Raw genomic sequence first — 230,686 nt, forward strand, 5'->3', positions numbered from 1 at the left:
ACCTTGAGGTAAAAAAGCTCTTGGTGTTAAAACAAGAAAAACTAAGAAATCTTCTAACAAATTAATTTTAAGAAGAAGAAAGGACGCTAAATAATGTCTCGTAGTCTTAAAAAAGGACCATTCGCTGACGAAAGCTTACTTAAAAAAGTAGACGCTATCGTTGAAGGTAAAGCTCCTAAAAAACCTATTAAAACATGATCAAGACGTTCAACAATCTTTCCAAGTTTTATAGGTTTAACATTCCAAGTACACAATGGTCGTCAATTTATCGATGTATATGTAACTGATGATATGGTTGGTCATAAATTAGGTGAATTTGTACCTACTAGAACATATTCTGGTCATGGCGCAGATAAAGGTAAGAAATAATCATGGCTCAACAAGCAAAAGCACATGTTAAAATTCAAAGAGTTTCAGCTCGTAAAGCTCGTTTAGTTGCTGATTTATTCAGAGGCAAAGACGTTAGAGTTGCTCTTGGTATTCTTCAAAACACTAACAAAAAATCATCAGAATTATTTATTAAATTGTTAAATTCAGCGATTGCTAACGCTACAAACAATCATGGAATGGACGCTACAAAGTTATATGTTAAAGAAGTCTTAGTTAATGAAGGTCCAACCCTTAAAAGATATCAACCTCACTCACAAGGTAGAGCTTATCCAATTTTCAAAAGAACATCTAATTTATCAATTACTTTAGAGGAAAGAGAATAACATGGGACAAAAAGTTAATCCAAATGGTTTCCGTTATGGTGTTACCAAAAATATCAATACAGTATGATTTGCTGAAAAGAAAGAATATGGTGACAACTTAGTAACCGATGCTAAAATTTACAAATTCTTCGATAAATTAGTTAGAAAATACCAAATTGGACAAGTACAAATTAAAAGAAACCAAGCTGGCAAAGTTACAGTAATTTTACATTCGGCACAACCTGCTAAATTGTTAGGTGAAAATGGTGCTAACTTAGATAAATTACTTTTAGATTTACACAAATACCTTAAAAACAAAAAAATTGATATTAATTTACAAGTTGTTCTTCTTAAACAACCTGAACTTAATGCAAGATTAGCTGCTGAAGCTATCGCGCAAAGATTAGAAAACCGTGAAAGTTTCCGTATTGCTCAAAAACAAGTAATTAACGAAGCTTTAAAAGCGGGAGCTAAAGGTATTAAAACCCAAGTTTCTGGTCGTCTTAATGGTGTTGATATGGCTAGAGCTGAAGGTTACAACCGTGGAGAAATGAGACTTCACACACTTAGACAAGATGTAGATTACGCTACAGCAACTGCTAGAACAATCTACGGTGCTATCGGTGTTAAAGTTTGAATCTCTAAAGGTGAAATCTTAGAAGGAGGTGCTAAAGATGCTTCAACCAAAAAGAACTAAATATCGTAAGCCTTTCTCAGTACCTCATGATAAGAGAAAAGCATATAAAGGTAATACAGTAGCATTTGGTGAATTTGGTTTGCAAGCAGTCTCATCAGCATGAGTAGACGCTCGTCAAATCGAATCAGCTCGTATTGCTATCACACGTAAAATGGGTCGTGAAGGTCAAGTTTTCATTAGAATCTTCCCTCATTTCGCAAAAACATCTAAACCTATCGGTGTTCGTATGGGTTCTGGTAAAGGTTCTCCAGATAAATGATATTGTGCAGTTAAAGTTAACACAATGATGTTTGAAGTATCAGGTGTTAGCGAAGAAATTGCTCGTGAAGCTTTAAGATTAGGTGGTCACAAATTACCAGTTACTTGAAGAATTGTTGCTAAAAATGAAGGAGGTCAACAATAATGCTTTACAAAGATATAAAAGTAAAATCAGTTGATGAACTTCAAAAATTAATTCAAGATTTAAAAGCTGAATTATGAACTTTAAGATTTAGAAATGCTACAGGAACATTAGACCAAAGTCACAAGATTAAATTAATCCGTCGTGATATTGCTAAATGCTTGACCGCATTAAAAGAAAAAGAAGCTGAAACAAAAGGAGCTAAATAATGGAAAGAAATACACGTAAAACATTAACAGGTCGTGTTACATCTGCACGTGGTGATAAAACTATTATCGTTGAAGTAGAAAGCTATCGTTCACATAACTTATACTCAAAACGTTATAGAGTTGCTAAAAAATTCGCAGTGCATGATGAACAAAACTTAGCTAAAGTAAATGACATCGTAACAATTATGGAAACTCGTCCATTATCTAAAACAAAACACTTCCGTTTAGTATCAATCAAACAACAAGCAATCGAAGGTAATAACTAATGGTTTTAGAATTATCTAAATTAAATGTTGCAGATAACTCAGGTGCTAAAGAAGTTGGTGTTATTAGAGTTTTAGGTGGTTCTCGTAAGAAAACTGCAAATATTGGTGATGTTATTATTTGTTCAGTTAAAAAAGCTATTCCAAATGGTATGGTTAAAGAAGGTCAAGTAGTTAAAGCGGTTATTGTTAGAACAACATATGGTATTCACCGTGATAACGGTTCATACATTCGTTTCGACGATAACGCTGTAGTATTAATCAAAGATGATAAATCATTAAGAGGAACTCGTGTGTTCGGTCCAGTTGCTCGTGAATTACGTGATAAAGGTTACTTAAAGATTGTTTCATTAGCTCCAGAAGTTCTTTAATTTGAGGTAAATATGAAAATTAAATTTAAGAAAAATGATGAAGTTATTATTATTGCCGGTGCCCACAAAGGTAAAACTGGTCGTATTGTAAAAACTGACTTAAACACAAACACAGCTATTGTTAAAGATGTAAACATAGTAACAAAACACGTAAAACCAAATCAAGGTAACTCAGAAGGATCAATTAAGAGACACGAAGCTCCAATTCATATTTCAAACTTATCTATTTTAGTTAAAAAAGCAACAAAAAATGCTCCAGCATCATACTCAAAACTTGGATACAAAATCAATAAAGACGGATCAAAAGTTCGTATATTACGTAAAACTAAGAAGGAATTCTAATTATGAGATTAAAAGAAAAATACAATAAAGAAGTTGTTCCTGCATTAATGAAAGAATTTAACTATAAATCAGTAATGCAAGTTCCAAGATTAGAAAAAATTATTCTTAATATGACAGCTGGTAAAGAAGTAACTAACTCTAAAGCAATCGAAGAAGTTCTTAATGAACTTACATTAATTTCTGGACAAAAACCATTCCAAACTCGTGCTAAAAAATCAAATGCTTCATGAAAACTTCGTGAAGGTATGCCAATGGGTGGTAAAGTAACATTACGTAGAGATCGTATGTGAGATTTCTTAGAAAAATTAATTAATGTTGCTATGCCTCGTATTCGTGACTTTAGAGGTGCAAACCCTAAAGCATTTGATGGTAGAGGAAACTATTCATTAGGAGTAAAAGAAGAAATTATCTTCCCTGAAATTGAATTCGATAAAATTCGTAGAATCAAAGGTCTTGATGTTCAATTAATAACATCAACAAATAGTGATAAAGAATCAAAACGTTTATTAGAATTAATTGGAATCCCATTTGCTAAAGGAGAAAAATAATTATGGCTAAAGTATCATTAAAAGCAAAACAAAAGAAACACCCTAAATTCTCTACACGTGCTTACACACGTTGCGAATTATGTGGTCGTCCACATGCTGTTTTAAGAAAATACAAAGTGTGCCGTATTTGTTTCCGTACATTAGCTCATGAAGGTAAAATCCCTGGCATGAAGAAAGCGAGTTGATAATTATGTTCATTACAGATCCTATTTCAGATATGATTGTTAGAATTAAAAACGCTAACCAAAGAAAATTCAAAACAGTTATGATTCCATTCTCACTTAAAAAACAAAAGATTCTCGAAATTTTATTAAATGAAGGTTACATTTCAAGTGTTACTCCAAAAGGCAAAGGCAAAGACAAAGTTCTTGAAGTTGCTTTAAAATACAAAGGAAGTCAATCAGCTATTGTTGATTTCAAACGTATTTCAAAACCTGGTTTAAGAGTTTATGCTCAAGCCAATAATTTACCAAAAGTTTTATCAGGCTATGGTACTGTTATTATTTCAACTTCAAAAGGTATGATGACTGAAAAACAAGCTCGTAAGGAAAATGTAGGTGGTGAAGTTATTGCCTACATTTGATAGGAGGTAGTTAATGTCTCGTGTAGGAAATAGAGTATTAACAATCCCAGCTGGTGTTACAGTTACATTAGACGGTACAACAGTTATTGTTCAAGGTCCATTAGGAAAACTTGAAAGAACATTCAGTCCACTCATCGCTATTAAAATTGATGGAAATCAACTTTCAACAATTCGTGCTAACGAAGAAAAACATACTAAACAATTACATGGTACAACTAACTCAGTTATTGAAAACATGCTTGAAGGTGTTTCAAAAGGTTTCAAAAAAGAATTAGTTATCAAAGGCGTTGGTTATAAATTTACTCTTAAAGGCAATATCATTGAAATCGCTGCTGGTTTTTCACATGTTATTAACATTGAAATTCCTTCAGATGTAAAAGTTGAATGTCCAAAACCAACGGATATGACAATTTCAGGTATTGACAAAGAAAAAGTTGGTCAATTCGCTGCTATTATTCATGGAATTCGTAAACCTAACCCATATTCAGGTAAAGGTGTTGCATACAAAGATGAAGTGATTCGTCGTAAAGAAGGAAAAACTGCTTCTAAGTAGTTGAATAAGAAAGGATTTTAAAATATGGCTACATTATCTAGAAATCAAGCACGTAAAGTTAAACACTTACGTGAACATCAACACATTAGTGGCACAGCCTCAAAACCTCGTTTATGTGTATTCAAATCACTTCAAAACTTTTACGCTCAATTAATCAATGATGAAAAAGGAACTACATTAATTAGTGTTTCTACTTTAGAAAAAAATAAATACAATGGTAACATTGCTGCTGCTAGAGAACTTGGCGAAAAAATGGGTGAACTTATTAAAAACGCTAAAATCAAAGAAATCGTTTTTGACCGTTCAGGATACATTTACCACGGACGTGTTAAAGCATTTGCAGAAGGTGTTAGATCAAAAGGAGTTAAATTCTAATGGCTGAAGAACAAAAGAAAGTAAATAAAACAAAAGAAGTTGCTGCTGGCACAAAAGTAGTTACATCTGCTAAAAAACCAGAACCTAGCAAAAAACCTATTTGAGAAAACAAAGCTAACCAAAATAATAAACCTGGCCAAGGTAAAATGAACAGGAAACCAAGAGTTAACAAACATGAATTTGGAGACTCAAATAACGACTTATCAGAAAAAGTTGTAATGATTAGCCGTGTAACCAAAGTTGTTAAAGGTGGTCGTAGATTCTCATTTGCAGCATTTGTTGTTGTAGGTGATAAAAAAGGTCACGTTGGATTTGGTCACGGTAAATCAAATGAAGTTCCTGATGCAATTAAAAAAGCAGCTAAAGATGCTAGAAACCACTTAATTACAGTTCCAATTTATAACAAAATTACAGTACCACATGAAGTTCATGCTAAATTCTTAGCTTCACGTGTTATGTTAAAACCAGCTCCTAAAGGTAAAGGTATTGTTGCATCAAGTACAGTTCGTGCTGTAGTTGAATTAGCAGGTTATACAGATATCTATACAAAAACCTATGGTTCACGTTCAAAAGCTAACATCGTTAGAGCAACTCTTAAAGCTTTACAAGCATTAAGAGAACCTGAAAAAATCGCTGAAATTCGTGATAAAAATGTAAAAGATCTTCTTGGATAGTCAAGAAATATAATAAGGAGATATTATTATGAAATTAAATCAATTACAAAGTACACCTGGTTCACGTCCAGACAAACATCGTGTTGGTCGTGGTCATGCAGCTGGTAAAGGTAAACAAGCTGGTAAAGGACAATCAGGTCAAAACAAACGTCACGGACACAGATTAGGTTTTGAAGGTGGTCAAACACCATGATTCCGTCGTATTGGAAAACGTGGTTTTTCAAATGTAAATCATGTTGAATATCAAATTGTTAGTTTAGCAGATCTTGAAAGAGTATTTCCAAACAATTCAATTGTTGATCTTGAAAGTTTATTTAAACATAATTTAATTAAAAGAAACTTACCAGTTAAATTACTTGGTAACGGAACTTTAACTAAAAAATTAAATATTTCACTTCATGCAGCATCAAAATCAGCTATTGAAGCTGTTGAAAAAGCTGGCGGTAAATTTACACAATTATAATTTAGTTGTAGGGCTATTGCTCTACAATTATTTTTTTAATTAGCCAATAAAATGAATTAAATATATGGCAAAATGTGGAAAAAATGTGCAAAAAATACTTTTAGTTCATTTTATTTGTGAACTGAACTTCAAAAATAACGATTTTTTTAAAACAAATTAATTATTGGAAAAACATTAAAATTCTTCTTTTTTAAAAGAAAAAAACTATAATCATCTTGGGTAGATTATAGTTTTAAAATTTTAAAATCTTTGCGTTTAAATGACGTCGAGATTTTTTGATTCTATTTCTAAAAGTCATTTATGGAAAAACTCTAGAATTTCATCGTTTTGAACAACAATATTCTTTAATGTTTCATCATCTGGATCAAACTTAATTAAAGCTTCTTTAAGCTTAAAAACTAAGTCATCAAGCATTCTATAAAAAGAATAGCCTCTTTTAGATCATTGATATATTTCTTTCGAATATGACTGACTAGAATCAAATTTAAAGTGAATACAAAATTGCTGAAAATCATTTAGCTCCTTGTCTTTTAAAATTTCAGTTTTGTATTCTTTTTGGTTTATTAAGAAACATAAACTTCCATCACTTTTAATAATAAATGCAGCATCGTCATCAGGCGAAATAAATTGCCTTTTGTTTTCTTCATTAACAGCAACATAAAACTTATTTTGAAATTGTACAGTTGATGCGTATATCTTTCTTTTTATTGTTAAGTAGACACTACATTGACTTTCATCCATTTTAGAAAATATATTTTTCTTGTGCTCATAATCTTTTTTATTTCTTTTATTATAAGCTTGAATGATTTCTTCTTTATTGTGAATAAAATCTTCAAATGTTTTTATTTTCTTTAAATGTAAATATGGAGGTAAGAATTGTTGTAGAGAATTATTTGCTCTTTCAACATGAGGTTTAAAAATGGCAATACTAGAGCTTTGGAGTTCTATACCTTTTGAATTTAAATACTGTTTTAAAGGCGTATCCGAATAATCAGTACCTCAAAAAGTTCTTCTTTTATCAGTTCTAATTATTTTTGGTTTACCATAATTTCTAAATAAATCTTCCAATAATTTCATATAGCATAGATTAGTCTCTTCTTGTTCAATATGTACTGCTAAAACTCTTGAAGTTGATGAATCTACAGCTACATAAATATTAGATTTTTCGCCATTCATTCAACGATGTTCACAAGCATCAAGTTCAACTATTTCACCAAAATCAAGGTTATTATCTCTACATTTTCTTGCTTTAAACATTGTCGTTTCCATAGTTTCATTATATTTAATTAATCTTTTTATTGCTATTACATCTCCATTATTTTCTTTAAGTTTTCTTAAATTTTCTCTTGCTTTTTTCTTTGTTTTCTTGGTCATATTTTTTGAATAAAAACCCTTAGCAACCAGATTCTTTATGAATGATTTATAAGTCATATTGTTCTTGCCAAAATCTTTTAAGCAATAATCATAAAAAAATATTAATGAAACAGAACAATCGCATTTTCGGTCATATACATCATCAATAAAAGTGAGATATTCATTAATCAACTCATCAATCCTATTAGTGCTAATTTTTCTATGGTGTTGATTACCTTTATTTTTATGAGAAATAATTAAGCAATTGTTTAACACTTTATCTCTAAGTTTCTTTGCTGTATGCCAATTAATTTGCAAATATTTACTAATTCAAGTGATGGATTTATTCATATTTTTTGCTATAAATTCTAATCTGTACTCATTTCTATGTTCATAATTCAGAACAATTTATTTTTTCAATTTTTTTCATAGCATAAATAAAGATACCAAAAAGTTAAAAATTCGTTATTTTTGAAGTTATTATAAGTATCGTATTTTTGAAGTTCACTTCACAGGAAAAAATGTGCAAAAAATACTTTTAGTTCATTTTATTTCAGATTTTAATATAATAAAAACGTACAATTTAGAATTCGATAAGCACAAATGTGTGAATTCTAGGTTGTACGCTGAAGTTTAGAAGTAGAAGCGAAAGACGATAAAAAATATAAAAATGTATTGAATCATCATGCTTTCGATTCTTTAAATTAATTAATAAGTAATATGATAAAATAGTATGAACTTTCTATTTATCAAAAAGACATATCTATAAAAATTGTTAGAATTTATAAAGAAAAATAAGTTTGATTATCTAATTATTAAGATGCTTTTCTAGTCTAAACATTATTCACACGAGCACTAAAAAATGTAAGTAGTGAATTCTAGAACTCAAACAGAATTCAAAAAAAGGGTTTATAGGTTATTAATTTAGCCTATAAACTTCTTTTTTATTTAAATTTTAAGTTGCTACCTAAATGAATAATTTTTGGATTTTTATCAATATTAAAATATCTAATATCGTCATAATCAAAAAAAGCATAATCAAGATTAAAGGTATTATCATCATTAAATTGAAAAATTAATTTACTACCAATTGGATATTTTTCTAATTGATTATGTTCAGGCATCTTAATATCCAACATATGCAAAATAGTTGCTATATTTGTATCATGTCCTACAATTAATGTTATATCTTCAATTTTTTGAGCTTCATGTTTAATTAATTTATATACATTTTTTTCTGAATCTTTAATCAATTTTTCATTAGCAAATATAAAATCGATAACTCTATCTTTTGCTTTTAAAAGATGTTTTAAATCATGAATAAAGTTTTTTGAATTGAAAATTTCTTTTTCAGGAAATCCTAAATAATATTTCAATTGTAAAACATCTGACCAACTTGATGACATAAATAAAGGACCACTAGTTTTATATCATTCTGGAGCCAATTCAAAATTGGTTGCTTCATTATTATATTTACAATTATCTAATTTAAATAATTCATTAACTTTTTTATATATATCTTGCGAAGTCTTATCATATTCGTGAAGTTTAGATCAATCTATATAATCTTCATTAAGATATTTGAGTTGAAATCATTCATCTTCATTTTTAAAAGTATTATCTTTGCAATCTATTTTTGTTTCAATACCAGGCTTTAAACCTAATGATAATAATTGAGCAGTTTCAAAGGTTCGATATGTTGAATTAGCTATTACTTTTAAGTTAGTATTATTTGTGATTTTTAAATAATCCTTAAGTCATTGACTGAATTTAAGTTCTATTAAAGCACCTTTTTTTGTAAGTGTTGGATTCCCAACATTTTCATCATTTCAATTTAAAATATCTTTGTTAAAAAAATCAAGAGATTTTGTCTTTGTAAAAAATGGATATCTTAAACCATGGCGACTAAAAATTAATATTTTTTTCATAGTTCTCCTTATTTTATATATATAATATATATCATATTATTTAATGGCGTTTTTCATGAAAAATTATTTTAAAAAAATATTATTAAAAAAATTAAAAAATATTTTTGTTTTTTAAAACCTGTTATATAATAGAAAAGCTAATTTAATTTATGTTAGCGAAATGTTCTTTGAAAACTAGATATATAAACATGACAGTCAATTTTTTCGAGAGTTTGATCCTGGCTCAGGATGAACGCTGGCTGTGTGCCTAATACATGCATGTCGAGCGATGGTAGCAATACCATAGCGGCGAATGGGTGAGTAACACGTACTCAACGTACCTTTCAGATCGAGATAGCGAGCGGAAACGTTCGATAATATCGAATACTTATATTAATCGCATGATTTTTATATAAAAGGGGCGTTTGCTTCACTGAAAGATCGGGGTGCGCAACATTAGCTAGTTGGTGAGGTAACGGCCCACCAAGGCGATGATGTTTAGCGGGGTTGAGAGACTAAACCGCCACACTGGGACTGAGATACGGCCCAGACTCCTACGGGAGGCAGCAGTAGGGAATATTCCACAATGAGCGAAAGCTTGATGGAGCGACACAGCGTGCAGGATGAAGGTCCTATGGATTGTAAACTGCTGTGGTAAGGGAAGAAAAAATAGTGCAGGAAATGACATTATCTTGACGGTACCTTATTAGAAAGCAACGGCTAACTATGTGCCAGCAGCCGCGGTAATACATAGGTTGCAAGCGTTATCCGGAATTATTGGGCGTAAAGCGTCTGTAGGTTGTTTGTTAAGTCTGGCGTCAAATTTTGGGGCTCAACCCCAAACCGCGTTGGATACTGGCAAACTAGAGTTATGTAGAGGTTAGCGGAATTCCTTGTGAAGCGGTGAAATGCGTAGATATAAGGAAGAACACCAACATGGCGAAGGCAGCTAACTGGACATACACTGACACTGAGAGACGAAAGCGTGGGGAGCGAACAGGATTAGATACCCTGGTAGTCCACGCCCTAAACGATGATCATTAGCTGATGGGGAACTCATCGGCGCAGCTAACGAATTAAATGATCCGCCTGAGTAGTACGTTCGCAAGAATAAAACTTAAAGGAATTGACGGGGATCCGCACAAGCGGTGGAGCATGTGGTTTAATTTGAAGATACGCGTAGAACCTTACCCACTCTTGACATCTTCTGCAAAGCTATAGAGATATAGTGGAGGTTAACAGAATGACAGATGGTGCATGGTTGTCGTCAGCTCGTGTCGTGAGATGTTCGGTTAAGTCCTGCAACGAGCGCAACCCTTATCCTTAGTTACTACCATTTAGTTGAGGACTCTAAGGAGACTGCCCGAGTAATCGGGAGGAAGGTGGGGACGACGTCAAATCATCATGCCTCTTACGAGTGGGGCTACACACGTGCTACAATGGCCGGTACAAAGAGAAGCAAACAGGCGACTGGGAGCAAACCTCAAAAAACCGGTCTCAGTTCGGATTGAAGTCTGCAACTCGACTTCATGAAGTCGGAATCGCTAGTAATCGTAGATCAGCTACGCTACGGTGAATACGTTCTCGGGTCTTGTACACACCGCCCGTCAAACCATGGGAGCTGGTAATGCCCGAAGTCGGTTTATAAAGAAACTGCCTAAGGCAGGACTGGTGACTGGGGTTAAGTCGTAACAAGGTATCCCTACGAGAACGTGGGGATGGATTACCTCCTTTCTACGGAGTACATAAAGTCAAAATAATTGACTTATTAACCTTTTTTACTAGACCTTTTAAACAATTTTGTCATGTGACTTTTATTATGGTCGGAGTCTTATATCTAGTTTTGAGAGAACATCTCTCAATTGTTCTTTGAAAACTGAATAGTAAAATATTTTTCGATATTTACAACGACATCAAATAAATTAATTTGGTTAATTTGTTTTGATTCATCGAGTAATCATAAAGATATATTATGATTCATTGAAATGTCTTAAAATACACATCTAAACATAACAATAGGAAAATACTACTTTTAAATAAGGAAGAGTTTGTGGTGGATGCCTTGGGTCTGGAAGTCGATGAAGGACGTGATTACCTGCGATAAGCCTCGTGGAGCTGGAAATGCGCATTGAAACGGGGATTTCCGAATGGGGAAACCTAGCTAGGGTAATGCCTAGTTGCATATGTCTGAATTCATAGGGCATATTAGCGAGACACCTTGTGAACTGAAACATCTTAGTAGCAAGAGGAAGAGAAAATAAATAATGATTTCTTTAGTAGCGGCGAGCGAACGAGAAAGAGCCCAAACCATTTAAAATGGGGTTGTAGGACAGTCTACATAGAGTGACAAAATTTAATGATAGCAGAAGCTTTTGGGAAGAAGCGGCATAGAGGGTGATACCCCCGTAAGTGAAATTATTAAATCTCTTGACTGTATCCTGAGTAGGGCGGGGCACGTGAAACCCTGTCTGAATCTGCCGGGACCACCCGGTAAGGCTAAATACTAACCAGACACCGATAGTGAACTAGTACCGTGAGGGAAAGGTGAAAAGAACCCCGAGAGGGGAGTGAAATAGATTCTGAAACCACTTACTTACAATTAGTCAGAGCCCGTTAATGGGTGATGGCGTACATCTTGCAGTATGGACCGGCGAGTTACTTTAACATGCGAGGTTAAGCGGAGAAAAGCAGAGCCGTAGAGAAATCGAGTCTTAATAGGGCGAATTAGTATGTTGAAGTACACCCGAAACCATGTGACCTATTCATGAGCAGGCTGAAGCTTGGTTAACCCCAAGTGGAGGGCCGAACCGCAGTACGCTGAAAAGTGCCCGGATGACTTGTGAATAGCGGAGAAATTCCAATCGAACTTGGAGATAGCTGGTTCTCCTCGAAATAGCTTTAGGGCTAGCGTGTAGTGTTAAGTAGTGGTGGTAAAGCACTGAATATGGGATGGCCTCGCCTAGGGGTACTGACTATAATCAAACTCTGAATACCACTATGTATTACTATGCAGTCGGAACCGGGGTGCTAACGTCCCGGCTCGCGAGGGTAACAACCCAGATCGTCAGCTAAGGTCCCAAAATCGTGTTAAGTCAGAAAGGTTGTGAGATTTCATAAACAACTAGGAAGTTGGCTCAGAAGCAGCCATCTTTTAAAGAGTGCGTAATAGCTCACTAGTCAAGAGATCTTGCGCCCACAATGTAACGGGAGTAAAACACGATACCGAAGCTACGGGTACATTTGTACGTTAGAGGAGCGTTCTTAGGACAAAGAAGTCAGACCGTGAGGACTGGTGGAGTGCTAAGAAGTGAGAATGCCGGTATGAGTAACGATTCGTAGTGAGAATCTACGACGCCTATTGGGGAAGGTTTCCTGGGCAAGGTTCGTCCACCCAGGGTTAGTCAGGACCTAAGACGAGGCTGAAAAGCGTAGCCGATGGGCAACAGGTTAATATTCCTGTACTTTCTATATGTGTGATGGAGTGACGGAGGAGGATAGTCATACCTGTTATTGGATTCAGGGGTAAATAACGACTGGTGGTTGTAGGCAAATCCGCAACCTATAACTGGGAGTTATGATGCATAAATCGCAAGATTGAATTTGATGATTTCACACTTCCTAGAAAAGCTTCTAAACTTAAGCACATGGAAACCTGTACCGAGAACGGACACACGTCCCCTAGATGAGTATTCTAAGGCGAGCGAGAAAACTAGTGTTAAGGAACTCTGCAAAATGACCCCGTAAGTTCGCAAGAAGGGGCACCTATGGTAACACATAGGTCACAGTAAATTATGAGGGGCAACTGTTTATCAAAAACACAACTCTCTGCTAAACCGCAAGGTGATGTATGGGGGCGAAGCCTGCCCAGTGCCCGAAGGTTAAGTGGATGCGTTAGCTTATGCGAAGCGTTGAAATGAAGCCCGGGTGAACGGCGGCCGTAACTATAACGGTCCTAAGGTAGCGAAATTCCTTGTCGGCTAAATACTGACCTGCACGAAAGGCATAATAATCTCTCAACTGTCTCAACACTAGACTCGGTGAAATTATGGTCCCAGTGAAAACGCTGGGTACCCGCATCAAGACGAAAAGACCCCATGGAGCTTTACTACAACTTCGTATTGAAATTTGGCCTAACATGTGTAGGATAGGTGGGAGACTGTGAAACCGGGACGCTAGTAACGGTGGAGTCATCCTTGAAATACCACCCTTGTTATGTTGAGTTTCTAACTTGCCATCATTATCAGGTGGGAGGACAGTGCGTGGTGGGTAGTTTGACTGGGGCGGTCGCCTCCTAAAGAGTAACGGAGGCGTTCAAAGGTACACTCAGTACGGTCAGAAACCGTATGTAGAGCGCAAAGGTAGAAGTGTGCTTAACTGTGAGACTTACAAGTCGAGCAGGTGCGAAAGCAGGACTTAGTGATCCGGCTGTACATTGTGGAATGGCAGTCGCTCAACGGATAAAAGTTACCCTGGGGATAACAGGCTAATCTTGCCCAAGAGATCACATCGACGGCAAGGTTTGGCACCTCGATGTCGGCTCATCGCATCCTGGAGCTGGAGTCGGTTCCAAGGGTTGGGCTGTTCGCCCATTAAAGCGGTACGCGAGCTGGGTTCAAAACGTCGTGAGACAGTTTGGTCCCTATCTGATGTGGGCGTTGGAATATTGATGAGAGCCGCTCTTAGTACGAGAGGACCGGAGTAGACATACCGCTGGTGTTCCAGTTGTTCCGCCAGGAGCATAGCTGGGTAGCTAAGTATGGAAAGGATAACCGCTGAAAGCATCTAAGTGGGAAGCCTCCTCAGAGATGAGTATTCCCTTGAAATTCCTTATAGACTATGAGGTTGATAGGCTGGATGTGTAAGCACAGCAATGTGTTGAGCTGACCAGTACTAATAAATTGATAGGTTTAAAAGTAGAGATGTGATTTTAAAACATTTCAATGAAACATAAATTACTATTCAGTTTTCAGAGAACAAATCGCCATTGAGGCGTTTTTTTATTCTTTGAAAAAAATGACGAAAAGCACTGTTTTATAGGTTTATTAGTTTATTTTGCTAAATTAAAAAATGCTAATTTTTATGCTGCAAATAGACATAAATATTAGCATTTAAAAAACTTATATTATTATATAATATAAGTATTATTTTAATTTTTGCAAGCTTATAAAATATGTATATAAAAAAGGAGAATAAATGAAAAACTTTGGTTTAAAGGTAAGACAGTTTTTTTATAATTTTGGTAAAAAATGAAAAGACTTTTGATCTACAAAAGAAATTACTAAAAAATTTTTATATACATCATTGTTATTAGCAATTTATTTAATATGTACATGTATTAGATCACCATTTGTTAGAATTGATCAACCGGATATTATTCAAAAAGATAATTTCTTAAATACCTTGAACTTAATTGGTGGTGGAGGACTTAGACAGTTTTCATTAGTTGCCCTTGGAATTAGTCCTTTTATTAATGCTTCGTTGATTATGTCTTTATTACAAACGAGAGCTTTCCCGCCAATCCATAAGTTGTCGCAGAGTGGTCCACAAGGAAGAAAAACCATTAACGTTATAACTAGAATTTTAACTTTAATTATTGCCTTCCCTCAAGCTTTCATGCTTACTAAAGCTTTAACAGCTGGTGATAATCCTTTCATTAGTATTGAAACACATAACTTAAACAAGAACCTTGTAGTTTATTTCATATTACCAATGATTTTAATAGGTGGTTCATTATTCTCATTATTCTTAGCTGAACAAATTACAAACAAAGGAATTGGAAACGGTACAAGTTTAATTATCTTTATTGGTATTGCTTTCCAATTACCTAGTCAATTTGGAACAGCAATTAAAACTTATGTAAGTGAATCAGGTCATTCAGCTATCATTATTGGTGTGCTTAAATTCTTAACTTACTTATTCGTATATCTTTCTTTGCTCTTTATTATTGTGGTAGTTCATTTAGCTGAAAGACATGTGCCTATTCAACAAATTGGTGCTGGTAGAAGTAAGAATGTTAAAGAAATGGGTAGCTTACCAATTAAGTTAAATCCTGGTGGAGTTATGCCAATGATTTTCGCATCAATGTTTGTTTCATTCCCAATCTTAATTGCTAGAATACTTCCTAAAACAAATGAAGGAGCAATTTGAATTTTACAACATATGCAATTTAATCAACCATTAGGTTTAAGTTTATTAGTTGTCTTAACATTCTTCTTCTCATTCATTATTGGTTTACAACAATCAAGAGTTGATAGAATTGCTGAAGACTTTTCAAAGAGTTCAACCTTTATTCCTGGTATTCAACCTGGCGAACAAACCGAAGATTATTTAGTTGGCATTGTTATGAGATTATCAACCTTTAGTGCTTTCTATTTAACAATCTTAGTTTCATTCCAATATTTAATGGTGATGATCCTTGGAATTCCTTCAGCGATGTCTTTTGGTGGTACTGGAATGATGATTATTGTTTCAGTAGCCTTAGAAACAATTGACCAATTTAAAGCTCGTTTAAAATCAAGTCAGCTTTCAAAACAAAAGAAAATCTCAAGAATGGTTTCAGAAAATATTTCTGAATCAAAAACTGCGGACGACAACATTTATGGTTTTGCAGACATTGATAAAACTAAAGTTAAAAAATACAATGAAAATAAAAATGAGGATGGTTTATTATGATAAATCAAAAAGCTAAATTAAACAACATGGTCTTTATGGGTCCTCCAGGTGTTGGCAAAGGTACAGTTGCTGCAATTATTGCTAAAGAAACTGGATTAGTTCATTTATCAACTGGTAATATCTTCCGTGAAGAAATTGCTTCAAAAAGTGAACTCGGTTTTAAAGTTGCTAAAATAGTTGAATCAGGTGGCTATGTTCCAGATGAAATTACTAACGAAATTGTGAAAAAGAAAATTATGACTTTAAAAAAATCTAACCAATTAGTAATTTTAGATGGTTATCCTCGTACATTAGCTCAAGTTAAGTTCCTAGATTCATTAAAAGAATTTTCTTACGATGTAATTGAACTTTATGCTCCTGAATCATTAATTCTAGAAAGATTAAGCGGCAGAAGATTTTGTCCAGAATGTAAAGCTAGCTTCCACATTATCTTTATGCCTTCAGCTAAAGGCGACATTTGTGATAAATGTGGTGCCACATTAATCACAAGAAAAGATGATTCAGTAGAATCAATTAAGAAAAGACAAGAAGTATATCAAAACGAAACTAAACCATTATTAGAGTATTATAAAGATGTTGCATTTGTATTTGATGCTTCAGGTAAACCAGAAGAAATTGCTGCAAAAATAATTGCTACAGTTTCTAAAAAATATGTAAAATAGTTAAATAATTAATTAAGACTAGAAAGAGGCAAAAATGATTACAATTAAGAGCCCTCGTGAAATCGAATTAATTACTAAAAGCTGCAAGATCCTGGCAGAAGTTAAAGAAGTTTTATATGACTTTGTAAGACCAGGTGTTTCATTAAAAGAACTTGATTCAATCGCTTTTAATGAGATAGTAAAAAGAGGTGCTAAACCCGCATTTAAAGGTTTATACGGTTTTCCAGCTACCGCATGCATCTCAGTGAACGAAGAATTGATTCATGGTATTCCAAGTGATTATGTTATTAAAGATGGTGACATTGTAAAAGTTGACTTAGGTTGCAACTATCAAGGATACCAAAGTGATAGCGCCTTTACAAAAGGCGTAGGTAACATCAGCGAGGACGATAAAAAAATTATCCGCGTTGCTAAAGAAGCTTTTGAAGCTGGTTTAAAAGCTATTAAGCCTGGCGCGAGAGTTGGCGATGTTAGCTATGCTATAGGCAGAGTTATCGAACAAAATAATTTATACACACCTAGTGAATATTGTGGTCATGGTATTGGCAAAGCCGTACATGAAGATCCAAACGTTTTTAACGATGGATTTCCTAACACTGGTCCTTTATTAAGAGACAACATGGTAATTTGTATTGAACCAATGATTCTCCAAGGCAGTGCTAAAGTTAGACTCAAGAAAAACAGATGAACTGTTGTTAGTGTTGAAAAGAAAAATGCTGCTCACTACGAACATACAGTTCTAATTAAAAACGGCAAAGGTGTTGTTTTAACGAAAGGAATTTAATTAATGGCAAAAGACGCTATTAAGATGAGAGCCGTAGTCGAAACTACTTATTCAGCTGATGAATATGCAGTTAAGCTCGAAAACGGATTAGTAATTAAAGCTCATATCTCAGGCAAAATGCGTGTAAATCACATTCGTATTTTACCTGGTGATGAAGTTGAGGTAGAAATTAGTCCTTACAACTTACAACTAGGACGAATTACTTACCGTCACAAATAATTAAGGAGACAAAACATGAAAGTTAGAGCTAGCGTAAAAAAGATGTGTAAAGATTGTCGTATTATTAAACGTAAAGGTGTTATTAGGGTAATTTGTTCAACACCTAAACACAAACAAAGACAAGGATAGGATTAATATATGGCTAGAATTTTAAACGTTGAAATTCCAAATAACAAACGTGTAGTTGTTTCATTAACCTACATTCATGGAATTGGAAATACAAGAGCACATGAAATTTGTGCTAAAGCAAATATTGATGAAAACATCAGAGCAAAAGATTTAACAGAAGCACAATTAAGTGCCATCCGTGAAATCGCTAAAGATTATGTAACAGAAGGTGACTTACGTAGAGAAGTTTCATTAAACATCAAACGTTTAATGGAAATTAAATGCTACCGCGGAATTAGACACCGTAAAGGTTTACCAGTTAGAGGACAAAGTACACAAAGTAATGCTCGTACACGTAAAGGTCCTAGAAAAACTGTTGCTGGTAAAAAATCACAAAAATAGTTAGGAGTAAATCATGGCTAAAAAAACTAAGAAAAAGAATATTACAACTGGTGTTGCCCACATTCACTCAACTAACCAAAACACCATCGTTACATTTGCTGATGAACTTGGTAATGTAATTGCTTGAAGTTCATCAGGAGCTATTGGTTACAAAGGAACCAAAAAGAAAACCCCATATGCAGCTGGTTTAGCTGCTCAAGCAGCGTCAGAAGCTGCTAAAGAACACGGTATTAAAAGCGTTAGAGTTGAACTTAAAGGTTTAGGTGCTGGTAAAGATGCAGCTAGAAAACAAATCGAAGTTGCAGGTATTATCGTAACAGAAGTTAAAGATGTAACACCTACTCCACACAACGGAACAAGACCTCCAAAACGTATTCGTAAACGTGAAAAGATGAAATAATATAAAAGGAGAATATTACTATGGAAAAGATGTCTAAATTAGATTACTTACAAGTAAATAGCTCTTCTATTAACAAAAATCAAACCAACGAAGTAACATTTTCAATTAAACCTCTTGAAAGAGGATTCGGAAATACCATCGCAGTTGCTCTTAGAAGAGTTGTCTTATCAAACATTACCTCATTAGCATTATTTGCTATCAAAATCGAAAATGTAGCCCACGAATTCCAAACAATTCCAGGCATCGTAGAAGACGTAACAGCTATTATTATGAACTTAAGAAAAGTTAGATTCCAATACGATCCACAATACATTAAAGACGGCGATATTGTTAAAGTTTCACTTAAAGCAGATCAACCAGGTGTTGTAACTTCAAGAAACTTAGTAGTTTCAAACCCTAGTGTTGAAATTGTTAATAAAACTACTCCAATTGCTACTTTAAATGCTAAAGGTACATTAAACTTAGAAATGTTTTTACGTTTAGGACGTGGTTTCATGTCAAACGAAGAAAACAAGAAATTCTTACAAAATGATGCTTTATTCACTTCAAAAATTGAATCAAACATCCGTAGAGGATTATATATCGCTACAGACAGTAACTTTAACCCAGTTGATAAAGTAAGCTACAGCGTACATGAATTGAACTCTTCAAGCAACAAAATTGAAGAAGAATTAAAATTCTCAATTACCACTGACGGTACAGTTACACCTAAATATGTAATTCAACAAGCTTGTGAAATTTTAGTTGCTCACTTTGCAATTATTGGTAAAGTAGACCAAATGAAATTACAAGTATTCGAAGGAGATAAAGTACAAAAAGAAGAACCAGTTGAAAATGACTTAGATATTAGTCAATTAGGTCTTTCAGTGCGTTCATTAAATGCTCTTAGAAGAATTAACAAAACTAAAATTAGTCAAATTGCTGCGATGACTTTAGAAGAATTAGAACAAACCAAAAACCTTGGTAAAAAATCACTTGACGAAATTCAAGAATGTTTAAAACAAAATGGTTATAGTCTTAACAAAGGAGATGAATAATGGCTAATCCAACACAAATTTACAGTCGTGATTCAAAATGACGCAAAGGCGTTATGAGAACACTTGTAAGCGAATTATTTGCAAATGGTCGTGTTACAACTACTTTAACTCGTGCGAAAGAATTACGTCGTCACGCTGAAAAGTTAATTACTAAAGCTAAAAACCCAACTTTAGCAAACCGTAGAAAAGCTGCTGCTTTCTTACGTTCAATCGAAACCGCTGATAAAAGTACTACCGTTTTAAATCACTTATTTAACACAATCGCTCCATCATACAAAAACCGTAATGGTGGATACACAAGAATTTACAAATTAGTTAGCCGTCAAGGCGACAACGCTCCTATGGCTATTATTGAATTAGTTAAATAATTCACTAAACCATAAACACTTTAATTACTTAACTAACAATCATTTTATTCCAACCAATCATCTACTAAACGCTTTTAAAAAGCGTTTTTTTATTTTGCTTTTTACTTTGCTCGCCTACAAACCTAGCTCCTCGCTCCATTTCTTAATTAACCTATAAAACAGTTAAATTAGACAAATTTGCCTGCCCTTACATCTTATCTATTTTGCCACCCGTTTTCATCATTAAAATGATGAAAATCTATTCATTCCAGAAATAAAAGTCCCAACATTTGAAAATGTCGGGATTTTTCTGTCCTTTTGGTAAAATAAAAATGATAAAAAGAAAGGACAACATAATTATATATGAAAAACGATAAAAAAATTTTCTGTACTTTGGTTAGAAGTAAAAATGTGCATAACAAAATTCAAACTTCACAAATTCATTTCGCTGTTGATAAGAATTACTCTGAAATTTTAAGCCGCTCGAAAAACTACTCGACACACAAAAACCATATCGGTTTTGCAGAAGTGTTTCAGATAATATATGGATTACTAAATTTTCAATCTTTAAAAGAAATATCTCAAAATATTGAAATATCGACTAAAGCGATTAAAAGGTTTTTATTTAAATATTCAAAAGGAATATATTTAGGCAAAGGCGATAGAAAAACCTGTGATTGTTGTGATGCTAAAATTAAAAAAGTTCGTTATTTAGATCTTGATGAATTTATGATAAATGTTGCTAATTTTGATAAAAGTAAAAGAATAGCATATTCAAAAAAGAAAATAGAACAATATCAAGATTTTAGAAATTTTTGAACAGAGCTTTTTGATGATTATACCCAAAATAGAAATAATAAAGATTTAGCAAAAAGAACGCCTAAGCTAAGCGCTAACGAAATATTAAGAAGATTTGAAGAAAAGTATCCAAACAGCTATAAACCTTCAAAATCTATGGTATATAATTTGATATCACAAAGAGTCTTTAAAGACCTTGAAATAGGCATTTTGGTCAATTTATCCACCAAAGGAATTAAACAAAAACGACCCCCAAAAAGAGACAGTCGAAAGCTTAAAAAGATTGGAGTTAGCATTGATCAACGCAGCACAGAAATCAATGAAAGACTTAGAGATAATGATTATGAATTAGATACTGTTATTGGTTCAAAAACTGATCAATGTTGTTTCGTAACGCTAATTAATAGAAAGACTAGACGCTTCTATTTTCATATGGTACGGCGGACTAGCACTGGTGTTAGAGATGGGCTGATATACCTAATGCAAAAATATAACTTGACAATAGATTCGCTAACCATAGATAATGGTAGTGAAAATGCGAAACTAGATGAAGTGCCAGGTATTAAGCAAATATATAAATGTCACCCATATTGTTCGGGAGAAAAAGGCTCTATCGAAAACTGCCACAGGTTATTAAGACGGTATTTTAAAAAAGGCAAGTCTATAGACCCTTACTACGGTCAAGATTTGACTCCTGTTATGGATTTTATAAATAATTACAAGAGAAGCATTCGCTTCTAATCCAAACTTTTTATGTGCTAAAAAGTTTGACAAAAAGGCACTTACTTTTTTGGAAAAAAGTAAGCAAAAACTCAAGTTTTTTACAAAACTTGGTATTTTCGTTTAAATTTTTTTAGGATTTTAAAGCTTTTCTTGGTAATAATTTATAATTTTTGTAACATTTTTGATTTTACGCAAAATTAGGACTTTTAAAATTGGAATTTATAAAATGATGAAAATCACTTAAATATTAACTTTTACTATATAATATAGATTATGATTAAAGTTGAAAATCTTATATTTAAATATCCAAGCGCAAAAACAAACGCTATTAACAATTTAAACCTCGAAATTGAACGAGGAAAATATGTAGCAATCCTTGGACATAATGGTTCTGGCAAAAGTACTTTTTCAAAACTTTTAGTTGCCTTATACAAACCATTATCAGGCACAATTGAAATCGACGGTACAGTCATTTCTAAAAAAACCATCAAAGAAATCCGGAAAAAAATCGGGATTATTTTTCAAAATCCAGACAACCAATTTATCGGTGCTTCAGTTGAAGACGACATCGCTTTCGGTTTAGAAAACAAATGTGTTCCAACCAAAGACATGAAACAAATTATTGACCATTTAAGTTATGAAGTTGGTATGAAGGATTACTTAGAAAAAGCTCCTCAATTTCTTTCTGGAGGTCAAAAGCAAAGAGTTGCAATTGCTTCAGTTTTAGCTTTAGACCCTGAAATTATTATCTTTGATGAAGTTACAAGTATGCTTGATCCACTTGGAAAACGTAAGGTGCTTGAAATTATTCATAAAGTCCAAAAAGAAAAGAATAAAACTTTAATCTCAATTACTCATGATATGGATGAAGCTATTTTAGCTGATTATTGTTTAGTTTTTGCTAACGGTCAAGTTATAGCTTCTGGCGAGCCTAAAGATATTCTAAAAAACAAAGAAATTATCGAAATTGCCAAAATTGATTCACCATTTATTTACAAACTTAGCGAAAAAATTAAAGGTATTGAGCCAACTTACAATGAAGAGGAACTTTTAAACGAATTATGCAAATAGATGTTAAAAATTTAACTTATACCTTTTCAAAGAAAACTAAGTCAGCTCATGTCGCTTTAAAAAACATTAATTGTACAATTAAACAAGGTGAATTTATTGGAATTATAGGTCAAACAGGTAGTGGTAAAACCACATTAGTTGAACATTTAAATGGTTTATTAATTCCTCAAGAAGGTACAGTTGAATGAACCTTCATGAATGAAAGAATGAACAAAAAAACTGAACAAAAAGAAACATTTAACGATTGTGTTGTTTCAAAATACAATCGCATGAATAAATTAAAGAAAGTAAAAGACATCCGTAAAAGAGTTGGAGTTGTCTTCCAATTTGCTGAATATCAGCTTTTTGAAGAAACCATTCAAGCTGATATAGCTTATGGTCCTAAGACCTTTGGAGTACCTAAAAAAGAAGCTTTAGAACGTGCCGGAGAATACTTAAAATTAGTCGGATTGGACGAAAGCTATCTTAAAAAATCTCCATTTGAACTTTCAGGTGGTCAAAAAAGAAGAGTGGCGCTAGCTGGTATTTTAGCTATGGAACCTGATTTTCTAATAGCTGACGAACCAACCGCTGGTTTAGATCCTGTCGGCGTTGTTGAAATCCTCAATATATTTAAAAAGCTCCACGAGCAAGGTAAAACAATTATCATTGTAACTCACGATTTGGATAATGTTTTAGAATACACAAACCGTGTTTTAATCTTAAAAGATGGTGAATTAGTAAAAGATGGACCAACATATGAAACTTTAAAAGATGTTGATTTTCTTAAAGCTAATTATATGGAGCCACCTCGCTTATTAAACTTTATTGATAAGCTCGAAAAAAGAGGTTTAAATGTGCCTAAAGTCGCCTCAATTGATGAATTAGCAACCTTTTTAAACCATCATTTAGCTTCAAAGCGGAAAGGTGGTAATCATGAATAGTGCTTACGGACGCTACATGTGAAATGATACCTTTGTGCATCGTCTTGATCCTAGGTTTAAAATTTGTTTCACAATTATTTATATTGTTTTAACCTTTATTGCTAAAGATTTTATTACACTAGCTATCTTATTTGTGCCGCTGCTTATCTTATATTTAATAGGTATCCAAAGCATTAAATCAGTCTTTAAGTTATGAATTATGCCATTGATTATTGGTTTCTTCTTATTCTGAGTTAATGTTTATACGATGAAATATACCGTTTATGATTCAAACGGTGTTATGACACAAGCTTATAGCTCACTTAAAAACTGATATCCATTTCCAATTCATTTAGGTAAGGATTATTATATTTCTTGAGAAGCTGTAGCTAGAACACTTGGCTTAGTTGTTAGAGTTTATATTATGATTATGGTAACAAGTTTAATGGTTAATACAACTAAACCAGCTTTATTATCTAAATCATTAGAAGACTTGCTCTTACCACTTAAATTATTATTTATCCAAACTCACGTAATTGTAATGATAATTTACATCGCTTTGCGTTTTATTCCAACCTTGCTTGAAGAAGCTGAAAGAATTCAAAAAGCCCAAGCTAGCCGTGGTGTGGACTTTAAAAACGGTAAATTCAAAGACAAAGTTAAATCATTTACAACTTTAATTATTCCACTTTTCGTAACCGCTTTTTCTAAAGCTGAAGACTTAGCTAATGCTATGGAAACTAGAGGTTATGATCCATATGCTAAAAGAACTCGTTATAGAATTATTATCCCAACTTGACGTGATTTGATTTTAACTATTATTTGTATTGCTATGATAGTTTATGTAGCTTTAATCGATAGAAACGTAATACCTTGAAAGAGCATTCCATGATATAGCAACGCTTTCTTTGCTTACTAGAATAATCAACTTAATACTGCAACTAGAGCAGTATTTTTTATGCTCCTTTTCGTGTTTTAACTTATTCTAATAACCATTACATAAATTAACTTATTAACCTATAAAACAGGCTAATTAAAAAAGCAAGCACATAATATGCTTGCTCATTGATTTAGTGATTATCAAAATTAACTTTAGTAAAAATCTTGTCAATTTCTGTTTGGCTGAACTTTAAAGTAATCGCTATATCTTTAAGATTTGTATTAATTAAATTATCGGTTGCTTCTTTAACATTCTTAATTAAATCCGATATTATTTCAAAATTACTTTTATTATCTTTATTAACTTTAAGAAATTCTTGTATTAATTTTATGTCATTTTTTAACATATTATAATTGTCTAAACTTACATTATTTTTAGCGAAAACTTGTTCAAACACCTTATCATATTTATCAAAACTAAATGTTTTTATATTAGTTTGCTTATCTAAATATTCAAAATAAAGTTGCAAAGTATAAAGTAAATCATATGTTGCATGTGAGTGATCGTGTTTTGAATGTTCATCATGTCCTTTTTGTAAAGATTCAACAAATTTTTCATAGCTTTGAAAACTTTGAGGATTTATGTTGATTACATAATTTAAAACCTTTTTATATTCTGTTTCTAAGGCTTGTTGTCAGTTTTCTTTTTTAATAACTTCACCATTTTTTACTTTATTAGCATATGAGTTCGTGATTTTAGAATCTTTGATTAAGTCATTAACATTACTATAATTTTGTATAATCATGCTCAAAAGATCTCAAGCAATAAAATTAGCATGATGAATAAAATCTTTTCATAATTTTTCTTCACCTAAAAAGATACTTTCTTTAAAGAAAGGTTTCAATAAATTTTGGTCAGCTTCACTAAATTTCTTGATTTGTTCATTTAATCTTTTGCATGCAAATTTTAATGAAGTTGATTGCTCATCAGTTTCACCATCATAAAATGGTTTTATCATTTGGTCATAAATAATATTGTTGAATGTATTAGCAATACCTTGTTTATTTGCAGTTGAAATAAACTTTTGATTGTCTGAAACTCATTTAACAAAGTAATCGTTAAAAATGTTTTTTAAGCCTGTTTTATAGGCAAATAATTTATTTTTTAATAACTTATTATTTTCTGAATAATTCTTTCCTGTATTATTACAACTAATTACTAAAGCACTTGAAGTGGCAGTCATAATTGTTGATGCAGGAAGAAAAAAACTAAGTTTTTTCATATATATTTTCCTTTCTGGTTGTGCTTAAAAGTTGTCTTAAATACATTGTAGCATAAATATTACTATTTTTACTTTTTAACCAGTTAAGCTGCTTAATTCAAAACATAAAACTAAATAAACAATTAAAAATATGATAATATTTAATAGAAGAAATTGACAGAGGTATTTGTTTTTATAAAACAAATTGAGAAATACTCTTAGAGCTGATCGGGTTCAGACCTGCGTAGCAAGTTCAATTATAAATTGAATTTTTAGTGTTTTCCTTTCACTCTGTCTTCGATGAAAGGATTTTTATTTATGAAAAAAAAATTATTATTTACATTATTACCAATTGCTTCAGCATTTACATTTGTGTCTGCTGGATGTAATGGTAATGCTGAAGAAAGCAAACTTATCAAAATTTATATGCCATCAGATGGTATGGAATATACCAATGATGTACAACAAAAAGAAATGCTTGATATCATTAATCCAAAATTAAAAAAATATAACATTCAAGCAGAATTCCAAAAAGCAGGAGGCGATGATAAAGTAACATTAAATGATGTTTTAACTAACGATAATGTTATTGCTTTTCCAGCGGTTTCAAAATATTATCTAGATAATGCTAATTATTTAGATTCAACAAATGTTTTTATGAGAACCTTAACAAATGCTTTTAAAAACAATTTATCATCAGCTGGGTATTCAGAGGGTGAAGACAACTATTTAATTAAGCAAGCAAAAAACCAAAATGAAATATTTAATAGTCACAACGGTTATGCTAATTGACCTTCTAAAGACTATATTAATAGTACATATGAATGATGCTATGAACCTAACAAAACTGTTGGTTGACAAAGAGGCTCAATTTGAATTATGGGTACCGATGAAGAACTAGCAAAAATTAAAGAAGCATGAAATACACGTAATTATGAAGAATTTAGAAAATTCGGAATTATTATGGGTAAAGAAGATTCAGGATCTAAATATTTATTGCCACAAGCTTTATTTAGAAAACAATTTAACAAATATTTTGCTAACTCTTCATTTAGTGAAGAACTTAACAATGCTCAATTATCATCATACTATACTAAGAGTCTTAAAGCAAAAGATATGGGCAAACAAAAATCGTATAAAATTGCTTTTGACAACGAAATGGCTTTTGCTTATACCAAAAGTGATGGCAAAAAATATGTAGTTAATCAAAAAGAAAATCCAGGAGCAAAACTTGAGATTTTAACCGTAACAGATGCTATTCCATATAACATTGGAGTAGCAAGTAAAAATATCAAGCAAGATATTTTAAATGCTATTCTTGATGGTTTTAAAGAAACAGTTAAATTAAATAAAAACTTTGTAGGAGTCGCATACGGTTTTAATGATTATGCAGCTGTTACAAATGTAAATGATGAAATTATAAAAATGTGCAAAGAAGCAGGCATTTAATGGATATAAAATTTACTAATGTTTTTATTAAATATAAAGACGATGAGCTTTTAAATGATTTAAATCTAGAATTTAAACCAGGCAAGTTATATGGAATTTATGGCAAGAGTGGAGTTGGAAAAACTACTTTATTAAAAGCAATTTTAAATAACAAAATAATTGCTTCTGGTGATATCTTAATTGATGATAAATCAACTAGCAAAATGAAAGCTAAAGAGTTTAAAAAAATCAAGAATAATTTTGCCTTTTTATTCCAAGAAACAGGCTTATTAGACAATTTAGATGTTTATGAAAACATTAAATTAAAACTCGATGAAAAGTATAAAAATTGGTTTTTTAAACTCTTTAAAATATTAACTAAAGATCAACTAAAAGAATTAAATGATATTTTAAATTCACTAGAAATAGCAGATAAAATATTCACCCCTGTGAAATTCTTATCAGGTGGTCAAAAACATAGAGTTGAAATTGCTGCCCTATTATTTGAACCTAAAAAAGTAATTTTAGCTGACGAACCAACTACAGGGTTAGATTCATTAAACTCTAAACATATATTTAAATTATTAAAAGAATATGCTATTCAACATAACGCAATAGTTATATGTAATATACATGATATTGAAAACTCATTAGATTATATAGATGAAGCAATTTTTTTAAAAGACAAAATTGCTATTAAAAATTTTGACTTTAAAAAACTAACCAAGAAAGAAATAGACGAGCTATATGAATAAGTTTTTTTATCAATACTGAAATAATGACAAAAAAACCAAAAGACTAAATCCTATATTCAAATATATTTTGATTGCTATTTTAATAGCTTTTGGTATATATTGTGTTGCAACTATTAATTATTCATCTTCAAAGCGTGGACCAGAATTATTTGCAAAATATTTTAAAGAAATCTTCAAATTTAAATCAGACCATGCTGATTTCAAAAACGAAAATTTTTGATTAGTTTGTTTAAGAACTCTTTTCTATACAATTCAATATACTGCACTTGGATCATTAATAGGTTTTGTTTTAGCCTTCTTTTCAGCTTACTTAGCATCAATTAATTTACATAAGCATAAGTCTTTAACTATTACATTTAAAATCGTTATATTGATATTAAGAAGCATTCCAGTTTTTTTCTTTTTAGCACTATTTAAAAGTGGTTTTGATAAATTATTACTAGCTACTTTAATACTATCTTGATTTACTTGATTATGGCTTCATAAATATCTTGTTGATATATTCGAGACAACAAATATTAAATATTTTCAAAATGATCTTTTATTAGGCAAATCTAATTTTAAAGCTTTCCTAAATGATGTTTCTATTAGAAATAAAAGTAAAATCATTATGCTTTTCGTCTTTAGTTTTGAATCTAACTTAAGATGAACAACCATTTTATCAAGTGCTGGATTAATTGGTATTGGAAATTTAATAGTTGTAAATTACTTTAAAGATTTCGCTTATATTGGTATACCTTTAACATTATTATTAATTGTTTTAATATTACTTGAAGGTATTACAATTTTCTTAAATTATTTAATTTTTAAACCCAAAGAAATAAATATTAATAAAAAATATTCAAAAATTAAAAGATTATTTTTAAGAAGTGATTTTTATTGCTGATTTCTTTTAATTGTGATGGTAGCTATTTTCATTTCAACTTTATTCCAAATTAATTATTCAGTTTTAAGTGCTAAATCAATTCAGGATACCTTTTATTCGATGATCAAACCCGATTATAGTTATTTAGTTTCTAACAGTAAAACAATTTGATATAACTTCTGAATAATTATCAAAATAGGTTATGCTGGAACTTTAATTTCTTTCTTTTTAAGCTTATTAATAGCCATATTAGGAAATAACAAACTTAATCATTTTGTATTTCCGATCTTTACTAAACTATTACTGTTAATAGCCCGGATTATTCCAATTGCCTTATTATTTATTATGTTGAGAATAATATATCAACCTGAAGCTACATTATTATTAATCATAATTTTCTCTATTTCAAGAAGCATGAGTAAATTCTTTATAGAATCAATTAATAATGTTGATGAAGTTAAAATTAATAATTTTAAAGTATTCGGCTATTCAAAACACAGGATTTTAGTCAGATATATTCTTCCCGAAGTTTGATCAGAATTAATAACTTACACAATCTTTAGATTTGAACTTTCATTTAGAAATCTTATTAACTTAGGACCTTTATCAACTGTAGGTATTGGATCGTTATTATATTCGTTTATGTCTAAAGATAATGAACTAGATAAAGTTAGTGCATTAATATTGCCTATCATGATTTCAATAATTTTAATTGAATGTATTAATTATGGTTTAATGTACTTTAAAAAGCATAATGAAAATAAATATGCATTAGTAAATTCTTAATTACAAAATATTAATATGTAATATGTGACTTTGTATATTGCATATTTTTTTCTTTAAAATAACACGTAAATTTTACTTGCTGTTTTTTACTAAAAAGTCTGTTTTATAAGCCTTTTAAGATATTAAGATCTGTATTAATTTAATTAATTTTTATTCATTCCAGAAATAAAAGTCCCAACATTTGAAAATGTCGGGATTTTTCTGTCCTTTTGGTAAAATAAAAATGATAAAAAGAAAGGACAACATAATTATATATGAAAAACGATAAAAAAATTTTCTGTACTTTGGTTAGAAGTAAAAATGTGCATAACAAAATTCAAACTTCACAAATTCATTTCGCTGTTGATAAGAATTACTCTGAAATTTTAAGCCGCTCGAAAAACTACTCGACACACAAAAACCATATCGGTTTTGCAGAAGTGTTTCAGATAATATATGGATTACTAAATTTTCAATCTTTAAAAGAAATATCTCAAAATATTGAAATATCGACTAAAGCGATTAAAAGGTTTTTATTTAAATATTCAAAAGGAATATATTTAGGCAAAGGCGATAGAAAAACCTGTGATTGTTGTGATGCTAAACTTAAAAAAGTTCGTTATTTAAATCTTGATGAATTTATGATAAATGTTGCTAATTTTGATAAAAGTAAAAGAATAGCATATTCAAAAAAGAAAATAGAACAATATCAAGATTTTAGAAATTTTTGAACAGAGCTTTTTGATGATTATACCCAAAATAGAAATAATAAAGATTTAGCAAAAAGAACGCCTAAGCTAAGCGCTAACGAAATATTAAGAAGATTTGAAGAAAAGTATCCAAACAGCTATAAACCTTCAAAATCTATGGTATATAATTTGATATCACAAAGAGTCTTTAAAGACCTTGAAATAGGCATTTTGGTCAATTTATCCACCAAAGGAATTAAACAAAAACGACCCCCAAAAAGAGACAGTCGAAAGCTTAAAAAGATTGGAGTTAGCATTGATCAACGCAGCACAGAAATCAATGAAAGACTTAGAGATAATGATTATGAATTAGATACTGTTATTGGTTCAAAAACTGATCAATGTTGTTTCGTAACGCTAATTAATAGAAAGACTAGACGCTTCTATTTTCATATGGTACGGCGGACTAGCACTGGTGTTAGAGATGGGCTGATATACCTAATGCAAAAATATAACTTGACAATAGATTCGCTAACCATAGATAATGGTAGTGAAAATGCGAAACTAGATGAAGTGCCAGGTATTAAGCAAATATATAAATGTCACCCATATTGTTCGGGAGAAAAAGGCTCTATCGAAAACTGCCACAGGTTATTAAGACGGTATTTTAAAAAAGGCAAGTCTATAGACCCTTACTACGGTCAAGATTTGACTCCTGTTATGGATTTTATAAATAATTACAAGAGAAGCATTCGCTTCTAATCCAAACTTTTTATGTGCTAAAAAGTTTGACAAAAAGGCACTTACTTTTTGGAAAAAAGTAAGCAAAAACTCAAGTTTTTTACAAAACTTGGTATTTTCGTTTAAATTTTTTTAGGATTTTAAAGCTTTTCTTGGTAATAATTTATAATTTTTGTAACATTTTTGATTTTACGCAAAATTAGGACTTTTAAAATTGGAATTTATAATTTAATTAATTTTCTCTGCTTAATATCATGCAATAAAAATATCTCTGACGACACAGAGATACATTTACTAAAATCCATTATCATCAAAAATGGCTGTTATTTTTGAACCGTCTCCAAATCCGTTAGGATATAAAATTCTTAAATTTTGACGATATGAATGAGTTTGTTTTGCATAAATTGAACTATTTGTTCCATCTATTAAATTATAAGCATATAAAGGTTTATTGTTTTCTAAGACAATATCATTAGTTAAACTTAAAGGAGCATAGCCACCTAATTTCATTAAGTCACCAAATTCTACATTGCTAGTTACAGCGTCATAAATACCAACTATTTGCCCAAAGTCATTATAAGCCACTGAACCACTCGCTCCATAATATAAAGAACTAAATTTAATATTATTATTTATTCCATAAAAACTAATAAGAGGACGTGATCAAACATTGGTATAAATAGATAACGAATTATTTCCTAATTTAATTTCAACATCATTAGTTGAATATGCAAAAGCATCTTTATTTTTAGGACTTCTTACGTAGCTGAATTGGTCATTATATCTTTCTACTGGATTATTTTGCATTCACATTGAACCAGCAGAACCACTATCTTTAGGATAGCCGGCAATATAAACATTTTCAGCGTTGCTTAATGACTTGTTATATACTGGATTATCCTTACCCACTTTTTTGCCTTTTGAATAATAATCATAAGTAAAGAATTTACTATTAGTTGATTTATCAATGTTTGGAACATTTTTAGCTTTAATTCTTTCATTATATTTATTAACTGCGTTAATAGCGCCATTTATTCAGGTTTTAAGATTTGCATCAGTATTGTCTAAGTCGACATCTAATTCAAATACTCCGAAGTCAGTATAAAATGGTATGTTTTTTGGATCTTCATTTTTAAAATGTTTAGCTATAAAATCAGATGTTGAATTTGGAATATGATTTGTGTTTAAGAATTCATCTCAAATGTTTTTGATTTCAGCTTCATGATTTTTATAGACTGATTTATCCATATAATCAACAGCGGCAAACACTATCTTAGGTAAACTGAATGTATTGTTTCCGTTTTTAATAAATTGCAGTGTACCACCTCTAGCACGGTATATATCCAATGGACTTTTATTAGGCAATGGATCATATGAAGTTGGAACATTTGATTTTCCAAGTCAAGCTCCTGCTAATTTCTTCTTAGAAGGATCCACATAATTAAGCTTTTTGCTCATGCTTTCATCTAATGAATTACTAAATGCTCAAAGCACATGCATATTAGTTGCGAAAAATAATTTATATTTGTTAGTATCTTTATACTTATGATAATCAAGCAATCAAGTAGTTCCTACATGTTCATCACTTACAAGAGTTATGCCATCTTCTTCATAGAATGAATAACCGATTGTAAAGGTTCTATCTCAAATTTCTTTATAGATATCTTTAGGATCCGGTTTATCAAATTCGCTAACATAGTTAGGGTATGAGTTTGCCTTTTTATAGTTATTGTGAGGAGAGAAAGGATCAAATGGATTAGTTGGGTCTTCCTCATCTTCATCATCTACAGGAGAAGGTAAAGTAGGGAATTTATCATCAATTTCAGCAATTATCTTTTCATCGCTTTCTGAAATTTGCCCACCATTATTGATTATTTTTTTGTTTAAAGCATAAATTTGTTTTTTATATTTATCGAGTTTATCTTTCTCTAAATATAATTGACTTTGTTTACCTTTTTGATTATGTTTATTGACATTAATCATTTGTTCATAATCAATTACTTTAGTTTCAAGATTTTCTTTTTCATCACGAGCACTGTCATATTTTTTGATTAATTCATTATAATCATTATTTAATTTTTCTAAATCTTGTTGATTAGATTTTTTGCCTAATTCTGTTGTTTCATTGGTGTATTTGTCAATTTTCTTTTTTTCTTCACTAATTAAATCTTCATAAGTTTTAGTATCTTTAACCTTTTTTGAATAATCCTTGAATGTTTCACTTTTGGTTTTATAAGTATCATTCAACTTTTTAAGTTCACTAATTTCTTTTTCTTTAGAATTCTTAATATCATTTAAGGTGGCTAAAATACTTTTCTTTAACGTTTCTATATCTTTATCATCCCAATCAGTTAGAATATTACTTTGGTATTGATAAGAATCGGAAATAAAGTCTAGAGTAATTTTTTCAGCTCTTGGATCTTCTTTAAATGATTCCTTGAGACTTTCAACAACCTTTTTCAAAACATTATTAGGATATTCTAAATGGACTACATCTTTTGTAACTAAGTCACGCAAACTAATTTCAAGATTAGAAAATTTATGTTTATCTTCCTTATATGTTTCGTTTTCTAAATAAACCTTTTTAAAATCATTTAATTGTTTTTCTATATTAGAAAAAACAACATTAGTTTTCTGATTAAAATCATCTAATCAATCTTTAAAGTTTGGATATGTTTTTAATTCTGCAATCAAACTTTCTGAAATATTTAAATCGCTATCTGGTTTTTCTTCTTTCAAAGCCTTAATTGAATTATTTACATTATCTTTAAAAGTTTTTCATTGTTCACTTGCTAAAGTATTGACTGGATTAGACAATGTTTTATTCAAGTTTATTGTTAAAATGTTATATAAAAATTGATTTATAAGTGTTCCATTATTAAACTTTTGAATTAATTCATAACTATTTTGATTAAATGTTAAAAGACTTTCTTGAATGTTTGAAAAGTTTTTAACTAATACCTCAGTTGATTCCAATGCACTCATACCTTTTAAGATTTTATCTATGTTTGTTGCTAATTCTTCTTCGTTACCTTCAAGTTTATTGAGAGCTGCATCTACTGATTTAGTAGTTTTATCATGTAATTCTTCAATATTTTTTTGGAAATATTCTTTAATCTTATCGATATCTTCTTGAGAAGGAGTTTGGAACGCTTTTATTTTTTCATTAATATCTTTTAAATCTTTTTCGCTTTGCGTAATTTGATTTAATACTTTTGAATTTGCATCTTTATAGATTGTTGATACATTGTCACTTATTAATTTATATGAATTAACGCTTTTTATATTAGTTTCATTAATTTTAGTTTCACTTTTTAAAAGGTTGATCAAAATATCATAACGGTCTCTTAATGATTCCGTTGAAGTTGCTTTTGCATTTTCGATTTTTACTTCAAGTTCCTTTTTCTCTTTGTCTAATTTTTGAAAATTAGCTTTTGCTTTATCTAATTCAGTTTTAACTTCATTTAATTCTTTGCTTAGTTTTGTATTATTAGCTTCTAGTTCATTATACTCATTAGATAGTTTAATTGCATCAGCTAAACATTGTTCAATTTTTAAACGAATAGAATAAACTTCTTTTTCTAATTTTTCTATTTGTTTAAGTTTATTTTCATCAATTGGAACTTTGATATTATCTAATTCTTTTTCTGAAACTTTTTTATTAAAGCATGAGCTTGAAACTAATATAGTTGTTAAAGCAAAAGAAGAAGATAAAACATATAACAATTGCTTAGTTTTTTTCATCTTGCTTCCTTTCTTTTGTTAATTATTTAAATTGATAATTATTTGGAATTACATTAACTCCATTTTCAAATAGTCTTGTTTTATAGGCATCTCCGTAAATTTGTTGTAATGCTCAACGATATGATGTATATTAATTTTTGCCACCACCATATACTAAGTCATATTGTTCAAGATTATATTTTCCATATTGACCTTTATAGTCATAACCATTGCTTCTTAATGCTTGTGTTAATGATACTAAAGAGTTTCCGATAGCGTCGCCAGCTGCAAAGTTAATAGCTAAAATATTATTATCTATATCTTTAATTAAACTACCAGATGCTCCTTGTAAAGGTTCTCAACTAGTTAGGTTATATCCTAAACCATAATTAATATATTCATAACCACTATATGTAGTATCTTTTATATTCTTAAGATTTCTTACATTAAAACCAGTTTTATTATTAATAATAGTATTTGTAATCATAATATCTGTTATACCAGGCATAGCAATAAAGTTTCTCATAGCAACTGACTTGCTTAAGCTGTTACCATATTGTGTAACACCTCTAGTATCATCATTTGACTTGTTAGTTCATAATGAAGTTGTGAAGTCTTTTTCATATTCTTCAGTTGGGTTCGTAACACCAAATGAAGGTTTAGAACCATAATCATATTTTGCTCTAGGGAATCCTAATGCTAATAAATCAACATTAATTTTTGTGATTTTTGTACTACCAACAGTGACTTTTTCAGTATTTAATGCATCATAATTTTGAATTAAATCAAAATTAGCTAATTTAGGTTTTTCAGATTCATTCAATTCAGCATAACTAGTAGTGAATTTTTTAGCTAGATTTTGAATAGTGTCTATTTTTTGAGGGCCATTAACTGTTGAGTATTCATAAAAGTTATCACTTGTTTTTGCTTGTTTTGAAAAATCTACTTCTAAAACAGCAAAATCCGCCATTTCTTGTAAATCTTTAAATTTAGAATCTGCTGCTAAATATTCGCTTGGATTTTGTTTTAAAAAGTTAGTTCCAGCATAAATAATATTAACTTGTGATGGGGTTAGTTTTACTCTATCAACATATGGGCTTTTTGAAGTGATTTCTAAAGCTTTATTAATTGGTGTATTTTCATTAAAATGATTTAACTCAATTCATTGAGTTTGACCTTGCATATTTTCTAATGCTTTTTCATATTCTTTTACAGCATTTGTATATTCTACACTAGGCTCATTTGGATTAAGAGTGTCTTTTAAGCGTTTAACTTTTTCAGCTGCTGCTTGAATATCATCATTTTCTTTTTGCAATTCTGGTTCATAAGAAAAAATGTATTTTGAGCTTTTATCGAAATGTTTTTTAAGAGCCATAGCGACGTGTAAATTAGTTGCTATGTATCATTTTGTTGGATATGACCCATCATTAGTAGGTTCATAATCTAAGATTCATGCAGTACCATATTCAAGAACACTTGGTGAAATAGGCTTATCTGGAGATAATCAATATTCTTGATTTTTTAATAAGCTATTCTTTTCAATGATTTCATTTTTGTTAGAAAAAACAATTGAATAACTTTGTAAAGCCATCTTTTTATACAAGTCATTTTTTAAAAATCTTGCTTTACCTCTATCGCCTGCTGCTGCTTTACTATAAGCTTTTCTTAAGTAAATCTCAATTGGGTTTAAGACCAATTCGCCTTTTTCATTGGGTAATGAGTAATTTTTTAAATATGCATCATTGTAATATTGTTGTAATGTTTTATCGGCTTGATTGTTAAACTTTTCGACTACGCTTTTTGGAAGTTGATTCATTTTATTAATAATTTCTTCATCTACTTGACCTATTTTTTCATAAAGTTGTGGATAGAATTTGCTTTCTTCTTCTATATAGTTAGCAACATTCTTTTGCAAGTATTCAGGAAGATTTGAAACATCATAATTGTAATTAACTTCTACCGGTTTTGGATCTGGTTTAGGAGTGTTGTTATTAGAATCTGTTCCAGGAGTTACTGGTTTATTTGCATCATCTTTTTGTTTGTCTTTGCCTTGACAACCAGCAGCAAGCATTACAAGTGATGAGCTAGTTGCAATTAAGGAAAATAATTTAAGTTTTTTCATATTATTTCTTTAATTCATCAACTGATCCAATGTATGAGAATTTAGCTGGATTAATATCAATGAATTCTCCTTTTAAAATTCTTTCAACAGATTCTATAGTTTTAACTAAAGGCACATAAACCCCTTTTTCATGAGTAAAATGACTTGTTGTGAAAAAGTATTGTGAGAAAAAGTTTTGTAATTGTAAAGCTTTTTTAACCACAATTTTTGATTCATCATCAAGTTCATCAACACCTAAAATCAAGATAACATCTTCTAAGTCTTTATACTTTTGTAAAACCTTTTTCGCCTGTAAAATAGCTTCAAAATGTCTTTCATCTATAATTTTTGGATCAACACTAGTTGATGAAGATTCGAGCGGATCAAAGGCTGGATAAATATTCTTAGCAGTTACTTCACGAGATAAAACTAATGAACCATTCAAGTGGCTAAAGACAGCTACAGCTGAAGGGTCAGATAAGTCATCCATTGGTAAGAATACAGTTTGGAAACTTGTAATAGCACCATTTTCATTAGTAAATAATCTATTTTCGATTTGTGAAATATCTGTATTAAGTGTTGCTTGATATCCACCAAATGATTGTTTTTTATCAAGCGAAGCAGAAACTTCATTTCCAGCTTGTAAGAAACGGAAAATATTATCAATGAAAAGTAAAACATTTTCCTTTTCTTTATCTCTTAAAAACTCAGCAGCTGTTATACCTACTGGTACAATACTCATTCTAGCTCCTGCTGATTCATTCATTTTTGAAATATACATAGTTGATGACTTCATCAAATCAGAAGAAGCCAAATCTTGGTATAACTCAACACCTTCTCTTGAACGTTCTCCGACACCAATAAAGATTGAACTAGTTCTCTTTTGAGTTTTTGAAAGATTAAAAATAATTTCTTTCATTAAAACAGTTTTACCAACACCGGCTCCGCCGAATATCCCTATTTTAGAGCCTTTAAAGATAGGAATGAAAAAGTCTATTGCTTTAATTCCAGTTTCCATTATTTCAGGTTTAAATGAGTAATCATTGTTTTCAACAATAGTTGAATCCATTTCTGCATACTCAAAAACATCATTTTTGCCAAGTAATGACATACCAGACACATTATAAATATTGTTTTTAGCACTTTGTCCAACAGGTACTAAGAAGGTTCTATTAGTATTAGCAATTTCATCATCAATGCTAATTGGGCTTAAAGCTTCAATGATAACAGCATATAATTTTCTTTCATCAAGAATTTTTTTAACCATATAAACGTTTTTACCATTTGCAGAAGTTAAAATTGTATTAATTTTAGGTAATGATTTATCATCGAATGTAACTTCGATAACATCAGTTCAGATTTTTGATATTTTAGCAGACATTATTTAACTCCTATAATTTTATTATTAATTTGTTCATAAAAACTTTTATCTTTTGCAAAGAATTCACCATCAAGTTCGATAGATCATCCTAGGTTATAAATTCTTGAATATTCCATTAAATTAAATGCGAAATAATTTTTAACTAAGCTTTCATCTGCTACTTTATTTACAAGTAGATTTTGGAAGAGTTCTTTGCTTAAATCATCTATTTTGAGCATCTCATTGACAAATTTGATAGCTAGCGGAATATCATCAATTCCTTTTAAAATTTCTCATGAAATTAACTTACTTGTTAAGAACATTGTATGTTCTGAATAAACACTAATTCCTTTTTGAATAAACATACTTTCAACTAAAGCACCATTATTAATTAAGTTAGATGTTTCGTCGTTTAAGTCATATTTTAATAATGCTAATTTAATTTGACGTTTGTATGAACGATAGATTTTGCCAATTTCACCAGCAACTTTTGATATGTATGACTTTTGAACATTTCCACCAATCCGGCTAACTGATAAATCAATATCAATAGCAGGCAATTTACCTAAAGCAAATAATTCACAATTTGTAACAATTTGGCCGTCAGTAATTGAAATAATATTTGAAGCTATAGCACTTGTAATATCGTTTTCAATAGTTTGTAAAATAGGTAAGGCTGTAATTGTATTACGGTTTTTAAATTTACCACTTCTTTCAAGTAATCTTGAATGAGCATAGAACATATCTCCGGGGAAGGCTTCTTTACCAACTGGTTTATTAATTAATAAAGCAATTTCACGGTATATATTAGCGTGATTGGTTAAATTATCAAAGATAATTAAGGCATCATTTTCACGACTAATATTTTCAGCATGTGCCATACCAATATAAGGCGCTAAGTATTGATCAAAAGGACTATTACTTGAAGCATCAATAATCATTGTGTAATCTAATGCTTCGTGTTTTTTAAGTGTGTTATAAACATCAGCTACTTGTGATTGAGGTTGCCCAATAGCTACGTAAATACATTTTACATTCTTGTGTTTTTGATTAATGATTGTATTTAATGCGATGTGTGTTTTACCAGTTTTTCTATCACCTATAATTAATTCTCTTTGGCCTTTACCAATTGGGATTAATAAATCTACTGAAATGTACCCAGTTGATAATTGCTCAGTTAAAGGTTCATATTCAAGCAATTCATTAGGCTTATTAAATGGTTGATTTTCATGGGCGTAATATGAATCAGCTTTGTTTGCTCCTTCAGAATAAAGTACATTATTAGCAATATCTATAACTTTTCCAAATAATGCTTTATTTGTTCTAACAGCCTCAATATTATTACTTTCTTTAACATGCATGCCAACTTTTAACATACCTGGACGCGCATTAGTTAAGCAGTAAGCTTTATCTTCTGTTGCACTTATTAATAATAATTTAATGTTTTCTTTTGACTCCTCAAGCTCGAAAACTTGATTCAATCTATACTTATATTGCCCTTTTAACTCGACAACATAGTCAAAGATTGCATTTATATATGGCTGAGTATTATTTTTAACCATATTACATACCTCCTATTGAAAATACAAATGTAATAATTGCTGCTGCTAGTATTAAGCCAGTTGCTGTTCAACCAGTAATCATTAAACTTTTAGTTCCTTTTGTATTTTTCTTTTTATATTCAATTGTAAGAATTGTACTAATCACTATTATTAATAGTGTTAATGCTATTAATGTGGAACCAACAATTAATAAAACTTTTTTATTATTTTCAGCTTCATTATAATTTTTTAAATTTTTAATTTCATTGTAGGCTGCTTTATATTTTGCTATTTCTTCCTCATCATTTTTAGGGATTATAATGCCCCTATTTAAAGAACCTAAATTAATAAAAGTACTTTGAATTCTTTTAATTAAATTGTTATAAGCATCGTATTCATTTTCTAAACTTAATGCATTATTTGTAGCTAGATTTTTGAGTAAATTAATATCATGTTTTAAGATGTTTAATCCTTTTTCAATAACATCGATTGATAAAGGTTTGCCATCAATTTTAATTTCCTTAAAGTTAATTTCAATGATTTTTTTGTTATTAGCTTCATTAATAACTTTTAAAAATTCTGTATATAAATTAGCATATATAACTGGTAAATATGAGTAATATCCATAAGTAATAGAATGATCAGTTCTAGGGATTGTTCAAAGCAGTTTTGAGCGTTTTTATTCCACCTAAGAAAAGTCCTAATAACTCTGTTTTATAGTGCTTATCGTTATTTACTGATGGACTAGTATTACTATTTTTAAAACTGCTTTCATATTTTTTAACGAGCTTATTAAATGCTGTTATGTACTCTTGTGAACTTGTTAATTTAACTGTGTTATTAATCATATTATAAACAGCACGAGATAATTGTCTATCGGCTAATTTTAATAAATTAATTTCGGGACCTATGCCTAAAGCTTTATAGAACTCAGCATAAATTGATTGAATATAATTGATTGCTGCTTCCAAACTTTTTGATTGAGCTTTTGATGAAATTACTTTAAGTTCTCTTTCATATTCTCTTTGTTGCCCTTTGTTAATTACATCTTCAATTAAAACTGTTGCTTTTAGTTTTGAACTAGCAGTATCATATTTTAAAGTTGATACCTTATAAGCAAAACGAGTGTTAATTGGATTATCAAAGAAGAATATTGGAGTTGCAGAACTTTTATTTCTATTGAACTCTTTGATAAAAGCTGCATAATTATCTTTTTTACCATTTTGCAATGAATCAAAATATTCAAACTTAATAATTGGCGATAAGTTATTAATATTTAAAATTGTGTTATCTTCTTTAAATCAATCAACTGGTTTTTCTTTAGGAATAAGTGGTGGAATGAGTGGTTGACTATCATCTTGTTCTTGGGTTTGATCTTGATTATTTGTTAAGTCAAATATTGTAAATCTTGGATTTATTTTATTTAAAATGTAGTGTTCTCAACTTTCATAACCTTTTGGAACTTCTAATTTTAAACTACTTGTTTTATCATCATAAGTTAATTCAGCGATGGTTTGCTTATCTTTAGGATTAATTTGTGGAATATCATAATCATTAGCAACAATATCCATAAATTGATTTTTTAAATCATTGAAATATGAATCGGTTCTACTTTTAATAGCTTCAAATGTTTCAACATTTTCGAAAGTATCATCAATTACTTTTTCACTAAAACCTTTGCCTGAATAGCTTGTACCCTTAGTTTTACCAAAAACTATTGAATATGTTTCACCACCATATTTTATAGAACCAGCGCTAATTTCTCTATTTTCTGAAATAACTCTTGGATAAACAATTGTAAAACCTCACTCACTAGGATTTTTTAAGATATTAGCTTTATTATTTTCTAAATAATTTGCAACTTTATATAAATAAATTTCATTAACAAAATCTTGTTTATTAGTTGAATCGGCACTATGATAACTCTTTGCTTTTTCTTTTATTTCTTCAATTGCAGAAGTTATTATTTCGGCTAATTTTTCATTAATAACCTTATCGATTTTTTCCTTAAATGTGTCAAAATCAGGGCTAACGGTAGGTTTTGGATCTTCTGAGTTATTATTTGGATTATTAGCTGGGCTGGTTGAAACAAATGCTAAAGGAGCTGCTAAAGGAATTAAAGAACCAATTGATAAAATTTTCTTATTTATTTTCATTTTATCTCCTTTGGTTTAATTGAAAAGTTTACTATTGCTTTAAGTTTAAACATTAAAGTATTTAATTCTTCAATTCTAGTTTGACTTAAAACATTTAAGTTTAAATTAGCATAAGCTTTTTGTAATTTCAATTCTTTTTTATATTTATTTAATTCAACTTCAGCATTTTTTACAAACTCATCATTTTCATCAGCACTAACATAAAATGATAATTCATCATTGTATTTTAGATTGATTTCATTATCAATTCAAGTAATGAAATCATTATCTAATATCAAATAATATTGTTTGTTATCTGATGTAAATCTTAATAATGATTTTCTAAAACTAGCAACTGAGTTTTTTACAAATGTAGCTCAAAAGTCTTCTAATTCACTATTAATTTCTAATTTAGTAATAGGAATATTTAAAATATCATAATTTTGCGAAACCAGCTTTAAATTAATTGTATTGGTCATTTTATTACTCCTCAATATTACTATGCAAAAGATCTTTTTTACTACTAATTAATGACATTTCTTCAACTTCATTTTCTCTTTTAACTCTAATGATTTTTAACTTAAGTTGCTTTTGTTTTTTCTCTAAATCATTGATTTTTTGATTTTGACTAACAAGCATATATTTTTGATAAATTAACGCTGACTCACTTAAAAGAGTTAGTGAGACATAAGTTAAATATGAATACAATTCTGATTCAATAAAACTATTAATATTAGGGTAAATATTTAACTTATTGATTTTAACTTGTTCTTCTAAACGAACATTGTTTGATTTCAAATTAAAATTAATTTCATTTAATGGAAGAACTTCTTGAAAGTTTTGCTTGATTTTTGACGAGTTAATTACAAATCTAACTCTATGGAAACCATTCATTTTTAAAAAGTTAAAAATAAATGATGGTAATTGTTTACTAAGGGTTTCAACATTGTTTTCTTCAAATTGAAGAACTTTATTCAATTTATGTTCATCGACAAAAGTGATTGCTTTTTTACCAATAGCTATAAAAGAGTCACCTTTATTCATGTATTTCAAAATACTTTTTTCATGTTTGTCATATGAGTTAGTTTGAAACTTTTCTTCTTCAGTAACATAAATTCATAAATTGTTATGTGATTGTTTTTTAATTTCTTTTTTCTTATAAAATAACTTCTTTATTCCTGAAAAGAAATCTTCAGTACTAGGTTTTAATATTTCGACATCTATTTCTCTACTTTTTGAAAGTTCATTAATTAATATTCTAGATTGATTAGCACGTTCAAAATAAAAGTTAATTTGTTTTGAAAGTTTCAATATATTAATTAATGTAATATTTTTCTTCGATTCAACAACTTTAAGGATTTTATTTAAGCTATCTGATTTAGCTTTAACTTTTTTAATGTGCATTTAAAGCCTCTTTATTGAAAAATATTTTATAGAGTTTATTTTCTTTGTCAAAACATATTATGATATTAGGCACTATTTCAACGTTTAAGCCTTTTTTAATAAGTAATTCGTCTAATAAGTTATTCAAATTAATAAGTGCTTGATTAATGTGTTCGCTTTCATTATCTACCATATTTAATGTCTTCAAACGACTATTAGTATTTGAAACTATAGCTGGAACTAATTCTTCTAAACTAAATCTTGGATCTCTTTCAAATGTGAGAACAAAATCTCTGAATTTGATTTCATTACATGTCTTTAAATATTCATCACGTTTTTTAATTAACTCAGCAAAAATTCCATTATGAATATTTACATTGTTTTCAATAAGGAATTGATTCATAAACGTTTTGTAAGGCAAAAAGTTTTTTGAAGCTAATGCGTCATTAAAATTTTTGTAAATAGTTTCTTGATACTTAATTAATTTAGCATCAGGTAAATTAGTTTTCTTTTTCATGTGCTACCTCTTTTTTAATTGAAGAATTAGCTTCTTCTTGTTTTTTGTATTTTTGAATATAAATTGCTGAGTAAATTCAAATGATTACTTGAATTAAAATAGCTATTGTTGCTATGAAAACGTTTATAAGAATAAACAAGTCACAAATATTTATATTTAAAGAGAAGATGTTCATTATGTCATTAAATTTATTTACATTTTGAATATAACTATTTAGCGTACATAAGAAAATAGTTGGTATTACAAATGCTAAAATGATTGAATTAATTAATTTTTGTCATAAAGCAATTTGAGATTTATTTTTAAATGAATCAACAACCGTTATTAATGCTATAAAAATTGCGTAGAATAAAATAATTACATAGTTATTAACAGCATCAAAGTTTTTGATTCTAAAACTGAAAGCTACTAATGATGTTAATAAGATAGATAAAAATGTGATAAATGATTTAAGTGATGCACTTGATTTTTTTATCGTTTTAATCTGTAAAACAAGGACATAAGTCAAAAAGATTGCTAGCATTAACACTAATGTTATTACATAAATATAATGTTTTGGTTTTACATCTGCAAATAAACCTAAGTTTTTATTAAGTGTATAAGTAGATGTAAGCATTCAAATAATTAAAGCAAAAGTTAATAGGAAGATAAATGTAAATATCGGTTTAATTAAATATTTACGTCTATTCTTAATATTAATTCCATATAAGTAAGGAACAATATCTAAAGCAATAAAACTTAAAATAATTGCTACTACTAAGATAATAACGAAATAGCTTCCAGGATTTTTACCAGTGAAGAAAGCACTAAGTTTTGCATAAAATGGATTAGCATTATTGCCTGATAATACCAAAATATTATCTGTTAAATGGTCATATGAATTAAAGGTTATTAAATATATGAAAGTTAATCATAAACTTAATGCTATTGCTTTTAAAATTCATGAAATATAAAAATATTTCAATAAATATAATTCAGCAGGATTAACTTTTTTGATTGTTAAATTACTTATTACTAAAAATAGTAAGTTTATGATCATTAATCCAACAATAAAAAACGATTGATAAAATAAGATTAATGGATTTAAGTCAGTATCATACTTTACAAGTAATAATGTTAATAATGCGCCGAAAGATAATAACCAATAAGCAAAGTAAAATATTCTATTTTTAACTACGGTTAATATATTCTTAAAGTAGTTTTTATATCCGACAAATAAACTATACAATGACACAAATGTCAGAATTGAAAAGTTTATTCATAATGCAAAATTACGAGAAGCATAAGTTGAATTAGAAAAATCTAAAATTTTAGCATAACCTAAATATGATGCTTCTATGTCTTGTGTATTTGTTCCGAAAATTATTGGGAGTTGAAATAATATAGTTAGTGCAAATGTAACAAAAGATATTCATGAAAATACTTTTAATGCTTTATCAAAGCTAAAGTATTTTTTGGAATAACTCTGTTTTGCAGTGGTATTAGTCAAAATTTGGTTCTCCTTCATTATTAGTATTATCTAATCCAACTTGAATGGTGATTGATGAATCTACAACACCTGAGCTCACAAAAAGTTTTTTCATGTCTTCAGTATCTACAATAATTTTATGAACTTTATTCATGTTTTTGAGCCCTAGTGCTAAACCTTGTAGTTCTCTTATTCATTTTGTGTTTTCTAAATCTTTTGCGCCACCTACAATATGTACTGCTTTTACTGATTTATTATCAAAAAGAATTTTAGGTTTGTCATTTGGTCCTCAGTTTGGTTCTACTAATGAACTAAATTGAGAAGTTGCCAATTCTTTAGCGCTTATTGTGAAAATATCAGTTTCAGAATGCAATTTAATAGCCTTGAAGTGGAAGCCATATAAATTAATATTTCTAAGTGATTTAAACTTAGTTAATGACAAGTCAACTTTAACTGGTCAACTACCGTCGCCAAAACCTCCATTATAAACTCTTCAATCCTTATGTTTATTTAAAATTAAATAAAATGCATTTCTTACATCATTAATTGTACTGTTTTTGTCTGGTCTAATAATATTGAATTGAATACTTCCGGCAGTTTTTTCGGTTGTGTTCATATTTTCGAAGTTTTTAACAGGATTTGGATCATATGAAATAAATGCTGTATTCTTGAATGCATTTGCATCAATTCCTCAACCAAAATTATCTGGTTTGCTTCCTGGTCCAGTCACATCACCCATATCATCATCTATATTATTTAAAGTAGTTCAAAGATCAACATCATCAAGTTTTTTGTTTGCAAGTTCTCTAATGCCTATCATATATTGACTTTGGTAGTTTAATGATAGTTTTTTCACTCTATCCGGAAGACTCTTGTAAAGTTCACTCATATCAAATAAAGGATTATTTTTACCAATTTCTTTAAAAGTGACAGCAGTATTTTTTTGCCTTCTTCAGAATTCATTAATTTCTTATAATTTTCAATACCTAACGCATTAGATGTATCCACTTCAACTAATGTTCTAGGTGCTTTATCTTTAAATTCTGTGTTAGTTGGATCAGGCGTGTATTCATAAATTCTGATACCATCATCCATAGTTTGCACAACACCATTTTTATCAATATAGGTTTTATTTCTATCTTTTGGATTGGTAATGTATTTTGAAAATGAATTAGAAACTTCTTGTTTAGATCATCCAGGGTATTCACCATTCATTATTTGACTACCTTGTCTGTAAAATTTGCTATCAACTCCGAAGTATCTCTTTTTATTATCTCTCATTATACTTAACTTTGTTGGATTCTTATTATCATCTCTTGAACCAAAACGAATGGTTAAGTCATATCCTCAAGTATTTCCAGTAATAGTAAAGTCAGGAGCATTTCCTTTTGCTAATTCTTGATCCATAATTCTTAAAGCAGCTTCTAATTGTGCTTTATATATTTGTCTTAACTCTTCTCTTGAAGGTTTATTTGGACCATAAAATTCTATTGAACCATTTAAGTATTTGGCGAACATTTCTACTAAATCTTTATTTGTTGCATAGTCTGAAGCATATAATTCTTTTAAATCATCGGCGGTTAAATCAGTGTTAGAAGATAATTTATTTAGTACTGAATTTATTTGACTCTTAAACTTTGCTTTTTCAGCTTCTGTAAAAGTATCAGGGTTATCTACTTTTGGTAAAGTGGATTCTTTTTCTATGAACTTACTTTCAGGTTGTAATGGAACGCCACCATCTTTTAAAATTTTATTAAGTTCTTCTATACTTAATTTTTTAGTATCAGTTTTTGTAATAGGTTCATCAGTTTCATCAATATGAACTGGTGCATCTTCAGAATTTGATTTTGTGTCTTTAACTATTTCATAGATGTTTTCGGTAGAACCGCCTAATACATATGCTTTAGCTTTATCAGGATATTTGAGTTTTCAACCATATGGAACATATTTAGAAACATCAATTTTTTCATCATCAGAAGATGTTACTGTCACTACTTCTTGTTTATTTTCACCCTCAAAAATTAATACAGTTTTGTAAATCTTAAATACTTTTTTAATGTTAATGTAGTTGGTTGCTCCAATAGTAAATTCATTAGCAATTTCAGGATTTACTAATCTATAAGAAAGAGGCAAAATTTTATTTCATTCAACTTTATCGCCTTTAGTAAGTTTTAAGTGAACGGGTTCAAATACTCTACTTGGATCTTCCACATCACGGAATTTGAAAACGGTTTCAGCATCTGCTGGAACTTTTTTAATATCAATATAGTTTATATTTCCTCATGTAATTGAAAGGATTTGATTTGGATTTAATAATTCATAACCTTTAGGAAGTTTGTATTTAAGAGGCACATCTTTTTCAGTATCAAAAGTTTCTGAACTGATTATTTTTGAATTAGTATCTCTAAAAATAATTTCAGTTTTTCTAACTTTTAATTTAACTTCATAAGTGTTAGTTTCTCCTAATTTAACTTTTGTATTTTTAGGATCAACTAATTCATATCCGTGAGGAATATAGTCTTCCACATTAACGGTTTCTAATTCTAATCTTGCTTCAGCAACAACACCTTCTTTAACTTTGAAGATCAAAATTGTTGTTTTGATATCTGTAATAGGTTCAACTAAACAAGTATTATCTTTACCTATTACTGGTTCTAATTGATTATCAATTAGTTTATATCCTTTTGGAACATATTCAGATAATTTGATTTTTTCATTACCAATTGTTTTAGCATTAACAGATATAACAATTTTTTGTGTTTTACTATTTTTGAAAATTAATTTAGTTTCAAAAGCATCGGCTACTTTTTTAATGTAGACGATATTTGTAGCATGTTCTTTAAATGTATTTAAGTCTAATTTGCCACTAAGTTCTCAATTTTCTGGTTTAAGTTCTTTAATTTGTTCTATTGTAATTGTTTTACCGTTTTCAACTGATGCTTTCACTGTTGAAACTATTTCATCTTGTTTGTTAATATTTCTAAATTGAATAGTATAAATAACTGTATTTTTTAAAGGACGAATTTGGAATGTTGTATTTTTACCTGCATCAATTTCGTTTGGTTCATTTACAAATTCATAATTTCTTGGTAAATAATCTTTAGGGTTAATCTTTGTGCTGTTAGGAGTTTTTAAAGTTTTTTCGTAAATTGTTTCATTATTATAAACATAGGTAAGTTTTGTATCTACTTTAGGAACTGCTTTAACAATTTGAATTCTATTAGTTTGACCAACTATAATCACTGTTTAAAGAGGATTTTTTAATTCATAACCACTTGGAATATATTTTGATAAATCAACTTTTTCATTAGTTTTTAATTCAACTTCAGTTTTATAAACTTCTCTATTATCATCATAAAATGTAAGAGTAGTTTTTTTAGCTTTAATTTCTGGAACAACAAAAATTTCGCAACCTTGCCTGCTTCAATTTTAATTTGTTGTCCTTCAACATATTTAGTTGAATCTAAAACATAACCATTAGGTATTAATGATTCGATTTTAATATCAATGCCCTCGTTAGGTTTAGTTATTATGTCATGAATTTTTACAACCGAATCGTTATCTTTTGTATTTAAAAATTTAACCGTTGTTTTCACAACAGCAGAGTTATTTTGATCTGTTAAAGAAATTTTATCCGGAATAATAACAATTTTTACATCGCTTAATTTTGGTTCAGGATTTTTAAACGAAATAATTTGCGAATTATTATTTAAATTATTTTTCTTAAGTGAAAAATATATGCCTGTAGATAATGCACCAATTGCTAAAATAGTTCCACTCATTATTAAAGCGGATTTCAAAATTTTACGTTTTTTTGCCTTGATCATTATTCCTCCTAACCTTAATATATATGGCTATATAGTCCCGAAAAATATTTTATTTCGAACTTATATGAGGTAAAAGATTTAAGGATTACAACTGTGTTGTTTAATGTAATACATTAACAACAAGTTGTATAGTTAAAATATAAGATATAAAATATAAGTTCGAAAAATTACAATTAATAAACTTATTGGGTTTTTATTGAGTGGAAGCAATGAGATTTGAACTCACATATAAAGAGCTGTCGCGTCTTCTGTTTTGCCGTTAAACTATACTTCCAAAAATATATAGCACATGTTTGAAGAAAATCATTTGCATTTGATAGATAGTAAGAAACTTGAGTCCGTAGATGAATACCATTTATATAAACATAAACATAAGGAGGTTGTGCTATATAACAAACAAAAAAATGTAGCGATTTGCTACATTTTACTTTGGGATTTTTATATATATATTGATTTATATTTATATTATAGTTTAATAATTATTAACTACGAAGTTTTGCAAAAAAATTTCCATATTACTTATACTGCTATAAATAAGGCGTTTTGGACAAAGAATAGAAAAAAATAACAAATTAATATTTTTTCAGACTTATTTTTGATGCCATAGTAATTTTCATAAAATAATTCATTTAAAAGCATTATTTTTTGTTAAAACAAGCAATTTTGATATTTAATAAAACCCTTATTTTATGCTAGTAAAAGGAAAAAGTTTGCTTTTTAATAAAATCATTTTTCAATAATAATAAAGCAATAATATAGAAACTGTAGTTATAAAAAAAGCAAAATAAAACACATCGCTAGGATGTGTTAAATCGTTATAAATAATTAAGACAATCGTTTAATTTGAAAGAACTATTTTACTTGATGCACTTTCTTTTTGAGCATCTTGTGTGCTGCAGTATTTTCTATCTAATTCTCTTACTAATGGTCTGAATAATCCATAAACAATTGCGTATGGAATTAATAAACCAAAGATAAGAAGGAAGATGTATCCTGTGATAAATAGTCCTTCATATACAACATTAGAAAGATCTCAATTAAATACTGTACCAAGGTCTGTTCAATAAATGTTTCCGTTTGTTACTCTATATTGAAGCCCCATGAAGTTTCAACCTTCAATAGCATTAACGCTTGAGTGTGAACCAGCTGCAACGATTTCATTTAAGATTAATGAAACTAAGATGATTGAAGACATACCGAAGATGTAATTAAAGTAAGTTCAACCACTTTTAATTTTAACTTGACCTTTAAGAACTAAATAAGTTCCAAGTGCAAAGTTTAACACAGCTTGTATCATGTAGTAAAGAATGTATGCATAGTATTTTATTTCAAAAATAAATACTGGGAAAAGTAATACAAATCCACCAATACACATTGCTGATATACCAATAACTGGTTTAAGCATATTTTCTCATCTTTTTGTCGGAATCAAGAAGTAGAAAGGTAAGATTCAAAGCATTAACGTTGTCGGTTCAACCGGTGCCGTATTGTATGTTCAAGGCGTGTTGTTTACAACTTTTGCCGAAATTGGTCCCATTTGACGTAAGAAAATTTCGTTTACAAGTAATAATATTCAAGTAAAGATAATTAAACCTCTAACTTGTTTTCTATTTGCTTTTCTAAATGCAAAAAGTCATAGAATTAGAAGAGCAACAGCGGCTGCTATGTAAAGTCATTGTAATGCTCCAAATCAATGAAATTCACTTTTAGCAGGCGTCGTAAAAAACTCATGAATAGCGTTCATAATTCTCCTTTTTTATTAAATTAATATCCTAAATTAGATTATTAATCTATAACTAAAATAATTTTATATTATTTTTTAGTTTTTAAAATTAATATAACATGGACAATTTTAGGCGAAAAAACTATTTTAGTTTTTGTTCTATTTAATTGTTTTATAGGCTAATAAAGCAATATGACATTTTAAAAAGCCATTATTTTATTTAATTTGGAATAATGTTTTTTTCATGAATTTTAGGCATATTTTAAAAAAATACTTGCCCTTATTATTAAGACAAGTATTAATTAACTTTAAATTACAATTTATCTTTTGAAACATTAATTCTATTAATTGCTTTACGCAATTTAATTTCAAACAATTTTTCTTCTTTTGCATTTGTGGCATTTTCAAGTTGTTTGAGAGCAAATGCTTTATCAAGTTCTGCTTTTTCAAGATCGATATCTTTACTAAAGATAATGTCATTTGTGATAATATGAATTTCTGATGCATCAGCATAAACAATACCATCACTAATTGAACATTCTAGAACATTTTTTTCAGGATAAGTTGTGATGAATAATTTGCTAATATCAATGGTTGATAATAATTCGCTTCGATTAGGTTGAAGCACAATTTCACCACCACTTTTGGTACATAATTGTACGCTATCAACTTCACCTTCATAAAATATTTGTGATTGAGTAATAATTTTTAAATTACTAAATTTATTCATTATTTAGTTTTAGTTTCTTGTGAAGTTGTTTGTTCAGTTTGAGCTTGTTTTTCTTCATTATGTTGATTTTCTTCTAATTTTAAAGCTTGATATTTTTCTTTAACATCATCGATTGAACCAACATATAAGAATAATTCTTCAGGATAATCATCATATTCACCATTAAGAATGTCTTTAAAACTTCTAACAGTGTCTTCTCTTTTAACATAAACACCTTTTTTACCAGAGAATTTTTCAGCAACGAAGAATGGTTGACTTAAGAAGTTTCTTATTCTTCTAGCACGTTGTACAACTTTTTTATCTTCATCGCTTAATTCACCCATACCAAGAATAGCAATAATATCTTGCAATTCTTTAAATCTTTGCAAAATAGCTACTACATTTTGAGCAACTTCATAGTGTTCTTGACCAACTACAAGTGGATCAAGTAATCTAGAAGATGATTCAAGTGGGTCAATAGCCGGGTAAATACCTAAAGCTGCTATATTTCTATCAAGAACCGTTTTAGCATCAAGATGGTTAAAGGTTGTAGCAGGAGCTGGGTCAGTTAAGTCATCGGCAGGTACATAAACCGCTTGAACTGATGTAATCGAACCAGCTTGGGTTGAAGTAATTCTTTCTTGTAATTGTCCCATTTCAGTTGCTAGAGTTGGTTGATAACCAACGGCACTAGGCATACGACCAAGAATAGCACTAACTTCAGAACCAGCTTGTGTGAAACGGAAAATGTTATCTATAAATAGAAGAACATCTTGTTTCGCTTTATCTCTAAAGTATTCAGCCATTGTTAAGGCAGTTAAAGCAACACGCATACGAGCTCCAGGAGGTTCGTTCATTTGTCCGAAAACTAAGGCTGTTTTATCTAGAACTCCAGCTGCTTTCATTTCATTATAAAGGTCATTACCTTCACGTGTTCTTTCACCAACACCAGCGAAAACCGAAAGACCACCATGTTGAATAGCTATATTATTAATAAGTTCTTGAACAAGAACCGTTTTACCAACACCGGCACCACCGAAAAGACCAATTTTGCTACCTTTAGCATATGGCACTAATAAGTCAATAACTTTAATACCAGTTTCTAAAATTTCGCTTTCAGTTCTTTGGTCTTCATATGAAGGCGCAGGTTTATGAATTGAATTTAATTCACAATTAGGTTTTTCAAGTAAATCAATTGGATTACCAAGCACATCAAACATTCTACCTAGAACATCATTTCCAACAGGCACTTGAATTGGGTGACCTGTATCAATGGCTTCTATTCCTCTAGGTAAACCTTTAGTTGATACCATTGAAATTGTACGTACAGTATCATCACCAATATGTTGCGCAACTTCAAAGGTATATACTTGTCCTTCATAATTTATTTCTAAAGCATTAAGTAATGATGGAAGTGAACCTTTTTCAAATCTAACATCGACAACAGGACCCATAATTTGTACTACTCTACCAATATTTTGTTTAGATTTTGGTTGAGCAGCTTTTGCCTTATTATCTTGTTTTATAGTTGTTTTTGTAGTTTTTTTAGTTGGCATTATGTCTCCTTTTTCTATTGAACAGCATCAGCACCTGAAACAATTTCAATGATTTCTTGAGTAATTTTACTTTGACGTTTTCTGTTATATTCCATATTTAAACTACCTATTAACTGATCAGCATTATCAGTTGCATTTTCCATTGCGATTCTTCTTGAAGCAATCTCACTAATATGAGCACATGCGATTGCTGAATAAATTTTTGAGTCTATATATAAAGGTATAGCTTCAGCTAGAATTTTTTTAGGGCTTGGTTCAAATTCTAATTTATGGTCATGTGCTTTTAGGCTAATTAATTCTTTAATTTTCTTTTCATCGAATGGGAAAATTTGTTCGCAAATTTCATTTTGTACTAAGTTGTTAACATATTTAGTGTAAATTATTTTGATTGATCGAATTTCTTTATTTAAATAAAGTTGCATTGCTAATCTAACAATCCTTTTAACAATTTTATGTAATGAAATTTTTGGATTTTGATCAATTGTATTGATGATTTGGTTTCTAAAAGTTGTTTGTAAACCTTTATAGCCATATAAACCCAAAATGATTAATTTATCATTTGGAGTTACAGTTTGTTTAGTTAATTTAATAATGTTTGAGTTGTAACCACCAGCTAAACCTAGGTTACTTGAAACGACAATGTATAAATCACTAGGTGAATCATTTCTTTGTTTAACTAAATCATTTAATTCATCTTCATAGAGGTTTTGGAAAATTTTTTCAAAGGTTTCGTCAATTAATTTATCATACTTTAAAACTTCTTCATATTCTGCTTTAGCCTTTTTAAGCTTTGAGAATGATACAAGTTCCATAGCATGCGTAATCTTACGAATTGATTGAATTGTTCCGATTCTATTTTTAATACCGTTAATACTTGACATATTAATTCCTATTTATTTTCAATTAATTTGGCGTATTTAGCGGGCATAGGTGCATAATCACTTGGATTATAGTCAGTCAATGTTTGTACAATTTTATTTACGATTTGAACTAAATGATTAGCGAGTTCACTGTAAAGTTCATCACTTAATGAGTTTTTATTTTCTTTAATCTTTTTAACTAGGTTAATACCTGTTAAATCTTTAGTTATGAAGTTAACTACTTCATTACGATAACGTTTGATTTCATTTAATGGTAATGGGTTAATGATTTTTTCCTTAACACCTAGTAAAATAGCCACTTCGGTATATTGACTAAATGGTGAATATTGTTCTTGTTTTAATATTTCATATACCTTTGCACCATGGTTTAAGATGTTCTTAGTTGAATCATCTAAGTCTGAACCAAATTGAGCAAAAGCAAGCATTTCATTATATTGAGCAAGTTCAAGTTTTAATGAACCAGAAACTTGTTTCATAGCTTTAATTTGAGCGGCTGAACCTACCCGTGAAACACTAAAACCAACATCGACAGCAGGTCTTTGACCAGAGTTGAATAAGTTTTCACGTGTAAAGATTTGACCGTCAGTAATTGAAATAACATTAGTTGGTATATAAGCTGAAATATCACCTTGTTGAGTTTCAATAATTGGAAGTGCTGTAATTGAACCACCACCAAAATCTTTGTTTACTTTTGCAGCTCTTTCTAATAATTGTGAGTGAAGATAGAAAACATCACCAGGATAAGCTTCACGTCCAGGAGGTCTTCTTAAAAGTAATGAGAGTGTTCTATAAGCAATAGCATGTTTTGATAAGTCATCATAAACAATTAAGCAGTTTTGTCCTTGAGACATTCATTCTTCAGCAATTGCTGTACCTGAATATGGTGCGATGTATTGTTGAGATGCAAGTTCGCTAGCTCCTGAGATTAAAACTGTGGTGTATTCCATTGCTCCAGCATCTTGTAATTTCTTAACAATTTGAGCAACAGTTGAGTTCTTTTGACCAATAGCAACATAGATACATTTAACATTTTTATCTTTTTGGTTAATGATTGTATCAATTGCAATTGCAGTTTTACCGGTTTGTCTATCGCCAATAATTAATTCACGTTGACCTTTACCTATTGGGATCATTGAATCGATTGCAATGATTCCAGTTTCAAGGGGTTCATTAACTTCTTCACGAGACATTACCCCAGGTGCTATTTTGAATATTTCACGTTTTTTCTTGCTTTTGATTGGACCTTTACCGTCAATAGGGTTACCTAAAGCATCAATTACACGTCCAATTAAACCATCACCAACTGGAATTGAAATAACTTCACCAGTACGGTAGCAAGTTTCACCTTCAACAAGTTGATCAGCATTACCAAAAACAGCAACACCGGCTACTTCTTCTTCAAGGTTTAAAATAAGCCCATAAATGTCATTTTTAAATTTAATAATTTCACCATTTTTAGCATTATCAAGACCGTTAACTAAAGCAATACCATCACCAATAGTTACAATGGTTCCAACTTCAGAATAGTCAACTTTAGAGTCAAAGTTTCTAATACGATCTTTAATAATTGCACTTATATCTTCCATTTGATTAGCCATTTAAACCTCCTTTTCTTGTTAAAATTAATAATAATTTTTGTAAATCAGTTTCCATATTTTGCTCAATAATTTTATTTCCTAAAACAATTTTGAATCCTGAAATTAAGTCTTTATCAATGTAATCTTTGAGAATAATTGTTTTATTCTCTGATTTTTCTAATTTAGCAATAATTTTATTTAACTTTTCTTTTGAAAGCGGATAAGCTGTATAGATTTTACCTCTAGCAATATTTAATTCTTTTTCAGCAAAAGTTAAGTATGCTTCTATAATTCTATTTAATAAATTTGCTCTATCTCTTTCAATTAAAACTTTAAGGAAGTTGCTAAATAATTTAGTATCTTTTGAGATCGATAATTTAGGATAAATATCATCTACAATTTTGTACTTTTCTTCCTTTTTAATAGTGTTATTTGACAAACACATTACTAGTGTATTGTCTTGATTTATATAATCGTAAAAATCCGTGAAAAAATCATATGTTTTTTTAATAAGCTTTTGTTCCTTAAGCAACTCATATAAAGCGAGTGCATAACCATCAGGATTTGCTTTTGAATACATAATAAATTATTTATTTTCTAAATCTTTATTTAAGAATTCATTAATGATTTTTTCTTGTGATTGTTTCGAAACTTCTTGTTTTATAAGTTGTTTAGCAAGCTCGATTGAGGTTTTAGCTATATTATTTTTAGCCTCTTCGAGAATGGTTGCTCTCTCTTTATTAATGTCCATTTGTGCTTTTTCAATAATACGTTTTGATTCAACTCTAGCTTGTTCAGTGTATGAAGCCATAACTTCTTCACCATGCACTTTGGCATTCTTGATGATATCGTTAGCATCTGAGTAAGCTTGAGATAATCTTTTGCTAGCTTCTTGCAATTTTTGTTGTGATAAGTCATTGGTTGCTTTAGCTTGGTCAATATTATTTTGAATGAAATCTTGTCTTTCCTTCATAGCTTTTTTAAGCGGCTTATGAAGCAAGAATCATAAAATAACAATAACTAAAATTAAAGCAATCAGAGTTGATATCATCATAGGCAATGAAGGAAACATTGCTTTAAATTTTTCAGTTAATGATTCGCTTAAAGCAGAATTTTTAACATTTAAATTGTCTAAAGTAATTACTTTTTCCATAAGAGAACTCTTATACGAAAACGAACATTAATAAAATTGAAATAATTAATGAGTAAATAGCTGATGATTCACAAACGGCTTGACCAACAAGCATCATTGTACGAATTTTACTTGCAGCTTCTGGATTACGTCCTACGGCTTCTGATGCTTTACCTGCTGCAATACCTTGTCCAAGTCCAACACCAATACCTGAGAACATTGCAATACCAATACCAACAGCGATTAATCCTTTATCCATTATGATCCTCCTAATAAATGTTTTGATTTAAAGTTAATGATTTTGAATTGTTCACGTTTAAGGAATCTTCTAAACCATTTTTGGTAATGGATTTATTAGCTTCCTTAACTTCTTTTTCATCTACTTCAACTTCTTGAGCTCATCAAATTGTAGTTAATGAGCAGAATACTAAAGCTTGAATGAAGGCACTAAACATATCAAAATACATATGTAAAAATGGGGTGATTAATGGAGCGAGCAATGGTCATGCTTGATTATGAGTTACAGCATAATCGAAGTTAGGTTGACCAGTCATTTTAACTCAAACAAAACCAAATACATAGTAAATTAAGTAAATGATTACGGCTCCACCAATGATATTTCCAAATATCCGGAATGAAATCGAAATAAGTGGTGAGAATTGACCAATTATTTCAATTGGGTTTATATACCTCTTAAAGAAACGCCATTTTTGATACATAAATCCAATAACGTAGATTCCTAAGAAAGTTATTAAACCACAAGTTAATGCAACAGAATAAGATGTAGTAACTGGCTCAAAACCAATTAAACCTAATAAGTTACCGACGAATAAGAAGGTTGCAAGTCCAAAAACATAAAATCTAGCTTTTGGTAATTTGGTATCAGTATTGTCATCATATGCGTTATCAATATAATTTACATAACCTTCCATTACAAATAGCAAACCTTTAGGCGCTTTATCTTTTCTAGCTTCTTTTTTGATTTTGATAAAGACGATGAGCGAAACAATTAAACAAATTAAAACAATCAAAATTAATGATAAAAGTTGTTTTTGGTTTCAAACTCAAAATTCATGTTTAACAATATCTATACCAGTAGGCTCGTTTGAACTACTAGTGCCTTGCGAACTAGCCATTGCATTCATAGCGTATTTGTATATCATTTATGCCTCCTTTCTTTTTTTATTTAACATAATAGCAAGAAAAATTGAAATCTTGGTCATTAATAATCCACCAAGAAAAGCAATAATGTTAATTGGATAAAAAGCAATTTGGAATTTATATTTCATGTACAAATTTGTAGCATTTTTAATTGACATTTCATTAATTTTAAGAATCATAAATGTCATTCCTAAAGCTAATAAAGCAATAATTGTGAAAGCTAAAATATTAAATGAAATCACTCCTTTTTTACTTTTACTAATTGCAAAATAAGTGAATAAATCCCTTATTTCGTAAAAAATAAAACTCAAAGCCGATCCAATTAAAAAACCAAGCATTAAAGACATTTTAACATAGCGATAAAACGCAAGTAAAATACCTCCAATCGCTAGGGATAAAAAGAAATTAATTAAAATCATTGTATTAGTTTCTTTATGATTCATAATGCTTGTTTTTTCCTCACCATAATGCTATGTTATATAAATAACATATTGGTATTATATAACTATTTATTTGCCTAAACGTAATATATTTTAAATTTTGGTATTAAATTTGATATTTAATATATTAGTTATATAAGGTTATGTTGCTTGAAGTAAAGGATAATAATAGATCAATATGCTGCTAGGAGCTAACATTTACTAATAGCAAAAAAGCAGAATAAAAAAACTTATTATGCTATAAAACAGCACAATAAGTAAATTTTATGATTTAAATAATAATTAAGCTTTGTAGTTAATTTCTTTGAATTTTTCCAAAATAAGTTGTTTGGTTTCTTCTTTCATTTCAATTAACATTAAAGCATAACTTTCAGGTCCGACATGAATTGAAACAACTGGTGGAATGAAACAAAGCAGCACATTAGTGTTATAAATCTTTTCAATTTCTTTTACATATTTCATTTTTTCTTCTTGTGGAATGCCTGAGTGTTCCATTACAACAAGTTCGCTAAAACCTTTTTCAATTTTGAATTCTTCATGCTTTTTAGTCATATTTTTCATAATTGATTTATCAAATTTATGACCAATACCTTCTTTTAATAATTGTCCATCAACTCATTTGATTAATGGTACAAGCTTAAAGATTTTAGCTATTAAAGCAGCTGCTGGATGTAATCTTCCGCCTTTTACTAAATATTGATTATATTTAGGGATCAAAGTAATTGATTTTCTAAAGCCATTATTTTCTAAGAAGGTAATAACTTCATCTAATTTTGAAAAATCTTTATCCAATTCATTTTGCATTCAAATACAATCAAAAGCAATTAACTGAACAACTTCTACAGATGAGATAACCCTTAATTTTGGGAAATCATTTTCCATTAATTTTAAGGTTTGATAAGCACTTGAAAGATGTTTTGAAATTGGATACATAATAATATGTTCATATTCTTTTGATAATTTTTCGAATAATTCGTTAGCTTGTTCCAGGTTAAATGATGAAGTTTTTACAGTCGCTTTTAAATTGAATTTATCAAATAAGGTATCAGGTGTTATTTCGATACCATCAGCATAATTCACTCCATCAATTTCTAAATATAAAGGTAAATAAAACCATCCAAGTTTAGCAGCTTGTTCTTGAGTTAAACCACAAGATGAATCCACAACAATTGCATATTTCTTCATAACGATTATATTATATAAAATAATTATTATTTTGGCTATTCCAACCTAAGTCTTTTTAATTTTTATAAAAATACACAAAAAATATGAAAAATTAATGGAAATAATTAGAAAAACACCCTAAAAAACGCATTTCTAAAGTAAAAATATATAATTTTATTGAAATTAATTTATAAAGAGGAGATTTTTATGAAAAAGAAACTTTTACATCTTTTACCAATAGCAACTACTATGGCGTTTTTACCTGTAGTAGCGGCATCGGGTTGTGGTAAGACGGATGAAGTTAAAAAACCTGTTGATAAAGAAAAAGAAGCGTTAGCTAAGTATGAAACTCAATTAAATGTTTATAAAAATGCTTACAAAGCATATAATGACTTGCTTTCAACTAAAGCAAAAGAATTAAAAACAGTCGTTAAAAAAATTAATGACGAAAAAGATAAAACAGAAAAAGAAAAATTACAAAATGCTAGAAAAGAGTTTGTTGATAAACATTCTGCTGAAATTTTAAAATTAAGACAAACAGCAAATGAAGAATATAAAAAACTTAGAGATATTCAAAAAGATTCATCTAAACAATTAATTAAAATTTTCCACACAAATGACGAACATGGAAGAATTATTTTTGACGATGGAAAATATAATTGTTATTCAGGTATGCAATCAATTGCAAATGCTTACAAAGGCTATGATCAAGATTTATTCCTTTCAGCTGGAGACTTAATTCAAGGTTTACCTTTATCTGATTCAAACCACGGATTAACTATTGCTAAAATTGCTGAATCAATTGGATATGATGCAACTGCAGTCGGAAACCATGAATTTGATTTTGGTCTTGAAAACATTTTTAACATCGACAAAGAAACACCAAATATGCCATTTTTATCTGCTAATGCTGTTTACAATAAACAAGCAGTACAAGATAAAGTTAAAAATTCAGAAGGTCAAGAAGTTAAACAAAATGATTATGTATTTAAACCTTATATCATTAAAACTTTAGCAACCGGTGTAAAAGTAGGTATTTTAGGTATTACAACACCTGATACAAAATTTACATCGCACCCTAGAAATTCAGTATATGTAGACTTCATGGATCCAGTAACTGCTGCTGATAAAGTTACAGAAGAACTTAAAAAACAAGGCATTAACATTATCGTAGCTATTACACACTTAGGTGTTGATAGACCTCAAAATGAATGAGATTCTAGAACTTTTGCTGAAAAGGCTAAAGATATTGACATAGTATTAGATGGTCACTCACATACATTAGTTAAACTTGAAAAAGCAAAAAGCGGCAAAAATATTTATTTAGCTCAAACTGAAGCATATACAAAATACTTAAGTGAATTAGATGTAATTTTTGACGTTAAAACAGGCGAAATTGTTGAAGTAAGTCAACAATTAAGAGATATCAATCAAATTGAATTACTTAAAGGTAGAGATAACACAATTGCTGCAAATGTAGCAGAGTTAATTAAATCACTTCAAGAAGAATTTGATCAAAAAATGAAAGTTGTAGAATTCACCTCTCCAATTGCATTTAAACATATTGATTCATTTGATTCAAATGTTGGTGTAGGAAAACCAAATCCTCCTGTATGAACAGGTAGAGCAAATCAAACTAACTTAGGTCTATTCGCATCAGATGCTATAGCATACAAATTTGTTGAAGCTAAAGTTGCTGGTCATGGAGATCAATTTAATTTTGATAACACAATCGGTTTATACAACGGTGGTGGTCTTCGTGGTGATTTAGAAGCTAAAGAAATAACAAGAGGTGATATGTACGCAATTTCACCATTTGGAAATAGAATTACAGCAGTTAAAGTTAAAGGATCTGTTTTATTAGAAACAATGAAACATGGAGCTGCAAAAACATTAACTGGAGCATTCGCTCAATATTCAAGCAACGTTACAGCAACAATTAACGCTAAAATGGAAGGTGAGAAAAAAGTATATGTTCTTGATGAAACAAGTGTAAAAATTAATGGTAAAGCAATTAATCCTGATGGAACATACTTCATTGTAACAAATGACTTTATCGTAGCTGGTGGTGATGGATACGCAATGTTAAATTACACAAAGAGTCCAGAAAAAGCAACTCAAGTTTATGAAGATGCCGATTTATTAGAAGTATTAATTGAATATGCTAAATACACAACAGCAAACGAATTTAAACCTTCAACAACCAATGATTTCGGAAAACTAAAAATGTCTGAATATACAGAAGCATATGCTAAAAAAGTAATTGTACATCACAAAGCAAGTTAATTGTAATTAATAAAAGTAGGGACTAGCTTTCGCTAGTTCTTATTTTTTATTATTTGCCTATAAAACAAGCATATTAGATAAATCAATCAGTAATTTTAAATCATAAAAAATTTATTTTCATCTTCTTAATTGCTGCTATTTTTGTCGCTCAAACAAAATAATTAAGGTTTTAATTAAACAAAAGATTTAAAATAATTATAATTATTTTATGTCTATATATAAATTACACTCAAATTATCAGCCAGCAGGAGATCAACCTGAAGCTATTAAAGAACTAGTAAATGGTATTAATAACGGTGATAAAGCACAAGTTTTGCAAGGAGTTACAGGTAGCGGTAAAACTTTCACTATTGCGAATGTTATTAAAGAATTTGATCGTCCTGTAATAGTTTTATCTCATAACAAAACATTAGCAAGTCAACTTTATTCGGAACTTAAAGGTTTCTTTCCAGAAAATAAAGTTGAGTATTTTGTTTCATATTTTGACTATTATCGCCCAGAAGCTTATATACCTGAAAGTGATGCTTATATTGATAAAACAAGTAAAACTAATGTTGACTTAAATGCTATGAGAATGAGTACAGTGAATTCAATATTAACTAGAAAAGATACTATTGTAGTTGCTTCCGTTTCTGCTATATACGGTGCTTTAAGTCCATATGAATATGAAGAAAACTTTATGACAATTCATAAAGGAATGGAAATTAAACGTAATGATTTATTAAGAATGTTAATTCGTAGAAATTATGCAAGAAACGATGTTGCTTTAGAGATGGGTAATTTTAGTGTAAAGGGAGATATAGTTTATATTAGACCAGCTTATGACGATTCTTTTATTATTAGATTAGACTTTTTTGGTGATGAACTTGAATCAATTAAAACATGTCATCCAGTTACTAGAGAAGTTATTGAAACATATGATGATTATTTAATTTTTCCAGGTGATGCTTATACAGTTAATATGGATATTATTAAGAAAACTTGTGAATTAGCCAAAATTGAGCTTGAAGAAAGAATTAAATATTTCGAGCAGAATAATAAATTACTTGAAGCTCAGAGAATTAAAGAAAGAACCGAAAGAGACCTTGATTCATTAGCTGAATTTGGAGTATGTCCAGGGGTTGAAAATTACTCAATGTACCTAGATAATAGAACTTTTGGTGAAAGACCATATACTTTATTTGATTACTTCCATGATAAAGATCCTATTATGTTTATCGATGAATCTCACATGATGATTCCACAATTAAAAGCTATGTATAAAGGTGATCGTTCTAGAAAGCAAACCTTAGTTAATTATGGTTTTAGATTACCAAGCGCTTTAGAAAATAGACCCTTAACTTTTGAAGAATTTGAAAACACCTTTGACTTTCAAAAAGTTTATATTTCGGCTACCCCTGATGAATATGAATTAGATAAAACACACGGGGTTGTTACAAGATTATTTGTTCGTCCAACTGGTTTATTAAATCCAAAAATTGAAATTAGACCAACAAAAAACCAAGTTGAAAATATTTATGATGAACTTCAAAAGCAAAAAGCTAAAAATGAAAGAACCTTGATTTTAACTACAACTAAAAGGTTAGCTGAAGAATTAACTAGATACTTTTTAGAAAAAAACGAAAAGGTTGCATATATTCATAGTGAACATAACACATTTGAAAGAAATGAAATTTTAAGAAAATTGCGTAAAGGCATTTATGATACTGTAATCGGTATTAATTTACTTCGTGAAGGTATAGACTTACCGGAAGTTAGTTTAATTATGGTTTTAGATGCTGATAAAGAAAGCTTCTTTAGATCAACTAGAAGTTTAATCCAAATTACAGGTAGAGCAGCTAGAAATGCTAATGGTAAAGTTATATTTTATGCTGATAAAATAAGTGAAAGTATGGCTGAAACAATTAAGCAAAATACTGAAATTAGAAAAATTCAAGAAGAGTACAATCAAAAGCATAATATTATACCTAAGACAATTGTTAAACCAATTGCTGAACCAATTCAAGGTCATGGTATTGAAAACGCAGTTAGTTTATATTTTAAAAATGCAAAAGATAAAAATGTTAATAAAGAATTATCAAAAGATGATTTAATTAAGAACTTAAGAGCTCAAATGGAACAAGCTTCAAAAGAGTTAGATTATGAAAGAGCAATTGAACTACGTGATTTAATTTTAGAACTTAAAGCAAATGACTAAAATGCTTGTTTTATAGATAAAGAGGTAAAAACATGTCAACAAAAGATGAAATAATTATTCGTGGTGCCAAGGAAAATAATTTAAAGAATATTGATCTTACTATTCCTAAAAATAAGCTAGTAGTTTTTACAGGTTTATCAGGAAGTGGTAAGAGTAGTTTAGCATTCAATACTATCTATGAAGAAGGTAGAAGAAGATACGTAGATAGTTTAAGTAATTATGCTCGTTTATTCCTTGGCGGAACAAGCAAACCAAATGTTGATTCAATTGATGGGCTTAGTCCTTCAATTTCGATTGAACAAAAAACCACGCACAATAACCCTCGTTCAACTGTTGGGACAGTAACTGAAATTTATGATTATTTTAGATTGCTTTATGCAAGAGTTGGCACTCCTTATTGTCCAAATCATAATATTCCAATTACATCGCAAACTAATAAAGATATTTTAGATAGCATATATAAATTGCCACCTGAATCTAAGCTTTATATTTTGAGCCCTGTAGTTGATGGTGAAAAAGGAACCTTTGCTAATTTAATTGAAAAGTTAAAATCAGAAGGTTTCTTACGTTTAAAAATTGATGGTCAAATTTATTCCCTTGATGATGATATTAAACTTGAAAAGAATATTAAACACAATATTGATATCGTAATCGATAGGGTAATTTTAAATGAAGAAAACCGTAATAGAATTACTGAAGCTATTTCAATTGCTGTTGAATATTCTAAAGGAATGGTTAAAGTTGAAACAACCGATGGCGAAATTAAAAAGTTTTCTAAATTACACTCATGTATTTATAAAGACTTTGATATGCCTAAAATTGATACAAGATTATTTTCATTTAACTCACCTTTTGGTTCTTGTGAAGTATGTAAAGGACTAGGAGTTAATTTAAAAGCTGACTTTGATGCTTTAGTTCCTGAAAAATGAAGAAGCATTAATGATGGTGCTATTAAAATTTTTGAAAACACAGTTAATACTCAAAATCTTGAATGACAAGAATTCGATGTCTTATTAAATTATTATCATATTGATAAAAATTTACCGATTGAAGATTTATCTAAAGAAGATATTAATATCATTAAATATGGTTCAAAAGAAGACATTGAATATGTTTTAGTTTCAACTAGCGGTAATAAAATTAGAAGATATAAACACATTGAAGGTATCTTAGAAAAAGTCGAAAACAGCTATTTTAATACCTCAAGCGAAAGAGTTAGAGATTGAATTCGTAAATATATGGGTTCATTTACTTGCTCTGCATGCAAAGGTTCAAGATTAAATAAATATGCTTTAAGTGTTCGTATTAATAATATTAATATTTATGAAATGGTCTCAAAAAGCGTTGATGATTGCTTATTAACTTTAGAGAATTTAGAGCTTAATAGTGAACAACAATATATTTCACAATTAATCATGAATGAGCTATATAACCGTTTATCATTTTTAAAAAATGTAGGGTTAGGTTATTTAACTTTGAACCGTAATGCTGAAACTTTAAGCGGTGGCGAAAGTCAAAGAATTAAATTAGCTACTCAAATTGGATCGAATTTAACAGGGGTTTTATATGTGCTTGATGAACCTTCTATTGGTTTACACCAAAAAGATAATGAAAGATTAATTGAAACTCTTAAAAAGATGGTTGATATTGGTAATACTTTAATCGTTGTCGAACATGATGAAGAAACAATTAGATCGGCTGATTATATAGTTGATATTGGACAATATGCCGGAATTCACGGTGGTGAAGTTATTGCTCAAGGTCAAATTGAAGACTTAATTAAAGAACCTAAATCGATTACTGGTAAATATTTAAGTGGCGAATGAAAAATAGAAGTTCCTCGATTTAGAAGAAGTGGTAATGGGAAAGTTCTTGAAGTTAAAGGAGCTGCTGAAAACAACTTACAAAAAATTGATGTTAAGTTTCCACTTGGTAAATTTATAGGTGTTACTGGAGTATCAGGAAGTGGCAAAAGTAGCTTAGTTAATGAGGTTTTGGTCAAAGGAGTTGAAAAATATTTATCAAAAAATTCACAAGGAAAAGTTGGTAAATTTACTTCATTTACAGGTTTAAGCAATATAGATAAAATTGTGCCCGTTAACCAAAGTCCAATCGGTAGAACGCCTAGAAGTAATCCAGCAACTTATACATCTGTTTTTGATGATATACGTGATATTTTCTCAAGTGTTGAAGAATCTAAAGCAAGAGGATATGTTAAAGGAAGATTTAGTTTTAATGTTCCAGGTGGTAGATGTGAAAAATGTCAAGGTGATGGATCAATTAAAATTGAAATGCACTTTTTACCTGATGTTTATGTGCCTTGCGATGATTGTGATGGTCAAAGATATAATCGCGAAACACTTGAAATTAAATACCATAATAAAAATATTGCACAAGTTTTAGATATGACAGTTGATGAAGCTTTAGAATTTTTTGACGCTAGAGCAAACATTAAAGCAAAATTGCAAACATTAAAAGATGTTGGACTAGGTTATATTAAATTAGGTCAATCATCTACAACTTTAAGTGGTGGTGAAGCTCAAAGAGTTAAACTAGCAACTTATTTACAAAAGAAACAAACTGGCAAAACAGTTTATGTTTTAGATGAACCAACAACCGGTTTACATACTTATGATGTAGCTAACTTATTAAAAGTATTAAATAATATAGTAGATAATGGTGATACCGTTATTGTAATTGAACATAATTTAGATATTATTAAGTGCTGTGATTATTTAATTGATCTCGGTCCTGATGGCGGAATTAATGGTGGTAGAATAGTTGCAACTGGAACACCAGAACAAGTTGCTCAAAATGAAAATAGTTATACTGGTCAATATTTAAAGAAAATCTTATAATTATAATAATAGGGGGAATGCTATGTGGAAATTATGATTATCATTAACAATCGTAACTATTGTTATAATAATTACTTTAGTCTTATTATTCTTATCAATTAAAAAACATAATAAGAAAAATACATTAGGTTTTCAGTTTGAAAGTCAAATTGATAATAAGCTTAGTATTTTTGCTAAGAATGAAGGATTTAAGTTTTTAAAAGGTGGATTATTTAAATATTCAACAAATCAGTTTTTTGAAATGGATGGAGTTTTAATCGGCAATAAAGCTGTTTATATTATAGAAGATAAATATTACCAAGGACATCTTTATGGAGAAGCTTACGCTGACCAATTAACCCTTAAAATAGGCAAAAAAGAAAAAAATATTAATAATCCATTATTGCAAAACTTTAAACATATTCAACACTTTTATAAAATGTGCGGCTTCAATGTACCAGTATTTTCATTGCTTATTTTACCTTCAGGAACTACATATGAAATTGAACAATTAGACTCATGAGCTATTGTTGCTAATGAAGATGAAATTGAAGATAAATTTAAAAAAGTTAATGATGATTTAAAAGAAGAACCTAACTTATCATTTGAAATGATTCAAGCCGTAATAGATGCAATTAAATTAAACAGAGCAACTTCATATAAGGACATTAAAAAATTTAAAAAAATAACTCATGAAAGCAAACATGAAAACAAATAAGGATTATGTCCATTCGAAATCAATAGTTGTTAATGGCAATACTTGAGATATATATTATCGCTATTCAGTAAAAAGTAACAGGAGATATTATTGATATCAAATTGTTGATTATGATCATAGCATAAAGGTTTCTGGCATTTATAATACTTTAGAAGATTTGATTAATAAACATCCTCAGTTTTTACAAAGTGTCGAAGATTCAATAATAAAAAATTATTCAAATAAAGATTATAAACCCAGACAACTTATTGTTTGAGATACGAGTTCACAACCACATACCATTCAAATTTTTGATAAACAATATTATTTCAGGTGAAATTTTAATTTAGATCGCAAAACAACATATGACATAAATCATGAAAAATTATTACTTACAATTAATTGTAATGTTGACTGCATGACAAATAATAAAAACGAAAAAATATTTTTATCGATGTTATGAAAGAAATCTTATATCAATATGTATTTGAACAACAAGCTTATTATGCAAAATTAATGCAATATTCTTATTCGAATAACATTGATATATCAATTGTTAAAACTTGATATGGTAAAAATTTTTCGAGCGGTACAATTAAATATAATCTTTTAATGTTGTGTCATTCAAAAGAATGTATTGATTCAGTGATTGTTCATGAATTAGCTCATAATAGATATAAAAACCATTCTAAAGAATTTCATTTATTTGGAAAGCAATTTGCACCAAATGCGCGTGAATGTGTAAAATACATGAATAAATATGATTTCAAAATTGAATAAAACAATTGTTTTATAGTTAAAAAAAGAAAAATAAGGAGAGGAAATATGTCATTAAAAGCTGGAATTGTAGGATTACCTAACGTTGGAAAAAGCACTTTATTTAGTGCTTTAACAAAGCATCAAGTTGAAGCATCAAACTATGCTTTTACAACAATTGATCCTAATATAAGTAGTGTTGCTTTAAAAGATCAAAGATTAATTGAATTAGCAAAAATAGTTAACCCTAAGAAAATTGTGCCTGCTACTTTTGACTTTGTAGATATTGCAGGTTTAGTAAAAGGTGCTTCTAGAGGTGAAGGATTAGGTAATAAATTTTTAGCCAACATTAGAGAAGTTGATGCAATTATTCACGTTGTTCGATGTTTTGAAAATAAAGATATTATGCACGTAGCTAATGAAGTTAACCCAGTAAATGATAAAAATGTTATTAATTTAGAATTAATGTTAGCTGACTTAGAAACTGTTAATAATATTATTAATAGAATTCATAAAAAAGCTAAAGCTGGTGATAAAGGCGCAATTGCTGAAGAAAATTTAGCTTTAAAATTAAAAGATACACTCGAAAAAGAACAACCAATAAGAAAAATCATTAATGATTTAAATGAAGATGAACTTAAATTATTAAAAACCTACCATCTTTTAACTGCTAAGCCAATGATTTATGTAGCTAATATGTCTAGTGAACAAATCGCTGATTATGAAAATGACAAACTATATAAAGCATTAAAAAATTCATTAGATCCAAACGAAAAAATAATTCCAATTTCAGTGCAATTAGAATCTGAATTAGCTCAATTAGATGAATCAGAAATGCGTGAATGATTAGAATCATACAATATTAAATTAAGTGGTTTAGATATTTTAACTAGAGAAGCATTTGATTTATTAAAACTTAAAACATATTTTACAGCAGGTGAAATGGAAGTTAAGGCTTGAGTATTCCATGATGGAATGTTAGCACCAGCTTGTGCCGGAATTATTCATAGCGATTTTGAAAATAAATTTATTAAAGCAGATATTATAAGTTATGAAGATTATATTAATTATGGTGGAGAACAAGGCGTAAGAGCTGCTGGCAAAATAAGAAGCGAAGGTAAGAATTACATTATGCAAGATGGTGATATATGCCACTTCAAATTTGGAAGATAATTTAAATTAATAACTTTTTATAAGTTATTTTTTTATTATTTGATCTGCACTTGGACTTAAAAAACTGGAATTATTCATTTCCAATTTTTGTCCCACAGTTTTTCCATAATTAGGCTCATTTATTTTTTGTTGTTATATAATATAATCATGAAAACAAATAATTCAAAATTTACATCATTTAAATTATTACTAGGAGTAATAATCTCAAGTATTGTGTTTCTTGTAATGTTCATCTTAACACTTTCTTTAACAGTTTTACTCAATTACATAGTTAATATTATTTTTGGAGTTCTAATTGGATTATCAACAGTTATATGAGCTTTATTTGTAATTTTTGCATTAGTGCTATTAATACAAAAGAAATGATATACATATGCTGTGTTAATGGGAGTTGGATTAGTTACACTTGGTATCTTACCTATTGTAGCATCTATCTTCCTTATGAAACCTGTTAGAGAAAATAACGATGAATTACCTACTATTAGTGAACAAGAAGCTTGAAAATTTACACCTAATACTAATCTAAAAGAAGAAAACGTAAAAGTTACTACAGAAGAAAAAGAAGAAAAAAAGAACAACTAAATTTTAGTTAGTTTCTAAATATGACATTTCCATTTCGGAAATGTTTTTTATTTGCTGTTTTGATCCACAAATCTTAATTGCAAATTTTCTTATTAGGCTATAAAACAATTAAATAAATTAATTATAGCATGTGAAAAAGGCACAAAAAAAGAAGTGCCTAAGCACTTCAAATTATTTTTAGTATCCTTCGTTTGAAGCTTTACCTTCAACGATAGCAACTGATCTACTTGTACCAAAACGAGTTGCACCAGCTTTGTGCATTTTAACCATGTCGTCTTTGTTTGAAATACCACCAGCAGCTTTGATTAATAATTTATCTCCACAAACTGATTTCATTAATTCAACATCATGTAAGTTAGCACCTCTTGATGAGAAACCTGTACTTGTTTTAATGAATTCAGCACCCGAAGCCATAACGATTTCAGTTGCTTTTTTAATTTCTTCATCTGTTAATAAAGCAGTTTCAATAATAACTTTTAATACATGTTTGCCACAAGCTTTTTTAACTTCTTTAATGTCGTTTAAAACATAGTCATAATCGTGGTCTTTCATTTTACCAATTTGAATAACCATATCGATTTCGTCAGCACCAGCTTTGATAGCTTCAGCAGCTTCATAAGCTTTACATTGTGTTAACATAGCACCTAATGGGAAACCAATAACTGATGTAATACCTACACCTGTACCTTTAAGTTGTTCTTTAACATAAGGAACATATGAAGAGTTTACACAAACTGTTTTAAATTGGTATTTTTTAGCTTCATCTAATAATTTATCGATGTCTTTTTTTGTAGCATCAGCTTTTAAGTATGTATGATCAATCATTTGATTGTAGTTAATTGACATATTAATCTCCTTTTAATATTTACATTACTAATGTAATTTATCAATAATAATTTTGTTTTCTGTTGCACCTTTAGCAATTTTGTAAGCATTTGCTAATTCAGATACTAAATTTTTATCAATTGGATTTGATGAATATAATGTGAATAAAACATCACCTTTATGAACTTTATCGTTAGTTTTCTTGTGTAATGTGATACCAGCTTCAAAGTCGATTTTATCTTCTTTTGTTGCTCTACCAGCACCAAGTTTCATAGCTACGATACCGAATGTTAAGGCATCGAAAATATCTAAGAAACCATCTTTATCAGCTTTAACATCTAAAGAGTGTTTTGGATGTCAGAAGTTTTTATCTTTTAATGCTTCAACATCTCCGCCTTGTAATTGAACAAATTCGTAGAATTTATCTAAAGCTTTACCATTTTTAATAACTTCATCAACTAATTTAATACCTTCAGCATGTGTTTTAACGATTTTAGCTTGTTCTAAAATTGTTGCACATGATGAATAAACTAATTCATTAAAGTCTTTTGGTCCTTTGCCTTGAAGTGTTCTAATAGCTTCAAGAACTTCGTTTTTGTTACCAATTTCACAACCAATTGGTCTTGACATGTTAGTAATTTCAGCTCTAACATCTACGCCAAGTTCTTTACCAATTGAGATCATGGTTCTAGCTAATTCTCTAGCTGATTCAGCATTTTTCATAAATGCACCATTACCGCATTTAACATCTAATAAGATAGCATCACTACCTGTTGCTAGTTTTTTAGACATAATACTTGAAGCAATAAGAGGAATTGATTCAACACAACTTGTTACATCTCTAAGAGCATAAAGTTTTTTATCAGCTGGTACTAATGCAGCACTTTGACCGATAACAGCAATTTTATGTTCTTTAACTTGTTTTTTGAATTGTTCATCTGTTAATTCAACTGTGAAACCAGGAATTGATTCTAATTTATCAATTGTTCCACCAGTGTGTCCTAAACCACGTCCAGACATTTTAGCAACTGGAGCACCTAAAGCAGCAACGATTGGAGCAACAGCTAATGTAGTTTTATCTCCAACTCCACCTGTTGAGTGTTTATCTACTTTAATTCCTGGAATAGAACTTAAGTCCATAACTTCACCAGAGTGCATCATTACTTTTGTAAAGTAAGCTAATTCTGCTGGTTTCATTCCTTGGAACATAACAGCCATTAAAAAGGCTGCCATTTGGTAATCTGGTGTTTTACCTGCTACGTATGAACCTAAAAGAAAATCAATTTCTTCTTTTGTTAATTCTTGTCCATGTCTTTTTTTATCAATTAAGTCAACAACACGCATATTGTTTCTCCTTTAATAATTGTTTTATAGTCTTTTTGGTTAATTAGTATTCAAGAGCAAGTTCAAGAGCAACTTTCATCATATCTTTGAAAGCTGTTTGTCTTTGTTCAGCTGTTGTTTCTTCGTGAGTAATTAAGTTATCACTAATTGTTAATAAACAAGCAGCTTTTTTGCCTAATTTTTCAGCATTTGTAAATAATGCGTAACTTTCCATTTCAACACAAGCAGCTTGTGATTCTTTAATTCTTTGTTCAAGTGGTACTGATGCGTAGAATACATCTGATGAGTGTGTTCTAACTTCTTGAACTTTAATGTTTAATTTTTTAGCAGCAGCCATAATTTCTTTATTTAAGTCTGCACTTGGTTTAGCAATATTAGAAGCATCGTTTAATACAAGTCTTCTGTATGCATCTCCGTCAGCATAAGCTGATTTAACTAAAACTGTATCATATAAATTTAAATCTTTGGTGTAAGCTCCGGCTGAACCAATTCTAATAATTTTTTCAACCCCATAGAAATTAAATAATTCATAGCTATAAATACCAATTGATGGGCAACCCATACCACTAGCAGCGATTGTAACTGGGTGTCCTTTGTATGTACCAGTAAACATAAACATGTTTCTAACTGTATTTACTAATTTGTAACCCTTGTCTAAAAAGTTTTTTGCGATAAATTCAGCTCTTAATGGATCACCTGGCATAAGAACTAATTTAGCGATTGAACCTTCAGGGGCATTAATGTGTGGTGTCATATTTTCTCCTTGTTAATAAATTATTTTAAATAATTGATATCTTCAATAGAAATCTGATTATTATTGTGCGATTTATATATTATTAGAAGATAAATAAGTTAATGAATAACTTACGTTTAATATTTTATCATATTAATATTAAATATTAAATTTTACATAGAACAAGAGTTAAACTAGGATTGTTTAAAAATAAATTTTAACGATTTGAAAATTATAGATTAGGAGCATTTATGTTTTAAAATGTTTTGCATCTATTGCAAAATTTTGAAACCATTTTAGACTCAAGGTATAGATTACACGAATATTGAAATAAGTATTCATTTTGGCTTATTTTATAGTAAAAAACGGAAAATTTAGTCTATAAAAAATAATCGACAAACTAAGGATAATTCCATTCAATTATATGAATCATTTACAGGAATATTTATAGAAAATGAGACAATGTAAAACGCATAAGAGAAAATATTCTAATGGATAATGAAAGAAATAAAAAACCCAAAAAAATTCTTGTTTTCAAAATCCAAAATATGTTTATGAGGAATTAGTATTAAAAAGAAAGATTAAATAATAATGATGGACAAACCTTAGATTTGGTCTTGTTATTACTTTAAAGGAAATAAATAAGGTTAATCGCTTCATGAATTTGTTAGACTTTTTCCATCTTCTTAATAAATAGTTCGCAGAAATGATATCGAAAATAAAATTGATATTTACAACAAATCAGAAGAAGAAATTTGGTTCGATTAAATATATAATATAAGAATAAAATTGCTAATTATATAGCCCTGACATTTTCAAATGTTGGGCGCTTTTCTTTTGGAAAAAATAATTTTATTCATTCCAGAAATAAAAGTCCCAACATTTGAAAATGTCGGGATTTTTCTGTCCTTTTGGTAAAATAAAAATGATAAAAAGAAAGGACAACATAATTATATATGAAAAACGATAAAAAAATTTTCTGTACTTTGGTTAGAAGTAAAAATGTGCATAACAAAATTCAAACTTCACAAATTCATTTCGCTGTTGATAAGAATTACTCTGAAATTTTAAGCCGCTCGAAAAACTACTCGACACACAAAAACCATATCGGTTTTGCAGAAGTGTTTCAGATAATATATGGATTACTAAATTTTCAATCTTTAAAAGAAATATCTCAAAATATTGAAATATCGACTAAAGCGATTAAAAGGTTTTTATTTAAATATTCAAAAGGAATATATTTAGGCAAAGGCGATAGAAAAACCTGTGATTGTTGTGATGCTAAAATTAAAAAAGTTCGTTATTTAAATCTTGATGAATTTATGATAAATGTTGCTAATTTTGATAAAAGTAAAAGAATAGCATATTCAAAAAAGAAAATAGAACAATATCAAGATTTTAGAAATTTTTGAACAGAGCTTTTTGATGATTATACCCAAAATAGAAATAATAAAGATTTAGCAAAAAGAACGCCTAAGCTAAGCGCTAACGAAATATTAAGAAGATTTGAAGAAAAGTATCCAAACAGCTATAAACCTTCAAAATCTATGGTATATAATTTGATATCACAAAGAGTCTTTAAAGACCTTGAAATAGGCATTTTGGTCAATTTATCCACCAAAGGAATTAAACAAAAACGACCCCCAAAAAGAGACAGTCGAAAGCTTAAAAAGATTGGAGTTAGCATTGATCAACGCAGCACAGAAATCAATGAAAGACTTAGAGATAATGATTATGAATTAGATACTGTTATTGGTTCAAAAACTGATCAATGTTGTTTCGTAACGCTAATTAATAGAAAGACTAGACGCTTCTATTTTCATATGGTACGGCGGACTAGCACTGGTGTTAGAGATGGGCTGATATACCTAATGCAAAAATATAACTTGACAATAGATTCGCTAACCATAGATAATGGTAGTGAAAATGCGAAACTAGATGAAGTGCCAGGTATTAAGCAAATATATAAATGTCACCCATATTGTTCGGGAGAAAAAGGCTCTATCGAAAACTGCCACAGGTTATTAAGACGGTATTTTAAAAAAGGCAAGTCTATAGACCCTTACTACGGTCAAGATTTAACTCCTGTTATGGATTTTATAAATAATTACAAGAGAAGCATTCGCTTCTAATCCAAACTTTTTATGTGCTAAAAAGTTTGACAAAAAGGCACTTACTTTTTTGGAAAAAAGTAAGCAAAAAACTCAAGTTTTTTACAAAACTTGGTATTTTCGTTTAAATTTTTTTAGGATTTTAAAGCTTTTCTTGGTAATAATTTATAATTTTTGTAACATTTTTGATTTTACGCAAAATTAGGACTTTTAAAATTGGAATTTATAGGAAAAAATAATTTAAAAATTTGCTTGTAATGTCTCAAAAATGATGTTAGAATAAAGGTGATATGGATCTTTTTTGGTTGATATCACAGAGAATGCCTTATGCTTAGTAATCACGCAATGATGCCTAGATTCAAAAGCAAAGGATTAGCTTGATAAAGAATATTAAAAACGATTCTTAACACATATGTTGTTGCCTAAAAGATTTATATCAACTAGTAATAAGAAAGAAGGATAAATATGAAGAAAATTGATCTTCATGTTCATTCTGAAGATTCTAAATACACAGGTAGCAATATTTCCCAAGAAACTGATTTACAAAAGCTTAAAATTTTAGCTAAAAATTATGTAAAAGTTACTTGTTTTGCTGATCATGACAAATTTTATTTAAACAGTTATTTAAAAAGGCTGAAATTAATTCAAGATTTCAATTTAGATATCATTTTATATCCAGGACTTGAAGTAAATTTAATTCGCTTTGATAAAAAAATAGGACAAGCTGTTTTCGTTTTTGATCCAAATAGTGATCTCGAAAAGCTTGAGAAACTAACTGAAAATGAGTTTCGATTTAATAAAAATAAATATACCTATAAAGAAGCAGTTGATTTATTTATAAATAATAACTTTAATTTTATGGTCTTTCCACATGCAGGTAAAGCTAAAGATAATATGGATTGAGAAGATATTAAAGATTCTCAAGTAGATGCCTTAGATGTAACTGATTTTAATAGTAGCAATAAGAAAAAAATTTTAAAAAATAAAAAAATTCCTGTTTGTTTTTTCAGCGATACACATACATGAAGAAAGTATCCAGAGCATTCTAAAATTTGTACCTATGTAGAAGATTTTTCAGATTTTAATGAACTAAAAGAAAATATAAAAAATGAATTATTAAAGGAGGAATATGTTAAATAGCATTACCATTAAAAACCATAAAGGTGAACAAAAAACGATTAACTTTAGTAAAGTAAATCTTATTATTGGTTCAAAAGGTACAGGAAAAAGTACATTACTTGAAATTATTGCTGAAGCAATAGCCAATAAAAGTATTTATCCAGAAAAAAAGAACTGATATGAAACTGATGAAAATAATGGATTCATGGTTGAAAAAGTAACAATTAATAACTTGGATCGTTATAGAAAAGATTATAGTTTTATTTATGAAAAGCCAACATCTAAGAATACTATTGAAGGTGGAATATTATCATTACAAGATATAATTCCAGGCTATATTAGTCAAAATGATACAAGAAAATTTTCATTAGATTCATCAAATGTAGTTAAAGAGACCAAAAACAATGTTACAACTAAATTTATAAACAGTATTGTTAGTGACAACAAAGTACATGAAGGCCTAAAGATCTTTTATGACATAAAAGATTTATTGATTGATTACAATAACTTAATTAACCAAAGCATAAATTTTTCAGTAATTTTTGATAAAGCATTACTTGAAACTAAAGATATTAAGTTAAATAAGTTATATACAACAGTTTATGATTCTGCTAGTGAAATAAGAGACATTCATAATTTTCAAAAAGCATTAATTGAACAACAAGATTCGTTGAAAGATACTGTAAAAAAGATTAATTCAGAAAATAAGTCTTTACAAGAATTTAGTGATAAGTTCCAAAATTATGAAATATTCTCGGAAGAATTTAAAGACAAATTTGCAGATCAATCTTCAAAAACAATTGAAGAAATTCTAAAATATATAGAAACACTAGATATAGCAACAAGTAAACTTGAAAAAGTTGAAAAAGCATTTCAATGTTTTAAAAAAGCTTATTCTCAAGTTTCAAATAATATAAAACAACAAAATTCAAACATAGAAAATAAATTAAATGAATTTACAAATTTAAAACATTATTTTGCTCAAGCTGCTATTCAACTTAAGAAAATTAATGAAAAATATTCATCACTTAAACAAGCAAAAATAGATATTGATTGAAGTTGTTCAGAAAAAGATAAAAAGAATAGTAATTTAGAATATAGATTAGATAAATTTACTATTGATAGCGAAGATGATATTAATGCTTTATCTAATAAAATTTTTAAAGCATCAAATAAATCTTATGATATTACTGATTTATTCACCACTAATAATCCTGGCGCACCAGTTAAAGAAGCAGACATAGTTAAGTTCCTTATTTCTGATAAAGTAAATGTTTATGCTGGCGATAAAATGTATAAAGATTTATCGATGGGTCAAAAAACATTATTTGGTGTAACTCACACTATTAAAACTTTAAATAATTATAGTAATAGTGAATATCTATTATTAGATCAAATTGAAGATAACTTAGACAGTAGAACTGTATATAAAGACATCTTGCCATTATTACAAGATGAAGCTAAAAAGAATAAACAAATTTTCATTATTACCCATAATCCTAATATTGGTATTTTAAATGGTTCAACCATTACAACTGATATTATGAATGAGGGTTTAAGTAAAAAATTTGTAGTTGATGAACCTATCTACAATGAAACAGATAACCCTCAAGTATATTTCTTAGAAGGTGGAATAGATGCCTTTAATAAAAGAAGAGAAATATATGAAGAATTAGAAGACAAAATTAATAAACTTAAAAAAGGAGAACAAAATGATTAATATTGATTACATTGAAAAAACTGATGGACAACACATCCACATTATAAATACATTAGATAGCAAAAATAAAAGCAATATCAAAATTGATTTATCAAATCTTGAAGACTGAAACAAAAATACAATTAATAAGTTCTTAGTGACAGTTATTTCAACAGCAGGCGATAAAATAGAAGTTTCATTAACAGAAGCTGCACAAGCTAAAAGAAATGAGATTAAAGCAATCAATTTCATTTATGAAATTTTTGAAGCATTTGCTAATAGTTACAACGAAAATTAATTATAAGGAGAAAAAATGGATAAAGAAAAGAAAATAACGGAAAATAAATATGTAAAATCATTCTATTGTCAAGATTACTTTTTATGACATTCAGATGATGAATTTATTGAAAAATACTTTTTAAATAAAACTAATAATTATGATTTAGATGATGAAGATGAAGAAGACACAGAATCAGAATATGACGATGATGGTGAAAATACAACATATTGAGAAATATTATTTGATTCATATAATGATGCAAAAGCCGGTTCAAAACAAAAAAGTGAATCTAAAATATTTGATAAAATAGAAAACAAATCAAGAAAATTTTGTGAACAAATTTTCAAGAATAAAAAAATTGTTGAAATTGATAAAAGCCTTTCTTTTGATCAAAAAGTTGAGAAAACTAAAGAATACATGAACTCAAATGATATTGATGTAATTTTTAAACCAACATTTTCATATGTAAAAGATGGGTTTATAGTAGCAGAAACACTTTATGCAATTGATAAAAGCACAAAAAGTTTTTATTTATTCTCGCCTTTACCAAAAACAAATATCTTAACCTTGTTAAAAACAGATTATGCTTATAATGTTTTAAAAAAATGTGGTTATGATTATAGAGATATTCACGTAATAATCGTTGAAAACTTATTACCTTTACAAAAAGGTGAACCTAAATTCTATGATACTGTTATTTGTGATATGGACAAAAAAGGATCAACTCTTGATAACAAAAAATTTGAAGAAAAAAGAAATACAATAAATCTTGAAGGAACTCCATTTTACGATAATGATCACAATTTTTATACAAATTATGTTAGAAAAGGATTGCAATATTCTAATGAAGTAGAGATTAAAATGTCTGACAAAAATGAAAATCTCAAAAATAAATCTTTTAGATATTTTGATTGTATTTTTTATAGATTTCCATTAAGAAAATTAACAATTAATACTTACGATAGAAAAGGTAATAATAAAGCAGTATTTTCATATACTGGCGCAAAGAAATCTATTTATAACGATGAATGCCCACTTAACGATTTTGATGATAATATTTCAAGAATCATTAAAGCATACACAGTTGATAAACCTGATTTTACAATTTATTCATCTAATCCAAAAAAAGATGGTAAAGTTCTAAATTTAGACAGCACTAACTTTAAAGCTAATGAAGTTTTTACTAAGAAATATAAGTTATATTTAATTGGTGATGAATACCGTTATAATGGTAGTCAAAATAGATGTTTAAGCGGTGACTTTGCTGGCAAAAAAGGTTTCGAATCATTCGAAAAATTATTTGAACAATATAAAAATAATATAGTTGCAAGCAATGCTATAAATGATTTTTTTCATAAAGATTTAGTTGAAAAATATTTAAGTAAACTTCACGTAAAAGGCAATAAAATAGTATGATACGATTACGAATCATTCACTAGCCCATTGCCAATTATTGATAACATGAGACCATATAGACAAACCATTAATCAAGTATCTATTATTGAAACTATTAATGGAGAAATTATTCAAGACACACAAGAGGATATTGTAGTAGATCCATTATATATTGAAGTTTTTGATTTAATAAAAATTCTTAAGAACCTTTATGATAGACAAGGCAAGTGATACATAGTTTATAATAAATCTTTTGAATGCCCAAGAAACCAAGAAATAGCTAATTTAGCGCGTGATTGTAAAAAATATGATCCAAATAATTTTGAGAAAAAATTAAAAGATAAATTAGGAATTAGCGTATCTGATGTCCAAAAATATGCAGATTATATAAATGAACATACTATTGACCTAATGGATTTATTTAGCAGAGGCCATGATATTACTAACTTAACTGACTTATTTGATATTAACGAAAAAGCTTTAAAGGATCCTAATATAAACAAAGTAGAATATCATTTAACCAGAAAGAATATTCCAAGCGATTTAGATATTAAAAAAGCAGCATCATCATATGGAGCGGAAGAGAGTTTTCTTTCAGGTATTTTGAAACAAAGAATTTATTTAAAAGATCTTCATGGATTGTTTTCAATTAAAAAGATAGAAAAATTTATAACTGCTAGAGATATAAAACTAGAACATAAGATAACACCTTATCCTGAATTAGAAAATATACATAATGGTGCTGAAGCAATGAGTGCTGCTATCTTAAGATATTCTGGAGCAACTGGTGATAATGAATGAAAACATGTTGAATCAAATCTTAAAAAATATTGTCACAATGATGTTTTAGCAATGATTATGGCTTTTAACTTTGCTGAATATATTGTAGCTGGTGTCTTTCCTGAAATTATGCAAACTAGATATACATTTTCTGAAGAAGAAGCTTATAAAATTAATTCAAATGATTGAAAAATAGAAGTACAACCAAAAGAATCTAATTAAATATATATTAGTTCACCCTAACATAAATATTTAAGTAACATATCTTTAAGATATAGGTTGATATTCTTTGATATTCTATCAACAATACTTAAATGATCTCGGCATTATCTAATGCTGGGATTTTTGTATTAATTAATATACTAATTCAAATTTTTCCCGAGTTTCCAACTTTTACAATGTAATTTTTAACAACTCATCTGTTTGATGAGCTGTTTTTAATAATTTAAAATTTTAATTCATTTAAAATTCTTAAATATGTTTGATAATCTTGAATTGCTTGATTATTGTTGTCGTTAATAATATATTCTTCACTTTCAATTTTTCCGTCAATAATCTTGCATGTTTTGATTGTTTCTTTTATTACATCTTGTAATTTTTTGATTGTGATTTTTTCATCTACAACACCGAGTTCTTTCAAACCTTTGTTTAAATAATAAATAACAAAATTTAATAAAACAAGAGATAAGAAGCAAAGTACGAAATGACCTTCAATATGCTTTTCACTTCATACATAAATAGGTCTTACAGCTAAAGCACTTTTTAAAGCTCTAAAGTTTGATTCTATTTGTCATTGTTTTGAATATAAATTCACAATTTCTTCAGGTGATAAATCAAATCTAGAGGTTTCATAAGCATAATATCCGTCAAACTTTTCATCTTCGATAATTTTGTCATAGTTAAGTTTGTAATAACCTTTACCACCAACTTTTTCGAAGAATTTAAATTTCTTTTGACCGAACATTACTTGATCATGAACTAGTCCGTCTTTATCTTGTCTTTTAATAAAATTATCGATTAAAATTTGTCTATCATTTTTATCTTTTAATGCTCTTTTTTTACTATATTTTACTACCAATCTTCTCTTGTGTCCGTTTGCTCTTCTATTCTTTCAAAACGAATAAAAAGTAGTTTCTTTATATTTAAAATTATTGTCTCCAAAATAGCCGGATTCATCTATTGCAAAGGTCTTTCGGTCATTTGAAGCCGCTTTTAATCTATAAGATAAAATGTAATCAATATCGTTATCTTCTAAGAATCTTATGTTTCTATTTGTACTCATTCCTCTATCAGCAATGAGTGTTACTTTGTTTAATTCATATTGTGATTTTATATTCAAAATAAAATTAATAAATGTTGATGCATCAGCAGTGTTCCCTTTGAATAATTTATAGTGAATTGGAATGCCGTTTTCATCTGTTGCTAAACCTAAAACAATTTAATCTTCTTTGAATTTTCCATCTTTAGAATAACCTGGATATCTCAATCCTTCTCTTACAAAACTTTCAAAATATACCGTTGAAGAGTCGTATCAAATAATATCTATTTTTCTATTTTTATCTTTAATCAATGTATCGTTAACACTCTTTAAAATGTTATTTTTATTTTCAGCTAAATAGTCTAAAGTATTATAAAATGTCGTCTTTTCAACTTCTAAATTTATATTGAATTTGTCTTTATTTTTAAAGGATGAAAGCATGCTACCCGGATTTACAATTCTATTTGAAATCATATATTTTAATAAATCATTTAAATACTTGGATTTTGATACTTTAGCATCTTTAAAAGGATTTAATTTTTCTAAGAAACTGTATAACAAATCATATCCATAATTGAACTGTTTTGTTTCAATTTTAACCTTGCTTATATCTAACTCTAATTGTCTAATTATCATATTTCTATCTCAATCAGTATTGTAGTTTTGAGATAGTTTTTTAATTTTTTCTACTGGATCAGAACAATATTTTTCTCATTTTTCAACTGTACCGATACCGATAGATTTCTTATAACCTTTGCCAAATCCTCCTGAAAGTGCTAAAGATAAGTAAGTAGAGTTCTTATTTTTTCTTGAAATTAATAGTCATTTGTCTTTTTTCATATCTTTATTATACCACAAATTACAATGTAATTATGTAAAAAAATAACTTTTTTTTATTCATATATAAATAACACTGAAAAAAGTAATAAAAAAGAGCTCCAACTTGGAAACTCAGGTCGGCATTATCTAATGCTGGGATTTTTGTATTAATTAATATACTAATTCAAATTTTTGAAAAATAATAATAACAACTTTTTGGTATAGAACACTAAAATAATGTGAATTTTAAAAAACCAATATAACTGTTTTATAATTATATTGGTAAAATTATAAATTTATTTTTTGCTTATTAAATGCTTGATAAACATATAGCATTACTATAATTGTTTAAAGCAAACTATTTTGTTCTAAAAGTATCTTTTTATTAACTTTTTTAACATCAAGAATATTAATTTTGTATTTTCTTAATAAGTATCAATACGCTATTAATGAAACAATTGAATCGAATGCCATGCCAATACCAAATAATAATGCTATGTTAATTAAAGTTGGATTTCATACATGTGCTTTATATAAAATAAATGCTATGCCATAATACAATGTATTTGTAACAATTGATTCAAAAAGCATATACTGAGTTTTCTCTAAACCATAAAAAGTAGCATCAAATACATTTTGTAAGGCATATAAAATATAAAAACCTAATAAGATAAGTACTAGATTAAATAATTTATCTGCATCCTTATAATTTAAAACATGTCTCATAAAAGGTTTGTATAAAGGAATGGTAATCAATCATATCATTGCTATAATGGTTGTTAAAAAGAAATAACCTAAGGAATTATTTTGAATTGAATTCTTTTGGGTTGAAGCTTCTTGTTTTATTAATTCTGCTAATTGATTAATAGGTAATAATAATCATCCTCAAATAAAACTATTAGCCACTCAATATGTTCCTTGTTCGCTAACGCTAACTACATTAATCATTCTTGAGATCATTAGCATATATGCTAAATTTCTAATAAAGGATTCTAAGCTTGAAATACCACCAACTTTTAAAAATTCTTTCATTCAAGCAAAACTTAATTTACTTTTAGTAAAAATATTAATTCCAGCATTATTTAAAAAGATTAAAGACATGGCAAACAAAATTAAATTAACTAAAATGTTTGAAATGGCTATTCCATTAACTCCTAAGTTTGCTGATATACGTAATGTTGAAACCAAAAAGGTATCAAAAGATACATAAAGGAATAATTGCAAAAAAGTAATAATATAAAAGTAAACTCTTTTATTTAAAACTGTTAAACAAATCAAAACAAAGTTTTGTAAAATAATAAAGATATTAGCAATAGCTTCAAGTCTAATATAAACTGTCGAATCATATAAAATCTCTTTATTGGTAGCCATAACTCTTAATAAAGGATTAGCAAAAGCGATAATAATGCCGGAAAGAAATAAATATATAATGAAAGACATTAATAACCCAGTTTTTATTCTATTAGTTAAATCTTTTTTGTTATTTATGACTTTACCTATAAAGTAAAATAATGGTAATATAATGCCCTCATTAATAATTTCATAGATTAAATTAATTCAAGCTAATTGACCAGCAATTGAATAGCTTCAGTTATTAGGCAAATTTCCTAATTAAAATACTCTTAAAGTAGTATAGAAGGTAGGAACTATACCCATAATCATTAAAGCTAGAAACAATTTATGATTAATATTTTTAAAAGAAATAAATATTTTCTTGAACATATTAACCTCTTTCCTTTATATTTAAATTTTATTATTTTCACTTTTTTAGTGAAGCATTTACCAAAGGCAAATCGTATAATTATACATAAATTTAGAAAGTTTGTAAATATTTATATTTCTTACATCTTTTGAAGATTCATTTAAATATCTTATTTTCTAGTATCTTAAAATTGATATTAATTCATAAACCTTATTTAATAATTAAGGGCACTTATTAAAATCCAACTTAATAATTTCTATTTTTAAAACCTAAAACATATACTTATTTTGAATATAAATAATCTCTTAAATTACTTAGTTAATAACATAATATATGGAACGTTTTCCTATTTTATGTGAAATATTCAACATTTTACTAGTAAAATGATGAAAAATATATTAATATATTATATGCACGCTCAAGCAAGAAGGAGAATAAAATGGGTAAAAAAGCTATAGTTTTTAGTGATGTTGATGGTACATTATACGCTCGCGATTGTTATGTTTCTAATTTTAATTTAGACATTATTAAAAACAATCGTTTAAGCTTTAACATCGCTACCGGTAACCCTATTTGTCCAAGAATGTTAAAATTAGCAAAATTAACTAATGCTGATTACATTATTGGTTCAAGTGGAGTTCAAATTTTTGATTACAAACATAATAAATTTATTAAAGAAGATTATCTAGATCCTGAAGCGGTTAAAGAAATCTTTAAGTTATTTAAAAAACACAATATTCCAGCTGCTGCTTGATCTAGTGAAGTATTTTATATTTTCAGAGAAGAAGAAAAAGAATTCTTAAATAAAATTTACTTTAGATATGAAACCTTTGACCAATTCACATTATATAATGGTGAAGATAACATTAAACCAGTTGCTAAAATTGAAGTTTACTTTGACCACATCGACAACGTTGATGAACTAATGGGTGAACTTTCAAAATTAAATTGTAAATTGATTAAAACCCACATGAATCTTGAAATTGTTTCAAAAGGCGCTTCAAAAGGTGAAGCTATTGTTTGAATGCTTGAAAATGTATTCAAGAACTACACAAAAGATGAAATTATGGTAATTGGTGATAGTGAAAATGACTTCTCAATGTTTAAACGTTTCAATTATTCTTATGTAATGGATAATGCTAAAGATGAAGTTAAACAAAAAGCTAACTTCATTACAAAAGCAGTACAAGAACATGGTCTTGGTTATGCAATTTTGGATTATTTAGAAAAATTTAATAAGTTAAATGAAAAATAAATATAGCAAAAAACAGTGCCTTACTTAAAGCATTGTTTTTCTTTTCTGTAGAATAATAATTTGTTAAAATTATTAAATTAATAAAGGAGGTACTAAATGGCTAGATTTATAGATGAAATTAATATAACTTTAGAAGCTGGTAAAGGTGGAGACGGTATGATCTCATTCCGTCGTGAAGCACACGTTGACAAAGGTGGACCTGATGGCGGTGATGGAGGAAGAGGCGGAAACATCTATTTTGTAGGTGATCCCGGCAAAAATACTTTATTGTCACTTTATGGAAATAAAAAAATTACTGCTGAAGATGGTGTTGATGGTGGACCTAAAAACCTTTATGGTGCAGCCGGTAAAGACACATACATAAAAGTACCTTTAGGCACTTTAGTTTATAAAGATAAAAAGCTTGTTGCTGATATTATTGAAGCTAAGCCTTATTTAGTAGCTCAAGGTGGTGTTGGTGGCAGAGGTAATATGAAATTTAAATCTGCTAGAAATACTGCTCCTAGAATTAAAGAAAATGGTTCAAAAGGCGAAAAATATTTAGCTCATATTGTGCTTAAGGTTATGTCAGATGTTGGAATTATCGGTAAACCTAGTGCTGGTAAAAGTACACTTTTAAGTGCTTTAAGTAATGCTAAAGCTAAAATTGCTGATTATGAATTTACAACTTTAGTGCCTCAACTTGGTTTAGTTAAATATCATGATGAATCCTTTACAATTGCTGACTTACCTGGATTAATTAAAGGTGCTTCAGAAGGAAAAGGCTTAGGTATTCAATTCTTAAAACATATTGAAAGATGTAGAATTGTTGTACAAATTATTGATTTTGGTGATGAACACAAAAAACCAATTGAAGACTATCAAGTAATTAATCACGAGTTAGAAGCTTTTAGTAATAAACTTGCTAATAAGCCTCAATTGATTATTGCTAATAAAGCAGATATGCCTGCTTTTGAAAAACATTATGAAGAATTCAAAAAGCAATATCCAAATTTAGAAGTAATTAAAATTAGTGCTTTATTACATGAAAACTTAGATAAGCTTAAAGAAGCTATGTGAAAATTACTTGAAGCAACCAAAATCAATCCAATTGAAGAAGATGATGATAAAGAAGACGAAATAGTAGAAATCAAATTAGAAGATGATTATAAAATCACAAATCCATTTAAAGGTTTCTTTGAAATTAGCGGACCAAAAATCGAAGAATTATGACATAAGGTGCCACTTGTAAGTTTTGACAACTTATTAAGATTCAATAACTTACTTAAAAAATATGGTATTTGAGATGACTTAATTAAAATGGGCATCGAACCTGGTGATACTGTTAGAATTTTAGATTATGAATTCGAATGAGATGGTGAATAATTAATAGTGCTTGTGCACTATTTTTCTTTACTTGATTTAGAGGTTGTTTAATTTGTTGCGGCTCATTTTAATATTATGCTAAAGCATAAATGCAAAAAGAAAATACTCACAATTATGAGTATTAACTTATTAGCTATCAATTGTATTCTTATTAATTCTATGTTTTTCAACAAATAATTCGATATAGCTATTTAATTCTTCTTCGGTTTTAAAAACTCGATCATCAAATTCATAAGATGAAACAACACCATCGAAAACATCTTTGTATTCGATATTTAACATATCTTTTGACATTAATTTTTTGATAGCGTCTTTATATGAGAAATAATAAAGTGTTGAATTATTAACATTTAATTTATATATATAAGTATTATGTATTTTATTTAACGAGTCATATTGTTTGTTATTTAAATATTGTAATTGAGAAACTTCTTTACTTCTTACTTGAACAGTATCAAAGAATTTACTTTTTAAATGTGCAATAATTTCTTTTTCAGTAATTTTATCTTCACCTTCATTAGCATCATTATATGTATATCAAAGTAATTGATTAATTATTGATTGATCTTGTTTTTTTACTGCCGTCTTGATTTCATCGGTTGTTAGCGAGTCTTCTAATTTTGTATCCTCAGCAAAACCATTTACTTGTTTTGGCATTCTAACATAATATTTAACCCTACGATTTGATTTTATATAATTATTTGCAAATCAAAAAGCTTCATCAAGTGTATTAAAAGCAGGGATAGTATTTCCATTAACATTATAAGGATCATAGTTAAACAAATGTGGGTTTTCAGCAACAAAATTAATTGCCCTATCTTGATTTGGAAATCTATATTTCGAAAAATTAGGATTATCTTTATTTATAGGGCTATATATAATAATTGCACCTGGTTGATTTTCAAAAAAGTCCTCAATTATTTCATTTTCTAAGGAATGCATTTCTGATTCATTATATTTGCGACCATTATAAATATAATAATCTTGATTACTTGCTCCTATAAATTTAACAGGCTTAATTAATTTTGCATCTTGTATGCCTCTATCTTTAGCATTTATCGAACCAAATAATCTAGATATAGTAACGCCTCCATCTCAAATGTAAGAGTTATTTGGATTTTCCGGATCACTAAAAACGAATTCATTGTATGAAGTTTTGTCAAATAATATATCCTGTAATAAAGTTAAAGATATCATTATACCGGCTTTTATTGAAGCGGTCGCGGGATCAGTGGCGGGAATTGTCTTTAAAATAGAATTTGTGACTTCAACTATTGTATTTGAAATAACAGATAATTTTTCTTGTGTAGATGCTAAACCACCATTTGTATAAGTTCAGTTATAAAAATTCGTAAAAGAGCTTGAAACAGTCGTATTACAGTCTATTGTATTTGCTACAAAATCTAATTTATCATATATTTTTTTATCTCTCTCTATTTCTTGTTTTAGTTTTTCATTATTAACTTTTGAAGTATTAATAGGATTGATAAGAACTTTAAATTGTTTTTGAGTTAACTTTTGACACTCTTTTTGAACTAATTCAAAATCTGAAAATGTTATAAAGTCTTTATTCTTTAAAATATCATAAATGTGGGCATATTCAACATGATCCTTAACATATTCAATATTTGATTTTAAATTTTCACATACTTTTTTAAGAGAATTATTTGCAATATTTTGAAGATTTTTATTTTCTGACAATCATTCTGAAGTATTTATTATAAATTTAGAGATACTTTTTACACCTAGACCAGTGCATGCATTAGCAACTTTTGTTCAATTTCACATAAGATCACCAATAATTGAAGCAGGCATTTGTAAAAATTTTGTATTTTCGTATAAAAAAGTTGTTTCATTCAATTCAAAACCATATGATGATGGATTAGAAAGTTTGTAATAAAGTTGTTTTAGAGATTCATTAAATGGTAAAGTCGCTAATTTGTATCTATATTCAAAAACGTCATAATCAGTTTTTGAATAATTATTCTTCACATTATCTGAAGCGCATTTAATTACTGTTATTGCATTTGTAATATATTTGCTATTAGCTAAAATATTTATAAAATTATTAATATTTGTATTTATATCTAGATCATAACCATTAGCTTTAAATGATTCTCATAAATCTAATTTATTTCCATCATTATCTTTGAAGAGGTCTTCTCCAATAATTTCTTTAAGAGTATCATTTATGTATTTAATTAACTGTTTATAAAATTGTTTAAAACTATAGATCGCTGAGTTATTGGCTTGTGTTTTTCCTAAATACGATAAACAAGTAAAATATGTAACAGGAATTTGGGTTAAGAAATTGCCTCTTTTACCATACTTCATAATTTTTATTACTTCGTTTATTTTGTCAAGTAATGTTTCATTTTCATTAATTTTGACTTCTTGCATAGCACTAGTAAAATTTACAGTTTCAGCTGCTAGATCGTAAATATGCAAAATATCAAAACTATTTATAAAATAATCAATGATTTTTTTATCATCAGTTAGGAAGTCATCAAATGAAAAATATGCTAGTTTATTCTTTTTATTAAATTCTAAATCCCTATTGAGAGACATTTGGTTTTTAGTGGAAAGGAGATTTTCCGCAACTGTGTTTATTCTTTGAGCTTTAAAGTTATTTTCATATGGATTATTTGTATAATTCTTTTTATCTTGTTTAGATCATTTATATAAATCAGTTAAGTCTTCTATGCTATTATTGCTTGAAACATGAACATAATCGCCATAAAAATTGAATGGATCATCTTTTCCAACATCTACGATATAACTACTATTTCCTTTAGTTGAATTAATTTTTAAAACATCATATTTAGATAAATCGCTTAATAGAATACTCTTGTCGTTTTTTAATTCCTCTAAAGTGTAATATTTATTGTTAAATTGATAATATTTAAAAAGATTATTAGCAGCTCTCTTTCTAATAAAAATATTCGTTAAATCGCTTTTATTGAATAATTCATTACCAATTTTCACAGAAATATTTGATTTTTTTCATATAATTTTATTCTTTTATTAAATTCATCGATTTTTTCACTTTCGGTTGTTCTATTATTACTTTTGACGTTATTGTAAATTTGATTAATATAATTAGCAACATCGTCCAACGATGAATATGTGCTGTGATCGTTTAATTCATATAATTTGTCAATATTGAAATATGAAAGAATAGCATCATCTTTGTTTAAAAATGCCTTATTATCTTTTCCTTTATAAATCTCAATGTTTTTATCTTTATGTTCAAAATTTAATTCATTTAATAAATTATTATCTATTTGATTTTTACTATTTAATAAACTTTCAAGTTGATTATCAGTCAAACTTGTTTGCACAGTCATTTTTGAAATATGTTTTTTTAGTAAAACATTTAAATCTTGAAAGTTTTTAAATTTATCCTTATCTTTATAAACGAAATATTTATTTTTTATATGTTTGTCTTCTCTTTGAACAAACGATTTTGCATAATTGATTGCTTCTTGTTTAGATTCAAATTTTTTATCGTATATTTCAAAATTATATTTTTTATTAGCTGATTCAGATCTCCAACAGCCTGATGATGCAACAACTAATGAAGCACTTAGACATGATAATAATGTAAACTTAATTATTTTTTCATTATAACTCCTAATTCTATGCGACTAATATCTTATTTGTTTCAATATATATTTTTAAAAACGAAATTAAATCATTATATGAATTAAAATATTTTCAATTATCGTTTATTGAAAAAACAATAAGAATTATAAATGCCTGGCTTTAGTTTAATTTTCTTATTTTTATCTTTTTTTGATATCAAACGAAATCATTTGAAGAAGAAACGTATTGTTAAAATGAATGAATAATTTTCTTTTTCTATTTGTTTATCATCTGAATAATAATGTACTTTTTCCTGTCTCATTTTGACCTAATAAGACATTTAGCTTATTCTTTTTAATGGACATATTAACATTATTTAATAATGTGCGCTTTTTTATTATTTTCGTTATATTTTTGCATTCACAAATCGTTTCATTTAATTGGTCATTTTTAATTTTCATTTTTTACCCTTAAATCTTTCATTATTTTTGCTAGTTATTTATATAACTAGTTTTTATCAATATACTTTTCGTCTAAAACACCTATATAAGGGAGGTTTCTGTAAATTTCTTTATAGTCAAGACCAAATCCTATTAAAAACTTATCAGGTGCTTTAAATCCATAATTATCTGGAAATAAATCAACTTTGCGATGATGTGGTTTATCCAATAAAGTTAAAATTTTAAATGATTTTGGTTTTCTTAATAAAAGCATATTTTTAATTCTACTTAAGGTGATTCCGGAATCAATAATGTCTTCAACTATTAAAACGTCACAATCTTTTATTTCTTCAGCTAAGTCCATAATAATTTTAACATTACCGCTGCTTTGATGAGCACCGGCATAGCTAGAAGCGATCATAAAGTCCAATTTATGATCGACTGTAACATCTTTAATAAGTTGCGAAAGAAATGGTACGCTGCCTTTTAATAAACCAACTAAGATTAAGTTTTTAGAGTCTTTGTAGGTTTCATTAACTCAAGCAGCTAATTCCTTTATTCTTGATTCGAGTTGCTCCTTAGTAAAAATAACTTCTTTGATTCGAGGATCAATTTTATTCATATTGAATTTTTAAGATTCTAATACTGTATTTTTCGGGAGCATCTACTTCGATAGTGTCTCCAATTTTTGCTTCCATAATTGCTTTAGCAACAGGAGATTCATTAGAGATTTTATTAGTTAAAGGGTCACAATCATGAGTACCCATAATAGTTACAACATTTTCTTTATTTGTTGCTAGATTTAAATATGTTACTGTAGCTCCAATTGTTGCTCTACTTGTTGAAGTAACTGTATGATTAGAAGAGATAACAACTGATCTTTCAATAATTGATTCTAATTCTAGAATTCTACCTTCAACTTCACTTTGACGGTCACGAGCTGCATCATATTCAGCGTTTTCTGAAAGGTCACCTTGTGCTCTAGCTTCTTTTAAAGCAGCTTGCACAGCTGGTCTTTCAACATTAATTAAATGTTTGTATTCTTCCTTATATTTATCAAGTGTTTCACGTGAAATATAAATTTTTTCTTTATTATGTCTTGCCATTTTAACCTCTTTTTTATGAATTCATGTAATTAATTATTATTTAATAATTATATATTAGTATTTAAAGTTTCATCCATTTTTATAACATATAAAAATTGTGCTTTATTTTTAGATATTTCATATCTGATTTGTTGTTGTTTTAATTCTTTTGCTAAAAGTTTTAAGTCTACTTTTGTAGAAGGATTTTGAATAACTACAAGCATGCCATCAGTTCTTAATTGAGGATAATATTTTTTAAATATCTCAAAGCTGTTTAAATTTGATTCAATAACATAAACTAAGTCATAACTAATAGTTTTTTCAGGATCTTGATAATTTGGATATGAATTAATTTCTTCTAAATTACGCATTGCCCCTTTATTTCATATTTCTTCATTAATACCCGTTTCTTCAACTTCAATATTTGCTAATGTCATTTTAGTTAAAGATAAATAAATATTTTCTAAATCTTGACCAGCTAAAAGTACATTTTTTGCTCTATTTAAGTAAATGGTATTAATTAATTGCATTCTATCAAGTGGGTCAATGTTAGGTGCAAAAGTTTTATCAATGTATTCAGGGATTTGACCTAATGCTGAACCCTTTTGATCCATAACAGCTTTTTCAGTTGCTTCTTTTCTTTCTTTATCAATTTTCTTTTTCATTGAGATAGTTTTAAGATAAGTTCCTAAAAATACAGCTAAACCAAGCACAGCTACAATAATCATTGAAGCAAATAAACCTCAATAAAGTTGTTTTGAAATAACAGTTTTGCCACTTCCAGCTTCTACTGCTTGTGCTAATTTAATTAATGTAGTTTCTATCATATCTTTTGACCTCCATTATTTAAAAACTCATTAAGAATTATGACAGCACTTAATGTATCTTTTGCTTTTCTAGTTTTTTTATTAGATAAATTTGCACTTTTCAAAATTCTTTCAGCCATGATTGTTGTGCCATATTCTTCTGTAAAATAGATTGATAAGTCTAAAAAGTGTTCATGCAATAAGTCAGCTACTTCCTCTACCATTAATGTTCTTTCGCTTTTAGTTCCATTACTTCTTAAAGGATAGCCCAGCACTAATGCATCAATTGAATTACTATATTCTTTTTGAAGTTTTTCAATTTCTTCAATTAATTTTTGAAAATCATTTTCTTCAAATCTAATAGTTTCAAGTGGGCTTGCAATAATTGCGTCTGCATCTGTGATAGCAAGACCACAAGTTTTAGTACCTAAATCAAGTCCTAATTTACGCATTTAGAATGCCTTCTTTGATAATTTCAGTAATTTTAGCGTTATTATCTACTTTTCCCATTGCTAAAATTGGTGATCCACCACCACGACCATTTAATTTAGTGCTAAATTCTCTAAACAATTTATTAGCATCTAGTGCTCTAGTTGCTATACATAAAAGAACTTGGTTATTTTCTTTAGATCCAGCAATTACAATTGGATTTTCACTTTGATATTTATCTCTAATTGTAGCTGCAATAATTTTAACTTGTGAAGCATCTAAGTCTAAATTAATATAAACGTTATTATTATTAATTTTTTCAAATTTAACTGTTTCATAGTCAAATTCAATATTTGAGTTAGCCTTAAGAAGATTCTTATAATCTTCTCTAGCTTTAAGAATTAATTCTTCAATTTCAGCGTTTTCTTGATCTAAATTGTCATATTTTTTAATTTCTAATTTGTATTTAGAATCAAATTCTTTATTCTTAAGAACTATCTTTTCAAGTTCATCTCTTAATTTAGTGTTTTTATCATGTAAGAATTCATTAACTAATTTATTTGAACTTACTGCTCTTAATCTATAAATGCCAGCTTGTTTTCTTTCAACATTAGTAATTTTGAAGTTTTCTAATTTCTTAGTATTGCTTAAGTGAGTACCACCACATAAGTCGCTTGTGATATTACCGAAACGAACAACTCTAATGTTTTTAGGATCCATGTATTCTTCTTCACCAATTGTCATTAAAGCACCCATTTTTTTAGCTTCTTCAATAGTCATAACTAAGTATTCTCTATTGATATCTTTTTCAATGTATGAATGCATCAAAGCTTCAATTTCTTTAATTTGTTCATCAGTTGGTTTTTCATCAGCAGGGAAGTCGAAAGTTAATCTTTCTTCATTGTTATCTGAACCTAACTGTTCAATATGAGGTCCTAGAACTTTTCTTAAAGCACAGAATACTAAGTGAGTACCTGAGTGGTTTCTTTCTAAGCCTAAACGGATTTCAGGATCAACATAACATTCAATAGGGTCTTTATCATTAACCTTGCCTTCAACTAAATGAATATGATTGCCATATTTATCTTTGAACACATCAATTACTTTGATTTTTTTACCATTTTGAACCATGTAACCTTTATCGTGTCTTTGACCACCACTAGTTGCATAGAAAGGTGTTTGTTCTAAAATTAAATATCCTTGACCATCAATTTGATCTACGAAAGTTTCACTATTCATTAATTTTAAAGCTTTAGTTTTACATTGTAAATCAGTATAACCTATGAACTTATCAATTTTACCTTTGATTAAAGCAAGTGAATTAATAACTTTAGCCATACCAGCTACTTTATCGCCTCTTGAAGCTTCAATATGTTTTGCTTTAGCTGTATTAAAGCCTAACATATCAACTTCAATACCTTTTTGACGTAAGATTTCTTCAGTTAATTCAATAGGGAAACCATAAGTTTCTAATAAGTTAAATGCTACTTCACCACTAAATACTTTAGTATTGTCTTTAATATGTGATTCAAGTAATAATTTTCCGTTTTCGATTGTTTTACCGAATAATATTTCTTCATCTTTAATAGCTTTAGCTACCATTTTTGAATCATAATCATATGGTAAGTTATCTTTAACTACTAAAACTAATTTGTATAAGAATAAACCTTTAATACCAAGTTGCATACCTTTATAGCATGAACGGCGGATTAATCTTCTAATGATGTAACCTCTACCTACATTCGAGATTTTAGCACCATCAGCAATAGCATTAACTACAGTTCTAACATGGTCTGCAATAATTTTGAAGTTAGTATTAATTTCAGTTTGTTTTGGATCTTTTTTGAAGTAGTTATCCATGTCATATTTATAAGGAGTGTATTTTTCAATTTCATGAATGATGTTAATAAATAAATCAGAATCATAGTTTGTTGGAACATCTTGCATAATTGATGCAATTCTTTCTAAACCGGCTCCAGTATCGATATTCTTTTGTTTTAATTCGGTGTAGTTATTTTCACCATCATTATTAAATTGACTGAAAACAATGTTTCAGATTTCAATATAACGATCGTTTTCAATGTCTTCTTTTAATAATTCAAGACCACGTTTGTCATATTTTTCGCCTCTATCATAAAAGATTTCAGTACATGGACCACAAGGACCTGAACCAACATCTCAGAAGTTAGTATCTCTTGTTCCTTTAATTAAATGACTTTCATCAATACCGTTAGCAATTCAGTAATTCTTGGTTTCTTCATCATCTTCAAAATAAGTCATGTATAACTTATCTTTATCCATTTCTAATTCTTTAAGTAAGAACTCTGTACCAAAAGCAATAGCTTCTTTTTTAAAGTAATCTCCAATTGAAAAATTACCAAGCATTTCGAAAAAGGTGTGGTGTCTTGAAGTTACACCAACATTTTCAATATCGTTAGTTCTGATTGCTTTTTGACTATTTGTTAATCTAGGTGCAGGAGGTATTTTTTTACCTGAAAAGTAATCTTTTAAGGTTGCTACACCAGAGTTGATTCATAATAATGAAGGATCATTAACTGGGATTAATGATTTACTTTCAACAATTAAGTGACCTTTATTTTTGAAAAAGTTTAATCACTTATTTCTAATTTCATTTGATTTTAATGGTTTCATAATTAACTCCTATAAATATTTTTTCTTTTTACCTTCGAAATAAATTTCTTCAATAATACCACCACCTAGACATTTTTCGCCATCATATAAAACAACTTGTTGTCCGGGTGTTACAGCTTGTGCTGTTTCTGGATAATTCACTTTCATAGTATTATTAGGCAAAAATTCAACTTTAACTTTAATATCTTTTTGTCTATATCTGAATTTCGCACTTAAGTTATTTGGATCAAAGTCTGAATTATTCAGTGTAACTGAAGAAGCGACTAACATATCACTAGTTAAATAGGATAAATCACTAGCGGGGGCGACATAAATAATATTTTTCTTAACATCATGACCACATACATAATGAGGTTCATCACATCCGCCTAAATTAAGTCCTTTACGCTGACCGATCGTGTAATAGAAACATCCATCATGTTTACCTAAAACTTTATTTGTTACAATATCAACTATCTCACCAGGCTGAGCTGCGATATAGTTTTGTAAGAATTTAGTGAATCTTCTTTCACCAATAAAGCATATTCCAGTTGAATCTTTTTTCTTCGCGGTTATTAAACCTTGTTCTTCAGCTATTTTTCTAACTTCAGCTTTTGAAGCAAAATCAGCTAAAGGCATTAAAACTCTTTCGAGTTGCTCATGAGTTAGTTGAGCTAAAAAGTAAGTTTGATCTTTATCCTGGTCTTTTGCCCTAAATAAATGTCCATTTTCAACTTTAGCATAATGCCCCATCGCTATATAATCAGCCCCTAATTTATCAAAAGCATAATTGGCAAATGCTTTGAATTTAATGAACTTATTACATAAAATATCTGGGTTAGGTGTTCTACCTTTTTCATATTCTTGAATAAAGTTTTTAAAAACATCGTTTCAGTATTCATTAATAAAATCAACACGATGTAATTTAATGCCAAGCTTATTTGCGACTGCTAATGCATCTTGATAATCTTGTTCTTGCGGACAAATATCTTGTGAGATATTTTCATTGCCTAACAAATCGTTATTCATTAAAGAATCTCAATTACGCATAAAAAGACCTTCAACTTCATATCCTTGTTGAAGAAGTAAATACGCGCATACTGATGAATCGACACCACCAGACATTCCTAAAATAACTTTTTGCTTGTTCTTATTCATAATAATTTAAATATTATACTAAAACTCATATCTAATTAGGAAAATTAAAATAGTTATTATTAGTGGCTAAAAATAATATAAAAAGCACATTTTTGTTATTAAAATGTGCCCTTAATTAAAAGAATTTTAATTATTCTTACTTTTGAAATCCTGTGATTGATTTTGCAAATTTGAAGGTTTCTTTAGAACCGTCAGCATTTTTAAGTACTATATATACAGTTAGTTTTTTCTTTGAATCATATGGCTTAAGTTCAACAATTTCAAGGTTGTATCCTTCAGGTTTTTGTTTGATAATAATATCTTCTTTTTTAACTTCACTAGGCTTAAGATTCTTATTAGAAACTTCTAAAACTACTTCATTTTTTAATGCGTTAGTTAAAAGATATTTTTGGAATAATGCTTCACCATTATAAACTTCGCTAACTTTTACTCTAGTTGATGAAACTGCTGAAAAATCATTAGCATTTGCATTTTGAATTGAAACAAATGAAACCTTGATTGAAATAATTTTATTATCAACTATTTCAGGTTTTGAAAATACCATAAATTGTTGTTTTTCAGTAAAACATATGGCATTTACAAAAGCATATAGTTTATATTCAGGTTTATCTTTAAATTTAGGGTCATAAAGTTGAGCTACAATAAACTTATCTCCCTGTTTTATAATCTCTTTAGCAATTTCTTCATTCATTAATGATAATTGTTTATCTTTTAAAGATTTAATTAATTTTTCTTGCACGATTTTAGCTGCAAGATCATTTGTTAGATATTCATCTTGAGGAGTTTCAACAAATTTAGATAAATCAAATGTAGCCTTATATTCAGGGTCAAGTGTTGAACTTGGAGCGAATTGATCTTGTAATGGTTCTTGATTCCTTTTAATTCTTGCTTCGTTAATAATATCGAGTCCTTTTATGCTTAAATCTATTTCTAAGTCTTTATTTACCTTTATACTTTCAGGTCAATCTTTGAATGAAACTTCAACATTAACAAAATATTTATCGCCATCTTTTCTTAATTTTGAATAAACATATTCAAGAGAATTATTCTTAGTTTTAATAAAGTATGACTTATCATTAAGTTTATCTGTTTCAAGTCTTTCAATATATGTTTTGTCTTTTGAATAATATGGATAAATTACATTATCTTTTAAAGAGTTTTCTAGATAAGTTTTTTGCTCATCTTCAGTCATTGAATGAGGATTAATTCCAGTTTTAAATTCTTTGCTTATAGTTATTACTTTACTATTTTTAACACTTTCATTATTTTTAACGATTAGTTCAACCTTAATTTCATTTTTGTCTACATTTAAATCACTAAGTTTCATTGAGTATAATGATTCATCATAACCAGAAACAACAAAATTAGGTTTATTTTCATAGTTAAGAATAGCTTTATTCTTTTGGACAAAAACGTATGCTTTTTCGTCTAAATATTGAACAATTACTTTATTCAATTCCTCATTTAATTTATTGATTGCTTCATTCTCTTTATCAATCATTGCTTGTGTTTTCTTTCAACCTGTTATTACATATGATTGATTTTTTTCATTTTCAATATTAGTGCCATCTTTTTTAATTTTGAAAATGATTGTTATATCATTTGTCTCTTCATTGATAACTGCTTTATATTTACTTAATGAATATCCAGAAGGTATATTTTTGATGATTAAATCAAGATTAGCATCTTTAACATATGTGTTTGCTTTATCTTTATAATCAAATGAAACTTCTTTAGTTTTTTCATTTAAAAGTTCTACTTTTTTCAAACTTTGATCATCTAATATTTTTCCTAGCGTTACTTTAAATTCTTTTGTTGAAACTACTATATTATTTCCAAATATTGCTGTTTTATAGGTTAATATTACATTTTTATCAGCATCAACAGATACATTTAAGAAGTTATTGATCTTATCATTTTTAATTGGATTTTGGTTATTTGCTAGTTGATAATTACTTGAATAATTTGTATCGTTTATTTTAGCTATTGCATATTCTTCATTAAGATTCTTTCAATCAATTTGCGAACCACCAGCATTTGTTGATTTATATGCATAAATTGTTTTATTATTTCTAGCATAAATAAATACATAATCTTTTATATTTGAACACGCTTCATTAAAATATTTAACATTTGAATTAATTAATTGAATTAATCCTTCAGTTTCGTCTCCAAATTTATCAGCTTCATTTGTTTTATTTTCTACCGGATTTTCTTTATTGGTATTTTCTTTATCTTTTTGATCTTTATTAATATTTATGTCATTTTGTTTACCATTGTTATGACAACTAATTGCGCACATAGGCAAAGCTAGTGTAGCTATTGAAGATAATTTAATAATTATTTTTTTCATATTCATTCTCCTTTTGTTAGATATAAATAATTATATCTTTTAAACTATGTTTAAAATAAAACGCTGAAAATTCAAGGAAAATATGAAAAGTTTTCATGATAAAACGACTAAAATTTCTACCTTATTATTATTTTATATATATTGATTTTTAATATTTAGCGATGCTTTTTGTTTCATGATTTTATTAAAAAATATTTCATTTGTTTTAAACGTTGGTATATCTTATTTTTATTGAAAACCCAGCCAAAATTTCAACAATTAATTTATTGTTCTAAATTCTTTATAACGACAGCAAAATAGTGTATAATAAGATTAAAAGAAGGAGGTAACATGGAGCTAAAAGATATATCACAAATTAGTACTGGTTGATTATTAGCACGTAAAAAAACGGTTGAAAATAAAGAAGCGATTGCATATAAATTATTATCTATTAAATCAATAGGAAGAAACTTAGATGTACTTCATGATAAATTAGATGTTTTCTATTCTAATGATCATATAGATAGTCTATTTTTCACTAAAGAAGGCGACATTATTGTTCGTAATATGTATCCTTATGAAATTGCATTTATAAAAAAAGAAGATGAAGGCATTTTAATTAGTACTAATTTTATTGTAATTAGAAATTTAAAAGGAATATTGCCGAAATACTTAGCATACTTATTGAAGATTGATACAGTTCAAGAATTATTAGTTTTTAAATCAGCAGGTTCTGTATCAAAACATATTAATAATAAAATATTAGGTTCATTAGAAATTAATGTAATACCACCAGAAGAACAACAAAAAGTGATTGAATATGTCAATAACTCATATGAAGTTAATAACTTATATGAAAAGGTTATTGATTTAGAGAAGAAAAGAATTGAATATTATTTAACTAAAAGTCAAGATAAAGGAAGGAATTAAATATGGCTAAAAATATTACAAACTCAAAAGAAGCTCAAAGAGCAGAATTACATAAAACTATCTGAAAAATTGCAAATGATTTACGTGGGTCAGTTGATGGCTGAGACTTTAAACAATATGTTTTAGGATTTTTATTCTACCGTTATATTTCTGAAAATTTAACTAACTATGTTAATTCAAATGAATGAAAAGCCGGAAATAAAAACTTTGATTATGCAGAATTAAGTGATGAAGAAGCTGAAAAAGTAAAAAACGTTTTAATTCAAGAAAAAGGTTTTTACATTGCTCCAAGTAATTTATTTAAAAATGTTGCTAAAACATGTCGCAATGATTCTAATCTAAATGAAACATTAGATAAAATTTTCAAAAGTATTGAAGCTTCAGCTGTTGGTACCCCAAGTGAAAATGATATTAAAGGTTTATTTAATGACGTTAATGTAAATAATGATAAATTAGGTAATACTGTCATCGAAAGAAACAAGAAATTGTGCAGTATTCTAGAAGCAATTAATGAAATGCAATTAGGTGATTTTCATGATCATAACATTGATGCTTTCGGTGATGCTTACGAATACTTAATGACCATGTATGCAGCTAACGCTGGTAAAAGTGGTGGTGAATTCTTTACCCCACAAGAAGTTAGTGAACTTTTAGCATCTTTAACTTTAGTTGATTTTAGTAATAATAAAAGAGAATTGAAAAAAGAAGTTGAAAGTGTTTACGACCCAGCTTGTGGTTCAGGTTCTCTATTACTTAAATTTGCAAAAATCTTAGGTAAAGAAAATGTTACAAAAGGTTTCTTTGGACAAGAAATTAATTTAACTACATATAACTTAGCTAGAATTAATATGTTCTTACACGGTATTAATTTTGCTGATTTCTCTATTAAACACGGAGATACGTTAAATAATCCATGCTATTTTGACAACATTTCTCCTTTTGAAGCAATTGTATCTAATCCTCCATATTCAATTAAATGAGATGGTGATAACAATCCTACTTTTATTAATGATCAAAGATTTGCACCAGCAGGTGTGTTAGCTCCTAAATCTAAAGCTGACTTAGCCTTTGTTATGCATATTTTACATCTATTAAGTTCTAAAGGTTCAGCTGCTATTGTTGAATTCCCTGGTGTTCTTTACCGTGGTGGTGCAGAACAAAAAATCAGACAATACTTAATAGATAATAATTATGTCGATGCTATTATTCAATTACCTCCAAACTTATTCTTCGGAACTTCAATTGCAACATGTATTATCATTTTAAGAAAGAACAAAAGAGACAACAGCATTTTCTTTGTTAATGCTTCAAATGAATTTGTTAAAGAAAAAAACACTAATAAGTTAAGTGATAAAAATATTAAAAATATTTTAGATATTTATCGTTTCAAAGAAGAAAAAGAATATATTTCAAGAAATGTTCCTTATGAAGAAGTTAAAGAAAATGATTATAGCTTATCAGTTTCTACATATGTAAAACCTGAAGATACATCGGAAAAAATAAATATTGTTGAAGTTAATACTCAATTAAAAGAATTAACCCATAAAATAGATGTTCTAAGAAAAGAAATAGATAAAATCATCCAAGAAATCGAGGAGTAATATGACTTATTTGGACCAGTTAATAAATAAGTATTGTCCTGATGGATATGAGTGGGTTAAGCTCGAAGATGTAGTTGATTATATCCAACCAGCAAAATATATAGAAAAAATAAAAGATTTTGAAGATGACGGCATTCCAGTTTTAACTCCTGGTAAACAATTTATATTAGGATACACAAAAAATAATAATAATATTTTTTATGCTTCTAACGAAAAACCTGTAATACTTTTTGATGATTTTACAACTTCTTTTAAATTAGTTAATTTTCCATTCAAAGTAAGGTCATCAGCTTGCAAAATACTTATACCTAAAATTCAAGATGTTTCAATTATGTTTGTTTATTATTTTATGCAAACTATCACCTATGAAATTGATCAGCATTCAAGACAATGAATTTCTAACTATTCAAAACTTTTAATACCAAAAATCCCTTTAAAAATGCAAGAAAAAATAGTTGAAATCTTGGAAAGATTTAGTATCCTAAAAGCGGAGCTAAAAGCGGAGTTGGAAGCGAGAGGGAAGCAATTTGAATTTTGAAAAAATAATTTATTTAATTTTAAAGACTTTAAGATAAAAACAATATCTGAAATGTGTGAAATAACAAGAGGTAAAGTAATTTCAAAACAATTCATTGCAAATAATAAAGGAATGTACCCTGTATATTCTTCACAAACTGTAAACAATGGTATATTGGGGAATATAAATACATATGATTTTGATGGCAATTATCTCACCTGAACAACTGATGGTGCAAATGCTGGAACAATTTTTTACAGATCAGGCAAATTTAATGTAACAAATGTTTGTGGTTTATTGAAAATTAAAAATGATAAAGAGACAAATATAAAATTTTTATATTATGCTTTATCATTGGTTTCGAAAGACTATGTAAATTATGATAATAGTAATCCAAAATTGATGAGTAATGTTATGGCTGATATTAAAATAAAGATACCCCCTATAGAAACTCAAAATAAAATAGTTTCAATGTTCGATAAATTATCAGAATACTCACAAGAAATTAATTCTGGATTACCAGCAGAAATTGGGCTCAGAAGCAAACAATTTAAGTATTATAGAGATTTACTTTTAGATTTTAAAAAAGATGAATAATACTATAAAACAGCAATAAAAATAAAGAAAGGTAAATATGAAACTTAATGAAGTTAAAGAAAAAGATATTATAATGCAAGACTCAGATAGCACGGTTTTAGCTGAGTATATTTCACATAAACCTAAGTTTTCTGAATATGAAAGCGAAGCTAAATTAGAAGCAAGCTTTGTTAAACAATTGATGCAACAAGGCTATGAAAAAGTAAATATTAAAGATGAAGATGATTTATTTCGTAATTTAAAAAAGCAAATAGAAAAACTTAATGACGTTAAATTTAATGATAGAGAATGAAATTTTTTCTACAAGACTTTCATTAGCAACGAGGAAGAAAATGTTGAAGAAAAAACTGAAAAAATTCAAAAAGATTACATCATACATTCCAAGTTTGAAGACGGTACTTCTAAAAATATTTATTTAATAAATAAAGAAAATATTCATAAAAATAACTTACAAGTTATTGAGCAATATGAACCTAAAGAAGGAAGAAGAAAAAATATTTATGATGTTACAATTCTTGTTAATGGATTGCCGTTAGTTCATATTGAATTAAAAAGACGGGGCGTAAATATTCGTGAAGCTTTTAATCAAATTAAAAGATATGAAAATGATAGTTTCAATATTTCTAGATCACTATTTAGATACGTCCAAATATTTGTTATTTCAAATGGAACTGAAACAAAATATTATGCTAATACAACAAGACAAAATGTTGTTTGTGAAAATAGAAGAAGCAACAATAATTTTAAAGGCGATTATATAATGAGAAAAAGTAACTCATTTGAGTTTACTTCATATTGAGCTGATGCTAATAACAAGAATATTTTGGACTTAGTAGATTTTACTGATACCTTTTTTGCTAAAAATACACTTTTAAACATACTTACTAAATATTGTGTCTTTACTAGTGATAAAAAATTATTAGTTATGAGACCATACCAAATTGTAGCAACTGAAAGAATTATTAATAAGGTTAAAGCAGCATATAATTCAAATCATCAAGGTTCTAAAAAAGCTGGAGGATATATTTGACATTCAACCGGTAGTGGTAAGACATTAACATCTTTCAAAACAGCTACTTTAATGAAAGATATGGATATTATTGATAAAGTCTTATTTGTTGTAGATAGAAAAGACTTAGATTATCAAACAATGGTTGAATATGAAAAGTTCGAAAAAGGATCTGCAAATGCTACTACTAGTACATCAAAATTAAAAGAAATGGTTAACAAAACAAATGCAGAATCTAAAGTTATTATTACAACAATTAATAAACTATATAAATTAATTAAGAGAGATGACAGCCTCGATGTTTACAATAAAAATATAGTTATTATTTTTGATGAATGCCACCGTTCTCAATTTGGATCTATGCACAAAAGTATTACAGAAAAATTTAAAAAGTATTTTCTTTTCGGTTTTACTGGTACCCCAATCTTTGCAAAATTTGCTCAAATGCCAAAAGGCGGCGGAATTCCTTTTACAACTGAAGGAGTCTTTGGAGAAAAACTTCATACATATACTATTGCAAAAGCTATTGAAGATAAGAATGTATTACCTTTTAAAATTGATTACATTAATACTATTAAAGCAAAAGAAAAGATTGAGAGTCAATTAGTTCCAGATATTAAAAGTGAAGAAGCACTTAGAGCGCCAGAGAGAATCAAAGTCATTGTTGAAGATATTCTTAAAAAATATAAAATAAAAACAAAAAGAAACGACAATAAGTATTCTCTAACTGTGGTTTCAAATATTGCTGAAAGCGTTAATAATGAAAAAGAAAAAAAGATAACAAAAGAATTCTATGGCTTTAATGGAATGCTTGCTACTTCTTCAATAGAAGCAGCTAAAGCTTACTATAAAGAATTTAAAGAACAACAAGCTCAGCTCCCTGAAAAAGATAGACTTAAAGTTGCTTTAATTTATAGTTGAGCTCCAAATGAAGATTCATATGAAGAACCTGATAGTGAATTTTTAACTGAAATTGACGAAAATAATGAATCAACAAGACGTTTAGATCCAAGCTCTAAAGAATTTTTAGCAAGTGCCATTAAAGACTATAACAATATGTTCGGAACTAATTATGACATTAGTGATAAGAAATTTAATAATTATTATAAAGATGTAAGCTTGAGAATGAAAAATAAAGAAATTGATCTTTTAATTGTTGTTAATATGTTCTTAACAGGATTTGATGCAACAACTTTAAACACATTATGGGTAGATAAATGATTAAAGGAACAAGGGTTAATTCAAGCATTTTCAAGAACTAATAGAATCTTAAATAGCGTGAAAACATCTGGTACATTGTTTGCTACCGTAATTTAAAAAAATATGTTGATGAAGCAATCGCTGCTTACGGGGATGGTGATACAAGTGGTTTAATTAAAATTAAACCATTTGAGGACTATTATAGTAAAGGAGCGGATTCTAAGACGCCTTCATATGTATCTTTAATTGATAAACTTAAAACTGAGTTTCCACTTGGAGAACAAATTCAAGGTAATTCGGCAAAAGAACTTTTTGCTAAAACATTTGGACAAATTCTTTACCTTTTAAATATTCTTAAAGTCTTTACTGAAGAATGAACACCGGACAAGCAAATTCTAACCGATCGTGAAATGCAAGATTATCAAAGTTTCTACTTAGATATAAAAGATGAATTCGACAAACGGCGTGAAGGCGAAGCTGTTTCAATTTTAGATGATGTTGTTTTTGAAATTGAACTTGTTAAAGCTAATGATGTTGATTTTGACTATATTCTTTCTAAGATAAAAGAAGCACATAATGAAAATATGTCTGAACAAGAAATGACAATTTACATTGATAGAATTGTTAGATCAAGTTACACCTTAAGAAATAAAGATTTATTGATAAAAGCATTCCTTAATGTTATTAATTTAACAAACGATTATTCTAACTTACCAGAACAATTTGATAAATTCGTTTCAGAAGATAAAGAAAAACAAATTGATAATTTAATAAATAAATTTAATCTTAAGCCAGAAGAAGCTAAAAAATTTATTCAAAATGCAATTAGAGATAATGAACTTAACAGTTATGGAACAAAATTCACAAACATTTTTAAACCTATGTCAATGTTTGATAAAAGTGATGATACAAATAGAGAAGGTCTTAAAGCTAAAGTTAGTGAAGAAATTCAAAAACTTATAGATTTATACAATGAATAATAAAATCAGAAAACAAAAGATTAATTATAAATTATACTTATTCCTTAATTTTGCTGTTTTATAGTGTTTTTAAGAAAATTAACTCACAAAATTACCTTTCTAAATATGCAGTATACATTTTGGTATATTGCATTTTTATATCATAAAAAACACCTATTAAAAAGCTCTCTTTTAATAAGTAATTTTTTGAAAGTTTTTTAAATTACTAGTATTACAAAATTTTGCTTTTAGATAAATTGTTAATGCTTAAAAATAAGTCAAAATATTTTATTTTGTAGCTTGGATATTAATCAAAATCCCTAACAATATAATTTTAAAATTGATATATTACTGTATGTTAAATAGAATTACTATTATTCTTTAAAATTCAAGTATTTAAACCATAAATTATCCAAATTCAACCTATTAAGCATCAGTGTTTTTATCATTATTATGACTCACATAATCATTTAATTATTTCCATTTTTATTAAGTTTATTTAAGCTTTTTCATGGTCAATTCACCTTTTTCTTCGCTTTTTGTTATACTTTTTCTTCGCTTTTCATTATACTTTTTCTTCGCTTTTTGTTATATATTTTCTTCGCTAAATTATGGTTTTGAGTATTAAAGGTGAATATATATGCCGCCTATTTAATGTGCTCTTAAACTGCCTGAATCAAATTAAATAACTAATACTTTTTTCTTATCTAAATAATATTAATATTTATAATTTAAATAATATGAGAGTTACACTTGGTAAGTTAAACAAAAAGTTGAATATCTCTAATGTAGAGGTTAAGAAACAAAACGAAATTGTGGCTGATGTTAAATTATCAGTTCCAATAGAACTACTTAAATTTATAGTAGTTGCTTTTGTTAGTGCTTTTTTTGTAATGCTTCAATATGGTAATTTAACTCAAAATGACTTATTAAGAGAAGTTTATTTATATAGTATTGGTTTAGCTTTTGGTGATCTTACTATTTTAATATTAATAGGATCTTGACTTTCATTAATTATTCGGTGAATTAGCCCATGATTTAAGAAACATTACTTAAGGTGATTTTATTCATATACCCGGGTTGATTATTGAACCTTTAGAAAATCATTAATTTCATTTATTTGATTAAATCTTTTAGCAATAGCAATTATTTATCACTCAGTATTAGTTTTCCAAAGAGTTGATATGTCTAGCACAATTATTAAGCCTAGTGAAATTGGACAAATTTACACTAATGGATGATATAAATCATTTACAGTGGATGGAAAAATAGCTAATAGTAATATCTTACCTCATGCTTATTTAAATGTCGGAGTTTATGCTGATACTATCTTTAACTTAATGTATGTTATTGCATTTTCACCTTATTTAGCTTGATTTGTTGCACTAGCAATTATGGCTTTTTCATGATTATATTTAATTACCATTAAGCCTATTTTATACCTTAAAAATTTAAATCGCAACAAATGTACATTGCCTATAATTGAAAAAAATATTCAAAGAAAAATTTCACCTTTTTACTATACAAACCAAGTTAAAACTTTATTTGAGTTTTACCGTAAAGCTGCTAAAGTTTTAGACATTGATCCATATAAAGTTAAATTCGCATACCTTGATAAACAAATTAAAAAGAATATTAATACATTGAGTAATAACTCAAGCTTAAAAGAATTCTTTAAAATTGTTGCTAAGAGAAATAGTTATAATGATGATGCTAATAGTGATTTTATGAAAATCTTAAGAGCTAACAAAACTAAATATAATGATAGTCCAGATTTATTAATAGCATCTGCTGATCCAAATCCAATTATTGTAGAAGTTCAATATCCTGTTTCATCATATAAAACTAATGAAGTCTCAAGAGAATACACTTTAAGAGATTTTGATACTAGAGAAATTAATTCATTTAACAAAAACAATATAGAAAAAGATGTGATTTATTTTGGGAATAAATCTGCTTTCCAAAGTGAAAAAGAAAAAGATGAAGAAGATACAATTCCAGAAATTGTTGAAAAAACAAATATTAATCTTCAACAACAAAAAACTACTGAATTGGATCAATTAATCATAACTGAAACAATCGATGAAACAATTGAAAATAAAGTAGTACAAGCAGAACAAACTAATACTCAATTTGTCGAAACAATTAAAGCAATTAATGATACTCAAGAAATACTTGATGAAGATAGTCAAAAGAATAATCAATTACAAGACTTTAATTTCTTAGTTGATACTGCTGAAGCTACTGTTGAAACCAATATAAAAGAAAAAACACAAACTCATAATGTTTTACCTTCTCCTGAAGAAAGTCAAACAAATAATAAATATGAATTTTTAATTGATACTGCCGAAACTGAAGTAAATGAACAACAACCAACTATCTCAATTCAAAATAATGAAAACGTAACAAGTGTAATTAATAATCCTAAAGCTGAAATTAACTTTGAAATCGATACAATTGAAGTTCAAGAAGCTGTTAAAAAACAAGGAGTAAATTTAGCTCACATTAACCAAGGCAATACTGATAATAAAACACAAATGTATACAATCGTTAATGATGAAAATAAATTCACTATTTCGACTGATAATCCTATTTCACAAGATAAAAAAGAAAATACGAACACACAAAAGAACTTTGATTTCCAATTCGATTCACAAGTTGTAATACTTGATGAAAATGGTCAAATTGATAAGAATGCTTCACAAAATAATGAAGATGATGATAGCTGAGAAAGTCCAATTTTAAGTGATAAAAAATAAGAGGTAAATATGACTAAAATGCGTTGAGAAGATGTGCAAGCAATCATCAAAAGCCCTAATAATAAAAACGATGTTTATTTATTGTTTTTTACATTAGAAGATGATCAAATGTGCAAGATTATGAGAAATAATATCTATCAAGTGGAAGAGTATTTCTCTAAAAGAAATGACTTTCATATAATAGAAATCGATGCTAAAGAATCTAATTTATATCTTGAACCTAACACAAAATATCAAGTCTTGGAAGTACCTACATTTTGCATTATGAAGAATAATCATATTAATAACATTGGACACAATTTCTATCCTAAAGAAATATTAATGGATTGAATTCTTGAATTATTGGATTAAAAATGACTAAAGCTGAAATTTTAGAAAAATTAAAAACTGTTAGTACAAATCCAGGTATTTATCTTTGAAAAGATGAAAATGATAATGTTCTTTATGTTGGAAAAGCTAAAAATTTAAGAAACCGTATGCATCAATATTTTGAAGGTGCTATTAACTCATACAAAACCAATAAGTTAGTTGATAACATTCACAACTTTGAAACATATATCACTAAAACCAATAAAGAAGCTTTGCTACTTGAAAGAAGACTGATTGAAAAATATAATCCTGAATATAATATTTTGCTTTTAGATGATAGAAGATATCCTTATTTAAAAATTCAATTACTTAAAAACGGGTTAGATATTTCTTTAAGTAGAAAGATTAGCCAACAAAACCAATTAAATACATATTACTATGGACCATTTCCCTTAGGTTATGGTTCTACTATCTTATTAAAATGATTACAAAGAATAGCTTTATATGAAAACGGATTAAAAATTCAAAATAATGATCCAGAATTTTGAAAGAGTCAATTTTTAAAAATAAAAGAAATTTTAAGCTTTAAAAATAATAAATATTTAGATGAACTTAAAACCAAAATGCTTGAAGCAGCAAAGCAAGAACAATTCGAAGTTGCCTTAGATTTAAAGAACACTTTAAACTTTTTAAATAAATACAAAGAAGATCAAATTATTGAGTTAAGCCAAACCAATAATATTGATGTTTTTACCTATAAAATAGATAATAATGTAATTTTTATTACTTTATTATTCTATAGATTTGGTATCTTAATTAATAAGGAAAATATTATTATTCCGATTAATATTAATGTTGAAGAAAGTTTAAGATACTTCTTAGAACATTATTATCAAAATAAGATTTTGCCTGACTTTTTTATCGTTGAAGATAAGTTCATGCAACTTAATTTAAACTTTGGAGATGATTATAAATTTGTGAGCCCAAAAATAGGTGCTAATAAAAAGGTATTAGAATTAGGTTTATTAAACCTTGAAGATTATTATAAAAATGAACATCTTAATGTTGAATCAGTGAACGAAAAAGCTAAATCAATGTTAGATGCATTGAAGCAATATGTCCCTATTGATGATTTAACTAATATTGTTATTTTCGATAACTCAAACCTAAATAACACAATACCAGTTGGTGTTGCTATCACTTACACAAATGGTATCAAGAATAAAAGTTTATATCGTAAATTTAATTTAGATGAAGATTCAACTCGCCATGCTGATGTTGAATATATGAAACAATCAATTACAAGATTCTTTACCAGTGATAAAAATAGCAAGAATTACAACCTTATTATAGTGGATGGTGGTTTAGCTCAAGTGAAAGAAGCTAAAAAAGCCTTAATGATGCTTGATCTTAATATTCCAGTAATTGGATTAGTTAAAGACGATAACCACAAAACTAGAGCTTTAATAGATTTAAATCAAAATGAAATCTATTTCAAGAATCAAGAATTGTTTAACTTCATGTCTGAAATTCAAATTGAAGTTGATAGATTTGCTAAATCGCACTTAAGAAAAAGACATAAGATTTCTTCGCTTGAAGGTTCTTTAAGTAAGATTAAAGGATTAGGTAAAGTAATGGAGAAAAAACTGCTTGAACACTTTAAAGATTATTCAAGCATATATAATGCATCCTTAGAAGAATTAGAAAAAGTAGTGCCAAAGAATATAGCTCTAAAGATATTTAATAAGGAATATGATAAATAGCTTATTTGGCTATCAAATAGGTTAATAAGTCAATTTTAGGCATAAGAAAACTCTCTTTAATTAGAGAGATTTTTTATATTTTCGTTAAGCTCTTTTTCGTTTAATTCACTAGTTTTATCATCATCGAATTGAACTTTATTTTCTTTAGTAACTTTCTTAATTGTTTTATTAATAAACGATTTCATTTTATGAAAATTCATGAAGTAAGGCACATCGCTTTGATTATATTCAGTACATAATTGATTTTCAATTATTAATTGTTCATTTACATAATCATAACTTAAAATAGTTGCATGCTTAGAACTAGTATTAACTAATTTAAGCAAGGCATATGTATCGTCTACTCAAAATTTAAAGACATTAATTGCATCATAAATGTTTGATTTTTTATAATTATTAATTAGTGCTGAAATCAAAGTAGGTATTAAATTATGATCGAATTTCTTTCTAGAATTTTTATAGATAATATTTCCAAAGTTTTCTTTGAGTTTATTATATTTAAAACTTAAAAGATTGTTACGATTAACATAAGTGTTGAGCATTCAAATTAAATAAATAAAGAAGTAATAATTATTGAATAAATATGAATAACGAGGGTTAGCATTGATCTTATTATATGTATAAGCAAATAAACAGTTCTTATTGTTAATTAAGTTTTGATATGACTTTTCATTGCAATAAATATATTTAACATTGTATTGCTTTAAAAGCTCGATAATTTGGTATGAAGTATTAGGAGCAATTAAAACAAAAAGGTCTTTTATATTAACTGATTTACCACGTTTTAACTCTTCAATTAAGAAGTCTAAATAAACTAAAATTATTTCATTTAAGTTCATATTAACTAGTTTATGGTTAATATAACAAGACACGTCTAAATTTCCATATTCATCTATTTTAATGAGACTTTGGTAATTATTATTGAAATAATTTCTATGTTGGAAAGTTTTAAATGAGAAAAGATATAACTTAGTTTTTAGATCAGCTTTTTTAAGCGAGAAATTCGATTCGTAATTTGTAAGCAAGTTATTAATTAGCTCATTAGAATAGAATTCATTAGTAATAATTAAGTTCTTAGATTTATATCTAGGACGCACATTAACAAACGCTCTAAGTAATTCTCTTTTTGAGGCTTGTTCTTGAATGAATAATTCAAGATTTGCTAATTCAGTTTTATAAGTAGTTTCATATGGAATAGCATTTGATTTATCACTAATTAAAGTTTTAAATTCTTCAGCAATTTTCTTTAATACTTCCCCTGAAATAAATTTCTTTTTATTTTCATTAGCATCATAGATTTTGACTGAGATATTATTATCTTGATAATTTGAAATAACTTTAACACAATAATCAAGTTTTAAATCGCGGCACACTAATTCATCAAGCGAAGAATCAACCCCTAAAATTGAGTCATAATTGTAAACTAAATGGTTATTTTTAGTTAAATAAAAACTAAAACCATTAATAATTGGATAATATTTTGAATTGCCTTCGTATGAAACAAGTAGCTTTTGGTTCTTGTTGTTAAAAATATATTTTGTAAAAAGTTCACATAAAAGTTGAATAGAAAAATCACTTATTGTCATTTTCTTATCAGCCTTTAAAATAAGCGAATTATTACAATATAAAATAATATCATCTTGCCTAATTTCTTTATTTTTCATAAGCTCTCCAATAAATGTTTATAAGTGATTTTTTAAATAATTATTCGTTTGAATTTTTTTCTTCTTCTAAATCAGCATCTACTTCTGCTTCTAATTCTTCATCGTCTATGGTTTCTTTAAGTAAGATTTCTTGAGTAGCTTCTCTTACTTTGTTTAAGTATTCCATAGCTGCTTCTGTTGCTTCTGGATCGGTGTTTTCATCGATTTTAACAATTTCAACAGCTTGAATTTCTTCTTTTTTCTTAAGGTTAATTAATTTAACACCTTTAGCATTTCTACTTGTTTCATTAATTTGACTAATAGGTGTTCTAATAGTTAAACCACTAGTTGTAATCATCAAGATTTCATCTTGAGGGTTAACAAAACGAGCAAATACTAAGTTTCCGGCTAATTTAGAGTTAATACCAATTACACCTTTTCCGCCACGTTTAATTAATCTAAATAAAGCATGGTGAGTAATCTTACCGAAACCTTTTTTACCAATTGTAAGAATTAATTCACCTTCATTGCTTGCTGATGAAGAAATACATGTTTGTCCTTCTTCAAGTTTAATACCTCTAACACCAGTAGCGGTTCTTGAAAGTGGTCTAAAGTCGCTTGATTCAAATTTAACAATTCTTTGTTCATTGTTAGCAAGTAAGATTAATTCATCATCGCCAATAATTAAGGCTCTGATTAATTCATCACCTTCTCTTAATTTAAAGGCATATTTACCATTAGAATTAATTCTTTCGTATTCAGCTAAACTTGTTTTCTTAATTACACCAAATTTTGTGGTTGTGAAAAGATATTTGTTTTCATCATATGAATCAACAGCTAACATTGAAACAATCTTTTCGTTTTCTTCAACGTTTAATGAAGGAACGATATTAATAAATGAAGTACCTTTTGATTGACGTGATTGTTCTGGTATTTCATGAGCTCTAATTCTATATACTCTACCAAGGTTTGAGAATAATAGTAAGTCAGTGTGAGTGGTTGTAGTAATAATTGATGCAATATCATCATCATTGTAGGTTTTCATTGTCGTAATACCTACACCACCTCTTCTTTGAGTTCTATATTCTTCAAGATCCATTCTTTTTACATAACCTTTGGTGCTGGTTGTAATAACAATATCTCTTTGAGGAATTAAATCTTCATCAAGAATTGAACCGCTAATTGAAAGGTTAATTTCAGTTCTTCTTTTATCGTTGTATTTTTCTTTAATTTCTGTAAGTTCTTGCACAATTAAATCAATTAATAAGTTTTTATCAGCCAAAATTTTGTTGATTTTGTCTATTTCAGTGTTCAATTGGGCAATTTCTTCAAGCATATTATCAATAGCTAAACCAGTTAAACGACCTAAACGCATATCAACGATTGCTTTAGTTTGTTTTTCAGTTAAGCCAAATCTAGCAGAAAGGTTTGCTTGAGCATCAGCATCAGTTTTTGATGATTTAATAATCTTAATTACTTCATCAATATTTTCAACTGCGATTTTTAAACCTTCAAGAATATGTAATCTATCTTGTGCTTTTTTAAGGTCAAATTGTAATCTTCTAGTTACAACATTTTCTTGGTGTTTTAAATAAACTTCTAAAGCATATTTAAGATTTAATAATTTAGGTTCGCCATCAACTAAAGCAACGAAGTTAACATTATAGTTAGCTTGTAAGTTAGTTTGACGATAAAGTTTATTTAAAATAATTTCAGCATTTTCACCTTTTTTAACATCGATAACGATTCTAATACCTTCACGGTTAGATTCGTCTCTTAAATCTGAAATACCATCAATTGCTTTTTCTTTAATTAATTGGGCTATTTTTTCAATAATAGCTGTCTTTTTAACTTCGTAAGGAATTTCAGTAATAATAATTTTGCTTTTACCATTAGCTAATTCTTCAATTTTAGCTACTGATCTAACTGGAATACTACCTTTACCAGTTGTATAAGCATCCTTAATACCTTGATTACCAATAATCATAGCTCCAGTTGGAAAGTCTGGACCTGGTAAATATTCCATTAATTCTTCAATTGTAATTTCTGGGTTTTTGGCTAAAGCGATTGTAGCATCAATTGTTTCACCTAAATTATGAGGTGGAATACTTGTAGCCATACCAACCGCAATACCTGAACCACCAGAAACTAATAAGTTAGGGAATCTTGATGGCAATACAGCAGGTTCTAATTCACTAGCATCATAGTTATCTACAAAGTCAACTGTATCTTTCTTAATACCTTCAAGCATTTCAGCGGCTAATTTACTCATTCTGGCTTCAGTATAACGCATAGCAGCAGCTTCATCGCCATCGATTGATCCGAAGTTACCGTGACCATCTACTAATGGATATCTCATTGAGAAATCTTGAGCCATACGTACCATAGCTTCATAAACTGATGAATCACCATGTGGGTGGTACTTACCTAATACGTCCCCAACAATACGGGCACTTTTACGGTGTTGGCTACCAAAAGTAATACCTAATTCATTCATATCGAATAAAATACGACGGTGAACAGGTTTAAGTCCGTCTCTTGCATCAGGTAAAGCACGAGCCACAATAACACTCATTGCATATTCTAAGAATGAGTTCTTCATTTCTTTTGAAACTTGAACGGGACTAATACCATCTGTTGGTTCTTCTAATAATTGGGGTTGCACTTGATATTCTGGTTTATTTTGAGGAATATCTTCATCTTCTTCATCATCCTCTGTTTTTTTATTATGTTTAAAAGCTATAAATAATTCACTTGTTTCTTCCTGAAGATCTTTTTGATCATCTTGTAAGTTCTCTTGTTCATTAATTAAATCTTTTTCGTCATTTATGTTTTTAGCCATATTTTTCTCCTTTTTGTATAAATTTACGAAGTTAAAAAACTTATATTTATATAAATATAAATATTATACTAAATAAATTGGATTTTTGACTGAATTATTAACCAAAATTAAAATACTGTGAAGTTAAAAACAAAAATACGATACTTATAGGAAAAACAAAAATAACGAATTTTTAACTTTTTGGTATCTTTATTTATGCTATGAAAAAAATTGAAAAAATAAATTGTTCTAATTATGAACTTAGAAATGAGTACAGATTAGAATTTATAGCAAAAAATATGAATAAATCCATCACTTGAATTAGTAAATATTTGCAAATTAATTGGCATACAGCAAAGAAACTTAGAGATAAAGTGTTAAACAATTGCTTAATTATTTCTCATAAAAATAAAGGTAATCAGTATTGCAGAAAAATTAGTACAGATAGAATAGATGAATTGATTAAAGAATATCTTATTTTTATCGTTAATGTATATCAACATAAAACTGACTGTTCTATTTCTTTAAGATTTTTTTATGAGAAGTATTTAACAGAATTAGATAGAAAAAACATGACTTATAAATCCTTCATAAATAACTTAGTTGCCAAGGGTTTTTATTCAAAAAATATGACCAAGAAAACAAAGAAAAAAGCAAGAGAAAATTTAAGAAAACTTAAAGAAAATAATGGAGATGTAATAGCAATAAAAAGATTAATTAAATATAATGAAACTATGGAAACGACAATGTTTAAAGCAAGAAAATGTAGAGATAATAACCTTGATTTTGGTGAAATAGTTGAACTTGATGCTTGTGAACATCGTTGAATGAATGGCGAAAAATCTAATATTTATGTAGCTGTAGATTCATCAACTTCAAGAGTTTTAGCAGTACATATTGAACAAGAAGAAACTAATCTCGGCTATATGAAATTATTGGAAGATCTATTTAGAAATTACGGTAAACCAAAAATAATTAGAACCGACAAAAGAAGAACTTTTTGAGGCACTGATTATACGGATACACCTTTAAAACAGTATTTAAATTCAAAAGGAATAGAACTCCAAAGCTCTAGTATTGCTATTTTTAAACCTCATGTTGAAAGAGCAAATAATTCTTTACAACAATTCTTGCCTCCGTATTTATATCTAAATAAAATTAAAACATTTCAAGACTTTATTAATAATAAGGAAGAAATTACTCAAGCTTATAATGATTGGAATAAAAAAGATTATGAACATAAGAAAAATGCATTTTCTAAAACGGATGAAAGGCAATGTAGTGTTTATTTAACAATTAAAAGAAAGATATATGCATCAACTGTACAATTTCAAAATAAGTTTTATGTTGCTGTTAATGAAGAAAACAAAAGGCAATTTATTTCGCCTGATGACGATGCTGCATTTATTATTAAAAGTGATGGAAGTTTATGTTTCTTAATAAACCAAAAAGAATACAAAACTGAAATTTTAAAAGACAAGGAGCTAAATGATTTTCAGCAATTTTGTATTCACTTTAAATTTGATTCTAGTCAGTCATATTCGAAAGAAATATATCAATGATCTAAAAGAGGCTATTCTTTTTATAGAATGCTTGATGACTTAGTTTTTAAGCTTAAAGAAGCTTTAATTAAGTTTGATCCAGATGATGAAACATTAAAGAATATTGTTGTTCAAAACGATGAAATTCTAGAGTTTTTCCATAAATGACTTTTAGAAATAGAATCAAAAAATCTCGACGTTATATAAACGTAAAGATTTAAAAATTTTAAAACTATAATCTGCGCAAAATGATTATAGTTTTTTTCTTTTAAAAAAGAAGAATTTTAATATTTTTACAATAATTAATTTGTTTTAAAAAAATCGTTATTTTTGTTTTTCAGTTCACAGGATTTTTGACTGAATTATTAACCAAAATTAAAATACTTTTTTCAAAGTTAAATTAAAAAATATGGATTAGCTAATAAATTCAAAAATAACAAAATTTAGGGGTTTTGAATTCTTTGTTTGAGTTATTAAAAAATCAGCAAAATAACTTGTTTTTATTATGGATTTAGAGGTCTAAAAACTTTAAATTTATTGTGCAATATAAATAAATATGAATATCAAACTAGCCTAATATATAAGAGAATTAAATAAAAAAATGAAGGTAAAATCAGTGCAATTTTTCCTTCAAAATTAATAAAATAGTTATTATTTTTTTATAGCTTATTTTTACCAAAAAGCCTATTTTGAATCCATTTCGGTAAAACCATAATAAATAGCATGTTTAGTTTTTATAGGAGTTCTTCAAGTTTTGCCGTATTCTTTAAGAAAGTGTTTTTCAACATTATTAAGTAATTTATATTTTCTACCATAAGCTTCAACATAACTTGGATTATAAAAATCTTCTATATCGATTTTGTGATTGTTTTTATGGTTAGGATAATTCGAAACATAATAACAATTTGGTTTTTTCTTTTCAATGATATATTTTCAAGCTCTTTGCATTGTTAGTCTAGGTACTCAGAATAAGAATGTATAAATTAAACCTTTGTAAAACATGTTAGCTGATTTTTTGTTGAAAAAGTATGGAACTTTTTTTCAACTTGAAGCACATTGCATTTTAATAAATAATGAGTGATTGTAATAACTTACCCTGCGATGTGTTGAAGGTAAAATTACAAAAATGTCAATATATAATGAATTAGGATCGGTTACATCAACATCCTTTAAAGAAGGCACTCAACGAGGGAATTGATAATAGTGTCATGGTGTATTATCAGAAGTCATTAAGTGTTCAGGATAATTTTTTAATAAAAATTCATAAGCTTCTAAATCAATAATAATATCAATATCAGCATCTCAGTCGATCATTTTATGATCTCTGTAAAATCCTAAGGCTGTACCATAAGCTAAAACATAATTTAAATTATTAGCATCTAAAATATCAACAATTGTGTTAAGTAATTTTAAATTGCCTTCTTGTCTTTTTTTAATATTAACATCTAGACCAGGCAATTCTTCTGGGAATTTATGCGTGCTCTTTATCATAAAAGTTTCTCCTATATATAAAAAATAATTTTACATTATAAGGTTAATTCGTTAAATATTATAATTGATATTTTACTAAAGATTTAATATAATATTAATACTATTTTATGTAATTAGAAAGGATACAATGGCGCTAAATCCAATTTATAACAAGTGAAGTCAGAAATCATCTTGAGATGTTTCTTTTACTGAGAAATTATTAACCTTTGGGAAAAATAGTACCAAAGAAGAGATTGATAGAGCTTTTTCAGGAAGCATTAAGTTTATTGACAACAAAATTATTTCAAGTATTGGTGTTGGTACAAACTTAATTAATGAATACACAGTTACAGCTTTAGCTTATGCTTTTACATCTTTTATTGAACGCAATAAAAATGAAAATTCAAAAGTATTTATTTCTGTAGATAATTCATTAGATTCTAATTTATACATGAATATATTTGCTCGTGTTTTAACTGAAAAGAACTGTAAAACAGTTATATATGAAACACCAGAAGCTATCCCTAGGGTTTATAAAACTTTAGCAGCATCTAATTCAAAGTGCGATTATATTGTTTCGATAGAGCACTTTAATAACGATAATAAATTGATTAAAATTTCATTTAACTGAGCTAATGGAGCACCATTAAATCATGAAGAAATGGCTAGAATTTCTTGAACATTAAAATCTACTGATTACTTAACGATAGAAATTCCTTCAAAGAGTATAAGTTTTGAATATGACAACTATTTTAAACAATATCAAAAAGATATAATGAGCAGATATGTTAAATCGCCATATCTTAACTCACAAAGTTTATTTATGGGGATTGATATTACTGAATCATCAACCAGAAACTTTTATTTAAATAATTTAAAATACTTACAGATTTCTAACTTCTCAGTTTGAAGAAATAAACGCAAAACTTTTTACGAAGGTAGTGAACAAAAATACTTATCAAGAGTTTATTGAGATGCTTTAAGTAGAAAATCAAAGATTAACTTTGTTATTAATAATGAAGGAACAGCAATAAACTTTAATGTTAAATATAAACATTTATATAAATACTTTAAGCCTGATGAAATAGCAGCATTATATTTAAACTTTTTATTAAATGATGATGAAACATTTAATCGCGAAGACTTGAACAAAAGCTTTATTGCTAAAACAATTCAAGTTGGAACTTTAACTCAAAATATTGCGCTTAAAAATGGTATTGAAGTAAGAAGTTTTAACACTCGTTCTGATGTATGAAAAGATGTAGCTTATAGCGAAAAAGAATTGCTTTTCGCATATACCCATAATAATGAATATGCGCCATATAAAAGATTTTTTAACGGGTATGATGCTAACCATTTCATGTATGAAATAGAGAGAATGGCAACATACTATAAGAATGTGAAGAACAAAACTTTATATGATGTATTACAAGATATTTATGCTGAATTTGGTCGTTATCAAGTTACAGTTAAATCTTATACAATCGAGCCTGAAATTGCTTATAGATTTTTCCAAAGACTTAATACTGTTGAAAAAATAAATAATAATTACAAAATTGTTAGATATCAAGAATTGAGCAATAATAGCTCTTTAAGCAAGAATATAATTTACAAAATCAGCTTTGAACATGGCGAAAGCGTCATTTGCCAATATTCACAAATTTTAAATAAATTAGTTATTTATTGTGAAACCATTGAACAAAAATCACAAGATAAAAAAGAATTAATGATGGTGGTTAGAAACCGGGAAATTCTAGATGGAATATTAGATCTAAAAGAAGATACTAGGGTTTCAAAATTAACATTTTGATCATTTTTCAAATACTTCCTTTACTTTTTAATTCTATTTGGAATTATCACATTCTTATTCTATTCTGTTTATAACCTTAAAGGCGAAGGTATAGGTGGTGGTCCAAAAGAAGTCTTTAAAGCTTTTGGCAAAAAACTTTATACAAGTAATGACGTTGCTGGGCATGAGCGGAGTCTTTCAGATGGCTACATAGTCAGAAGTAGTTTCATGTTTATGGTGCTTTCAATGTTTATTTATTCAGTGCTTCAAGCCTTAATATTTAAACGGGTGATTTCATTGCAAGGTCATAAAGCTAAATGAAAAGACTTATATATAGGTTGTGCTATCGGGGTCGTAATTCAAACAATTACTCCTAAATCAATCGGTGGTGATATTGGTACTTACTGATATTTAAGAAGACGTGGCATACCAAGACCAGTACTCTTTTCAGCGATTATTGTTAACACCTTTATATGACAAACAACTAACGTTTTATTAACTGTATCATTAGTTCCAACTGGTGTTTGAATGTTTAAATCATTCTTTGATCAAAAGTCTACTTCATCAATTATTTTCGTTGTAATGCTTGTATTAGGTTTAATTTTTGATAGTGGATTATCAGCATTATTATTAATTGTTGTTTTAAATAAAAGAATTCAAAAACTTTTAATTAAAGTAACTTTAGCAATTATTGAATGAACTCCATTTATTAAATCATATGATGCATTTAGCATTAAAGCTAAATATGAATATGAGCTCTATAATCTTAATGTGAGTTTAAAATCTTGCTTTAAAAATATTGGATTCTTCTTCGAACTACTTTTCTATAAAATAATACCAGCATTTATTACTACAACAGCATTTTTTGGAAAATCAATTGATATTATTCAACCTACTGTAAAGGGTGGATATTACATGAACCTTACAGTACAAAATACTCTGATAAGAATTTCTAATGCGATAAGCTTAACCCCTGGTGGTACGGGAACGTCCGATTACTTATATAAAGTATTAGTTCAAGAATCATTACAAGGTACTGCATACGATGGCTTTAGCGCAATTCAAAATGCTTCTATCTTTACAGCGATGGGTACTTTTGGAACTGTAATTATACCTTCAGTAATTTCAGCAATCTTATTAATAATTGTTTATATTGGTGAAAAAAGAGTTGATCATTACCAAAGAAAAGTTAAGAATTATAACTTGGTAAATAATAACAACTTAAATAAACCTCTTAAAACAAGCACAAATTATTACAAAATTGCAATGCCAATTTTCTTCTTAGTCCTACTTGGTGGAACATTCGCATTTATATTCGCACATTAAATTCAATTGTAATTACAAAAGCTACACTCTTGTAGCTTCCAAGTTTCCAACTTTTCCCGAGTTTCCAACTTTTACAATGTAATTTTTAACAACTCATCTGTTTGATGAGCTGTTTTTAATAATTTAAAATTTTAATTCATTTAAAATTCTTAAATATGTTTGATAATCTTGAATTGCTTGATTATTGTTGTCGTTAATAATATATTCTTCACTTTCAATTTTTCCGTCAATAATCTTGCATGTTTTGATTGTTTCTTTTATTACATCTTGTAATTTTTTGATTGTGATTTTTTCATCTACAACACCGAGTTCTTTCAAACCTTTGTTTAAATAATAAATAACAAAATTTAATAAAACAAGAGATAAGAAGCAAAGTACGAAATGACCTTCAATATGCTTTTCACTTCATACATAAATAGGTCTTACAGCTAAAGCACTTTTTAAAGCTCTAAAGTTTGATTCTATTTGTCATTGTTTTGAATATAAATTCACAATTTCTTCAGGTGATAAATCAAATCTAGAGGTTTCATAAGCATAATATCCGTCAAACTTTTCATCTTCGATAATTTTGTCATAGTTAAGTTTGTAATAACCTTTACCACCAACTTTTTCGAAGAATTTAAACTTCTTTTGACCGAACATTACTTGATCATGAACTAGTCCGTCTTTATCTTGTCTTTTAATAAAATTATCGATTAAAATTTGTCTATCATTTTTATCTTTTAATGCTCTTTTTTTACTATATGTTACTACCAATCTTCTCTTGTGTCCGTTTGCTCTTCTATTCTTTCAAAACGAATAAAAAGTAGTTTCTTTATATTTAAAATTATTGTCTCCAAAATAGCCGGATTCATCTATTGCAAAGGTCTTTCGGTCATTTGAAGCCGCTTTTAATCTATAAGATAAAATGTAATCAATATCGTTATCTTCTAAGAATCTTATGTTTCTATTTGTACTCATTCCTCTATCAGCAATGAGTGTTACTTTGTTTAATTCATATTGTGATTTTATATTCAAAATAAAATTAATAAATGTTGATGCATCAGCAGTGTTCCCTTTGAATAATTTATAGTGAATTGGAATGCCGTTTTCATCTGTTGCTAAACCTAAAACAATTTGATCTTCTTTGAATTTTCCATCTTTAGAATAACCTGGATATCTCAATCCTTCTCTTACAAAACTTTCAAAATATACCGCTGAAGAGTCGTATCAAATAATATCTATTTTTCTATTTTTATCTTTGATCAATGTATCGTTAACACTCTTTAAAATGTTATTTTTATTTTCAGCTAAATAGTCTAAAGTATTATAAAATGTCGTCTTTTCAACTTCTAAATTTATATTGAATTTGTCTTTATTTTTAAAGGATGAAAGCATGTTACCCGGATTTACAATTCTATTTGAAATCATATATTTTAATAAATCATTTAAATACTTGGATTTTGATACTTTAGCATCTTTAAAAGGATTTAATTTTTCTAAGAAACTGTATAACAAATCATATCCATAATTGAACTGTTTTGTTTCAATTTAACCTTGCTTATATCTAACTCTAATTGTCTAATTATCATATTTCTATCTCAATCAGTATTGTAGTTTTGAGATAGTTTTTTAATTTTTTCTACTGGATCAGAACAATATTTTTCTCATTTTTCAACTGTACCGATACCGATAGATTTCTTATAACCTTTGCCAAATCCTCCTGAAAGTGCTAAAGATAAGTAAGTAGAGTTCTTATTTTTTCTTGAAATTAATAGTCATTTGTCTTTTTTCATATCTTTATTATACCACAAATTACAATGTAATTATGTAAAAAAATAACTTTTTTTTATTTATATATAAATAACACTGAAAAAAGTAATAAAAAAAGAGCTCCAACTTGGAAACTCAGGGTAATTACAAAAGCTACACTCTTGTAGCTTCCAAGTTTCCAACTTTTACAATGTAAAATTAACAGCTCATCACACGATGAGCTGCTTTTTTAATTTAAAATTCAAAAATATTATTATAAAGAAAACTTTTAATGTCTTATTTTCGAGTCTTTTAAGTTTTGTTTGATTACATCAACTAATTTCTTAGCTTCTTCCATTCCAATTACGTTTGGAATACCAACTCTTATTTGAGTTTTACGTCTTTCTTGACGACCTAATTCAAAGTAAATATCATTTTTGTAATCTATAATATTACGTAAAATTTCAGCATCATATCCATCAGGAACTTCCATAACTAATAATCCATGTGTCATATGAACATCATCAACAACATCTTTGAAATGAAGTTTTCTAAGTTCTCTACGAATGTATTCGTAAATCTTTTTACGTTTCTTTCTAATAGCTTCAATTGTTTGGTTTTTCATAACTTTCATTGCGGCATTAACAGCAATTAAAATACTTGAAGCTGGTGTATAAGGTGTAGAACGTTGGTTTGTGTAATAGTCAACATAAGCTGGTAAGTCAAAGTAGAATTTGTAGTTTTTGTTTTCTCTTGCAACTTGGATAGCTTTTTGTGATAAACAAACACAGCTTAAACCAGGCATAACACAGAATGCTTTTCCACTTGTTCCGATAGCAGCATCAATTCCTCATTTATCAAATTCAATATTTTCATGAATAAATGAACTTGTTGTATCTACTATAAATAAAGAATCTGGTGAGTATTTTTTAATCATTTCACCAACAGCAGCTACATCATGAACTACACCTGTAGAAGTTTCATGGTGAGTAATAAATACAGATTTGTATTTATTGTTTTTAAGCATTTTTTCAACATCTTTAGGGTTATATGTAGCTCCATCTGGATAGCTTAAAACATCTAAATTTAAGTTGTCTTTGCATAATCTTTCGATCATGATTTTGAATCTTTTACCGAAGTCTCCAGCTTCAATTAAAAGAATTTTATCGCCTGGTTCAACTAAGTTAACAACGATTGCTTCCATAGCACCTGTTGCTGAACAAGTTACAAATAAAGGCAATCCTTTTTTAGTTTTGAAAAAGTCTTTAATTAAAGTTGTAGTTTGATCTAAATAATATTTAAATAAAGGAGATCTGTGGTGTAAGACAGCACTTGCTAAAATATCACTAACTTCTGGATAGTTATTTATTGGTCCTGGAGTAAATAATAAGGTAGTAGAATGGTTTGCATATCTTGAGTCCATTTTTAATAAATCATTAAAATTATCTAATTCATTTATTGGTGAATTTAAGATTTGAACATGTTTAAATTTGTTATTTAAAGTTCATAAGAATTGTTCAAAGTATGACTGTTTGTTTTCATCTTTATCATAAAATTCCTTAAATGATTGTCTCATTTCATCAGCAGTTTCTTTATTGATGTATAAGATTCCACTTCAAATATTTTGTCCATAAGCATCTTTTACTAACTTATGATTGATTACATTTTCTTTTTCATCTAAATTATAAATTCATTCGCTTTTGTGTTCTTTACATTCTTGACTGAAAGCTAATGATTTATCTTCACTTTCAATAAGATCGATTAAATTTGGAATTATATTTTCTTTAAAATATAAATCGCCTTCAATATATAAAGTATTTCCTCATTTACTTAAAGATGAATTTAAAGATGAGATGTTGTTATATTTATCATAATCTTTGTTAGTAATAAATTTAACTTGGTATTTTTTTTCTAAATATTTAAATTGTTCTTTTAAATAACCTACAACAATATAAATATTTTTAATTTTTGTTTCATGTAAGAAACGAATATTTCTTTCAATCATCGCTTCTCCATTAACTTGTACTAATGGCTTAGGTAAGTATTCTGTTAAAGGTGCCATTCTTGTTCCTTTACCAGCCGCGAAAATAATAACATTATCTATTTTGTTCATTTTTCCTCCATATAATATTTAAATTATAATATTATATTTATATTAATATAACTTAATTTTTAAAAACTCGCTTTGGTCTTATTGATAATCAAAACCATTTTTTCAAATATCATTGTTTTATAGGTTAATTAAAAAAACTAACTAATAAAATAAAGTTTTATTAAATTAGCAAATTTCATTCTTGCAAACTTCATTATTCATTAATTGATGTAAATTTTCAAAACTAATTTTAACCATATTTAAAACTGCTTCATGAGTATAAGAACCAATATGTGGCGTTAAGATAAATCTTGGGTAAAGATTTTTTAATTCATTTAATGTTGGATTATTCTTTAAACTATCTTTTTTGTTGAAGTAAGCTTTTTCTTCTTTTAAGACATCTGTAGCGTAAGCATATATTAAATTATTTTTTAACGCATACAAAATATCTTCTTCATTTTGAATTAATCCTCTAGAAGCATTAATAAAAATTGAACCAAGCTTTGCTAATTTAAATAAGTCTAAATTAATTAAATTATCATTTACTCCCTTAACGTATGGACAATGGAAAATAACAATATCAGACTCTTCAACTACTTCTTCAATTGTATTTTTAATATCTATTAATTTGAGCACTTCTTTACTAGGCTTAGGATCAAAAGCTATTACTTTTGAATTAAAAGCTAAAAAATATTTTGCACTTGTTAAGCCTATATTTCCAAGACCAATAATTCCTACTGTTTTTCCTTTTAACTCATAAGCATAGCCAAATTCGTCAATTAGTAAATCATCATTGTAGGCTTTATTAGCAAAATGAAATACTCTTCTAGATAAACTTAAAGCACAAGAAAAAGCTCATTCACTTATCGCACTAGGGCTATATGAAGGAACATTTGCAACTTTAATTCCATATTTTTTACATGCTGAGATATCAATATGTTCTACTCCTGTTGTTCTAGTTAAAAGATATTTAATATTCATTTCGTGCATTTTTATAACTAAAGTTTCATCTATTTTTGAATCTGCTCTAATGATTACAGCATCTGAATCTTTTGCTAATTTTAATGATTCAGAATTTAAATTTTCTTTATTTATTGAGATGTCAAAAGCATATTTTTTAGCTTCATTTAAAAAATATTTTCCCTCAACTTTTCTAACACTATAAGCTGTTATTTTCATATAAACTCCTAAACAAAAACCAGTTCTCCAACAACAATAAAAATTGGTAATATAAATATTGAAAAGACTGTACTTAATGCACTTGCACAAGTTGTAAATGCTACTTCTTTATTTGAATTTATCGCATAACCCGTCACAACAGTTGAAGCAGGCGTTGCTGCGAATATTAGCATTGCCATACATATGTTTCTATTCATATTTATTTTCTTGTTAAATGCTCAAAATAGTAATAAGACAATTAAAGGTATAACGATCAATTTTAAGATTGAATAAATTCAGACTCATTTATCTTTTATGGCTGTTTTTAAGTTGCTTTCAGCAAGTGATATACCAATAACTAATCAAATTAATGGCGAACATAATTTGCTAATTATATTAATTGGAATATAAAGATATTTCATGGTTGTATTTAATTCAAATCAACCAACAGGCGCATTAGTTAGAGTTCATGAGTTATCTTTAAAAATGTATCAATTAGTTTTATCACTTTCTTTAATAGCATAAATCTTATGGAAGTTTTCACCAAAAGTTCCCTCTAAAATTGCTCTGCTACCATTTATATCTATATTTTTAGTAGTATCTTTTACACTAGCTCCAGCACCAGGAATTAATTGTGTTAATCATAAAATTAATCCTACAAATGTACAAATGATGATTGGGGTTAAAAATATTTGTTTACTTGATTCTTTTATATTATTTTTGTTTATTTTTATATTAGACATTTGAATAAAGCAAAATGAATAAAGAAAAATTCGATATGGAATAGTTGAAATATTTGCTGCTAATAATCCACCATTTGCACGATACATTTGATCGATAATTGGCAAACCGAAAAAGGTTGTTGATCCAAAAATAAGCATCATTCAAATAACTAGCATTTTATATTTTGTCATACTTATTTTTGTTGTTTGGTCACCAACTTTAGAAGCAACTAAACCTAAAGTAGAATCATTATTTGCTATTAGATTTGCTTCAGTTTTTGAATTATTATTTTCATCATTAGAATTCTCAATAACACTGTTTGGTAGCTTATTTGGTCAAAATCTAACTCATAAATATGCTATTAAACATGTTAAAGAGTAAAATAGAAAACTGATACCTAAAATAATGGCTTGTTCTTTTATATCGTGTTTATTAATGCTTTGCATAAATCCAATTAAAACTAAGGCAGGAATAGCAATTTTCATAACAATTGTCATTAATGGGGATTTAAAGCTAGATTTAAAAACATTATATTTTCTTAATATAAAACCTAAAAAAATTATTATAAAGCACGATAATACAACTCCTCAAAGTTGAACATTCGATAAAACTTGCACTAACTTCGACATATCACTCCATTTTTTAAGATATATTAATTAAATATTAATATTAAAATTATATAATATATAAAATATTTCTATTATGTTTAATTATTTAAGAGGTAATTATGAAGAAAATTAGAACAAGATATGCTCCAAGTCCTACAGGATATTTACATATAGGTGGCGCAAGAACCGCTTTATTTAATTACTTGTTTGCAAAGCATTTTAACGGTGATTTTATCTTCCGTTTAGAAGATACAGACTTAAAAAGAAATGTAAAAGATGGCGAAAAAAGTCAATTAGAAAACTTAGCTTGATTAGGTATTGTACCTGATGAAAGTCCGTTTAACCCAGTTGAAAAATTTGGTAAGTACCGTCAAAGCGAAAAGATTGCTAGATATCAAGAAATTGCGAAAGAATTAGTTGCTAAAGGTTTAGCTTATAAAGCTTATGATACAACTGAAGAATTAGAAAAGCAACATGCTGAAAGTGATGCTAAAGGTATTCCATCATTTAGATATGATAGAAACTGATTAAAAATTTCTGAAGCTGAAAAAGCTAAAAGAGATGCTGCTGGGGAATATTCAATTAGATTAGTAATGCCTAAAAACCATTTACTTGAATGAGATGATATTGTGAGAGGCAAAATTAGTTTTAACTCTGATGAAATCGGTGATTGAGTTATTCAAAAATCAGATGGTTATCCAACATATAACTTTGCTGTTGTAGTTGATGATCATGATATGGAAATTACCCATGTCTTAAGAGGTGAAGAACATATTACTAATACACCAAAGCAAATCACTATTTATGAAGCATTAAAATGAGAACATCCTCAATTTGGACACTTAACAGTTATTACTAATATGGAAGGTAAGAAACTTTCAAAACGTGATTTATCATTAAAACAATTTATTGAAGACTACAGAAATGAAGGTTATAGTCCTGAAGGTGTATTTAATTTCTTAGCTTTACTTGGCTGAACTAGTGCTGATAAGCAAGAATTAATGACTAAAGATGAATTAATTGCTAAATTTGATCCAGCAAGATTTAGTAAATCACCAAGTAAATTTGATATCAAGAAAATGCAATGATTCTCAAAACAATATATCAAAGAAATGCCAACTGAAACAATTATCAAGCAATTAAAATTAAAAGATGATGATTGAACTCATTTATTTGTTGATACCTTTAAACAAAGTGTTTACACTTTAAGCCAAATTAAAGAAGAACAAGCTATTTATGAAAAACCAACTGAAGATAAACCTAATTTATCTGCTGAAGATATTGAAGTAGTAAAAGTATTTGCTAGTTTATTAAAAAATAAACCATTTACATTTGAAAATATTCAAGAAGCAATTAACGAAACCCAAAATAAAACAGGCAAAAAAGGAAAAAACTTATTCATGCCTATTCGTTTAGCAACTACTTACATTGAACATGGACCTGAGCTTGCTAAAACTATTTATCTTTATGGCGAAAAATTAATTACAAAGAGATTAGCATTATGAAAATAACATTTAAATCATTAGTAAAACAACCTGAAGCTGAAGACATTAAAGTTGAATATCCAGTTGAATCTGAATATGAACTTTATGAAGATGATAAGCAAAATAAATATCATGCTTTTAGCTTTAGAGATAACGATAAAGCAAAGACTAAGACAAGAATTGAAATCCATGAAAAATATGTAAATATCTTCCGTGATTCATCTTCACTTTTCTTTGAATTAGGTAAACAAAGAAATGATTCAACTTTAGATTTAGGAAATGGCATGACTTTTCCAATTATTACTGAACTTGAAAAAGTAGAAATTGATGATCATCATAAAAAAGTGCATTATAAACTTTTATCAATTAATAATGACTTAATATCAGAATGCTTAATTGATATTAAACATGAATAATATTACTAAGTGAGGCATAATAGCCTCATTTTTTTAAAATAAAAAACTAGCCTTAAGCTAGTTATGATAGGTTGAATTCAATTATTTAGCTTGTTGAGCTTGTTGTTGTGCTGCTCTTAAAGCTCTTCTTTTGTCTCTTGCTTCTTCTAATTGTAATTTGTGTAGTCTTTTAGCAGCAATTTCTTTGTTTTTAATTCTAACGATTTTACGCATTTTAGCTCTCCTATGTTAAAGTTTAAATTTAATATGTGATTATTTTATCATAAAATTATTTTAATTTTAAATAGTTTTTAATTTTATCTACCATATTGAGTTTTTCTCATGGCAAGTCTAAATCATCACGACCGAAGTGTCCAAAATAAGCTGTTTTTTCATAAATAGGACATCTTAAATTGAGTTCATGAATAATAGCTCTTGGGCGTAAATCAAATAAAGCATCAATAGCTTCAATGATTTTGTCTTTAGCAATCTTTTCAGTGCCATAAGTTTCGATCATAATTGAAATAGGTTTTGCTACACCAATAGCATAAGAAATTTGCATTTCCATTTTATCAGCTACACCAGCAGCTACTAAATTCTTAGTAATTCATCTAGCAGCATAAGCAGCTGATCTATCTACTTTAGTAGCATCTTTTCCGCTAAATGCTCCTCCACCATGATGTGCAGTTCCACCATAAGTATCTACTATGATTTTTCTACCAGTTAAACCGGTATCTCCCACAATTCCGCCTATTACAAATCTACCTGTTGGGTTAATTAAAATATGTTTAGGCATTTCAAGATGATATTTGTCTAAAACTGCTTTAAAAATGTTGTTTTTGATAAATTCTTTGAATTCTTTTTCGTTGAAATTTTCATCATGTTGACATGAAAATAAGATAGTATCAACTTTAGTGTGTTTTAGATCACTATAGTCAATAGTTACTTGGCTTTTCATATCGCTTTTAGCATGTTTGAATTGACCATTTAGTCTTAATTCATTAGCTTTCTTTGCAATAGCGTGAGCTAAAGTAATTGCTAAAGGCATATATTCAGGTGTTTCATTAGTAGCATAACCAAACATAATCCCTTGGTCTCCTGCTCCAATTTCATCTTCGTTTAAAATAACACCTTGAGCAATATCTTGACTTTGTTTTTTAAGATCACAAATTACTTTTATATCTGTTTTATTGTAATCCTCGTCAATTTGCTTAATGGTTTTAATTGCAATTGCTTTAGGGTCAACGGTAGCATTAGAAGCTACTTCACCAGTAATATAAATGGTATTACCAGAAGCCATTGTTTCAATAGCTGTGCGCGAATAAGGGTCTTGTTTTAAATAGGCGTCCAAAATAGCATCGCTAATTTGATCGCAAATTTTATCAGGGTGACCTTGACCTACTGATTCACTTGTAAATAAAAATTTGTACATAAAAAAACTCCTTACTAGCGCTAAAAAATTAAGGAGTTTTTTTGAATTTGATCGCATGTTGGATTTTAATAAATCCCTCACTATCCACCTTACAAAATGCAGGTTGGCTTGTATCAAAGCGGTTAGGCTCCACAACTCTTTATGCGCTTATTTAAATGTATGAATATAGTATAACATTAAAGTTAAAAATTATAATAATTTTATGAAAATATTTAATCCACTTGAGCAACATCATCAACTGATGTTCAGGTGTATTATCGTTATTTGAACGAGGTTTTTTAAAACAAGTTTTAAAGGAAGCTTTATAAATTCTTCAAACTTCCGATTTAGTAGTAAAAGCCTTAATTTTGCCATCTACTTTTTCAATATGATATTTGTCTAATCAGCATCATAGAATAATTCATATTGTGAGTACTAAAATACCTAATAGAGTGAAAACAAATAAGTTATATGGTCATTTAACAATTGGTCCTAGTAATTTATACATTTCGTTGTAATCGTCTTTACCTAAGTAGAAGTAATTACTCTTTCACATTTCATCGCCAGAGAATGTAATTGTAAGTAAGTTAATTGTTCAAATTAAAAGACATAATAGGAAGAAGAAAATGATAGTTACAATTGTGTCTTGAAATGTATATTTGGTTCTTACAAAAGCGTAATACAAAGGAACTGTTATTAAGATATAGCCATGAGCTAATATATAGTCATAGAATCAAAAGTTATCAGGTCCGATAGTTTTATAAACTCCAGGTACAATAATTGCTAAAATAGCACCTGTAATTGCTAATGGACCATAAAATTTAATTCAGCCTAATTTACCAAAAGTGGCACATAAGGCAATAAAGACTAGCATTAATCTACAAAAGTGTAATGGTAAGGATTCTCATTTATTAGGATAATTGGTTAGTATTACCATTCAACTTCGTAAAATAATAGCAACTAATGAGATAATACCGAAAATCATTCAGAAAACTGATTTTTTCATACCCATTATTTTTAATCTGTTTTGATAATTTTCATAAATAATTCTTCTAAAGATATAAATTAATATACAAGTTACCATTACTAAGGTAAAAAAGCCTCAGTATAAACCTTGACTAATAGGATCTGAAAATGTTAAAGTATTATTAATATTTTCAAGCTTGATTTTTCCCTTTTCAACCGTTGCTTCTTGTGAAAAGAAATTAGGAATATGGCGCTGAATCCTCATTAAAAACCGCCGTTAGGGTTAAATCCCATTTTAGTTAAATCGCTAAGGTTTCCACTTTTAATTTTCTTAGCCATTTCAGTCATGTTTTTAACCATAGCATCAAAATCGTTTAATAAACGATTATATTCATGTGCTGTTCTACCTGAACCAGCTAAAATTCTAGCCTTACGAGAAGCTTGCTTAAGCAATTTAGGATTTTTTCTTTCCTTTTTAGTCATTGAGTTAATTAAAACTTCATATGTAGCGAGTTTCATTTCAGCTTCTTCGACTTTTTCATCGCTAACTTTATTAGCTAAGCCTGGGATCATCTTTAATAATTTTGACATCTTACCTAACTTTTTAATTTGAGCTAAGTTTTGCATTAAGTCATCTAAAGTAAATTTACCCCTTAAGATCTTAGCTACCATGTTATTAGCCATTGATGGGTCAATTACTTCTTCAGCTTTTTCAATTAAGCTCATAACATCACCCATGCCAAGAATTCTATCAGCCATTCTATCTGGGTAGAATAAGTCTAAGTTACTGATTTTTTCACCAGTACCAATAAAACGAATAGGTAAGTTTAATACTTTACTAATACTTAAAGCAGCACCACCACGAGCATCTGAGTCTAATTTGGTAATGATACTACCTGTAAGTTTCAATTTATCATTGAAAGTTTGAGCAACGTTAATAATATCTTGACCACTTAAAGCATCAACAACAATAAAAATTTCTTCTGGAGTAGCAATTTGCTTAAGATCTCATAATTCTTGCATTAATGGTTCATCAATACTTAAACGACCAGCTGTATCTATGATGATTAAATCATTTTTATTTTCATGAGCAACTTTTAAAGCATCTTTAACAATGTTTTGTGCTGTATCTGAAACACCTTTTTCGAAATAATCAACTTGAATACTTTTAGCTAATGTTACTAATTGTTCAACAGCTGCAGGACGATAAATGTCAGCTGCAACTAATAAAGGTTTTTCAATTTGTTTTTTCTTTTTTAAATAATAAGCAATTTTAGCACAAGCTGTAGTTTTACCACTACCTTGTAAACCGCACATCATAATAATGTAAGGTTTTTTAGTAATTGTAATAGGTTTAACTGTACCACCTAAGATATTAACTAGTTCTTCATGAACTATTTTAATCATAGTTTGTGAAGCATTTAAAGTTCCAACTAAGTTCGCTTCAAGTGCTTTAGCTTTAACATTAGTTATAAATTCTTTAACAACTTTTAAGTTAACGTCAGCCTCTAATAAAGCCATTTTAATATCTCTTGTAACTGCTAAAATATCTTCTTCATTTACAACTGTCTTGCTTCTCATTTTTTGAATAGATTTTTGAATTCTGTTTTCTAAAAAACTTAACATTTTGCTCTCCTTTTTTGTCGTTTTCTATTGTTTTATAGTAATTAAAGCAAATTTATCATTAAATTCAAACCCACATTTTTCATATAATCTTTTTGCTTGTATGTTATCTGTAAAAATTAATGGTATTGCTTCATTATTTAAAATGTGTTCACAAAGTTTATTTAAAACTTGCATAGCATATCCGTTGTTACGATAATCTTTTAAAGTAAAAACAGACATGATTAATTGTTTTTTAAAACTGTTTTTAACGGTTTTAGCTGATGAAACTATTTGATTATCTTTTAATATATAAGTTGCTCATAAAAGATTTTTATCAAAAAAATTACTTAGCTCATTAACTTCTAAATCATAGTTAACAGAACTAAATTCTTCAATTTGAACTTTTGATTTAACAATTTCTTTAATTAAACTTTTATCTGTTAATAATTTTGCTTCGTTATTAGTTAAAATATTAAATCTTTTCGGATTTAATTCGCCTAAGTCTTGAGTTTTAAATTTAATATTTAAAGCGTCATATTGTGGTTTGTAATATTCATAAGCTTTAAGGGAAATTAAAAGATGATGAATCTTAAATTCATTAATTATCTTTTTAATTTCTTGAAAACTTATTTTGTAATTTGGGTCATAATAAAGCAAAGCATTGTTATAAACTAACAAAATAGATTCGATGATATTATCCTTATTTTTTAAACAAAAAGAATGAATATTATCATATAAATCATTTTGATAAACTTCTAAATCAAGCATTAATAATAGATTAGCTTTATAATCTTTTTCTAAAAAACTAATAGCTTGTTCATAATCTGTTTTTTCTAGTTTTAAAAGCATAATAAATTACCAAACAATGTAAGTATGAATAACTTGCATTCTTATTATTGCGTTTTATGAGAACTAATTATTTTTTAATTCTTCTGTAATTAATTCATGTAACTTTTTAAGTTCTTCAAGTGTTAATGTAATACCTTTACTTGATCTTGCGTGATCTTCACTTCAGTCACGAATATCATATTTAGGTTCTGAACCGTTTCATGAAATTAAATTTAATTCTTTTTTATAACCACCATTAGTTAATGAGATTGTACCAATTGTACGTTCAATTTTATTTGTAATTTCAGGTTTTTTAAATGCCATTTTTCTTCTCCTGTCTCTATATTAGTATTTATATTTAAATTATATATTAAATATAATATATTATTATTAATTATAAATTAAAGAATTTTTATATGTGAAGTGAACTTCAAAAATACGATACTTATAATAACTTCAAAAATAACGAATTTTTAACTTTTTGGTATCTTTATTTATGCTATGAAAAAAATTGAAAAAATAAATTGTTCTAATTATGAACTTAGAAATGAGTACAGATTAGAATTTATAGCAAAAAATATGAATAAATCCATCACTTGAATTAGTAAATATTTGCAAATTAATTGGCATACAGCAAAGAAACTTAGAGATAAAGTGTTAAACAATTGCTTAATTATTTCTCATAAAAATAAAGGTAATCAACACCATAGAAAAATTAGCACTAATAGGATTGATGAGTTGATTAATGAATATCTCACTTTTATTGATGATGTATATGACCGAAAATGCGATTGTTCTGTTTCATTAATATTTTTTTATGATTATTGCTTAAAAGATTTTGACAAGAACAATATGACTTATAGATTATTCATAAAGAATCTGGTTGCTAAGGGTTTTTATTCAAAAAATATGACCAAGAAAACAAAGAAAAAAGCAAGAGAAAATTTAAGAAAACTTAAAGAAAATAATGGAGATGTAATAGCAATAAAAAGATTAGTTAAATATAATGAAACTATGGAAACGACAATGTTTAAAGCAAGAAAATGTAGAGATAATAACCTTGATTTTGGTGAAATAGTTGAACTTGATGCTTGTGAACATCGTTGAATGAATGGCAAAAAATCTCATATTTATGTAGCTGTAGATTCATCAACTTCAAGAGTTTTAGCAGTACATATTGAACAAGAAGAGACTAATCTAGGCTATATGAAATTATTGGAAGATTTATTTAGAAATTATGGTAAACCAAAAATAATTAGAACTGATAAAAGAAGAACTTTTTGAGGTACTGATTATTCGGATACGCCTTTAAAACAGTATTTAAATTCAAAAGGTATAGAACTCCAAAGCTCTAGTGTTGCCATTTTTAAACCTCATGTTGAAAGAGCAAATAATTCTCTACAACAATTCTTACCTCCATATTTACATTTAAAGAAAATAAAAACATTTGAAGATTTTATTCACAATAAAGAAGAAATCATTCAAGCTTATAATAAAAGAAATAAAAAAGATTATGAGCACAAGAAAAATATATTTTCTAAAATGGATGAAAGTCAATGTAGTGTCTACTTAACAATAAAAAGAAAGATATACGCATCAACTGTACAATTTCAAAATAAGTTTTATGTTGCTGTTAATGAAGAAAACAAAAGGCAATTTATTTCGCCTGATGACGATGCTGCATTTATTATTAAAAGTGATGGAAGTTTATGTTTCTTAATAAACCAAAAAGAATACAAAACTGAAATTTTAAAAGACAAGGAGCTAAATGATTTTCAGCAATTTTGTATTCACTTTAAATTTGATTCTAGTCAGTCATATTCGAAAGAAATATATCAATGATCTAAAAGAGGCTATTCTTTTTATAGAATGCTTGATGACTTAGTTTTTAAGCTTAAAGATGCTTTAATTAAGTTTGATCCAGATGATGAAACATTAAAGAATATTGTTGTTCAAAACGATGAAATTCTAGAGTTTTTCCATAAATGACTTTTAGAAATAGAATCAAAAAATCTCGACGTCATTTAAACGCAAAGATTTTAAAATTTTAAAACTATAATCTACCCAAGATGATTATAGTTTTTTTCTTTTAAAAAAGAAGAATTTTAATGTTTTTCCAATAATTAATTTGTTTTAAAAAAATCGTTATTTTTGAAGTTCAGTTCACATATATTATTATTAATTATAAATTAAAGAATTTTTATATAAATTTATATAAAAAGTAGGATTATTTTATGAATTTCAAACAAATTATTATTCATATTTAATAAGTTTAGGATTAGGATTATATCCTCTTCCTTCTTTTGCTTCTTCTTTACCATTTAAAAGAGTAGCATCAGCAGAAAAATTACATACTAATTTAAAAATAGCTTGTCCAACACCATAGCTATCAACTGGCGTATGAGCATCTTCAAATCTTTTAATTTTGTCAGCATTAAATCCACTTGAAACAATGATTTTAACTTTTTTAGCACCAACTTTATCTAAAGCTTTTCTTAATCTTTTCACTTGTTCAATGTTAACACCATAATATTCGCTTTTATCTTCTTCATTATCAAACATATGGTCTTTCATATTTTTAGATGTATCGATTCTTACTCCATAAAGTTGATCACCTAAAACTTCATAAGATTCTATAGCTTGTTTAATTACATCATTATGATAATCGACTAAAGAAATAATTTTATTATCAGGAAATAATTCGCCATAAGCTTTCATAGCTTTAGCAGTATCACCAGCAAAGTTTTGAATTAGAATGTGTGGCACTGATCCAAAAGTATTTTCAACATTTAAAACATTTTGCATATCAGTTGAAACTGATTTAATGCCACCTATTGCTACTGCTTTCCCATCAATTTCTTGCATTAAATAATGGTCAGCTCTATCTCCCATAAAAATAACATTTTTACCTTTAGCTGCTTGAACACAATCATAAGCATTTGAAGCTATTGAACTACTTCTTGATAAAATACCATCAATCATTCCTTCAAACTTACCAAAATCTTGATAATGACCAATTAATTCTAAAACAACTTCTTTGTTTTGAATATGTGATCCATCTGGTAAATATCTAATTTCATATTTAGATATATCAGTATGTTTTTTTAGTAATTCTAGTGTTTCTTCCATTCCCGCTAAAATTGAGTTATCTCTTCTTTGAAAAAATTGCAAAGTAATAACATTATCAGGATTATAAGTTTCTAAAATTTTAGTAGTCTTTAGAAAATAACTTGCTATGTATTTATCGATATTATTATCTTTCATAATTCTCCTTAAAATTTGTATATTAATTTTACCATTTTTATATTTAGTATATAAAAAATGTTCAAATATTAATATAGACATTATTTTCCTAATTTATTTGTTTTATAGGTTAATTAGTCTAAAAATGTTATTGTTTATTTTTGAGTAATTTTATGAAGGTTAAATGAAAAATTCAAAAAACTTTATAAGTTAATTAATTAAAACTAAGCAACAATAATGATGTTTTTTAGAGTTACAAATAAGTTAATTTTATTGTATTGGATTATTGTCATAGTCGACACATGGATTAAAAATTGAATGGTTTAAACAATTACAAAATCAAATAATTTAATAATTTTTTGTAGAAATATTTGCTGCATTTTTAATAAGAAAATCAAATCTTTTTCACAACATACGTAAATAATAATTTATAATGTAAATATATATAAATATATTAACTAAAAGGAAGGTATGATGAAAAAAACTATTGATGATTTAAAACTAAAAGGCAAAAAAGTTTTAATTAGAGTAGACTTTAATGTTCCTATTAAAAATGGTGTTATCACATCAAATAAAAGAATTGTAGCAGCTTTACCTACTATTCAAAAAGTTGTTGATGACCATGGAAAAGTAATTCTTTTTTCTCACTTAGGAAGAATTAAAGAACAAGCTGATTTAGCTAAAAACGACTTATTCCCTGTTTCAATCGAATTAGCAAAATTACTTAAAAGACCAGTTAGATTCGTTGATGAAACTAGAGGTAAAGAATTAGAAAAAGCTATTTCTGAAATGAAAGAACAAGATGTTATCTTAGTTCAAAATACACGTTATGAAGATCTTAACGATAAATCAGAAAGTAAAAACAACCCAGCTTTAGGTGAATACTGAGCTTCATTAGGTGATGTATTTATTAATGATGCTTTTGGTACAGCTCACAGAGCTCACGCTTCTAACGTTGGAATTGCTTCAAATATCAAAGAAAGTGCTATTGGATATTTAATGCAAAAAGAAGTCGAATCATTAAACAAAGCTATCGAAAATCCAGCTCATCCTTATGTAGCAATTATTGGTGGAGCTAAAGTTAGCGATAAGATTAAAGTTTTAGAAAACTTAATTACTTTAGTAGATAAAATGCTTATTGGTGGTGCAATGGCTTACACATTCAAAAAAGCTCAAGGATATGAAGTTGGTACTTCATTAGTTGAAGATGATTTTATTCCTTTTGCTAAAGAATTCTTAGAAAAACATGGCGATAAAGTTATTTTACCAGTTGATAACGCTTGTGCTAAAGGATTTGAAGATGTTAAGCCAATTATTTATGGTTTAAATATCGATAAAGACTTAATGGGACTAGATATAGGACCTGAAACTATTAAATTATTTACAAAGGCTTTAAAAGGTGCTAAAACCGTTGTATGAAACGGACCTATGGGTGTTGCTGAATTTGAAAACTATCGTGAAGGTACTTTAGCAATTGCTAAAGCTATTGCTTCATTAGGAAGTTCATGCTATTCAATCGTAGGTGGTGGTGATAGTGTTGCCGCTGTTGAAAAACTTAATATGGAAAACAAATTCTCACATGTTTCAACAGGTGGTGGTGCTTCATTAGAATTATTACAAGGCTTAGTATTACCTGGCGTAGCTGCTATTGAAGAAAAATAATTAAGCAATAAAAGAATATCCATTGTAAAAGTGGATATTTTTTAAAAGGAGAACTCATATGAAAAAATATGTAATTATTTTAGGAACATCAAATCCTAATAGTTTGAATAAGCATATAGCTGATGAAGTTGAAAAATCAATTTTAGTGAACGGTCATGAAGTTAGAAGAATTAACCTTTATGATTTGTCATTTGACCCTATTTTTAAACGTAATAATGAAAAAATGGAGCCATGTTTAATTGAAGCTCAAAGTGCGATCTCATGAGCTGATGAATTAATTTTTATCTATCCGCTTTGATGAGGTTTTACCCCGGCTTTATTAAAAGGATTCATCGATCGTGTTTTTGTTCCAGGCTTTGCTTATATTGTAAATTATGAAACTGATGAAACAAAAAGATTATTGAGCGATAAAAGTGCTTTCTTTATTTCAACAGCAGGTGATAGTAGTCAAAATATAACAAAAGAAACTGGAGATGCAGACTTTCAAATCATGAGAGGCGCTTTATGTAATTTCACTGGCATGAAATATAAAGGAGCTTATAGAATGGGCGAAGTATTTAATAGTTCAAAAGAAACTAAACAAAAAGAACTTCAAATAATTAATGATTTAATTTTAAAATAGTAAAACTAAGATAAATATATAGACATTTTCGCAAGGGAGTGTCTTTTTCCTGAGTTTCCAAGTTGGAGCTCTTTTTTTATTACTTTTTTCAGTGTTATTTATATATAAATAAAAAAAGTTATTTTTTTACATAATTACATTGTAATTTGTGGTATAATAAAGATATGAAAAAAGACAAATGACTATTAATTTCAAGAAAAAATAAGAACTCTACTTACTTATCTTTAGCACTTTCAGGAGGATTTGGCAAAGGTTATAAGAAATCTATCGGTATCGGTACAGTTGAAAAATGAGAAAAATATTGTTCTGATCCAGTAGAAAAAATTAAAAAACTATCTCAAAACTACAATACTGATTGAGATAGAAATATGATAATTAGACAATTAGAGTTAGATATAAGCAAGGTTAAAATTGAAACAAAACAGTTCAATTATGGATATGATTTGTTATACAGTTTCTTAGAAAAATTAAATCCTTTTAAAGATGCTAAAGTATCAAAATCCAAGTATTTAAATGATTTATTAAAATATATGATTTCAAATAGAATTGTAAATCCGGGTAGCATGCTTTCATCCTTTAAAAATAAAGACAAATTCAATATAAATTTAGAAGTTGAAAAGACGACATTTTATAATACTTTAGACTATTTAGCTGAAAATAAAAATAACATTTTAAAGAGTTTTAACGATACATTGATCAAAGATAAAAATAGAAAAATAGATATTATTTGATACGACTCTTCAACGGTATATTTTGAAAGTTTTGTAAGAGAAGGATTGAGATATCCAGGTTATTCTAAAGATGGAAAATTCAAAGAAGATCAAATTGTTTTAGGTTTAGCAACAGATGAAAACGGCATTCCAATTCACTATAAATTATTCAAAGGGAACACTGCTGATGCATCAACATTTATTAATTTTATTTTGAATATAAAATCACAATATGAATTAAACAAAGTAACACTCATTGCTGATAGAGGAATGAGTACAAATAGAAACATAAGATTCTTAGAAGATAACGATATTGATTACATTTTATCTTATAGATTAAAAGCGGCTTCAAATGACCGAAAGACCTTTGCAATAGATGAATCCGGCTATTTTGGAGACAATAATTTTAAATATAAAGAAACTACTTTTTATTCGTTTTGAAAGAATAGAAGAGCAAACGGACACAAGAGAAGATTGGTAGTAACATATAGTAAAAAAAGAGCATTAAAAGATAAAAATGATAGACAAATTTTAATCGATAATTTTATTAAAAGACAAGATAAAGACGGACTAGTTCATGATCAAGTAATGTTCGGTCAAAAGAAATTTAAATTCTTCGAAAAAGTTGGTGGTAAAGGTTATTACAAACTTAACTATGACAAAATTATCGAAGATGAAAAGTTTGACGGATATTATGCTTATGAAACCTCTAGATTTGATTTATCACCTGAAGAAATTGTGAATTTATATTCAAAACAATGACAAATAGAATCAAACTTTAGAGCTTTAAAAAGTGCTTTAGCTGTAAGACCTATTTATGTATGAAGTGAAAAGCATATTGAAGGTCATTTCGTACTTTGCTTCTTATCTCTTGTTTTATTAAATTTTGTTATTTATTATTTAAACAAAGGTTTGAAAGAACTCGGTGTTGTAGATGAAAAAATCACAATCAAAAAATTACAAGATGTAATAAAAGAAACAATCAAAACATGCAAGATTATTGACGGAAAAATTGAAAGTGAAGAATATATTATTAACGACAACAATAATCAAGCAATTCAAGATTATCAAACATATTTAAGAATTTTAAATGAATTAAAATTTTAAATTATTAAAAACAGCTCATCAAACAGATGAGTTGTTAAAAATTACATTGTAAAAGTTGGAAACTCGGGAGGGAGTGTCTTTTTTTAGTTTCCAACTTTTACAATGTAATTTTTAGCATGTTTTTCAACTATCTTTGTTGATATTTTATAGCTTTTGATAATAAGTGTAGCAATCTTTATTTATCGAATCTCATGTATTCATTGCAAGCTTTTAGTTTATAAAACTAATACCTAATTGATATATAATTTTTATTAATATTATAATGAATAAGAAAGGTTAAATTATATGTCAGAAAATATATTAGATAAATGAAAAGAAAAATTATTGAATATTACAAGAACAAATCCTTTAATAAATTTTAAAGAAACTGCATTAAGTACTATTTTTTACAATGAAAATTGTGAAGAAATTTTTGAAAGTATTAGCAAAGGTAGATCTAAAGAAATAGTTATATTATCTGATTATGTTAAAAAAATAAATGAACATAATAACGATTATGAATTTAATAAAAATAACATCATAGACATCTTAATCGATGAAGGTTATGATGATCTTTTAACACTTGACAAGTTATTATTTTATAAAGAGAAAAATATAGAAGAAAGAAGCATCAAAAATATAATCGCTAAAGCAAAAACCAATATTGAAGAAAGAGGTATAAATACACTTTATATCGCTTTCGGTTTTTTAAAGTGAAATTTTTCAGATACTGTTTATAATGAAAACTTTTCTCCTCTATCGCTTATTCCAGTAACGATAAATAAAAAAGATCTCGGTTCAAAAGCAATTTATAGTGTTGAACCTATTGAAGATTCAATTGAAACTAACTCTACTTTAATTTATGCTTTAAAGCAAGATTACAATATTGACCTTTTAAAATATGAAGATTTAATTGAAGCAAATCCAACTTTAACATTTAGTGAATATTTAGAACAATTAAGAGAATTATTTATGAATAAAGAATCATTCGAAATTGTAGATAAATGTGCTCTTGGTAATTTTGATTTTACTAAATTAAATATGTACAAAGACTTAGACCAAAATAGCGATATTCTACTACAAAACAGCAATATTCGTAAATTGTTAGAACTAGAATTAGATGAACCAAATAGTCCTTCTCCAATTAATATGGATGAATGATTTGAACAAAATAATGAATATAAATTAAATAACGTTGTAGATGCTGATTCAAGCCAAGTTGAAGCTATTGCTAGAGCAATCAATGGTGAATCAATGATTATTCAAGGTCCGCCAGGAACAGGAAAAAGTCAAACTATAACAAACTTAATAGCTGAATTTTTAGCAAAAGGAAAAAGAATTTTATTTGTTTCACAAAAATTAGCAGCTTTAAATGTGGTTGCTAATAATTTAAGAAAAGTTAAATTAAATGATTTCTGCCTTGAATTACATGATGTTAAAACTAATAAAAACACTGTAATTGACGAACTTTATGAAAGATACATAGATAACGCTAATTATGAAATAACTTTGGATGAATCAAAAATTTGTGAAGAAGAAGCGGAACTTAAAAATGCACTTGAAAAGTTAAATTATTACACTAAAACCATTCATACTAATATTGATGAATTAAATGTTACTCCATATCAAGTTATATCAAGAATTTCTACACTTAAAGATTGTCCTATTTTGAATTTCTATATTAAAGATATTGAAAAGTTAAACTTAGATAATTTAAAAGAGTTAAAACATGAATTAGATATTTTTGAAAATACTTACATGAAATGGATTGAGACTATATGTCTAATAGTTGATATGGGTACGATTCAGATAATCATAGCATTGAAAATAAAACCAAATTATTCAATATTATCGATTCATTAATTAATACTTTCGATTCATTAAGAGAATATATTCAAGACATAGATAATGAGTTAAAAATTGATATAAATAATATTTTAGAATTTAAACAAATTGACCCATTCTTTAAAGCGATTTTGTATTTTAAGAAACTTAATAGAAATATTTTTAGTTTAACTAAATTAAAATCTATTATTGAAAACTTGGATCAAGTTAATCAATTGACAAATACAAATAACTCTATAAAACAGGAATTATCGTCATTATTTAATACATCTATTTATAAAGAAGATTTAGCAGATGATATTAACATAGTACAAAATACAAAGAATATTCTAAAAAGAATTTTTAGTTCAAAATATAAAAAATCTTTAAAAAAGATTAAGGCTCATTTTAATGTAAAAAGAATTCCATATTCAAAATTATGTGAAGCATTATCAAAAGTTTTAATAGTTTATAAAAATCAACAATTAATAAGAAATCATAAGTCTCTTATTAATGAGTTCTATCCAATTTCAGAAAACGATGATTTATTCAAGTTAAACGAACATTTTAAAAATCTTTTATCAACTTTAAATTTATTCGATTGATTAATTGAATATAGCTATGAATCTAGTGAAAAATTTGATAGACTTCAAGCTTATGTGGAAAGAATAACAAATTCTGTTTTTTCAAAAAGATATGAAGACTTTATGAGTTTATATAATGAATATAAAACCTATTTTAACAAAGATTATATTTCAATAGATAACTTTGTTTTAGAAGACTTTTATGAAAAATTATATGATCAAAAACAAAACCATTCAACTATAGAGTTTTGAAATAGTTTCTTTAAAAAACTTGTTTTAATAAATTCTCTTGGTTTGAGACCATTTGTTGAAATGATTTCAAAAATAAATAATCTTCAATCAAGTATTTCTTCAATATATGAAAAATCATTCTTAACACAAAAATTAGAATTATTCTTCAATCAAAATCTAGAACTTAAAAAACTAAATAGACTTGAACATGATAAATACATTGAAATTTTCAAGAATAAAGATAAAGTGCTTTTTGAACTTAATCGCTTAAAAGTTATTTGTTCTCTAAGAATTAATACACCTGTAATTCAATTTAATACGTTAAGTAGTGATCAATCGAAATTAATTAAAGAAAAAAGTAAAAAATCAAGAAAATTACCGATTCGGAAACTATTAAAAGAAATACCGGATTTAATTTTTACATTAAAACCTATCTTTTTAATGTCTCCTGTAGCTGTTTCTACATTCTTTGAATTTAATAAAGATCTTTTTGATGTAGTTATTTTTGATGAGGCTTCACAAGTCTTTCCTTGAGACGCTTTAGGTGCTATTGGTAGAGCTAAACAAGTTATAATCGTTGGTGATTCAAAACAAATGCCTCCAACCAACTTCTTTGCAGCCGATTTTGATTCAGAGGATGATGGATATAGTGATAATTCTGAAGTTCCTTCAAACTTCGAAAGTATTTTAGATTATGCTGCAGCATTTTTCCCTCAAAATATGTTAACTTGACACTATAGAAGTAAAAATGAAGATTTAATTAATTTCTCAAACTGAAAATTCTATAATAATCGTTTAACAACTTTCCCATCAGTTAATAAAGTTTCTGAAAACTCTAGAATTGAATTTATATATCTTAAAAATGCAGTATATGAAAGAAAAGCTGGTATTAATAAAGATGAAGCAAATAAAATAGTAGATTTAATTTGCGAACATTTAACCAAATGGCCAAATAGATCATTAGGAATAGTAACCTTTAACTCTAAACAACAAGCTCTTATTGAAGACTTATTAGAAGAAAGAGCTAAAGATGATCACGCTTTATACTTAGAATTAAGAGAAAATGATAAAAGAGAACCTCTATTCGTTAAAAACCTTGAAAATGTTCAAGGGGATGAAAGAGATACGATTATTCTTGGTGTAACTTTCGGTTATGATGCTGATAATAAATTCATTAATAACTTTGGACCATTAAATAAAGCAGGTGGTGAAAGAAGATTAAATGTCGCTATTACTAGAGCAAGAATTAATTTAAAAATTGTAAGTTCAATTCGTTATTTTGATATTAGTGAAGATAGTAAGAACATCGGACCTAAAATTTTTAGATCATATCTTGAAGGTGCTGAAAAAGGTATGATTAATGTTATTGATAATAATATTATCAATGAAAATGCTATTAGTGAAAGTCCATTTGAAGAAGAAGTATGTAGTTTCTTAACTTCTAAAGGATATGATATTGGACAACAAGTCGGTTGTTCAAACTATAGAATTGATATTGCTTTAAAACATAAAACAAATAAAGATTTCTTCTTAGCAATTGAATGTGATGGTGCTTCATATCACTCAAGTAAAAATGCAAGAGATAGAGATAGAATTAGACAAGAAGTTCTTGAAAAACATGGTTGAAAATTCTACAGAATATGATCGACAGATTGATTTATGGATCCAATAACAGAAAAAAGAAGATTAATTGAAGCTATTGAAAAAGCTCTTTCTGAATACGAATCTAAAAGTTCGTTTAATGAACAATTAATTAGTGCTAAACCTGTTGAAAACCTAATTGATTTTAATGAATTCACTTCAGTTAAAGAACGCGAAATTATTAAAATAGAAGATATGTTTAAAGAATATAAAATAGCTGGTCTTAAAGGTTTATGATTTAATAATTTCGTTGTAGAGCTAATTCAAAAAGAATCACCTGTTAATATTAACTATATTGCATCAAGAGTAAGAAAAGAATTCCAACAATTCAATAAAAATGATGTAAAAAGAATAGTTTTTCATAGATTCAAATCATTCATTAATGAATATGATGATATTTCAATTAATCAAGAAATAGAATATAGAAAGTTCACTAATGATGAAAGATACAGAAAATTTAACGAAATTCCAATTGCCGAATTAGCTTGTGGTATTAATGTAATCGTTGAACAATCAAGAGGTATTTCTTTAGATGATTTAATAATTGAAATTAGAAAAACACAAAACAAAAAAACACTTGGTGAAAGAGAAAAAGAACATTTATATCAAGCAATAATATATGCTCAAACAAAATATAGCATTATAAATATTGGAAATAAACTTACTAAAAAAGCATAAATATTAATAATATTCATTCCAGAAATAAAAGTCCCAACATTTGAAAATGTCGGGATTTTTCTGTCCTTTTGGTAAAATAAAAATGATAAAAAGAAAGGACAACATAATTATATATGAAAAACGATAAAAAAATTTTCTGTACTTTGGTTAGAAGTAAAAATGTGCATAACAAAATTCAAACTTCACAAATTCATTTCGCTGTTGATAAGAATTACTCTGAAATTTTAAGCCGCTCGAAAAACTACTCGACACACAAAAACCATATCGGTTTTGCAGAAGTGTTTCAGATAATATATGGATTACTAAATTTTCAATCTTTAAAAGAAATATCTCAAAATATTGAAATATCGACTAAAGCGATTAAAAGGTTTTTATTTAAATATTCAAAAGGAATATATTTAGGCAAAGGCGATAGAAAAACCTGTGATTGTTGTGATGCTAAAATTAAAAAAGTTCGTTATTTAAATCTTGATGAATTTATGATAAATGTTGCTAATTTTGATAAAAGTAAAAGAATAGCATATTCAAAAAAGAAAATAGAACAATATCAAGATTTTAGAAATTTTTGAACAGAGCTTTTTGATGATTATACCCAAAATAGAAATAATAAAGATTTAGCAAAAAGAACGCCTAAGCTAAGCGCTAACGAAATATTAAGAAGATTTGAAGAAAAGTATCCAAACAGCTATAAACCTTCAAAATCTATGGTATATAATTTGATATCACAAAGAGTCTTTAAAGACCTTGAAATAGGCATTTTGGTCAATTTATCCACCAAAGGAATTAAACAAAAACGACCCCCAAAAAGAGACAGTCGAAAGCTTAAAAAGATTGGAGTTAGCATTGATCAACGCAGCACAGAAATCAATGAAAGACTTAGAGATAATGATTATGAATTAGATACTGTTATTGGTTCAAAAACTGATCAATGTTGTTTCGTAACGCTAATTAATAGAAAGACTAGACGCTTCTATTTTCATATGGTACGGCGGACTAGCACTGGTGTTAGAGATGGGCTGATATACCTAATGCAAAAATATAACTTGACAATAGATTCGCTAACCATAGATAATGGTAGTGAAAATGCGAAACTAGATGAAGTGCCAGGTATTAAGCAAATATATAAATGTCACCCATATTGTTCGGGAGAAAAAGGCTCTATCGAAAACTGCCACAGGTTATTAAGACGGTATTTTAAAAAAGGCAAGTCTATAGACCCTTACTACGGTCAAGATTTGACTCCTGTTATGGATTTTATAAATAATTACAAGAGAAGCATTCGCTTCTAATCCAAACTTTTTATGTGCTAAAAAGTTTGACAAAAAGGCACTTACTTTTTTGGAAAAAAGTAAGCAAAAAACTCAAGTTTTTTACAAAACTTGGTATTTTCGTTTAAATTTTTTTAGGATTTTAAAGCTTTTCTTGGTAATAATTTATAATTTTTGTAACATTTTTGATTTTACGCAAAATTAGGACTTTTAAAATTGGAATTTATAATAAATATTAATAACAAATTTTAAATTATAAATTTAAAAATTAAAAAGTATAATACTTTCAAAAAGTTAAAAGGAGAATGTGAAGTGAACTTCAAAAATACGATACTTATAATAACTTCAAAAATAACGAATTTTTAACTTTTTGGTATCTTTATTTATGCTATGAAAAAAATTGAAAAAATAAATTGTTCTGAATTATGAACTTAGAAATGAGTACAGATTAGAATTTATAGCAAAAAATATGAATAAATCCATCACTTGAATTAGTAAATATTTGCAAATTAATTGGCATACAGCAAAGAAACTTAGAGATAAAGTGTTAAACAATTGCTTAATTATTTCTCATAAAAATAAAGGTAATCAACACCATAGAAAAATTAGCACTAATAGGATTGATGAGTTGATTAATGAATATCTCACTTTTATTGATGATGTATATGACCGAAAATGCGATTGTTCTGTTTCATTAATATTTTTTTATGATTATTGCTTAAAAGATTTTGACAAGAACAATATGACTTATAAATCATTCATAAAGAATCTGGTTGCTAAGGGTTTTTATTCAAAAAATATGACCAAGAAAACAAAGAAAAAAGCAAGAGAAAATTTAAGAAAACTTAAAGAAAATAATGGAGATGTAATAGCAATAAAAAGATTAATTAAATATAATGAAACTATGGAAACGACAATGTTTAAAGCAAGAAAATGTAGAGATAATAACCTTGATTTTGGTGAAATAGTTGAACTTGATGCTTGTGAACATCGTTGAATGAATGGCGAAAAATCTAATATTTATGTAGCTGTAGATTCATCAACTTCAAGAGTTTTAGCAGTACATATTGAACAAGAAGAGACTAATCTAGGCTATATGAAATTATTGGAAGATTTATTTAGAAATTATGGTAAACCAAAAATAATTAGAACTGATAAAAGAAGAACTTTTTGAGGTACTGATTATTCGGATACGCCTTTAAAACAGTATTTAAATTCAAAAGGTATAGAACTCCAAAGCTCTAGTATTGTCATTTTTAAACCTCATGTTGAAAGAGCAAATAATTCTCTACAACAATTCTTACCTCCATATTTACATTTAAAGAAAATAAAAACATTTGAAGATTTTATTCACAATAAAGAAGAAATCATTCAAGCTTATAATAAAAGAAATAAAAAAGATTATGAGCACAAGAAAAATATATTTTCGAAAATGGATGAAAGTCAATGTAGTGTCTACTTAACAATAAAAAGAAAGATATACGCATCAACTGTACAATTTCAAAATAAGTTTTATGTTGCTGTTAATGAAGAAAACAAAAGGCAATTTATTTCGCCTGATGACGATGCTGCATTTATTATTAAAAGTGATGGAAGTTTATGTTTCTCAATAAACCAAAAAGAATACAAAACTGAAATTTTAAAAGACAAGGAGCTAAATGATTTTCAGCAATTTTGTATTCACTTTAAATTTGATTCTAGTCAGTCATATTCGAAAGAAATATATCAATGATTTAAAAGAGGCTATTCTTTTTATAGAATGCTTGATGACTTAGTTTTTAAGCTTAAAGAAGCTTTAATTAAGTTTGATCCAGATGATGAAACATTAAAGAATATTGTTGTTCAAAACGATGAAATTCTAGAGTTTTTCCATAAATGACTTTTAGAAATAGAATCAAAAAATCTCGACGTCATTTAAACGCAAAGATTTTAAAATTTTAAAACTATAATCTACCCAAGATGATTATAGTTTTTTTCTTTTAAAAAAGAAGAATTTTAATGTTTTTCCAATAATTAATTTGTTTTAAAAAAATCGTTATTTTTGAAGTTCAGTTCACATAAAAAGTATAATACTTTCAAAAAGTTAAAAGGAGAAAAATGAAAAAAATTTAATAGCTTTAGCTACTGTTTTACCAACAGCACTTATGCCAATAGCTACTGTTTCATGTGGAAAAAATGTTGACATTCAAACATTAATAAAAGAAGCAAGTCCTTATTTTAAACAAAAAGAATTACTTGAAAGGTTTTTAACTCAATCGAGTCCTTTAATCTATCAATCGGCTAGGTTTGAACCTTCGGGTCATATTAATAGATACGGACGCTCTGTTCTAGATTATTTAATTTTTGATAGTATAAAACAATCAAATGATTACAATAAAGATATAGTTACTTTAGATGCTGCAAATAAAACTATTCAAGACGGCAAGTATGACGAATATAGTTCAACTAATTTTGATGAAAGTGTTATAAAAGTTCTAAAGAAAAACACAAAAATGATCAATCAATTAATAGATTCCTTAATTAAACAAAATCATGAATACTATAATTTAAATTCTAAAAGTTATGCTACTGATAATGAAGGGAAATATTATGTTTTACAAACATTTATTTTCGAAAATGCTAAAAAACCAGAATCTTTAAAATTAGGTGTTTGAGAAAATATATTAAAAAAATTAAAAGATATAAACTCAGAATTATCAATTGATGAAATTAAAGAAATTGAAAAGTACTTGCCTTACTACACAAGTAAAGATAATGCATATACTTTATTATATAATTCTTTATATAATGAAATCACCCATTATCTTTCGGCAAATCAGAAAAAGATTTATGAAGATTTAATGAGTTTAATATCAAGAGTTTCAAATATTAGAAAAGAAATGTTTTATAAAATGTATTTTTCTAATAGTCCATTAATTGGGCATGTTTGAAAAGTTACAAATGAAATTTACGAAAAATTAGTGCTATGTCAAAGTTTTAATGAAATTTTAGACTTTATAAGCGAAAGTCAAACAAAAATTAATAATTTAGAATCAGTCTTAGACGATATTTTATCAATTAAAGTTGAGCATTATGCAGGTAAAATAAATACAGATAAAAAAGGAAAATTAATTTTTGTTTATTCTAAAGAAATTTTAAAGAATTTTAATTTTATAAACTCACCAGCTCAGTTCTTTAAGGTTCTTGAAGAAGATAAAACTGGAGAGTTATTACAATCTTATGAAGAATTCAAAAAGGAAATAAGTAATTTAGCTAATACTTGAAACGAATGATATAAAGATGAAAATACAACAATCGAAACAATCGAAGCTAAACTTAACTCAATACTTCAATTAAGAATTATTTTTGAAGCTAAAGTTAGATCGTTCGCTCAAAAAGATGCAATTAGTTCACTTAAAGTTATTAATAAATTAATTTTATTAGCCAAAAAAGCTTTAAACGATAATCCAGAAAATAAAAAAAAATAAAGCTTATAGAGATGAAATAACCAAACAAATTAATAATTTAGAAGCCAGTTTACCAAAATATGAAATTAATCCTTATGAATCGATTAAAGACTTAGATTTGGATAGTTTATTCCTTCAAATCGGATATCTTTATAACAAAGATGTAAATATTAAAAACTATTATGATATAGAAAAACGTTTCAATAGTGCAAAAGAATTGTTTAATCTTTATAAATCAAGTTCATTATATAATAATGAAAGCAATAAAGAGCATTTTACCACCATTGATACTTCATTAAGAATTATTGAAGATATTTTAAAAGGAATTGAAAAAAATAATTATTTAATAAACGATGAACTTTCTAAAGAAATTCAAAACAATTTAAAAATTATTAATGATACAACAGAAAAAATTGCGACAAGTTATAGATTTGATAATGATAAATACAAAAAAGTTTTAGAAGCAGAAAACATAGTGATTTCCGATTATGCTTATGCTCTTTCTAATAAACCAAATATAGCAAATCAATTGAAAGATGAATACACAAGTCTTATTAGTGAAATATTCAAATTTAATTCATTTAAAGAAAGTAAAATCTTCCTTTCAAATGAATCTCTCGATGATCTTTTAACTAAATGTGAAGCTTTCATTGAAAAAATAAAAAATCTTTTGAGACAATCTTAGTATTTAAGATTAATAAAATAATTTTTTAGCTATTAAAAAATGCGAAACTATACTTATAGTTAATATAGTTCGTTTGCTATGTCTCAGCAATATGCAAAAGATAAGCTATTAGATTGTAATAATTAAAGTATAGTCTTAAAAATAAGAAGATATATCTTTATAAAGGGTATATCTTTTTTAGTTTTCTTATGAGATAAATAATTATTCAATTTAATAATTATTTAAGTAAAAAATAAATAAAGATTATTTAGGTATATCGTGTCCTTAAGTTAGAAAGAAATTCCCAAAATAGCTATTAAATAGTCTAATTAGCAAATTAAGCTGTCTCAATAATGCCTTATATTTTTCCCGAGTTTCCAACTTTTACAATGTAATTTTTAACAACTCATCTGTTTGATGAGCTGTTTTTAATAATTTAAAATTTTAATTCATTTAAAATTCTTAAATATGTTTGATAATCTTGAATTGCTTGATTATTGTTGTCGTTAATAATATATTCTTCACTTTCAATTTTTCCGTCAATAATCTTGCATGTTTTGATTGTTTCTTTTATTACATCTTGTAATTTTTTGATTGTGATTTTTTCATCTACAACACCGAGTTCTTTCAAACCTTTGTTTAAATAATAAATAACAAAATTTAATAAAACAAGAGATAAGAAGCAAAGTACGAAATGACCTTCAATATGCTTTTCACTTCATACATAAATAGGTCTTACAGCTAAAGCACTTTTTAAAGCTCTAAAGTTTGATTCTATTTGTCATTGTTTTGAATATAAATTCACAATTTCTTCAGGTGATAAATCAAATCTAGAGGTTTCATAAGCATAATATCCGTCAAACTTTTCATCTTCGATAATTTTGTCATAGTTAAGTTTGTAATAACCTTTACCACCAACTTTTTCGAAGAATTTAAACTTCTTTTGACCGAACATTACTTGATCATGAACTAGTCCGTCTTTATCTTGTCTTTTAATAAAATTATCGATTAAAATTTGTCTATCATTTTTATCTTTTAATGCTCTTTTTTTACTATATGTTACTACCAATCTTCTCTTGTGTCCGTTTGCTCTTCTATTCTTTCAAAACGAATAAAAAGTAGTTTCTTTATATTTAAAATTATTGTCTCCAAAATAGCCGGATTCATCTATTGCAAAGGTCTTTCGGTCATTTGAAGCCGCTTTTAATCTATAAGATAAAATGTAATCAATATCGTTATCTTCTAAGAATCTTATGTTTCTATTTGTACTCATTCCTCTATCAGCAATGAGTGTTACTTTGTTTAATTCATATTGTGATTTTATATTCAAAATAAAATTAATAAATGTTGATGCATCAGCAGTGTTCCCTTTGAATAATTTATAGTGAATTGGAATGCCTTTTCATCTGTTGCTAAACCTAAAACAATTTGAATCTTCTTTGAATTTTCCATCTTTAGAATAACCTGGATATCTCAATCCTTCTCTTACAAAACTTTCAAAATATACCGTTGAAGAGTCGTATCAAATAATATCTATTTTTCTATTTTTATCTTTGATCAATGTATCGTTAACACTCTTTAAAATGTTATTTTTATTTTCAGCTAAATAGTCTAAAGTATTATAAAATGTCGTCTTTTCAACTTCTAAATTTATATTGAATTTGTCTTTATTTTTAAAGGATGAAAGCATGCTACCCGGATTTACAATTCTATTTGAAATCATATATTTTAATAAATCATTTAAATACTTGGATTTTGATACTTTAGCATCTTTAAAAGGATTTAATTTTTCTAAGAAACTGTATAACAAATCATATCCATAATTGAACTGTTTTGTTTCAATTTTAACCTTGCTTATATCTAACTCTAATTGTCTAATTATCATATTTCTATCTCAATCAGTATTGTAGTTTTGAGATAGTTTTTTAATTTTTTCTACTGGATCAGAACAATATTTTTCTCATTTTTCAACTGTACCGATACCGATAGATTTCTTATAACCTTTGCCAAATCCTCCTGAAAGTGCTAAAGATAAGTAAGTAGAGTTCTTATTTTTTCTTGAAATTAATAGTCATTTGTCTTTTTTCATATCTTTATTATACCACAAATTACAATGTAATTATGTAAAAAAATAACTTTTTTTATTTATATATAAATAACACTGAAAAAAGTAATAAAAAAAGAGCTCCAACTTGGAAACTCAGGAAATTAAGCTGTCTCAATAATGCCTTACATTTTTAGAATTTAAAGAAAAAGAAAAAGGAAAAACCATAATGATTTTTCCTTTTTTGAATTAAGTATTTGTTAGATTTTTTATTTTTTAAAAATATTGTGTTGTTTCGATGTGCAAATACATTATTTATCTTTTAAACCTGTTGGATCTACATATTTGTAATTAATAACATATGAATCTCTATTTTTTGAATTGAAGAATGGATATTCATATAATTCATTATTATTGAATGGATTATCAAGTTTAAATGGAGTTTGTTTTAATGGATCAGAATGATAAAGTAATAAAGATAATCCCAAACCATCAAATTCGAAAATAGATGTAGCAGTTAAATCAAATACATCATTAGGTTTACCGTCAATATAGTTTGATTTTATTTTTGCTCTAAGTGGGAGTTCAAAACGATAACAATATGGCGCATCATCTGCAAAGTGTCATTTAGGTCTCCCCAATACATCAACTTTTTTAACGATTGTATCTCCATCTTCTTTTCCTTCATTATCTTCATTCATTCATGCTCGACCTTTTCAATTTATTGTTAAATTGTCGTTATTAAGGAAACTACGAAAGTCTTGAGCAATATTTACATTTATTCCTTCTCGATTAATGTAGTTATATGTATGAGTTACTAAATATGTAAATAGTGAATAAGCATCATATGTAATTTTATCTTTAACATCTGATGAAAAATCCCATACCATATCGAAGAATGTAGATTTAAATGTAATTTTTCTATTTACTTTGTTTTCAGAGTCTAATTCTAGTACTTGAAAATCATGTTCTACATCGAAATATTTAGTTGGTGTTCAATATAATAATTTAGAATATTGATCAAAACCAAAGAACAAGCTTGGATTTTCTTTTTTAAAGTGATCGAAATCGAATTTGTATTTATATTTAGTTAAATTAACATCAGGTGCTTGGATTTTACCCACATTATTTCTTATGTCACAACTGTTGTTATCTAAATATAAGCTATTTAATATTTTTTCATAACGCAATCATTCTCCAGATGTTTTATCTTTCTCAAAGATTGAGAAATTAACTGATGGTTGTCAATCAGCAACTTGACCATTGAAAGCAAATTTGTATGGTATTCCATATTTTAATCAATATGTTACTGGAGTTGTACCTGGTCCTTTTTGATCTGGGTATCAATTAATTGCTCAAGGTTTACCTATCGAAGGTTCATCACCAGCAAAATTAAAGACTTCTTTACTTAAGGCATAATTTTGACGATCATATCTAGCGTGGTTCATATATTGAATGAATAAGAACATATCATGCATTGAAGCATATACTTGATTTGTTAATGGTATTAATTGTTCAAAATCATTAGCTAAATCTTCGTTGTTTGCTTTATCAAGTTTATTCAAAATAATTTCTTGATTATATTTACTAAATTTATTTTCATCTTTAATTAAATTGTAGAAAATATCAAATAAACTTTTACCATTTGAATCAACTTCGTCTAAAAATCCAAATTCTTCAATGATTTTTTGTTTTTCTTCATTAGTTTGAGTTTCATATTTTTTAGCTTGAACTTTATCTAAGAATGTTCTCTTATTTAATGCGATAAGTTTTTTGTTGTAGTTAAGAATGAATTTTTCACCTTCAGCAGGTTTTGGCAAAACTCATCTCTTGTATTCACCACCATTAACTATAGATACTGGTGCACCAGCTACATTCTTACTATATGTATATTTATTTTGTACTATATCATATAAACTTGAAACATATTTTGCAAGTTTATCAAATACTTTTGATAAGCCTGTAATTGAATCCATTGCAGGGATTTCAAAATCAGTAACTTTCGCAAAAGAGTTAATAGTTTCTGAAACTTTGCTTTTCTTAAATAATTCTTCGTTTGTTGTATCAATTAATTTTTTAACACTATCTTTAGCAAGGAAAGCTTCATCAGTATCAAAATTAATTGCTCTGGCAGTAGCGATAGAATTTAATGATTTACTAATTTCATCAATGTATTTTTTAACGAATTCTAAATAACTAATTTTCTTGTTTTGGAGTTCAGAATCTCATGATAAAGAGTCTAATGAAATGTTTCCTGTGTTTCTAAATGATTCAAATACACGTTGTCATAAGTTTGATAATGCAACTTTAACATTGTATTGTTCAAAACTCTTGATACTTGCTGATTGAACAGCATTATCATAAATTGCTTTAGCTTTGTTTAAAAATGCTCCAAATTGTGTAATGTAGTATTCTTTATATTTAGGATACAATTCGTTCATTTTGGTAATTGTATTTACATATGTATTAATTGATTTAGAAATTTCTTCAAGTGTTGATCTTTCTTCTTCTTCACTATTTCCAGTGATTTTAGCGATCGCTTCAATATTTGTATTTATAACATCAGCTGGATTTACAATATCAGAGCTTAAAGCTTTAATTTCTTTTGTATCCATAAATGCTACAGGTTTTTCATCAGGATTTTCGCCTCATTGTTCACCATTTACTCATCCTGAGCCAGTACCGTTTGCTCATTTTTCAGTATATGTAGCATAAAGATCTTTAAATTCTTCTTTAATGTTGCTAATAAATTCATTGTAAAGAGAAGTAATTGATGTTTTTGATGATTCAGATGCAATTTCATTAGCAGCATTTAATATTGTTGCTAATGGTAATTTTTCATTTATCTTAAATGCACTACTATTTAAAATGTTTTTCATTTCTGTAACATTTTTAACAGTTTTACCAAATCATTCGTGATTATCAACTAAGAAGTTAGGTTCTTTAGTTATAGCAGCATTAATTTTTGAGGTTTTTGCATTAAGCAACACTTCATTAATAATATTAATATTAGTTTTAATACTTTGAATTTCTTTATATAATAATTCGCCTAATGTTCTTGATGATGAATTAAGTCTTTCAAATGATGAGAACATTGTTTGAAGTGATGTAGTTAGAGACTCAAAAATTTTCTTAGAATTTTCTAATAAATCTTTACCAGTTCTGTTTTCTTCACCATTTGTTCAGTTTTGTACGAATTGGTTAAGAATGTTTGTAATATCTTCATCTGTAATTGAAGCATTTTTAATGCTTTGAATTGAAGTATTTAACATTTTTTGGGTAGATGTAATGGCAGTATTACTTGTGTTAGCAGCAAATCATTTAAATACTTTATCTTTATCATTAACTTCTTTACCTCTTTTGTTAGCACTGCTGTTAATGAATTTAATAGCTTCAATAATAGCTTTTTGGATAAAGGTACCATTGTCTCCTAATTCATAAACTTTGTTTTGAAATTGGATAAGATCCATTTTCATTTTGCTAATGTCAAAACTTGGTTTGTCTTTTGACGCTTTGTTAGTTAAGTCAGAAAAGTTTCTATCTGCATTTGTTTCGTCAAAAATAGTTCTAACAGCATTAGCTTTACTTTCTATAGTTGAGTAATTTGGAATTTCTTTAAGTTCTTCCTTGCTAGCTAAAGACATAAAGAAGTTACCCAAGTAGTAATTTCTAATGAATCCTTCTAGAATAATTAATGAAATATCTGACGATTTAACATATTTATCGAAGTTAAAATCGTTCATTTTGTAAATATTTTTCATTTGTCTAGCAAGGTCTTCAATTGCTTGATCTGTGGTTGCACTATTAATTTTTTCTTCAGTTGGTCATACTGAAAGTTGTTCCAATTGTTTGTGTTGAGGAGTTTTCTTATTTCATGCATTAGTTTTATATGAATACTTGTCTTGAGTTTTTAAAAGTCTTTCATAGCCATTGATTGTATTAGTAATTAATGAATTAAAAATCGCATATCTATTGTCAACATTTTCAAGAATTGAGTTTAATTGTTCTTTAATTGCTGTTGATGAGCTTGTGTAGCTTTGAATTGATTTTTCTAAAGAGTCATGACTCTTTAAATATTCTTCTTCAAAAGTCTTTTGTTTAGCTTTTAATTCAGTAATTTGATTTTTTAAACTAGCAACACCATCTTCTCATTTTCTTTTATCTTGTTGTTGAATAACAGCGGCTGATACACCTAATGCTACAGCAGCTGTACCTAAAATGGCTGTTGAAATTCCTAGATAACCTATTTTTTTGTTTTTCATAATAAAGACCTCCTAATTAGAGTATTGAAGCTAAAGCAGCGATTGAGTAACCAATAACTACTAATGAAGCTATCATAATAATGCATAAAATAACTATAATAAATGCGTTTTTAATTTTTTCTCTTTTAACAGCTGGATCAACATATTGTTCTGTGTAAGCAAACATACTACTTGTTGAAGCATATGGTTGCATGTATCCCATTTGTTGTGTATTAACAGCAGGGTAATTTTGTTGTACAACAGCAGGAGCGTAATATTCTTGTGTTTTGTAAGGATGTTGTGAATAATAGTTTGTTGCTCCTTGTAGTTGTTGTGCAGGGTATGCCAATTGTGATTGGGTTGGGATTTGTTCTTGAACTGGTTCTGGCGCAGGTTCAGTGTAATCTGGTTGAGTTTCTTCAGCAGGTGCTGGTTCAGCAGCTTCTGTAGTTTCTTTAACTTCTTCAGCAGGAGCTGGTTGAACTTCTTCCTTAACTTCTGTTACTTTAGTTACAACAACAGGTTCTTCTGTTTGTGTTTCTGTAGTAGAGACGTCAATTTGTTGTGAATCACTTGCAGCATTACGATTTTTAAGAACTTCAATTTGTCAGTTGATTTCTTCGAAGTTCATTTTTTCTTGACTTAATTCGTCCTTAAGTTTTGAAATTGTTTCGTCTGCAATGTTCTTTTCAGATTGTAATTGTTCAATCTTTTGTTCCAAGTCTGCTTTAATAGAAACAAGGTCAAGATATGAGCTTTTGCCTTTTTTCTTCATTTCTAAATCAGCAGGGAAATATGTTTGAGGATCTGATTCTTGAATGTAGTCAAGATTCTTTAATTCCTCATCAATTGTATCTTGGTAAAAGTGTCTAGTCATAAGGGCTGGGTGAATTTTAAATTCTGAACAGATGTCAGCATATTTTTCTTCACCATCGAAACCGGATACTTTAGGAATGCACATCATGTACTTCTTTGTGCCTTGTTCATTTTCGATACATGCTAATTGACCTCCAAAAATACCTTTGTTATTTTGGAATCAAATGTAACTTTCTCAATCAAAAGATAAGTATCAATTAACAGCATCTTTACGAGTTTTAAAACGAGCTAAATTAGCTTTTACTTTGGGGTGTTTTAACACTCATGGATATTCTTCATTTTTACTATCGTATAGAAGAGTTAATCTTTTCATTGTGTTTCTCCTTGTTAAGCAACTATCCGCGAAGTTGATAAATAAATATGTTTTTGGCTCATTGGTATATATGTTGCTTGTTTATATATTAATATAAATCTTAATATATCTTCAAAAATCCTTTTTCACAAAAAACATTGTTTTATAGTAAAAAAAGTGAAATAAGTGAAAAAAATGATTTTCCGCTTTTGTTGAAAAATCACTTTAAAGACTTTTTTAATATATTTTAATTTATATTCATATTAATATTAATATATAAGAAAATCTAAATTAAAGCCGGGCAAGTAAATGGATTAAAATTGAAAAAACCTTTAAATTAACCCAATAAGGAAAATTAATATATGTATTATATATAAAAACACTAAAATACTAATATTTTTGCCTGTTTTTTATCAAAATTTATTAGTTTTTCCCGAGTTTCCAACTTTTACAATGTAATTTTTAACAACTCATCTGTTTGATGAGCTGTTTTTAATAATTTAAAATTTTAATTCATTTAAAATTCTTAAATATGTTTGATAATCTTGAATTGCTTGATTATTGTTGTCGTTAATAATATATTCTTCACTTTCAATTTTTCCGTCAATAATCTTGCATGTTTTGATTGTTTCTTTTATTACATCTTGTAATTTTTTGATTGTGATTTTTTCATCTACAACACCGAGTTCTTTCAAACCTTTGTTTAAATAATAAATAACAAAATTTAATAAAACAAGAGATAAGAAGCAAAGTACGAAATGACCTTCAATATGCTTTTCACTTCATACATAAATAGGTCTTACAGCTAAAGCACTTTTTAAAGCTCTAAAGTTTGATTCTATTTGTCATTGTTTTGAATATAAATTCACAATTTCTTCAGGTGATAAATCAAATCTAGAGGTTTCATAAGCATAATATCCGTCAAACTTTTCATCTTCGATAATTTTGTCATAGTTAAGTTTGTAATAACCTTTACCACCAACTTTTTCGAAGAATTTAAATTTCTTTTGACCGAACATTACTTGATCATGAACTAGTCCGTCTTTATCTTGTCTTTTAATAAAATTATCGATTAAAATTTGTCTATCATTTTTATCTTTTAATGCTCTTTTTTTACTATATGTTACTACCAATCTTCTCTTGTGTCCGTTTGCTCTTCTATTCTTTCAAAACGAATAAAAAGTAGTTTCTTTATATTTAAAATTATTGTCTCCAAAATAGCCGGATTCATCTATTGCAAAGGTCTTTCGGTCATTTGAAGCCGCTTTTAATCTATAAGATAAAATGTAATCAATATCGTTATCTTCTAAGAATCTTATGTTTCTATTTGTACTCATTCCTCTATCAGCAATGAGTGTTACTTTGTTTAATTCATATTGTGATTTTAAATCCAAAATAAAATTAATAAATGTTGATGCATCAGCAGTGTTCCCTTTGAATAATTTATAGTGAATTGGAATGCCGTTTTCATCTGTTGCTAAACCTAAAACAATTTGATCTTCTTTGAATTTTCCATCTTTAGAATAACCTGGATATCTCAATCCTTCTCTTACAAAACTTTCAAAATATACCGTTGAAGAGTCGTATCAAATAATATCTATTTTTCTATTTTTATCTTTGATCAATGTATCGTTAACACTCTTTAAAATGTTATTTTTATTTTCAGCTAAATAGTCTAAAGTATTATAAAATGTCGTCTTTTCAACTTCTAAATTTATATTGAATTTGTCTTTATTTTTAAAGGATGAAAGCATGCTACCCGGATTTACAATTCTATTTGAAATCATATATTTTAATAAATCATTTAAATACTTGGATTTTGATACTTTAGCATCTTTAAAAGGATTTAATTTTTCTAAGAAACTGTATAACAAATCATATCCATAATTGAACTGTTTTGTTTCAATTTTAACCTTGCTTATATCTAACTCTAATTGTCTAATTATCATATTTCTATCTCAATCAGTATTGTAGTTTTGAGATAGTTTTTTAATTTTTTCTACTGGATCAGAACAATATTTTTCTCATTTTTCAACTGTACCGATACCGATAGATTTCTTATAACCTTTGCCAAATCCTCCTGAAAGTGCTAAAGATAAGTAAGTAGAGTTCTTATTTTTTCTTGAAATTAATAGTCATTTGTCTTTTTTCATATCTTTATTATACCACAAATTACAATGTAATTATGTAAAAAAATAACTTTTTTTTATTTATATATAAATAACACTGAAAAAAGTAATAAAAAAGAGCTCCAACTTGGAAACTCAGGGAAAAAACCTTTAAATTAACCCAATAAGGAAAATTAATATATGTATTATATATAAAAACACTAAAATACTAATATTTTTGCCTGTTTTTTATCAAAATTTATTAGTTTTTTGACGAATAGTACTATAAAATAGGTGTTTTTTGAAAAAATACTTAGGAGTTTCATATTATATTTAATTAATTATTATACTTAATCCTAGTAGTATTGCTTAATACCTTTCTCTATATTCATTTGCTTAATTTCTTAGCATTATTATTGAAAATTTAGATAAATATCGCGCACTGTTTGTACATTTGATTGTATTCTCTGCAAATACCTATTTTCCTTATTTGCCTATAAATTAGACGAAAAAGTAAAAATAAAAATTTCTCAAAGAGAAATTTCGTACATATATATATTATTTATGGCTTCTTTGTTTGATCCTTAGAATAATCATATTCATTGTTTTCGCGTTTAAGTTTTGCTTCAAGATGTTTGATTTCTTTTTCGTTTTCTTTTTCAGCTTCTGAAAGAGAATCTTCATAGATGCTATAATCATCTGAATAACTACTGAGCAATCTAAATAGATAATTTTTGTCTTCTTTGTTAAATCAAAGTTCATTTTTATTTATCATATTAAAAGCATAGGTAGCGACAGCAATATCGAATTTAATTACTCATAAATATGGTTGTCTACTTTTTCAAACATTCTTTTCTTTTTGTAATCCTCTATAAAGAATAAATGATAAATTTAAAAGCTGTAAAAGCGGTCCAACAAATACCATTCAAAGTACAAAGCACACACCAATTAATGCTGTAAAAACAATTATTATTGTGTTTCACTTTCATAATATTAATAGCACAATTGAGGCTACTAAAATAAATAAAAGCATTATTACTCCAAGAAAGAAAATTGGATATAAGAATTTTTTATTTTGTGAATAAGAAGCAAATTTTGCTAGTTTTTCATCTTGTTTGTTTTCATTCATAAATATGCTCCTTTCTAACCAATAGCAACTGATTCTGAAATGTATTCATATTTGTATGCGTAATTCTTTTTACTTGTTCAAATAAGAACGCTACTGCTAATACCAAATTGACCAATGAACATTAAAACACTTAAAGCAATCATTGATGCTATATTTAAATTAGAAGTAATTCCAGTTGATAAACCAGTAGTACCGAAAGCACTGAAAGCTTCAAAGAAGATTTGAGTTGATCCAAAGGTTTCAGCTTCAACTTTACCACCAAATGTACTTAAACTTGACATACAGATAAAACCAACTAATAACACAATCACAATACTAATAGTTGAAACGATTGTACTCATTTTAACTGTTTCACTATCGATTCTTCTTCTAAATGCTCTAACACTCGGACGGTTAAAGATTTTACTAATAATAGTTAAGAATAAGATACCAGTTGTTGTAGTTCTAATACCACCACCAGTAGATGCAGGTGCTGCACCTATAAACATTAAGATACTTAAAACTCATAATGATGGTTGAGTTAAATCGTGCAAGTTAAACGATGAGAAACCAGCACTTCTTGTTGAAAGAGTTGTAAAGAATAAGGCTCAAACTCTTTGTGCTTTATTACCATAAAGATCATAATTGATATCGGTATTTAAGAATACATTTTGTTTAGCGGCTGCTTCAAAGCTAGCTAAGAAGGTAAAACCTAAAACGGTTGTAATTAAATAAGTTGAAACAGAGATTTTTGTAAATAAGCTTCAGGTATAATGTTTATCTTTATTCTTACTTTTTGTTCTAATGAAATTAAAGAAGTCATGAATAACAGGATAACCAATTCCACCAATTACAAATAAAACGATAAAGATAACTTGTAATCCATAATTTGAGTAATATGGTAATAATGAATTATTTCCAATAATATCAAAACCAGCATTATTTAAAGCACTAATTGAATGGAAGAAACCATATCTAAAGGCTAAGTCTCAATTATGTTGAGGACTAATAAATTCATTTGTAACTTGTTTGCCTGATAATAAATCAATGAATTGACTACCATTAGTAGCTCCAGGCGTTACATAATAAAAGTAGAATGTTAAACCGAAACTTGAGATTAATAATAAAGTTAATAAGAAGATAATCGAATCGACAATCATTTTTTTAGTTTTGAAAAAGTCGCTATTTCCTCTTTCGTGGGCTACAAGCTCGACATCACTTAAGCTTGTTCTTCCTCTTAAGAAGATAACATTAATTAAAAAGATTTTTAAAGCGAAAATTCCAAGTCCACCTATTAAGATACAAAACGCTATGATAGCCTGTCCAAACATATTCCATGCGATATAAGTTGGATGCGATACTAAACCGGTATCACTAAAAGCGGAGCACACTGTGAAAAAGGCGTCTCAAAAGCTTATTTTATGATCTTTGGTATAGGTTAAATTATGTGTGATTGAACTATTTAAAAATAATGTGAAAATTATAACAACTATTAAATATGTTAATAGTATATATTTAACCTTCGTACCGTTTTTAGTTCAAGCTCAAAGCTTTCTAAAAAAGGTACCTATTTTACTATTTCTTCATCAACGTGATATTTTGTTCGATTTCATAAAATGTCTTTCTTTATTAAATATGAGATTATCATACTATAATATACCATTATATTATATATAGCAAAAAATAGTAATTGAACACTTTTGGCGTTTAATTCAAAAGTGTGGTAATACTATATAATTAAATAATAAGGAGATAAAATGAAAAAACAAAGTCAAGACATCTGTATTATTGGAGCCGGAAGATTTGGCTCAGCCGTTATTAACCAACTTGCTAAAATGAATAAATCATTATTGGTCATCGATAAGAATGAAGAACTACTTAACGAGTTCATTGATGTAGCTCAAAAAATCGTTGTAGCTGATGCCGCTAATATGAAAAGCTTAAAAGCTTTAAATATTCAAGAAATGGATACAGTAGTTGTTGCTGTACCTGACAACATTGAAATCGTAGCTGCTTTATTAGAACTTGGAGTTAAAAATATTATTGTTAGAGCACAAACTAAAAGACATGCTCGTGTTTTAAAACAAATTGGAGTTAGTACAATTATTCAACCTGAATATGAAGCTGGTGTTCGTACTGCTTTAATTGCTTCAAACCACAACTTTATTAACTTTAGTCAAAACCTTCAAGAAATCGGTGGCGGGTTCGTAATGGGAACGACTGTACTTAATAATATTAAGTACGAAGGTAAAATTATTAAGGATATTCGTTTGTATGATAAAGGTGTAAGTGTCGTTTTAATTAAAAGAGGAGCCCAAAATATTCTCCCTAGTGGTTTAACAACTTTAGTAAAAGGTGATTTATTAACTTTGATCGGTAAAGTTGAAGATGTTACTGACGTTTTAGGAGAATTAAATAAGTAATTTTTCCCCACTTTCACACCCTTAAAAATTTCCAAAAATAATGTGAAACAAAATTTTAGTCAAAAAATTAGCCAAAAAGTGAGCTTTTAGACCGTAAACAAGTCGAAAGTTCACTTTTTCATTTTTTTGCCTTGTGGAACATTTTCACATAGCCATAAAAAATACAAAAATTTTATGATTTTTAGTGCCTTTTTGTTTCATTATTCATTTAATAAAATGTATAATAGTGGTGGATAGTGGAGGAAAGTGGAATGTACGGAACTTTTAATCGGAATGTTGATGAAAAAAATAGAGTTGCGATACCAGCGAAACTGCGGGACAGTTTAGGTTCGAAATTCTATATGACCATCGGACTAAGCGGAGTGATTGAATTAAGAAGTGAAGCTGAATACAACATATTCGCTGAAAAACTTCTTAGTCAAAGTCAATTTAGCACAAATGCTAGAATGCTCCAAAGAGCATGACTTGGAAATACTCAAGAAATTGAATTAGACTCTCAATCACGTTTTATTATTCCAAAACAATTCTTGCTTAAAGCCAATATCCAAAAAGAAGTAGTTTTAATTGGAGTGGGTAATCTCATTGAATTATGAGCTGCTGATGAATATGAAAACTACTTGTCTAGTGTAACTGATGAAAAACTTGAAGAAGCAGCTTTAAAATTAAGCGAAAAATAAAATGAAGAATGAACACATTCCAGTTTTATTAAATGAAACAATCGATGCTTTAAAAATTAAACCTGACGGTATTTACGTTGATTTAACTTTAGGCATGGGTGGTCATAGTAGCTTAATTTTAAAACACCTTACAACTGGGAAATTAATTGGTTTCGACAAAGATGCTTTTGCGATAGAAGAAAGTCGCAAACGTCTATCAAAAATCAATTCGAATTTTTATTTAATTCATTCTGACTTTCAAAATATAACAAGTGAATTAGCCAAAATAAATATTCACCAAGTTGATGGTATCATCGCTGATTTAGGAATTTCAAGCCCACAAGTAGATAACACTGAACGTGGTTTTAGTTACAACAAAGACGCTAGACTAGATATGAGAATGGATCAAAGTCAAGAACTTGATGCTGACTATGTCATTAACAATTATCAAGAAGCTGACTTGATTAGGATCATGAATAATTACGCTGAGGTAAAGCTTGCAAAACAAGTTGCGAAGGCCATCATTCAAAACCGTCCTATTCATTCGACTTTAGAATTAACTGATGTCATTAGGAATGCTTATCCTGCTAAACTTGTGAAATTAAAAAATCCATGTAAGGCAGTTTTCCAAGCTATTAGAATCGAAGTAAATCATGAATTTGATTCTATTCAAAGTATGCTAAGTCAAGCTATTAAATTATTAAAAAAAGACTCGTCGTTAGCCATTATATCTTTTCACTCTTTAGAAGATAGAATTATCAAAAACTTTTTTGGTAATTTAATTAAAAACAAATTACCATCAAAAATGCCTGTTAATGAAGTAAAGGATTATAGTGTGAAAGTTATTAATCCTAGCAAACAGGAAGAAGAAGCTAATAAACGTAGTCGTAGTGCTAAATTAAGAGTTTTAACAAAATTAATCTAATTAAAATAAAAGGAGGAAATCATGAAAAAATATTATGCGACATTCTTGCTAAATGAAACTAATATTTCATTCAAAATGCTTGAAGAAACTGAAGAATTATATGCTACAGTTTGACAAAAGCAAATTGATCTAACTCCTAATAATTTTAAAAATGTTGAAACCTTAATTGAAGAAACTCAAAATTATCTTTATTCAAAACTTAACAAAAAGAAAAAAGATGAATATAGAGTTTATTATTCAATGATAATTAGCGATATGTTAGCCAAAAAGAACCGTGTTTCTCTAAAACAAAATAAATATGAATACGTCTTAGTTGACAATGTTGCTAATGATAAAATTTTGAAAAAAATTAATAGCGCTAAACCTGAAAACTGAAATCCAAACGACGCCATTTTAAAGGCACAAACATTCTTATATGAGCTTGATAATTCATTAGGTGAAACGAAGCGTTATGCTGAGTTTCCTAAAGATCGTAATGGTTTAGAATTAAGAGCTTATAAATCATATTTATGTTGTCCAAAAGATACACTTGTCGTAAAGATTTTAGATATATTTAAGGCTAAAAAAATTACATTTAACAAGATTTTACTCGAAACTCAAAGTATCTGTGCTGAAAAGAATGATGACAAGGTAAAATTAATGGTTAATTTTACATGAAGTCATTTAACCTCAATAGCATCTATCAATAATAATGCTTATTTATTGAACTCATACCTTCTCGACGAAAAGAAGTTTAAAAAAGGTTTAAAAGATTTTAACGATAGCTTTGCTATGATGCAAATTAAGATTAGTGCTTTATTAAAAAGCTGAAAATACTTTTCAAGTTTGCAACATAACACTGAAGATGCTAAAATTTTTAAATACATGCAAAACGTTGTCGATAATTCAATTCAAAAGCTTTATAACGATAATAAACAATTGGGTTTAGACTTTAGTAATTTAACGGTAATTTTAAGCGGTGAAAACTGCGACTTTTTTACTCACAGATGAAAGACTTTATATCCAAATGTTAAGATTGTAGTTATTGATCAAAGCGAAGCTAAAATGAATAACTTACCATTAAGCTTTTTAGGCTCTACTTTAATCTTAAGTAACTTCGAACTTAAAAATCACAATCTCGGCAATACAATCGATACTGTTCCTACTAATAAAAATAAGATAGTGAGCTTTTTCAAGAAAATCTTCCCTATTAAAAAACCTAATATGCAAAATAATCTTTCTTAAAAATAAAGGAGATGATAATTATGTACGATAATCTAAATGAAGACGATATCATAACTGAAGCTGATAGTGATAATTTCAATGACTATGGTGTAAGACTTAAAGTGATTGGGGTTGGTGGGGCTGGCAACAATGCTTTAAATCATTTATACAATGATAAGTTCAAAGAAAATATTGAATATTGAGCTTTCAATACTGATAAACAAGCTCTATTTAAAAATAAATGTACAAATAAACTTGCATTAGGTAATGATCAAAGAGGATTTGGAACCGGTGGAGATCCTAAAAAAGGTGAACAAGCTGCTAATGAAAGCACTGATAAAATTAGAGAAATATTAGCTAACACTGATATGTTAATTTTAACAGCAGGCTTTGGTGGTGGAACTGGTACAGGAGCTACTCCAGTAATATGTAAAATTGCTAAAGAGTTAGGTATCCTTACTCTAGCAATTGTAAACACTCCTTATAATTATGAAGGTAAGGAAAAAGAAAGAATTGCTTATGCCGGTATTGAAGAACTTAAGAAATATGTTGATTCATATGTCTTAGTTTCTAACCAAAAAATGTGTGAAATTTATGCGGATATAAACTTTATTGATGCGAATAAAGCTTCAAATGTAATTTTGAAAAATGCTATTGATATAATTTATGAAATTTTATATAAACCAATTGATATTAATATAGACTTTAATGATTTAAAAAATGTCTTAACTAATGGTAAGGAAGCAATCATTACTTACCACAAGAGTTCAGGTAAAGATAAAATTCTTAAAGCAACTACTGGTGCGCTTACAAATCAACTTTTTGATAATGACATTAAAAGCTGTTCAAAGATGTTAGTTTGCTTTAGTTTTGATTCTAAAGTAACAATGGCTGCAATTAATGAAGCAACTAATGAAATTAACAAAGCTTTTGGAGCTAAGAGCGATCTAATTCAAAAGAAAATTGGGGTTTCAGTAAATGCTTCAGATGACCGTGCTGACTTCTTTGCAACAAGTATTATTGCAACAGGTATTAATGATGAATCACAAATACATTCTGGTTTAATTGGAAGCTATTTCAATGAAGATTCTAAATCTGATTCGAACATAGCTTCAGGCGGAACAGATGAATTTAATTCGTCTAATACTATTCTTGGTAATAATATGAACACTGAAAAATATATTGGCGATCAAACACCTGACTTTTGAACATAATAATTTAATAGTGGGTCACATTTATATGTGGCTCTTTTTTTTATTGCATTATTTACCTTATTTGACTGTTTAATAGACTAATTAGGAAAAATTCGAAATACAAAAAACACAGCGGTTAAACTGTGCTTTTCTTTTGGTTTTTATTTTTGTAAATTAGATCCATCAAATGTTGATCATTCATTTTCTTGATATTTTACTTTTGATTTATCGTAATCAAATTTTTCAATTTTATGACAGCCTTTAAAGATATAATTACCTAAAAATGTAAGATGATCTGTACCAGTAATTTCAGTTAAGTCAGGATTGTCTTCAAACGCATAAGCTTCTATTCTTTCAACATCACTTAAATTTACTTTAGTTAACTTAGCATTTTTGAAGGCTCCATAGCCAATTGCTTTAATGCCTTTTGCAATTGTAATATCACCGCCAGCACCTTTATATCCTATTAGCTTGCCACCAAATAGATAAAAGCCATCTTTAGGATATATAAGATGTTCTGATCCTGATGATAATGGACTGTTAATGAAATCAACAACTTTAGGCATTTCTGCTGTTTCTAATGATGGAAGATTTGTTAAGGCATTTCCAGAGCTAACTTTTGTAACTTCATTACCGATAATCTTTTTAAGAGATTTCAAACCATTTAACATCTCTGAACTAATTTCGGTGATTTTACCTAAATTAATTTCTTCAAGTTCTTTAAATGATTGATCTTCAAGATTTTGATTTTTGAATAAATTATTTGATCCTACTCCTAATTCTCCAAAAAGGTATTTAACATTCTTTAAATCAATCTTTTTAATTGGACTAGAATATCATTCAATAAAGTTGTCTTCTGCTAAATATTCAACATTATTCATGTCGATAGTTTCAAATGCGTTATACTTTAAAACACCACCACCAACTGATATAACTTTATCTGGGAATTTATAATCTTTTACATTAATTTTTGGTGAATCAGGATCCATTGCAATAACTGTTTTACCAATCATGATTAAACCATCAGAATCAAATGTTTCAAAGTATTTTACACGATCGAAACTAGATCTATTGTAAACACCAGATTCTACATAAATAACATTAGGTGTATCAATAGTTGTTAATTCTTTGTTGCCAATAAAGGTACGAGCTAAAATCTTTTTTAGCTTATCGCCTTTAATTGATTGAAGTTTTGTTAAATCTGCTAGTGATTCTCTTCCTAATACTTCAACATTAGTTAATTCAATAGTTTCAACTTCTTTATTGTTTTCAAAAGCTGTTTTATTAAGTTGTGTAGCTTCTTTAGGCATAACTATATTCTCTTTATTAACTCATTCAACGCTAACAACTACGCCATTTTTTAAAGTATAAGTATTTCCATCAGTGCTTGTATATTTAAGAGGTCTATTGATATATTCATCTTTAGTCATAAAGCCTCAAACAGATTTGGTACCAATATATTGAATTCCATCAAGTGTTAATTTAACTTTAACCTTAACATATCTTTCATGTTCTTGAGCATTAGTTTCTAATATTTCGATTTTAAGATTCTTTTCGTTTCCATTATAAACATATTCAAGATCTTTAGGCATTACATCACAAGCTGCATGTTCAAATCCATAATCTTTAAGAGGTTTAATTTCTACATACTCTGTTAATATTTCTCTTAACTTCGATTGTGAAGTAGTAAGGAAACCTGTCATTACATATTCAAATAATGGTGAAATTTCACCAGTAGTAGCATTTTCTAAACGATATTTAACAATCAATGTTCCCATTTTGTCGTTCGGAATAAGTGATCCATGTCCAGAAATTTCAATAACAACTTCAATTTCATTACTTCCCTCTACATATAATGTGTCAGGCAATACAAAATATTCTGAAGGTAATGAATCCTCTTTATTATTATATGGATTAATTTCCTCTTTTATTTTATCCGTGTATTGTGACCAATCAATTGAATTAGTAACAGTTCTCATATTTGTAAGTTTAATTTCCTTAATACCTGAAGTCAATGAATCTTTCGTTAAAACATATTGTATAGTTAATTCACCTTTATCATCATCTGGAATTAAAAAGCTTTGACTCAAGATACGCGCTTCAAACTTATTAGAAGATTTATCTACTAAGTGAATTTGTTGTCAATCAACACTTAATGGGAGTTCTCGTCTTAATTCATCAGCATTTTTAATAACAACTTCAGCTTCATTTCATGCAACAGTAGATGGATTAAATCCAGGTATTTCATATATTTCTTCTTTAGTACGTGAACCGAAAGTTAATAAATATTTTATTTTTAATACAGTTCCATCTTTATCTGTAGATAAAATTGAGAATTGAAAATCTTTATTTTTAGCTCCATAGTCTAAAAAATCATCAATATTATCAAAACCAATTTGATCTATTGTAAAATCTGAAGCTTTCTTATTATCTTTAAATTCAAAAAATACTTGAGCATCATTTCAATTTATTTCTTTAAAACCAGTAAATTCTTTTGTAAATTCTTTAGTTTCATTTCCTTTAGATAATTCATATGAAACAATAACTTTGTTATTTTCAATTTTAATGTCTTTAATTGTTCCTTTGAACCCATTAGCTACCGAAATTTCAAAGTCGTTTTTTGAAACTTCATCGATATATAAATCTTTAGGTTGTTTGTTATTTTTAATTGTTATATTTGCTTTCGCATCATCTCAGTTTATTTTATCTGTTTCACTTGAGGTTCCACCTGAGTTTCCCCCTGTGTTGCCACCTGAATTTTGACCGCCATTAGGGTTATTATTGTCAGATGTTTTATTGCAAGCGGAAGCAACAAGAGGTAAGAATGTAGCAATTCCCGCTAAATTTAATAATCATTTCTTTTTCATGGTTTTTCTCCTTTTTTATTTATAAACAAATTATACAACATTATAAATGTATAAAAACAACTTTTTTATAGGAACAAAATCACTATTTGGTAGTGTTAAAATATGAAATTATTAGATTAAAACTCTTGAACTAAAACTTGAATTTTTTAATCAATTTTTAAAGCAATTAATATAAAATAACTACTTATGAAATCAAACGTAAAAAAATTTATATTTAAAATAAAACTAACATTTGGAATAAGTGCTTTAATAGCTTTATTCATTTCAGTAGGGTTCTTTTTTTGGCTTAGCATTTTTAAAAAATAAAGACTGGTCGAAAGTTCTTACTTCGCTATGTTCTTCATTTTTAGGTTTAGCTTTCATATTTGGTGTTTTATTTATTTGTTCGTTTCTATTAAAATATAGAGAAATAAAACTAGATAATTGTACTATTGGTATTTATTCAGGTTTTAGTAAATTAATGCTCTCGGTTGATGATGAACTAAAAAAGATTACACCTCATGGTGGTTTGTGATCTCCAACTCGTAGATTAATTTATAAAAATAAAGATATCGATATTGATGTAACAGTAAATAGACTTACAAATGCTTTTTATATTGCATTAAACGACAAATTTATAAAATTATAATCGAACATTTTATTACATATTTATGAGAGAAAGTTAAAGGGCTTCTCTCTTTTTTATTCTATTTTATAGTTGTTTTTGGAAAAATATAATTCGTTATAGCATCTTTACTTTAATTAGTTAAAAGCAAATAATAGTTGGTAATCTTTATGATTTAAATTAAGCTTTTTTCAGCATTCTGAATAAAATCTAATCGTATCATTTTGCCTTACTATGTGCTGAACTTATTCATATTTTTTTCACATATAATACCAAAATCACTAATTTAAATTATAATTTAAACATAATATTAAATATGAAAGGTGAAATGCATAGATTTTTTGTCGATAAAAAAGAGGATAATTACTTCATTTTGAATGATGAAACATTAAATCACATTAAAAGTGCTAGATTAGAAAAAGACCACTTTTTATGTAATTATGAAGGTCAATTTTATGAATGTTTTTTGGAAAATAAAAAAGCAAAAATAGTTCAAAAAGAAGATATTTTTCATGAATATAAAAATGAAGTGATTTTAGCTGCTCCAATTATAAAAATAAAGCGGTATGAATGACTATTACAAAAAGCAGTAGAACTTGGAGCAACTAAAATTATTCCAATGAATACAAAATTTACTGATCAAACTTTAGTTAAATATGACTTAAAGAAAAAAGAAGATAGATTTAAAGAAATTATTAAAAATGCTGCGGAACAAAGTTTTCGAAATGTAATACCTGAATATTCAAATATTATGACTTTGAGCGAGATTTTAACTCAATATAAAGACTATACAAAATACTTAGCTTATGAAAATGAAGATACACAAAACCAAATTAAACAACTAAAAACAAATTCAATTATTATTGTAGGACCTGAAGGTGGTTTTTCAAAAGAAGAAGTTGAACTAGCTAAAGAAAATGGCTGTTTAATAGTATCTTTAGGAAAATTTATCCTGCGTGCTGAAACAGCTTGTTTATATATGCTATCTAATATAAGAGAATAAAAAAGGAGAAAAACATGGCAACAATTAAAGATAACAAAAACAAAAAAGTAAGTTTAAAAGATGACTTTTATGAAGCAATAAATTATGAATGAATTCAAAAAGCAAAAATTCCAGCAGACCGTGGATCAACTGGTTCATTTTATGAAATGGCTATTAAAAATGAAAAAGCATTAATGAAAGAAACAACAGAATTAATTGAAAAACTAAATGTTAAAAATGCTATTCAAGATAATACTATTTTGAACTATGTGGAATTTGCAAACATGACAAGAGATTTTGAAAAAAGAGAAGAATTAGGTGTTAAACCTTTAGTGCCATACTTAAAAAGAATTCTTGAAATTAGAAATCTTAATGACTTATTAGAAAAATATGAATACTTATTTAATAGAGGCTATCCATTACCTTTTGAATTTGGAATTGGACAAGATTTTAAAAACTCGGATGATCAAATTTTAATGTTTGCTGGACCTGAATTAATCTTTCCTGAAAAATCATATTATGATGATGCTAATCCAATGAAACCAATTTTATTAACAGCATTTAGAAAAATGTCTGAAAAATTGTTAAGTTTTTATTTTGATGATAAAGATAAAAATCAAAATATTATTAATGAAGCATTAAATTTTGAATTTAGTTTAGTTGAGTATAGTGCTAGTGCTTTAGAAATGTCTAACTATATAAGTTTATATAATCCATATGATTATGATAAATTCTTAAAATCTTCAAAAAATATTAATTACAAGCCAATTTTAGAAAAACTTGTTAATAAACAAACAATTGAAAAAATCAATGTTTATTATCCAAAATTCGCAGATAACATTGATAAATTAGTGAATGAAGATAATTTTAAAAATATTAAATCATGAATGTTTTTAAAAATGATTATTCGTTATTCAAGCGCTTTAAATGAAGAATCAAGATTAATTGTTAGTGAATTTAATAGAGTTATTAGTGGTCAAGCTAAACCTTCAAGTAAACAAAAAGCAGCATTTTACTTGGCTTACAACAAATTTAACATTCCTTTTGGAACTTATTATGCTAAAGAACGTTTTAGTGAAAAAGCTAAAAAAGATGTTGAAGAAATGATTCAAAAAATGATTAATATCTATAAAGATAGACTCTTTAATAATGACTGATTAAGTTCAGCAACCAAAATTAAAGCTATTGAAAAACTTTCTGCCTTAGGTGTTCATGTTGGTTACCCAACTGAAATTCAAAGTTATTATAGTTCTTACAAAATTAAGAATTATAAAAAAGGTGGCAACATTATTAGCAACTTAATTGATATGAATATGACATTTGCTAAATATGAAATGGCTAAATATAAACAATCTGTAAATAAGAATTTATGAGGTATGTCACCCGCTGAAGTTAATGCTTACTTTAATCCTTTTATGAACCATATTGTTTTCCCTGCAGCTATTCTTGATAAACCTTTTTACTCTATAAAACAATCAGAATCGGCAAATTATGGTGGCATTGGTGCTGTTATCGCTCATGAAATAAGTCATGCTTTTGATAATAATGGAGCTCAATTTGATGAAAAAGGAAACTTGAATTCATGATGAACTAAAGAAGACTTTAAAACCTTTAATCAAAAAGCTCAAGCTATGGTTGAACTCTTTGATAATAAAGAAACAGAATTTGGCAAATGTAATGGTAAATTAACAGTTTCAGAAAACATCGCAGATGCTGGTGGTATCTCTTGTGCTTTAGAAGCTGCACGAGCTAATAAAGATTTTAATGCTGTTGATTTCTTTAATAACTGAGCTGAAATTTGAAGAGGTAAATTCAAAAAAGAAACTGCTCAAATGCTTTTACTTAGCGATGTCCACGCACCAGTTAAACTTAGAGCTAATTTACAAGTTCAAAATCTAGATTTATTCTATGAAACTTATGATATTAAAAGCAGTGATAAAATGTGATTACCTAAAGCAAAAAGAGTCAAAATTTGATAAAATTTAATTAATAATTAAATTAAATAAAGGAGCAAGATGAATTACAACAAATCATTTATTATTGGTAGATTAACTAAAGATCCTAGAATTGCTAAAACTAGTTCAGGCATTTCATATTTAAGAGGATCAATTGCAGTTAATAGAAGTGTACCTAACAACGACGATGTAACTGACTTTATTCCATTTGTAGCTTGAAGATCAAATGCAGAATTTATAGCTAACTATGTGCCTAAAGGCTCACTTGTAGCACTTGAAGGTCCAATTATCACAACAAGTAGAGAAGTTAATGGACAAACAATTAACAGTTTTGAAATTAGAGCTGACTTTATTATTCCACTTGAAAATGCTCAAGTTAGAGAACAAAGAAGAATGCAAAATGGTGGCGAAAATACTCAAACTATGACTATTTCACAACCAAATTACAATTCTAACTATCAACAAAAAGGTCAACAAACTGCTAAAAATCAACAATTCCAACAAAATATTGCATCACAACAATGAACTCCAACTAGCGAAGTTCCATTAGATGATGATACTAAATTTACTGGCGAACCAGGTCCAACAAGTACTCCAAATGCAAAACATGAAATTAATTGAATCAAAGACGATGATGATGAATAATGATTAAGTAACCTTATATGGTTACTTTTTTCATATTTTTTACATTCATATGCCTTTTATGACATGAAACGATAAAATAAGGTATTATTAATATATTAATAATAAATAATAAAATTAGGAGAGCAAATATGTTACATGTTTTAGAACATCCTCTCATTAAAATTAAATTAACAAATATGAGAGATAAAAATGCTGATCATTCAGTGTTCCGTAAAAACCTTAATGAAATTGCTTCTTTAATGGTTTTTGAAATCTTAAGAAATTATCAAAGTAAGAAAAGAACAATCACAACACCTTTAAATCAAAAATATGAAGGCTATACTTTTGATAAAGAAATAATTTTTGTACCTATTTTAAGAGCTGGTTTAGGAATGGTTGATGGCTTGCTTAACCTAATTCCTGAAGCTAAAGTAGGACACATCGGTATGTATCGTGATGAAAAAACTCATAAACCACATGAATACTTTTATAAATTGCCAGTTGTTCCTAAAGATAGCTATATTTTTGTAGTAGATCCAATGTTAGCAACCGGTAATAGTGCTGTGGATGCTATCCAAAGACTTAAAAAGGATGGCTTCACTAACATTAGTTTAGTATGCTTAGTAGGCGTTAAAGAAGGTGTTCAAAATGTCGAAAAACAATTTGGAAAAGACTTTGATATTTACTTAGCAGCTCTTGATGAAAGACTTAACGAACATAAATATATTGAACCAGGTTTAGGCGATGCAGGAGATAGAATTTTTGGTACAAAATAATGTCTAAAATTTATTATTCGAAGCAAACTACCTATAAAATAGCTTTAAGCGGAATTTCACTAGCTATAGCATTAGTGCTTAATTTCTTTTGCTCTAAGTTTTTAACATTCCCTTTAGCATCATTTTTAAAATTTGATTTTTCACTAACTGTTGTAGCAGTTCTAGCTTTTTGAATTGGACTGCCTTATGCATATATAGTGATCCTAATTTTATTCGCAATTAGTCCAAGTTATGGCTCGTTAGGTTATAGCTTAATTGGAGTCTTAGGACATTTTATTTTAGCTTGCGCGCAGCTGATTTTTGTATCCTTGTTTTATTTATTTTCATTATTTTTTAAAAAAATACATGTTAAAAACATAAATTGATTAATTCTAGAATTATTTTTAGCAACCGTATTAGCTACTTTAATTTTGTTATTTATTAACACATTTTTATTTACGCCTTGATACTTTAAATTGTTTAATACTTTAGGCAATGAGCCTGCAACTTATCAAAGCATGATTAAAAATTGAGACAAAATTAGAGGCTTATTTTTAAATGTAGATAATTACTTCTTAGGTACTTTTATAATTTATGGTAGTTTTAATTTAATTAATCTTATATTAAATTCTATATTTACATTTATAATATTAAAATTAAATAAGAAAAATAATTACATTATGCAAAGTGCCCAATTATTTTAAGGTTATTTATTAAAGGAGTTAAGATGTCAAAATACAACCCAAGCGAAATTGAAAAGAAATGACAAGCTTATTGAGAAGAAAATGATTATTATGAACCTTTTGCTGATCATAAATTACCTAAAAAGTATATCTTAAGCATGTTCCCTTATCCCTCAGGCAATATCCATATGGGACATGTTAAAAACTATACTTTAGGTGATGCTTTATCACGTTTTTACCGCCGTAAAAACTTTAACGTTTTATACCCATTTGGTTGAGACGCTTTTGGACTTCCGGCTGAAAATGCGGCTATAAAACACCAAATTCACCCTAGGGATTGAACCTACAAAAATATCGATGCAATGAATTCTAATTTTAAAGAATTAGGACTTTCATTTGCTTGAAAATATGAATGTATAACTAGTGATGAAATCTATACAAAATGAGAACAAGAAATCTTTATCAAGATGTGAGAAAAAGGTTTAGTATACCGTAAAAAAGCTTTATTGAACTGATGTGAAAAAGACCAAACAGTTTTAGCCAACGAACAAGTTGTTAATGGTTTATGTTGAAGATGTGATGAACCAGTTGTACAAAAAGAAATGGAACAATACTACCTTAAGATTAGATCATATGCTAAAGAATTACAAGATGATTTAGAACTTCTTAGAACTCACTGACCTGATAAAGTTTTAAGCATGCAAAGAAACTGAATAAATTACGAAAATGGTTATGAAACAAACTTTTTAGTAAAAAATGATAAGGTAAAAAGCACCATTAATATTTTCATTAAAGGCGTTGGAGAATTAGATAACATTGACTTTTTAGTAGTCAGTGCTAACCATGATTTAGTTGATGAATTAATTAAAAATAAAATGTTAAACACTAAAGAAATCAAACAAATTAATGAAATTAAAATTGCTGCTGTTAATAAAAACTTTGCTAATAAATTATGTGTTAAATTACCAGTAGAAATTTATTTAGAAAATAATGAAACTAAATTATTCAATGTTTATGTTTCTGACTTTGCTTCGCTTGGAGTTAAAAACAATGCTCTTTTAATTGATACTGAAAAATTACAAAGCTATGCAAAATTTGCTGAAGCTAACAAAATTAAAATTTCAAGACAAACTAATAAATTTGACTTAAGCAAACTTAAAGAAACTAATAGAATCAACATGCAAGATTGAGGTATTAGTCGTCAAAGATATTGGGGTGCTCCAATTCCTATGGTTCATTGTGATAAATGTGGAATTGTGCCTGAAAAAATTAGTCATTTACCAATATTATTACCTAGAAAAGTTGAATTCACTGGTGTTGGTAATCCTTTAACAACTAACAAAGAATGAATGAAAACTAAATGTCCTAAATGTAATGGTGCTGCAACTAGAGAAACTGATACATTTGATACTTTCTTTGAATCATGTTGATATTTCTTACGTTATACTTGTCCACCTGAATTAAGAGAAAAAGTGGCTTTAGATAAAAAATCTGTTGAATACTGAAATTCAGTTGATGAATATATTGGTGGAATTGAGCACGCTATCTTACACTTACTTTATGCAAGATTTTTCACAAAAGTAATGGCTGATTTAGGTTATATTAACTTTAGAGAACCATTTAATAACCTATTAACTCAAGGAATGGTACTTAAAGATGGTTCAAAAATGTCTAAGTCAAAAGGCAATACTGTTGACCCGATGGACTTAATTAATAAATGTGGTGCTGATACAGCTAGATTATTTATTCTATTCGCTGCTCCTCCAACTAAAGAACTCGAATGATCAGATGATGGTGTTGAAGGTTGCTTTAGATTTTTAAATCGTTTATATGAAAAAGCTACATCAATTAAAGCTGATAAAGACTTTAGAAATTTTGATAAAGATAGCTTAAATGAAAATGAAAAAGAAGCTAGAATGAAGCTTTATCAAGCTCTTATTAAGCAAGAAAATATTTATAACGATCGTCGTAATGAATATGCTTTTAACACTTTAATCGCTTGAATCATGGAAGTATTTAATGCCTATGAAAAAGTCGAAAACGAAAAATTATGACTAGAATTTTTCTATGTAGCTTTAAACATACTTGAACCTTTTGCCCCTCATATTGCTTGAGAATTAAGTGATAAATTATTTAATTTAGAAAACTTAAAAGATTTTACAATTGATGAAAATGCTCTTGTTGTTGATTCAGTAATTTACGGTATTACAGTTAATGGTAAAATCAGAAGTCAAATTAAAATTTCAACCAAGGATAATAACGAAGAATATGTTTTAGCTAAGGCTAAAGAAGCAGTCACTAAATGATTAGAAGGTGCTGTAATTCTTAAACAAATTTTTGTACCTAATAAAATTGTTAACTTTGTAATTAAACAAAAATAATGAATAAAATTAAGCGTTTTTCCTAATTTATTACACAATTTAGCTAAAAATAACGAATTTGAAATAAAAATTTAGCAATTAACCTAAAAGAGTGCTAAAATATTTATATTATATATATTTATAGAATGGAGGAGTTACTATGCCAAAAAAAGGAACTCAAAAATCTAGTGTTATTAAAACAATTGATAAATTTATCTTCTTAGATATTAATAGACAATATCCAGCAGAAAAACAATTCAATCCAACCTATAACACTAAACTCTTAAAAGACAGTCAAGAAGTAAGCTTAATCATTAGTGATCCAACAATGAAACAAGCTTTAAAGATTGATGAAATGTATGCTAGTTACCAACAAAAAAATAAAGATGAAGGCAACGAAAAAGTTTTACTTGCTTATACAGATTCAGATGATTTATTATCTTCATTCCCTCTTTATATAGATAATGATAAAGAAGGCTTTTCATATTTTGATGTTTTAAATCTTTTATCAATTAATGATCTCGATGATACATCAACATTATGTGAAATTACAAATATTACAAAAGATGAAAAAAATGATATTTACATTATGACTGTTAAAGCAATTTGTAAATATGATGTGCTTGGTGTAACAATTAAAGCAAAAACCAAAACCGGCAGTAAAACAGTTGATTTCGACACTTTAGAAAATCATAGACATGTTACTTTCAGAGATGTTTTAAGCTTAGAAGTTAAAAAGATTCCACCTTTAAAACCTGAACATGAGGCAGAACAACTTGAACCATATATGGAAGAAATTGAAGGTTTAATGGAAATCTTTACCCAAAATAATCTTGAATGAACTAAGATTACTTTTGCATACATGTTTATTAACTTATATCCAATTGAAAAAATAATGAAAATCACACAACAAATTGCTAGTGATAAAATTAATGAATACCAAAATATGTTTACAGCAAACCCAGCTATTTCATTCTTAGGAATGTTAATTGATTTTGTAGCTGTAACTCCAAGATTATCATATGAAATTTACCGTTGTGTTAGTGCTCAAGAAAAGTTTCTTATTTTAAGAACACTCTTCGTAACTGTTGTTGATTTAGTTGATAGATTCCTCAAAACATTGAAAAAAGGTTTTGAAATCAGGGCTCTTGAAGAAGCTGTTCAAAATGTTAAAAAGAGTGAAATTTATACAACCATTACACTTAAAAAAGAAAAAGACTTTCTTCATTCACTTGTTATGTCAAACTATGAAGTTGTCAATAAACAACTTATGGATAACTACAAGAAACGTGTAAATATTAATTTAGCATTCGATGATGAATTAAGAGATTTAGCTAGAATCATCACTTCTGCTACAAACCCTGATATTACAATTAATTCAAATGATGCTGAAGTTAAAAATATGATAACTGATGAAATCTTAGAAACTGAATTAAATCAAAAAATAAAAAACAACTTAGATAAGCAACAAAAAGAATTCTTGCTTCGTGAAAAAATGAAAGCAATTAAAGAATCATTAAGCGAAAATGATGAAAATGCTGATGAAGAAGATGAAGAATTCACAAAGATTATTAAAGACCCTGTGCTTAAACAAATTTATCCAGAATCAGTTTTAAAACTAATTAAAACGGAAAAAGTTAAACTTAAGAGCATGATGTCAGCTAGTCCTGAAGCTAATATATTAGCTACATACTTAAACCAAATCAAGAAATTGCCTTGAAGAAAAGTTGAAGTTGAAAGCTTAGACATTAAAAAAGCTAGAGACATTCTAGATAAAAACCACTATGGACTTAAAGAAGTTAAAGAACGTATTATTGAATACTTATCATTAATTATTAACCACAAGAACATTAACAAGCAAGCTGCTCAAAAAGAACTTATTAATATTGATGATAAAACTCAAATTGATTTATCTTTATTTAGAGAAAATGAAGATAACAAAAAAGTTCAAACTAAATTCAATAATGTTCCTATTCTTACATTAGTTGGTCCTCCTGGTACTGGTAAAACTTCTTTAGCTCGTGCTATTGCTGAAGCTTTAAATAAGAGCTATGTAAAAATTAGCCTTGGTGGTGTTCATGATGAAGCTGAAATTAGAGGTCATAGAAAAACTTATGTTGGTGCTATGCCTGGTAAAATCATTAAAGCAATTCAACAAGCAGGAGTATCAAACCCATTAATCTTACTTGATGAAATTGATAAAATGGCAAGCGACATTAAAGGTGATCCAGCTTCGGCTATGCTTGAAGTATTAGACCCTGAACAAAATTCAAAATTCCAAGATAATTACATCGAACACGAATACGACTTATCTAAAGTATTATTCATCGCAACAGCTAACTATTATGAAAACATTCCAGTTCCTTTATTAGATAGAGTTGAAATCATTGAATTAAATAGTTACACAACTAATGAAAAAATTAGAATTGCTAGAGAACACTTAATTGATGCTGTAATTGAACAAGCTGGTTTAAAACCTGAACAATTCCAAATTGATGATAAAGTTGTTGAATTTATTATCAAACACTATACAGCAGAAGCTGGAGTACGTTCTCTTAAGAGAAACTTAGATAAAATTGCTCGTAAGATTGTTACTCAAATTGTTGAAGGCAAGAAAATCAAAGATTTTGTAATTACTGAAGATATTGCTAAAGAATTTTTAGGAACTCCAAAAATTAGTGACCCTGAAAATGAACAAGAACCTCAAGTTGGATCAGTTAACGGTTTAGCATATACATCAATTGGTGGTACAACCTTACAAATTGAAGTATCAACCTTTAAATCAAAACAACCTGGTATTCGCTTAACTGGTTCATTAAAAGAAGTTATGCAAGAATCAGCTAAAATTGCTCTTTCATATGTGAGAGCTAATGCTGAAAAATTCGGCATCAAAGACTTCGATTTTGATGAATATGAAATCCACGTTCACGTTCCTGAAGGAGCTGTTCCTAAAGATGGTCCAAGTGCTGGTGTAACATTTACAACTGCTTTAATTAGTGCTTTAAGTAAAAAACCAGTTTCACCTAAAGTTGCTATGACTGGTGAAATTACTTTAAGAGGTAAAGTACTTGAAATTGGTGGACTAAAAGAAAAATCATTTGCTGCTTACAAAAAAGGTGTAAAAACTGTATTTATTCCTAAAGGTAATGAAAAGAACTTAGTAGATATTCCTGAAGAAGTTAAAGCACAAATTAACTTTATTCCAGTTAAGTCATATGAAGAAATATATGATGTACTTTTCAAAGACGTTAAACCAATTAAGTAATAAAATAGGCAAATAAGTCAAAATGAAATAATAAGTTAGTTTTAATTCTAGCTTATTATTTTTATATAATTTATACATTATATAAATTTAAGGAGTCAGTATGAATAAAGCAAACAAATTAAATAAGAATGATACTCTAGCTGTTGTAAGTTTATCGAGCGGCGTATTAGGTGAACAATTTTGCTCACACTCAGTTAGATTAGCAAAAGAAAGAGCTAAACAATTCGGTTTAAATTTATACTTTACTAAGCATTGTTTAGATGGTTTAAAAACTTTAAGTGAACATCCAGAATTAAGAACAAAAGATTTAAAAGAAGCTCCTGAGTTTCCAAGTTGGAGCTCTTTTTTTATTACTTTTTTCAGTGTTATTTATATATAAATAAAAAAAGTTATTTTTTTACATAATTACATTGTAATTTGTGGTATAATAAAGATATGAAAAAAGACAAATGACTATTAATTTCAAGAAAAAATAAGAACTCTACTTACTTATCTTTAGCACTTTCAGGAGGATTTGGCAAAGGTTATAAGAAATCTATCGGTATCGGTACAGTTGAAAAATGAGAAAAATATTGTTCTGATCCAGTAGAAAAAAATAAAAAACTATCTCAAAACTACAATACTGATTGAGATAGAAATATGATAATTAGACAATTAGAGTTAGATATAAGCAAGGTTAAAATTGAAACAAAACAGTTCAATTATGGATATGATTTGTTATACAGTTTCTTAGAAAAATTAAATCCTTTTAAAGATGCTAAAGTATCAAAATCCAAGTATTTAAATGATTTATTAAAATATATGATTTCAAATAGAATTGTAAATCCGGGTAGCATGCTTTCATCCTTTAAAAATAAAGACAAATTCAATATAAATTTAGAAGTTGAAAAGACGACATTTTATAATACTTTAGACTATTTAGCTGAAAATAAAAATAACATTTTAAAGAGTGTTAACGATACATTGATCAAAGATAAAAATAGAAAAATAGATATTATTTGATACGACTCTTCAACGGTATATTTTGAAAGTTTTGTAAGAGAAGGATTGAGATATCCAGGTTATTCTAAAGATGGAAAATTCAAAGAAGATCAAATTGTTTTAGGTTTAGCAACAGATGAAAACGGCATTCCAATTCACTATAAATTATTCAAAGGGAACACTGCTGATGCATCAACATTTATTAATTTTATTTTGGATATAAAATCACAATATGAATTAAACAAAGTAACACTCATTGCTGATAGAGGAATGAGTACAAATAGAAACATAAGATTCTTAGAAGATAACGATATTGATTACATTTTATCTTATAGATTAAAAGCGGCTTCAAATGACCGAAAGACCTTTGCAATAGATGAATCCGGCTATTTTGGAGACAATAATTTTGAATATAAAGAAACTACTTTTTATTCGTTTTGAAAGAATAGAAGAGCAAACGGACACAAGAGAAGATTGGTAGTAACATATAGTAAAAAAAGAGCATTAAAAGATAAAAATGATAGACAAATTTTAATCGATAATTTTATTAAAAGACAAGATAAAGACGGACTAGTTCATGTTCAAGTAATGTTCGGTCAAAAGAAGTTTAAATTCTTCGAAAAAGTTGGTGGTAAAGGTTATTACAAACTTAACTATGACAAAATTATCGAAGATGAAAAGTTTGACGGATATTATGCTTATGAAACCTCTAGATTTGATTTATCACCTGAAGAAATTGTGAATTTATATTCAAAACAATGACAAATAGAATCAAACTTTAGAGCTTTAAAAAGTGCTTTAGCTGTAAGACCTATTTATGTATGAAGTGAAAAGCATATTGAAGGTCATTTCGTACTTTGCTTCTTATCTCTTGTTTTATTAAATTTTGTTATTTATTATTTAAACAAAGGTTTGAAAGAACTCGGTGTTGTAGATGAAAAAATCACAATCAAAAAATTACAAGATGTAATAAAAGAAACAATCAAAACATGCAAGATTATTGACGGAAAAATTGAAAGTGAAGAATATATTATTAACGACAACAATAATCAAGCAATTCAAGATTATCAAACATATTTAAGAATTTTAAATGAATTAAAATTTTAAATTATTAAAAACAGCTCATCAAACAGATGAGTTGTTAAAAATTACATTGTAAAAGTTGGAAACTCGGGAAAAACTTTAAGTGAACATCCAGAATTAAGAACAAAAGATTTAAAAGAAGCTTTTGAAAATAAAGATGTTAACGCAATAATTTGTGCTATTGGCGGCGAAGATACATATCGTACTTTACCTTATTTAATGGAAGACCAAGAATTTAAAGAATTAGTAGCAAAACATCCTAAAGTTTTCACAGGTTTTTCAGATTCAACCATTAATCATTTAATGTTTTATAGATTAGGCATGTCTTCTTACTATGGCCATAATGTTTTATGCGATTTTGCTGAATTAGATAAAGCAATGCTACCTTATACAGAAAATAGTTATAAATGACTTTTTGATAATAAAAATGCTCCAATTATAATTTCTAGTGATACTTGATACGAAGAAAGAAATGACTTTTCAGAAAAATCATTGAATACATCTAGAATATCTCATAAAGACACTAAAGGTTTTGAACCTTTAACAATAAATAAAGATTTTGAAGGTGAATTATGAGGTGGCTGCATTGAATCCTTATATGACGTTTTAACTGGATATAGACATGCTGATGCAAAAGAAATTTGTTCAAAATATAATTTACTACTTAATAAAGATGAATTTAAAGGCAAAATTTTATTTTTAGAAACTAGTGAAAATAAGATTGAACCAGAGGTTTTAAAATTAATGTTAACTGTTTTTAAAGAAAATGGTTTCTTTAATAATATTAGTGGTTTAATAGTAGGTAAACCGCAGAATGAAGCATACTATGAAGAATACAAAAACATCTATAAAACAGTGATAGATGAAAATATTCCAGTTATATATAATATTAATTTCGGTCATGGATATCCAAGAACAATTTTAGCTTATGGACAAGTGTTAAAATACGATTCAGCTAAAAAAATCTTTACTTATAAAGAACCAATTGTTAAGTAAATTTTCATAAGAATGAAAAATATCATAAGTGTTTAGCCTATGATATTTTTTTCTAATATTTGTTTTCAACTCTTTCGTGATTTTTCTTATTTTTAACATAATATCATTTAATGATTTCTTCATCAGTATAACCTAATAATTGTGCTACACCAAGCGTCATTGCTAATATTTCTAATATTACATATTTATTCATGTTATCAATCATGCTACTTATTGTTTGGAACAATAAACAAATTTGATAATTAACATCATTTGAAATAATTAACGGTTCTATTTCAGGATCAACATCATATTTATAAGCAAATGAACCCATAAAGTGTAAGATGTCGGCAAATTCTTCTAAAATTTTGTCTTTGTCTATGTTCTTTTTGGCTTTTCAGTATTTAAAAGTTTGTACTTCATTAGCAAACTCAGCGGTTTCAACTAAGGTTGCTAAAATTTGCATAATTCTAAATTGGTTAGCACTGATTTTTGAATTAGAAGCATCAATATCATTTCTTTCAGATATTTTCTTATCTAATTCCTTTTGCATTTCAAATATTTCTCTAAAGTTCATAAAACTATTATACCATAATCCCTATAAATAAGCATTATCCTGAGTTTCCAAGTTGGAGCTCTTTTTTTATTACTTTTTTCAGTGTTATTTATATATAAATAAAAAAAAGTTATTTTTTTACATAATTACATTGTAATTTGTGGTATAATAAAGATATGAAAAAAGACAAATGACTATTAATTTCAAGAAAAAATAAGAACTCTACTTACTTATCTTTAGCACTTTCAGGAGGATTTGGCAAAGGTTATAAGAAATCTATCGGTATCGGTACAGTTGAAAAATGAGAAAAATATTGTTCTGATCCAGTAGAAAAAATTAAAAAACTATCTCAAAACTACAATACTGATTGAGATAGAAATATGATAATTAGACAATTAGAGTTAGATATAAGCAAGGTTAAAATTGAAACAAAACAGTTCAATTATGGATATGATTTGTTATACAGTTTCTTAGAAAAATTAAATCCTTTTAAAGATGCTAAAGTATCAAAATCCAAGTATTTAAATGATTTATTAAAATATATGATTTCAAATAGAATTGTAAATCCGGGTAGCATGCTTTCATCCTTTAAAAATAAAGACAAATTCAATATAAATTTAGAAGTTGAAAAGACGACATTTTATAATACTTTAGACTATTTAGCTGAAAATAAAAATAACATTTTAAAGAGTGTTAACGATACATTGATCAAAGATAAAAATAGAAAAATAGATATTATTTGATACGACTCTTCAACGGTATATTTTGAAAGTTTTGTAAGAGAAGGATTGAGATATCCAGGTTATTCTAAAGATGGAAAATTCAAAGAAGATCAAATTGTTTTAGGTTTAGCAACAGATGAAAACGGCATTCCAATTCACTATAAATTATTCAAAGGGAACACTGCTGATGCATCAACATTTATTAATTTTATTTTGAATATAAAATCACAATATGAATTAAACAAAGTAACACTCATTGCTGATAGAGGAATGAGTACAAATAGAAACATAAGATTCTTAGAAGATAACGATATTGATTACATTTTATCTTATAGATTAAAAGCGGCTTCAAATGACCGAAAGACCTTTGCAATAGATGAATCCGGCTATTTTGGAGACAATAATTTTAAATATAAAGAAACTACTTTTTATTCGTTTTGAAAGAATAGAAGAGCAAACGGACACAAGAGAAGATTGGTAGTAACATATAGTAAAAAAAGAGCATTAAAAGATAAAAATGATAGACAAATTTTAATCGATAATTTTATTAAAAGACAAGATAAAGACGGACTAGTTCATGATCAAGTAATGTTCGGTCAAAAGAAATTTAAATTCTTCGAAAAAGTTGGTGGTAAAGGTTATTACAAACTTAACTATGACAAAATTATCGAAGATGAAAAGTTTGACGGATATTATGCTTATGAAACCTCTAGATTTGATTTATCACCTGAAGAAATTGTGAATTTATATTCAAAACAATGACAAATAGAATCAAACTTTAGAGCTTTAAAAAGTGCTTTAGCTGTAAGACCTATTTATGTATGAAGTGAAAAGCATATTGAAGGTCATTTCGTACTTTGCTTCTTATCTCTTGTTTTATTAAATTTTGTTATTTATTATTTAAACAAAGGTTTGAAAGAACTCGGTGTTGTAGATGAAAAAATCACAATCAAAAAATTACAAGATGTAATAAAAGAAACAATCAAAACATGCAAGATTATTGACGGAAAAATTGAAAGTGAAGAATATATTATTAACGACAACAATAATCAAGCAATTCAAGATTATCAAACATATTTAAGAATTTTAAATGAATTAAAATTTTAAATTATTAAAAACAGCTCATCAAACAGATGAGTTGTTAAAAATTACATTGTAAAAGTTGGAAACTCGGGAACTATTATACCATAATCCCTATAAATAAGCATTATTGATATTTTTGGCGAAATAAAAATAATGCCATTAAGACATTATTAAATATTGTGATATGGTTCAATAATTTTCACTTTTTCAATAGGAACTTGTCCAAAGTTTTTTGTTAATAATTCATACATATCATCCACAAATACTTGTTCATCAAGATGAGGAATTTCTAATACTGGAGCATTAATTTCTTGATAAACTATTCAATCACTTCATTTAGGATCACTAGTTATGATTAAATCAAAACCTTCTAGTGCTAATTTATTAATTTCACCAATATAACCGCTACCTGAAAGAATTGCAATTTTGCTAATTGTTTCACTGTATCTAGTAGGTTTAATATTTGTTCTCATTGCATTAAAATGTAATTTTTCGCGAATTAAACTTACCATATTATTAAATGTAGTTTCATAATTTAAAATACATGGATAATTTGTTTCATATGGTGCTTCATAAGAAGATAAGCCTAATTGCTTAGCAATTTGATGACTTGTACCGTTTTTATCATTATCATAATTAGTATGAAATGAAAGAACATTAATTCTTTTTTCTTTAAGAATTTCTAAAAAACTTCTTTTGTATGGGGCTTTGATATCTTCAATATCTCAAGTTTCCTCAAATTTAAAAGGATGGTGAGTAAGAATCAAATTAGCATCCATTTTAACTGCTTTATCTAATACTTCTTTAGTTAAATCGATAGCTAAAACAATCCCTTTGATAGGTTCAGAAAGATTAAATTTAACACTTCATCCACAAGGATCTCATTCTTCTTTTCATTCAAGAGGGTATGTATTTAATAAAAATTTTGTAACTTTACTTAGTTTCATTATTTTAAAAAGTCTTTCAAGAATTTGCCTCTGCTTGGGTTAGATTTAATTTTCTTAAGAATTTTGTTTTCAATTTGTCTTATTCTTTCTTTTGAAACAAATCTTTCGTTTGCTAATTCTTCTAATGAACAAATTTCATATCTTTTACCAGTGGTTTCATCAATACCAACACCATAACGTTTACAAATTAATACGTATTCGTCTTCATCCAAGGTTTCTTTTAAAATTTTGTCTAATGTTTCAACTAATTCTTCATGAGAAGAATAATCTACAGGATTGATAACACTTTCATCTTTAACGAAGTCACTAAATGCTGAATCGTTTTCTTTACCAATTTGCTTATCTAAGGAAATAGGATCAACATTAATTTTTCTAATGTATCTAACTTTTTCAGCTGTATAACCATTACCATATTTTTCAGCAATTTGTTCGTCAGTTGGTTCTACACCTAATTCTTGTTGAAGTTCTCTTTCGATTTTTGTAATTTTGTTAATAGTTTCAACCATGTGAACTGGCACACGAATTGTACGAGATTGATCTGCTACAGCACGAGTTATAGCTTGACGAATTCATCATGTTGCATAAGTTGAGAATTTAAAACCTTTATCAACTTTATACTTTTGAACAGCTTTAATAATACCTGAGTTACCTTCGCTAATTAAATCGATAAAACTTAGACCACGATTTTTGTATTTTTTTGCGTTGTTAATAACTAAACGTAAATTACGTTTGATAAGTTTATCTCTAGCTCTTTTTCCTCTAAAACCACCTTTGTCCATTTCTAGGGCGATTTTTCTTTCTTCTTCAGGAGTCAATAATTCACCATATTTACCAATTCAACGCATGTATCATTTAACAATATCGTTAGTTTCAGTAAGTCTGTTCTTTAAGTCATCTCTTTTAATGGTATTTGAATCTGATAAATCAACTTCATAATCTGAGTAGTCTTTCAATTCAAATTCATCAACATCTTTTTTCTTATTTTTTCCTTTTTTATCTGTTTTAGAGGTGTTTTGTTCTTCGTTCTTTGCAAATTTCTTTTTGTTTTCTATTTCATCTTCGTCATCTTCATCATAGCTCGAATCTACATAATCATCTTCGATCATGTATTCTTCAGTATCTTCGTCATAACCATCACCATAATTACCATAAATGCCAAATGAACCTCTATAGTCATCATCATCTGATGCGTCATAATCTTCAGTTTTACTTTTAATTGATTCTAATTGATAATCTTGATCTTCATCGTCATCATTTTTTTCTTTGATAACATTACCATTTTCATCTAAGTCTTCAAGTTCTTCTGATAAATCATCGCTAGTAGCTTCATCTTCGTCACCATCATCTGGTGCATCAATTACTAAACCAGCATCAAATAATGCTTCTAAAAATTCATCAGTATATTCATCTGGAATTTCAACCTTAATTGAATCAAGATAATCAAAAATTTCTGATTGACTTAGAGTTTTAGTTTTTTTGCTTTTAGCATATTCTTTAATTAATTTTATGGTTGGTAATAATTCTTTATTTTTGGTCATCATTCTCCTCTTTCTTAATTTTGTGTTGTCTTATAGATTCTAAAGCTTCTCCTTGGATGACTGGATTATTAGAATTTAAGCCTGTATCGCTAATATGTAATACATAATAGTTATCATCATTATCATAAGCTCGGCTTAGCATTTCAGCAAAATCTTCTCTTTTTTCATTTTCAGTTTTTCTATCTAAACCAAGATTATCTAAGAATAAATCTTTGCCTAAGTTGTGATATTTCTCTATAAGTTTTTTGTTTTCTGAACTCTTAAATATTTTTGTATTAATTAAATAATTATAAAGTTCTTTTTTAGTATCATTTGTAAAATTTTTAAATTCAATTGACCTGAATTTCCTATTATGCATTTTTTCTTTGAATAGCATAATTAAATCAGGATGATTTAATACAGCAATTAAAATTTTTTCAATTCAATCTTGATTTTGAAACTTTGGTTGCTCAGAAGCTAGAGTTGGGTTGTTTGCTCATTCATCATGATAGATATATTCATCAGGTGGAAATTGCTGAATATCTACTAAGTTTTGATAGCTAGGTTCATCACCTACACCGTAATAATCATTAAATGGTTCATTATAATCTGTGTACCCTTTTGATTGATTATATGGTTGATAATTATTTTTAGTTTCATAAATATTTATTTTATTTAAAGTGAGATTTAAATCTCTTTTGTATTGTTCTTTAACCTTATTATTATAGACTTCAGCCATATTTGAATTAAAAGTTTTTCAAATTGGATAGAATTCTTCACTAAATTGGTTTCAAACTAAGTCATTAACTTCAGAACCACTTTTATTTTCAATACCATATTTTTTTCTTAAAAAGTTATAAGTGAAATCACTATAATCGATTACTTCGTTAAGCATTTTTTCTAATGTTTCGCGATTATATTCGTGCAAAATTTCATCTGGATCTTTGTCCGTTTCATTTTTAACAACGAGGATAGAATTGTATTTTGCGTATCCATATTTAAGTAATGAATAAATAGTTTTAAAAGATGCTTCTTGACCGGCTTTATCACCATCTAGAAAAATTATAATTTTCTTAAAGTGTTTAATTTTATTAATATGTTCTTTGGTTAATGCAGTTCCCATTAAACATACAACATTATTAACATCAATTTTACTTAAAGCAATAACATCAAAAAATCCTTCGGTGATAATTAACTCTTTAGAACCTGTTTGATAAACATTATTTAGGTTATAAAGTATATTAGACTTTTTAAAGTATTTGCTTTCACTACTATTTATATATTTAGGTTTTGAACCATCTAAAACTCTTGCGCTAAAGCCAACAACTTGACCGTGTTCATTTCTTATTCCAAAAGTTACTCTATTTTTGAAAAAGTTATCTTTTGTATTAATTGAAATCAATGAAGCTTCAGCTAGTTCATTAAGTTTATTTTGTAAGTCTTCTTTAAAAACTTCTTGAAAAACTAAGGGGTTATCATAACCTATATCAAATTGTTTACAAAGGTTATAGTTCAAATGTCTTTTTTTCAAAAAGTCCTTTAAATCAGTATTATTAGACTTTATAATCTCACTTTTGAAGCATGAATTAGCTCTATCCAAAAGCTCATAAACACTTTTATCTAAGTCAGTAAGTTCTTCTTGCTCACCAACTGAATAAGAGTTTGAATATTCTTGCTCGTCAAAAGGAATGCCTACTTTATCAGCTAAGTATTTAAGCCCTTCAATAAAGTTTCATTTATTGTAAAGCATTACAAAACGCAATGCATTTCCACCAGTATGACAAACAAAACAATTAAAAATTTGTCTTTTTTGATCTAAACTAAGCGAAGGGTTATTATCATCATGAAAGGGGCAAAGAGCAGTATATGAATTACCTTTTCTTACTAAAGTCAAAAATCCGCCAACAACTTCAACGATGTCATTGCTGTGTACTATGTTATCAGCAACACTTTGATCTACTTTAGACATGGTTTGCCTCCTTTCGTTTTTATTGTTTTAATTAGAACATTTTATAAACTTCATCTAACGAAAGTCTAATTTGTTCCATTGTGTCTCTGTCTCTAATTGTTACAGTATCGTTTTCAAGAGTATCGAAGTCCACGGTTAAACAATGTGGAGTTCCAATAGCATCTTGTCTTCTATATCTTTTACCGATTGATCCTGTTTCATCATAAATGACAGAAACGCCTTTTTCTAAGAGCTTTTCGTAAATCTCATTAGCTTTATTATTTAGTTTTTTAACTAAAGGTAAAATAGCAACTTGGTATGGCGCAATTTCTTTTTTGAAATGCATAACGATTCTTTCATCGTTTTCTAATTTTTCTTCATCGTAGGCATCAATTAAAATTGCAAACATTAATCTATCAAGTCCCATTGATGGTTCAATAACATATGGAATTAACTTTTCATTGGTAATTGGATCTAAATATTCTAAGTTTTCTTTAGTAGCTTCCATGTGTGCTTTTAAATCGTAATCAGTACGATTAGCAACACCTAAAAGTTCACCTCAACCAAATGGGAATAAGTATTCTATATCACTTGTAGCACTTGAATAGTGGCTTAATTCTTCTTTATCATGAGGACGAATTCTTAAATTTTCTTTTGATAAACCTAAAAAAGTAGCGAAGTTTTCAGCTTTATTTAAGTAGTATTTGAAAGTATTATTAGCTTCAGTTGGATGACAAAATACTTCAAGTTCCATTTGTTCAAATTCTCTTGTTCTAAAGATAAAGTTACCTGGAGTTACTTCATTTCTAAAACTTTTACCAACTTGACCAATACCGATAGGTAATTTAGCTCTCATTGTTCTTTGAACATTTTTAAAGTTAACAAAGATACCTTGAGCCGTTTCAGGACGCAAGTAAATTGCACTCTTTTTATCTTCTGTAACACCTTGATAAGTTTCAAACATTAAATTAAATTTACGGATATCACTTCAAGTACATTTTGCTCCATCATATTCTTTTAAATGTTTATTTAAATAATTTTTCATTTCTTCAAATGACATTTTTTCAGGAATAATTTTTGGATCAATTTCTTGAATTAATTTATCAGCACGGTATCTTTTACCATTAACTCTATTTTCAATAAGTGGGTCATTAAAGTTTGAAACGTGTCCAGAAGTTACTCAAACTTGAGGATTCATTAAAATTTTAGAATCTATTAAAAAGTTATTGTGTTCTTTAAAAATAAATTCTCTTTTTCACATTTTTTCAATGTTATCTTTTAATAAAGAACCTAATGGACCATAATCTCAAGTATTAGCTAAACCACCATAAATTTCACTACCTTGAAAAACAAAACCAGTATTTTTTAGGTGTGATACCAAATTATTGATTTTCTTGTCTAAATTTTTCATATTTTCCGTTTCTACATTTAGCAAAATTACAATAATAAAATAAACAACAAAAAATAACTAATGTACTTTTTGTTACTTAAATTTAATTATTAATTAGTTTCCTGCGATAAAGATAGGAACACCACCGATTAATTGTACCATTGCTAAAACAGTAACAACTACAGCAGCAATAATTGCTAATGATAACATTGTCACAGAGAATTTGTATAAAGCACCATGAGGTTTCTTAGATGTGCCTACAAGTTCACCGGCATATTTTTCATTGTATGTTTCACCTTCAGTTACTTCTTCAACTGGAATGATGTTAGCATTTTCATCATATTCTTCATCTTCGTAATCTTCTTTATCATTAACTACAGCAATAGTTGAAAAGTCTTCATCAGTTCCAGCTGTTTGCAATAATTTGTAGTTAACCATTCTAAAACCACGATGACCGCCAGTTGTTTCTTGATAAAACATTGGTTTTTCTGGAGTTTCATTTTCTAAAACAATGTATTCATCAGCAATTTCTGGTTTATCAAATTGAACGTGTTCTTCAACAACTGTTTCTTTTTTCTTTGAACCTTTTTTGCTTGGTTTTTCGTTAACTGTAGCTACTTGAACAACAGCTTCTTCTGGATTAGAAGGCATAATTTCTTCAAAAATAAATGCTTTTTCTGTTGTTTCAGTCTTTGGACTATCCATTACTACAGTTTCTATTTTAGAAGTAGTTCTTTTGCTTACTCTAGGAGCAGGTTCTTCAACAACACCTTCTACTGAACCAATTGTTAATGTTTGTGTTGGTTCTTTTGAATCAACTAATGTAACTGAGTAAGTTGCTTTAGTAGCTAAGTATGGAATTGAGTAGTAGTATTTGTCATAAGGAACAAAACCTACGTGTTTCAATTCAACTAATACATATGATGTATCTCATGATAATGGTAAATAAACACCATCGCTATTTTCATAAAATGCTTGGTTAGCATAAGAATCTTCAAGATCTGGATTAATTTGTAATTGGCTTGAAATAGCTTCCATTGCAGCATATAATTCGTCTGTCAATTTACCAATTAATCTTTGTTCCTTTTCTGGTAAAGCAATGCTCATTGAACTAACAGCATTTTTGTAATCATTAAAGTTTGTAATGATTCTGTTGTAATCTTCTATACTACATTTTTTATCTTTAACAACTAAGTCTTTAAGGAGTTGAAGCTTTTTAGTATATAAAGCTATAGAACCAATAAAATCGTTTTGATTTAAATTATGAACGTATTCATAAGTTACACCTTGTAATTCTTTAGTGTATGCTTCTTTTAACAAATTAATTTTGTTAAGTAATTCATCGTATTTAACATCCTTGCTTGCTAATTCAGCTTTAAGACGTTCAATATCGTCGTCAGCTACTCTGTTATTAGCTTCAAGTTGCTCTTTAAGAATGTTAATTTGTTGTTCAAATTGAATTTTTAATGCTTCAATATCAATGAAATCTTTTGGTTTTTTCTTTGCAATTTCTAAGTTTGGTGGGAAGTAACTTGCTGGATCAGAAATTAAAATATAATCTCTGTTTTCTTTAATATCTTTAAGTCTGTGTCTTAATAAATCTCTATCGATTTTAAAGTTTTGAGGATTAATAGATAATTCTCTACACATTCCTTCATAAGTTGCTTCGCCATCGAAACCTGCTACTTTAATGTAGTAGTATCATTGATTAGTTTCTGGATCTGAATCAATTGTTAATTGACCAGCAAAAATCTTTTTGTCATCTTGGAATCAGATAGCGGTTTCATAATCTAAACCAATATATCATTCCAAAGCACTTTGGCGAGTTTTAAACTTCGCTAAACCTTCTTTAACTTTTGGGTGTTTAAGAAGTCATGGAAATTCAGCATCTTTTTTAACTTCGTAAGTACAATTTAATCTTTTCATACGAACCCCTTTGTTTCATATATAAATATATATTTTAAATTATATATTAAATTCAATTAAATTACTTATTTTTTTCAGATTTATAGGAGAATTTTCACATTTATATTTTTAGCTAAATAAGTACGAAATTTGTTTCTTTTGAATGTTTAATTAGGTGCAAAAATAGATGATTTAAATTTTAAAAAAATATTTTTTGCGGGACTTCAAAATTACAGTTTTACAATTCTTTAACTTAATAATATTGATTTAATGACGTGTTCATTCAATTGACAAATGAGCCTATAAAATAATCAAATAATAAAAAACACGACTTATTAAAAGCCATGCAAAATTATTTTTTGTAGTTTAGTAATTCAGCAATTTCTTCTTTGTAAATTGGTTTATTATCAACATAAGGAGTTTCTAAAATAATAGGAACATTATCGAAATCTTTATCAAAAACTACCTTTGAAAGTGTATCAATACCAATAAATCCTTGATTTATGTTAGCGTGTCTGTCTTTATGACTATTTAAATCATTTTTTGAATCATTTAAATGAATAACTTTAATATGTTTTGTTAAATCATATTTGGCTAAAGTTGCTTTAAATTCATCATAGTTTTTAATATCATAACCTGCATCTCAAATATGACATGTATCTAAGCAAATTTGAAAACGTTCATTATTGATTTGGTCTATAAAATAGCGTATTTGGCCAAAATTAATACCAACTTCAGTTCCCTTTCCAGCCATAGTTTCTACACAAATTACTACATCTTTTGTTTTAAAAAGAATCTCTTTAATTGTTTTAACAAAAGTGTCTAAACTTTCTTGAACAGTAAAGGTTGTTGATGATCCAGGATGAAGCACTAAATATTTAGCTCCAATATAATTCATTCTATGAATTTCTTCAATTAAAAATTTAATTGCAAAATTATGTTTTTCAACGCTAGAAGGATTAACAATGTAAGGTGCATGGACTACAATATCTTCAGGTTTAATTATGTTCATATATTTTTGTTTATATTCATCATATTTATAAACGTCAGTTTTTACTCTCTTAATATTTTGAGGAGCGCCTAAATAAATCATGGCACAATTAGCACCATTATTGATCGAATCTTCAATTGCACCTACTAAATAATTTGGAGCTTTGAATGAAACGTGACTACCAAGTTTAATCATATTTACCGCCTTTTTTCTTAGATGTGAAGTATTTATAAATCCCACCATTTTTATAATTTGGACCTATTTCATCGGCTAGAACTTTTAAAGTTGTAGATGAGTTTTTCATAGCAATAATTTTCCCAACATATCTTTTAACGCTAGCATCAGCATCTGAATCACCAATATGAATTGCATCATCGATTTTTATATTGTATTCTTTCATATATAAAGATTCGGCAATACCTTTATTTGTTTTACCATCAGTAATTTCTATAACATAGTTAGCACTTGCTAAATATGAATTGGTTTTATTTTTGAAAAGCAGTTGAAAGTTATTAAGTTCTTTTGGTGCTCCTTTATTATTTTTAAGCACAAAAGCCATTTTTGAAACATTTTTATGATTTTCAATTTTGAAGTTTTTAGCATAATCTATAATTTTGAATTTCTTTCTTAAGAAAGTTGCATTTAATCATTTAGCGAAAGCACTTTGCACATAAATAGATTCGCCACTTTCATCAAAAACAACAAATAAGATTTTGTTGTCAATACAATAGGAAGCAATATCTTTAACTAAATCATTATCCATGTAAAAAGTATATTTTAACTCATCATCGATATATACTTGCGCACCTGATGAACAAATAATATCTTTTAAACCAAGCAAATATAATGTTTGTTTAACGCGATGGTTATTATAACTTCTTCCAGTTGAAATCACAACATTGGCAAAATTTTTAAGTAATAAAATTGTGCTAATGTTTTTGGCGCTAATTCTATTTTTAGAACGTTTATCAAATAAAGTACCATCGAGATCAATAAAATAAGTTAATCTATCATCTTTCTTGTTATTCATAACAAAATTATAATTCAAAGTAAGGATTTTACTTCTTATATTCTAAAAAGTGTTTAATAATATAAATAGAGTAATATTAATATAATAAATATTAATAATCAAATTTAATACTTAATGAGGTAGTACTATGCAAAGCAAAAAAATTTTAATGGTTTTAGGTTCTCCTAATAAAAACTCATTATCAACTGCAGCTAATAAATTTGTTGTTAGTGAATTGATGAAAAAATACCCTAATTCAGAAGTTTCAATTTTGAATTTATCTGATAGTTTGTTTGCTAAATATACATTAAATGCAAATAATATGGATACTTTTTGAACTAATGTAGAATCAGGTAAATGAATTGATATTTTAAAACAAACTGATATTTTAGTTTTATCAACTCCAATGAATAATTTTAATTATTCGGCATTGGTTAAAAACTTTTTAGATGGTATTTGTGTAGCCAATAAAACTTTTTCATACAAATATTCAAAACAAGGCGGTTCAGTTGGATTATTAAATAATTTATCTGTAATTATTTTAGCAACACAAGGAGCACCATTAGGTTGATACCCATTTGGCGATCATGTTACAAACCTTAAAGGTACATTTAACTTTTTAGGTGCAAAACAAATTGAAAGTTTTTTAATTGATGGTACTAAAGTAGCACCAAGAAGAACTATGACAAATGAAGATATCATTAAAGAAGTTAGTGCATCTTTAAAAGAAGTAGCAAATAAATTTTAGTCTAAACAACAAAACCAGAATTAGCATGTTAATTTATATTAATGAAAAACAAGCGCGATATTAAAATTGGCTTTTTTAAGCAAACCTTGGTTAAAATTGCAAATTAATATTTTTTGAATTTATATCCAGCTATACTAAAAAAACTTTCTAATATGTTTATTTAATAGTTATATATTGCAAAATTGACTTTTATAACTAATATATAAAAGCGCTCTTTTATCACATTATTTTTGTTTTCAATGAATATTGTCTTTTTTATATGTAAATATATGAAAATAACCCTTGAAAATGCCTCGAAATTGTTATATTTAATATTTTTTAATATAATAATATGGCATAAATATTTTTTGAAAGGATAATTATGAAATTTAAAAAATTTTTAAGTGGAGCACTTTTAGCTCCTGTTGCTTTAATGCCTATTGCTATTTCTGCTGGATGTGGTGGTACAAAAACTACTGCTGTAAAAGGTACCATGACACTTACAGAAATAAAAGATTCAACAAAAAATGGAATAATTTCTGCTAAAAATGGTGAAACTCAATTTAGTTACGCAGATTTAGGTCAAGATATTGATTCAGCAACAAAATCATGAACAGTAACAATTCCTGATCCTGCAAAAATTACAAAAGGCGAACTTATTCCATCTAGAAGTGGTGGTAAAGCTCAATTATTTTTCAGTAGCTTTGATGATGATAATGCTTTTCATGGAAAATTCGATAACGGTCAAAAACCTTGAGATGGTCCAGCATTAATCCAAATAGAAGGTAGAAGCAGAAACGACTTACAATTTTGTAATGCAGATAGTCCAGTATTTGTAGACGCAAATGGAAGAGAAAAGTCTAGCGGTTTCATTAATGTAGAAAGTATTGAAGCTAAGAAAATAACTCTTGCTGTTAGATTTATGGATTTTAAAGGCAAAAAAGTATCCGATAAAGCTTATTTATTGACAATTACTTTTTAATAAATAAAAAAACGGTTTATTAGTTTCTAAGTTAATAGACCTAGTTATAGGCATTTTCGAAAGAAAATGTCTTTTTATATCTAAAATTGGTTTTCAAAATAATTGAAGCGAATTCCTTTTTAAAAAAGTTTTAAAATTAAAATATACTAAATTTATTGAGTTCTTAATTTAACAAAAATTTATAGTTTTTGAAAATATAAAATTCAATAAAAATTAAAGGTGTTTTAAATATTATTGAGGGATAAAAAAAGAAATCTTTCTCATATTTATATATAGTTAAAAAATAAAAATATAGCTTATTAAGATTAACATGTAAGTTATTATATATCACATTATTTTTATTTCTTAAGAAGATCATATATTTATATGAAAAATATATGGAAATGTCCTTTGAAATTGGTTAGAAAGCAATTAACACGGATTTTTTAATATAAAAATATAGCAAAATATTTGCGAAAGGATAATTATGAAATATAAAAAACTTTTAAAAGGAGCATTTATTGTTCCTATGGCTTTAATGCCTATTGCTATTTCTGCTGGATGTGGCAGCAAAGATTCAAGCTCTGAATCAGGTAAAACAAATACAACTACAGGAACTGATACAACAACTCCTGGCAAAGATCCAAACACAAGTACAACAACTCCTGGCAAAGATCCAAACACAAGTACAACAACTCCCGGTAAAGATCCAAACACAGGCGCAGATCCAAATCCAGGTACAACAACTCCAGAAGAACCAGCTGTTCCAGAAGTTGGTATGAAAATTGAAGAAATAAAAGACTCAACAAAAACAAGAACAATTTCAGTTAAAAATAAAGATACCGGTTTCAGCTATGCAGATTTAAGTCAACAAATTGATGCTGTAATGAAATCATGAAAAGTAACAGTTCCTGATCCTGCAAAAATTACAGCAGACTACTTCATTCCACCTAAAAAGGGTGATAAAAAGCAACTTTTCTTTAGTTACTCTGATAATGGTCTTCATGGAAAAGCTGAAGAAGGACAAAAAGCTTGAGAAGGTCCATTATTAATCCAAATAGAAGGTAGAAACAAAGACGACTTACAATTTTGTGCTGCCGAAGATCCAGTATTTGTTAACAAGAATGGAAAAGCAAGTTCAAGTTCTTACCTTACTATAGAAAGCGTTGAAGCTAAGAAAATAACTCTTGCTGTTAGATTTATGGATTTTAAAGGCAAAAAAGTATCTGATAAAGCATACTTATTAACAATTACATTTTAATTAATAAAAAAAGAAGCAGCCTTTTGGTTGCTTTTTCTATTTGTTTTGTTTTCTCACAATAGCTTCATTAATTACTAAATATTTATAAATATTTTGTAAAATGGCATTAACCATTTTATATAAATTAGCTTCGGTATCAAAATAACTTTTTGTAATTTCAATTGCTTCATTAATTACGATTTTTGGTTCGATTGTAAAAAATTCATGAGTGGCATTAATTAAAATTGCTCGAATTAGTGGCGAAACTTTTGTTCAAGGATAATTAGTTTTTAAAAATTGAATAATTAAGCTTTTATAATAATTATAATTTTTAGCAATTAATTCTAATTGCTTAAATTCTACATTGTTTAAATCTTTATTTTCCAAAAACACTTGTTCTGAATTTAATTCTTTATCCAAAAGCTCATATTTATAAATAATATTTATAATATTGACTCTAAATTGTCTACGCGATTGTTTCATGATTATTATTATATATTAATAGTGAATATCATTTCTATTATTTATATGTTTTTCTTGAAGAATAATTACAATCGAATAAATAGCTCCAAACAATACTGTATAAAGTGGTATGTTATACATACTTTTAATAATAATAGGGATTGCAAAAACTAAGTATTGATCATTAAGCGAATAATTACGATTGAAGAAGTAATTGTAATATTTAACTAAAATAATTGGTCCAAAGATTCATCTATAAATTACCATTACAAAAGTAATTAAACCTAAAGCTAAAAGGTAATCTAAAATCTTTAAATTCTTTTTAACAAAATAAATAATCATTGCACTAATTGCAAAAACTAGCATTAATGCTAAATATATAATTAAGCAGCTTAAAACCAAAACATAAGGTATGCTATTTCAAAAATCTCGGTTTCTTTTTGAAATAGCTATATTAATATTAATTGTTCCAGCATCATTTTTTACAACATATGTAGCAAAAACATGGTACATGATAAAAGCGCTAGCAATAATAATAACAAAAGGAACAACAATCTTGCAATATGTGCTTGCTCTAAAGAAAGCAAAATATATTGAGCTTATAAAAGCTATAATCGGTGGTCAAATAGCATATAGAATGTATCAAGTTCCGATTTGTCCTGAAATTAATAAACCGATTGTATCAGCAATAATTGCTACAAAAGCCCCTTTAAATGGTCCTAGTAAAACTCCAAAGAAAATAAAAAAGATAATTTCAACACCTGTGAACTTGCTTAAGCCTGTGTAATATAAAATACTATAAGCAACTGAGTATAAAGCTAGAAATAATCCTGCTATTGCTAAATCCATAATAGTAAATTTAAATGGATGCTTAAAAGTAGCTCTTACGTTATCAATAAAAGACTTATTATTAGCTTTATAATTTGAAGCAGCATCATTATTGATTAAATAATCTGCTTCATAAAATCCAGTTAAATTTATATTATTTCTTTTCATGTTTCATATTATAAAGCAAAAATTAATAAAAAATAATATATCATATTATTACTATGAAAAAATTAGAATTTGGAACTGCCGGAATTAGAGGCAAAATTGGTCAAAATGAAGATCATTTAAATTATGCTCATGTACAAAGAATTGCACATGGCTATGCGAAATATTTAAAAAATAAATATCCTAATGAAAAAATTAAAGTTGTAATTGGAAGGGATAACCGTTTAAAATCTTATGGCTTTTCAATTTGCTGTGCACATATTTTAAATAGTTATGGCATTGAAGTAATTTATTCAAAAAATATTTCTCCAACGCCTTTTGTAAGTTTTTGTATTTTGGAATACAAAGCTCATGGAGGAATTAATATAACAGCTAGTCATAATCCTAAAGAATATAATGGTATCAAACTTTATAATAATATGGCTAGTCAATGCTTACCTGAAGAAATTAGTGAAATTGTAAGCTATTTTGAACCATATGAAAACTACAGTGAAAAATATGAAGGCAAAATGCTTTTAAATAAAAAAGTTTGCAAAAACTTAACATACATTTCTAAAAAAACACAAGATAAATATTTAGATTTAATTTTAAAAGTTGGTGGAGATATAAAGGTTGAAAATATTAAAGTAGCTTATTCTCCTTTACATGGTACAGGTCGTAATTATGCTAAAAAAATCTTTGAAAAGTTAGGTTTAAATTTAAACGAAAATAACTATCAAACAGCCTTTTTTGCTAAAGAACAAATGATTCAAACTCCTCATTTTACTTACTGTAAATATCCTAATCCTGAAAAACCTGAAGCTTTTGAATTACTTAAAAAAGTTGGATTAAAAAATAACATTGATATTTTATTAATGACTGATCCTGATAGCGACAGAGTTGGAATAGCAGTTAAAGATAAAGATGGCTACCGTTTGTTTAATGGTAACGAAACAGCAACTATTATTTTCAAATATCTTTTAGATACAACACCAAATATTGATATCAATAAACAATATTTAATTTATTCATTTGTATCTTCAAACGTTCCTAGCGTTTTAGCTAAGAATAAAAATATTCCTTCATATGTAGTGCCTACTGGTTTTAAATGAATTGGTATGCTAATTAATCAATTTATTAAAGAAAACAAAAGATGCTTATTTGCTTTTGAAGAAAGTTATGGATCATTAATTAATGAAGACATTGCTAGAGATAAAGATGCATTACAATCAATTGTTATTTTATGTAAAATGGCTTCATATTACAAAAAACAAAATAAAACTTTAATTAATGTTCTTGACGATGTTTATAAAGAAACGGGTTATGTTGCTAGTGCAAATGTTGAAATAATAGTTGATGAAAATACAAACTTAAAAGAATTACAAAATAAGTTTAAAAATCTTCCATTTAACAACAAAGTAATCTTAGACTACAACGAAAGAACTGATTTTATGAAAGCTAATATGATTAAAATTGAATTTACTGATGATAACTCATGATTAGCATTAAGACCTTCCGGTACAGAACCTAAAATTAAGTTTTATATCTTCTCATTTGATAAAACAGAACATGAAGCAAAAGTTAAATTAGAAAAGTTTAAATCAATTATTCAAGAAATGCTTTAACAGGCATTTTTTATTTATTTTAGCTCAAAAATTCATCAATAACCATAAGTTTATTTTGACTAAATAATCTATTTTATATAGATAAAAACACAATAATAAATATTTATTTTTATTTAGTATAATTACGAAGCAATTATAAATACGAAAGGAAAATAATGTCATGAAAAAACATAAAAAACTTTTATTGAGCTTAGGTTTAACATCAACCCTAGCATTACCAATCGTTGCTGCCGGTTGTGGTCATACAGATGATAATAAATCTAATTCATCTACAACGACAACTACAACGACAACAGAAAACAAAGAATTAAAATCATTAACAGATGAAATAAAAAGCGTTAAAGAAGGTCTTTTAGCTCAATTAGCGGATGCTAAATATGCTGCTCTTAAAACAAAATTAGAAACTGCTATTTCTGCTGCTCAAACTGTAGCTGATAAAAAAGATGCTTCAAAAGAAGAATTAACAAAAGCTTTAAGCAACTTACAAACTGAAGTTCAAAACATTACACAAGAAAAAAGTAAACTAGATGAAGTTCTTCAAGCTAAAAAAGAACTTACCGATGAAATCAAAAACACTAGAGAAGGTCTTTTACCAAAATTATCAGACGCTAAATATGCTGCTCTTAAAACAAAATTAGAAACTGCTATTTCTGCTGCTCAAACTATAGCTGATAAACAAGATGCTTCAAAAGAAGAATTAACAAAAGCTTTAGCTGATTTAAAAGAAGTTGTAAAGCAAATAAAAGAAGAGCTTGACTCTATAACATTAGATGATTTCAAACAAATAGTTGAATCAAAAGATCAAGTGTTTAGAACAGGTAAAAATTTAGCGGATGCTTATAGTAAATTTAAAAAGTTTTATGAAAAAACTACAAAAGATTTAGATTTATCAAACACAGCTGCTGTTAATGAAGCTATCCAAAAAATTGAAACAAAATTCAATGAATGTTATACACCAAGTATTTTTGATGAAATTTTAAGTTTGTTTAATAAATATTATTATTTTGATAATAATGATGAATCGACAACTAAAGGAACTCGTGTATATTTTACTAAAGAATTAAATTATGCCTTTGGAGAAGAAGCAGAATATAAAAATCTAAAAGAAGAATACACAATGAGTTATCAAACTGCTATTCAATCAATTGAAGGAAAAACAATATTAACTTTTAAATTAATTACAATTCTTGATGAATCGACTAAATTAACCAACTTTTTCAAAACTAAACAATGCAATGAATATACTGGTGCTTTTGCTAAAAGAACAGAACTTGAAAATGAACTTACTAGAATAAAGCAATACTTAAATACTCTTATTGATGAAGATGAAAATCCATTATTAGTTGAAAAGAAACTTGAAGAGCAAGACTTTTATAAAAATTTCTCTAATGAAATTAAAACAATTTCTGAAAATATAGCAAAAGAAAAAGTTATGAATCCTGACGGTAAAACTCTTGCCGGTTATAAACTTAAAAAAACTTCTCAATATGAAGCGGAATTTAATAATGTTATTAAAAAAACAAAAGAATTTGATGAAGAACTAAATAACTTCCAAAATTCATTTTTAAAAGATGAGGTTGAAAAACTTTCTAATGAAATTGAAAATAATGTACTTAATATTAAATATTATGATGAAATAGTTGAAAAAATTAGAAACAAAATGGCTAAAACTAGTTTACAAAATATCAAAACAACAGTTGCCAATTATAAAGATCAAAAAGCTAAAGGTGAAGCAATAAATTATCTTGAAACATATAAAGCTATGAGTTCATTTTATGACAATGACTGAACAAAGAATAATAAGCAAATACAATCAACATTTAGAGCATTACAAATAAAATTATTAAAAGAAAAGATTACTAGTTTAATTGCACAATTAGAAACTACAGATAAAACAAAATCTGAAGAACTAAAACAAAAATTTGAAACAATTCAAGCAAATGAAAAGAAAGATACACCTAAAATTGGTTATATGAAATTAGATAAACTAGTAATCTATGCTAACCAATATTTGGCATTATTAGAAGAATATTCAAAATAATTCACTTTACAAAATAGGCATATTCAAAAGCGAATATGCTTTTTTTAATATTTAAATTAGTGAAAAAGAGCTAAAAATGAAATTACTCTTATAAAAAAATAAACATTTTGTTATGTTTTTAAGTCTAATTTATAGGTATTCATTCCAGAAATAAAAGTCCCAACATTTGAAAATGTCGGGATTTTTCTGTCCTTTTGGTAAAATAAAAATGATAAAAAGAAAGGACAACATAATTATATATGAAAAACGATAAAAAAATTTTCTGTACTTTGGTTAGAAGTAAAAATGTGCATAACAAAATTCAAACTTCACAAATTCATTTCGCTGTTGATAAGAATTACTCTGAAATTTTAAGCCGCTCGAAAAACTACTCGACACACAAAAACCATATCGGTTTTGCAGAAGTGTTTCAGATAATATATGGATTACTAAATTTTCAATCTTTAAAAGAAATATCTCAAAATATTGAAATATCGACTAAAGCGATTAAAAGGTTTTTATTTAAATATTCAAAAGGAATATATTTAGGCAAAGGCGATAGAAAAACCTGTGATTGTTGTGATGCTAAAATTAAAAAAGTTCGTTATTTAAATCTTGATGAATTTATGATAAATGTTGCTAATTTTGATAAAAGTAAAAGAATAGCATATTCAAAAAAGAAAATAGAACAATATCAAGATTTTAGAAATTTTTGAACAGAGCTTTTTGATGATTATACCCAAAATAGAAATAATAAAGATTTAGCAAAAAGAACGCCTAAGCTAAGCGCTAACGAAATATTAAGAAGATTTGAAGAAAAGTATCCAAACAGCTATAAACCTTCAAAATCTATGGTATATAATTTGATATCACAAAGAGTCTTTAAAGACCTTGAAATCGGCATTTTGGTCAATTTATCCACCAAAGGAATTAAACAAAAACGACCCCCAAAAAGAGACAGTCGAAAGCTTAAAAAGATTGGAGTTAGCATTGATCAACGCAGCACAGAAATCAATGAAAGACTTAGAGATAATGATTATGAATTAGATACTGTTATTGGTTCAAAAACTGATCAATGTTGTTTCGTAACGCTAATTAATAGAAAGACTAGACGCTTCTATTTTCATATGGTACGGCGGACTAGCACTGGTGTTAGAGATGGGCTGATATACCTAATGCAAAAATATAACTTGACAATAGATTCGCTAACCATAGATAATGGTAGTGAAAATGCGAAACTAGATGAAGTGCCAGGTATTAAGCAAATATATAAATGTCACCCATATTGTTCGGGAGAAAAAGGCTCTATCGAAAACTGCCACAGGTTATTAAGACGGTATTTTAAAAAAGGCAAGTCTATAGACCCTTACTACGGTCAAGATTTGACTCCTGTTATGGATTTTATAAATAATTACAAGAGAAGCATTCGCTTCTAATCCAAACTTTTTATGTGCTAAAAAGTTTGACAAAAAGGCACTTACTTTTTTGGAAAAAAGTAAGCAAAAACTCAAGTTTTTTACAAAACTTGGTATTTTCGTTTAAATTTTTTTAGGATTTTAAAGCTTTTCTTGGTAATAATTTATAATTTTTGTAACATTTTTGATTTTACGCAAAATTAGGACTTTTAAAATTGGAATTTATAGTCTAATTTATAGGCAAAAAACGTAAATAAATAAAAATTATTTTTTAGTATAATAATCATATCTTTATTTAAGATAGGAAGAAAAATATGAAAAAATATACAAAATTACTATTAAATTTAGCTTTGGTTTCCACGACATCTTTACCATTTATTGCCGCTGGTTGTGATAAAAACTCAAATGTTGTAACTAATGACACTCATAATTCTGAATCTAAAGACATTATTAATTCTGACGATTCAAAAAAAGAATTATCTAATCTTTTTGAACAAATCCAAAAAATCTCTCTTGAGGATAAAGCAAAAGCATTAAATTTAGTAGATTCTTCATTTTTTGACGAGCCAATTGAGAATGCTGAAAAAGTTTTAAATAGTCCTGCTCCAACAGAACAAGAATTAACAAAAGCCGAAAATGATTTAAAACAAATTCTTAAGTTATTAGATTACTTAAAAAATATATCTGCTGAACTTTTAAAAACCTTTGGTGAAGTGAAAGAAACATATGAATCGATTAAAAATGATGCTTTATATGAAACCTTTAATTCAAAGATGGGTGAAACTATAAAAGATATTCAAAATCGTGTTTTAAATACAAAATATACCGACGAAAACGCAAAAGAAGATATAAACACTCTTGAAAAGTTAATAAGTGAAAAAATTGTTCTCGATAAAGAAATAGCAGGAAGCATTCAACCTGATGTTATATCTCTTAGTCGTTATATTAATGATGTTAAAAATAACATTTTGCCTAAGTTTAATAAAGCCGAATTGTCAAACTTAAAAAATAAACTAGAAACTTCTATTGAAAATAGTTTAACTATCGTTAATAAACGAAAAAATGTTCAAGCAGAAGAAGCAAAGAAATCATTAAATGAAATTAAAGAAGATGTTGAATATGTTCAATTAATGAGAGTCGAAATTGAAGCATTATCTAGATATATAACAATTGTAGAAAAACAAATTATTCCTAATTTAAATGATAACCAATATAATGAAACTAAAACTTCTTTAGAAAATAATCTTAAAATTGCTAAATCATATATTTTAAATCAAAATGCTACTGTAAAACAACTAGTTGAAGTTTTAAATCAACTTGAAAATGAAGTTCAAACACTTGAAGCAACAAAATCATTATGATATTTAAAGTATATTGTTTTTGATTATATTAATACTTTTGAAATAATTGAAAAGGACCCTTACTTAAAACAAAAATATGAAAATTTAGACAATCATTGATCTAAACCAATAAGCGATTTACTTCTTAAAATAAAACAAATCAATCAAAGAATTAATAGTCCAAAGTTTGTTTCTTCTAAAGAAAATATTGAGAACGAATATACATTTTTTCTTGAAGCAAAAGAAAATGCACGTACAAAACTAGAAAAGTTCTTAGAGATATTTGAATACAAATATGGCTTGCAAACAGAAAAGCATATTAGTGGTAAAAACCCTTTCATACGAACTATAAGAGAAGCTTTTGTGGGTAACGGAGAGTTCGAGGATATATTTGATGCTTATAAAAAACTATACAAAAATGGTTCAAAAATGATAACTGATGGTATTAAAAATCCTTTACAATTTTTAAATAGCTATACCTTTGCTAATAAAAATATTGAAGAATTCTTAAATGAGCCTAATACTATTGAATATACTAAAGCATTTGATGGTTTAAATGAATTTATTACTGCACAACAAAAAGCAACCATTCAACTCAAAGAATCGATTGAAATTGATAAAGATAAATATGATTTAACTAAGGTTACTGAACAACAGTTTTATAAAGATTTTAAAGCAATAGTTGAAAAATTTGCAGTTCATGCAGAACGAACACCAAAGTCAGTTACATATAAATATTCTGTATACATGGACTTTGCAAAAATAGTTAATGATGCTTCAGATGAATATGATACCGCTTTAGCAAAATATAAAGAAGAGCATAAAATTATTGTAGTAAGAAACTGAAAACAAGAATTTGAAACTCTTATGAATGACATAAAAGAATGATACGAAGATGACTCTATGACTTACGGATTCCCTATTCTTGAAGAACGTATGTCTAATAGGGTTTTATATACAAAAGTAATTCTTCCTTTAAGAAAGAAATATTTGAAGTTTAAGGAAAAAGTAGAAAAAAATGAACCAATTGATTATGAAATGGCTTTAAACATTGAGGACTCATCATCATTAGGTTATTTATGAAATTCATGAGATAAGTCTGACTTTGGTGCTCAAGAAGGATTGTATTGAGCTTATGCAATTTATTGAAAAAATAAAATGGATAACTTACAACTTGATATAGAAAAAAACAAACCTGAAAAATTAGAAGAGTTTAACAAGGCATATGATGAAGCTATTAGATATACAAGAAGTGGAATAAAAAGCAATAATGGAACTGCTACCCCACTTCCTGACTTCAGAGACTATAGATATTTTACAGTAAAAGATGGTTGATTCATTATTGCTGATAATATGAAAGACGTTTACAAACAATATAGCAAATAATTATGTGCTTTCTTCTCATTCTTATTAATACAAACTAGTTGTATGATTTAAGACATCTTAATCAAAGGTGTCTTTTTTTATTCTGTTTTATAGGCAGTTTAGTCAAAATTGTGCTTTTAATTTTTCTATAAAAATATTCTGGTTTTATTAAAATCACACAGTACTAATAAAATTATTAAAAATAATTTTTATATATAATAAAAACTAAAAGAAGATTATGAAAAAGCTCTTGAAAACCATAGTGAAAAAGCAGAAGGAAGAACTAAGCTAGCTTTTGATAGATCTAGTTACTTTAATAAACCGGAAACATGATTAGAAGTTGCTAATAACTTAAAAAAGTTCATGAAGAATTTAAACCATTAATTTAATATAACTAAAGATTTCTAAAAATATTATCAACACTATTAATGTGTTGATTTTATTTATTACTTTGTTTGATAGCATAATTAGCAAAACAAGTAATAAAAAAATTGCTCATTAACGAGCAATTAAAAATAGTAATTTTATGCTGTAGCAACTTTAGGTTTTGCCATTTCCTGAGTTTCCAAGTTGGAGCTCTTTTTTATTACTTTTTTCAGTGTTATTTATATATAAATAAAAAAAGTTATTTTTTTACATAATTACATTGTAATTTGTGGTATAATAAAGATATGAAAAAAGACAAATGACTATTAATTTCAAGAAAAAATAAGAACTCTACTTACTTATCTTTAGCACTTTCAGGAGGATTTGGCAAAGGTTATAAGAAATCTATCGGTATCGGTACAGTTGAAAAATGAGAAAAATATTGTTCTGATCCAGTAGAAAAAATTAAAAAACTATCTCAAAACTACAATACTGATTGAGATAGAAATATGATAATTAGACAATTAGAGTTAGATATAAGCAAGGTTAAAATTGAAACAAAACAGTTCAATTATGGATATGATTTGTTATACAGTTTCTTAGAAAAATTAAATCCTTTTAAAGATGCTAAAGTATCAAAATCCAAGTATTTAAATGATTTATTAAAATATATGATTTCAAATAGAATTGTAAATCCGGGTAGCATGCTTTCATCCTTTAAAAATAAAGACAAATTCAATATAAATTTAGAAGTTGAAAAGACGACATTTTATAATACTTTAGACTATTTAGCTGAAAATAAAAATAACATTTTAAAGAGTGTTAACGATACATTGATCAAAGATAAAAATAGAAAAATAGATATTATTTGATACGACTCTTCAACGGTATATTTTGAAAGTTTTGTAAGAGAAGGATTGAGATATCCAGGTTATTCTAAAGATGGAAAATTCAAAGAAGATCAAATTGTTTTAGGTTTAGCAACAGATGAAAACGGCATTCCAATTCACTATAAATTATTCAAAGGGAACACTGCTGATGCATCAACATTTATTAATTTTATTTTGGATTTAAAATCACAATATGAATTAAACAAAGTAACACTCATTGCTGATAGAGGAATGAGTACAAATAGAAACATAAGATTCTTAGAAGATAACGATATTGATTACATTTTATCTTATAGATTAAAAGCGGCTTCAAATGACCGAAAGACCTTTGCAATAGATGAATCCGGCTATTTTGGAGACAATAATTTTAAATATAAAGAAACTACTTTTTATTCGTTTTGAAAGAATAGAAGAGCAAACGGACACAAGAGAAGATTGGTAGTAACATATAGTAAAAAAAGAGCATTAAAAGATAAAAATGATAGACAAATTTTAATCGATAATTTTATTAAAAGACAAGATAAAGACGGACTAGTTCATGATCAAGTAATGTTCGGTCAAAAGAAGTTTAAATTCTTCGAAAAAGTTGGTGGTAAAGGTTATTACAAACTTAACTATGACAAAATTATCGAAGATGAAAAGTTTGACGGATATTATGCTTATGAAACCTCTAGATTTGATTTATCACCTGAAGAAATTGTGAATTTATATTCAAAACAATGACAAATAGAATCAAACTTTAGAGCTTTAAAAAGTGCTTTAGCTGTAAGACCTATTTATGTATGAAGTGAAAAGCATATTGAAGGTCATTTCGTACTTTGCTTCTTATCTCTTGTTTTATTAAATTTTGTTATTTATTATTTAAACAAAGGTTTGAAAGAACTCGGTGTTGTAGATGAAAAAATCACAATCAAAAAATTACAAGATGTAATAAAAGAAACAATCAAAACATTCAAGATTATTGACGGAAAAATTGAAAGTGAAGAATATATTATTAACGACAACAATAATCAAGCAATTCAAGATTATCAAACATATTTAAGAATTTTAAATGAATTAAAATTTTAAATTATTAAAAACAGCTCATCAAACAGATGAGTTGTTAAAAATTACATTGTAAAAGTTGGAAACTCGGGAAAAAATTGCTCATTAACGAGCAATTAAAAATAGTAATTTTATGCTGTAGCAACTTTAGGTTTTGCCATTTTATTATTTCTTTTTTGTTTAAGATTTAAAATTAATTTTTTAAGTTCAAAACAAATAGTAAGCACTAATGCAAGTGGAATTGATCATGATAAGAAAATACCATTTTGTTCTTTTACGATATTACTGTACATTTTGAACACTTCAGCAACTTTAGGCACAAATGCTACAAAAATAATTGATACAGCTGAAAATGAAGCAGCTAATCATACTGGTCAATATTTCTTCATACTTGATTTAAAGATTGATTGATCACTCATTAAATTAATTGAGTTAATTGATGTAGCAAGACCCATTGTTATAAAGGCACATGAAGAAGCAATTTGAGGCACATTTTCAATTAATACTTGATTGTTACTATTAATACAATATAATGCACCAGCAGCATATGAAATAAGTGATACTAAACTGACAACGCATGATTGTCAAATTAATTCAATACCCATTCCTCTTGCAAATAAACTTTCTTTTTTAAGGTATGGCTTACGAGCCATAAAATCTTTGCCTGAATCGACTAATCCAAGCGCTATAGCAGGAAGTCCATGAGTTAATAAGTTAATTCATAACAATTGAACTGCACTAAAGATGTAAAAGCCATATTCTGAAGTTTTATAATATTGTTTAAAGGCGAAGTTAAATGCAAACATACCAATAAGCATTACTAATACTTCAGTAATTGAACTTACTAATAAGTTCATAATAACAGTTCTGATTTTATCAAAAACTAATCTACCATTTTTGACTGATTTAACTATTGTATTGAAGTTATCATCAGTTAAGATTAAGTCGGCTGATTGTTTAGAAACATCAGTTCCAGTAATTCCCATTGCACAACCTATATCACTAGCTTTAAGAGCTGGAGCATCATTAACTCCATCACCAGTCATAGCTACAACTTTATTGTGAGCTTGTCATGCTTTAACGATTCTTAATTTATCATTTGGATTTACACGAGCATAAACTGATATTTGTGTAACTTTTTCTTTTAATTCTTCATCGCTTCAGCTATTTAACTCAGAGCCTTCTACACATAAATCACCTTCATGGTAGATGTCTAAGTCTTTAGCAATTGCTTTAGCGGTTACTAAATGATCCCCAGTTATCATTACAACTTTAATACCAGCTCTTTGTGCTTCAAGAATACTTTCTTTAACATTCGCACGAGGTGGATCAATCATTGCAATTAAACCGATAAATTCTAAGTTATCCTCATCGCTAAATGATATTTCATCTTTTTTAACAACTTTTGAAGCAAAAGCTAACACACGATATGATTTGCTTGCTCAGTCATTGTTAATTTTAAGAATGGCTTCTTTATCTATATTATTACATTTATTTATAACAATATCAGGAGCACCTTTTGTAATCATAATTCTTTTATGATTATGTGATTCAACAAGAACTGACATCATTTTTCTATCACTATCAAATGGTAGTGAAGAAAGAATGTTATGTTTTTCTAATAATGCTTCTTTACGAATATTATATTTATATCCAAATCTTAATAATCCGGTTTCAGTTGGATCACCAATTTCTTTGAATTTATTCTTTTCAAATGAAATAAAAGCATCATTACAATAACAAGCTGCTTTAATTAATTCAATTAAATCAGTATCATTATCTTTCATTTTGTGTAAGAACTTATTGTTTGTATAAGCATCTACAACTTTCATTTTGTTTTCAGTTAAGGTTCCAGTTTTATCTGTACAGATAATTGATGCTGAACCTAATGTTTCGACTGCTAATAAGTTTTTAACAAGTCCATTTTCTTTACTAATTTTTGAAACACCAATTGAAAGAATAACTGTCGTAAAGGCAATTAATCCTTCAGGTATTGCCGCTACCGCTAATGAAATACCGGTTACTAAGGCATCAGTATAAACCTCTGGTACATTTCAGATACCTGTATCAAGATTATTTAATAATACTTGTACAATGAAACTTACAAATAAAAGAATAATACCTGCATATCCAAATCATTTACTTAATTTGTTTAATTTGATTTGTAAAGGTGTTTCTGTTTTCTTTTGTTTTTGAATTAAGGAATTAATTTTACCTATTTCAGTTTCAGCGCCAATTGCTTCAACGATATAAGTAGCTTTACCATTAGTTACATATGTTCCTGAGTAAACATAGTTAGTATTATCTGCTAATGTTTTACTTAATTCTTTATCTCAGTTCGCGTGTTTTTCAACTGGAGTACTTTCACCAGTTAAACTTGCTTCAACTACAAAAAAGTTTGAAGCTTCAACAATTCTACCATCAGCATTGATAGTATCACCTGCTGCTAAATAAACTAAATCCCCAGGAACTAATTTATTAGCAGGAATTGTAATGATTTTATCATTACGTTTTACAGTTACATTTGAAATGGATGAATTTTCCAGTGCCCTGACCGCTTGATCACTTTTAACCTCCTGGTAAGCACCTATCATACTATTTAAGATAATAACCAAGAGAATAATACATGGTTCAATATATCCTACAATAACTTTAGTTGATAATGTCTTTGTTGCAACATGTTCATAAATGGCTAGTCCAAAACTAATTGCAGCCGCAACTATTAAAAGGATAACCATTGGATCAGCGAATTGTTTAATATAAGCTATAAAAGGATTTAACTTTTTTCTTTTTAATAAAGTATTTTCACCATACTTAATCATATTTTCATGAGCTTGATCACTACTTAGACCAGTATAGTTTTTAGCCTCTATCGCTGTCATCTTACCTCCTATTCTTTATTTAATTAAAAATTAAATAACATAGTTTAACAATTATAAATAATTATTTTCGGTTAGACATCAAAAAAAGAAATAAAAAAATGGCGGGGAAGAGAGGGTTCGAACCTCCGCAGGTGTTGCCACCTCTAACGCGTTAGCAATGCGTCCTCTTCACCAACTTGAGTACTTCCCCACTCAACTTGTAATGCTTATTTATTATAGCAAAACATTGTAAAATGAAAATAAAAAATTAAAATATTTCATGCTAAAAAAACTGCTATCAAATTTTCTTTTTAGGCTGTTTTATAGGTTTTTTAATAAATTATGATTAGTATTATTTTTGCTCTAATACTTACTAAAAATTAAGCATTATTTTTAATTTAAGTTTCAAGACTTTTAAAAGTGTGTTAATTATTATTCTTAACAATTTTTATAGAATTACTTTTAATTCATATTATTTTATATTTGAAATTAAACAAAAAATCAGGATCAACCTGATTAATTTGTTTCAATATTATTTGTTTATTTTACTTTTAATGTAATCGTAAATTTTGTCTTTAATTTCATTATTTTCTAAAGCATAATCAATATTTGCTTTAACAAAGCCTTCGATTGATCCTAAATCGTATCTAGTTCCTTCAAATTCAAAGGCATAAATAGCTTGATGATATTTATTCATTAATTCATCAAAAGCATCTACTACTTGGATTTCATTTTTACCATCATAAGGAATTTTGCTTAGAATATCTAAGATTTCACTATTGAAAACATATCTACCTAAAATTGCTTTATTGCTTGGGGCATCTTCCATTTTTGGTTTTTCAACAGCACCAACAATTTGAAATGCTTTAAGGTTTTTTTCTTCTGCTTTTAATGGTTTCACAATACCATATTTATGAACATAATCCATAGGTACACTTTGAACACCTAAGATGTTTGCGCCTGTTTTATTGTAGAATTCGACTAATTGCTTAGTTGCTGGAACTTTTGATTTAATTAAGTCATCTCCTAAAATAATTGCAAAAGGTTCATCTTTAATATAGTCTTTAGCACATGCTAATGCATGTCCTAAACCGTTTTGACTAGTTTGAATAACTGTTTTTACTAAATGAATACGATTGGTCTTTTGAACTTTATGTAATAAGGTTATTTTACACTTATCATTTAATTCTTTTTCTAAAGGTTCATTAACTTCAAAGAATTTTAAAATATCTCTTTTTCTTTCACTAATAATAATGTAAATTTCTTCAATACCAGATTCAACAGCTTCATCTACTAAATAATTAATTAATGGTGTATCTAAAATTGGAGTAAGTTCTTTATGAACAATTTTAGTCATTGGTAAAAATCTAGTGCCTCAGCCAGCTGATGGAATAATTAATTTTCTTACTTTTTTAATTTCTTGTTTCATAACTTTAATATTATATAAATAAATTTAACTATTACAAACTATTTAATAATTGCTGTCATTGCGGTTACCTGATCATTTTAATTTTAATTATTTTCCTAACTTTTTTATAGATCATAAATGAGCTAAAAAATCAAATAAAAAATTCTCCGTTAAGGGAGAATTGGCATTCTTTTTCAGAATAAATGGTGCGAACGAATGGACTTGAACCATCGACCTCACGATTATCAGTCGTGTGCTCTAACCAGCTGAGCTACGCTCGCGAGTAAATCGCCTATACTATTATAACAAGGCGATTGAAAAATCAAAATATTTTTTCAAATTAACGTTTTGAGAATTGACGAGCACGACGAGCTTTGTTTAAACCTGGTTTCTTACGTTCAACAACACGTGCATCACGAGTTAACATACCAGCAGGTTTAAGTTTTGCTCTGTAATCCGGGTTAGCTAATAATAAAGCACGAGCAATACCTAAACGGATAGCACCAGCTTGACCACTTAAACCACCACCTCTAACATTAACGGTAATGTCAAATGTACCTTTGGTTTCTGTGATTGTTAATGGTTGTTCAGCATCTTGAATGTATAAATCTGATAATAAGTAAGCTTTAGCTTCTCTGTGATTAATTGTAAATTTCCCTTTACCTGGTCTTAAAATAACTCTTGCTGTAGATGATTTACGACGACCTAAGCCGCGGTATTCAACAGTTTTCTTGTCTTTTTTTGTGTTAGCCATATTATCTTACCTCTAAACTTTCTGGTTTTTGTGCTTGGAAATGGTGTTCTGGACCAGCAACAACAAATAAGTTTTTACGTTGTTTGTTTCCTAATTTTGTATGTGGGATCATACCGTATATAGCTTTTTCTACTAAAGCAGTAGGTTTTTTAGCTCTTAATTTAGCTGCTGTAATTTGTTTAAGACCTCCAGGGTATCCTGAGTGGTGGTAGTAAATTTTGTTTTCTTCTTTTTTAGCGGTTAAAATTGCTTTTTCAGCATTGATAACGATTACATAGTCGCCCATGTCTGCATTTGGTGTAAATGTTGGTTTTGTTTTACCTCTTAAAACAGAAGCTACAAAAGCTGCTAAACGACCTAAAACTTGACCTTCAGCATCTACAACATATCACTTTTTATCAGCTTTATCGCGATTAACGATTGTAGTTTGTCTCATAATAAACTCCTTCTTCAATTTAATTAATTTGAAAATGTATTTTTGTAAATGTTAAAAAATACTTTTTTATTATATATTAAAAATACAAATTAAATAGCAAAAACTCTAAACTTTTTTTACGCTAAAAATGCATTTCAATTTAAAGTGCTATTAGTTAAATACTACCATATTTATTAATAAGTATATTTAAATGATTAAGATAATTTTGCCGGTTATCCAAATTGGTTCTGAATTGTTTTTATTTTGAATGAGTTATTAAGTCAAAATTTTAATCATTTTATGCTCTTACTATATATAGAGTTTGAGCACCATAAGAAGGTTTATGATCTAATTAAATTTGTTGTTTTTTAAAAAATTAATTGCCGGTGTTTTTTGTTACTACGCAAAATTTAGATCAAGCTAATTTTTAGTTTCGAATTAAATTTATAAATTATTTTTGAATACATAACTATAAAATTTTGCTCAATTCATTTAATCATAAACTTGAATTCTTTAAACAAATAAAAATACATAGCAACCATATGTAGTACTTAAAATTCAGCTATATTTTCTTCAATGTATTTTTTCCATATTTAATTATTTAATAGTCAAATAAGGCAAATTATAAAGCAAAAATAAAAATAGAATACAGCCGGAACCGTATTCTATCTCGCATTTGTAAGCCACGTTCTGTGCCTATAAAATAGGTGCTAACAATTTATCTAATTAACAATAAGTTAATTCTTTTTCTTAGTTCAATTCCCTTGAAAAAGTTCCCCTACCGAAATTTGGGTTTCTAGCTCATGGAGTTTACCGCGTTTCACAATTCTCGTCTCTGTGGCACTAGTCGTCTAAGCCTAGGTTTATTGGACCTAGCATGAACACTACAATCATCGCAGATTGTGCTAGCGCGGACTTTCCTCTACTTATTTTAAATAAGCAGCTGTTAGCTAATGCATATTAATTTTAATACAAAAAATAATTTTTAGCTTTTTAATGCTTTAAAAAGCATTTCCATACTAATATAAATATTATTAATATATTTTAATTATAAATATATGATTAATATAACAATTATTTATTAAAAAATTAAGGAGAATATCGTGTTTGAAAAATTTAAACAAGAATGCTACAAAATAAAAAACAGTAAAAAGGCTGGAGATATTTTTGCTCTTTTATTCTTTATGCTTTTATTTTTAGCAGGTGCAGCTTTCTTTACAATTTTAATGTTGCAACATTTTCTTAAAAATAAAATTTTTACAGATAGCAATAGTCATAAAATATGATTAACGATTGTAAATGACGGTTTTAAGTATTTTTATGTTCCATTAATTGTAATGGCTTTTAGTTTTTGAATGATTGTAATAGCTTGCGCTCACTTAAGAGTTCCAAAATATATTGATACCAATATTTTTAGAGCTTTTAATAACTTAAGATCATTCTATATTGTTACAATGAGATATGCTTCATTAGCAAAACTTAACCATATGAGTACACCTTACCATAAAGAAACTATGAAACTTTTAAGAATAGCTAATAAAAATGGTTTTGTTTTACAAGGCAGTGGTGCTTTAAAATTAAAATATGATGATTACTACCGTGATAACAATGATTTAGACTTCATTCCATTAAGTTGTGAATCATCAACCAAAAATTTTGCTAACTCATTAATTGATATTAAAAACTTAAAATATACAAAATGATTAATCGAGGGCGATTTTCATGATAAAAAGATTGAACTTTATAACCTAAAATTAATTCCTATTGATTTTGTAAGCAAAGCAAAAGGAATTAATATACCTGACGAACACTGATTATTAGGTATGAAATATGTACAACTTTTTAAACTTTCTAGAATGTATAAAACAGATAGATACCAAAAAGAATTTAATGACAAATTAGTTAATACAATTAACGATCTTATGTTCTTATATTCTAAAACTAACCGCTTATCAGCTGAAACAATTGCTACAGTAGTTGATACTATTACTATTTCAAATGCTTTTGCTTCATATTACATGAGCTACACCTATCAAAATATTATTAAAATGCATGATGCTAGCCAACATGAAGAATTCTTACAAATGATTAAAGACTTTTGTCAAATTAATCATTCATACAAAGAATTTCAAGAAAATATTGAAAGATGAACTAAGATTATTTACGAAAATAAAACAAGTGCAATAATAGAAAATTCATTGTATTCAATTCTTGAACATAGATTACAATTTACTTCAGCATTAATTAATAATAATATCTTATTAAAATACGATCCATCAGATGTAACTTGTCAAGTTAATCCACAAAACTTATCTAAATTTGCTGTGGAAAATAAACCAGATAAATGTAAATCAATTGCCGCATTTATGAAAAACTTTAACTCAACAATGACCATTATTGACTTTAGATATTTAATTCTTCTTGAATTAAGTAAGAGAGTTAAAGAAGCTAAAAAATAAATGAACAATCTAAAATTTCTGCTTGCTAACCAAGCAGATTTTTTGTGCTTTTTCAGGTCGATAAATATTCTAACATTTGCATTAAATACATTTTTATAGATGTATTAGAAAAATAGCGCTTGATAATTCAAATTATCTAATATATAAGAAAAGTACTTTAAATTTAAATAAAATATATCTGTTTTTGCAGATATATCTAATCGTAAATTGGGGTATGTTGCTTACACAAAAGTATTAATAAAAGTATTTAATTAAAAATCTTTCAAAAGCAACTTTATCTTCAATTGTTCCATCTTTGATCATTTTATCAATTGCGGCTAAGTGCAAAATCATTTTTTTGATTTTGATGATTCCAAGTTTATTTAATAAAAATGAAATCTTTTTGATACGGTATGAATTAATATTTAAATCTTTTGATAAATCATCAACTGATTTATTACATTTAATATATGCATAAATTTGGTGAGCCAAAATTAATACTTGACTAAGTTGTCCAATTAATCCTGTAATTTCAGCACCTTCAAAAATCTTTTCTTTATATTTTTGCCATATTAAGGCAAAATCATTACTTTCAAATGAATTTATAAATCCGAAAGGATCCTCTTGATAAACATACTCGACACTTTTATCAACCATTTGTAAAGTAATGTTTTTATTTTCATGCGCTAGTTTAAACACTTCTTTTTCGAGCATATTTAAATTATTAGAAACTTTTAATAAAAGTAAATTAACAGCATCATCTTCGATAACAGCATCATATTTTTTAACCATGTTTTGTACCATTCTAAATAATGAAGCATTATCAACTGGCAATGCTTGATATAAAACAACAGGTTGATTATGATTGAAAAAATCATCTGTAAATTTGTTTTTCGAAATTTTTGTTTTATTGTCAATTTCTTCATTCACAAATACGAAAACATCTGTATTGTTTGTTCTTAAAAGATCTAATAATTCATTCGCATCTCTTTGATCGCTTTTAGCAGGTGCTTTTGCAAAATATGGAAGACTATTAATAATATAAATTTTTGAAGTACTGAAAAGTTGTTGACTATTTAAACTGAGTAATAAGCTAGTGATATTTTTATCTTCTGAAAAGTCAAAAGATTCAACTAATTTAGTTGAATTTTCTTTTTTAATATTTTCTAATTGTTGTTCAATTAAAAACTTTTCTGACCCACATATAAAATACATATTCTAATTATAGAATAATTATGATTAATCATTAACTTTAATTTAAAATTGGTGGTAATTTTTCATTAAAGAATTTATTTGAATTAATAATTATCAGATTAATATTTGCCGCTAAATTAAACAAACCGAAGTGTATTAAAATAGCATATAACAAAATTAATTATTGCTCTAAGATCGATAAATTATAATGTTTAGATTGATATATGATTTTTCAAAAATCACTATTAAATAGTAGAATTAGAAAATTAAATATTCTTTTTTACTATTTGACTTAACTTTGTTAGTCAATGGTATAAACCACTTTTTGTAATTGGTTTTTCATTATTTTCATTAAAAATATTTACAAGAGAATTTAAACTTTCTTCAGGATTATTTACAATAATTTCAAACATTTTTAATTGTTCTTTTGAAAAATGTTTTTCTAGGCGTTTATCATAAATGAACTTAATATTACTAATATGTTTATTATTAGCATTAATCGATTTTTGAATATTCGAAAGATCAATATTATTTAATCTATTAATATTATTATTAAAATCTCTATTGATAGTGTTATCTATAAATTTAAAAAGTGAATTAGAAACACTAATTGCTTTTAAAAAGTCACTGATTTTTTCAAACTTTTTAATATAAATCACATATTTTGAATTTCTTTCATAACGAATAAAATTGAAATCATATTCATTTAATTTATTCATTATTACATCAATAAATTTTTCATAATTTGAACAAATTTGTAAATGATATGAACTTTTTGAAAGATTGCTAATTGATCCGCTACCGAAAAAAACGCCTTGATAAAACGCCGATGGATTTAAAAACTTTTCTTCTAGTGGCAGTTCTGAAACATTAAAAGAGAGTTGTGAATTTTTAACTGTTAAATTAATTTTTACTTTTTCAAAATATTTAACTACTACGTTTCTAAATTCTGATGTATTAATTCTTAAAGAAACTATATCATTTTCAATAATACCTTTAGCATAAACTAAACCTCTTAAAAATTCATAAATTTCTTCATTAGAATATCTTTTTTTAGAAACAATTTCGTCTTTAATTTCTTGAGTAAAATTCATTTTTACAACTCCTTTCGGTGTTTAGTATTTATAATTTTATATTAAATTATAAATTATGTTAATTATTCAACTAGTTTTGGCTTGGAAATTTATAATAAAAGACACTTTCAAATGAAAATGTCTAATTATTGTAAAAATTTATAGAATTAAACTAATTTATCAAAAATATCATCACCAGTTAATTCAACAATTGGAACACCAAAGTTTCTAGCAACTATATTACCTGATGTACCTAAACCTCTAACATCTGGTAAAACACGAGGTTCTTTGAACATTTTTGAATAAATTGTTAAAGGTAACATTTCACGAGTGTGGTTGAAACCAGGATATGCAGGGTCATTACCGTGATCACTTGTCATAATTAATAAGTCATCTTTGTTCATTGCTTGAATTAATTTACCAAGTTTTTGGTCTAATGTAGCAATGTTTGAAGCATAACCATCTACATTTCTACGGTGTCCGTAGTGTGAGTCAAATTGAACTAAGTTTGTGAAAATGAATTTGTTTTCTGAATTTTCTTTTGCTAATTCAATTGTTTTATCCATACCGTCAGCATCACCATCTGAGTGAATTGCTCTAGAAATACCTTGACCTACAAAAATGTCATTGATTTTACCAATACCAATAACTTCAATACCAGCATCTTGTAATTTGTTTAAAATCATAGGTTCTGGTTTATTTGCATAGTCATGTCTGTTGAATGTTCTAGTGTATTTACCGTTTTCACCAATAAATGGTCTAACAATAATACGTCCAACATTTCATTCTGGTTTAGAAGAACAAATTCTTCTAGCTTCTTTACCATATCTATATAAATTGTCTAAACCGATTCATTCTTCGTGAGCAGCAATTTGTAATACTGAGTCATTTGATGTATAAACAATGATAGAACCATTTTTCTTTTGTTCTTCAGCATATTCATCAATAATTTCTGTACCTGAACCAGCTTTATTACATACAATTTTTCTACCATCGAATGCTTTTTCTAATTCAGCAATTAAATCAGCTGGGAAACCTGTTTCAGCAAATGTTGGGAATGGAACTTCTGTCTTGATACCCATCATTTCTCAGTGACCTGCTAGTGTATCTTTAGCGTTTGAAACTTCTTGAACTCTAGCCATGTATCCCATTTGATCTTTAATATGATAATTACCTTCTAATTTAGCTATATTACCAATGCCTAATTTTTTTCATGTATCAATAAAGAACATTGGACTTAAAGAAGCTGAGTAAATTGTGTTTGCGCCAGCATCTCCAAATCTTTTTTGATCTTTATCTGGTCCAATTCCAAGACCATCAGTAACAATCATGAAAATTCTTTTAAATTTAGCCATAATTCTCCTATATTTTGATTACCAAATATTTATTTAAAATAAATATAATTTTATTATATAACATTATCTAAGTTTTGAAAATTTAATCTTTTTATTATCTTGCGTCTATGTGGAATAATTTACTTATTTATGAATAATTTATTTTAGGTTGAAATTAATAAAATAAAGTTTTGCTTGCCTATCAACAATTTTCTAAAACTGCTATTTTATAACTGATTTTGGATTAGAACATATAAACTTATTCAGTATATCATCACCATTTCTTATATCTTCAATAGTCAAAAATTTCTTTAATTTCGAACCAAAAAATAGTATTATTAATAAATAACTAATAAATTAAGTTTCAATATAATCATCAATTTATAATTAATTAATTTATTCCACATTAATCATTATTTATTTTTATTATCTAAAAATAAATAATATAATAAAATGATAAATCTTTTGTAGTAAAGGAGGGATAATAGATGTGAAAATTAATGAACTTAATGCCTAAAAAAATTAAATTTTTTGGAATTTTTGCAATACTTTTAAGTATCACGCAGCCTTTTATTAATATGATAATTCCAACTATTACAAAACAACTTATTACTTTCTTGGCATCAACAAGCAATGAGGATGTTACTATATTTATTCTTAAACAAGAATGAACAATTGGCTCATTCCCGCGTAATCAAGCACTCGGAATAATTGTTGGTTTAACTTTTGCGGTAGCTTCTTTATTAGTTATTACTTCTTATTTATCAGTCTACTTAACTACTAAAACAAAGATTTACGCTTCTTATAATTTAAGAAAAATTTTATTTAATCATGTGCTTACTTTATCAAGAAAAAATATAGATAAAATAACACAATCAACCTTAATAACTCGTTTTGGTAATGACATTAATAAAATTGAAGATGGTTTCTTTATTATATGTAGAAGTATGTTTATCTCACCATTTTTTGTAATTTGAGGATTAACATTTGCTTTAATAACTAACCCATGATTATCAATTAGTATTGCTGTTATCATTCCTTTTATTATAGGTGCCGCAATATTAGCCATCTTTAAACTTTTCCCTTTATATAGAAAAGAAAACTGATTATTAGATCAACTTAATGAAGTTGCTAAAGAAGACTTTAACGCAGTTTCATTAGTAAAATCATATAACCTCGAAGATAACCAATACAAAAGATTTGAACAAGCTAGTTTTAATGTTAATTCAACTGCTAGAAAAGCGGCTAAATATGATTCAATTGCTTGACCTCTTATTGACTTAATTGTGCTTGTTGGTAATATTATCCTTTTCTCAATTGTTGCTATTATAATTAAAAAATATAATGGTGGCGAATCTGCTTTTACTAAGAAATTAGTTGGTGATATTTATCAATTTTCAACTTATATGAATATGATTTCAATGGGCGTTTATACAACATTATTTACCTTAAATAGATTATTTAGATCAAATGTTTCAGCTAAAAGAATTCAAGAAATCTTAAATACTAAAACTGATATCGATTATGTTGTTTCAGATACTAAAATTGAAAGCGGTAAAATTGAATTTCAACACGTTACTTTTAAATATGATAACCGCGTAATTTTAAATGATATTAACTTAACAATTAACCCTGGTGAAACTATCGGGATTATTGGTAAAACAGGTAGTGGTAAAAGTACATTAGCACACTTAATAGCTCGTGAATATAAATTAAATGATAATGATGGACAAATTTTAATTGATAATGAAAATATCTATAAAATAGACACAAAAGACTTTTACAAGAAAATTGGAATTGTCTTCCAAAAGCCTTCTTTAATTAGTGGAACCATTAAAAGTAATGTTGCTTTTGGTTCAGAAAACTATGAAGACCAAGCTCTCGAAAAAGCTTTAAGATTATCTTGTTCGGACTTCGTTTTTGATTTGGAAGATAAATACCAAAGTTCAATTAATGCCAGAGGATTAAATCTTTCTGGTGGTCAAAGACAAAGATTATCTATTGCTCAAGCTTTATTAAAAGATCGAAAAATTTTGATTTTAGATGATTCAACTAGTGCTTTAGATAATAAAACTGACCAACAAGTTAGAAAAAATATTTTAAATCATAATCATGAAAGAACTGTATTAGTAATTTCACAAAGAATTAAATCAATTATTGATAGCGATAAAATTATCGTGCTTGATAAAGGACAAATAGTAGGAATTGGTAAGCATGATGAATTAGTTAAAACTAATAAAATTTATCAAGAAATTTATACTGCTCAAGAAAGTGAGGATGAATAATGGCTCATAGAAGAATAGTTCTGGCTGACTTTAAAAGCAAAAAAGAAAGAAAAGAATCTTTTAAAGTATTCTTTAAGTTAATTAAAGAATTTAGTATTTCAAAATGAATTTGAGCAGTGTCATTTATCTTCGGAGCATTAATCGCTGGTTTAACTACTTTCTCAGCTTGATTTATAGGTTTTATTATTGATAAGTTTTTTAATGGCAATAATTTTAATGCCGCAAACTTTGACTTTAAAAATTATGCGATTTTGATAGCAGTTTTAGGACTAGGCTATATCTTGCAAAAGGTTTTACTTGTCGTTCAACGGTTCTTATTATCAAGAAATAGCTTATTGATAGCTTCAAAAATTAGATTGTGTGCTTATAAAAAACTGCAAGCGATGCCTTTAAGTTATTATGAAAATGAAAAAACTGGTGACTTAATGTCATCCATGACTAATGATGTTCAAAATATAGCACAAGCTATGACTGATATGATCGGTAATAGTATTACAGTTACTTTTGCTTTGTTATTTACAATTGGAATTATGATTTCGTATTCACCAATTATTGCTTTAATAACTTTAATTGTTATTCCAATTAACTTTATACCTATCTTCTTAATTATTAGAAGTAATCAAAAATTATTTATTGAAAAACAAGAAAGATTAGGTGAGTTCAATGGATTTTTAGAAGAAATTATTGATGCTTTACCTTTAATTAATGTTTATCAACAACAAGAATATATTTCAAAAGAATTCGATAAATATAACACTAATTTATTAAAACCTAATTTAAAGGTAGCTTCAAGAATGAACTTAATGTTCCCTTGATTCCACTTTAGCAAAATTTTAAGTTTAATCGAAATTATTGGTGTTACATTAGTGCTTAAACAAAACTGACCAGGTATGCCTGGTGCTGATAGAATTCAAATGGGTTCAATTCTATCGATTTCGATGTATATTTACAGTTTAACTGATAACTTTAACCAAATGCTTGAAATTATGAGTAGTTTACAAATGGGTTTAGGTTCAGCTATTAGATTAGATAAAATCGTTTCTCTTGTACCACCAGTTGATCAAGACAAATTAGCCGATTTAAAAGATGGAGATGGAAAAATTGAATTCAAAAATGTTTGATTTGCTTATCCTTCTAAACCAGACAAATTTGTACTTAAAGATATTTCATTTACATTAGAAAAAGGTAAAACATTAGCTCTAGTAGGTCATACAGGATGTGGTAAAACAACCATTGCAAAATTGCTTTCGAAACTTTATGTTCCTACTAAAGGAGACATTTTAATAAATGGTCAATCTATTTTCGACATTAAAGAAAGTAGTTGAAGAAGTGCTATTGATACTATATTACAAGAAACATATATATTAAAAGGTTCAATTAAAAAGAACTTATCTTGTGTAAATGAAGAAATAACTGATGAACAACTAATTGATATAACTAAAAAAACTACAGCATATGATTTTATTGAAAAACTTGAAAATGGTTTTGATACAGTTTTAACAAATAATGGATCAATGCTTAGTGATGGTCAAAAACAATTATTAGCCATTTCGCGTTCTATGGTTTCTAATAGAAAAATCACTATTTTAGATGAAGCTACAAGTGATATGGACACAATTAGTGAAATGAAAATTCAAAAAGCAATTAATGCTTTAAGTAAAGAAAAAACATTATTAATTATTGCTCACAGATTAAGTACTATTAAAAAAGCTAATGAAATTTTAGTAATTGAAAAAGGTGAAATTATCGAAAGAGGAAACCATAAAGAACTTTTAAATAAAAAAGGTTTATATGAAAAACTTTATCACGCTGGTTTTGACGAATAATGCTGTTTTATAATCAAATTGTGAAATTTTAGTAAGCGTATATCTTACTTTAATTAGCAAAAATAAAATGCCACAGACTGTGGCGTTTTTTCCTGAGTTTCCAAGTTGGAGCTCTTTTTTATTACTTTTTTCAGTGTTATTTATATATAAATAAAAAAAGTTATTTTTTTACATAATTACATTGTAATTTGTGGTATAATAAAGATATGAAAAAAGACAAATGACTATTAATTTCAAGAAAAAATAAGAACTCTACTTACTTATCTTTAGCACTTTCAGGAGGATTTGGCAAAGGTTATAAGAAATCTATCGGTATCGGTACAGTTGAAAAATGAGAAAAATATTGTTCTAATCCAGTAGAAAAAATTAAAAAACTATCTCAAAACTACAATACTGATTGAGATAGAAATATGATAATTAGACAATTAGAGTTAGATATAAGCAAGGTTAAAATTGAAACAAAACAGTTCAATTATGGATATGATTTGTTATACAGTTTCTTAGAAAAATTAAATCCTTTTAAAGATGCTAAAGTATCAAAATCCAAGTGTTTAAATGATTTATTAAAATATATGATTTCAAATAGAATTGTAAATCCGGGTAGCATGCTTTCATCCTTTAAAAATAAAGACAAATTCAATATAAATTTAGAAGTTGAAAAGACGACATTTTATAATACTTTAGACTATTTAGCTGAAAATAAAAATAACATTTTAAAGAGTGTTAACGATACATTGATCAAAGATAAAAATAGAAAAATAGATATTATTTGATACGACTCTTCAACGGTATATTTTGAAAGTTTTGTAAGAGAAGGATTGAGATATCCAGGTTATTCTAAAGATGGAAAATTCAAAGAAGATCAAATTGTTTTAGGTTTAGCAACAGATGAAAACGGCATTCCAATTCACTATAAATTATTCAAAGGGAACACTGCTGATGCATCAACATTTATTAATTTTATTTTGGATATAAAATCACAATATGAATTAAACAAAGTAACACTCATTGCTGATAGAGGAATGAGTACAAATAGAAACATAAGATTCTTAGAAGATAACGATATTGATTACATTTTATCTTATAGATTAAAAGCGGCTTCAAATGACCGAAAGACCTTTGCAATAGATGAATCCGGCTATTTTGGAGACAATAATTTTAAATATAAAGAAACTACTTTTTATTCGTTTTGAAAGAATAGAAGAGCAAACGGACACAAGAGAAGATTGGTAGTAACATATAGTAAAAAAAGAGCATTAAAAGATAAAAATGATAGACAAATTTTAATCGATAATTTTATTAAAAGACAAGATAAAGACGGACTAGTTCATGATCAAGTAATGTTCGGTCAAAAGAAGTTTAAATTCTTCGAAAAAGTTGGTGGTAAAGGTTATTACAAACTTAACTATGACAAAATTATCGAAGATGAAAAGTTTGACGGATATTATGCTTATGAAACCTCTAGATTTGATTTATCACCTGAAGAAATTGTGAATTTATATTCAAAACAATGACAAATAGAATCAAACTTTAGAGCTTTAAAAAGTGCTTTAGCTGTAAGACCTATTTATGTATGAAGTGAAAAGCATATTGAAGGTCATTTCGTACTTTGCTTCTTATCTCTTGTTTTATTAAATTTTGTTATTTATTATTTAAACAAAGGTTTGAAAGAACTCGGTGTTGTAGATGAAAAAATCACAATCAAAAAATTACAAGATGTAATAAAAGAAACAATCAAAACATGCAAGATTATTGACGGAAAAATTGAAAGTGAAGAATATATTATTAACGACAACAATAATCAAGCAATTCAAGATTATCAAACATATTTAAGAATTTTAAATGAATTAAAATTTTAAATTATTAAAAACAGCTCATCAAACAGATGAGTTGTTAAAAATTACATTGTAAAAGTTGGAAACTCGGGAGGTTTATATGAAAAACTTTATCACGCTGGTTTTGACGAATAATGCTGTTTTATAATCAAATTGTGAAATTTTAGTAAGCGTATATCTTACTTTAATTAGCAAAAATAAAATGCCACAGACTGTGGCGTTTTTTAATCTTTTCAAATTGTAATTCTTTAAATAAAAGATTAAACATTTTTTAACCATTAATTAACAAGTAGTTTTATAATAGCAATGTTTTTAGGTGAATAATAAAGCTTTTGCTATGACTAATTTAGCTTTATATACTAATAAAAAAATGAAGAGCAAAATTAAAATATTGTGTTAATCTGCATTAAATAAAATTAATTTTTTTAATCATTATAGATATTAAAAAAACATATAAAAAAATTAAGGTCATCCCTTAATTCTTTTATATGGTGCCCGAGACAGGACTTGAACCTGCAAGCCGTTAAGCACTAGATCCTTAGTCTAGCGTGTTTGCCAATTTCACCACTCGGGCAATTTATGTTTATTATTATAAAATATTTTTTAAAATTTCAAAAACTTTATTATTTATAAACTACATTTTTACTTCTAACCA

At 27.6% G+C, this 230,686-nt stretch carries 177 protein-coding genes, 4 tRNA genes, 2 rRNA genes, 1 other RNA gene, 2 pseudogenes and 1 riboswitch (1 of these 187 only partly in view); of the genes and pseudogenes, 100 read left to right on the plus strand and 86 right to left on the minus strand.

Features of this window, described 5'->3' with window-relative positions; genetic code table 4:
- The 16 genes in view from rplB to rplO are tightly spaced (at most 28 nt apart) and all read left to right on the plus strand, a layout consistent with a single transcriptional unit that may run on beyond the window.
- A protein-coding gene (gene rplB / locus ACJA22_RS02010) for a 50S ribosomal protein L2 (RefSeq protein WP_406617470.1) crosses the window boundary here: on the plus strand, positions 1 to 94 show its final stretch. It extends 752 nt beyond the left edge of the window; the window shows 94 of its 846 coding nt (coding positions 753-846); its start codon lies beyond the left edge, outside the window; its stop codon occupies positions 92 to 94.
- A complete protein-coding gene (rpsS, locus tag ACJA22_RS02015; protein WP_406617472.1) occupies positions 94 to 369 on the plus strand; it encodes a 30S ribosomal protein S19 in 276 nt (91 codons plus the stop codon). The genes rplB and rpsS overlap by 1 nt, the downstream gene beginning before the upstream one ends.
- Before the next feature lie 2 nt (positions 370 to 371).
- A complete protein-coding gene (rplV, locus tag ACJA22_RS02020) occupies positions 372 to 713 on the plus strand; it encodes a 50S ribosomal protein L22 (protein ID WP_406617473.1) in 342 nt (113 codons plus the stop codon).
- A gap of 1 nt (position 714) precedes the next feature.
- Entirely contained in the window at positions 715 to 1,389 is a 675-nt protein-coding gene (rpsC, locus tag ACJA22_RS02025; protein ID WP_406617474.1) for a 30S ribosomal protein S3, read from the plus strand.
- On the plus strand, positions 1,367 to 1,792 hold the full coding sequence (rplP, locus tag ACJA22_RS02030) for a 50S ribosomal protein L16 (protein ID WP_406617475.1): 426 nt from the start codon (positions 1,367 to 1,369) through the stop codon (positions 1,790 to 1,792). Before rpsC ends, rplP begins: the two co-directional genes overlap by 23 nt.
- Positions 1,792 to 1,998 (plus strand): 50S ribosomal protein L29, encoded by a 207-nt coding sequence (gene rpmC, locus ACJA22_RS02035; RefSeq protein ID WP_406617476.1) that lies wholly within the window; start codon positions 1,792 to 1,794, stop codon positions 1,996 to 1,998. The genes rplP and rpmC overlap by 1 nt, the downstream gene beginning before the upstream one ends.
- Positions 1,998 to 2,264: a 30S ribosomal protein S17 gene (gene rpsQ / locus ACJA22_RS02040; protein WP_406617477.1), complete on the plus strand. Its 267-nt coding sequence runs from the start codon at positions 1,998 to 2,000 to the stop codon at positions 2,262 to 2,264. Before rpmC ends, rpsQ begins: the two co-directional genes overlap by 1 nt.
- Entirely contained in the window at positions 2,264 to 2,632 is a 369-nt protein-coding gene (rplN, locus tag ACJA22_RS02045) for a 50S ribosomal protein L14 (RefSeq protein WP_406617478.1), read from the plus strand. The genes rpsQ and rplN overlap by 1 nt, the downstream gene beginning before the upstream one ends.
- Positions 2,633 to 2,644: 12 nt before the next feature.
- Positions 2,645 to 2,974: a 50S ribosomal protein L24 gene (gene rplX, locus ACJA22_RS02050; protein WP_406617479.1), complete on the plus strand. Its 330-nt coding sequence runs from the start codon at positions 2,645 to 2,647 to the stop codon at positions 2,972 to 2,974.
- Between the two features lie 2 nt (positions 2,975 to 2,976).
- On the plus strand, positions 2,977 to 3,522 hold the full coding sequence (gene rplE / locus ACJA22_RS02055) for a 50S ribosomal protein L5 (protein ID WP_406617480.1): 546 nt from the start codon (positions 2,977 to 2,979) through the stop codon (positions 3,520 to 3,522).
- 2 nt (positions 3,523 to 3,524) lie between these two features.
- A complete protein-coding gene (locus ACJA22_RS02060) occupies positions 3,525 to 3,710 on the plus strand; it encodes a type Z 30S ribosomal protein S14 (protein WP_406617481.1) in 186 nt (61 codons plus the stop codon).
- A gap of 2 nt (positions 3,711 to 3,712) precedes the next feature.
- Entirely contained in the window at positions 3,713 to 4,108 is a 396-nt protein-coding gene (gene rpsH, locus ACJA22_RS02065; protein ID WP_406617482.1) for a 30S ribosomal protein S8, read from the plus strand.
- A gap of 10 nt (positions 4,109 to 4,118) precedes the next feature.
- Positions 4,119 to 4,658, plus strand: coding sequence for a 50S ribosomal protein L6 (gene rplF, locus ACJA22_RS02070; RefSeq protein WP_406617483.1), 540 nt, complete (start codon positions 4,119 to 4,121; stop codon positions 4,656 to 4,658).
- Positions 4,659 to 4,682: 24 nt separating this feature from the next.
- Entirely contained in the window at positions 4,683 to 5,033 is a 351-nt protein-coding gene (rplR, locus tag ACJA22_RS02075; protein ID WP_406617484.1) for a 50S ribosomal protein L18, read from the plus strand.
- Positions 5,033 to 5,707, plus strand: a complete 675-nt coding sequence (gene rpsE / locus ACJA22_RS02080; RefSeq protein WP_406617485.1) for a 30S ribosomal protein S5 — start codon at positions 5,033 to 5,035, stop codon at positions 5,705 to 5,707. Before rplR ends, rpsE begins: the two co-directional genes overlap by 1 nt.
- A 28-nt stretch (positions 5,708 to 5,735) precedes the next feature.
- Positions 5,736 to 6,170 carry a 50S ribosomal protein L15 gene (gene rplO / locus ACJA22_RS02085; protein ID WP_406617486.1) on the plus strand — a complete coding sequence of 145 codons (435 nt, stop codon included), beginning with the start codon at positions 5,736 to 5,738 and terminating at the stop codon, positions 6,168 to 6,170.
- 255 nt (positions 6,171 to 6,425) lie between these two features.
- Here rplO and ACJA22_RS02090 read toward each other — a convergent pair whose 3' ends face one another.
- Both ACJA22_RS02090 and ACJA22_RS02095 read right to left on the minus strand, forming a co-directional pair.
- Positions 6,426 to 7,874 carry a hypothetical protein gene (locus tag ACJA22_RS02090; RefSeq protein WP_406617283.1) on the minus strand — a complete coding sequence of 483 codons (1,449 nt, stop codon included), beginning with the start codon at positions 7,872 to 7,874 and terminating at the stop codon, positions 6,426 to 6,428.
- Positions 7,875 to 8,467: 593 nt separating this feature from the next.
- The gene (locus ACJA22_RS02095) at positions 8,468 to 9,451 is read right to left on the minus strand and encodes a hypothetical protein (RefSeq protein ID WP_406617487.1); all 984 of its coding nucleotides are present in this window, start codon (positions 9,449 to 9,451) and stop codon (positions 8,468 to 8,470) included.
- 200 nt (positions 9,452 to 9,651) lie between these two features.
- Here ACJA22_RS02095 and ACJA22_RS02100 point away from each other — a divergent pair.
- The 15 genes from ACJA22_RS02100 to ACJA22_RS02170 all read left to right on the plus strand — a co-directional run bounded on the left by ACJA22_RS02100 (position 9,652) and on the right by ACJA22_RS02170 (position 24,474).
- Positions 9,652 to 11,164 (plus strand): 16S ribosomal RNA (locus tag ACJA22_RS02100).
- A 296-nt stretch (positions 11,165 to 11,460) separates the two neighbouring features.
- Positions 11,461 to 14,345 (plus strand): 23S ribosomal RNA (locus tag ACJA22_RS02105).
- The 16S and 23S rRNA genes sit together here, the layout of an rRNA operon.
- Positions 14,346 to 14,623: 278 nt before the next feature.
- Positions 14,624 to 16,105, plus strand: a complete 1,482-nt coding sequence (gene secY, locus ACJA22_RS02110) for a preprotein translocase subunit SecY (protein ID WP_406617488.1) — start codon at positions 14,624 to 14,626, stop codon at positions 16,103 to 16,105.
- The gene (locus ACJA22_RS02115; RefSeq protein WP_406617489.1) at positions 16,099 to 16,764 is read left to right on the plus strand and encodes an adenylate kinase family protein; all 666 of its coding nucleotides are present in this window, start codon (positions 16,099 to 16,101) and stop codon (positions 16,762 to 16,764) included. Before secY ends, ACJA22_RS02115 begins: the two co-directional genes overlap by 7 nt.
- 34 nt (positions 16,765 to 16,798) lie before the next feature.
- Positions 16,799 to 17,548, plus strand: coding sequence for a type I methionyl aminopeptidase (gene map, locus ACJA22_RS02120; RefSeq protein ID WP_406617490.1), 750 nt, complete (start codon positions 16,799 to 16,801; stop codon positions 17,546 to 17,548).
- Positions 17,549 to 17,551: 3 nt separating this feature from the next.
- Entirely contained in the window at positions 17,552 to 17,767 is a 216-nt protein-coding gene (infA, locus tag ACJA22_RS02125; RefSeq protein ID WP_406617491.1) for a translation initiation factor IF-1, read from the plus strand.
- Positions 17,768 to 17,782: 15 nt separating this feature from the next.
- Positions 17,783 to 17,896 carry a 50S ribosomal protein L36 gene (gene rpmJ / locus ACJA22_RS02130; protein WP_406617492.1) on the plus strand — a complete coding sequence of 38 codons (114 nt, stop codon included), beginning with the start codon at positions 17,783 to 17,785 and terminating at the stop codon, positions 17,894 to 17,896.
- A 9-nt stretch (positions 17,897 to 17,905) separates the two neighbouring features.
- Positions 17,906 to 18,277 carry a 30S ribosomal protein S13 gene (gene rpsM, locus ACJA22_RS02135; protein WP_406617493.1) on the plus strand — a complete coding sequence of 124 codons (372 nt, stop codon included), beginning with the start codon at positions 17,906 to 17,908 and terminating at the stop codon, positions 18,275 to 18,277.
- A gap of 13 nt (positions 18,278 to 18,290) precedes the next feature.
- The gene (rpsK, locus tag ACJA22_RS02140) at positions 18,291 to 18,677 is read left to right on the plus strand and encodes a 30S ribosomal protein S11 (RefSeq protein WP_406617494.1); all 387 of its coding nucleotides are present in this window, start codon (positions 18,291 to 18,293) and stop codon (positions 18,675 to 18,677) included.
- 20 nt (positions 18,678 to 18,697) lie between these two features.
- On the plus strand, positions 18,698 to 19,714 hold the full coding sequence (locus tag ACJA22_RS02145) for a DNA-directed RNA polymerase subunit alpha (RefSeq protein WP_406617495.1): 1,017 nt from the start codon (positions 18,698 to 18,700) through the stop codon (positions 19,712 to 19,714).
- Positions 19,714 to 20,082, plus strand: a complete 369-nt coding sequence (gene rplQ / locus ACJA22_RS02150; protein WP_406617496.1) for a 50S ribosomal protein L17 — start codon at positions 19,714 to 19,716, stop codon at positions 20,080 to 20,082. Before ACJA22_RS02145 ends, rplQ begins: the two co-directional genes overlap by 1 nt.
- A 342-nt stretch (positions 20,083 to 20,424) precedes the next feature.
- Positions 20,425 to 21,600 carry an IS30 family transposase gene (locus ACJA22_RS02155; protein WP_406617158.1) on the plus strand — a complete coding sequence of 392 codons (1,176 nt, stop codon included), beginning with the start codon at positions 20,425 to 20,427 and terminating at the stop codon, positions 21,598 to 21,600.
- A 255-nt stretch (positions 21,601 to 21,855) separates the two neighbouring features.
- Positions 21,856 to 22,653 (plus strand): energy-coupling factor transporter ATPase, encoded by a 798-nt coding sequence (locus ACJA22_RS02160; RefSeq protein ID WP_406617497.1) that lies wholly within the window; start codon positions 21,856 to 21,858, stop codon positions 22,651 to 22,653.
- Positions 22,644 to 23,576 carry an energy-coupling factor transporter ATPase gene (locus ACJA22_RS02165; RefSeq protein ID WP_406617498.1) on the plus strand — a complete coding sequence of 311 codons (933 nt, stop codon included), beginning with the start codon at positions 22,644 to 22,646 and terminating at the stop codon, positions 23,574 to 23,576. Before ACJA22_RS02160 ends, ACJA22_RS02165 begins: the two co-directional genes overlap by 10 nt.
- Entirely contained in the window at positions 23,569 to 24,474 is a 906-nt protein-coding gene (locus ACJA22_RS02170) for an energy-coupling factor transporter transmembrane component T family protein (RefSeq protein WP_406617499.1), read from the plus strand. Before ACJA22_RS02165 ends, ACJA22_RS02170 begins: the two co-directional genes overlap by 8 nt.
- Before the next feature lie 151 nt (positions 24,475 to 24,625).
- On the opposite strand, the gene ACJA22_RS02175 is transcribed toward ACJA22_RS02170, so the two are convergent.
- Positions 24,626 to 25,717, minus strand: coding sequence for an MAG5150 family histidine triad lipoprotein (locus ACJA22_RS02175; protein WP_406617500.1), 1,092 nt, complete (start codon positions 25,715 to 25,717; stop codon positions 24,626 to 24,628).
- Positions 25,718 to 25,865: 148 nt separating this feature from the next.
- Positions 25,866 to 25,965: riboswitch (TPP riboswitch) on the plus strand.
- A gap of 49 nt (positions 25,966 to 26,014) precedes the next feature.
- On the opposite strand from ACJA22_RS02175, the gene cypl reads away from it, so the two are divergent.
- The 4 genes from cypl to ACJA22_RS02195 all read left to right on the plus strand — a co-directional run bounded on the left by cypl (position 26,015) and on the right by ACJA22_RS02195 (position 30,960).
- Positions 26,015 to 27,145: an ABC transporter thiamine pyrophosphate-binding lipoprotein p37/Cypl gene (cypl, locus tag ACJA22_RS02180; RefSeq protein ID WP_406617501.1), complete on the plus strand. Its 1,131-nt coding sequence runs from the start codon at positions 26,015 to 26,017 to the stop codon at positions 27,143 to 27,145.
- Positions 27,145 to 27,879, plus strand: coding sequence for an ATP-binding cassette domain-containing protein (locus ACJA22_RS02185; RefSeq protein ID WP_406617502.1), 735 nt, complete (start codon positions 27,145 to 27,147; stop codon positions 27,877 to 27,879). The genes cypl and ACJA22_RS02185 overlap by 1 nt, the downstream gene beginning before the upstream one ends.
- Positions 27,872 to 29,530, plus strand: coding sequence for a hypothetical protein (locus ACJA22_RS02190; RefSeq protein ID WP_406617503.1), 1,659 nt, complete (start codon positions 27,872 to 27,874; stop codon positions 29,528 to 29,530). The genes ACJA22_RS02185 and ACJA22_RS02190 overlap by 8 nt, the downstream gene beginning before the upstream one ends.
- A 254-nt stretch (positions 29,531 to 29,784) precedes the next feature.
- Positions 29,785 to 30,960, plus strand: coding sequence for an IS30 family transposase (locus ACJA22_RS02195; protein WP_406617504.1), 1,176 nt, complete (start codon positions 29,785 to 29,787; stop codon positions 30,958 to 30,960).
- A gap of 273 nt (positions 30,961 to 31,233) precedes the next feature.
- Here ACJA22_RS02195 and ACJA22_RS02200 read toward each other — a convergent pair whose 3' ends face one another.
- The 25 genes and pseudogenes from ACJA22_RS02200 to ACJA22_RS02320 all read right to left on the minus strand — a co-directional run bounded on the left by ACJA22_RS02200 (position 31,234) and on the right by ACJA22_RS02320 (position 59,358).
- Positions 31,234 to 34,683 carry an MIP family Ig-specific serine endopeptidase gene (locus ACJA22_RS02200; protein ID WP_406617505.1) on the minus strand — a complete coding sequence of 1,150 codons (3,450 nt, stop codon included), beginning with the start codon at positions 34,681 to 34,683 and terminating at the stop codon, positions 31,234 to 31,236.
- Positions 34,684 to 34,705: 22 nt separating this feature from the next.
- Positions 34,706 to 36,784 (minus strand): annotated as a pseudogene (mip, locus tag ACJA22_RS02205) (Ig-specific serine endopeptidase MIP).
- 1 nt (position 36,785) lies between these two features.
- Positions 36,786 to 38,144, minus strand: a complete 1,359-nt coding sequence (locus tag ACJA22_RS02210; RefSeq protein WP_406617506.1) for an MSC_0618 family F1-like ATPase beta subunit — start codon at positions 38,142 to 38,144, stop codon at positions 36,786 to 36,788.
- Complete coding sequence (locus tag ACJA22_RS02215) at positions 38,144 to 39,685, minus strand: MSC_0619 family F1-like ATPase alpha subunit (RefSeq protein ID WP_406617507.1); 1,542 nt, start codon at positions 39,683 to 39,685, stop codon at positions 38,144 to 38,146. Before ACJA22_RS02215 ends, ACJA22_RS02210 begins: the two co-directional genes overlap by 1 nt.
- Position 39,686: 1 nt before the next feature.
- Positions 39,687 to 39,830, minus strand: coding sequence for a hypothetical protein (locus ACJA22_RS02220; RefSeq protein WP_406617508.1), 144 nt, complete (start codon positions 39,828 to 39,830; stop codon positions 39,687 to 39,689).
- Positions 39,831 to 40,311: 481 nt separating this feature from the next.
- Positions 40,312 to 41,820: an MSC_0620 family F1-like ATPase-associated subunit gene (locus ACJA22_RS02225; RefSeq protein WP_406617509.1), complete on the minus strand. Its 1,509-nt coding sequence runs from the start codon at positions 41,818 to 41,820 to the stop codon at positions 40,312 to 40,314.
- Positions 41,811 to 42,278 carry an MSC_0621 family F1-like ATPase epsilon subunit gene (locus tag ACJA22_RS02230; RefSeq protein WP_406617510.1) on the minus strand — a complete coding sequence of 156 codons (468 nt, stop codon included), beginning with the start codon at positions 42,276 to 42,278 and terminating at the stop codon, positions 41,811 to 41,813. Before ACJA22_RS02230 ends, ACJA22_RS02225 begins: the two co-directional genes overlap by 10 nt.
- Before the next feature lie 4 nt (positions 42,279 to 42,282).
- A complete protein-coding gene (locus ACJA22_RS02235) occupies positions 42,283 to 43,203 on the minus strand; it encodes an MSC_0622 family F1-like ATPase gamma subunit (protein ID WP_406617511.1) in 921 nt (306 codons plus the stop codon).
- Positions 43,193 to 43,699, minus strand: a complete 507-nt coding sequence (locus tag ACJA22_RS02240; RefSeq protein WP_406617512.1) for an MSC_0623 family F1-like ATPase-associated protein — start codon at positions 43,697 to 43,699, stop codon at positions 43,193 to 43,195. Before ACJA22_RS02240 ends, ACJA22_RS02235 begins: the two co-directional genes overlap by 11 nt.
- The gene (locus ACJA22_RS02245) at positions 43,683 to 45,188 is read right to left on the minus strand and encodes an MSC_0624 family F1-like ATPase-associated membrane protein (RefSeq protein WP_406617513.1); all 1,506 of its coding nucleotides are present in this window, start codon (positions 45,186 to 45,188) and stop codon (positions 43,683 to 43,685) included. The genes ACJA22_RS02240 and ACJA22_RS02245 overlap by 17 nt, the downstream gene beginning before the upstream one ends.
- Entirely contained in the window at positions 45,181 to 46,023 is an 843-nt protein-coding gene (locus ACJA22_RS02250; protein ID WP_406617514.1) for a hypothetical protein, read from the minus strand. The genes ACJA22_RS02245 and ACJA22_RS02250 overlap by 8 nt, the downstream gene beginning before the upstream one ends.
- Positions 46,005 to 48,410, minus strand: coding sequence for a hypothetical protein (locus tag ACJA22_RS02255; RefSeq protein ID WP_406617515.1), 2,406 nt, complete (start codon positions 48,408 to 48,410; stop codon positions 46,005 to 46,007). The genes ACJA22_RS02250 and ACJA22_RS02255 overlap by 19 nt, the downstream gene beginning before the upstream one ends.
- 71 nt (positions 48,411 to 48,481) lie before the next feature.
- Complete coding sequence (locus tag ACJA22_RS02260) at positions 48,482 to 48,994, minus strand: hypothetical protein (protein WP_406617516.1); 513 nt, start codon at positions 48,992 to 48,994, stop codon at positions 48,482 to 48,484.
- 201 nt (positions 48,995 to 49,195) lie between these two features.
- Positions 49,196 to 49,268: transfer RNA gene (locus tag ACJA22_RS02265), tRNA-Ser, on the minus strand.
- Between the two features lie 564 nt (positions 49,269 to 49,832).
- Entirely contained in the window at positions 49,833 to 50,738 is a 906-nt protein-coding gene (locus ACJA22_RS02270; protein ID WP_406617517.1) for a hypothetical protein, read from the minus strand.
- Positions 50,739 to 51,030: 292 nt separating this feature from the next.
- Positions 51,031 to 51,447, minus strand: a complete 417-nt coding sequence (locus tag ACJA22_RS02275) for a FoF1 ATP synthase subunit delta/epsilon (protein ID WP_406617518.1) — start codon at positions 51,445 to 51,447, stop codon at positions 51,031 to 51,033.
- Positions 51,447 to 52,880, minus strand: coding sequence for a F0F1 ATP synthase subunit beta (atpD, locus tag ACJA22_RS02280; protein WP_406617561.1), 1,434 nt, complete (start codon positions 52,878 to 52,880; stop codon positions 51,447 to 51,449). Before atpD ends, ACJA22_RS02275 begins: the two co-directional genes overlap by 1 nt.
- A 116-nt stretch (positions 52,881 to 52,996) precedes the next feature.
- Positions 52,997 to 53,863, minus strand: a complete 867-nt coding sequence (atpG, locus tag ACJA22_RS02285) for an ATP synthase F1 subunit gamma (protein WP_406617519.1) — start codon at positions 53,861 to 53,863, stop codon at positions 52,997 to 52,999.
- A gap of 8 nt (positions 53,864 to 53,871) precedes the next feature.
- On the minus strand, positions 53,872 to 55,461 hold the full coding sequence (gene atpA, locus ACJA22_RS02290) for a F0F1 ATP synthase subunit alpha (RefSeq protein ID WP_406617520.1): 1,590 nt from the start codon (positions 55,459 to 55,461) through the stop codon (positions 53,872 to 53,874).
- On the minus strand, positions 55,454 to 56,020 hold the full coding sequence (atpH, locus tag ACJA22_RS02295) for an ATP synthase F1 subunit delta (RefSeq protein WP_406617521.1): 567 nt from the start codon (positions 56,018 to 56,020) through the stop codon (positions 55,454 to 55,456). The genes atpA and atpH overlap by 8 nt, the downstream gene beginning before the upstream one ends.
- A gap of 6 nt (positions 56,021 to 56,026) precedes the next feature.
- The gene (atpF, locus tag ACJA22_RS02300) at positions 56,027 to 56,593 is read right to left on the minus strand and encodes a F0F1 ATP synthase subunit B (protein ID WP_406617522.1); all 567 of its coding nucleotides are present in this window, start codon (positions 56,591 to 56,593) and stop codon (positions 56,027 to 56,029) included.
- A gap of 10 nt (positions 56,594 to 56,603) precedes the next feature.
- A complete protein-coding gene (gene atpE, locus ACJA22_RS02305) occupies positions 56,604 to 56,831 on the minus strand; it encodes an ATP synthase F0 subunit C (RefSeq protein WP_406617523.1) in 228 nt (75 codons plus the stop codon).
- Between the two features lie 10 nt (positions 56,832 to 56,841).
- Entirely contained in the window at positions 56,842 to 57,735 is an 894-nt protein-coding gene (locus tag ACJA22_RS02310; protein WP_406617525.1) for a F0F1 ATP synthase subunit A, read from the minus strand.
- Positions 57,736 to 58,152, minus strand: a complete 417-nt coding sequence (locus ACJA22_RS02315) for a hypothetical protein (protein WP_406617526.1) — start codon at positions 58,150 to 58,152, stop codon at positions 57,736 to 57,738.
- A 303-nt stretch (positions 58,153 to 58,455) separates the two neighbouring features.
- Positions 58,456 to 59,358: a DegV family protein gene (locus ACJA22_RS02320; RefSeq protein ID WP_406617527.1), complete on the minus strand. Its 903-nt coding sequence runs from the start codon at positions 59,356 to 59,358 to the stop codon at positions 58,456 to 58,458.
- Positions 59,359 to 59,544: 186 nt separating this feature from the next.
- Here ACJA22_RS02320 and ACJA22_RS02325 point away from each other — a divergent pair, with 186 nt between their 5' ends.
- The 7 genes from ACJA22_RS02325 (at position 59,545) to ACJA22_RS02355 (ending at position 69,865) form a co-directional block, all read left to right on the plus strand.
- Complete coding sequence (locus ACJA22_RS02325; RefSeq protein WP_406617528.1) at positions 59,545 to 61,623, plus strand: 5'-nucleotidase C-terminal domain-containing protein; 2,079 nt, start codon at positions 59,545 to 59,547, stop codon at positions 61,621 to 61,623.
- 208 nt (positions 61,624 to 61,831) lie between these two features.
- Positions 61,832 to 63,820 carry an excinuclease ABC subunit UvrB gene (gene uvrB / locus ACJA22_RS02330; protein ID WP_406617529.1) on the plus strand — a complete coding sequence of 663 codons (1,989 nt, stop codon included), beginning with the start codon at positions 61,832 to 61,834 and terminating at the stop codon, positions 63,818 to 63,820.
- A 32-nt stretch (positions 63,821 to 63,852) separates the two neighbouring features.
- On the plus strand, positions 63,853 to 66,678 hold the full coding sequence (uvrA, locus tag ACJA22_RS02335) for an excinuclease ABC subunit UvrA (protein WP_406617530.1): 2,826 nt from the start codon (positions 63,853 to 63,855) through the stop codon (positions 66,676 to 66,678).
- A gap of 22 nt (positions 66,679 to 66,700) precedes the next feature.
- Complete coding sequence (locus ACJA22_RS02340) at positions 66,701 to 67,375, plus strand: NERD domain-containing protein (protein WP_406617531.1); 675 nt, start codon at positions 66,701 to 66,703, stop codon at positions 67,373 to 67,375.
- A 423-nt stretch (positions 67,376 to 67,798) separates the two neighbouring features.
- A complete protein-coding gene (locus ACJA22_RS02345; protein ID WP_406617562.1) occupies positions 67,799 to 68,134 on the plus strand; it encodes a M48 family metallopeptidase in 336 nt (111 codons plus the stop codon).
- Positions 68,135 to 68,179: 45 nt separating this feature from the next.
- Positions 68,180 to 69,283: a redox-regulated ATPase YchF gene (ychF, locus tag ACJA22_RS02350; RefSeq protein ID WP_406617533.1), complete on the plus strand. Its 1,104-nt coding sequence runs from the start codon at positions 68,180 to 68,182 to the stop codon at positions 69,281 to 69,283.
- 147 nt (positions 69,284 to 69,430) lie between these two features.
- Entirely contained in the window at positions 69,431 to 69,865 is a 435-nt protein-coding gene (locus tag ACJA22_RS02355) for a hypothetical protein (protein ID WP_406617534.1), read from the plus strand.
- 177 nt (positions 69,866 to 70,042) lie between these two features.
- On the opposite strand, the gene deoC is transcribed toward ACJA22_RS02355, so the two are convergent.
- Genes deoC through deoD form a run of 3 tightly spaced genes read right to left on the minus strand, consistent with a single transcriptional unit; the run spans position 70,043 to position 72,788 of the window.
- A complete protein-coding gene (gene deoC, locus ACJA22_RS02360) occupies positions 70,043 to 70,711 on the minus strand; it encodes a deoxyribose-phosphate aldolase (protein WP_406617535.1) in 669 nt (222 codons plus the stop codon).
- A 27-nt stretch (positions 70,712 to 70,738) separates the two neighbouring features.
- On the minus strand, positions 70,739 to 72,034 hold the full coding sequence (locus ACJA22_RS02365; protein WP_406617536.1) for a pyrimidine-nucleoside phosphorylase: 1,296 nt from the start codon (positions 72,032 to 72,034) through the stop codon (positions 70,739 to 70,741).
- Positions 72,035 to 72,077: 43 nt separating this feature from the next.
- A complete protein-coding gene (gene deoD, locus ACJA22_RS02370) occupies positions 72,078 to 72,788 on the minus strand; it encodes a purine-nucleoside phosphorylase (RefSeq protein ID WP_406617537.1) in 711 nt (236 codons plus the stop codon).
- A 935-nt stretch (positions 72,789 to 73,723) separates the two neighbouring features.
- Here deoD and ACJA22_RS02375 point away from each other — a divergent pair.
- The 5 genes from ACJA22_RS02375 (at position 73,724) to ACJA22_RS02395 (ending at position 80,373) form a co-directional block, all read left to right on the plus strand.
- Complete coding sequence (locus ACJA22_RS02375) at positions 73,724 to 74,899, plus strand: IS30 family transposase (protein WP_406616729.1); 1,176 nt, start codon at positions 73,724 to 73,726, stop codon at positions 74,897 to 74,899.
- A 444-nt stretch (positions 74,900 to 75,343) separates the two neighbouring features.
- Positions 75,344 to 76,018 (plus strand): hypothetical protein, encoded by a 675-nt coding sequence (locus tag ACJA22_RS02380; protein WP_406617538.1) that lies wholly within the window; start codon positions 75,344 to 75,346, stop codon positions 76,016 to 76,018.
- Complete coding sequence (locus ACJA22_RS02385) at positions 76,008 to 77,717, plus strand: hypothetical protein (protein WP_406617539.1); 1,710 nt, start codon at positions 76,008 to 76,010, stop codon at positions 77,715 to 77,717. Before ACJA22_RS02380 ends, ACJA22_RS02385 begins: the two co-directional genes overlap by 11 nt.
- Positions 77,710 to 77,994: a hypothetical protein gene (locus ACJA22_RS02390; RefSeq protein WP_406617541.1), complete on the plus strand. Its 285-nt coding sequence runs from the start codon at positions 77,710 to 77,712 to the stop codon at positions 77,992 to 77,994. The genes ACJA22_RS02385 and ACJA22_RS02390 overlap by 8 nt, the downstream gene beginning before the upstream one ends.
- A gap of 15 nt (positions 77,995 to 78,009) precedes the next feature.
- Positions 78,010 to 80,373: a DUF2779 domain-containing protein gene (locus ACJA22_RS02395; protein WP_406617542.1), complete on the plus strand. Its 2,364-nt coding sequence runs from the start codon at positions 78,010 to 78,012 to the stop codon at positions 80,371 to 80,373.
- A gap of 223 nt (positions 80,374 to 80,596) precedes the next feature.
- On the opposite strand, the gene ACJA22_RS02400 is transcribed toward ACJA22_RS02395, so the two are convergent.
- From ACJA22_RS02400 to ACJA22_RS02410, 3 genes are all read right to left on the minus strand, one after another.
- On the minus strand, positions 80,597 to 81,589 hold the full coding sequence (locus tag ACJA22_RS02400; RefSeq protein ID WP_406617563.1) for a transposase: 993 nt from the start codon (positions 81,587 to 81,589) through the stop codon (positions 80,597 to 80,599).
- Positions 81,590 to 82,249, minus strand: coding sequence for a hypothetical protein (locus tag ACJA22_RS02405; protein ID WP_406616940.1), 660 nt, complete (start codon positions 82,247 to 82,249; stop codon positions 81,590 to 81,592).
- A gap of 327 nt (positions 82,250 to 82,576) precedes the next feature.
- A complete protein-coding gene (locus tag ACJA22_RS02410; protein WP_406617543.1) occupies positions 82,577 to 83,830 on the minus strand; it encodes an MATE family Na+-driven efflux transporter in 1,254 nt (417 codons plus the stop codon).
- A 539-nt stretch (positions 83,831 to 84,369) separates the two neighbouring features.
- Here ACJA22_RS02410 and ACJA22_RS02415 point away from each other — a divergent pair.
- Positions 84,370 to 85,185, plus strand: coding sequence for a Cof-type HAD-IIB family hydrolase (locus ACJA22_RS02415; protein WP_406617544.1), 816 nt, complete (start codon positions 84,370 to 84,372; stop codon positions 85,183 to 85,185).
- Positions 85,186 to 85,281: 96 nt separating this feature from the next.
- Positions 85,282 to 86,550, plus strand: coding sequence for a GTPase ObgE (gene obgE, locus ACJA22_RS02420; RefSeq protein WP_406617545.1), 1,269 nt, complete (start codon positions 85,282 to 85,284; stop codon positions 86,548 to 86,550).
- 129 nt (positions 86,551 to 86,679) lie between these two features.
- Here obgE and ACJA22_RS02425 read toward each other — a convergent pair whose 3' ends face one another.
- The 9 genes from ACJA22_RS02425 to ACJA22_RS02465 form a co-directional block, all read right to left on the minus strand.
- Entirely contained in the window at positions 86,680 to 89,535 is a 2,856-nt protein-coding gene (locus tag ACJA22_RS02425; protein ID WP_406617546.1) for a hypothetical protein, read from the minus strand.
- Positions 89,496 to 89,897: a hypothetical protein gene (locus tag ACJA22_RS02430; RefSeq protein WP_406617547.1), complete on the minus strand. Its 402-nt coding sequence runs from the start codon at positions 89,895 to 89,897 to the stop codon at positions 89,496 to 89,498. Before ACJA22_RS02430 ends, ACJA22_RS02425 begins: the two co-directional genes overlap by 40 nt.
- A gap of 745 nt (positions 89,898 to 90,642) precedes the next feature.
- The gene (gene hpt, locus ACJA22_RS02435; RefSeq protein WP_406617548.1) at positions 90,643 to 91,197 is read right to left on the minus strand and encodes a hypoxanthine phosphoribosyltransferase; all 555 of its coding nucleotides are present in this window, start codon (positions 91,195 to 91,197) and stop codon (positions 90,643 to 90,645) included.
- Positions 91,190 to 91,681, minus strand: coding sequence for a transcription elongation factor GreA (gene greA, locus ACJA22_RS02440; RefSeq protein ID WP_406617549.1), 492 nt, complete (start codon positions 91,679 to 91,681; stop codon positions 91,190 to 91,192). Before greA ends, hpt begins: the two co-directional genes overlap by 8 nt.
- Positions 91,682 to 91,728: 47 nt before the next feature.
- The gene (locus tag ACJA22_RS02445; RefSeq protein ID WP_406617550.1) at positions 91,729 to 92,487 is read right to left on the minus strand and encodes a BC85_0335 family putative methyltransferase; all 759 of its coding nucleotides are present in this window, start codon (positions 92,485 to 92,487) and stop codon (positions 91,729 to 91,731) included.
- Positions 92,481 to 92,918, minus strand: a complete 438-nt coding sequence (gene ruvX, locus ACJA22_RS02450; protein WP_406617551.1) for a Holliday junction resolvase RuvX — start codon at positions 92,916 to 92,918, stop codon at positions 92,481 to 92,483. The genes ACJA22_RS02445 and ruvX overlap by 7 nt, the downstream gene beginning before the upstream one ends.
- Positions 92,911 to 95,547, minus strand: a complete 2,637-nt coding sequence (gene alaS / locus ACJA22_RS02455) for an alanine--tRNA ligase (protein ID WP_406617552.1) — start codon at positions 95,545 to 95,547, stop codon at positions 92,911 to 92,913. Before alaS ends, ruvX begins: the two co-directional genes overlap by 8 nt.
- 9 nt (positions 95,548 to 95,556) lie before the next feature.
- Positions 95,557 to 96,684 carry a tRNA 2-thiouridine(34) synthase MnmA gene (gene mnmA, locus ACJA22_RS02460; protein WP_406617553.1) on the minus strand — a complete coding sequence of 376 codons (1,128 nt, stop codon included), beginning with the start codon at positions 96,682 to 96,684 and terminating at the stop codon, positions 95,557 to 95,559.
- 136 nt (positions 96,685 to 96,820) lie between these two features.
- Positions 96,821 to 99,037, minus strand: a complete 2,217-nt coding sequence (locus ACJA22_RS02465) for a hypothetical protein (protein ID WP_406617554.1) — start codon at positions 99,035 to 99,037, stop codon at positions 96,821 to 96,823.
- 330 nt (positions 99,038 to 99,367) lie between these two features.
- Between ACJA22_RS02465 and ACJA22_RS02470 the strand changes: the two genes are divergently transcribed.
- The 8 genes from ACJA22_RS02470 (at position 99,368) to ACJA22_RS02505 (ending at position 110,660) form a co-directional block, all read left to right on the plus strand.
- Complete coding sequence (locus tag ACJA22_RS02470) at positions 99,368 to 99,946, plus strand: restriction endonuclease subunit S (RefSeq protein ID WP_406617555.1); 579 nt, start codon at positions 99,368 to 99,370, stop codon at positions 99,944 to 99,946.
- A gap of 2 nt (positions 99,947 to 99,948) precedes the next feature.
- Positions 99,949 to 101,547, plus strand: coding sequence for a type I restriction-modification system subunit M (locus tag ACJA22_RS02475; protein WP_406617556.1), 1,599 nt, complete (start codon positions 99,949 to 99,951; stop codon positions 101,545 to 101,547).
- A gap of 1 nt (position 101,548) precedes the next feature.
- Positions 101,549 to 102,661, plus strand: coding sequence for a restriction endonuclease subunit S (locus ACJA22_RS02480; RefSeq protein ID WP_406617557.1), 1,113 nt, complete (start codon positions 101,549 to 101,551; stop codon positions 102,659 to 102,661).
- Between the two features lie 37 nt (positions 102,662 to 102,698).
- The gene (locus ACJA22_RS02485; RefSeq protein WP_406617558.1) at positions 102,699 to 104,987 is read left to right on the plus strand and encodes a type I restriction endonuclease subunit R; all 2,289 of its coding nucleotides are present in this window, start codon (positions 102,699 to 102,701) and stop codon (positions 104,985 to 104,987) included.
- A gap of 125 nt (positions 104,988 to 105,112) precedes the next feature.
- Positions 105,113 to 105,850, plus strand: coding sequence for a type I restriction endonuclease subunit R, EcoR124 family (locus ACJA22_RS02490; RefSeq protein WP_406617564.1), 738 nt, complete (start codon positions 105,113 to 105,115; stop codon positions 105,848 to 105,850).
- 719 nt (positions 105,851 to 106,569) lie between these two features.
- The gene (locus ACJA22_RS02495; RefSeq protein WP_406616685.1) at positions 106,570 to 108,588 is read left to right on the plus strand and encodes a hypothetical protein; all 2,019 of its coding nucleotides are present in this window, start codon (positions 106,570 to 106,572) and stop codon (positions 108,586 to 108,588) included.
- 9 nt (positions 108,589 to 108,597) lie between these two features.
- Positions 108,598 to 108,939, plus strand: coding sequence for a thioredoxin (locus ACJA22_RS02500; RefSeq protein WP_406616686.1), 342 nt, complete (start codon positions 108,598 to 108,600; stop codon positions 108,937 to 108,939).
- A 2-nt stretch (positions 108,940 to 108,941) separates the two neighbouring features.
- The gene (locus ACJA22_RS02505) at positions 108,942 to 110,660 is read left to right on the plus strand and encodes a GIY-YIG nuclease family protein (RefSeq protein WP_406616688.1); all 1,719 of its coding nucleotides are present in this window, start codon (positions 108,942 to 108,944) and stop codon (positions 110,658 to 110,660) included.
- A 56-nt stretch (positions 110,661 to 110,716) separates the two neighbouring features.
- Here the strand turns inward: ACJA22_RS02505 and ACJA22_RS02510 are convergent, their stop codons facing one another.
- Entirely contained in the window at positions 110,717 to 112,324 is a 1,608-nt protein-coding gene (locus tag ACJA22_RS02510) for an MAG5620 family putative phospho-sugar mutase (protein ID WP_406616690.1), read from the minus strand.
- A 40-nt stretch (positions 112,325 to 112,364) separates the two neighbouring features.
- A complete protein-coding gene (gyrA, locus tag ACJA22_RS02515; RefSeq protein WP_406616691.1) occupies positions 112,365 to 115,145 on the minus strand; it encodes a DNA gyrase subunit A in 2,781 nt (926 codons plus the stop codon).
- Between the two features lie 200 nt (positions 115,146 to 115,345).
- On the opposite strand from gyrA, the gene ACJA22_RS02520 reads away from it, so the two are divergent.
- Positions 115,346 to 116,872, plus strand: coding sequence for a hypothetical protein (locus tag ACJA22_RS02520; protein ID WP_406616693.1), 1,527 nt, complete (start codon positions 115,346 to 115,348; stop codon positions 116,870 to 116,872).
- 477 nt (positions 116,873 to 117,349) lie between these two features.
- Here ACJA22_RS02520 and mf1 read toward each other — a convergent pair whose 3' ends face one another.
- A complete protein-coding gene (gene mf1, locus ACJA22_RS02525; protein ID WP_406616695.1) occupies positions 117,350 to 118,156 on the minus strand; it encodes a diacylglycerol cholinephosphotransferase Mf1 in 807 nt (268 codons plus the stop codon).
- 127 nt (positions 118,157 to 118,283) lie between these two features.
- Here mf1 and ACJA22_RS02530 point away from each other — a divergent pair, with 127 nt between their 5' ends.
- Positions 118,284 to 121,250: a YbhN family protein gene (locus tag ACJA22_RS02530; RefSeq protein ID WP_406616696.1), complete on the plus strand. Its 2,967-nt coding sequence runs from the start codon at positions 118,284 to 118,286 to the stop codon at positions 121,248 to 121,250.
- Between the two features lie 123 nt (positions 121,251 to 121,373).
- Here the strand turns inward: ACJA22_RS02530 and ACJA22_RS02535 are convergent, their stop codons facing one another.
- The 5 genes from ACJA22_RS02535 to ACJA22_RS02555 form a co-directional block, all read right to left on the minus strand.
- Positions 121,374 to 122,747: an IS1634 family transposase gene (locus ACJA22_RS02535; protein ID WP_406616697.1), complete on the minus strand. Its 1,374-nt coding sequence runs from the start codon at positions 122,745 to 122,747 to the stop codon at positions 121,374 to 121,376.
- Positions 122,729 to 123,025 (minus strand): hypothetical protein, encoded by a 297-nt coding sequence (locus ACJA22_RS02540; protein ID WP_406616699.1) that lies wholly within the window; start codon positions 123,023 to 123,025, stop codon positions 122,729 to 122,731. The genes ACJA22_RS02535 and ACJA22_RS02540 overlap by 19 nt, the downstream gene beginning before the upstream one ends.
- A 245-nt stretch (positions 123,026 to 123,270) precedes the next feature.
- Entirely contained in the window at positions 123,271 to 125,094 is a 1,824-nt protein-coding gene (locus ACJA22_RS02545) for an aminotransferase class V-fold PLP-dependent enzyme (RefSeq protein ID WP_406616701.1), read from the minus strand.
- A 165-nt stretch (positions 125,095 to 125,259) separates the two neighbouring features.
- Entirely contained in the window at positions 125,260 to 126,252 is a 993-nt protein-coding gene (locus ACJA22_RS02550) for an NAD(P)-dependent oxidoreductase (protein WP_406616703.1), read from the minus strand.
- Between the two features lie 8 nt (positions 126,253 to 126,260).
- A complete protein-coding gene (locus ACJA22_RS02555; RefSeq protein WP_406616704.1) occupies positions 126,261 to 127,439 on the minus strand; it encodes an AEC family transporter in 1,179 nt (392 codons plus the stop codon).
- A gap of 242 nt (positions 127,440 to 127,681) precedes the next feature.
- Between ACJA22_RS02555 and gltX the strand changes: the two genes are divergently transcribed.
- Together gltX and ACJA22_RS02565 are read left to right on the plus strand one after the other, a co-directional pair.
- Positions 127,682 to 129,073: a glutamate--tRNA ligase gene (gene gltX, locus ACJA22_RS02560; protein ID WP_406616705.1), complete on the plus strand. Its 1,392-nt coding sequence runs from the start codon at positions 127,682 to 127,684 to the stop codon at positions 129,071 to 129,073.
- Positions 129,064 to 129,462 carry a hypothetical protein gene (locus ACJA22_RS02565; RefSeq protein WP_406616707.1) on the plus strand — a complete coding sequence of 133 codons (399 nt, stop codon included), beginning with the start codon at positions 129,064 to 129,066 and terminating at the stop codon, positions 129,460 to 129,462. The genes gltX and ACJA22_RS02565 overlap by 10 nt, the downstream gene beginning before the upstream one ends.
- Positions 129,463 to 129,543: 81 nt before the next feature.
- Here the strand turns inward: ACJA22_RS02565 and ACJA22_RS02570 are convergent, their stop codons facing one another.
- From ACJA22_RS02570 to ACJA22_RS02595, 6 genes are all read right to left on the minus strand, one after another.
- Positions 129,544 to 129,675 carry a hypothetical protein gene (locus tag ACJA22_RS02570; RefSeq protein ID WP_406616709.1) on the minus strand — a complete coding sequence of 44 codons (132 nt, stop codon included), beginning with the start codon at positions 129,673 to 129,675 and terminating at the stop codon, positions 129,544 to 129,546.
- 55 nt (positions 129,676 to 129,730) lie between these two features.
- Positions 129,731 to 130,873 (minus strand): methionine adenosyltransferase, encoded by a 1,143-nt coding sequence (gene metK / locus ACJA22_RS02575; RefSeq protein ID WP_406616711.1) that lies wholly within the window; start codon positions 130,871 to 130,873, stop codon positions 129,731 to 129,733.
- A gap of 151 nt (positions 130,874 to 131,024) precedes the next feature.
- A complete protein-coding gene (locus tag ACJA22_RS02580; protein ID WP_406616713.1) occupies positions 131,025 to 132,083 on the minus strand; it encodes a YwaF family protein in 1,059 nt (352 codons plus the stop codon).
- Positions 132,083 to 133,444: a signal recognition particle protein gene (gene ffh / locus ACJA22_RS02585; RefSeq protein WP_406616715.1), complete on the minus strand. Its 1,362-nt coding sequence runs from the start codon at positions 133,442 to 133,444 to the stop codon at positions 132,083 to 132,085. The genes ACJA22_RS02580 and ffh overlap by 1 nt, the downstream gene beginning before the upstream one ends.
- A 24-nt stretch (positions 133,445 to 133,468) precedes the next feature.
- On the minus strand, positions 133,469 to 134,272 hold the full coding sequence (locus ACJA22_RS02590; protein WP_406616716.1) for a GNAT family N-acetyltransferase: 804 nt from the start codon (positions 134,270 to 134,272) through the stop codon (positions 133,469 to 133,471).
- 63 nt (positions 134,273 to 134,335) lie between these two features.
- Positions 134,336 to 134,575: a YdbC family protein gene (locus ACJA22_RS02595; protein ID WP_406616718.1), complete on the minus strand. Its 240-nt coding sequence runs from the start codon at positions 134,573 to 134,575 to the stop codon at positions 134,336 to 134,338.
- 177 nt (positions 134,576 to 134,752) lie between these two features.
- On the opposite strand from ACJA22_RS02595, the gene ACJA22_RS02600 reads away from it, so the two are divergent.
- A complete protein-coding gene (locus ACJA22_RS02600) occupies positions 134,753 to 136,279 on the plus strand; it encodes a hypothetical protein (RefSeq protein ID WP_406616720.1) in 1,527 nt (508 codons plus the stop codon).
- Between the two features lie 225 nt (positions 136,280 to 136,504).
- Here the strand turns inward: ACJA22_RS02600 and ACJA22_RS02605 are convergent, their stop codons facing one another.
- Positions 136,505 to 137,515, minus strand: coding sequence for a nicotinate phosphoribosyltransferase (locus tag ACJA22_RS02605; RefSeq protein ID WP_406616722.1), 1,011 nt, complete (start codon positions 137,513 to 137,515; stop codon positions 136,505 to 136,507).
- 453 nt (positions 137,516 to 137,968) lie between these two features.
- On the opposite strand from ACJA22_RS02605, the gene ACJA22_RS02610 reads away from it, so the two are divergent.
- The 9 genes from ACJA22_RS02610 (at position 137,969) to ACJA22_RS02650 (ending at position 151,931) form a co-directional block, all read left to right on the plus strand.
- Complete coding sequence (locus tag ACJA22_RS02610; protein ID WP_406617565.1) at positions 137,969 to 139,156, plus strand: phosphoglycerate kinase; 1,188 nt, start codon at positions 137,969 to 137,971, stop codon at positions 139,154 to 139,156.
- A 58-nt stretch (positions 139,157 to 139,214) separates the two neighbouring features.
- Entirely contained in the window at positions 139,215 to 139,778 is a 564-nt protein-coding gene (locus ACJA22_RS02615) for an NAD(P)H-dependent oxidoreductase (protein ID WP_406616723.1), read from the plus strand.
- A gap of 164 nt (positions 139,779 to 139,942) precedes the next feature.
- Complete coding sequence (locus tag ACJA22_RS02620; protein WP_406616725.1) at positions 139,943 to 141,595, plus strand: IS1634 family transposase; 1,653 nt, start codon at positions 139,943 to 139,945, stop codon at positions 141,593 to 141,595.
- Positions 141,596 to 141,880: 285 nt separating this feature from the next.
- The gene (locus ACJA22_RS02625) at positions 141,881 to 143,437 is read left to right on the plus strand and encodes a DUF4011 domain-containing protein (protein WP_406616726.1); all 1,557 of its coding nucleotides are present in this window, start codon (positions 141,881 to 141,883) and stop codon (positions 143,435 to 143,437) included.
- Entirely contained in the window at positions 143,353 to 146,532 is a 3,180-nt protein-coding gene (locus tag ACJA22_RS02630; RefSeq protein ID WP_406616727.1) for an AAA domain-containing protein, read from the plus strand. The genes ACJA22_RS02625 and ACJA22_RS02630 overlap by 85 nt, the downstream gene beginning before the upstream one ends.
- Positions 146,533 to 146,645: 113 nt before the next feature.
- Positions 146,646 to 147,821 carry an IS30 family transposase gene (locus tag ACJA22_RS02635; protein WP_406616729.1) on the plus strand — a complete coding sequence of 392 codons (1,176 nt, stop codon included), beginning with the start codon at positions 146,646 to 146,648 and terminating at the stop codon, positions 147,819 to 147,821.
- A 448-nt stretch (positions 147,822 to 148,269) separates the two neighbouring features.
- Positions 148,270 to 149,718, plus strand: a complete 1,449-nt coding sequence (locus ACJA22_RS02640) for a hypothetical protein (protein ID WP_406616730.1) — start codon at positions 148,270 to 148,272, stop codon at positions 149,716 to 149,718.
- A 226-nt stretch (positions 149,719 to 149,944) separates the two neighbouring features.
- Positions 149,945 to 151,267: a hypothetical protein gene (locus ACJA22_RS02645; protein ID WP_406616732.1), complete on the plus strand. Its 1,323-nt coding sequence runs from the start codon at positions 149,945 to 149,947 to the stop codon at positions 151,265 to 151,267.
- Between the two features lie 97 nt (positions 151,268 to 151,364).
- On the plus strand, positions 151,365 to 151,931 hold the full coding sequence (locus tag ACJA22_RS02650; protein WP_406616734.1) for a hypothetical protein: 567 nt from the start codon (positions 151,365 to 151,367) through the stop codon (positions 151,929 to 151,931).
- A 415-nt stretch (positions 151,932 to 152,346) separates the two neighbouring features.
- Here ACJA22_RS02650 and ACJA22_RS02655 read toward each other — a convergent pair whose 3' ends face one another.
- The 6 genes from ACJA22_RS02655 to ACJA22_RS02680 form a co-directional block, all read right to left on the minus strand.
- A complete protein-coding gene (locus ACJA22_RS02655; RefSeq protein WP_406616735.1) occupies positions 152,347 to 153,999 on the minus strand; it encodes an IS1634 family transposase in 1,653 nt (550 codons plus the stop codon).
- A 266-nt stretch (positions 154,000 to 154,265) separates the two neighbouring features.
- Entirely contained in the window at positions 154,266 to 158,216 is a 3,951-nt protein-coding gene (locus ACJA22_RS02660; protein WP_406616736.1) for a hypothetical protein, read from the minus strand.
- 16 nt (positions 158,217 to 158,232) lie between these two features.
- Positions 158,233 to 159,384: an MAG3090 family protein gene (locus tag ACJA22_RS02665; protein ID WP_406616737.1), complete on the minus strand. Its 1,152-nt coding sequence runs from the start codon at positions 159,382 to 159,384 to the stop codon at positions 158,233 to 158,235.
- Positions 159,385 to 159,863: 479 nt separating this feature from the next.
- Positions 159,864 to 161,516, minus strand: coding sequence for an IS1634 family transposase (locus ACJA22_RS02670; RefSeq protein ID WP_406616738.1), 1,653 nt, complete (start codon positions 161,514 to 161,516; stop codon positions 159,864 to 159,866).
- 517 nt (positions 161,517 to 162,033) lie between these two features.
- Complete coding sequence (locus tag ACJA22_RS02675; protein WP_406616739.1) at positions 162,034 to 162,600, minus strand: MAG0130/MAG3770 family membrane protein; 567 nt, start codon at positions 162,598 to 162,600, stop codon at positions 162,034 to 162,036.
- A gap of 14 nt (positions 162,601 to 162,614) precedes the next feature.
- Positions 162,615 to 164,192, minus strand: a complete 1,578-nt coding sequence (locus tag ACJA22_RS02680; RefSeq protein WP_406616740.1) for a potassium transporter TrkG — start codon at positions 164,190 to 164,192, stop codon at positions 162,615 to 162,617.
- Between the two features lie 144 nt (positions 164,193 to 164,336).
- On the opposite strand from ACJA22_RS02680, the gene ACJA22_RS02685 reads away from it, so the two are divergent.
- The 5 genes from ACJA22_RS02685 (at position 164,337) to ACJA22_RS02705 (ending at position 169,000) form a co-directional block, all read left to right on the plus strand.
- On the plus strand, positions 164,337 to 165,002 hold the full coding sequence (locus ACJA22_RS02685) for a potassium channel family protein (RefSeq protein WP_406616741.1): 666 nt from the start codon (positions 164,337 to 164,339) through the stop codon (positions 165,000 to 165,002).
- Positions 165,003 to 165,253: 251 nt separating this feature from the next.
- The gene (gene mraZ / locus ACJA22_RS02690) at positions 165,254 to 165,679 is read left to right on the plus strand and encodes a division/cell wall cluster transcriptional repressor MraZ (RefSeq protein ID WP_406616742.1); all 426 of its coding nucleotides are present in this window, start codon (positions 165,254 to 165,256) and stop codon (positions 165,677 to 165,679) included.
- 1 nt (position 165,680) lies between these two features.
- Positions 165,681 to 166,583, plus strand: a complete 903-nt coding sequence (rsmH, locus tag ACJA22_RS02695; protein ID WP_406616743.1) for a 16S rRNA (cytosine(1402)-N(4))-methyltransferase RsmH — start codon at positions 165,681 to 165,683, stop codon at positions 166,581 to 166,583.
- Positions 166,584 to 166,604: 21 nt separating this feature from the next.
- Positions 166,605 to 167,807 (plus strand): MAG3720 family protein, encoded by a 1,203-nt coding sequence (locus ACJA22_RS02700; RefSeq protein WP_406616744.1) that lies wholly within the window; start codon positions 166,605 to 166,607, stop codon positions 167,805 to 167,807.
- A gap of 20 nt (positions 167,808 to 167,827) precedes the next feature.
- Positions 167,828 to 169,000, plus strand: a complete 1,173-nt coding sequence (locus ACJA22_RS02705) for a cell division protein FtsZ (protein ID WP_406616745.1) — start codon at positions 167,828 to 167,830, stop codon at positions 168,998 to 169,000.
- 140 nt (positions 169,001 to 169,140) lie between these two features.
- Here ACJA22_RS02705 and ACJA22_RS02710 read toward each other — a convergent pair whose 3' ends face one another.
- Complete coding sequence (locus tag ACJA22_RS02710) at positions 169,141 to 171,846, minus strand: leucine-rich repeat protein (protein WP_406616746.1); 2,706 nt, start codon at positions 171,844 to 171,846, stop codon at positions 169,141 to 169,143.
- Between the two features lie 460 nt (positions 171,847 to 172,306).
- Between ACJA22_RS02710 and ACJA22_RS02715 the strand changes: the two genes are divergently transcribed.
- From ACJA22_RS02715 to ACJA22_RS02765, 11 genes and pseudogenes are all read left to right on the plus strand, one after another.
- The gene (locus tag ACJA22_RS02715) at positions 172,307 to 172,474 is read left to right on the plus strand and encodes a hypothetical protein (protein WP_406616747.1); all 168 of its coding nucleotides are present in this window, start codon (positions 172,307 to 172,309) and stop codon (positions 172,472 to 172,474) included.
- 292 nt (positions 172,475 to 172,766) lie between these two features.
- Positions 172,767 to 173,453, plus strand: a complete 687-nt coding sequence (locus ACJA22_RS02720) for a 16S rRNA (uracil(1498)-N(3))-methyltransferase (RefSeq protein ID WP_406616748.1) — start codon at positions 172,767 to 172,769, stop codon at positions 173,451 to 173,453.
- A gap of 14 nt (positions 173,454 to 173,467) precedes the next feature.
- On the plus strand, positions 173,468 to 175,411 hold the full coding sequence (locus ACJA22_RS02725; protein ID WP_406616749.1) for a M13-type metalloendopeptidase: 1,944 nt from the start codon (positions 173,468 to 173,470) through the stop codon (positions 175,409 to 175,411).
- A gap of 36 nt (positions 175,412 to 175,447) precedes the next feature.
- Positions 175,448 to 176,032 (plus strand): single-stranded DNA-binding protein, encoded by a 585-nt coding sequence (locus ACJA22_RS02730; RefSeq protein WP_406616750.1) that lies wholly within the window; start codon positions 175,448 to 175,450, stop codon positions 176,030 to 176,032.
- Between the two features lie 128 nt (positions 176,033 to 176,160).
- Positions 176,161 to 176,787, plus strand: a complete 627-nt coding sequence (gene upp, locus ACJA22_RS02735; RefSeq protein ID WP_406616751.1) for a uracil phosphoribosyltransferase — start codon at positions 176,161 to 176,163, stop codon at positions 176,785 to 176,787.
- A complete protein-coding gene (locus ACJA22_RS02740) occupies positions 176,787 to 177,470 on the plus strand; it encodes an MPN527 family putative ECF transporter permease subunit (RefSeq protein WP_406616752.1) in 684 nt (227 codons plus the stop codon). Before upp ends, ACJA22_RS02740 begins: the two co-directional genes overlap by 1 nt.
- A gap of 23 nt (positions 177,471 to 177,493) precedes the next feature.
- A complete protein-coding gene (locus ACJA22_RS02745; RefSeq protein ID WP_406616753.1) occupies positions 177,494 to 179,830 on the plus strand; it encodes a class I tRNA ligase family protein in 2,337 nt (778 codons plus the stop codon).
- A 1,237-nt stretch (positions 179,831 to 181,067) separates the two neighbouring features.
- Positions 181,068 to 183,074 (plus strand): annotated as a pseudogene (gene lon, locus ACJA22_RS02750) (endopeptidase La); the annotation flags it as partial.
- A 100-nt stretch (positions 183,075 to 183,174) separates the two neighbouring features.
- Positions 183,175 to 183,453, plus strand: coding sequence for a hypothetical protein (locus tag ACJA22_RS02755; protein WP_406616754.1), 279 nt, complete (start codon positions 183,175 to 183,177; stop codon positions 183,451 to 183,453).
- A gap of 56 nt (positions 183,454 to 183,509) precedes the next feature.
- A complete protein-coding gene (locus ACJA22_RS02760; RefSeq protein WP_406616755.1) occupies positions 183,510 to 185,162 on the plus strand; it encodes an IS1634 family transposase in 1,653 nt (550 codons plus the stop codon).
- Positions 185,163 to 185,207: 45 nt separating this feature from the next.
- Complete coding sequence (locus tag ACJA22_RS02765) at positions 185,208 to 186,134, plus strand: S66 peptidase family protein (RefSeq protein ID WP_406617566.1); 927 nt, start codon at positions 185,208 to 185,210, stop codon at positions 186,132 to 186,134.
- Positions 186,135 to 186,186: 52 nt separating this feature from the next.
- On the opposite strand, the gene ACJA22_RS02770 is transcribed toward ACJA22_RS02765, so the two are convergent.
- A complete protein-coding gene (locus ACJA22_RS02770; RefSeq protein ID WP_406616756.1) occupies positions 186,187 to 186,690 on the minus strand; it encodes a dUTP diphosphatase in 504 nt (167 codons plus the stop codon).
- 155 nt (positions 186,691 to 186,845) lie between these two features.
- Between ACJA22_RS02770 and ACJA22_RS02775 the strand changes: the two genes are divergently transcribed.
- Positions 186,846 to 188,498 carry an IS1634 family transposase gene (locus tag ACJA22_RS02775; RefSeq protein WP_406616757.1) on the plus strand — a complete coding sequence of 551 codons (1,653 nt, stop codon included), beginning with the start codon at positions 186,846 to 186,848 and terminating at the stop codon, positions 188,496 to 188,498.
- A gap of 146 nt (positions 188,499 to 188,644) precedes the next feature.
- On the opposite strand, the gene ACJA22_RS02780 is transcribed toward ACJA22_RS02775, so the two are convergent.
- The 7 genes from ACJA22_RS02780 to ACJA22_RS02810 all read right to left on the minus strand — a co-directional run bounded on the left by ACJA22_RS02780 (position 188,645) and on the right by ACJA22_RS02810 (position 198,202).
- Positions 188,645 to 189,421, minus strand: a complete 777-nt coding sequence (locus ACJA22_RS02780) for a Nif3-like dinuclear metal center hexameric protein (protein ID WP_406616758.1) — start codon at positions 189,419 to 189,421, stop codon at positions 188,645 to 188,647.
- Entirely contained in the window at positions 189,421 to 190,959 is a 1,539-nt protein-coding gene (locus ACJA22_RS02785) for an RNA polymerase sigma factor (RefSeq protein WP_406617567.1), read from the minus strand. The genes ACJA22_RS02780 and ACJA22_RS02785 overlap by 1 nt, the downstream gene beginning before the upstream one ends.
- Positions 190,946 to 192,907 carry a DNA primase gene (gene dnaG, locus ACJA22_RS02790; protein WP_406616759.1) on the minus strand — a complete coding sequence of 654 codons (1,962 nt, stop codon included), beginning with the start codon at positions 192,905 to 192,907 and terminating at the stop codon, positions 190,946 to 190,948. The genes ACJA22_RS02785 and dnaG overlap by 14 nt, the downstream gene beginning before the upstream one ends.
- A 31-nt stretch (positions 192,908 to 192,938) precedes the next feature.
- Positions 192,939 to 194,297, minus strand: a complete 1,359-nt coding sequence (locus ACJA22_RS02795) for a glycine--tRNA ligase (protein ID WP_406616760.1) — start codon at positions 194,295 to 194,297, stop codon at positions 192,939 to 192,941.
- Positions 194,298 to 194,390: 93 nt separating this feature from the next.
- Positions 194,391 to 196,202, minus strand: coding sequence for an MAG3090 family protein (locus tag ACJA22_RS02800; RefSeq protein WP_406616761.1), 1,812 nt, complete (start codon positions 196,200 to 196,202; stop codon positions 194,391 to 194,393).
- 331 nt (positions 196,203 to 196,533) lie between these two features.
- Entirely contained in the window at positions 196,534 to 197,367 is an 834-nt protein-coding gene (locus ACJA22_RS02805; protein WP_406616762.1) for a deoxyribonuclease IV, read from the minus strand.
- On the minus strand, positions 197,360 to 198,202 hold the full coding sequence (locus ACJA22_RS02810) for an HAD-IIB family hydrolase (protein WP_406616763.1): 843 nt from the start codon (positions 198,200 to 198,202) through the stop codon (positions 197,360 to 197,362). Before ACJA22_RS02810 ends, ACJA22_RS02805 begins: the two co-directional genes overlap by 8 nt.
- Positions 198,203 to 198,329: 127 nt before the next feature.
- On the opposite strand from ACJA22_RS02810, the gene ACJA22_RS02815 reads away from it, so the two are divergent.
- The 3 genes from ACJA22_RS02815 (at position 198,330) to ACJA22_RS02825 (ending at position 201,130) form a co-directional block, all read left to right on the plus strand.
- The gene (locus tag ACJA22_RS02815) at positions 198,330 to 198,929 is read left to right on the plus strand and encodes an FMN-dependent NADH-azoreductase (RefSeq protein WP_406616764.1); all 600 of its coding nucleotides are present in this window, start codon (positions 198,330 to 198,332) and stop codon (positions 198,927 to 198,929) included.
- Between the two features lie 361 nt (positions 198,930 to 199,290).
- Positions 199,291 to 199,890, plus strand: coding sequence for a variable surface lipoprotein (locus ACJA22_RS02820; protein WP_406616765.1), 600 nt, complete (start codon positions 199,291 to 199,293; stop codon positions 199,888 to 199,890).
- A 466-nt stretch (positions 199,891 to 200,356) separates the two neighbouring features.
- Entirely contained in the window at positions 200,357 to 201,130 is a 774-nt protein-coding gene (locus ACJA22_RS02825) for a variable surface lipoprotein (RefSeq protein ID WP_406616766.1), read from the plus strand.
- 36 nt (positions 201,131 to 201,166) lie between these two features.
- Here the strand turns inward: ACJA22_RS02825 and ACJA22_RS02830 are convergent, their stop codons facing one another.
- Complete coding sequence (locus tag ACJA22_RS02830) at positions 201,167 to 201,592, minus strand: transcription antitermination factor NusB (protein ID WP_406616767.1); 426 nt, start codon at positions 201,590 to 201,592, stop codon at positions 201,167 to 201,169.
- Between the two features lie 15 nt (positions 201,593 to 201,607).
- Complete coding sequence (locus tag ACJA22_RS02835; protein ID WP_406616768.1) at positions 201,608 to 202,567, minus strand: ECF transporter S component; 960 nt, start codon at positions 202,565 to 202,567, stop codon at positions 201,608 to 201,610.
- Positions 202,568 to 202,620: 53 nt separating this feature from the next.
- Between ACJA22_RS02835 and ACJA22_RS02840 the strand changes: the two genes are divergently transcribed.
- From ACJA22_RS02840 to ACJA22_RS02860, 5 genes are all read left to right on the plus strand, one after another.
- Positions 202,621 to 204,168, plus strand: coding sequence for a phospho-sugar mutase (locus ACJA22_RS02840; protein ID WP_406616769.1), 1,548 nt, complete (start codon positions 202,621 to 202,623; stop codon positions 204,166 to 204,168).
- Positions 204,169 to 204,328: 160 nt separating this feature from the next.
- Positions 204,329 to 206,209, plus strand: a complete 1,881-nt coding sequence (locus tag ACJA22_RS02845; RefSeq protein WP_406616770.1) for a variable surface lipoprotein — start codon at positions 204,329 to 204,331, stop codon at positions 206,207 to 206,209.
- Positions 206,210 to 206,448: 239 nt separating this feature from the next.
- Positions 206,449 to 207,624 (plus strand): IS30 family transposase, encoded by a 1,176-nt coding sequence (locus ACJA22_RS02850; protein WP_406616729.1) that lies wholly within the window; start codon positions 206,449 to 206,451, stop codon positions 207,622 to 207,624.
- A gap of 293 nt (positions 207,625 to 207,917) precedes the next feature.
- Positions 207,918 to 210,329: a variable surface lipoprotein gene (locus tag ACJA22_RS02855; protein WP_406616771.1), complete on the plus strand. Its 2,412-nt coding sequence runs from the start codon at positions 207,918 to 207,920 to the stop codon at positions 210,327 to 210,329.
- Between the two features lie 650 nt (positions 210,330 to 210,979).
- The gene (locus ACJA22_RS02860; RefSeq protein WP_406616772.1) at positions 210,980 to 212,632 is read left to right on the plus strand and encodes an IS1634 family transposase; all 1,653 of its coding nucleotides are present in this window, start codon (positions 210,980 to 210,982) and stop codon (positions 212,630 to 212,632) included.
- Positions 212,633 to 212,739: 107 nt separating this feature from the next.
- On the opposite strand, the gene ACJA22_RS02865 is transcribed toward ACJA22_RS02860, so the two are convergent.
- The 7 genes from ACJA22_RS02865 to rnpB form a co-directional block, all read right to left on the minus strand.
- Positions 212,740 to 215,490, minus strand: coding sequence for a cation-translocating P-type ATPase (locus ACJA22_RS02865; RefSeq protein ID WP_406616773.1), 2,751 nt, complete (start codon positions 215,488 to 215,490; stop codon positions 212,740 to 212,742).
- A gap of 99 nt (positions 215,491 to 215,589) precedes the next feature.
- Positions 215,590 to 215,680 (minus strand) — tRNA-Ser (locus ACJA22_RS02870).
- Positions 215,681 to 216,001: 321 nt separating this feature from the next.
- Positions 216,002 to 216,898, minus strand: coding sequence for a UTP--glucose-1-phosphate uridylyltransferase (locus ACJA22_RS02875; RefSeq protein WP_406616774.1), 897 nt, complete (start codon positions 216,896 to 216,898; stop codon positions 216,002 to 216,004).
- A gap of 183 nt (positions 216,899 to 217,081) precedes the next feature.
- Positions 217,082 to 217,158, minus strand: a tRNA-Ile gene (locus ACJA22_RS02880).
- A 59-nt stretch (positions 217,159 to 217,217) separates the two neighbouring features.
- Complete coding sequence (rpsI, locus tag ACJA22_RS02885; protein WP_406616775.1) at positions 217,218 to 217,631, minus strand: 30S ribosomal protein S9; 414 nt, start codon at positions 217,629 to 217,631, stop codon at positions 217,218 to 217,220.
- Between the two features lies 1 nt (position 217,632).
- On the minus strand, positions 217,633 to 218,067 hold the full coding sequence (gene rplM, locus ACJA22_RS02890) for a 50S ribosomal protein L13 (RefSeq protein WP_406616776.1): 435 nt from the start codon (positions 218,065 to 218,067) through the stop codon (positions 217,633 to 217,635).
- A gap of 653 nt (positions 218,068 to 218,720) precedes the next feature.
- Positions 218,721 to 219,004: RNase P RNA component class B (gene rnpB / locus ACJA22_RS02895), an RNA gene on the minus strand.
- A 145-nt stretch (positions 219,005 to 219,149) separates the two neighbouring features.
- Between rnpB and ACJA22_RS02900 the strand changes: the two genes are divergently transcribed.
- A complete protein-coding gene (locus ACJA22_RS02900) occupies positions 219,150 to 220,505 on the plus strand; it encodes an MAG4530 family protein (RefSeq protein ID WP_406616777.1) in 1,356 nt (451 codons plus the stop codon).
- 234 nt (positions 220,506 to 220,739) lie between these two features.
- Here the strand turns inward: ACJA22_RS02900 and holA are convergent, their stop codons facing one another.
- From holA to ACJA22_RS02915, 3 genes are all read right to left on the minus strand, one after another.
- Complete coding sequence (holA, locus tag ACJA22_RS02905) at positions 220,740 to 221,699, minus strand: DNA polymerase III subunit delta (protein ID WP_406616778.1); 960 nt, start codon at positions 221,697 to 221,699, stop codon at positions 220,740 to 220,742.
- A gap of 245 nt (positions 221,700 to 221,944) precedes the next feature.
- A complete protein-coding gene (gene whiA / locus ACJA22_RS02910) occupies positions 221,945 to 222,772 on the minus strand; it encodes a DNA-binding protein WhiA (RefSeq protein WP_406616779.1) in 828 nt (275 codons plus the stop codon).
- 146 nt (positions 222,773 to 222,918) lie between these two features.
- Positions 222,919 to 224,106, minus strand: a complete 1,188-nt coding sequence (locus tag ACJA22_RS02915) for a phosphopentomutase (protein ID WP_406616780.1) — start codon at positions 224,104 to 224,106, stop codon at positions 222,919 to 222,921.
- 479 nt (positions 224,107 to 224,585) lie between these two features.
- Here ACJA22_RS02915 and ACJA22_RS02920 point away from each other — a divergent pair, with 479 nt between their 5' ends.
- The 3 genes from ACJA22_RS02920 (at position 224,586) to ACJA22_RS02930 (ending at position 230,055) form a co-directional block, all read left to right on the plus strand.
- Positions 224,586 to 226,370: an ABC transporter ATP-binding protein gene (locus tag ACJA22_RS02920; protein ID WP_406616781.1), complete on the plus strand. Its 1,785-nt coding sequence runs from the start codon at positions 224,586 to 224,588 to the stop codon at positions 226,368 to 226,370.
- On the plus strand, positions 226,370 to 228,196 hold the full coding sequence (locus tag ACJA22_RS02925) for an ABC transporter ATP-binding protein (RefSeq protein ID WP_406616782.1): 1,827 nt from the start codon (positions 226,370 to 226,372) through the stop codon (positions 228,194 to 228,196). Before ACJA22_RS02920 ends, ACJA22_RS02925 begins: the two co-directional genes overlap by 1 nt.
- 206 nt (positions 228,197 to 228,402) lie before the next feature.
- Positions 228,403 to 230,055 carry an IS1634 family transposase gene (locus ACJA22_RS02930; protein WP_406616783.1) on the plus strand — a complete coding sequence of 551 codons (1,653 nt, stop codon included), beginning with the start codon at positions 228,403 to 228,405 and terminating at the stop codon, positions 230,053 to 230,055.
- Between the two features lie 465 nt (positions 230,056 to 230,520).
- On the opposite strand, the gene ACJA22_RS02935 is transcribed toward ACJA22_RS02930, so the two are convergent.
- A tRNA-Leu gene (locus ACJA22_RS02935) sits at positions 230,521 to 230,605 on the minus strand.
- Positions 230,606 to 230,686 lie beyond the last annotated feature (81 nt).

Source organism: Mycoplasmopsis adleri (genome assembly GCF_045276205.1).
GTDB lineage: Bacteria > Bacillota_I > Bacilli_A > Mycoplasmatales > Metamycoplasmataceae > Mycoplasmopsis > Mycoplasmopsis adleri.